This is a genomic window from Microbacterium sp. CGR1 (assembly GCF_051062835.1).
GTDB lineage: Bacteria > Actinomycetota > Actinomycetes > Actinomycetales > Microbacteriaceae > Microbacterium.
Genome location: NZ_JAOTPG010000001.1, coordinates 1756184 through 1981476, shown reverse-complemented (window position 1 = coordinate 1981476; position 225293 = coordinate 1756184). Strand labels below are relative to the sequence as shown.

227 protein-coding genes and 1 tRNA gene (2 of these 228 running past the window's edge) are annotated in these 225293 nt (G+C 68.3%); 140 read left to right on the top strand and 88 right to left on the bottom strand.

Annotation, left to right across the window (positions count from 1 at the left end):
* Window positions 1-1204 carry the 5' portion of a heparinase II/III domain-containing protein gene (locus OD997_RS09880; protein WP_434331406.1) on the bottom strand. 599 nt of this gene lie to the left of the window's left edge, so only the first 1204 of its 1803 coding nucleotides appear in the window; the start codon lies at window positions 1202-1204; its stop codon lies beyond the left edge, outside the window.
* 145 nt (window positions 1205-1349) lie between these two features.
* On the opposite strand from OD997_RS09880, the gene OD997_RS09875 reads away from it, so the two are divergent.
* The 12 genes from OD997_RS09875 to OD997_RS09820 all read left to right on the top strand — a co-directional run bounded on the left by OD997_RS09875 (window position 1350) and on the right by OD997_RS09820 (window position 14739).
* The gene (locus OD997_RS09875; RefSeq protein WP_434331405.1) at window positions 1350-3299 is read left to right on the top strand and encodes a DUF2264 domain-containing protein; all 1950 of its coding nucleotides are present in this window, start codon (window positions 1350-1352) and stop codon (window positions 3297-3299) included.
* Between the two features lie 79 nt (window positions 3300-3378).
* A complete protein-coding gene (locus OD997_RS09870) occupies window positions 3379-4659 on the top strand; it encodes an extracellular solute-binding protein (protein ID WP_434331404.1) in 1281 nt (426 codons plus the stop codon).
* A gap of 67 nt (window positions 4660-4726) precedes the next feature.
* Window positions 4727-5668: a carbohydrate ABC transporter permease gene (locus tag OD997_RS09865; RefSeq protein WP_434331403.1), complete on the top strand. Its 942-nt coding sequence runs from the start codon at window positions 4727-4729 to the stop codon at window positions 5666-5668.
* The gene (locus OD997_RS09860) at window positions 5665-6570 is read left to right on the top strand and encodes a carbohydrate ABC transporter permease (RefSeq protein ID WP_434331402.1); all 906 of its coding nucleotides are present in this window, start codon (window positions 5665-5667) and stop codon (window positions 6568-6570) included. Before OD997_RS09865 ends, OD997_RS09860 begins: the two co-directional genes overlap by 4 nt.
* Window positions 6571-6573: 3 nt before the next feature.
* Window positions 6574-7266, top strand: coding sequence for a DUF624 domain-containing protein (locus OD997_RS09855; RefSeq protein WP_434331401.1), 693 nt, complete (start codon window positions 6574-6576; stop codon window positions 7264-7266).
* A complete protein-coding gene (locus tag OD997_RS09850) occupies window positions 7263-8237 on the top strand; it encodes a hydroxyacid dehydrogenase (RefSeq protein WP_434331400.1) in 975 nt (324 codons plus the stop codon). Before OD997_RS09855 ends, OD997_RS09850 begins: the two co-directional genes overlap by 4 nt.
* A gap of 173 nt (window positions 8238-8410) precedes the next feature.
* Window positions 8411-9574 carry a Gfo/Idh/MocA family protein gene (locus OD997_RS09845; RefSeq protein ID WP_434331399.1) on the top strand — a complete coding sequence of 388 codons (1164 nt, stop codon included), beginning with the start codon at window positions 8411-8413 and terminating at the stop codon, window positions 9572-9574.
* A gap of 2 nt (window positions 9575-9576) precedes the next feature.
* A complete protein-coding gene (locus tag OD997_RS09840; protein ID WP_434331398.1) occupies window positions 9577-10749 on the top strand; it encodes a dihydrodipicolinate synthase family protein in 1173 nt (390 codons plus the stop codon).
* Window positions 10746-11609 carry a sugar phosphate isomerase/epimerase family protein gene (locus OD997_RS09835; RefSeq protein ID WP_434331397.1) on the top strand — a complete coding sequence of 288 codons (864 nt, stop codon included), beginning with the start codon at window positions 10746-10748 and terminating at the stop codon, window positions 11607-11609. Before OD997_RS09840 ends, OD997_RS09835 begins: the two co-directional genes overlap by 4 nt.
* A 132-nt stretch (window positions 11610-11741) precedes the next feature.
* Entirely contained in the window at window positions 11742-12500 is a 759-nt protein-coding gene (locus OD997_RS09830) for a sugar phosphate isomerase/epimerase family protein (RefSeq protein WP_434331396.1), read from the top strand.
* A gap of 83 nt (window positions 12501-12583) precedes the next feature.
* Entirely contained in the window at window positions 12584-13642 is a 1059-nt protein-coding gene (locus tag OD997_RS09825) for a LacI family DNA-binding transcriptional regulator (protein ID WP_434331395.1), read from the top strand.
* Complete coding sequence (locus OD997_RS09820) at window positions 13639-14739, top strand: glycerate kinase (protein WP_434331394.1); 1101 nt, start codon at window positions 13639-13641, stop codon at window positions 14737-14739. Before OD997_RS09825 ends, OD997_RS09820 begins: the two co-directional genes overlap by 4 nt.
* Window positions 14740-14760: 21 nt before the next feature.
* Here OD997_RS09820 and pgm read toward each other — a convergent pair whose 3' ends face one another.
* A complete protein-coding gene (pgm, locus tag OD997_RS09815) occupies window positions 14761-16404 on the bottom strand; it encodes a phosphoglucomutase (alpha-D-glucose-1,6-bisphosphate-dependent) (protein ID WP_434331393.1) in 1644 nt (547 codons plus the stop codon).
* A 62-nt stretch (window positions 16405-16466) separates the two neighbouring features.
* On the opposite strand from pgm, the gene pheA reads away from it, so the two are divergent.
* Window positions 16467-17417, top strand: coding sequence for a prephenate dehydratase (pheA, locus tag OD997_RS09810; protein WP_434331392.1), 951 nt, complete (start codon window positions 16467-16469; stop codon window positions 17415-17417).
* Window positions 17418-17521: 104 nt separating this feature from the next.
* Here the strand turns inward: pheA and OD997_RS09805 are convergent, their stop codons facing one another.
* The 7 genes from OD997_RS09805 to OD997_RS09775 form a co-directional block, all read right to left on the bottom strand.
* The gene (locus tag OD997_RS09805; protein ID WP_434331391.1) at window positions 17522-17806 is read right to left on the bottom strand and encodes a DUF6457 domain-containing protein; all 285 of its coding nucleotides are present in this window, start codon (window positions 17804-17806) and stop codon (window positions 17522-17524) included.
* Complete coding sequence (mobA, locus tag OD997_RS09800) at window positions 17803-18447, bottom strand: molybdenum cofactor guanylyltransferase (RefSeq protein WP_434332367.1); 645 nt, start codon at window positions 18445-18447, stop codon at window positions 17803-17805. Before mobA ends, OD997_RS09805 begins: the two co-directional genes overlap by 4 nt.
* 5 nt (window positions 18448-18452) lie before the next feature.
* The gene (locus OD997_RS09795; RefSeq protein WP_434331390.1) at window positions 18453-19718 is read right to left on the bottom strand and encodes a molybdopterin molybdotransferase MoeA; all 1266 of its coding nucleotides are present in this window, start codon (window positions 19716-19718) and stop codon (window positions 18453-18455) included.
* Between the two features lie 66 nt (window positions 19719-19784).
* Complete coding sequence (locus OD997_RS09790; protein ID WP_056313719.1) at window positions 19785-19994, bottom strand: hypothetical protein; 210 nt, start codon at window positions 19992-19994, stop codon at window positions 19785-19787.
* 85 nt (window positions 19995-20079) lie between these two features.
* Entirely contained in the window at window positions 20080-21120 is a 1041-nt protein-coding gene (locus OD997_RS09785) for an LLM class flavin-dependent oxidoreductase (RefSeq protein WP_434331389.1), read from the bottom strand.
* 64 nt (window positions 21121-21184) lie between these two features.
* Window positions 21185-21421 (bottom strand): DUF2795 domain-containing protein, encoded by a 237-nt coding sequence (locus tag OD997_RS09780; protein WP_056517528.1) that lies wholly within the window; start codon window positions 21419-21421, stop codon window positions 21185-21187.
* 56 nt (window positions 21422-21477) lie between these two features.
* A complete protein-coding gene (locus OD997_RS09775) occupies window positions 21478-21900 on the bottom strand; it encodes an Hsp20/alpha crystallin family protein (RefSeq protein WP_056517523.1) in 423 nt (140 codons plus the stop codon).
* 122 nt (window positions 21901-22022) lie between these two features.
* Between OD997_RS09775 and OD997_RS09770 the strand changes: the two genes are divergently transcribed.
* Together OD997_RS09770 and OD997_RS09765 are read left to right on the top strand one after the other, a co-directional pair.
* Window positions 22023-22307, top strand: a complete 285-nt coding sequence (locus tag OD997_RS09770; RefSeq protein WP_056517520.1) for a MerR family transcriptional regulator — start codon at window positions 22023-22025, stop codon at window positions 22305-22307.
* A gap of 81 nt (window positions 22308-22388) precedes the next feature.
* A complete protein-coding gene (locus OD997_RS09765; RefSeq protein WP_434331388.1) occupies window positions 22389-24119 on the top strand; it encodes a cation:proton antiporter in 1731 nt (576 codons plus the stop codon).
* 105 nt (window positions 24120-24224) lie between these two features.
* Here OD997_RS09765 and OD997_RS09760 read toward each other — a convergent pair whose 3' ends face one another.
* Both OD997_RS09760 and OD997_RS09755 read right to left on the bottom strand, forming a co-directional pair.
* Window positions 24225-25649 carry a dicarboxylate/amino acid:cation symporter gene (locus OD997_RS09760; protein WP_434331387.1) on the bottom strand — a complete coding sequence of 475 codons (1425 nt, stop codon included), beginning with the start codon at window positions 25647-25649 and terminating at the stop codon, window positions 24225-24227.
* 144 nt (window positions 25650-25793) lie between these two features.
* A complete protein-coding gene (locus OD997_RS09755) occupies window positions 25794-26126 on the bottom strand; it encodes a hypothetical protein (protein WP_120493828.1) in 333 nt (110 codons plus the stop codon).
* Window positions 26127-26230: 104 nt separating this feature from the next.
* Between OD997_RS09755 and OD997_RS09750 the strand changes: the two genes are divergently transcribed.
* Complete coding sequence (locus OD997_RS09750) at window positions 26231-26584, top strand: YbjQ family protein (RefSeq protein ID WP_434331386.1); 354 nt, start codon at window positions 26231-26233, stop codon at window positions 26582-26584.
* Between the two features lie 7 nt (window positions 26585-26591).
* On the opposite strand, the gene OD997_RS09745 is transcribed toward OD997_RS09750, so the two are convergent.
* Window positions 26592-26822: a helix-turn-helix domain-containing protein gene (locus OD997_RS09745; RefSeq protein WP_434331385.1), complete on the bottom strand. Its 231-nt coding sequence runs from the start codon at window positions 26820-26822 to the stop codon at window positions 26592-26594.
* Entirely contained in the window at window positions 26819-27460 is a 642-nt protein-coding gene (locus tag OD997_RS09740; RefSeq protein ID WP_434331384.1) for a hypothetical protein, read from the bottom strand. The genes OD997_RS09745 and OD997_RS09740 overlap by 4 nt, the downstream gene beginning before the upstream one ends.
* 226 nt (window positions 27461-27686) lie before the next feature.
* On the opposite strand from OD997_RS09740, the gene OD997_RS09735 reads away from it, so the two are divergent.
* The 4 genes from OD997_RS09735 to OD997_RS09720 all read left to right on the top strand — a co-directional run bounded on the left by OD997_RS09735 (window position 27687) and on the right by OD997_RS09720 (window position 32277).
* Complete coding sequence (locus OD997_RS09735) at window positions 27687-30212, top strand: ATP-dependent Clp protease ATP-binding subunit (RefSeq protein WP_056313341.1); 2526 nt, start codon at window positions 27687-27689, stop codon at window positions 30210-30212.
* A gap of 114 nt (window positions 30213-30326) precedes the next feature.
* Entirely contained in the window at window positions 30327-30830 is a 504-nt protein-coding gene (locus OD997_RS09730; protein WP_056313339.1) for an amino-acid N-acetyltransferase, read from the top strand.
* A gap of 9 nt (window positions 30831-30839) precedes the next feature.
* On the top strand, window positions 30840-31502 hold the full coding sequence (locus OD997_RS09725; protein ID WP_434331383.1) for a hypothetical protein: 663 nt from the start codon (window positions 30840-30842) through the stop codon (window positions 31500-31502).
* A 364-nt stretch (window positions 31503-31866) separates the two neighbouring features.
* Entirely contained in the window at window positions 31867-32277 is a 411-nt protein-coding gene (locus OD997_RS09720; RefSeq protein WP_056313335.1) for a hypothetical protein, read from the top strand.
* A gap of 37 nt (window positions 32278-32314) precedes the next feature.
* Here OD997_RS09720 and radA read toward each other — a convergent pair whose 3' ends face one another.
* Window positions 32315-33682, bottom strand: coding sequence for a DNA repair protein RadA (radA, locus tag OD997_RS09715; protein ID WP_056313333.1), 1368 nt, complete (start codon window positions 33680-33682; stop codon window positions 32315-32317).
* A 100-nt stretch (window positions 33683-33782) separates the two neighbouring features.
* On the opposite strand from radA, the gene OD997_RS09710 reads away from it, so the two are divergent.
* The 5 genes from OD997_RS09710 (at window position 33783) to cydC (ending at window position 40415) form a co-directional block, all read left to right on the top strand.
* Window positions 33783-34409, top strand: coding sequence for a helix-turn-helix transcriptional regulator (locus OD997_RS09710; RefSeq protein ID WP_434331382.1), 627 nt, complete (start codon window positions 33783-33785; stop codon window positions 34407-34409).
* Window positions 34410-34518: 109 nt separating this feature from the next.
* Window positions 34519-35934, top strand: coding sequence for a cytochrome ubiquinol oxidase subunit I (locus tag OD997_RS09705; RefSeq protein ID WP_400790484.1), 1416 nt, complete (start codon window positions 34519-34521; stop codon window positions 35932-35934).
* A 14-nt stretch (window positions 35935-35948) separates the two neighbouring features.
* Window positions 35949-36971, top strand: coding sequence for a cytochrome d ubiquinol oxidase subunit II (gene cydB / locus OD997_RS09700; RefSeq protein WP_434331381.1), 1023 nt, complete (start codon window positions 35949-35951; stop codon window positions 36969-36971).
* 106 nt (window positions 36972-37077) lie between these two features.
* Entirely contained in the window at window positions 37078-38745 is a 1668-nt protein-coding gene (gene cydD, locus OD997_RS09695; RefSeq protein ID WP_434331380.1) for a thiol reductant ABC exporter subunit CydD, read from the top strand.
* On the top strand, window positions 38742-40415 hold the full coding sequence (gene cydC / locus OD997_RS09690) for a thiol reductant ABC exporter subunit CydC (protein ID WP_434331379.1): 1674 nt from the start codon (window positions 38742-38744) through the stop codon (window positions 40413-40415). Before cydD ends, cydC begins: the two co-directional genes overlap by 4 nt.
* 103 nt (window positions 40416-40518) lie before the next feature.
* Here cydC and OD997_RS09685 read toward each other — a convergent pair whose 3' ends face one another.
* Window positions 40519-41295 carry a hypothetical protein gene (locus OD997_RS09685; RefSeq protein WP_434331378.1) on the bottom strand — a complete coding sequence of 259 codons (777 nt, stop codon included), beginning with the start codon at window positions 41293-41295 and terminating at the stop codon, window positions 40519-40521.
* Window positions 41296-41444: 149 nt separating this feature from the next.
* On the opposite strand from OD997_RS09685, the gene OD997_RS09680 reads away from it, so the two are divergent.
* From OD997_RS09680 to OD997_RS09670, 3 genes are all read left to right on the top strand, one after another.
* A tRNA-Ser gene (locus tag OD997_RS09680) sits at window positions 41445-41535 on the top strand.
* Between the two features lie 283 nt (window positions 41536-41818).
* Window positions 41819-42550, top strand: coding sequence for an SDR family NAD(P)-dependent oxidoreductase (locus tag OD997_RS09675; RefSeq protein WP_434331377.1), 732 nt, complete (start codon window positions 41819-41821; stop codon window positions 42548-42550).
* 422 nt (window positions 42551-42972) lie between these two features.
* Window positions 42973-43389 (top strand): cyclophilin-like fold protein, encoded by a 417-nt coding sequence (locus tag OD997_RS09670; RefSeq protein WP_434331376.1) that lies wholly within the window; start codon window positions 42973-42975, stop codon window positions 43387-43389.
* Between the two features lie 42 nt (window positions 43390-43431).
* On the opposite strand, the gene OD997_RS09665 is transcribed toward OD997_RS09670, so the two are convergent.
* The gene (locus OD997_RS09665; RefSeq protein ID WP_434331375.1) at window positions 43432-43626 is read right to left on the bottom strand and encodes a hypothetical protein; all 195 of its coding nucleotides are present in this window, start codon (window positions 43624-43626) and stop codon (window positions 43432-43434) included.
* A 69-nt stretch (window positions 43627-43695) separates the two neighbouring features.
* Window positions 43696-44352: a hypothetical protein gene (locus OD997_RS09660; RefSeq protein ID WP_434331374.1), complete on the bottom strand. Its 657-nt coding sequence runs from the start codon at window positions 44350-44352 to the stop codon at window positions 43696-43698.
* An 84-nt stretch (window positions 44353-44436) separates the two neighbouring features.
* Between OD997_RS09660 and OD997_RS09655 the strand changes: the two genes are divergently transcribed.
* The gene (locus OD997_RS09655; protein WP_434331373.1) at window positions 44437-44934 is read left to right on the top strand and encodes a hypothetical protein; all 498 of its coding nucleotides are present in this window, start codon (window positions 44437-44439) and stop codon (window positions 44932-44934) included.
* A gap of 65 nt (window positions 44935-44999) precedes the next feature.
* On the opposite strand, the gene OD997_RS09650 is transcribed toward OD997_RS09655, so the two are convergent.
* Window positions 45000-45620 (bottom strand): TetR/AcrR family transcriptional regulator, encoded by a 621-nt coding sequence (locus OD997_RS09650; RefSeq protein WP_434331372.1) that lies wholly within the window; start codon window positions 45618-45620, stop codon window positions 45000-45002.
* Between the two features lie 148 nt (window positions 45621-45768).
* Between OD997_RS09650 and OD997_RS09645 the strand changes: the two genes are divergently transcribed.
* Together OD997_RS09645 and OD997_RS09640 are read left to right on the top strand one after the other, a co-directional pair.
* Entirely contained in the window at window positions 45769-47121 is a 1353-nt protein-coding gene (locus OD997_RS09645; protein WP_056514790.1) for an MFS transporter, read from the top strand.
* 1 nt (window position 47122) lies between these two features.
* The gene (locus OD997_RS09640) at window positions 47123-49807 is read left to right on the top strand and encodes a family 78 glycoside hydrolase catalytic domain (protein WP_434331371.1); all 2685 of its coding nucleotides are present in this window, start codon (window positions 47123-47125) and stop codon (window positions 49805-49807) included.
* A gap of 10 nt (window positions 49808-49817) precedes the next feature.
* Here OD997_RS09640 and OD997_RS09635 read toward each other — a convergent pair whose 3' ends face one another.
* Window positions 49818-50279, bottom strand: coding sequence for a MarR family transcriptional regulator (locus OD997_RS09635; RefSeq protein WP_434331370.1), 462 nt, complete (start codon window positions 50277-50279; stop codon window positions 49818-49820).
* A gap of 164 nt (window positions 50280-50443) precedes the next feature.
* Between OD997_RS09635 and OD997_RS09630 the strand changes: the two genes are divergently transcribed.
* The 3 genes from OD997_RS09630 (at window position 50444) to OD997_RS09620 (ending at window position 54642) form a co-directional block, all read left to right on the top strand.
* The gene (locus tag OD997_RS09630; protein ID WP_434331369.1) at window positions 50444-52288 is read left to right on the top strand and encodes a flavin-containing monooxygenase; all 1845 of its coding nucleotides are present in this window, start codon (window positions 50444-50446) and stop codon (window positions 52286-52288) included.
* Window positions 52285-53301, top strand: a complete 1017-nt coding sequence (locus OD997_RS09625; RefSeq protein WP_434331368.1) for an SMP-30/gluconolactonase/LRE family protein — start codon at window positions 52285-52287, stop codon at window positions 53299-53301. Before OD997_RS09630 ends, OD997_RS09625 begins: the two co-directional genes overlap by 4 nt.
* Before the next feature lie 117 nt (window positions 53302-53418).
* The gene (locus tag OD997_RS09620; RefSeq protein WP_434331367.1) at window positions 53419-54642 is read left to right on the top strand and encodes a family 1 glycosylhydrolase; all 1224 of its coding nucleotides are present in this window, start codon (window positions 53419-53421) and stop codon (window positions 54640-54642) included.
* A gap of 30 nt (window positions 54643-54672) precedes the next feature.
* On the opposite strand, the gene OD997_RS09615 is transcribed toward OD997_RS09620, so the two are convergent.
* Window positions 54673-55260: a TetR/AcrR family transcriptional regulator gene (locus OD997_RS09615; protein WP_056514771.1), complete on the bottom strand. Its 588-nt coding sequence runs from the start codon at window positions 55258-55260 to the stop codon at window positions 54673-54675.
* A gap of 102 nt (window positions 55261-55362) precedes the next feature.
* Here OD997_RS09615 and OD997_RS09610 point away from each other — a divergent pair, with 102 nt between their 5' ends.
* From OD997_RS09610 to OD997_RS09595, 4 genes are all read left to right on the top strand, one after another.
* Complete coding sequence (locus tag OD997_RS09610; RefSeq protein WP_434331366.1) at window positions 55363-57525, top strand: hypothetical protein; 2163 nt, start codon at window positions 55363-55365, stop codon at window positions 57523-57525.
* A 138-nt stretch (window positions 57526-57663) separates the two neighbouring features.
* Window positions 57664-58986 (top strand): ABC transporter substrate-binding protein, encoded by a 1323-nt coding sequence (locus OD997_RS09605; RefSeq protein WP_434331365.1) that lies wholly within the window; start codon window positions 57664-57666, stop codon window positions 58984-58986.
* The gene (locus tag OD997_RS09600; RefSeq protein ID WP_082478134.1) at window positions 58983-59918 is read left to right on the top strand and encodes a carbohydrate ABC transporter permease; all 936 of its coding nucleotides are present in this window, start codon (window positions 58983-58985) and stop codon (window positions 59916-59918) included. The genes OD997_RS09605 and OD997_RS09600 overlap by 4 nt, the downstream gene beginning before the upstream one ends.
* Complete coding sequence (locus tag OD997_RS09595; RefSeq protein ID WP_434331364.1) at window positions 59915-60808, top strand: carbohydrate ABC transporter permease; 894 nt, start codon at window positions 59915-59917, stop codon at window positions 60806-60808. Before OD997_RS09600 ends, OD997_RS09595 begins: the two co-directional genes overlap by 4 nt.
* Before the next feature lie 83 nt (window positions 60809-60891).
* Here OD997_RS09595 and OD997_RS09590 read toward each other — a convergent pair whose 3' ends face one another.
* The 3 genes from OD997_RS09590 to OD997_RS09580 all read right to left on the bottom strand — a co-directional run bounded on the left by OD997_RS09590 (window position 60892) and on the right by OD997_RS09580 (window position 63861).
* Window positions 60892-61668, bottom strand: coding sequence for an ATP-binding cassette domain-containing protein (locus OD997_RS09590; RefSeq protein WP_056514757.1), 777 nt, complete (start codon window positions 61666-61668; stop codon window positions 60892-60894).
* A complete protein-coding gene (locus OD997_RS09585; protein ID WP_400341521.1) occupies window positions 61665-62756 on the bottom strand; it encodes an ABC transporter permease in 1092 nt (363 codons plus the stop codon). The genes OD997_RS09590 and OD997_RS09585 overlap by 4 nt, the downstream gene beginning before the upstream one ends.
* Before the next feature lie 76 nt (window positions 62757-62832).
* Window positions 62833-63861, bottom strand: coding sequence for a substrate-binding domain-containing protein (locus OD997_RS09580; protein ID WP_434331363.1), 1029 nt, complete (start codon window positions 63859-63861; stop codon window positions 62833-62835).
* A gap of 134 nt (window positions 63862-63995) precedes the next feature.
* Here OD997_RS09580 and OD997_RS09575 point away from each other — a divergent pair, with 134 nt between their 5' ends.
* A complete protein-coding gene (locus OD997_RS09575) occupies window positions 63996-64847 on the top strand; it encodes a sugar phosphate isomerase/epimerase family protein (protein ID WP_434331362.1) in 852 nt (283 codons plus the stop codon).
* A 16-nt stretch (window positions 64848-64863) separates the two neighbouring features.
* On the opposite strand, the gene OD997_RS09570 is transcribed toward OD997_RS09575, so the two are convergent.
* A complete protein-coding gene (locus OD997_RS09570; RefSeq protein ID WP_056514745.1) occupies window positions 64864-65625 on the bottom strand; it encodes a GntR family transcriptional regulator in 762 nt (253 codons plus the stop codon).
* A gap of 161 nt (window positions 65626-65786) precedes the next feature.
* Here OD997_RS09570 and iolC point away from each other — a divergent pair, with 161 nt between their 5' ends.
* The 8 genes from iolC to OD997_RS09530 all read left to right on the top strand — a co-directional run bounded on the left by iolC (window position 65787) and on the right by OD997_RS09530 (window position 74996).
* Window positions 65787-66743 (top strand): 5-dehydro-2-deoxygluconokinase, encoded by a 957-nt coding sequence (gene iolC, locus OD997_RS09565; RefSeq protein WP_215169501.1) that lies wholly within the window; start codon window positions 65787-65789, stop codon window positions 66741-66743.
* Window positions 66740-67651, top strand: a complete 912-nt coding sequence (locus OD997_RS09560; RefSeq protein ID WP_400341527.1) for a Cgl0159 family (beta/alpha)8-fold protein — start codon at window positions 66740-66742, stop codon at window positions 67649-67651. Before iolC ends, OD997_RS09560 begins: the two co-directional genes overlap by 4 nt.
* A gap of 23 nt (window positions 67652-67674) precedes the next feature.
* A complete protein-coding gene (locus tag OD997_RS09555; RefSeq protein WP_434331361.1) occupies window positions 67675-69195 on the top strand; it encodes a CoA-acylating methylmalonate-semialdehyde dehydrogenase in 1521 nt (506 codons plus the stop codon).
* A gap of 62 nt (window positions 69196-69257) precedes the next feature.
* On the top strand, window positions 69258-70190 hold the full coding sequence (gene iolB, locus OD997_RS09550; protein WP_434331360.1) for a 5-deoxy-glucuronate isomerase: 933 nt from the start codon (window positions 69258-69260) through the stop codon (window positions 70188-70190).
* Entirely contained in the window at window positions 70190-72103 is a 1914-nt protein-coding gene (gene iolD / locus OD997_RS09545; RefSeq protein WP_434331359.1) for a 3D-(3,5/4)-trihydroxycyclohexane-1,2-dione acylhydrolase (decyclizing), read from the top strand. The genes iolB and iolD overlap by 1 nt, the downstream gene beginning before the upstream one ends.
* Before the next feature lie 18 nt (window positions 72104-72121).
* Window positions 72122-73072 carry a sugar phosphate isomerase/epimerase family protein gene (locus OD997_RS09540; RefSeq protein ID WP_056514729.1) on the top strand — a complete coding sequence of 317 codons (951 nt, stop codon included), beginning with the start codon at window positions 72122-72124 and terminating at the stop codon, window positions 73070-73072.
* Window positions 73073-73099: 27 nt separating this feature from the next.
* Window positions 73100-74113: a Gfo/Idh/MocA family oxidoreductase gene (locus OD997_RS09535; protein ID WP_434331358.1), complete on the top strand. Its 1014-nt coding sequence runs from the start codon at window positions 73100-73102 to the stop codon at window positions 74111-74113.
* Window positions 74114-74129: 16 nt separating this feature from the next.
* Complete coding sequence (locus OD997_RS09530) at window positions 74130-74996, top strand: sugar phosphate isomerase/epimerase family protein (protein ID WP_434331357.1); 867 nt, start codon at window positions 74130-74132, stop codon at window positions 74994-74996.
* A 139-nt stretch (window positions 74997-75135) separates the two neighbouring features.
* On the opposite strand, the gene OD997_RS09525 is transcribed toward OD997_RS09530, so the two are convergent.
* On the bottom strand, window positions 75136-76584 hold the full coding sequence (locus OD997_RS09525) for a sugar porter family MFS transporter (protein ID WP_235560790.1): 1449 nt from the start codon (window positions 76582-76584) through the stop codon (window positions 75136-75138).
* A gap of 176 nt (window positions 76585-76760) precedes the next feature.
* Between OD997_RS09525 and OD997_RS09520 the strand changes: the two genes are divergently transcribed.
* On the top strand, window positions 76761-77168 hold the full coding sequence (locus OD997_RS09520; RefSeq protein WP_434331356.1) for a tautomerase family protein: 408 nt from the start codon (window positions 76761-76763) through the stop codon (window positions 77166-77168).
* A 27-nt stretch (window positions 77169-77195) separates the two neighbouring features.
* On the opposite strand, the gene OD997_RS09515 is transcribed toward OD997_RS09520, so the two are convergent.
* The gene (locus OD997_RS09515; protein ID WP_434331355.1) at window positions 77196-78230 is read right to left on the bottom strand and encodes a LacI family DNA-binding transcriptional regulator; all 1035 of its coding nucleotides are present in this window, start codon (window positions 78228-78230) and stop codon (window positions 77196-77198) included.
* A 141-nt stretch (window positions 78231-78371) separates the two neighbouring features.
* Here OD997_RS09515 and uxaC point away from each other — a divergent pair, with 141 nt between their 5' ends.
* The 7 genes from uxaC (at window position 78372) to OD997_RS09480 (ending at window position 87856) form a co-directional block, all read left to right on the top strand.
* Window positions 78372-79769 carry a glucuronate isomerase gene (gene uxaC, locus OD997_RS09510; protein ID WP_434331354.1) on the top strand — a complete coding sequence of 466 codons (1398 nt, stop codon included), beginning with the start codon at window positions 78372-78374 and terminating at the stop codon, window positions 79767-79769.
* Window positions 79766-81064: a mannitol dehydrogenase family protein gene (locus tag OD997_RS09505; protein WP_434331353.1), complete on the top strand. Its 1299-nt coding sequence runs from the start codon at window positions 79766-79768 to the stop codon at window positions 81062-81064. Before uxaC ends, OD997_RS09505 begins: the two co-directional genes overlap by 4 nt.
* Window positions 81065-81195: 131 nt before the next feature.
* A complete protein-coding gene (locus OD997_RS09500) occupies window positions 81196-82755 on the top strand; it encodes an ABC transporter substrate-binding protein (protein ID WP_434331352.1) in 1560 nt (519 codons plus the stop codon).
* 55 nt (window positions 82756-82810) lie between these two features.
* Window positions 82811-83752 (top strand): ABC transporter permease, encoded by a 942-nt coding sequence (locus tag OD997_RS09495; protein WP_434331351.1) that lies wholly within the window; start codon window positions 82811-82813, stop codon window positions 83750-83752.
* The gene (locus OD997_RS09490) at window positions 83749-85572 is read left to right on the top strand and encodes a dipeptide/oligopeptide/nickel ABC transporter permease/ATP-binding protein (protein ID WP_235560789.1); all 1824 of its coding nucleotides are present in this window, start codon (window positions 83749-83751) and stop codon (window positions 85570-85572) included. Before OD997_RS09495 ends, OD997_RS09490 begins: the two co-directional genes overlap by 4 nt.
* The gene (locus OD997_RS09485) at window positions 85569-86393 is read left to right on the top strand and encodes an ATP-binding cassette domain-containing protein (RefSeq protein ID WP_434331350.1); all 825 of its coding nucleotides are present in this window, start codon (window positions 85569-85571) and stop codon (window positions 86391-86393) included. Before OD997_RS09490 ends, OD997_RS09485 begins: the two co-directional genes overlap by 4 nt.
* Complete coding sequence (locus OD997_RS09480) at window positions 86390-87856, top strand: family 43 glycosylhydrolase (protein WP_434331349.1); 1467 nt, start codon at window positions 86390-86392, stop codon at window positions 87854-87856. Before OD997_RS09485 ends, OD997_RS09480 begins: the two co-directional genes overlap by 4 nt.
* Here the strand turns inward: OD997_RS09480 and OD997_RS09475 are convergent, their stop codons facing one another.
* The gene (locus OD997_RS09475) at window positions 87857-88471 is read right to left on the bottom strand and encodes a TetR/AcrR family transcriptional regulator (protein ID WP_434331348.1); all 615 of its coding nucleotides are present in this window, start codon (window positions 88469-88471) and stop codon (window positions 87857-87859) included.
* Between the two features lie 100 nt (window positions 88472-88571).
* Between OD997_RS09475 and OD997_RS09470 the strand changes: the two genes are divergently transcribed.
* The 10 genes from OD997_RS09470 (at window position 88572) to OD997_RS09425 (ending at window position 100159) form a co-directional block, all read left to right on the top strand.
* Window positions 88572-89813 (top strand): glycoside hydrolase family 1 protein, encoded by a 1242-nt coding sequence (locus OD997_RS09470; RefSeq protein WP_434331347.1) that lies wholly within the window; start codon window positions 88572-88574, stop codon window positions 89811-89813.
* 27 nt (window positions 89814-89840) lie between these two features.
* Window positions 89841-91199: an MFS transporter gene (locus tag OD997_RS09465; protein ID WP_434331346.1), complete on the top strand. Its 1359-nt coding sequence runs from the start codon at window positions 89841-89843 to the stop codon at window positions 91197-91199.
* 24 nt (window positions 91200-91223) lie between these two features.
* Window positions 91224-92054, top strand: a complete 831-nt coding sequence (locus tag OD997_RS09460) for an SDR family NAD(P)-dependent oxidoreductase (protein ID WP_251048932.1) — start codon at window positions 91224-91226, stop codon at window positions 92052-92054.
* Between the two features lie 78 nt (window positions 92055-92132).
* On the top strand, window positions 92133-93938 hold the full coding sequence (uidA, locus tag OD997_RS09455; RefSeq protein WP_434331345.1) for a beta-glucuronidase: 1806 nt from the start codon (window positions 92133-92135) through the stop codon (window positions 93936-93938).
* A 29-nt stretch (window positions 93939-93967) separates the two neighbouring features.
* The gene (gene manD / locus OD997_RS09450) at window positions 93968-95206 is read left to right on the top strand and encodes a D-mannonate dehydratase ManD (protein WP_434331344.1); all 1239 of its coding nucleotides are present in this window, start codon (window positions 93968-93970) and stop codon (window positions 95204-95206) included.
* The gene (locus OD997_RS09445) at window positions 95203-95718 is read left to right on the top strand and encodes a gluconokinase (protein ID WP_311416816.1); all 516 of its coding nucleotides are present in this window, start codon (window positions 95203-95205) and stop codon (window positions 95716-95718) included. Before manD ends, OD997_RS09445 begins: the two co-directional genes overlap by 4 nt.
* 23 nt (window positions 95719-95741) lie before the next feature.
* On the top strand, window positions 95742-96779 hold the full coding sequence (locus OD997_RS09440; RefSeq protein WP_434331343.1) for a LacI family DNA-binding transcriptional regulator: 1038 nt from the start codon (window positions 95742-95744) through the stop codon (window positions 96777-96779).
* Window positions 96780-96925: 146 nt separating this feature from the next.
* The gene (locus OD997_RS09435; protein ID WP_434331342.1) at window positions 96926-98365 is read left to right on the top strand and encodes an MFS transporter; all 1440 of its coding nucleotides are present in this window, start codon (window positions 96926-96928) and stop codon (window positions 98363-98365) included.
* Window positions 98358-99329, top strand: coding sequence for a Gfo/Idh/MocA family protein (locus OD997_RS09430; protein WP_434331341.1), 972 nt, complete (start codon window positions 98358-98360; stop codon window positions 99327-99329). The genes OD997_RS09435 and OD997_RS09430 overlap by 8 nt, the downstream gene beginning before the upstream one ends.
* A gap of 29 nt (window positions 99330-99358) precedes the next feature.
* The gene (locus OD997_RS09425) at window positions 99359-100159 is read left to right on the top strand and encodes an SDR family NAD(P)-dependent oxidoreductase (protein WP_434331340.1); all 801 of its coding nucleotides are present in this window, start codon (window positions 99359-99361) and stop codon (window positions 100157-100159) included.
* 61 nt (window positions 100160-100220) lie between these two features.
* Here the strand turns inward: OD997_RS09425 and OD997_RS09420 are convergent, their stop codons facing one another.
* Together OD997_RS09420 and OD997_RS09415 are read right to left on the bottom strand one after the other, a co-directional pair.
* Entirely contained in the window at window positions 100221-101888 is a 1668-nt protein-coding gene (locus OD997_RS09420; RefSeq protein WP_434331339.1) for a serine hydrolase, read from the bottom strand.
* A gap of 229 nt (window positions 101889-102117) precedes the next feature.
* The gene (locus OD997_RS09415) at window positions 102118-103047 is read right to left on the bottom strand and encodes a LysR family transcriptional regulator (protein ID WP_434331338.1); all 930 of its coding nucleotides are present in this window, start codon (window positions 103045-103047) and stop codon (window positions 102118-102120) included.
* 124 nt (window positions 103048-103171) lie between these two features.
* Between OD997_RS09415 and OD997_RS09410 the strand changes: the two genes are divergently transcribed.
* From OD997_RS09410 to OD997_RS09375, 8 genes are all read left to right on the top strand, one after another.
* Window positions 103172-104773 carry an ABC transporter substrate-binding protein gene (locus OD997_RS09410; protein ID WP_082478127.1) on the top strand — a complete coding sequence of 534 codons (1602 nt, stop codon included), beginning with the start codon at window positions 103172-103174 and terminating at the stop codon, window positions 104771-104773.
* Between the two features lie 81 nt (window positions 104774-104854).
* The gene (locus OD997_RS09405) at window positions 104855-105871 is read left to right on the top strand and encodes an ABC transporter permease (RefSeq protein WP_434331337.1); all 1017 of its coding nucleotides are present in this window, start codon (window positions 104855-104857) and stop codon (window positions 105869-105871) included.
* Complete coding sequence (locus tag OD997_RS09400) at window positions 105868-106761, top strand: ABC transporter permease (protein ID WP_431738609.1); 894 nt, start codon at window positions 105868-105870, stop codon at window positions 106759-106761. Before OD997_RS09405 ends, OD997_RS09400 begins: the two co-directional genes overlap by 4 nt.
* The gene (locus OD997_RS09395) at window positions 106758-107753 is read left to right on the top strand and encodes an ABC transporter ATP-binding protein (RefSeq protein WP_434331336.1); all 996 of its coding nucleotides are present in this window, start codon (window positions 106758-106760) and stop codon (window positions 107751-107753) included. Before OD997_RS09400 ends, OD997_RS09395 begins: the two co-directional genes overlap by 4 nt.
* Window positions 107750-108580 carry an ATP-binding cassette domain-containing protein gene (locus OD997_RS09390; protein WP_434331335.1) on the top strand — a complete coding sequence of 277 codons (831 nt, stop codon included), beginning with the start codon at window positions 107750-107752 and terminating at the stop codon, window positions 108578-108580. The genes OD997_RS09395 and OD997_RS09390 overlap by 4 nt, the downstream gene beginning before the upstream one ends.
* Window positions 108581-108629: 49 nt before the next feature.
* Window positions 108630-109817: a serine hydrolase domain-containing protein gene (locus OD997_RS09385; protein WP_434331334.1), complete on the top strand. Its 1188-nt coding sequence runs from the start codon at window positions 108630-108632 to the stop codon at window positions 109815-109817.
* Between the two features lie 443 nt (window positions 109818-110260).
* Window positions 110261-110491 carry a hypothetical protein gene (locus tag OD997_RS09380; protein WP_434331333.1) on the top strand — a complete coding sequence of 77 codons (231 nt, stop codon included), beginning with the start codon at window positions 110261-110263 and terminating at the stop codon, window positions 110489-110491.
* Window positions 110492-110553: 62 nt separating this feature from the next.
* Window positions 110554-110889 carry a cupin domain-containing protein gene (locus OD997_RS09375; protein ID WP_434331332.1) on the top strand — a complete coding sequence of 112 codons (336 nt, stop codon included), beginning with the start codon at window positions 110554-110556 and terminating at the stop codon, window positions 110887-110889.
* 9 nt (window positions 110890-110898) lie between these two features.
* Here OD997_RS09375 and OD997_RS09370 read toward each other — a convergent pair whose 3' ends face one another.
* The 4 genes from OD997_RS09370 to OD997_RS09355 form a co-directional block, all read right to left on the bottom strand.
* Window positions 110899-111555, bottom strand: a complete 657-nt coding sequence (locus OD997_RS09370; RefSeq protein WP_434331331.1) for a hypothetical protein — start codon at window positions 111553-111555, stop codon at window positions 110899-110901.
* 107 nt (window positions 111556-111662) lie between these two features.
* Complete coding sequence (locus OD997_RS09365) at window positions 111663-113291, bottom strand: MFS transporter (protein ID WP_434331330.1); 1629 nt, start codon at window positions 113289-113291, stop codon at window positions 111663-111665.
* A 163-nt stretch (window positions 113292-113454) separates the two neighbouring features.
* The gene (locus OD997_RS09360; protein ID WP_434331329.1) at window positions 113455-114822 is read right to left on the bottom strand and encodes a D-alanyl-D-alanine carboxypeptidase family protein; all 1368 of its coding nucleotides are present in this window, start codon (window positions 114820-114822) and stop codon (window positions 113455-113457) included.
* Window positions 114823-114941: 119 nt separating this feature from the next.
* Window positions 114942-115259, bottom strand: coding sequence for an NIPSNAP family protein (locus OD997_RS09355; protein ID WP_434331328.1), 318 nt, complete (start codon window positions 115257-115259; stop codon window positions 114942-114944).
* Window positions 115260-115321: 62 nt separating this feature from the next.
* Here OD997_RS09355 and OD997_RS09350 point away from each other — a divergent pair, with 62 nt between their 5' ends.
* Complete coding sequence (locus tag OD997_RS09350; RefSeq protein WP_434331327.1) at window positions 115322-115462, top strand: hypothetical protein; 141 nt, start codon at window positions 115322-115324, stop codon at window positions 115460-115462.
* Window positions 115463-115679: 217 nt separating this feature from the next.
* On the top strand, window positions 115680-116282 hold the full coding sequence (locus tag OD997_RS09345) for a hypothetical protein (protein ID WP_434331326.1): 603 nt from the start codon (window positions 115680-115682) through the stop codon (window positions 116280-116282).
* Window positions 116283-116363: 81 nt separating this feature from the next.
* Here the strand turns inward: OD997_RS09345 and OD997_RS09340 are convergent, their stop codons facing one another.
* From OD997_RS09340 to OD997_RS09325, 4 genes are read right to left on the bottom strand one after another with little or no spacing between them, the layout of a single operon-like run.
* Window positions 116364-117191, bottom strand: coding sequence for a glycosyltransferase family 2 protein (locus tag OD997_RS09340; RefSeq protein WP_434331325.1), 828 nt, complete (start codon window positions 117189-117191; stop codon window positions 116364-116366).
* Window positions 117188-118213: a glycosyltransferase gene (locus OD997_RS09335; RefSeq protein WP_434331324.1), complete on the bottom strand. Its 1026-nt coding sequence runs from the start codon at window positions 118211-118213 to the stop codon at window positions 117188-117190. The genes OD997_RS09340 and OD997_RS09335 overlap by 4 nt, the downstream gene beginning before the upstream one ends.
* Window positions 118210-119349, bottom strand: a complete 1140-nt coding sequence (locus OD997_RS09330) for a glycosyltransferase (RefSeq protein ID WP_434331323.1) — start codon at window positions 119347-119349, stop codon at window positions 118210-118212. Before OD997_RS09330 ends, OD997_RS09335 begins: the two co-directional genes overlap by 4 nt.
* Entirely contained in the window at window positions 119346-120455 is a 1110-nt protein-coding gene (locus OD997_RS09325) for a glycosyltransferase (RefSeq protein WP_434331322.1), read from the bottom strand. Before OD997_RS09325 ends, OD997_RS09330 begins: the two co-directional genes overlap by 4 nt.
* Window positions 120456-120540: 85 nt before the next feature.
* On the opposite strand from OD997_RS09325, the gene OD997_RS09320 reads away from it, so the two are divergent.
* From OD997_RS09320 to OD997_RS09310, 3 genes are read left to right on the top strand one after another with little or no spacing between them, the layout of a single operon-like run.
* A complete protein-coding gene (locus tag OD997_RS09320) occupies window positions 120541-121470 on the top strand; it encodes a WcbI family polysaccharide biosynthesis putative acetyltransferase (RefSeq protein ID WP_434331321.1) in 930 nt (309 codons plus the stop codon).
* Window positions 121467-122441, top strand: a complete 975-nt coding sequence (locus OD997_RS09315) for a hypothetical protein (RefSeq protein WP_434331320.1) — start codon at window positions 121467-121469, stop codon at window positions 122439-122441. Before OD997_RS09320 ends, OD997_RS09315 begins: the two co-directional genes overlap by 4 nt.
* Entirely contained in the window at window positions 122438-123739 is a 1302-nt protein-coding gene (locus tag OD997_RS09310; protein ID WP_434331319.1) for a glycosyltransferase family 2 protein, read from the top strand. The genes OD997_RS09315 and OD997_RS09310 overlap by 4 nt, the downstream gene beginning before the upstream one ends.
* A 4-nt stretch (window positions 123740-123743) precedes the next feature.
* Here OD997_RS09310 and OD997_RS09305 read toward each other — a convergent pair whose 3' ends face one another.
* A complete protein-coding gene (locus OD997_RS09305) occupies window positions 123744-124184 on the bottom strand; it encodes a hypothetical protein (RefSeq protein WP_434331318.1) in 441 nt (146 codons plus the stop codon).
* 110 nt (window positions 124185-124294) lie between these two features.
* Between OD997_RS09305 and OD997_RS09300 the strand changes: the two genes are divergently transcribed.
* Together OD997_RS09300 and OD997_RS09295 are read left to right on the top strand one after the other, a co-directional pair.
* Complete coding sequence (locus OD997_RS09300; RefSeq protein ID WP_434331317.1) at window positions 124295-124552, top strand: hypothetical protein; 258 nt, start codon at window positions 124295-124297, stop codon at window positions 124550-124552.
* Complete coding sequence (locus tag OD997_RS09295) at window positions 124549-125016, top strand: BLUF domain-containing protein (protein WP_434331316.1); 468 nt, start codon at window positions 124549-124551, stop codon at window positions 125014-125016. Before OD997_RS09300 ends, OD997_RS09295 begins: the two co-directional genes overlap by 4 nt.
* 112 nt (window positions 125017-125128) lie before the next feature.
* On the opposite strand, the gene aztD is transcribed toward OD997_RS09295, so the two are convergent.
* The 4 genes from aztD to aztB are packed head-to-tail and all read right to left on the bottom strand — an operon-like array spanning window position 125129 to window position 129354.
* Window positions 125129-126337 carry a zinc metallochaperone AztD gene (gene aztD, locus OD997_RS09290; protein WP_434331315.1) on the bottom strand — a complete coding sequence of 403 codons (1209 nt, stop codon included), beginning with the start codon at window positions 126335-126337 and terminating at the stop codon, window positions 125129-125131.
* 29 nt (window positions 126338-126366) lie between these two features.
* Window positions 126367-127284, bottom strand: a complete 918-nt coding sequence (aztC, locus tag OD997_RS09285; RefSeq protein WP_434331314.1) for a zinc ABC transporter substrate-binding protein AztC — start codon at window positions 127282-127284, stop codon at window positions 126367-126369.
* A 1-nt stretch (window position 127285) separates the two neighbouring features.
* Window positions 127286-128509 carry an ABC transporter gene (locus OD997_RS09280; protein ID WP_434331313.1) on the bottom strand — a complete coding sequence of 408 codons (1224 nt, stop codon included), beginning with the start codon at window positions 128507-128509 and terminating at the stop codon, window positions 127286-127288.
* A gap of 53 nt (window positions 128510-128562) precedes the next feature.
* Window positions 128563-129354: a zinc ABC transporter permease AztB gene (gene aztB, locus OD997_RS09275; protein WP_434332366.1), complete on the bottom strand. Its 792-nt coding sequence runs from the start codon at window positions 129352-129354 to the stop codon at window positions 128563-128565.
* 115 nt (window positions 129355-129469) lie between these two features.
* Here aztB and aztA point away from each other — a divergent pair, with 115 nt between their 5' ends.
* Complete coding sequence (aztA, locus tag OD997_RS09270) at window positions 129470-130123, top strand: zinc ABC transporter ATP-binding protein AztA (RefSeq protein ID WP_434331312.1); 654 nt, start codon at window positions 129470-129472, stop codon at window positions 130121-130123.
* Between the two features lie 18 nt (window positions 130124-130141).
* Here aztA and OD997_RS09265 read toward each other — a convergent pair whose 3' ends face one another.
* Together OD997_RS09265 and OD997_RS09260 are read right to left on the bottom strand one after the other, a co-directional pair.
* A complete protein-coding gene (locus OD997_RS09265; RefSeq protein WP_434331311.1) occupies window positions 130142-130519 on the bottom strand; it encodes a sigma factor in 378 nt (125 codons plus the stop codon).
* Window positions 130520-130627: 108 nt separating this feature from the next.
* On the bottom strand, window positions 130628-131569 hold the full coding sequence (locus tag OD997_RS09260; protein ID WP_056313195.1) for a LysR family transcriptional regulator: 942 nt from the start codon (window positions 131567-131569) through the stop codon (window positions 130628-130630).
* Window positions 131570-131693: 124 nt separating this feature from the next.
* Between OD997_RS09260 and OD997_RS09255 the strand changes: the two genes are divergently transcribed.
* The 3 genes from OD997_RS09255 to OD997_RS09245 all read left to right on the top strand — a co-directional run bounded on the left by OD997_RS09255 (window position 131694) and on the right by OD997_RS09245 (window position 135476).
* Window positions 131694-132722: a DUF1852 domain-containing protein gene (locus OD997_RS09255; protein ID WP_434332365.1), complete on the top strand. Its 1029-nt coding sequence runs from the start codon at window positions 131694-131696 to the stop codon at window positions 132720-132722.
* A gap of 37 nt (window positions 132723-132759) precedes the next feature.
* Window positions 132760-133797: a methionine synthase gene (locus tag OD997_RS09250; RefSeq protein ID WP_434331310.1), complete on the top strand. Its 1038-nt coding sequence runs from the start codon at window positions 132760-132762 to the stop codon at window positions 133795-133797.
* A 326-nt stretch (window positions 133798-134123) separates the two neighbouring features.
* Window positions 134124-135476, top strand: coding sequence for an MFS transporter (locus tag OD997_RS09245; RefSeq protein WP_434331309.1), 1353 nt, complete (start codon window positions 134124-134126; stop codon window positions 135474-135476).
* A gap of 71 nt (window positions 135477-135547) precedes the next feature.
* Here OD997_RS09245 and OD997_RS09240 read toward each other — a convergent pair whose 3' ends face one another.
* Window positions 135548-136558 (bottom strand): LacI family DNA-binding transcriptional regulator, encoded by a 1011-nt coding sequence (locus OD997_RS09240; RefSeq protein ID WP_434331308.1) that lies wholly within the window; start codon window positions 136556-136558, stop codon window positions 135548-135550.
* 227 nt (window positions 136559-136785) lie between these two features.
* Here OD997_RS09240 and OD997_RS09235 point away from each other — a divergent pair, with 227 nt between their 5' ends.
* The 11 genes from OD997_RS09235 (at window position 136786) to OD997_RS09185 (ending at window position 145982) form a co-directional block, all read left to right on the top strand.
* Entirely contained in the window at window positions 136786-137556 is a 771-nt protein-coding gene (locus tag OD997_RS09235) for a LamB/YcsF family protein (RefSeq protein WP_434331307.1), read from the top strand.
* Between the two features lie 8 nt (window positions 137557-137564).
* The gene (locus tag OD997_RS09230) at window positions 137565-138275 is read left to right on the top strand and encodes a 5-oxoprolinase subunit B family protein (RefSeq protein ID WP_434331306.1); all 711 of its coding nucleotides are present in this window, start codon (window positions 137565-137567) and stop codon (window positions 138273-138275) included.
* Entirely contained in the window at window positions 138272-139270 is a 999-nt protein-coding gene (locus tag OD997_RS09225; protein ID WP_434331305.1) for a biotin-dependent carboxyltransferase family protein, read from the top strand. The genes OD997_RS09230 and OD997_RS09225 overlap by 4 nt, the downstream gene beginning before the upstream one ends.
* The gene (locus tag OD997_RS09220) at window positions 139267-140037 is read left to right on the top strand and encodes an SDR family oxidoreductase (protein WP_434331304.1); all 771 of its coding nucleotides are present in this window, start codon (window positions 139267-139269) and stop codon (window positions 140035-140037) included. The genes OD997_RS09225 and OD997_RS09220 overlap by 4 nt, the downstream gene beginning before the upstream one ends.
* A gap of 15 nt (window positions 140038-140052) precedes the next feature.
* Window positions 140053-140739 carry a 4-carboxy-4-hydroxy-2-oxoadipate aldolase/oxaloacetate decarboxylase gene (locus OD997_RS09215; RefSeq protein ID WP_434331303.1) on the top strand — a complete coding sequence of 229 codons (687 nt, stop codon included), beginning with the start codon at window positions 140053-140055 and terminating at the stop codon, window positions 140737-140739.
* Complete coding sequence (locus OD997_RS09210; RefSeq protein WP_434331302.1) at window positions 140736-141959, top strand: aspartate transaminase; 1224 nt, start codon at window positions 140736-140738, stop codon at window positions 141957-141959. Before OD997_RS09215 ends, OD997_RS09210 begins: the two co-directional genes overlap by 4 nt.
* Entirely contained in the window at window positions 141956-143005 is a 1050-nt protein-coding gene (locus tag OD997_RS09205; RefSeq protein WP_434331301.1) for a D-2-hydroxyacid dehydrogenase, read from the top strand. Before OD997_RS09210 ends, OD997_RS09205 begins: the two co-directional genes overlap by 4 nt.
* Window positions 143006-143020: 15 nt before the next feature.
* Window positions 143021-143788: a glucose 1-dehydrogenase gene (locus OD997_RS09200; RefSeq protein WP_434331300.1), complete on the top strand. Its 768-nt coding sequence runs from the start codon at window positions 143021-143023 to the stop codon at window positions 143786-143788.
* Window positions 143788-144828, top strand: a complete 1041-nt coding sequence (locus OD997_RS09195) for an L-idonate 5-dehydrogenase (protein ID WP_434331299.1) — start codon at window positions 143788-143790, stop codon at window positions 144826-144828. Before OD997_RS09200 ends, OD997_RS09195 begins: the two co-directional genes overlap by 1 nt.
* Window positions 144825-145358, top strand: coding sequence for a gluconokinase (locus tag OD997_RS09190; protein WP_434331298.1), 534 nt, complete (start codon window positions 144825-144827; stop codon window positions 145356-145358). Before OD997_RS09195 ends, OD997_RS09190 begins: the two co-directional genes overlap by 4 nt.
* A 297-nt stretch (window positions 145359-145655) precedes the next feature.
* Entirely contained in the window at window positions 145656-145982 is a 327-nt protein-coding gene (locus OD997_RS09185) for a hypothetical protein (protein WP_434331297.1), read from the top strand.
* Window positions 145983-146005: 23 nt separating this feature from the next.
* On the opposite strand, the gene OD997_RS09180 is transcribed toward OD997_RS09185, so the two are convergent.
* A complete protein-coding gene (locus OD997_RS09180; protein WP_434331296.1) occupies window positions 146006-146629 on the bottom strand; it encodes a cyclodeaminase/cyclohydrolase family protein in 624 nt (207 codons plus the stop codon).
* Window positions 146630-146641: 12 nt separating this feature from the next.
* The gene (locus tag OD997_RS09175) at window positions 146642-146845 is read right to left on the bottom strand and encodes a hypothetical protein (protein WP_434331295.1); all 204 of its coding nucleotides are present in this window, start codon (window positions 146843-146845) and stop codon (window positions 146642-146644) included.
* A gap of 87 nt (window positions 146846-146932) precedes the next feature.
* Between OD997_RS09175 and OD997_RS09170 the strand changes: the two genes are divergently transcribed.
* Entirely contained in the window at window positions 146933-147313 is a 381-nt protein-coding gene (locus OD997_RS09170; protein ID WP_434331294.1) for a thiol-disulfide oxidoreductase DCC family protein, read from the top strand.
* A 30-nt stretch (window positions 147314-147343) separates the two neighbouring features.
* Here OD997_RS09170 and OD997_RS09165 read toward each other — a convergent pair whose 3' ends face one another.
* Together OD997_RS09165 and OD997_RS09160 are read right to left on the bottom strand one after the other, a co-directional pair.
* Entirely contained in the window at window positions 147344-147670 is a 327-nt protein-coding gene (locus tag OD997_RS09165; RefSeq protein WP_434331293.1) for a hypothetical protein, read from the bottom strand.
* Window positions 147643-148098 (bottom strand): class I SAM-dependent methyltransferase, encoded by a 456-nt coding sequence (locus tag OD997_RS09160; protein ID WP_434331292.1) that lies wholly within the window; start codon window positions 148096-148098, stop codon window positions 147643-147645. The genes OD997_RS09165 and OD997_RS09160 overlap by 28 nt, the downstream gene beginning before the upstream one ends.
* Before the next feature lie 161 nt (window positions 148099-148259).
* Between OD997_RS09160 and OD997_RS09155 the strand changes: the two genes are divergently transcribed.
* On the top strand, window positions 148260-148577 hold the full coding sequence (locus OD997_RS09155) for a carboxymuconolactone decarboxylase family protein (protein ID WP_434331291.1): 318 nt from the start codon (window positions 148260-148262) through the stop codon (window positions 148575-148577).
* 34 nt (window positions 148578-148611) lie between these two features.
* Entirely contained in the window at window positions 148612-148905 is a 294-nt protein-coding gene (locus OD997_RS09150) for a hypothetical protein (protein WP_056514600.1), read from the top strand.
* On the opposite strand, the gene OD997_RS09145 is transcribed toward OD997_RS09150, so the two are convergent.
* Genes OD997_RS09145 through OD997_RS09135 form a run of 3 tightly spaced genes read right to left on the bottom strand, consistent with a single transcriptional unit; the run spans window position 148906 to window position 151157 of the window.
* Complete coding sequence (locus tag OD997_RS09145) at window positions 148906-149187, bottom strand: hypothetical protein (RefSeq protein WP_434331290.1); 282 nt, start codon at window positions 149185-149187, stop codon at window positions 148906-148908.
* Window positions 149188-149247: 60 nt separating this feature from the next.
* A complete protein-coding gene (gene dinB, locus OD997_RS09140; RefSeq protein ID WP_434331289.1) occupies window positions 149248-150444 on the bottom strand; it encodes a DNA polymerase IV in 1197 nt (398 codons plus the stop codon).
* A gap of 50 nt (window positions 150445-150494) precedes the next feature.
* Entirely contained in the window at window positions 150495-151157 is a 663-nt protein-coding gene (locus tag OD997_RS09135) for an ArsR family transcriptional regulator (protein WP_434331288.1), read from the bottom strand.
* 117 nt (window positions 151158-151274) lie between these two features.
* Between OD997_RS09135 and OD997_RS09130 the strand changes: the two genes are divergently transcribed.
* The 4 genes from OD997_RS09130 to OD997_RS09115 all read left to right on the top strand — a co-directional run bounded on the left by OD997_RS09130 (window position 151275) and on the right by OD997_RS09115 (window position 153476).
* Entirely contained in the window at window positions 151275-151535 is a 261-nt protein-coding gene (locus OD997_RS09130) for a DUF6458 family protein (protein WP_056514962.1), read from the top strand.
* Between the two features lie 7 nt (window positions 151536-151542).
* A complete protein-coding gene (locus OD997_RS09125; RefSeq protein WP_434331287.1) occupies window positions 151543-152214 on the top strand; it encodes a phosphatase PAP2 family protein in 672 nt (223 codons plus the stop codon).
* Window positions 152211-153023: a DUF1206 domain-containing protein gene (locus OD997_RS09120; RefSeq protein ID WP_434331286.1), complete on the top strand. Its 813-nt coding sequence runs from the start codon at window positions 152211-152213 to the stop codon at window positions 153021-153023. The genes OD997_RS09125 and OD997_RS09120 overlap by 4 nt, the downstream gene beginning before the upstream one ends.
* Before the next feature lie 90 nt (window positions 153024-153113).
* The gene (locus OD997_RS09115; RefSeq protein ID WP_056514587.1) at window positions 153114-153476 is read left to right on the top strand and encodes a hypothetical protein; all 363 of its coding nucleotides are present in this window, start codon (window positions 153114-153116) and stop codon (window positions 153474-153476) included.
* A gap of 12 nt (window positions 153477-153488) precedes the next feature.
* Here OD997_RS09115 and OD997_RS09110 read toward each other — a convergent pair whose 3' ends face one another.
* Window positions 153489-154697, bottom strand: a complete 1209-nt coding sequence (locus tag OD997_RS09110) for a multidrug effflux MFS transporter (protein ID WP_056514583.1) — start codon at window positions 154695-154697, stop codon at window positions 153489-153491.
* Between the two features lie 101 nt (window positions 154698-154798).
* On the opposite strand from OD997_RS09110, the gene OD997_RS09105 reads away from it, so the two are divergent.
* The 11 genes from OD997_RS09105 to OD997_RS09055 all read left to right on the top strand — a co-directional run bounded on the left by OD997_RS09105 (window position 154799) and on the right by OD997_RS09055 (window position 164067).
* Window positions 154799-155668, top strand: coding sequence for a helix-turn-helix transcriptional regulator (locus OD997_RS09105; RefSeq protein ID WP_434331285.1), 870 nt, complete (start codon window positions 154799-154801; stop codon window positions 155666-155668).
* Between the two features lie 116 nt (window positions 155669-155784).
* Window positions 155785-157467, top strand: coding sequence for a DHA2 family efflux MFS transporter permease subunit (locus tag OD997_RS09100; RefSeq protein WP_434331284.1), 1683 nt, complete (start codon window positions 155785-155787; stop codon window positions 157465-157467).
* 1 nt (window position 157468) lies between these two features.
* Complete coding sequence (locus OD997_RS09095) at window positions 157469-157927, top strand: MarR family winged helix-turn-helix transcriptional regulator (RefSeq protein ID WP_434331283.1); 459 nt, start codon at window positions 157469-157471, stop codon at window positions 157925-157927.
* A gap of 120 nt (window positions 157928-158047) precedes the next feature.
* Window positions 158048-158800: an ABC transporter permease gene (locus OD997_RS09090; RefSeq protein ID WP_434331282.1), complete on the top strand. Its 753-nt coding sequence runs from the start codon at window positions 158048-158050 to the stop codon at window positions 158798-158800.
* A complete protein-coding gene (locus OD997_RS09085) occupies window positions 158800-159570 on the top strand; it encodes an ABC transporter permease (RefSeq protein ID WP_434331281.1) in 771 nt (256 codons plus the stop codon). Before OD997_RS09090 ends, OD997_RS09085 begins: the two co-directional genes overlap by 1 nt.
* A complete protein-coding gene (locus tag OD997_RS09080; RefSeq protein WP_434331280.1) occupies window positions 159567-160514 on the top strand; it encodes an ABC transporter substrate-binding protein in 948 nt (315 codons plus the stop codon). The genes OD997_RS09085 and OD997_RS09080 overlap by 4 nt, the downstream gene beginning before the upstream one ends.
* An 84-nt stretch (window positions 160515-160598) precedes the next feature.
* On the top strand, window positions 160599-161132 hold the full coding sequence (locus OD997_RS09075) for a MarR family winged helix-turn-helix transcriptional regulator (RefSeq protein WP_434331279.1): 534 nt from the start codon (window positions 160599-160601) through the stop codon (window positions 161130-161132).
* Window positions 161133-161172: 40 nt separating this feature from the next.
* Complete coding sequence (locus tag OD997_RS09070; protein WP_434331278.1) at window positions 161173-162261, top strand: alkene reductase; 1089 nt, start codon at window positions 161173-161175, stop codon at window positions 162259-162261.
* A gap of 163 nt (window positions 162262-162424) precedes the next feature.
* The gene (locus tag OD997_RS09065; protein WP_434331277.1) at window positions 162425-163000 is read left to right on the top strand and encodes an NADPH-dependent FMN reductase; all 576 of its coding nucleotides are present in this window, start codon (window positions 162425-162427) and stop codon (window positions 162998-163000) included.
* Window positions 163001-163051: 51 nt separating this feature from the next.
* The gene (locus tag OD997_RS09060; protein ID WP_434331276.1) at window positions 163052-163396 is read left to right on the top strand and encodes a cupin domain-containing protein; all 345 of its coding nucleotides are present in this window, start codon (window positions 163052-163054) and stop codon (window positions 163394-163396) included.
* Between the two features lie 35 nt (window positions 163397-163431).
* Window positions 163432-164067, top strand: a complete 636-nt coding sequence (locus OD997_RS09055; RefSeq protein ID WP_434331275.1) for a DUF1684 domain-containing protein — start codon at window positions 163432-163434, stop codon at window positions 164065-164067.
* Window positions 164068-164073: 6 nt separating this feature from the next.
* Here the strand turns inward: OD997_RS09055 and OD997_RS09050 are convergent, their stop codons facing one another.
* Both OD997_RS09050 and OD997_RS09045 read right to left on the bottom strand, forming a co-directional pair.
* Window positions 164074-165477 carry a threonine/serine ThrE exporter family protein gene (locus OD997_RS09050; protein ID WP_434331274.1) on the bottom strand — a complete coding sequence of 468 codons (1404 nt, stop codon included), beginning with the start codon at window positions 165475-165477 and terminating at the stop codon, window positions 164074-164076.
* Between the two features lie 34 nt (window positions 165478-165511).
* Complete coding sequence (locus tag OD997_RS09045) at window positions 165512-165856, bottom strand: ATP-dependent DNA ligase (protein WP_259162398.1); 345 nt, start codon at window positions 165854-165856, stop codon at window positions 165512-165514.
* Between the two features lie 165 nt (window positions 165857-166021).
* Here OD997_RS09045 and OD997_RS09040 point away from each other — a divergent pair, with 165 nt between their 5' ends.
* The 3 genes from OD997_RS09040 (at window position 166022) to OD997_RS09030 (ending at window position 168940) form a co-directional block, all read left to right on the top strand.
* Window positions 166022-166540 (top strand): hypothetical protein, encoded by a 519-nt coding sequence (locus OD997_RS09040; RefSeq protein WP_434331273.1) that lies wholly within the window; start codon window positions 166022-166024, stop codon window positions 166538-166540.
* Between the two features lie 28 nt (window positions 166541-166568).
* Window positions 166569-167675, top strand: coding sequence for a fatty acid desaturase family protein (locus tag OD997_RS09035; protein ID WP_434332364.1), 1107 nt, complete (start codon window positions 166569-166571; stop codon window positions 167673-167675).
* Between the two features lie 80 nt (window positions 167676-167755).
* Window positions 167756-168940 carry a zinc-dependent alcohol dehydrogenase gene (locus OD997_RS09030; protein ID WP_434331272.1) on the top strand — a complete coding sequence of 395 codons (1185 nt, stop codon included), beginning with the start codon at window positions 167756-167758 and terminating at the stop codon, window positions 168938-168940.
* 3 nt (window positions 168941-168943) lie between these two features.
* Here the strand turns inward: OD997_RS09030 and OD997_RS09025 are convergent, their stop codons facing one another.
* Together OD997_RS09025 and OD997_RS09020 are read right to left on the bottom strand one after the other, a co-directional pair.
* On the bottom strand, window positions 168944-169765 hold the full coding sequence (locus OD997_RS09025; RefSeq protein ID WP_434331271.1) for a CPBP family intramembrane glutamic endopeptidase: 822 nt from the start codon (window positions 169763-169765) through the stop codon (window positions 168944-168946).
* Window positions 169766-169831: 66 nt separating this feature from the next.
* On the bottom strand, window positions 169832-170269 hold the full coding sequence (locus OD997_RS09020; RefSeq protein ID WP_434332363.1) for an SRPBCC family protein: 438 nt from the start codon (window positions 170267-170269) through the stop codon (window positions 169832-169834).
* A 158-nt stretch (window positions 170270-170427) separates the two neighbouring features.
* Between OD997_RS09020 and OD997_RS09015 the strand changes: the two genes are divergently transcribed.
* Together OD997_RS09015 and OD997_RS09010 are read left to right on the top strand one after the other, a co-directional pair.
* Entirely contained in the window at window positions 170428-171771 is a 1344-nt protein-coding gene (locus OD997_RS09015) for a cytochrome P450 (protein ID WP_434331270.1), read from the top strand.
* A gap of 80 nt (window positions 171772-171851) precedes the next feature.
* Window positions 171852-173135, top strand: coding sequence for a hypothetical protein (locus OD997_RS09010; protein WP_434331269.1), 1284 nt, complete (start codon window positions 171852-171854; stop codon window positions 173133-173135).
* Window positions 173136-173485: 350 nt separating this feature from the next.
* Here OD997_RS09010 and OD997_RS09005 read toward each other — a convergent pair whose 3' ends face one another.
* The 7 genes from OD997_RS09005 to OD997_RS08975 form a co-directional block, all read right to left on the bottom strand.
* Window positions 173486-174043: a hypothetical protein gene (locus OD997_RS09005; protein WP_434331268.1), complete on the bottom strand. Its 558-nt coding sequence runs from the start codon at window positions 174041-174043 to the stop codon at window positions 173486-173488.
* Window positions 174040-174720 carry a hypothetical protein gene (locus OD997_RS09000; RefSeq protein WP_434331267.1) on the bottom strand — a complete coding sequence of 227 codons (681 nt, stop codon included), beginning with the start codon at window positions 174718-174720 and terminating at the stop codon, window positions 174040-174042. The genes OD997_RS09005 and OD997_RS09000 overlap by 4 nt, the downstream gene beginning before the upstream one ends.
* Before the next feature lie 47 nt (window positions 174721-174767).
* Window positions 174768-175580, bottom strand: coding sequence for an endo alpha-1,4 polygalactosaminidase (locus OD997_RS08995; RefSeq protein ID WP_434332362.1), 813 nt, complete (start codon window positions 175578-175580; stop codon window positions 174768-174770).
* Complete coding sequence (locus OD997_RS08990; RefSeq protein WP_434331266.1) at window positions 175577-176272, bottom strand: DUF899 domain-containing protein; 696 nt, start codon at window positions 176270-176272, stop codon at window positions 175577-175579. Before OD997_RS08990 ends, OD997_RS08995 begins: the two co-directional genes overlap by 4 nt.
* 61 nt (window positions 176273-176333) lie before the next feature.
* Window positions 176334-177740, bottom strand: a complete 1407-nt coding sequence (locus OD997_RS08985) for an MFS transporter (RefSeq protein WP_434331265.1) — start codon at window positions 177738-177740, stop codon at window positions 176334-176336.
* A gap of 37 nt (window positions 177741-177777) precedes the next feature.
* Window positions 177778-178848 (bottom strand): carboxylate-amine ligase, encoded by a 1071-nt coding sequence (locus OD997_RS08980; protein ID WP_434331264.1) that lies wholly within the window; start codon window positions 178846-178848, stop codon window positions 177778-177780.
* Window positions 178849-178859: 11 nt separating this feature from the next.
* Window positions 178860-179126 carry a DUF7218 family protein gene (locus OD997_RS08975; RefSeq protein WP_434331263.1) on the bottom strand — a complete coding sequence of 89 codons (267 nt, stop codon included), beginning with the start codon at window positions 179124-179126 and terminating at the stop codon, window positions 178860-178862.
* A 124-nt stretch (window positions 179127-179250) separates the two neighbouring features.
* On the opposite strand from OD997_RS08975, the gene OD997_RS08970 reads away from it, so the two are divergent.
* Window positions 179251-179415: a hypothetical protein gene (locus tag OD997_RS08970; RefSeq protein WP_164481753.1), complete on the top strand. Its 165-nt coding sequence runs from the start codon at window positions 179251-179253 to the stop codon at window positions 179413-179415.
* 48 nt (window positions 179416-179463) lie between these two features.
* On the opposite strand, the gene OD997_RS08965 is transcribed toward OD997_RS08970, so the two are convergent.
* Window positions 179464-179670 (bottom strand): CsbD family protein, encoded by a 207-nt coding sequence (locus OD997_RS08965; protein WP_056313104.1) that lies wholly within the window; start codon window positions 179668-179670, stop codon window positions 179464-179466.
* Window positions 179671-179874: 204 nt separating this feature from the next.
* Between OD997_RS08965 and OD997_RS08960 the strand changes: the two genes are divergently transcribed.
* Entirely contained in the window at window positions 179875-180276 is a 402-nt protein-coding gene (locus tag OD997_RS08960; RefSeq protein WP_056313102.1) for a hypothetical protein, read from the top strand.
* A 51-nt stretch (window positions 180277-180327) separates the two neighbouring features.
* Here the strand turns inward: OD997_RS08960 and OD997_RS08955 are convergent, their stop codons facing one another.
* Window positions 180328-180675: a hypothetical protein gene (locus OD997_RS08955; RefSeq protein WP_434331262.1), complete on the bottom strand. Its 348-nt coding sequence runs from the start codon at window positions 180673-180675 to the stop codon at window positions 180328-180330.
* A gap of 314 nt (window positions 180676-180989) precedes the next feature.
* Here OD997_RS08955 and OD997_RS08950 point away from each other — a divergent pair, with 314 nt between their 5' ends.
* Both OD997_RS08950 and OD997_RS08945 read left to right on the top strand, forming a co-directional pair.
* Window positions 180990-181475 carry an FBP domain-containing protein gene (locus OD997_RS08950; protein ID WP_434331261.1) on the top strand — a complete coding sequence of 162 codons (486 nt, stop codon included), beginning with the start codon at window positions 180990-180992 and terminating at the stop codon, window positions 181473-181475.
* Between the two features lie 91 nt (window positions 181476-181566).
* A complete protein-coding gene (locus tag OD997_RS08945; RefSeq protein ID WP_434331260.1) occupies window positions 181567-182202 on the top strand; it encodes a Type 1 glutamine amidotransferase-like domain-containing protein in 636 nt (211 codons plus the stop codon).
* 19 nt (window positions 182203-182221) lie between these two features.
* On the opposite strand, the gene OD997_RS08940 is transcribed toward OD997_RS08945, so the two are convergent.
* The 4 genes from OD997_RS08940 to OD997_RS08925 form a co-directional block, all read right to left on the bottom strand.
* Complete coding sequence (locus OD997_RS08940) at window positions 182222-184522, bottom strand: beta-glucosidase (RefSeq protein WP_434332361.1); 2301 nt, start codon at window positions 184520-184522, stop codon at window positions 182222-182224.
* Window positions 184523-184604: 82 nt separating this feature from the next.
* On the bottom strand, window positions 184605-185495 hold the full coding sequence (locus OD997_RS08935) for a carbohydrate ABC transporter permease (protein ID WP_311243784.1): 891 nt from the start codon (window positions 185493-185495) through the stop codon (window positions 184605-184607).
* A complete protein-coding gene (locus tag OD997_RS08930) occupies window positions 185492-186517 on the bottom strand; it encodes a carbohydrate ABC transporter permease (RefSeq protein WP_434331259.1) in 1026 nt (341 codons plus the stop codon). Before OD997_RS08930 ends, OD997_RS08935 begins: the two co-directional genes overlap by 4 nt.
* A complete protein-coding gene (locus OD997_RS08925) occupies window positions 186498-187793 on the bottom strand; it encodes an extracellular solute-binding protein (protein WP_434331258.1) in 1296 nt (431 codons plus the stop codon). Before OD997_RS08925 ends, OD997_RS08930 begins: the two co-directional genes overlap by 20 nt.
* 163 nt (window positions 187794-187956) lie before the next feature.
* Between OD997_RS08925 and OD997_RS08920 the strand changes: the two genes are divergently transcribed.
* On the top strand, window positions 187957-188958 hold the full coding sequence (locus OD997_RS08920) for a LacI family DNA-binding transcriptional regulator (RefSeq protein WP_120493912.1): 1002 nt from the start codon (window positions 187957-187959) through the stop codon (window positions 188956-188958).
* On the opposite strand, the gene OD997_RS08915 is transcribed toward OD997_RS08920, so the two are convergent.
* From OD997_RS08915 to OD997_RS08890, 6 genes are all read right to left on the bottom strand, one after another.
* Window positions 188933-189877 carry a PaaX family transcriptional regulator gene (locus tag OD997_RS08915; RefSeq protein WP_434331257.1) on the bottom strand — a complete coding sequence of 315 codons (945 nt, stop codon included), beginning with the start codon at window positions 189875-189877 and terminating at the stop codon, window positions 188933-188935. The genes OD997_RS08920 and OD997_RS08915 overlap by 26 nt on opposite strands.
* A complete protein-coding gene (locus tag OD997_RS08910; RefSeq protein WP_434331256.1) occupies window positions 189867-191117 on the bottom strand; it encodes a kynureninase in 1251 nt (416 codons plus the stop codon). The genes OD997_RS08915 and OD997_RS08910 overlap by 11 nt, the downstream gene beginning before the upstream one ends.
* A 1-nt stretch (window position 191118) precedes the next feature.
* The gene (locus OD997_RS08905) at window positions 191119-192195 is read right to left on the bottom strand and encodes a hydrolase (RefSeq protein ID WP_434331255.1); all 1077 of its coding nucleotides are present in this window, start codon (window positions 192193-192195) and stop codon (window positions 191119-191121) included.
* Window positions 192195-193049: a tryptophan 2,3-dioxygenase gene (locus OD997_RS08900; RefSeq protein ID WP_056313088.1), complete on the bottom strand. Its 855-nt coding sequence runs from the start codon at window positions 193047-193049 to the stop codon at window positions 192195-192197. Before OD997_RS08900 ends, OD997_RS08905 begins: the two co-directional genes overlap by 1 nt.
* Before the next feature lie 89 nt (window positions 193050-193138).
* Complete coding sequence (locus tag OD997_RS08895; protein WP_434331254.1) at window positions 193139-194854, bottom strand: amidase; 1716 nt, start codon at window positions 194852-194854, stop codon at window positions 193139-193141.
* Window positions 194851-195891 (bottom strand): agmatine deiminase family protein, encoded by a 1041-nt coding sequence (locus OD997_RS08890; RefSeq protein ID WP_434331253.1) that lies wholly within the window; start codon window positions 195889-195891, stop codon window positions 194851-194853. The genes OD997_RS08895 and OD997_RS08890 overlap by 4 nt, the downstream gene beginning before the upstream one ends.
* Window positions 195892-195983: 92 nt before the next feature.
* On the opposite strand from OD997_RS08890, the gene OD997_RS08885 reads away from it, so the two are divergent.
* The gene (locus tag OD997_RS08885; RefSeq protein ID WP_434331252.1) at window positions 195984-196709 is read left to right on the top strand and encodes a TetR/AcrR family transcriptional regulator; all 726 of its coding nucleotides are present in this window, start codon (window positions 195984-195986) and stop codon (window positions 196707-196709) included.
* Window positions 196710-196718: 9 nt separating this feature from the next.
* Window positions 196719-198092: a pyridoxal phosphate-dependent decarboxylase family protein gene (locus tag OD997_RS08880; protein WP_434331251.1), complete on the top strand. Its 1374-nt coding sequence runs from the start codon at window positions 196719-196721 to the stop codon at window positions 198090-198092.
* Window positions 198093-198197: 105 nt separating this feature from the next.
* Here the strand turns inward: OD997_RS08880 and OD997_RS08875 are convergent, their stop codons facing one another.
* Entirely contained in the window at window positions 198198-199253 is a 1056-nt protein-coding gene (locus OD997_RS08875; RefSeq protein ID WP_434331250.1) for an alpha/beta hydrolase, read from the bottom strand.
* A 282-nt stretch (window positions 199254-199535) separates the two neighbouring features.
* Here OD997_RS08875 and OD997_RS08870 point away from each other — a divergent pair, with 282 nt between their 5' ends.
* Window positions 199536-201146, top strand: coding sequence for an ABC transporter transmembrane domain-containing protein (locus OD997_RS08870; RefSeq protein ID WP_434331249.1), 1611 nt, complete (start codon window positions 199536-199538; stop codon window positions 201144-201146).
* On the top strand, window positions 201143-202894 hold the full coding sequence (locus OD997_RS08865) for an ABC transporter ATP-binding protein (RefSeq protein ID WP_434331248.1): 1752 nt from the start codon (window positions 201143-201145) through the stop codon (window positions 202892-202894). The genes OD997_RS08870 and OD997_RS08865 overlap by 4 nt, the downstream gene beginning before the upstream one ends.
* Before the next feature lie 9 nt (window positions 202895-202903).
* Here OD997_RS08865 and OD997_RS08860 read toward each other — a convergent pair whose 3' ends face one another.
* Complete coding sequence (locus OD997_RS08860) at window positions 202904-203431, bottom strand: TetR/AcrR family transcriptional regulator (protein WP_434331247.1); 528 nt, start codon at window positions 203429-203431, stop codon at window positions 202904-202906.
* A gap of 84 nt (window positions 203432-203515) precedes the next feature.
* On the opposite strand from OD997_RS08860, the gene OD997_RS08855 reads away from it, so the two are divergent.
* A complete protein-coding gene (locus tag OD997_RS08855) occupies window positions 203516-204223 on the top strand; it encodes an MBL fold metallo-hydrolase (protein ID WP_434331246.1) in 708 nt (235 codons plus the stop codon).
* Window positions 204224-204233: 10 nt separating this feature from the next.
* Here OD997_RS08855 and OD997_RS08850 read toward each other — a convergent pair whose 3' ends face one another.
* Genes OD997_RS08850 through OD997_RS08840 form a run of 3 tightly spaced genes read right to left on the bottom strand, consistent with a single transcriptional unit; the run spans window position 204234 to window position 207564 of the window.
* A complete protein-coding gene (locus tag OD997_RS08850) occupies window positions 204234-204803 on the bottom strand; it encodes a cysteine hydrolase family protein (RefSeq protein WP_434331245.1) in 570 nt (189 codons plus the stop codon).
* A complete protein-coding gene (locus OD997_RS08845) occupies window positions 204800-206245 on the bottom strand; it encodes a purine-cytosine permease family protein (protein ID WP_434331244.1) in 1446 nt (481 codons plus the stop codon). The genes OD997_RS08850 and OD997_RS08845 overlap by 4 nt, the downstream gene beginning before the upstream one ends.
* A gap of 35 nt (window positions 206246-206280) precedes the next feature.
* Window positions 206281-207564 (bottom strand): M18 family aminopeptidase, encoded by a 1284-nt coding sequence (locus OD997_RS08840; protein WP_434331243.1) that lies wholly within the window; start codon window positions 207562-207564, stop codon window positions 206281-206283.
* Between the two features lie 238 nt (window positions 207565-207802).
* Here OD997_RS08840 and OD997_RS08835 point away from each other — a divergent pair, with 238 nt between their 5' ends.
* From OD997_RS08835 to OD997_RS08815, 5 genes are all read left to right on the top strand, one after another.
* Complete coding sequence (locus OD997_RS08835) at window positions 207803-208651, top strand: hypothetical protein (RefSeq protein WP_434331242.1); 849 nt, start codon at window positions 207803-207805, stop codon at window positions 208649-208651.
* Window positions 208536-210101 carry a DUF7507 domain-containing protein gene (locus OD997_RS08830; protein WP_434332360.1) on the top strand — a complete coding sequence of 522 codons (1566 nt, stop codon included), beginning with the start codon at window positions 208536-208538 and terminating at the stop codon, window positions 210099-210101. Before OD997_RS08835 ends, OD997_RS08830 begins: the two co-directional genes overlap by 116 nt.
* A 271-nt stretch (window positions 210102-210372) precedes the next feature.
* Window positions 210373-211239 (top strand): EamA family transporter, encoded by an 867-nt coding sequence (locus OD997_RS08825; RefSeq protein ID WP_434331241.1) that lies wholly within the window; start codon window positions 210373-210375, stop codon window positions 211237-211239.
* A gap of 120 nt (window positions 211240-211359) precedes the next feature.
* The gene (locus tag OD997_RS08820) at window positions 211360-211755 is read left to right on the top strand and encodes a GNAT family N-acetyltransferase (RefSeq protein ID WP_434331240.1); all 396 of its coding nucleotides are present in this window, start codon (window positions 211360-211362) and stop codon (window positions 211753-211755) included.
* Between the two features lie 282 nt (window positions 211756-212037).
* Window positions 212038-213681 (top strand): HNH endonuclease signature motif containing protein, encoded by a 1644-nt coding sequence (locus tag OD997_RS08815; protein ID WP_434331239.1) that lies wholly within the window; start codon window positions 212038-212040, stop codon window positions 213679-213681.
* Window positions 213682-213745: 64 nt separating this feature from the next.
* Here the strand turns inward: OD997_RS08815 and OD997_RS08810 are convergent, their stop codons facing one another.
* Window positions 213746-214399, bottom strand: a complete 654-nt coding sequence (locus tag OD997_RS08810) for a response regulator (RefSeq protein WP_434331238.1) — start codon at window positions 214397-214399, stop codon at window positions 213746-213748.
* Between the two features lie 226 nt (window positions 214400-214625).
* On the opposite strand from OD997_RS08810, the gene OD997_RS08805 reads away from it, so the two are divergent.
* Window positions 214626-215786 (top strand): sensor histidine kinase, encoded by a 1161-nt coding sequence (locus OD997_RS08805; protein WP_434331237.1) that lies wholly within the window; start codon window positions 214626-214628, stop codon window positions 215784-215786.
* A 284-nt stretch (window positions 215787-216070) separates the two neighbouring features.
* On the opposite strand, the gene OD997_RS08800 is transcribed toward OD997_RS08805, so the two are convergent.
* Complete coding sequence (locus OD997_RS08800) at window positions 216071-216814, bottom strand: GntR family transcriptional regulator (RefSeq protein WP_434331236.1); 744 nt, start codon at window positions 216812-216814, stop codon at window positions 216071-216073.
* Window positions 216815-217075: 261 nt separating this feature from the next.
* On the opposite strand from OD997_RS08800, the gene OD997_RS08795 reads away from it, so the two are divergent.
* Window positions 217076-217204: a hypothetical protein gene (locus OD997_RS08795; RefSeq protein WP_434331235.1), complete on the top strand. Its 129-nt coding sequence runs from the start codon at window positions 217076-217078 to the stop codon at window positions 217202-217204.
* Between the two features lie 14 nt (window positions 217205-217218).
* A complete protein-coding gene (locus OD997_RS08790) occupies window positions 217219-218307 on the top strand; it encodes an alcohol dehydrogenase catalytic domain-containing protein (RefSeq protein ID WP_434331234.1) in 1089 nt (362 codons plus the stop codon).
* A gap of 58 nt (window positions 218308-218365) precedes the next feature.
* On the opposite strand, the gene OD997_RS08785 is transcribed toward OD997_RS08790, so the two are convergent.
* On the bottom strand, window positions 218366-218884 hold the full coding sequence (locus OD997_RS08785) for a CinA family protein (RefSeq protein ID WP_434331233.1): 519 nt from the start codon (window positions 218882-218884) through the stop codon (window positions 218366-218368).
* Window positions 218881-219402, bottom strand: a complete 522-nt coding sequence (locus OD997_RS08780) for an FHA domain-containing protein (protein ID WP_434331232.1) — start codon at window positions 219400-219402, stop codon at window positions 218881-218883. The genes OD997_RS08785 and OD997_RS08780 overlap by 4 nt, the downstream gene beginning before the upstream one ends.
* 196 nt (window positions 219403-219598) lie before the next feature.
* Between OD997_RS08780 and OD997_RS08775 the strand changes: the two genes are divergently transcribed.
* Together OD997_RS08775 and OD997_RS08770 are read left to right on the top strand one after the other, a co-directional pair.
* Complete coding sequence (locus tag OD997_RS08775) at window positions 219599-219949, top strand: ATP-dependent DNA ligase (protein ID WP_434331231.1); 351 nt, start codon at window positions 219599-219601, stop codon at window positions 219947-219949.
* 49 nt (window positions 219950-219998) lie between these two features.
* Complete coding sequence (locus OD997_RS08770) at window positions 219999-220952, top strand: EamA family transporter (RefSeq protein WP_434331230.1); 954 nt, start codon at window positions 219999-220001, stop codon at window positions 220950-220952.
* Between the two features lie 13 nt (window positions 220953-220965).
* On the opposite strand, the gene OD997_RS08765 is transcribed toward OD997_RS08770, so the two are convergent.
* Window positions 220966-221727 carry a YidC/Oxa1 family membrane protein insertase gene (locus OD997_RS08765; RefSeq protein ID WP_434331229.1) on the bottom strand — a complete coding sequence of 254 codons (762 nt, stop codon included), beginning with the start codon at window positions 221725-221727 and terminating at the stop codon, window positions 220966-220968.
* A gap of 62 nt (window positions 221728-221789) precedes the next feature.
* A complete protein-coding gene (locus OD997_RS08760; RefSeq protein ID WP_434331228.1) occupies window positions 221790-222062 on the bottom strand; it encodes a DUF6412 domain-containing protein in 273 nt (90 codons plus the stop codon).
* A 97-nt stretch (window positions 222063-222159) separates the two neighbouring features.
* Here OD997_RS08760 and OD997_RS08755 point away from each other — a divergent pair, with 97 nt between their 5' ends.
* The gene (locus tag OD997_RS08755) at window positions 222160-223272 is read left to right on the top strand and encodes an NAD(P)H-dependent flavin oxidoreductase (RefSeq protein WP_434331227.1); all 1113 of its coding nucleotides are present in this window, start codon (window positions 222160-222162) and stop codon (window positions 223270-223272) included.
* 31 nt (window positions 223273-223303) lie between these two features.
* Here the strand turns inward: OD997_RS08755 and purU are convergent, their stop codons facing one another.
* Window positions 223304-224155 carry a formyltetrahydrofolate deformylase gene (gene purU / locus OD997_RS08750; protein WP_434331226.1) on the bottom strand — a complete coding sequence of 284 codons (852 nt, stop codon included), beginning with the start codon at window positions 224153-224155 and terminating at the stop codon, window positions 223304-223306.
* 85 nt (window positions 224156-224240) lie between these two features.
* On the opposite strand from purU, the gene OD997_RS08745 reads away from it, so the two are divergent.
* On the top strand, window positions 224241-225293 hold the 5' portion of the coding sequence (locus tag OD997_RS08745) for a cation:proton antiporter (protein WP_434331225.1). 162 nt of this gene lie beyond the right edge of the window; only the first 1053 of its 1215 coding nucleotides appear in the window; its start codon is at window positions 224241-224243; the stop codon falls past the right edge of the window.

The window sequence follows — 225293 nt, the reverse complement described above, 5'->3', positions numbered from 1 at the left end:
CGTCGGATGTCACGATGAACGAGCCGACGTCGTTGTGGTTGTGGTGCTCGGCGTTGTGCCCGCCCTTGATCACGAGGCCGAGGCCCTCGACGACGCCCGCCTGTTCGCGGGCGAGCAGCACCTGCGTCGACGGCAGCCACACGTCGCGCGGCAGGGGAGAACCGGAGGGAGCGGCGGCGAGCCAGTCGGCATCCGTCAGCTCCTGCACCAGACGCCCGAGGCCGGCGAACTCCGACGGGGCAGCGTCGCGGTGCGAGGCGGCGTGCGCTGCGGCATCCGCATCGCCGATCCGCCGGGCCGCGCGGTGCAGGGCGTGCCAGGGGAGATCCGCCGACGGTCGGGCCTGCCCGTCGGCGAGGTTGGCGTACCAGTCGCCGCCGAGGTGGCAGCGGTGCGGAAAGGCGACGGTCTCGCGCAGCCCGGCGAGGTCGGGGCGTGGGCGGTCCGTCGCGTATTCGAGCAGATCGAGCGCCTCGAGCGCGCGGCAGGCGCCGTTCCACCAGTACGAATAGCCCTCATCGATCGCGCCGTCGTCGGGCAGCGAGACGAGGTAGCGGTCGAGTCCTTCGACGACCAGGTCGACGATGTGGTCGGGGTCATCGTGCAGCTGCACCGCCGCGGTGAGGACGGATGAATGGATCCACGGATTCCAGTTGTGCACGTCGCCGTCGAGCCCCAGCCAGTGCCAGTCGCGGCGCTCGACGAAGGGACCGAAGACACGCACCTGCGCTTCATGCCGGATGCGGGAGCGGATGCCGGGGGCGCGGGCGTCGAGCTGCGTGCCGAGCACATGGTCGATCCACGCGAGCTGGGCGACGACCTCACCGGCGCCGAGGTCGAGGAAGGGATCGGTGACGGTCGCGAGCACGCTGCCGTGCCTGTCGAACGTGTCGTCGTGGGCGGGCCAGCACCACGAGCTCTGCTCACACAGCAGCTGCACCCCGTCGACGACCTCGTCGATCCACTGCACGTCGAGGGTCACGGCCGCGGCGATGACTGCGCGACTGAGGCGATGCTGGCGGGCGGAAGCCGGATTCTCCCAGGCGACGCGATCGCCGTCGCGGTGCACGCGGGCGGCCTGGCTGGCGAGCGGCTGCGGCCAGGGTGTGCCGAGATCGGCCTCTGCGCGGGCGCGCAGGTCGGCCGCATCGACGTGCGACCAGGTGGCGCGATCGTCGGCGGTCGGCGCGGGAAGCGTGTTCACGGACTCAGCATAGCTGATCGAAAATGATCGATCTAGAATTATTTGAGTCTTGTCTTGATCGAAATGCGATGATAATCTCCCAACGATCGCGAAGGGACGAACGTCCCCGCGATCCACCTCGAAGCAGTCTTCAAAGGAGAACCCTGTGACGTACGAGCGCACCGTCGCCCCGACGGCGATGAGCCCCCTCGAGGGCCAGGCATCTCCGGATGCCGAGTGGTCGCGCGACGATCTGCTCGCGTACGCCGACGGGCTGCTCGCAGCGGTCCGTCCGTGGGCCTCCGAGAACGGTGCCCGCATCACGCTCCCCGGTGCATCCGGCGGATACGACATCGACGTCGACGGCCTCGAGGGATTCGTGCGCACCTTCCTGCTCGCGGGCTTCCGGATCGCGGGTGCACGCGGCGAAGGCGTCGACGACCTCATCGACTTCTACTCGCGCGGCATCGTGGCCGGGGTCGACCCCGAAGGCCCCGACCGGTGGGTGCGGCTCGACGAGCATCCACAGGCCAAAGTCGAGGCGGCATCCATCGCGCTGATCCTCGACATGACCCGCCCCTGGATCTGGGATCGCCTCGACCAGACCACCCAGCACCGCATGATCGACTACCTCGCGCCCGTCGTGGGCGACGACAGCTACCCGAGGAACAACTGGCTGTGGTTCCGCGTCGTCGTGCAGACCTTCCTGCGCTCGGTGGGCGGCCCGTGGTCGCAGGCCGACATCGAGCAGGACCTCGCGCAGCACGACTCCTTCCTCCGCGAGGGCGGCTGGATCTCCGACGGCGACGACCGGTCGTACGACCACTACGTCGGCTGGGCGCTGCACCTCTATCCGGTGCTGTGGTCGCGGATGCAGGGTGCCACAGAGCTCGCCGGCGGTCGGACCGAGGGCGATCTCGCCCGCCTCGACACGTTCCTGCAGGACGCGATCGCCCTCGTCGGCGCCGACGGCTCGCCGCTGATCCAGGGCCGCAGCCTCGTCTACCGCTTCGCCGCGGCGGCTCCCTACTGGGCGGGCGCCATCGCCGAGGTCCCGTCTGTCCCGCTCGGGCAGCTGCGCCGCGCGGCATCCGGCATCGTCCGCCACTTCGCCGAGAACGGCGTCCCCAACGATCAGGGACTCCTCGACCTCGGGTGGCACGACGAGTGGCGTCGGCTCGCACAGAACTACTCGGGCACGGGATCCCCCTACTGGGCCTCGAAGGGCCTGCTCGGCATCGCGCTCCCCGCCGACCACCCGGTGTGGGCGGCGCCGGTCGAGCTGGTGCCGACCGAGACCGCTGACGTGCTCCGCGTCGCCGAGGCGCCGGCGTGGATCATCTCCGCGACCGCCGACGACGGCATCGTTCGCGTGATCAACCACGGAGCCGACCACGCGCGCCCCGGCGACCTCGTCGGCGACTCCCCGCTCTACGCCCGCCTCGGCTACTCGACGGCTGCGAGCCCGCTGCTGAACGGAGACGCCTGGGCAGAGCCCCTCGAGCAGTCGGTCGCACTGCTGCACGCCGACGGCCGGGCGACGCATCGCGCCGGAATGCGCGTGCAGGGCATCCGTCGTGACGGGGATGCCGCTGTCGCCGGATCCGAGGCGACCGCGCACTGGATCGCGCCGGACGCGACCCAGACCCGACACGGCTCCGGAATCACGGGAGAGGTCGAGATCGCGGGCACCGTCACCACCTGGTCGATCGTGCGCGGCGCATGGGAAGTGCGAGTCGTGCGCATCGACCGGATCGAAGCGGATGCCGCCCCCACCGCCCTGCGCATCGGCGGCTGGGCGCTCGCCGCCGATGCCGTCGACGACGCCGTCTCGCAGGCCGCCGCGACGGTGAACGCTCGTGGCCGCTTCAGCACCCTCATCGCCCTCACCGCAGGGGGAGTGCCCTCGGTCGAGAACCGGCGCGACGCGAGTCCGCTCGGCGCCACAGCCTCCGTCCCCGTCATCACTTACCCGGTGTCGACGGGTGAGTGGATCGCGACCGCGGTGCACCTGTCCGACCGCGCCGCGGCATCCGCTCCCACCGTCCGCATCGACGGCGACGACGTCGCCGTCGTGTGGCCAGATTCCTCCACCACCGAACACCGGCTCGCCTGAGTCGTATCCCGACCCGCCATCCCGACCCGTTCTCCCGCCCCGTCCGGGGCACCCGCCATTGCAAAGGAGCAGTATCCCCATGAACCGAAAGATCCTCGCCGCCGGCAGCATCGCCGCCGTCGCGGCCCTCGCCCTCGCAGGCTGCTCCGGCAGCAGCGACGCCGGTGAGAGCACCGACCCCGACGCCCCCGTCACGCTCACGCTCTCGGGCTGGAGCATCGACACCACACCTGAGTTCCAGACGCTCGCCGATGCGTTCACGAAGGACCACCCGAACGTGAAGATCGAGCTCAAGGAGTACGACGCGGCCGAGTACAACACCCTCGTCACCGCCGACCTCGCCGCAGGGTCCGGCCCCGACATCATCACGCAGAAGGAGGTCAAGTACGTCACGACCTTCCAGGAGGGAGGCCAGCTGCTCGACGTCTCGGACGTGGCGCTGCCCGACGGCATCAGCGGCGCGGACTCCTACGAGGTCGACGGTGCCGCCTACGCCGTGCCGTACCGCCAGGACTCCTGGGTGCTCTTCTACAACAAGGCCCTGTTCGCGGCGGCCGGCGTCGCCGAGCCCGACGGATCGTGGACGTGGGACGACTACGCGGATGCCGCGGAGGCGCTCACCACCGACGCTTCCAAGGGCACCTACCTGCACCGCTGGCAGTCGACCGTGCAGGGCTTCGCGAACGCGCAGACCGACACCAGCGTGCTCGACGGCGACTTCAGCAACCTGAAGGACTACTACGACAACACACTCGCGCTGCAGGATGCCGGTGATCAGGTCGACTTCAACACCTCGACCGCCAACCAGCTCACCTACCAGGGCGAGTTCGGCACGCAGAAGGCCGCGATGATGCTGATGGGCACCTGGTACACCGCGACGCTCATCGCGCAGCAGGCATCGGGCGAGGCGAACGACTTCGAGTGGGGCATCGCACCCGCGCCGCAGCTCGATGAGAAGACGACCGGCACCGACAACACCCCGGTGACGTTCGGCGACCCGACGGGCTTCGGCATCAACGCGAACATCGACTCCGCCAAGGCCGACGCCGCCAAGGAGTTCCTCGAGTTCGCCGCATCCGAGGAGGGTGCGCAGGCGCTCGCCGCCATCGGGATCACCCCGGCGCTCACGAACGACGCCGTCGTCGAGTCCTACTTCGCGGTCGAGGGTGCGCCGACGGATGATCTGTCGAAGTTCGCCTGGTCGACGCACGACGTGCTCCCCGAGAATCCCACGTCGAACAAGACGGCGACGATCCAGGGGATCCTCGCCGACCTGCACACCGCCGTCATGTCGGGATCGACATCGATCGACGACGCCATCAAGACGGCCGAGGACCGCGTGAAGAGCGAGGTCGGCTGATCCACTCGGGGGCCGGCCGCCGGTCGGCCCCCGACATCGCCCTCGCGCAGCATCCAGGAGACGAGACATGACCACCACCGAGGCCCCGAGCCGCGACGACGCGGCCCCGCCGCAGACGAAGCTGCCCCGCAGACGCTCGGCACTGCGTCGCCGCAATGCCCTGATCGGCTGGAGCTTCATCCTGCCGAACTTCATCGGATTCGGGTTCCTGACCCTGCTCCCGGTGCTGATCCTCTTCTACATGGCGTTCACGAACTGGAACGTCTTCGGCAAGGCCGACTGGGTGGGGTTCGCGAACTTCCAGCGCCTGATGGGCGACGGCAGTTTCCACATCGCGTTCTGGAACACCATCTACTACTCGGTGATGCACATCCCGCTGACGATCGTCGTCTCGCTCGGGCTCGCACTGCTGCTGAACAACAAGCTCCGCGGCGTCGCGTTCTTCCGCACCGCCGCCTTCTTCCCGTACATCACCTCGATCGTCGCGATCGCCGTGGTGTGGAACCTGCTCTTCAGCCCCGACTACGGGCCCATCAACGAGGTGCTCCGTGCGATCGGCATCTCTGAGCCTCCCGGCTGGCTCACGTCCTCGGAGTGGGCGATGCCCGCCGTCGTCATCGTCAGCACCTGGCGGGACATGGGCTACTACATGATCCTGTTCCTGGCGGGCCTGCAGACCGTGCCGCGTGAGCTGCACGAAGCCGCGCGCGTCGACGGCGCGAACGTCTGGCAGCGCTTCACGAACGTGACGATCCCGTCGCTTCGGCCCACCATGTTCTTCGTCACCGTGATGCTGACCATCAACTCCTTCAAGATCTTCGACCTGATCCTCGTCATGACCGACGGCGGCCCCGGCCAATCGACCCTGGTGCTGTCGCAGTTCATCTACAAGAAGGGCTTCGAGGAGTCGCAGTTCGGCTACGCATCCGCCGCCGCGGTCGCGCTGTTCTTCCTCTGCATCCTCGTGACCATCGGCCAGTTCCTCTGGAACAAGAAGCGGAGCGCATGATGACCGAGACACAGGTCCTCGTCACCGGGGGAACGCTGCGCAAGCTCAACGCCCCCGTCCCTGCCGGCCGCGTGCGGACCAGGGTCACGATCGGTCGCACCCTCGGCTACGTCGCGCTGATCATCGCGGCGGTCGGCCTGCTCGCACCGTTCTTCTGGATGGTCATGAGCTCGCTGAAGAACGCGAACGAGGTGTTCTCGGTGCCCGTCGTCTGGGTGCCCGAGACGTTCGTGTGGCAGAACTACATCGACATCTGGACGAAGTCGAACATGCTCGTCTGGATCCGCAACACCCTGTTCCTGGCCGTCAGCGTGACGTTCCTGCAGGTGCTCACCGGATCGTTCGCCGCCTACGGCTTCGCACGCATGAAGTTCGCCGGCCGCGACATCCTGTTCCTCGTCTACATCGGCACGATCGCGGTGCCGTGGCAGTCGTACATGATCCCGCAGTTCATCCTGCTGTCGAATCTGAAGGTGTCCAACACCCTGTGGGCGATCATCCTGCTCCAGGCGTTCGGTGCGTTCGGTGTGTTCCTCATGAAGCAGTACTACGAGACGATCCCCGAGGAGCTCAGCGAAGCCGCGCGCCTCGACGGTCTCAGCGAATACGGCATCTGGCGTCGCATCATGCTGCCGCTGTCGGTGCCCGCGATCGCGAGCCTCACCCTGCTCACGTTCGTGAACACCTGGAACGACTACCTGGGGCCGCTCATCTACCTGCGAAACCCCGACCTGTGGACGATCCAACTCGGACTCAAGAGCTTCGTCTCGAACCTCTTCGACACGAACTACGCGCTGCTGTTCGCGGGACTCACGATCTCAGTGGTCCCCATCGCGATCATCTTCCTGCTCGGGCAGAAGTACTTCGTCGAGGGCATCGCCACCAGCGGACTGAAGGGCTGACCGATGAAGCGCATCTCGCACGACGCCTGGGCCACGATCCTCGGGGTCGTCTATCTGGGACTGATGGTCAACTTCCTCGTGCTCGTGGCGGCATCGCCTCTCGTGGTGCTGCTGATCACGACCGACCCCGCGCTGTCGTGGCCGCTGCTGGCGCTCGCGGCTCCGCTCGTCGCTCCGGCACTGACCGGCGCGTTCACGGCGTTCCGCGAGTTCGGCCGCGGCGAGCCGCAGGTGGTGCGCTCGTTCCTCCGGGGGTGGAAGGCCACGGCACGCAAGGGCCTGCTGATCGGCGCGATGGCGACGGCATCCGTGGTGGTGCTCCTCGTCGACGTGCGCGCGGTCAGCGCGTCGCCGGCATCCGTCATGATCGTGCCGGTGCTCGCCCTGCTCACCGTGATCGCCGTCGCGACCGCACTGGTGGCTCTCGTCGCCCTGGCCGAAGAGCCGGGTGCGCGGATGCGCGACATCGTCAAGGCCGCGCTCTACCTGTGCGTGCGGCGCTGGTACCTCACGGCGCTGTCGCTCGTCGTGCTCGGAGTGCAGATCGGACTGTTCACCACGATGCCCGCGATCGCCGTCGGTCTGACCTGCGCTCCCGCCCTGTACGTGGCGTGGGCGAACAGTCGCTACACGCTTCGCCCCGTGCTCGACGCCGACACCGTGCGCGAGCTCGAACCCGCGGAGGTGCGCGCGTGACCGTTCGTACGGCGATGAGTCCCGAGGTGTTCGACCTGCTCTTCGATGAGGCCCGACTCACGCGGCTGCGGGCGCTGGCTCCGTCGCCGCGGTTGTCGATCGACGAGGGAGACCTCGCGGACACTGAGATCCTGCTCACATCGTGGGGGGCTCCGCGTCTCGACGCCGAGCTCCTCGACCGGATGCCGCGGCTGCGCGCCGTGGTGCATGCGGCGGGCAGTGTGCAGCAGCTGGTGTCCGACGAGCTGTGGGAGCGCGGGATCACCGTGACCTCAGCCGCCGACGCCAACGCCGTACCGGTGGCCGAGTACACGTTCGCGACGATCATCCTCGCTTTCAAGCGCGCCTTCGTGCACATGCGTTCGCCCTCGACCGTGCTCGAATGGCGCGACCTGGTCGGCTCGAGCCGGTACGGCAGCGTCGGTCGCACGGTCGGCATCGTCGGATTCTCGCGGATCGGGCGCAGGGTGGTGCGGATGCTGGGGCAGCTCGACGGCATCCGGATCCTCGTCGCCGATCCGTTCGTCTCCGCGCAGGCGGTGGCCGACGCCGGAGCGGAGCTGCTGCCTCTCGACGACATGCTCGGCCAGGTCGACGTGCTGTCGCTGCACGCGCCGGCGCTGCCCGAGACGAGGCACATGATCGGTGCGGCCGAGCTCGCAGCGCTCCACGACGGCGCCACTGTGATCAACACGGCGCGCGGATGGATCCTCGACCATGAGGCGCTGCTCGCCGAATGCGAGTCGGGCAGGCTGGATGCCGTGCTCGACGTGACCGAGCCCGATCCACTGCCGACCGACTCGCCGCTGCGCACGCTGTCGAACGTGGCCCTCACTCCGCACATCGCGGGCTCCATGGGCAACGAGGCTCGACGTCTCGCCGACTCGGCCCTCGACGACGTCGAGGCGCTGCTGCATGGCGGGGTGCCGTCGCAGGTGATCACCCGCCTCGACATGGAGCTGAGCGCGTGAGGGCGGGCGTCGCGGTGAGCCCGATCGGGTAGATCCGGAGAGCGGTTTCCGCCTGCGCTTGCGCACCGGCCCGCGGCATGGCATGCTGTCGGAAAGCGCTTACCCGCACTGAATCGCACACACGAGTTTCCCCGCAGAGCGTGCGGGATCTGAGAGAAGAGAACGGACCAGCAATGTCACAGGCGACAACCCGCGAGATCGGGATCATCATGAACGGCGTCTCCGGGCGCATGGGCTACCGCCAGCACCTCGTGCGGTCGATCCTCGCGATCCGCGACGCAGGCGGCATCGAGCTGCCCGACGGATCCCGCATCACCGTGAAGCCGCTGCTGGTCGGCCGCAACGAGGCGAAGCTCGCCGAGCTCGCCGCGAAGCACGACATCGAGGACTACACGACCGATCTCGACGCGGCGCTGGCCGACCCGAAGTGGGAGATCTACGCCGACTTCCTCGTGACCAAGGCCCGCGCATCCGCCCTCCGCAAGGCGATCGCGGCAGGCAAGGCCATCTACACCGAGAAGCCCACCGCGGAGTCGCTCGAAGAGGCTCTCGAGCTCGCGCGTCTCGCCGACGAGGCCGGCGTCAAGACAGGCGTCGTGCACGACAAGCTCTACCTGCCGGGCCTGCAGAAGCTCAAGCGCCTGATCGACTCGGGCTTCTTCGGCCGCATCCTGTCGGTGCGCGGCGAGTTCGGATACTGGGTCTTCGAGGGTGACTGGCAGCCCGCCCAGCGCCCGAGCTGGAACTACCGCACCGAAGACGGCGGCGGCATCATCGTCGACATGTTCCCGCACTGGAACTACGTGCTCGAGAACCTGTTCGGCGAGGTCAAGAGCGTCTACGCGCAGGCCGCCGTGCACATCGCCGACCGCTGGGACGAGAACGGCGAGCACTACACCGCCACCGCCGAGGACGCCGCGTACGGCATCTTCGAGATCGAGGGCGGCATCGTCGCCGAGATCAACTCCAGCTGGACGGTGCGCGTGAACCGCGACGAGCTCGTCGAGTTCCAGGTCGACGGCACCCACGGATCCGCCGTCGTCGGACTCTTCGGCGCCAAGATCCAGCCGCGCAACGCCACGCCGAAGCCCGTGTGGAACCCCGACCTCGAAGACAGCCACGACTACGACACCGACTGGCAGCAGGTGCCCACGAACGACGTCTTCATCAACGGTTTCCGTCAGCAGTGGGAGGAGTACCTGGTCTCGTTCGTCGAGGGCACGAAGTACCCCTTCGACCTGCTCTCGGGTGCCCGCGGCGTGCAGTTCGCCGAGGCGGGTCTGACCTCCAGCGCCGAGGGCCGCAAGGTCGCTCTCTCGCCGCTGACGCTGGGCTGAGCATGACCACTCTCCGACTTCTCGACGCCGCGGGCGCGGTGACGGATGCCGAGCTGCGCGAGGGCGGCGGGTACGCCCGCCCCACCTCCGCGCTGCAGAGCCGCGTCGCCTACGCCGCCGCCCACGTGGTGCCGAAGGTGCACGCGGACAACACCCCGGGGCAGCCTGCCGACATCGACTGGGACTCGACGCTCGCGTTCCGCCGCAACGTGTACTCGTGGGGTCTCGGCGTCGCCGACGCCATGGACACCGCGCAGCGCAACATGGGCCTCGACGCCGCCGCGACGCGTGAGCTCATCTCGCGCAGCGCCGAGGTCGCTCGTGAAGAGGGCGGCTCGGTCGTGGTCGGCGTCAACACCGACCACGTCGCCGAGTCGCACATCTCGCTCGACCAGGTGATCGACGCCTACAAGGAGCAACTGCACTTCACCGAGGAGCAGGGGGCGGGTCCCGTGCTCATGGCCTCGCGCCACCTCGCCCGCGTGGCGGAGAACGCCGATGACTACCGTCGCGTGTACCGCGAGGTGCTCGCATCGGCGACGGTGCCGGTCGTGCTGCACTGGCTCGGAACGGCGTTCGATCCTGAACTCGCCGGCTACTTCGGGGCGGATGACTGGCAGACGGCATCCGCGGTGCTGCTCGACGTGATCGCCGAGAACCCCGACGTGGTCGCGGGCGTGAAGATGAGCCTGCTGAACGCCGAGTCCGAGATCTCGGTGCGTGAGCGCCTTCCGCAGGGCGTACGCATGTTCACGGGAGACGACTTCAACTACGTCGGCCTGATCGGCGGCGACACCGTGGGGCAGGGCGACGGGCACTCCGACGCGCTGCTCGGCGCGTTCGCGGCGATCACTCCGGTCGCGTCTGCGGCGATCCAGGCGCTGGATGACGGGGACCCCACGCGCTACCTCGAGATCCTCGGTCCGACCGAAGAGCTCAGTCGTCAGGTGTTCGCGGCTCCGACGTTCTACTACAAGACGGGCGTCGCCTTCCTCGCGTGGCTCAACGGGCACCAGCCCGCCTTCCAGATGGTCGGCGGGCTGCACTCGGCGCGGAGCCTTCCGCACCTCAGCCGCATCGTCGAGCTGGCGAACGCCTCGCTCGCACTCGAGAACCCGGAACTCGCGCGCGAGCGCTGGCACGGGGTGCTGCGCCTGAACGGGGTGGATGCATGACCGTCGACCCTCGCCTGTCGATCAACCAGGCGACGATCAAGCACGCCGATCTCGCGACCGCGCTGCGGGTGACGGCGGATGCCGGCATCCAGGCCATCGGTCTGTGGCGCGAACCCGTGAACGAGGTCGGACTCGACGTCGCCGCACGGATGCTCGCCGACTCTGGGCTCCGCTTCACGACGCACTGCCGTGGTGGCTTCTTCACCCTCCCCGAGGGGCCGGAGCGCGTCGCCGCGCTCGACGACAACCGCCGCGCGATCGAGGAGACCGCGACGCTCGCCGCCGCGGGCGCCGAGGGATCGACCGCCGTGCTCGTGCTCGTCGCCGGGGGACTGCCCGCCGGCTCCCGCGACCTGATCGGCGCGCGTGAGCGAGTGCGCGACGCGATCGGCGTGCTGGCGACCGATGCGAAGGCGGCGGGCGTGACGCTCGCGATCGAGCCGCTGCATCCGATGTACGCGTCCGACCGCGCCGTCGTCTCGACGCTCGGCCAGGCGCTCGACATCGCCGCCGACTTCGACGCCGATGTGGTGGGCGCAGCGGTCGACACGTTCCACATCTGGTGGGATCCGCAGGTGCTCGAGCAGATCGCGCGCGCCGGTCGCGAGGACCGCATCGCGACGTACCAGGTGTGCGACTGGAAGACCCCGCTCGCCGCCGACGTGCTGCTGTCGCGGCATTACACGGGCGACGGCGTGATCGACTTCGGCTCGCTCACGCGCGCCGTGATCGAGACAGGGTACGACCGCGACATCGAGGTCGAGATCTTCAACGCCGACATCTGGGCGGATGCTCCCGAGAACGTCGTGCGGCGCACGGCCGAGACCTTCGGGGCCGCGGTCTCGCCGCATCTGCGCTGACGGGACGTGCCGGGTGGCCCCCGCGGTGGCGAGATCATGCCACCGCGGGGCTCGGTGTGCCACCCGTAGGCGGAGACACTGCGCGATGCAACCCCCGAGACGCCCGTGCCGCCCCCTTGAGAGGATGAACCCATGACGAAGATCCGCCCAGGGCTCTGCTCGGTGACCTTCCGTTCGCTCGAGACCGAGGAGGTCATCGGACTCGCAGCCGAAGCCGGGCTCGAGGTCATCGAGTGGGGTGCCGACGTGCACGTGCCGGCCGGCGACATCGAGCGGGCGGCGCAGGTCGCCACCGAGACGGAGGATGCCGGGCTGACGTCGTGCTCGTACGGGTCGTACTTCCGGGCAGGGGCCGATGAGGAGCTCACGCCCGTCCTCGACAGCGCCGAGGCGCTCGGCGTCGACCGGGTGCGCGTCTGGGCGGGGCACCTCGGATCCTCGGACGCATCGGACCAGCACTGGGCCGAGATCGTCGCCCGGCTGCGCGATGCGGCAGCGGAGGCGGAGGCGCGGAGCATCGGCCTCGCGCTCGAGTTCCACTCGGGCACGCTCGCCGACACGGCGCCCACCACGCTGCGGCTGCTCGCCGACGTCAACAGCCCGGCACTCAGCACCTACTGGCAGCCGACGGTCGCCGCGACCGTCGACACCGTGATCGGCGAATATCGCGATCTCGCCGCGCACACCACCGCCGCTCACGTCTTCTCCTGGTGGCCCACGCAGGAGCGACTGCCGCTTCGGGCGAGGGATGCGCTGTGGACGCGCTTCTTCGCCGAGGCGCTGGCGGCTTCTCGGCCGCCGCGCGACGCGCTGCTCGAGTTCGTCCCCGGCGACGACCCGGCGCTGCTGCGAGGCGAGGCCGCAGCTCTCCGCTCATACCTGTCGATCTGAGGTCCGGTGCCCGCCCTGACGCGCCGCTGCATGATGCCCCTCCGCTCCCCGGACTCGTGGTCCCCCCGCAGTATGCTCGGGGCATGAGCCAGCCGGAAAGCCCTTCCCGCGTGCGTCAGCCGCGCCACGCGCGAGGCGCCGCCCCGACCCTGCACGACGTCGCCCGTGAGGCCGGTGTCTCGCTCGCGACGGCATCCCGCGTCCTCAACGGATCCGAGCGCAAGGTCGCCGAATCCTTCCGTGAGAAGGTCGAGCAGGCCGCCGCAGAGCTCGGCTACACGGCCAATGCGTCGGCGCAGGCGACGGCCCGCGGCTCCTCTCCTGTGATCGCGCTGCTGGTCGCCGACATCGCCGACCCGTACTTCGGTCTGATCGCCGCCGGTGTGGCCCGCGGAGCCGACGAGCAGGGGCTCGTCGTCACGATCGCGATCACCGAGCGCGATCCGGCCCGCGAGGCGCGCATCGTGCGGGCTCTCAGAGGACAGCGGCCGCAGGGGCTCATCCTCGCCGCCTCCCGCACGAACGAGCCGACCGACTCCGATACCGCACGCGAGCTGGCCGAGTACGCCCGCTTCGGCGGGCGCGTCGTGACTTTCGGTGCGGGCAGCGCCGAGAACCGGCACGTCGAGATCGACAACCGCGCCGGAGCCGAGGAGCTCGGTCGGCGCATGGCGGCTCTCGGCTACCGTTCGGCCATCGCGATCGCTGCGGCCGAGGGCGTGCTGACCTCCGACGAGCGTCTCGCCGGATTCCGTGCGGGCTTCGAATCCGGCGGCGGCGCGATCGACCGCGTGCTCCGCGGCGACTTCCGCCGCGAGTCGGGCGTGCAGGCGATGAGCGCCGCGCTCGCCGACGGCGTCGAGCCGGGGACCCTCGTGTTCGGCATGAGCGACGTCGTCGCGATCGGCGCCATGGCGGCGATCCGCGACACCGGACGCGAGATCGGCACCGACATCGCGGTGTGCGGCTTCGACGATGTCCCCTCCAGCAGCGACGTGACCCCCGCGCTCACGACCGTGCGCGTGCCGCTCAGCGAGGTCGGCTACCAGGCCTTCCGCGCGACGGTCGACGCCGACTGGGAGCAGGCGGCACTGCCGCTCGAGGTGGCCGTGCGCGCGAGCACCCCCGGTATCGCCCGATGACGCGGGTGGTCCTCGCTCCCGACAGCTTCAAGGGCACGATCACCGCGGCGGATGCGGCGGCATCCCTCGCCGAGGGCTGGGCGTCGATCGATCCGACCGCGACGTTCGTGCATCGTCCGATGGCCGACGGAGGGGAGGGCACCGTCGCGGCGTTCGAGGCCGCGGTGCCCGGCGCTCGCCGTGTCCCGGTGGTCGTCGACGGCCCTGCCGGTGCCCGCATCGAGACGAGCTGGCTGCTGCTTCCGCCGACGACGGAGGCTCCCGCCGGCACCGCGGTCGTCGATCTGGCGTCGACCTCGGGCATCGAGCTGCTCGACGAGCTGCGCCCGTGGGACGCCGACACCACCGGCTTCGGCCAGGCCATCGCCGCGGCCCTCGACCACGGTGTCTCGCGTCTCGTGGTCGGCATCGGATCGAGCGCGTCGACCGATGGCGGCATCGGGATGCTGTCGGCTCTCGGCGCCCGCTTCGTCGACGTCGCGGGCGACCCGGTCGCGCGCGGTGCGCGGGGCCTCGCTGACATCGCCTCGGTGGATCTCTCCGGTCTGCGCACGGCCCCGGAGGTGCGGGTGCTCACCGACGTGACGAATCCGCTCATCGGGCCGCGTGGCGCGGCAGCGGTGTTCGGGCCGCAGAAGGGCCTCGTCGCCGGCGACATCACGCAGGTGGATGCCGCGCTCGCCCGCCTCGCCGACCTGCTCACCCTCGACGCCGCTCTGGCCGGCACCGGCGCCGCCGGAGGCACGGGCGGAGCGCTGGTCGTGTGGGGTGCGACGCTCGCACCGGGAGCAGCCGAGGTGGCAGAGCTCATCGGACTCGCGGATGCGATCGCCGAGGCCGACGTCGTCATCACGGGCGAAGGCTCGTTCGACGGTCAGTCCGGCGACGGCAAGGTGCCCTCGTTCATCGCGGGCCTCGCGGCCTCGGCGCGGGCGACGGCTCTGCTCGCCGCCGGGCGCATCACGGACGACTCGGACACGGCGCTGTTCGCGGCATCCGCCTCGCTGACCGACATCGCAGGGTCGTCGGATGCCGCACTCGCGGAACCCGCCCGCTGGCTGCGCGACGCCGGGGCGCTGCTCGCCCGGTCGGTCTGACCGAGCGAGCATCGGCGAGACTCAGCCGCCGAGCGCTGCCGACACCACGGCGCGAGCCTCGGCCTGCACCTCGGCGAGGTGCTCCGGGCCACGCAGGCTCTCGGCGTACAGCTTGTAGACGTCTTCCGTGCCCGACGGCCGCGCGGCGAACCAGGCGTGCTCGGTCTGCACCTTGAGGCCGCCGATCGCGGCACCGTTTCCGGGAGCGTGCGACAGCTTGGCCGTGATCTCCTCGCCCGCGAGGGTCGTCGCCGAGACGGCATCCGGCGCCAGCTTGCCCAGCGTCGCCTTCTGCGCCGGGGTCGCGGGCGCGTCGACACGCTGGTAGGCCGACGATCCGAAGGCCTCCTCCAGTTCGGCGTACCGCTCCGACGGCGTCTTGCCCGTCACGGCGATGATCTCGGCCGCGAGCAGGCACAGCAGGATGCCGTCCTTGTCGGTCGACCAGACGGTGCCGTCCTTGCGCAGGAACGAGGCTCCGGCCGACTCCTCGCCGCCGAAGGCCACGGATCCGTCGAGCAGCCCCGGCACGAACCACTTGAAGCCCACCGGCACTTCGAGCAGCCGGCGTCCGAGAGACTCGGCGACGCGGTCGATGATCATCGACGACACGAGGGTCTTGCCGATCGCGGCGTCGCGCGGCCACTCGGCGCGGTGCGAGAACAGGTAGTCGATCGCGACCGCGAGGTAGTGGTTCGGATTCATCAGCCCCGCATCGGGGGTGACGATGCCGTGGCGGTCGGCATCCGCGTCGTTGCCGGTCAGGACGTCGTAGTCGCCCTTCTTGGCGACGAGCGAGGCCATCGCCGAGGGCGACGACGGATCCATGCGGATCTTCTCGTCCCAGTCGAGCGTCATGAAGCGCCAGGTGGGGTCGACCTCGGGGTTCACGACGGTGAGGTCGAGGCCGTGCACCTCCTTGATGAGCGCCCAGTACTCGACCGAGGCGCCACCCAGCGGGTCGGCGCCGATGCGCACGCCGGCGTTGCGGATCGCGTCGATGTCGATGATGGTGGCGAGATCCCGCACGTAGGCGTCACGGAAGTCGTAGCCGGGCACGGCATCCCAGTCGACGTCGGCGAAGCGCTCGCGCTTCACATCGACCAGGCCACCGGCGATCAGCTCGTTGGCGCGGTCGGCGATCCAGCCCGTCGCATCCGTGTCGGCCGGTCCGCCGTGGGGAGGGTTGTACTTGAAGCCGCCGTCTCGGGGCGGGTTGTGCGACGGAGTCACGACGATGCCGTCGGCGCGGCCGGGAGCATCCGGCGCGAGGTCGCGGTTGAAGGTGAGGATGGCGTGGCTGAGCGCGGGCGTCGGCACCCACGAGTCGCGCGAGTCCACGCGCACGTCGACGCCGTTCGCGACCAGCACCTCGATGGCGCTCCGCTCGGCCGGCAGCGACAGGGCGTGGGTGTCGCGACCGAGGAAGAGGGGCCCGGTGATGCCCTGACCCGCCCGGTAGTCGACGATCGCCTGGGTGGTGGCCAGGATGTGGTTCTCGTTGAAGCTGTTCGAGAGGGAGGAGCCACGGTGCCCGCTGGTCCCGAACGCGACCCGCTCGGCGGCGACCTCCGGATTCGGGACGCGGTCGTAATAGGCGGCGATCAGTTCATCGACATCGATCAGATCGGATTCTTCGGCTGGTAGACCGGCACGGCTCGTCATGCAGACAGTCTGCCCCCATCTCGGCATCCGCGCATCTTCTTGCGTCCCACCCGTGCCCTAAGGTGAAACGCGTGACTGAACGCCGCACCTACAGCTATCTCGGCCCTGCCGGAACGTTCACCGAAGCGGCGCTCGAACAGGTCGCCGAAGCGCGAGGCCAGGACTGGCGCGCCGTGCACAACGTCGGCGAGGCGCTCGCCGACGTGCTCGAGGGCCGCAGCGATGCCGCCATGATCGCGATCGAGAACTCGGTCGAGGGCGGCGTCTCGACCACGCAGGATGCTCTGGCCACGCTGCCGGGCCTGCGGATCATCGGCGAGTACCTGGTGCCGGTCAACTTCGTGCTCGTGGCGCCCCGAGGCACCACGCTGGCCGACGTGCAGGTCATCGCGGCCCACCCCGTCGCCTACGCGCAGTGCCACAGCTGGCTCGGCGAGCATCTGCCGACCCACTCGCACGTGCCAGCGGCGAGCAACGTGGCCTCGGCAGTCGGCATGCTCGACGGCGGTCTTCCCGCGCAGGCCGCGATCGCCGCTCCCGGCGTCGTGAAGCACCTCGATGTCGACGTGCTGGCCGAGGACATCGGCGACAACGCCCAGGCCGTCACGCGCTTCGTGCTCGTGACCCGCACCACCACGGCACCGGCTCCGACCGGCGCCGACAAGACCTCGCTGATCGTCGAGCTGCCCAACGATCACCCCGGGTCCCTGCTCGAGATGCTCGAGCAGTTCTCGACCCGCGGCATCAACCTCTCGCTCATCCAGTCGCGTCCGATCGGTGACGAGCTCGGCCGCTACCGATTCGTGCTCGACGCCGACGGGCACATCGAGCACGAGCGCATGGCCGACGCCCTGCTCGGCATCCGCCGTTTCAGCCCCCGCGTGGTGTTCCTCGGTTCGTACCCGAGGGCCGACCGGCAGATCGTGCAGTACCCCGAGCGATACGCCGACGACATCTTCGTCGAGGCGCGCGACTGGCTGCGCGGCATCCTCTCGGGCGAACCCGAAGACTGACACGGCTCGCGCGGCCGCTCAGACAGCGCAGACCCGCGCTGCACCAGGGCGAGCACTTCTCGATCACTTTCTCGATCACATCGGGGCGGTCCCCGATGAGAACTTCACGAACCCGTCTCGGATGCGCGCCAGGTCTCTGCGAGCCCGGTGATCGCGGCGACCGCCCTTGCCGTGTCGTCGCGGGTTCCGCCGGCGCGACCGGCCGCGAGGCCCGCGAGGTAGGCGCTGAGTGGCGCGGCCGGGCGGGCGACGCCGTGCGCGACGTCACGGGCGAGGTCGAGGAGCAGTGCGATGTCGACCGACTCGCGATCGATGTCGAGTGCCGCGCAGACGGCGGCGGTCCAGTCGTCGAGCGCTTCGACCGGAAGTTGCTGCGTGTTGTCTGTCATGTCGTCTCCTCGTCGGATGCACTCGCGATCGCGTCGTCGCGGCGGGGCGTCGACATCATCGCGCGGGCGCGTTCCAGATCGTCCCACGTGTCGACGTCGGTCGCCAGGTCACCGGCCGGAAGTGTCGTGAGGGCGAGGCCTTCGAGCAGCGCGCGCACAGAGGCGCCGTGCCCCGAATCGGGCAGCGCGACGACGGCCCTGCGCAGCGAAGCGGTGCGATAGCGGCCGAGCAGCCACTGCACCCGTCCCGCGGCGTCGGTCAGGCAGATGCCGTCCTGGTTCTGGTTCTCGTCCGCGTTCGAGGAGAGCGGCGGATGCTGTCGCAGCACCGCGACGGCCGCCTCGGCGTTCGGCAGGTCGGCGGCGAGGACGTATACCTCCGCTGTGTCGATCAGGGCGAGTGCGGCGGCGATGCCGGCCACGGGGCCCCCGAAGGAGGGCGTCTCCCGTGTCCACACGACGTCGGCCTGCAGGGGTGAAGGCGGGCCGACCACGACGATCGGCGCGCAGCCGGCGACGGCGGCCACGGCCCGGTCGAGCAGCGTGCGTCCGTCGATGTCGAGCAGCGGCTTGGCCGCGCCGCTGAGGCGAGAGGCCCGGCCGCCCGCGAGGATGATCGCTGCGGACGGGGTCTCCGGCATCGTGCTCACGAGAGCAGCATCACGTCGACCGGGTCGCCCGCGGCGACTGCCGAGACGTCCTCGGGAACGACCGCGTAGGCGTCCGCTCGCGCCAGCCCGGCGGCGAGATGCGAACCGGACGACCCGTCCGCGGCAGCCGGGCGCACCGACCAGGCGGCCGGGTCCGAGCGGTCGAGCGTCACCGGCACGTACTGCCGTCGCCCAGCCGGGCTGCGCCAGCCGGTCGCGGCTGCGAGGCGGAGCACTGGGCGGTGCAGCGGCTCGCGCCCCTGCAGAGCGAGAAGCGCCGGCCGCACGAACGCCTCGAACGACACCGCGACGCTGGCCGGATTGCCGGGGAGGCCGAAGACCAGGGTGTCGTCGATGCGGCCGAACGCCTGCGGCCTGCCCGGCTGCATGCCCACGGCGACGAAATCGATGCGATCACGCAGCACGTTCTTGACGACTTCGTGGGCACCGGCGCTGACCCCACCCGAGGTGACCACGACGTCCGCGTGGGCCCGGGTGAGCGCGCGTGCGAGCAGCGCCTCGAACGCGGCATCCTCATCCGTCACCGTCTCGACCGAGACGATTTCGGCACCTGCCTGCGTGCACAGCGATGACAGGAGCACGGAGTTGGACTCGGGGATCTGGCCGTGCGCGAACATCCCGCCGGCGGGCGCGAGCTCGCTGCCCGTCGAGATGACGGCGACACGCGGCCGTCGTCTCACGACGATGCTCTCGACGCCGACCACCGCGAAGGCCGTCATCTGCAAGGGGCCGACGACGGTGCCGGCGGGGGAGACCTCGGCATCCGCCCGCATCTCCTCGCCCCGGCGGCGGATGTGGACTCCTTCGCGGGCAGGGGCCCTGGTGACCACGACGGGAGCGTCGATGCCCTGCAGGCCGTCTCGGGTGTGCTCGAACGGGACCACCGCGGTCGCCGTGCGCGGAACGGGAGCACCCGTCATGATCCGGACCGCATCGCCCGGGCCGAGCTCGGGCTCGGCGGTCGACCCGGCGGGCAGATCGGCGATCACTCGCAGCGCGATCGGATGCGCAGCTGATGCCGCGGCCACGTCCGGGTAGCGCACGGCGTATCCGTCCATCGCGGAGTTGTCGAACAGCGGTGCATCCACCCGGGCGTGCACCGGCGCGGCGAGGGTTCGCCCCTGGGCACGGTCGACCAGCACGGACTCGTGCGGGAGTTCGACCACGGACGCCAGCACCGTCGCGAGATGCTCGTCGACCGTCCGCATGGCGGGAGTCACGGCAAGCGGGGCGATACGCATGAAGTCAGCGTACGACGGTCGCGGGCATGACCCCGCGACCGTTGCGCCCCGCCCTCCCCGTCTGGGTCAGTGCTCGCGGAACATGGGCCAGGCGCTGCCCGGCGACATGTGCGAGTGCAGCGCGCCCTTCGCCGACGCGAGATTCGGGTACGTGCCCGTCGCCGCATCGGAGCCCGCCATGACGACGGTGTACCCCTCATCGTCGTGTCGGATGCTGCCGGCGACACCGTTCGTGCCGTACGCCACCCAGAGTGCCAGGGTCTTGGTCGTGCTCATCATCGAACCCCTTCCGTTGCTCGTGACGCTACGCCCAGGCGCACCGGAATACCAGCCCTTGACGCGGGTGTCGGCTCGCAGTCGGTCAGAGCGCCGCGGCGATGAGCTCCAGAGTCTGGGCGCGGCCGGCGGCGGAGTCTCGCGGCTCGGATTCGTAGGCACCCGCGACGGGCGACAGCATGACCTCGTCGACGCCCCACTTCGTCGCGAACGCGCGCACCTCTTCGGCGACGGATTCGCCCGTTCCGACGAACCAGCGGGAGCGGGCGGCCTCGACGACCTGGTCGGTCGCGGCATCCGGCTCGGCGGCCAGTGCCTCCTCGACCGTCTCGAGCGCGATCAGCGGCTTGTTCAGGCGCAGGCGCGACATCATGCGCAGCTGGGGGAGCGCGCGGGCCTCGGCCTCCTCCTGAGTGGGGGACGCCACGACGTTGACCGTCAGGAATGTGCGGGGCTCGGGGTGCTCCTCGCTCGGCTGGTATCCGGTGCGGTAGAGGTCGAGGGCACGCTCGAGGCCCTGCCCCGAGAAGTGGTTCGCGAAGACGTACGGCAGGCCGTGCGATGCGGCGAGCTGGGCGGAGTAGTCGCTGGATCCGAGCAGCCAGACCTCGGGGCTGCCGGTGGCAGAGGGCGTCGCGTGCACCGTGTACTCGCCACCTGACGTGAAGCGCACGGTCGCGCCCTCGCCCGAGAGGAGGGCGGCGATGTCCTGCACGTTGCGGGGGAACTGCTCGACATCGCTCGTCGTGCCCGATCCACGCAGCAGCTGTGTGATCACGGGGTCGCTGCCCGGAGCCCGGCCGAGGCCCAGGTCGATGCGGCCGGGAGCGATGGCCTCGAGGGCGGCGAACTGCTCGGCGACGATCAGCGGAGCGTGATTGGGCAGCATGACGCCGCCGGAGCCCAGACGGATCTGCGTCGTGCGCATCGCTGCTGCGGCGATCAGCACGGGGGGAGTGGTGGATGCCACGGCGGGCATGTTGTGGTGCTCGGCGAACCAGTAGCGGCGATAGCCGAGCCGGTCGGCGGTGGCCGCGAGGGACAGAGAGGCGGAGATCGCCTCGGCACTGGTCTGCCCGGTGCGAACCGGGACGAGGTCGAGGACGGAGAGCGCGGTGGAAGTCATCCCCGGATGCAACGGCGGAGGCGGGCGGGGAATTCCCGCCCGCCTCATCGTGCCCGGTGGGTCGTCACGCTGCGGCGAGGGAAGAGGATGCCGACGGCGAGAACTCCTCGGCCAGAGCGTGGCGTGCGACGTGGTAGCGGATGTGCCAGGCCGCGCTGAAGCTCTGCTCGGGAAGCCGAGCGAGCACCGCTCGATCGTCGGAGCCGAGACCGTCACGGGCTGCTTCGCGCAACAGGTCGTCGCGCGTCGCCGGGTACTCCATCCCGCGCAGGAAGCGGTCGAGTGCAGCGGAGTTGTGCATGGGTCGTCCTTTCCAGAGGAGGAAGTGGGGGCCGGGTGTGCCCCGGCCCCGTGCTGTCAGGCGGCGATCGACTGTCGGTTGTCGCTCGACTCGACCTCGATCTTGCGGGGCTTCGCCCTCTCGCTGACCGGGATGATCACCGACAGCACGCCGCTCTCGTACGAGGCGCTGATCGCGTCGAGGTCCACTCCGTCACCGAGCGAGAACTGACGGAGGAACGAGCCTGCTCCGCGTTCGCGTGCGAGCCAGCGGACGCCTTCGCGCCCGTCGGCCGTGCGCTGTGCACGGATCGTGAGCTGTCCGCCGTCGAGGTCGACGTCGATGGAGCCCGGATCGATGCCGGGAAGATCGGCGTGCAGGACGTACCTGTCGCCGTCGCGGAAGAGGTCCACCGGCATGAGACGCGGTGCGCGGACCGAGTCCAGCACGCTCGCGGCGAAGCGGTCGAGTTGACTGAACGGATCGAATGACATGGCCATGAGTGTCTCCTTTCATGTGGCCCAGGTGGGCATCGGTGGTGCAGATTATCTGCACCGTTTGCTATAGATTTTTTATAGAACAACTCCCGATAGAATGCAAGTGCCGCAAGAAGGAGGTTCCGATGGCTGATCGTGATCCGGCGATGCCGGTCTATGGCATCGCCGTCGCCGCCCAGCTCAGCGGCGTCCCCGAGGCGAGTCTGCGTCTCTTCGAGGCGAAGGGTCTCGTCACTCCTGCGCGCAGTGACGGCGGCACCCGCCGGTACAGCGACGACGACCTCGAACGGATCCGCCGCGTGACGGGTCTGCGCGTCGAGGGGATCAACATCGTCGGCATCCGCCGCGTGCTCGATCTCGAGGACGAGAACGCCGGGCTCCGCGACGAACTCGCCGACGGCGGGGACTGACCCGGAGACCCCGCACCCGCGCACCGGCGACCCCGCACCCGCGACCCCGTTCCCGGGCCGACGGGCAGTACTTTAAAAGGCATGGATGCCGAGATCTTCTACGTGCTCGTCGGTGCTGTCGTCGTGGCGGCGATCGCCCGATGGCGCGGCTGGCCGGCACCGCTGCTCGTGACGGTGGTCGCGCTCGCGGCATCCTTCCTGCCTTTCGTGCCCGACGTCGAGATCGACGGCCACCTGCTGCTGAATCTCGTGCTTCCGCCGCTGCTGTACTCGGCCGCCCTCGACGTGTCGTTCGTGGGCTTCAAACGCAGCCTCCCGCAGATCCGTCGACTCGGCATCACTCTCGTGCTGCTCACATCGCTCGCGGTGGGGCTCGTGGCGTGGTGGATCCTGCCGTCGCTGACTCTGCCGGGCGCGCTGCTGCTGGGCGCCATCGTCGCGCCGCCCGACGCGGTCTCGGCGGCCGCGATCGGTCGCAAGCTGGGTCTGCCCCGGCGCATCATGACGGTGCTCTCGGGGGAGAGCCTGATCAACGACGCGACCTCGCTGACCCTGTACCGGGTGTTCGCGGCGATCATCGCCGGCGCCACCGTCGGCATCGTCGACGGCATCGGGCAGTTCCTGCTCGCCGTCGGGGTCGGCGTCGCGATCGGACTCGTCTTCGGCATCGTGCTGCACCAGCTGCGCATGCGCATCAACGACGCCGTCGTGATCGGCACCTTCGGCCTGCTCGCCCCCTTCGGCGCCTACGCGATCGCCGAGCACCTGCTCGGATCCGGTGTGCTCGCCGTCGTGGCGATGGGGCTCTACGTCGGGTACAACTCCCCGCGCACCGACTACACGACCCGCCAGCAGGAGACGCCGCTGTGGCTGTCGGCCGACCTGCTGCTCGAGAGCTTCGTGTTCGCCTACATCGGCCTGCAGTTCCCCCGCGTCCTCAGCGACCTCGGAGGCGAGGAGGTCGGCCGCATCCTGCTGTTGTCGGGTGCCGTGCTGCTGGTCGTGCTCATCATGCGGCCGCTCTACGTGTACCCGGCGAACGGGTGGGCGAACTTCCAGGACCGCAGACGGCTGGAGCGCTGGGATCGCACGGTCGAGTCCGGCGCCTTCGACGAGCGGCGCAGGGAATCGAAACGTTGGAAGGACTACAGCGCGGAAGAGCTGCGCTCGAAGATCGTGCGCGACCGCATGGCGGGGCTCCAACTGACCTGGAAGGACAACGCCGTGATCTCGTGGGCGGGCATGCGCGGCGTGGTCACGCTTGCGACTGCGCTCGCCGCGGCCGATCTCGCCGCCCTCGACACCGAGCCGTCGCATGCGATCGTCGTCGTCGCCTTCATCGTGACGGTCGGCACCCTGCTGCTGCAGGGGCTCACGCTGCCGCTGCTGATCCGTGGGCTCGGCATCGCCAGCGATGTCGACGATCAAGACGATGAGAGGGCGATCGCCGAGGTCAGGGAGAAGAGCCGCAAGGCCGGCAAGGAGTTCTTGGCCGAGAAGCGCATCGAGTGGGAGCAGAAGTACGGCGAGGTCGACCTCGGCGTCTTCGACGGATTCACCAAGCGCATGACCAGGGTCGAGAAGGACACCGACGAGGCGCAGGAGGTCGAGGATGCCGCGGCCAGACCGTCGTACGACGACCTCGTCGCCCTGTCTCGCGGGTGGCTGCAGGTGCGCCGCGACATCCTGCTCGCGGAGCGCGACGCCGGCAACCTCGACGAGGAGGTCATGCGTGAGCTGATGACCGCGATGGATGCCGAGGAGCTGGCGCTCGACACGCGCGGCGCCACGCGCCAGCAGGGCCGCGCATAGCGGCAGTCTCGCTCGGAGATCCCGACGCACAGCCCCCGGGATGCACCCGCAGCACGCACGAGCGCCCCGCCCCGAAGAGGGGCGAGGCGCTCTGAGGATGCGGGGTCAGCGGGTGCCGGCCGGCTCCTTCTCGGATGCCGCGGCATCCGCCTCGGGCGCGTCGTCGTCGGAGTCGTCGGCGAAGGGCAGGCCTTCGCGGGGGGCGTTGTAGAGCTCCTCGTCGAGGATGCCCTCACGCTTGGCGACGATGGTCGGCACGAGCGCCTGGCCCGCGACGTTGACCGCGGTGCGGCCCATGTCGAGGATCGGGTCGATCGCGAGCAGCAGGCCGACGCCCTCGAGCGGCAGACCCAGCGTCGACAGCGTCAGCGTGAGCATGACCGTCGCGCCGGTGGTTCCGGCGGTGGCGGCGGAGCCGACGACCGAGACGAGCACGATCAGCAGGTACTGCACGAGGTTCAGCTCGATGCCGAAGAACTGGGCGACGAAGATCGCGGCGATGGCCGGGTAGATCGCTGCGCAGCCGTCCATCTTGGTGGTCGCGCCGAACGGCACGGCGAACGAGGCGTACGAGCGGGGCACGCCGAGGTTGCGCTCGGTGACGCGCTCGGTCAGGGGCAGGGTGCCGATCGACGAGCGGCTGACGAAGGCCAGCTGCACGGCGGGCCAGACGCCCGAGAAGTACTGCTTGATCGACAGCCCGTTGGTCTTGACGAGGATCGGGTAGACGACGAAGAGCACCAGCGCGAGGCCGATGTAGACCGCGATCGCGAACCAGCCGAGCGAGGCGAGCTTCTCCCAGCCGTACTTGACGACCGCCGCGCCGATCAGGCCGAAGGTGCCGAGCGGGGCGATGCGGATGATCCACCACAGCACCCGCTGGATCACCTTGAGCAGCGACTCGGTGAACGCGAGGAACGGCTCGGCCTTCTTGCCGGCCTTGAGCGCCGCGATGCCCACGGCGACCGCGATCACGATGATCTGCAGGATGTTGAAGTTCACGCTCGACGAGAACGTGCCCTCGGCGGCGCCGGGGTTGGTGCTGACACTGAGGCCGAGGAAGTTCTGCGGGATCAGGCCGAGGAGGAAGTTCCACCACGTGCCCACCGTGTAAGGGTCGCTCGGCTCGAGTCCGTCGCCGGCGCGCGAACCGGGCTGGATGACCAGGCCCAGCACGATGCCGATGGTCACGGCGATGAACGCGGTGATCGCGAACCAGAGCAGGGTCTGACCGGCGAGACGCGCGGCGTTCTGCACGCGGCGGAGGTTCGAGATGCTCGCGACGATCGCGGTGAAGATCAGCGGCACGACGGCCGTGCGCAGCAGCGTGACGTACGAGCTGCCGATCGTGTCGAGCGTGGCCGAGAGGCCGTTGGGGCTGTCTGCCGTGGCGCCCAGCTGGCGGGCGATGAGACCTGCGGCGATGCCGAGGACGAGGGCCGCGAGGATCTGGAAGCCGAACGAGGTCAGCAGCTTCCGGACAGGACCGCGGGTGTCTGGCGCCTTCGTGGCGCGGACGGTGGTGCTCATTGGATTGGGGACTCCAGAATCGGTGCGCGCCGTGTGCGCGCTATCCGTCCACGCTAGGAGCCGGCCGGAGTCCCGAGGCCGAGATGACGAAGGATGACGGATGCCGAAGCATCCGTCATCCTCGGTCGATCGGAACGGTGCGGGTCAGCCCGCGCACTCCTGGAGGTTGTCCTGCAGGATCTTGGTAGTCAGAGCCTTGTCCGCCTCGCTGGACTGCTTGTCCTCGCCGTTGGCGAGGAACGTGAGGGTCTCATTGCTGAGCTCGGAGTCCACCAGGTAGCCGGCGAAGCACTCGGAGGCGCCGTCGGGCAGCTCCTGGCCCTGAGACGTGAAGAACTCGTCGAGCCCGTCGGCGACGTCGTCGGCGCTGGGGCGAGTGGATCCGCCGCAGGCGGCGAGCGAGAAGGCGAGTGCCGCGATGGGCAGCGCCATGAGGAGGCGGGAGGAGGTGCGCAGGTTCCGGTCGTTGAGCTTCATGCGCCCCACGCTATCGGCTCACAGAGAATGCATAGAAGGGGTTGTGCCGATTCGTCTCGCGCTGGTAATCCGTGACGGCGCCCGGGCCATGGCACGATGTCCTCATGTTCATGGTGACGACGAACGACATCCCCGGCTATCGAATCACCCAGGTGCTGGGAGAGGTCATGGGCCTGACAGTGCGCTCGACCGACTTCGGACAGGGGTTCACCGCCGGGTTCCGCTCGCTCGGCGGCGGTGAGATCCCCGAGTTCACGCAGGTCATGTATGAGGCGCGGCAGGTGGTGATGGGGCGCATGTGGGCCGAGGCCCAGCAGCGCGGCGGCAACGCGATCGTCGCGATGCGCTTCGATGCAGGCTCGATCGCGAACTTCACCGAGATCTGCGCCTACGGCACGGCCGTGGTCGTCGAGCCTCTGACGCCGGTCGCACAGCCGCCTCAGCCTCCGGCCGCCTGACAGGGGATCAGGCGAGCACGAGCAGCTCGCCGACCTCGCAGTCGAGCGCGTCGCAGATCGCGCGCAGAGTCGAGTACCGGATGGCCCTGGCCCTGTCGTTCTTCAGCACCGACAGATTCACGATGCTCACGCCCACGCGGGCACTCAGCTCGGTCAGCGTCATCCCTCGCGCGGCGAGCAGTTCGTCGAGACGGCAGTGGATGCCGGTGAACTCGTCGTCGTTCTCCGCCGGGCTCACACGAGGCCTCGCGTTTCATCCTCGAGGGTGGCCTTGTCGCGCTGCAGGCGGTCGCCGACCACGAAGACCGTGCCGATGAGCGCGAGGACGAACGCCGCGAGCACGAAGGTGAAGGGTTCGACGCTGATGACGGCGTTCTCGACGCCGTTGTCGGTGATGTGGGCGATCGTCGCATTGGCGAGCATGTTGTCGAAGAAGCGGACGGCGGCGAAGCCGACGAGTCCGGTGATGCCCGCAGTCGAGGCGAGAGCGGTGTTGCGGCGGCTGAAGACGCGACCGGCGAGAACGCTCCGGGCCAGCACGATGAGGCATCCGATCACGACGACGATCGTCAGGATCTGCGCGATCTGCCCCATGATGCCGGGCACGGCCGCGACCGCCGGCAGCTGAGGGGCCGTGACCACGGCGCTGTCGAGCCCGACGGAGATGCTGTCGCCGGTGCTGAGCGGCAGGTCGACGGGGGTCTTCGAGCCGATGAACTCGGCGAGCACCGGGACGTCGACTCCGCGGGCGAGTTCGACGATCCGGATGATCGAGAGCACCGTGATGTACGCGGCGATCGCGACCCCCGCGATGCAGAATCCGATCAGCGCTCCGGTGTCGCCGCGGGAGATCGTGCGGTTCTTGGTCGAGGTCATGATCCACTCCTTATCGAGAGTCGTTATTACCGATAATCGTTAACATAACGACTGTCGATATGTTCGTCAACCCCGGCCCCGCGAGAGCGCCGTCACCGACCGTCACGGCACTATGCCGACGGCGAACACGGGCATACGTGATCCGCACGGTGGTTACTCTCGATGTACAAGCGCTTCACGCGTCTTCGCCAGTGTCGAACAACACGTGCGAATAAGGAGTCACAGCATGTTCGAGAGATTCACGGACCGAGCCCGTCGAGTGGTCGTCCTCGCCCAAGAAGAGGCGAAGATGCTCAACCACAACTACATCGGCACCGAGCACATCCTGCTCGGCCTCATTCACGAGGGCGAGGGTGTCGCGGCCAAGGCGCTCGAGAGCCTCGGCATCTCGCTCGACGCCGTACGCGAGCAGGTGCAGGACATCATCGGCCAGGGCCAGCAGCAGCCGACCGGGCACATCCCGTTCACGCCGCGCGCCAAGAAGGTCCTCGAGCTGAGCCTCCGCGAGGCCCTCCAGCTCGGCCACAACTACATCGGCACCGAGCACATCCTGCTCGGCCTCATCCGCGAGGGTGAGGGCGTCGCAGCCCAGGTGCTCGTCAAGCTCGGCGCCGACCTGAACAAGGTCCGCCAGCAGGTCATCCAGCTCCTGTCCGGTGCACCCGGCCGCGAGCCGGCAGCCGTCGGCGCGCAGTCGAACGACACCCCGAGCGCCCAGGGCGGCTCGCAGGTGCTCGACCAGTTCGGCCGCAACCTGACGCAGGCCGCACGCGACAACAAGCTCGACCCGGTCATCGGGCGCGAGAAGGAGATCGAGCGGGTCATGCAGATCCTGTCTCGTCGCTCCAAGAACAACCCCGTGCTGATCGGTGAGCCCGGCGTCGGCAAGACCGCCGTCGTCGAGGGCCTCGCCCAGGCGATCGTCAAGGGCGATGTGCCCGAGACGCTGAAGGACAAGCAGCTCTACTCGCTCGACCTCGGCTCTCTCATCGCCGGTTCCCGCTACCGCGGTGACTTCGAGGAGCGCCTGAAGAAGGTCACCAAGGAGATCCGCACGCGCGGCGACATCATCGTCTTCATCGACGAGATCCACACCCTCGTGGGTGCGGGTGCCGCCGAAGGCGCGATCGATGCGGCCAGCATCCTCAAGCCCCTCCTCGCCCGTGGTGAGCTCCAGACCATCGGTGCGACCACGCTCGACGAGTACCGCAAGCACTTCGAGAAGGATGCCGCTCTCGAGCGCCGCTTCCAGTCGATCCAGGTGAACGAGCCGAGCCTCCCTCACACGATCAACATCCTCAAGGGGCTGCGCGACCGGTACGAGGCGCACCACAAGGTGCAGATCACCGACGGCGCGATCGTCGCGGCGTCGAACCTCGCCGACCGCTACGTCTCCGACCGGTTCCTGCCCGACAAGGCCATCGACCTGATCGATGAGGCCGGCGCACGCCTGCGCCTCAGCATCCTGTCGAGCCCGCCCGAGCTGCGCGAATTCGACGAGAAGATCGCCAAGGTCCGCGAGCAGAAGGAAGTCGCGTCCGAGGATCAGGACTTCGAGAAGGCCGCATCGCTGCGCGACGAGGAGAAGAGCCTCCTCGCCGAGCGCCTGCGCCTCGAGAAGCAGTGGCGTTCGGGTGACGTCGCGACCCAGGCGGTCGTCGACGAGGGCCTGATCGCCGAGGTGCTCGCGCAGGCCACCGGCATCCCGGTCTTCAAGCTGACGGAAGAGGAGTCCTCGCGACTCGTCTTCATGGAGAAGGCGCTGCACCAGCGCGTCATCGGTCAGGAGGAGGCCATCGCGGCGCTCTCCAAGACGATCCGTCGTCAGCGTGCAGGCCTCAAGGACCCGAAGCGTCCCTCGGGCTCGTTCATCTTCGCCGGCCCCACGGGCGTCGGAAAGACCGAGCTCGCCAAGGCGCTCGCCGAGTTCCTGTTCGACGACGAAGCCGCTCTCATCTCGCTCGACATGAGCGAGTTCGGTGAGAAGCACACCGTCTCGCGTCTGTTCGGTGCCCCTCCCGGATTCGTCGGATTCGAAGAGGGCGGCCAGCTCACCGAGAAGGTGCGTCGCAAGCCGTTCAGCGTGGTGCTGTTCGACGAGATCGAGAAGGCCCACCCGGACATCTTCAATTCGCTGCTGCAGATCCTCGAAGAGGGTCGTCTGACCGATGGTCAGGGCCGCGTGATCGACTTCAAGAACACCGTCATCATCATGACCACCAACCTCGGTGCTCGTGACATCGCCGGTGGTCCCGTCGGATTCCAGATCGAGGGCGTCAACTCGACGAACTACGAGCGGATGAAGGGCAAGGTCAACGAAGAGCTCAAGCGCAACTTCAAGCCCGAGTTCCTCAACCGTGTCGACGACATCATCGTGTTCCCGCAGCTGTCGAAGGACGAGCTCGTGCAGATCGTCGATCTGTTCACGAAGCGCCTCGGCGAGCGTCTGCTCGACCGCGACATGACGATCGAGCTCTCGCAGTCCGCCAAGGAGCGCCTCATCGAGATCGGGTTCGACCCGGCACTCGGTGCCCGACCGCTGCGTCGCGCGATGCAGCACGAGGTCGAGGACCGTCTGTCCGAGAAGATCCTGCACGGTGAGCTGAACCCCGGCGACCACGTCAAGGTCGACTCGAAGGACGGCGAGTTCCTCTTCGAGCACGGCCCGCGCGGCGAGCAGGTCGCGGTCGGCGTCAACACCGGCGGCGCGATCCCCGGCACCCCCGACCTGGCAATCGCCAGCGGAGAGTGACCTGATCACAGAAGGGGCGGATGCTGCGGCATCCGCCCCTTCTCTGTGCCCGGGGTGGGGCATGTACGGGCATGCTCAGGGTCTCGGGAGGTGACGGGTTCTAGGCTTGTCGGTGTGAGCGAGTACATCGTCCGGCCGGCGCGCAGCGCTGACATCATCGGCATCCGGAATCTTCTGCAGCCGATGGTCGAGCAGCGCATCCTCCTCGGCAAGGATCTCGCCGTGCTCTACGGCGCCGTGCAGGAGTTCGTGGTGGCCGAGGCAGACGGTGAACTGGTCGGTTGCGGTGCCCTGCACGTCTTCTGGGAGGATCTCGGAGAGGTGCGCACCCTGATGGTCCGCGCCGACTGGCTGCATCATGGCGTCGGCGGCGCGATCGTCGGTGCTCTCGAGGAGCAGGCGAGGCAGCTGGGTCTCAGCCGACTGTTCTGCCTGACGTTCGAGGTCGATTTCTTCGGCCGACGCGGGTACTCGATCATCGGCGAGCAGGTCGTCGACCCCGACGTGTATTCGCAGCTGCTGCGCAGCGGTGACGCCGGTGTCGAGGAGTTCCTCGACCTCGCGCACGTCAAGCCGAACACGCTCGGCAACACCAGGATGCTGAAAAGGCTCAACTAACCTGGACTCATGCCTCGTCACTCCGCCGCCGTCTATCGTCGTCGGCGACTGGTGACCCTCGTCGCACTGATCCTCTTCGTCGCGTTCATCGTGACGGCGGTGTGGCTTCTCGTGGCTCGGCCGTGGGCGAGTGCGACGGAGGCGACCCCGTCGCCGACGCCCTCCGCCTCGTCGACTCCGACGGCATCGACGACCCCCGACCCGACCGCTGCCGAGTCGCCCGCTCCCGAGCCCGAGCAGTCCAGTGAAGAGACGCCGGGCATCGTGGCGTGCGAAGCGCAGGATGTCGAGGTCGCAGCCGTCACGGATGCCGACACGTATCAGGCGGGAGTCCTGCCGCAGCTGTCGATCTCGCTGACGAACCGCGGAGCCACGGACTGCGCGATCGATGTCGGGTCGACGACCCAGGTCCTCACGGTGTCGAGCGGATCCGACGTGTGGTGGCGCTCGACCGACTGCCAGGAGAACCCGAGCAGCATGATCGCCACGCTGGCAGCCGGTGCGACGGTCACGAGCAAGGTTCCGGTGACCTGGGATCGCACGCGGTCGAGCGTCGAGACCTGCGCCCAGGAGAACCGTGCGCGCGCTCCGGGTGGGGGAGCGTCGTATCACGTGGCCGTCGAGATCGGCGGCTTCAAGGGCGCGGCCACCAAGCAGATCCTGCTGTACTGAGCGCCCGGCCGGCGCCTGGTTCCTCGCACAGTGCGCCACTCGTCGCATCCGCATTGGCCAAAGGTCTTGAATACAGACCTGCACTCAGTTTCGGTGCTGACACCATCCGTTCTTTGGGATACCATTGAGGTGACCCTCGCAGACTTGCGGCGCATGCCATCCCCAGTGGCGTCGAACACAGCGTCCCCAGCGCTTCGACATGCCGCCCCGAGGGTCCGCGGGCCCTCTCGAGTACCCCAGTCCCCAATGGATGACTCGAGAGGGCCCTTTTCTTTTCCCTCCGTCTCTCTCGCGCGTGTCCGATTTCGCGGTGAGCGTCCGCATTCGCGGGGAGCGGCAGCTGCGGGCTGAATATGCTGGATGCATGGCATCGAAGAAGGCGAAGTCCGCGAAGAACAAGCCCGCGCCCGAGGATTTCCGTTCGGATGCTCTCGCACAGGCCCTGGAGAAGCAGGACATCGCCGCGGTCGCCCTGGCGTTGCGCCACGGCACCACCGTCGTGCCGCTCGTGAAGCCCGGCGCCCGCGACAACCCGCTCGACAGCGGTGAGGTGTGGACCTACCGCGACCCGAAGTCGGGCGACTTGGCGCTTCTGCTGTTCAGCGATGCGAAGAACAAGCCCGACAACCTGCCGCCGGGGGTGGGCATCTACACCGCCGATTGGCTGCGCAAGTTCCTGGTCGCGCACCCGATCACGACGGTCTTCCTCGACATCGCAGGGCCGCACCCGATGCAGGCCTCGCCCGACGAGCTGCTCAGGGCCCTCGACGCCTGAGCGCGGTGGCGCCCGCGACCCTGCGGACGGCGCTGACTCAGAACGGCGGGATGTCGGCTTCGCTGCGCCGAGTGGTGTTGCGGGAGCGGACGTCGTTGAGCGCCGCGCGCAGCGTCTTCGACCGGTCGTCGACCACCTGCTCGTAGCCGAGTCGCGACGCCTCTGAGCGGCGCTGAGCCGACTGCGTGACCGGCCGGATCTCACCGGCGAGGCTCAGCTCTCCGACCGCCGCGACCGTGCGCGGCACGGAGATCTGCTGGATCGAACCCGCCACGGCGATCGCGATCGCGAGGTCGGCGGCGGGTTCAGTGAAGCGCACACCGCCGACGGTCGAGACGTAGACGTCGAGATTGCTGGTCTTGATGTGCGCTCGTCGCTCGAGGATGGCCAGCACCATCGCCACACGGGAGGAATCGAGTCCGTGCACCACACGGCGGGGGTTCGGCGCGGTGGTGTTGATCGTCAGTGCCTGCACCTCGACAGGAAGAGCCCTGCGGCCCTCGAGCGAGATGGCGACGCACGTGCCCGGCTCCGTCTCGCCCTGCGAGAGGAAGAGGCCCGAGGGGTCGGGAACCTCGGAGATGCCCGCTCCCGTCATCTCGAAGCATCCGACCTCGTCGGTGGGGCCGAATCGGTTCTTCAACGCGCGGATGAAGCGCAGTGACGTCTGCCGGTCGCCCTCGAAGTGGCACACCACGTCGACCAGGTGCTCGAGCACACGGGGCCCGGCCACGGTGCCGTCTTTCGTCACATGGCCGACGAGGATGACGGGCAGGCCGCGGTCTTTCGCGACGCGGATCAGCGTCGCCGCGACCTCGCGCACCTGGCTCGGCTGGCCGGCGGCACCGTCGATCAGCGACGACGACACGGTCTGCACCGAGTCGACGATCACGAGCTGCGGTGCCACCTCGTCGATGTGGCCGAGGATCGTCGCGAGATCGGTCTCACTCGCGAGATAGAGCTCGTCGTGCAGTGCTCCGGTGCGCTCGGCACGCAGACGCACCTGCGCGGGGGACTCCTCGGCGCTGGCGTAGAGCACCCGGCGGCCGGAGCGCGCGGCCTGCGCTGCGACCTCGAGCAGCAGCGTCGACTTGCCGACGCCGGGCTCGCCGCTCAACAGGATCGCCGCACCCGGCACGATGCCGCCGCCGAGCACCCGGTCGAACTCGCCCACACCGCTCGTGCGTCGGGGAGCGTCTTCGGTGGTGATCTGCGTGATCGGCCGTGCGGCCTTCGCCGCGGTCGGAGCGAGCGGTGTGATGCGGCTCAGGATGCCGGTCTGGGCGCCCTGCTCCTGCACCGTGCCCCACTGCTGGCATTCGGCGCAGCGACCGACCCACTTCGCCGTCGTCCACCCGCACTCGGTGCAGACGTACGCGGGAGGGGCAGGTTTTCGGGTGGCCATGCAGCCAGGCTATCGCCGGGATCAGACATCCCTATCGGTTCGGGCATTATTCACGGCCCAACCCCTCGATGTCGCGCAGCGGCCGCGGAATACTGGAGTCATGGCCAATGGCGGGCCCGTCTGCGGGCCGATCTCGACGTTCTCACGGGTGCAGCTCCTGCACCTCGTGCAGACGCGTGCGGATCGCACCATCGGCGAGCTGTGCGACGCCACGGGGCTGCATCCCAACACGGTGCGCGAGCACCTGCAGCGCCTGATCGAGGGTGGCTACGTCATCCAGGCCAGCGAGCACCGCACCACCCGCGGCCGTCCGCGCACGCTCTACAGCGCCGCGACCGGCACCGCGGACGCATCCAGTCCCATCGCCCGCGACAAGGCCAAGGCCGCAGCCGAGCGCGGCGACCTGCTGCGTCGCGTGCTGCCGGCATCCGCATCCGCTCTGGGTCGCGACGCGACCTACCAGCTGGACGCCCTGATCGAACACTTGGAGGAGAGCGGCTTCGAGCCCGTCGTCGATGACGAGCAGCTCACCGTCGATCTCAGCCCGTGCCCGCACGCCACGGGTCGCGCCGAAGACCGTCCGATGCTGTGCTCCGTGCACCTCGGCCTCATGCAGGGGGTGCTCACCGAAGCCGGTGGGCCGCTCGCCGCCGAGGCCGTGCGCACCTCCGCCCTGCCGGCGGACTGCACCGTGCAGCTGCGCCTGACGGAGATGACCGCCGCCTAGGCGAGCATCTGTCTTATTCACGGTCTGCGGCCCCGCGGGGGCAGCGGGCTCGTCGTTAGCGTGGCATCCGGGGCACAGCAGAACACGGGCACGGAAGAAGGAGTGGCACATGGAATGGCTAGACCCACTGGTCCTGTCTCGATGGCAGTTCGGTCTGACGACCGTCTACCACTACCTGTTCGTGCCGCTGACGATCGGCATGGCGCTGGTCGCGGCGATCTTCCAGACCGCGTGGGTGCGCACCGGCAAGGTGCAGTACCTGCACCTCACCCGCTTCTTCGGCAAGATCTTCCTGATCAACTTCGCCATGGGCGTCGTCACCGGCATCGTGCAGGAATTCCAGTTCGGCATGAACTGGTCGGACTACTCCCGCTTCGTCGGTGACGTCTTCGGCGCCCCGCTCGCCTTCGAGGGCCTGCTGGCGTTCTTCTTCGAGGCGACGTTCATCGGCCTGTGGATCTTCGGCTGGGACAAGCTGCCGCAGAAGCTGCACCTCGCCACGATCTGGTGCGTCTCGATCGGCAGCATCCTGTCGGCGTACTTCATCATCGCCGCGAACGCCTTCATGCAGAACCCGGTCGGCTACGTCTTCAACCCCGAGACCAACCGCGCCGAGCTCACCGACTTCTGGGCGCTGCTGACCAACCCGGTCGCGCTCGCCGCCTTCCCGCACACGATCTTCGGCGCGTTGATGTTCGCCGCCGGTGTCGTGATCTCGGTCTCGGCCTGGCACCTGGCACGCGGCCAGCACTTCGACACCATGCGCATCTCGCTGAAGTTCGGGCTGTGGGCGATGATCGTCTCGACCGCCGGCGTCGTGCTCACCGGCGACCAGCTGGGCCTCGCGATGTACGCCGCGCAGCCCATGAAGATGGCGGCCGCCGAAGCGACGTTCAACACGGTGTGCGGACCGGATGCGTCCTTCAGTCTCTTCACCCTCGGCACCCCCGACGGCAGCTCCGAGCTGTTCTCGATCCGCGTGCCGTACCTGCTGTCGCTCCTGTCGACGCACACGTTCGACGCCTGCGTGCACGGCATCAACGACCTCAACGCCGAGTACGCCACGACCTTCGCCGACACCGGCCTCACCGAGTTCGCACCGGTGCTCTGGGTCACGTACTGGGCGTTCCGCTGGATGATCGGCCTCGGGATGGCCGCAGCCCTCGTGGCTGTCGTGGGCCTCTGGGTCACCCGCAAGGGCGCGAAGAACCCGCCCGCACCGTGGATGTGGAAGCTCGCGATCTGGTCGTTCCCGCTCGCGCTCGTGGCCAACATCATGGGCTGGGTCTTCACCGAGATGGGCAGGCAGCCCTGGATCGTGTTCGGGCTCATGACCACGCAAGACGGCGTCTCGCCGGGTGTCAGCGGCGTCGAGGTACTCATCTCGCTGATCGCCTTCACCGCGATCTACGCCGCTCTCGCCGTGGTCGAGATCCGCCTCATCATCCGCGCGGCCCAGAAGGGCCCCGACACCGAAGAGCAGCCCCACGAGGAGACGGCCCAGCTGCCGTCGGTCGTGTACTGAGAAAGGGAACAGTCATGGAATACATGTGGTTCTGGATCGTCGCCTTCCTCTTCGTCGGCTACTTCGTGCTCGACGGGTTCGATTTCGGCGTGGGCATGTCACTGCCGTTCCTCGGCAAGAACGACGTCTCGCGTCGCCAGGTGATCAACACGATCGGCCCGATCTGGGATCTCAACGAGACCTGGGTCATCGTCGCCGGCGCCTGCCTGTTCGCGTCGTTCCCCGAGTGGTACGCGACGCTGTTCAGCGGGTTCTACCTTCCGCTGCTTCTGATCCTGCTCGCGCTGATCCTGCGCGGGGTGTCGTTCGAGTACCGGCACCAGCGCGAGTCGGCGAAGTGGAAGCGCGGCTTCGACCGGATGATCGTGATCGGCTCGGCCGTGCCGGCGCTGCTCTGGGGTGTCGCCTTCGGCAACATCGTGCAGGGGGTGGCGATCGATGAGAACCACATCTACGTGGGCGGTTTCTTCGCGCTGCTGAACCCGTATGCGCTGCTCGTCGGCGTCACCACGCTGCTGCTGTTCTTCCTGCACGGCGTGCTGTTCGTCTCGCTCAAGACCGATGGACAGGTGCACACTGATGCCCGTCGCCTGGTCAAGCTCGCTGCGGGCCCCACCGTGCTCGCCGCTGCCGGCACCGTGATCTGGACGATCGGCATCGCCTGGGATCGGGAGGCCCCTCTGCTGCTGATGGTCGTCGGATGCGGACTCGTCGCCGCGCTCGCCCTCATCGGCTCGGTCGTCTTCTCGATGCGTGGCCGCGACGGGCGGGCCTTCACGGCGGGCGCTGTGACCGTGGCATCCGCTGTCGTGATGCTGTTCGCGGCGCTGTTCCCCTACGTGATGCCATCGACGATCGACCCGGCCTTCAGCCTCACGATCGAGAACGCGTCGAGCACGCCGTATACGCTGACGATCATGAGCTGGACCGCGCTGATCGCCCTGCCCCTCGTGCTGGCGTACCAGACGTGGACCTACTGGATCTTCCGCAAGAGGGTCACCCGCAGCTCGATCGAGGGGGCTCCGGCGCACGCGTGAGACTCGGATTCTGCTCCGGTCGCAGTTCGTGCCGCCTTCCTGATCGCGGAGCGGCACGAACTGCGACCGGAGCGACCTGTCTGACCACGGCTGAGGGGGTGGAACGGTGAAGCCGGTCGACATCCGTCTGCTGCGGTACGCGAGCGCGGCGCGCGGATTCCTGCTGCTGTCCGGCGCCATCGGCGTCGCGCAGACGGCGGTGACGATCGCGTTCGCCTGGATGCTCACGGATGCCGTGACCGGCGCGCTCGCCGGACGCGATGTCACGACCTCGCTGCTGTGGCTGCTCGGTCTCGCCGCCCTCCGAGGGGTGCTGATCGCGGCGTCGGATGCCGCCGGAACCCGAGCCGCCGCGAAGACCGGGATGCAGCTGCGTGCCGCGCTGATCGCAGCCGTCGGGCGCCTCGGACCCGGGTGGCTCGCGCAGCGCAATCAGGCAGGCCTCGCTGTGACCGCAGGGCATGGGCTCGAGGCGCTCGACGCGTACTTCGCCCGATACATCCCGCAGCTCGTGCTCACGGTGATCGCGACGCCGGTGCTGGTCGCGGTGATGTGGTGGCAGGACTGGCCGAGCGGACTGACGGCGCTCATCACGCTGCCGCTCATCCCGCTGTTCCTGATCCTGATCGGCATCGCCACCCGCACGGTGCAGCGCAAGCAGTGGCAGACGCTGCAGCGCCTCGCGGCGCGATTCGCCGACACCGTGCAGGGGCTCTCGACGCTTCGTCTGTTCGGGCGCGAGCGCCGCGCCACCGCGCAGATCGAGCACACCGCCGACGAGTACCGCCGCGAGACCATGAAGGTTCTGCGGTTCTCGTTCCTCTCCGGCTTCTCGATGGAGCTGCTGGCCTCGATCGCCGTGGCGTTGATCGCCGTGGCGGTCGGATTCCGGCTGCTGTCGGGCGACCTCTCGCTCGAGGTCGGGCTGTTCGTGCTGCTGCTCGCCCCCGAGGCGTTCCTGCCGATCCGGCAGGTGGGCGTGCAGTTCCATGCCGCGTCCGAGGGGGTCGCGGCGACGGAAGACGTGTTCGAGGTGCTGGATTCGGCCGAGGCGCGGGCGTCCGTGCTCCATAACTCCGGAGATCAGGTCGCAGTCGGGCCGGGTTCTGCTGATCGGTCGCGTTCGGCGTCGTACCGTCCGGAGTTGCGGAGCACGAACGCGCGAGACCTCGTCGTCACCGACCTGCGGGTGCGCGATATGCCGCCGGTCTCGTTCACCGCGACCTCCGGAACCATCACCCTGATCGAGGGGCCGAGTGGAGCGGGCAAGTCGAGTCTGCTCGCGGCGCTGCGCGGTGCGGTCGAGTTCGAGGGGGCTGCCACGGTCGGCGGCGTCGATGTGCGCGATATCGCCGCATCGCAGTGGCTGGCCTGGAGCGGACAGCGGCCGCAGCTGAGCCGCGGCACGATCGCCGCGAACGTGGTGCTGGGTGACGAGACACCGGATGCCGACGGCATCCGCCACGCCCTGGATGACGCCTGTGCGAACGACCTCGACCCGGCGCTCGAACTGGGCGTGCAGGGGAGCGGGCTGTCGGGTGGCCAGGCGCAGCGCGTCGCGGTCGCCCGAGCGCTGTATCGGCATTCTGTTCGGCAGGATGCGGTGCTGGCGCTCGATGAGCCCTCCAGTGCGCTCGACCCCGACACCGAGGAGCGGCTCTGGACATCGCTGCGCGCACGGGCGGATGCCGGAGCCACGATTCTCCTCGTCTCGCACCGCCGCTCGGCCAGGGCGATAGCCGACCACGTCGTCGAGGTGGGGGTGAGGGTATGAGCGGCACCACCACCGCGGCGCGCGTGCGCGGCATCCTCCGCCTCGCGCAACCGCCGCTGCGTCGCTTCCTGCCTGGCGCGATCTGGGGATTCCTGTCGGCGGGCGCCGCCGTGAGCCTCCTCGCCGTGAGCGGCTGGCTGATCGTCAGCGCCTCGATCGTGGACTCGCTCGTACCGCTGTCGATCGCTGTCGTGGGTGTGCGGTTCTTCGCGGTGTCGCGTGCCGTCACCCGCTACCTCGAGCGCCTGAGCGGACATGATGCGGCGCTGCGTCAGCTCGCATCCACTCGCGCCGACATGGTGCGGCGCCTCACCCCTCTGTCGCCCGCCGGGCTCGGTCGCACCGACCACGGCCGGGTGCAGTCCGCGCTCGTCGATGACGTCGAGAACCTGCAGAACCTGCCGCTGCGCGTGGTGCAGCCGCTCGCGGTGTCGGGTCTCGTCGCCCTCGGCGCAGTGGTGTTCCTGCTGTTCGTGTCGGTGCCGGCCGCGCTCACCCTCGCCGCGTGTCTGGTGATCGCCGCCGCGGCCGCGATCGGTCTCGGGTGGCTGTTCGGGTCACGCGCAGAGGCCGCCGTCTCGCGCCGCCGAGGCGACCTGTCGGCGGCGCTGACCGACTACTTCGGCGCTCTCGACGTGCTGATCGCGTACGGCGCCGAGGCGCAGGCCCGAGAGCGGGTGCGGCAGGCGGATGTCGAACTTCGCCGTGCAGTGAGCACAGCGTCGCTCGCGCAGGCGATCGCCGCCGGTGCGGTCTCGGCCGTGGCCGGTGCGGCGTCTGTGTGGGCGCTCGCCGTCGCCGCCCCGGGACTTGCGACCGGTGCGATCGACGGCCCCTGGCTGGCCGTAGCCGTGCTGGTGCCGATGGTCGTCTTCGAAGTCTTCGGTGCAGTGCCGATCGCGGCGGCATCCTGGCGGAGTGTGCGGTCGAGCGCCGAACGCGTCGTCGATGTGCTGCCGTCCGAGGTTCCCGCCGAGCTGCGATCGGATGATGGAGAGGATGTCGAGATCTCCGGCGTTCCCGCTCTGACGCTCCGAGATGTCCGTGCGTGGTGGCCGGGCGGAACGCCGGCGCTGCGGGGCGTCGATCTCGACCTGCAGCCGGGGGAGCGCGTGCTCGTCTCCGGCCCGAGCGGGGCGGGCAAGAGCTCGCTGGCCGCGGCTCTCGTCGGCTTCCTGCGAGTCGAGGGCGAGTATTCCGTCGGCGGCATGGATGCTGCGGCGCTGTCGGGCCCCGCTCTGCGCCGCACGATCGGGCTGTGCGAGCAGAGCCCGCAGCTGTTCGATGAGGACATCCGCCAGAACCTGCTCTTCGCCCGCGACTCTGCGACGGATGACGAGCTGCTCGCCGTGCTCGACCGGGTCGGTCTCGGCGGGTGGGTGCGCGAGCGTGGCGGGCTCGATGCGCGGGTCGGCGATCGCGGCGGACTCGTCTCAGGCGGTCAGGCGCAGCGCATCGCCCTGGCGCGGGCGCTGCTGCGGGGCTTCCCCGTGCTGGTGCTCGACGAGCCGACAGCGGGCGTCGATCCCGACGCATCCGATGCTCTGCTGAACGATCTGCTGCAGGCGGCGGGGGAGCAGTCGGTGCTGCTGATCTCGCACGTCTCTCCGCCGGCAGGGACGGTCGACCGCGTGGTGCGGCTGGAAGACGGGCGCACCGTCTCGGCGTAGTCGGGTGGCGCGCTTCGCCTCGCTGCGCTCGCTCAACGAGCGAGAGCGATTCGGGCGTTGAGCGAGGAGCGCAGCGAGGAGACGAAACGACGCGGCGGGCCGGTCAGACGCTGAGGTCGGCGCGGGGCTCCATCACGATGCCCTGGGCTTCGAAGGCGCGACGGCGCTCTTCGATGCGTCGGTGCAGCTCGACCTGAGCGTCGTCGACGAGGCGCGGATCGAGGTCGACGGTCACCGGGTGCGGGTCGCCGTGGTTCGCCTCGATGTAGGCGTCGAGTTCGGGGCCTGACGTCCACGAGGTGATCAGTGCGTACCGCGGGGCTGTGCCCCGGTGCCAGACCGCGTGCCAGAAGCGCTGGGTGTCGACGATGATGCGCGACCCCTCGCGCAGGGGCAGGCGGATCTCGGTCGCCGGATCGAACCGGTCGGAACGCAGGAGGAGCAGCGAGTCCGAGTCATCCGACAGGTTGTAATAGCCGCGCACGACCCAGCCGGTGCCGTCTTCGTTGAGGCGGTTGTTGTCGTCCTGGTGCAGGTTGTAGACGGCATCCGCGTATTCGTTGGGCTGCAGCTCGATCACGCGGCAGCGGCCGACTCCGGCGCCGGGCTCGAGCGCGCGGCGCTGCAGGGTGGGAGCGATCGCGACCTGCGAGTCGACCCACACGCCGTCCTTGTCGGTGCGGGGAGGGGTCTGGTTCCAGAAGCCGTTGCACTCGATCTCGCCCGCATAGCTCGCGAGCGGGGCGAAGCGGGTGACGCCCGACGAGCGCCAGCCGATGTACGCGAGGTCGAGCCACTCGGCGGGGTCAGATGCCTGATCGTGGTCGTCGAGGACGACGTATCCGGTCTCTGCCAGCGCCTCTGATGTGATGAAGCCCATTGCGTCCCCTCCGTGCCTCGACTCCGCGGCTCATCCGTGACGGATGCCTTAGGCCATCCTAACCAGCGGGCTCGCCGGTCGACCGAGGTCCGACCGGGTAAAACGCGCTCGATTCGCGCCGTGGCCCCCGTTGTCGTAAGCTAGTCCGCGGTGACGTGTCCGAGCGGCCGAAGGTGCAACTCTCGAAAAGTTGTGTAGGGTAACCCCCTACCGTGGGTTCAAATCCCACCGTCACCGCCATGGAAACCCCCGAGAAATCGGGGGTTTTTCCGTATCCGGGGTGGGGCGTGGTGCATTTTTGGTGCATGTTTCATGCTCGGCCAGCGGGTGGACTCGTGAGCGCTCTCGGTGGTGGGGCCCGATATGGATTCACTGCCGGTCGCCCGGGGCGCCGAACGATAGCGCATCCACGGATGTGCGCATCTAGGTCGATAACGGCCCGATCGGGTGATAGCTGGTCTGAGAACCCGTTGCCCAATAGCGTGGTGCGAAAGATGAGAAGCTGAGGAGAGGCGCGATTCGCATGGCTCGCATTCTGATCACCGGTTCGACCGAGGGCATCGGCCGAGCAGCTGCGGTGTCGCTGCTGGACGACGGCCACGACGTCGTCGTTCACGCACGCAACGATGCCCGTCTGAAAATGTTGGACGAGCTCGTCGGGCGCGGCGCCAGGGCTGTCGTGGGCGACCTCGCCGACCTCGACCAGGTCCGCGGCCTGGGCGATGAGGCCGCCGGGATGGGCTCCTTCGACGCGGTGATCCACAATGCAGGCGTGATCGACGGCGCGGCTCTGCTGCCCGTCAATGTGGTCGCTCCCTACCTGCTCACGGAGTCGGTGAGAGCCACGCGCCTCATCTACCTCTCCAGCAGTATGCATCGGGGTGGCCGCCCCGATGTCGGCGACGCTGACTGGAGCGGCGGGTCGAAGACCGTCTCCTATTCCGACAGCAAGCTCCTCGTCACAGTGCTCATGGCGGCAGTGGCTCGGCGCCGGCCGGATGTCGTGTCTCACGCCGTCGACCCGGGGTGGGTCCCGACGAGGATGGGCGGGCCGTCGGCGAGCGATGACCTGGATCTTGGACATGTGACGCAGGCGTGGCTCGCGACGACGAACGATCTGCCTGCTCTCGTCTCCGGGGGCTATTGGCATCACCAACGGCGTCAGACGCCGCACCCCGCGGTGAATGACGAGGCGTTTCAAGACGAGCTGCTGGCTGCGCTGGCCGAGCACACCGGCGTGACGCTGACGCCATGACGTGCGGTCGCCGACGAGCGACCCTTCGCATCGACGCCGACATGAAGCCAGTAGGCGCGCCGCACCTCTGACGGGTGCCCGGCCAATACACCCTTCGATAGAGACTCCTATGTGCCTCGGCGGGGGCGCACGATGGACGCATGCCTGCCGCCTCGACAAGTCCCGAGCGTCACCCGCCGTCTGCTGCCGTCAGTGCTCCTGCTTCTGACGGTGTTCGGGCCGATCTCGATGGACCTCTACCTTCCGGCCCTGCCGGCATTGATCGAGGAGCCCACTCCCGTCGCGTGATCGAGAGCAACGTGTCCAGGCCGCGCAGATCTCTCGCGTTCGCCGCAGTCGCCATGCTGGGGTGTGTCGTCACCGCGTGCGCCCCGACGCCGGTCGCCTCACCCGATACCTCGCCTACTCCGACCGCCAGCCACGTGGCAGCTCCTGACCCACCCGCGACGACGGCTGTCCCCGAACCGGAACAGGTCGTCGGCACGACCGTGCGGTTCACATCCGACCGCACCAGCGTCGACGTGACGATCGGCGAAGACAGTCCCGGTGTCCGTGACTTCCTCTCGATGCTGCCGCTCGAGCTGACGGTCGAAGAGTTCGCCGGTGCAGAGAAGATCGCCTACCTTCCCCGCGAGCTCGACTACGAGGGCTCGCCCGGCTCGGACCCCGAAGACGGTGACCTCATCTACTACACGTCGTGGGGCAACCTCGGGTTCTACTACGACGCGACCGGAATCGGATACTCCGATGCCACCCTCCACCTCGGCACCTATTCCGCCACCGAGCAGCAGCTGTCGCTTCTCGAGGGCAGCCCGGTGACGATCGCCATCGTCGACTGACACCTCACTGCGAGTCGAACGGAGTCGCTCGGCGGCCGATATCTATTTCGGCGGTCGTCTGATCAGCCACGCGATCGTCGCCACGAGGATGCCGAGGAACAGCCCACCGCTGATGCCGAAGCCGACCCCGATGGGTTCGACGAGCATTCCGATGATCACTCCGAGGAACAGGCCCGCCAGCACACCGATCGTGATGTATTTCACCATGCCTGCATCGGTCGCCCCGGGTTCGCTCATGCCCTTCAGTGTGCCCGACCGTTCCTCAGGGCACCAGGGTGCGGAGGGGACGCAGATGATGTGCCGCGCTCAGCCACAGGATTCGTACGGCGGCTCGTCCAGGCTCGTCGCGGTCACTGCCCAGATGATGTCGCCTCCGGCCGTGTAGGTCAGGAAGACCGATCCGGTGCCGGGCTCCGACTCGATCGCGAGATACCGGCGATCGCCGACGCTCTCGATCTCGACCGCATCGGGGTACGCGGTCAGCACCTCGTCCACCCGTGAACCGAGGCCGACTCCCTCAGCTGTCATCGGGCCTGCGGCCGGCTTGCCTTCGAGCTCGACGGGAGAGGCGGACACCTGCACGAGATCGACCACCGCGGGGTCCTGTTCCGAGACTTCGGGGCGCTGGATGGTCAGCATGTACCCGTCGGCCTCAGCGGACGCGAGCCAGGGACACGCTTCCACCGGAGTCGCACCCGCCACCGCCACGGCCTCGTCATAGGGCACGCCCAGTTCGACATCCCCGATGCCCGATGGGCTGGCGTCCGCGGTCGGCGTGGAGGACGCACTGGGTGACGAGGTCGGCGCCGGATCGGCGGGTGCCGTCACCGTCTGCGTGACCGTCGGGGTGGGTGACGCGGGGGCGGCGCATCCCGCCAGAAGCGCAGCGGTGACCGCTGCCCCGAACAGCGGTGAGAGGATGCGTGCACTGCGAGCCCGGGGTCGTCTGGTGTCGATATCCATGCTTCGACGCTTAGGGGACGGCCGAGCATCGCCGGTCGATTCTCACGGGATTCCCAGATGCCCCGAGAGTCGTAATGTGGAGCGATGGACACTCGCATCCGCGCCCTCACGGTCGTTCCGGTCGGTCTGGTCGTTCTCGCTTCTGTGATCACCGGCTGCACCTCGAGTGCAGCGCCCGAGCCTGCCGCATCGGAGTCGACATCCGCAGCGACGCCATCGGGGACACCGGCGCCCCCCGTACGAGAATTCGCTTACCCCGATGAGACGGACCCCACTCAGGTCGCCATCGCTCTCAAGTACGGGGAGGGCAACGATCCCTCGGGCGAGATCATCGCCGGGCCGGCAGTGCTCGTGGCGGATCGCCAGTTCACCGTCGAAGGGCAGTGCGAGGGAGACGGCGTCGGGTTCGAAGTGGTGACCGCCGATGCCGAGAGGCGGGTACTCGCCGAGGGGGACTTCCGATGCGACGATCCGCCGGCCGGCGAATTCTCGTACCGGCTGCCGTACGCCGGTGTGGTGCAGGTGAACCTCCTCGATGCCGATGACGTCGACAGGGCATGGGTGCGCGTCGTCCAGCCCTGAGCCTCGATCCTTGCGGGCCCCCGCGGGGAGCGTGTCTGGCCGCCGCCGCAGCCAGCTTCACCCGCCTAACCCGACGCCGCCGGCGGCTGCGCCGCGATGAGCTTCATGAAGATCGCCAGCAGACCGAGGGCATCTCGAGACGGGTCGAGCAGCGCCTGAATGCGCAGGCCGTCGACCATGGCGAGGACGAGAGTGATCTTCTCGTCCGCCGTCAGGAGTTCGTCCTCTTTGGTGGGGAGGGGCCCGTCCGTGAAGCGGGACCGCATGCGCTCGCGGCGCCCGAGGAAGAAGTCGTGCGCCGGATGCTCCGGGTTCGTGGCGGCCACCGTGAGCGCCATCCAGTTGCGCTGGAAGTCGGGGTGCGCGAATTCGTCGGCGAGCACGGCGCTCAGGATCTGCTCGCCGGGCACGTGCGCCGTCATGATCCGAGCGGCGAGGTCTTCCTCATGCTCTTCGCGCTGGGCGAGGGCTGCCGGCAGCAGCTCTTTCTTGCCGGAGAAGTGTCGCAGCAGAGCGGCGTGGGTGAGGCCGGCGCGGCTGGCGATGTCGCGCAGTGACGCCCGTTCGTAGCCGTGTTCGGCGAAACTCGCGAGCGCAGCCTCCACGATCTCAGCCCGTCTCGCCGGGGTGGTCGCGCTCGGTCCTCGGCGGCGTGGGGCGGGCTCGGCGGTCGGCGGTGACGTCATATCCTCACCCTCTCACTTTTGCCTTCTGTTACCAAAGTGGTTACTATCGCTCAGGATCGACAATCGGTTGCCAAACGGATTTAGATCACATCTCGCGACGACGCCCACTGATGGGCGCCGCGGATCACTGAACGATGAAGGAGTCCAGGTGACCAAGAGTGAATTCGACCGCAGCGACACGATCGACTCGATCGCCGCGGCGCAGCCGGTAGGCGGCAATACGCCAGACAGCACGCCCGTCGAAGGCACCGCCGTCGGCGCGGAGCCGACCGCGCGAGTGAGCGGCGGATACATCTTCTGGCTGATGCTGGCCAACTTCGGTGCGTCCATCGCCATGATGGTCCCGCTGGCCTACGGCCTCGCACTGCGCATCACCGAGCTCGCTCCCGGGCACGAAGAGGTGCTCGGCTACGTCACCGGCACCGCGCAGCTCATCTTCCTCGTGCTCAGCCCGATGATCGGTATCTGGAGCGACCGCACCCGGTCGCGCTTCGGGCGTCGCACCCCGTTCCTGTTCCTCGGCGCCGCACTCGGCATCGTCGGGGCCGTCATCATCGGCTTCGCCCCCAACCTGCTGCTGGTCGGTGCGGGGTGGGTCGTCGCGATGACCGGTTGGTCGACCGCCGGCGCGGCGATCCAGACCCTCCAGGCCGACAAGCTTCCCGAGGAGCAGCGCGGCAAGGTCTCAGCCCTCACCGGTCTGATGACGCAGGTCGCGCCGGTGCTCGGCATCGGAATCGCCTACGCCGTGTCGTACAGCACCTTCCTGGTGTTCTTCGTCCCCGCCGTGATCGGCGTCGTACTGCTCGTCCTGCTGCCGACCTTCAAGAAGGAGGGAAGCTCGAAGGACCTGGTCGTCGACTCGTCGGTGACGCTCAAGAAGGTCATCGCCGGATACGGCTTCAACGCCCGCAAGTACCCGGACTTCGCGTGGAACTGGGTCGGCCGCATGGTGTTCTTCATCGGCCTGTACTTCAACACGACCTTCGGCACGTTCTTCTACGCCCAGCGTCTCGACCTGCCGGTCCGCGAAGTCGCGGGTGTCGTCGCCACCGTCGGGATGCTCGGAGTCGTCGCTGCTGCCGGTGGCGCGCTGCTCGGTGGATTCCTGTCCGACAAGCTCAAGCGCCGTCGGCTCTTCGTGCTCGCGGCCGCCTTCATCTTCATCGGGGGAGCGCTCGCCGAGGCGTTCGCATGGTCGCTGCCGCAGCTCATCGTGGGGGCGGTGCTCATGCAGCTCGCGATCGCCGTGTTCGCCACCGTCGACCAGGCCATCGTGTACGCGATCATTCCCGACCGAGCCGAGTCCGGCCGCTACATGGCCGTCGTGGCGTTCGCCCAGAAGATCCCCAGCGCGATCGCCCCGCTGATCGCTCCGCTGATCATCACGATCGGGGCCGTGGGCGCCGAGAAGAACTACACGCTGCTCTACCTGATCGGCGCAGTGTTCGCCCTCATCGGCGGTCTGATCATCATGTTCAAGGTCAAGGGAGTGCGTTGAGATGACGCTCACATCGAACCCGGCATCCGTGCCCACTGCGCCGTACGACCTGCGGATCGACAGCGGCGGCGACGAGTTCACCGTCTCCGAGGGCGCGCCGCGGCTGTCGTTCACCGTTCCGATGGGGGCGGGTGCGGAGACCGGGTTCGAGCTCGAGGCGATCGTCGACGGCGAACGTCAGCCCTCAGTGTCCCTCGAGACCGGCGCGCACCTCTTCATCGAGTGGCCGTGGCTCGCGCTGTCCAGCGGTCAGCGGGTCCGATGGCGTGCACGCACCGTGAGCGGCGACACGCTCTCGGAATGGTCGGACTGGGCATCCTTCGAATGCGGACTCCTCGACGCGGACTGGACTGCCGAGTGGATCAGTCCCGTCGAGCACGATGAGCCCGGATACGGCGCGCGGGGTGCTCACACGCTCGCTCACGCCTTCGGGGCCAGTGGCATCGTCTCGGCGCGGCTGTACTCGACCGCTCTCGGCGTCTACGAAGCTCGCATCAACGGCGAGCGGGTCGGCACGGCCGAGCTGTCGCCGGGGTCGACGTCCTACGACCGCACCCTCTACGCCCAGGCTGCCGACGTGACACGCCTGCTGACCGACGGCACCAACTCGCTCGAGATCGAGCTCTCCGACGGTTGGTACCGCGGGCAGGTCGGGGCGTTCCGTCTGCCGGCCGGGTGGGGCACGACTCTCGCAGCTCGAGCTGAACTGCACCTCGAGCTCTCCGACGGCTCGCGACAGGTGATCCGCACCGACGGAGACTGGACCAGCGCTCGGTCCAGAGTGATCCGCGCCGACCTGATGGACGGGCAGACGACCGACTTCCGTGCGGATGCCGGGTCTGCGGAAGCCGTGATCGTCGGCGCGGTCGAAGGTCCGCCGATCTCGTGGTCGCCGGCTCCGCCCGTCCGGGTGGTGGAGACGCGCGACGCGGTGATCGGGAACCACATCGCGGACGACACCTGGGTGCTCGACTTCGGTCAGAACGCCTCGGGCTGGCTGCGGCTCACCGATCTCGGTCCGGCGGGAACGCGCACGGCGATCGACTACGGCGAGTACGTCGGGCCCGACGGTGATGTGAGCACCGCACACCTCGATTCCACCAAGCCGGGAGAGCCCGACGTCGTCTTCGTGCAGCACGACGAAGTGGTCTCGGGCGGAGGGGGCGCGGTCTTCGAGCCACGTCATACGGTTCACGGCTTCCAGTTCGTCAGGATCACGCGTCAGGGCGCTCCGTTCGAACCGGCGTCCGCGCAGATGCAGGTCGTGCAGACGGATCTGCGTCGCACCGCATCGTTCGAGTCGAGTGATCCCGACCTCAACCGGCTGCACGAGATCGCCGACTGGAGTTTTCGCGGCAATGCGGTGGATGTGCCGACCGACTGCCCGACCCGTGAGCGTCTGGCCTGGACGGGCGACTACCAGGTGTTCGCGCCGACCGCCGCGCGCCTGTACGACGTGCTCGGCTTCACACGCAAGTGGCTGCAGTCGGTGCGGGACGATCAGCTCGACGACGGGCGTATCGCGAACTTCTCGCCCGACGGCCGTCGCATCAAGCACAAGCTCGACGACCAGTTCGCCATGATGACGGGCTCCTCCGGGTGGGGTGACGCGATCACCTTCGTGCCGTGGGAGATGTACTCCGCATACGGCGACGTTCGAGTTCTCGAAGAGAACTGGGACGCGATGGTGCGGTGGGTGGAGTGGGAGCTCGGGGCCGCCCGTGCGAATCGGCATCATTCTCGCGTCGAGCGCTCTGCCGACCCGCAGCCGCACGAGGAGCATCTGTGGGACGGCACATTCCACTGGGGCGAGTGGACCGAGCCCGTCGCGAAGGCGGAGGACGGGTCTCGACTCGACCCGATCAAGACGAACCCCATGGCCTGGTTCATGGCCGACAAGGGAGAGGTGGGCACCGCCTACCTGTATCGCTCCACTCAGATCCTCGCGGATGCCGCGGCCGTGCTCGGCCGAACGGGCGAATCGGCGAAGTATGCCGCGATCGCCGCGCGCGTGCTCGACGCGTGGCGTACCGAGTTCGTCACGGATGACGGGCGTACGGTGCAGGACACTCAGGCCGCCTATGTGCGGGCACTCTCGTTCGGTCTCATCCCGGAATCGCTTCGCCCCACCGCTGCGGAGCGCCTCGTCGAACTCATCCGCGACGCCGATACCCATCTCGGCACCGGATTCCTCTCGACGGGAGACCTGCTGCCGGTGCTCGCCGACAGCGGGCATGCGGATGTCGCCTATGACCTGCTCTTCCAGCGGAGCGCACCCTCATGGATGTACATGATCGACAGGGGTGCGACGACGGTCTGGGAGGACTGGGAAGGCATCGACGGCGAAGGTGTCGCCCATGAGTCACTGAACCACTACAGCAAGGGCGCGGTCATCCGCTTCCTGCATACCCACACGCTCGGTCTCCGTCAGGATCCGGGGTCGATCGCCTGGGAGTCGTTCACGATCGCGCCGCTCCCGGGCGGCGGGGTCACGTCGGCGAGGGGACACCTCGACAGTCCTCAGGGGCGGATTCGGGTGGAGTGGCGCATCGAGGGGGACGAGCTGGTGGTCGAGGCGGATATCCCGGCAGGGAGTCGCGCGACCGTGGTCTTCCCCGACGGGACGACGCGAGCGGCCGGACCCGGTTCCTTCTCGGGCACGGGCGGTCGCGCCGGGGCTCGCTGAGGTCGCGGATCTAGTCGTCGCGTGTCGCCGCGGCCTGCAGCTGTCGATTGATCGCCCGCAGGCCTACGGCGAGCGATTCCAGCTCGTCGATCGTCAGCCCGTCGAGGATGTCCGCGCCCATCTCGGGGCGGGCCGCCATGATCTTCCCGATCACATCTCGCCCGAGAGGTGTGGGGATCAAGCGTCGCACGCGCTGGTCGACGGCATCCGTGAGCCGTTCGACGAGCCCCTGGTCGACGAGCCGCTCGACGAGCTTCGACATCGTGGCGAGTGACACCTCGAACGACGACGCGAGGCCACTGATCGTGCTGCGATCCGACACGACGACGGATGTCAGCACCTTGAGCTGCTGGATCGTCAGCTGCGTGCTCAGCAGGGAGCCGATCATCCGGGGAAGTGAGCGCACCGAGACCGCCAGGGTGAGGGCATCGATGTTCTCCAGTGCCTCCGCACGCCTCCGGTCATCGCTCACACCTGTACCGTAACGCGCTCTGGGGGTATTCCCAGCGACATTTACTTAGCCTCAAGCTAACCTTCTGACAAGGAACCGATCCGGGGTCGTGTCGGGCTCAGGTGAACGCCGTCCCCAGTTCGCGTCGACCTGTGCCCGCGCCCCGGCGACAGGAGGACGGAACCATGACGGACGACGCACACGGCATCGAGGATGAGACCCAGCATCTCCAGGCTCTGCGAGAGAAATACGCGCAGGAGCGGGAGCGGCGGGTCCGCCTCGACGGAGCGACCCAGTATCGATCGGCTCTCGGCGAGTACGGCTACTACGCGAAGGATCCGTACACACCGAGGCTCGACCGGGAGCCGCTGCGTGACCGCGTCGAGGCGCTCGTCATCGGAGCGGGTTTCGGCGGGCTGCTCACCGGCGCGGGGCTGCGTGATGCGGGGATCGACTCTGTTCGCCTCATGGACGAGGCGGGAGACGTCGGGGGAACCTGGTACTGGAACCGCTACCCGGGCATCCACTGCGACATCGAATCGTACGTCTACATGCCGCTGCTCGAAGAGACCGGATACATCCCGAGTACGAGGTACGCGCCGGGCGAGGAGATCCGTCAGCATGCCGTCCGCATCGCGGAGCACTATGACCTCTACCGCGACTTCGTCGGCCACACCCGTGCGACCGGGCTGACCTGGGACGAGGATGCATCCGAGTGGGCCATCGAGACCGACCGAGGCGATGTGTTCCGCGCGCGCTACGTGATCACCTCCTCCGGCACGCTCACGCAGCCGAAGCTCCCCGGCATTCCGGGCATCGAACGCTTCACGGGTCACACCTTCCACACCAGCCGGTGGGACTACGCCTACACCGGCGGATCGGCGGATGGCGGGCTGACGAAGCTCGCCGACAAGCGGGTCGCCGTGGTGGGCACGGGGGCGACCGGGCTGCAGGTGATCCCGCACCTCGCCGAGCATGCACGCGAACTCCTGGTGTTCCAGCGCACGCCTTCGACCGTCGACGTGCGCGACAACAGGCCGACGGATCCGGAGTGGGTGGCGACGCTCTCTCCCGGGTGGCAGCGCGAGCGGATGGACAACTTCCTCGAGGTGCTGGCCGGCGAGCCCGTCGAATCGCTGGTGGACGACGGATGGACCTCGACGCACCGGCTGCAGCGGAGCATTCTCTCCGGCAGTGTCGACGGCTCTGTGGCGGAGGAAGATCGCCTGTTGCGGGAGGAGCTCGACGATGCGGCGAAGATGGATGCGCTTCGTGCTCGGGTCGACGAGATCGTCGACGATCCGTCGACCGCGGCCGCGCTCAAGCCCTGGTATCGGTACATGTGCAAGCGGCCGGGGTTCAGCGACCTCTATCTGCAGTCGTTCAACCGCCCGAACGTCACTCTCGTCGACACGGCGGACACCCACGGCATCACCGCACTCACCGAGACATCGATCGTCGTCGGCGAGGCGGAGTATGAGGTGGACTGCCTTATCTTCGCCACCGGATTCGATGTCGGGGTCTCGGGGGTGGTGTCGGGCACCCTGCCCGTGTCCGGGCGGGGAGGGCGTGCGCTTCTCGAGGCCTGGGGGATGGGGCCGCGGACGCTGCACGGATTCACCACCCACGGCTTCCCGAACCTGTTCCAGCTCGGCCCGATGCAGAACGCGAACTCGGTGAACTTCGTGCACATCCTGCAGGAGCAGGCGCTGCACATCACGACCGTGATCGCGCGTGCGCAGCAGGTCGGTGCGCGCCGCATCGAGCCGACCGCCGAGGCCGAGGACGCCTGGTGCCGCACGGTCGTGGAGACCTCGAGAGATGTATCGGAGTTCCAGGCCCAGTGCACTCCCGGCTATTACAACGGAGAGGGTTCGCGCACGATCGGCGGGCTCACATACTCGCCGGGACCGGTCGCCTTCCATCGCCTGCTGCGCGAGTGGCGTGAGGGAGACATGGCGGAACTGCTCGTCATCGATGATGCGGACGAACGCGTGCGCGAGTCGGCAGAGATCGGAGTCTCGGCATGAGGCCGGCGCTGGCGACCGCGGTGTGCGCGGTCGGGGTGGTGGCTCTGCTGGTCGGCTGCGCGCCCGCCTCTTCGGATGCGTCGCAGACCGACGCTCCATCGGACGAGCCCGCTGCGGAACAGATCTCGGACGAGCTGCTCCAGGTGACTGAGCCTCACGAGCTCACCGGAGGGACGCTGCTCGAGGGGCCGACTTTCCACGAAGACGGTTCGCTCTTCCTGGTCGACGTGATGGCGCCCGCCGGGGAGGCCAAGGTGCTGAGCGTCGACGTGGCGGAGCGCACGGTCGATCAGGTCTTCACCGACGAGACGAGTGCGTTCACCTCGGCGCAGTTCCACCCGAGTGACGGTCGCCTGTACCTCACCGACTTCCTCGGTGGTGGTGTCATGAGCATCACGGCTGAGGGAGAAGACCCGCAGGTGCACTTCTCGGGCGACGTCGACGGCATCGCGATGCTGCCAGACGACATCACGTTCCATCCCGACGGCACGATGTTCGTGACCGACACCCGTGGCATGGACGCCCCGGGGTGGGAGACCCCGGGGCGTGTGGTGAGAATCGGCACCGACGGGCAGGCGTCGACCCTCGCGGGCGATCTGCCCTCCCCGAACGGCATCGTCTTCGACGAGGAGGATGCGGGGCTCTGGGTCGCGCAGTACAACGCGAACCGGATCGACTACTTCGCTCTCGACGAGACGCGCACCCGGGTCGTCTCGGCGTATCCCGCGATCCACGTCGACGGCGGGATCGGACGCATCGACTCGACCGCGGTCGACGCGGAGGGCAACATCTATCAGATGTTCCACGAGAAGGCCGAGATCGTGGTCTTCGCCAAGACCGGTGAGCAGATCGGCAGGATCCGCGTGCCGGGTGAGGGGCTGGAGTCGGCGACGAACATCGCCATCGCACCCGGCACGACCGACGGATACCTCGTCGTCAGCGGGCCGGCGGGCGGCTTCGTGCACACCTTCGAGGCCTACGGGGAGGGCACCCGTCAGTCCAACGGCGGGTGAAGCCGCCCGCGAGGGTCTCGGCGGGCGAAGGGTGCCCGCCGAGACCTGTGCTTGAGGACGCCTCGACGTATCGGCTAGTCTTCTGAAATTACTAGTTGACTCAGAATTGGAGCATCGATGCCCACGTTCCCGAAGAACTTCCTCTGGGGTGCGGCCAGCGCGCCGCACCAGGTGGAGGGCAACAACGTCAACAGTGACTTCTGGATGCAGGAGGCGCACATGACCGGGGCCGATCGCAGCGGCGACGCGCTGGACAGCTACAACCGCTTCCCCGAGGACATCGCTCTCGTCGCCGACTCGGGCCTGGACACCTATCGGTTCGGGATCGAATGGGCCCGCATCGAGCCGGCTCCGGGCCAGTTCTCGCGTGTGCAGCTCGCTCACTACCGGCGAATGATCGACACGGCGTTGGCGGCAGGAGTGCGGCCCTTCGTCACGCTGCATCACTTCACCTCGCCGCGCTGGTTCGCCGAAGAGGGAGGATGGCGCTCGCCGCAGGCCATCGACAGATTCCGTGCGTACGTCGAGGTCGCGGCGACGATCCTCGACGGTGTGGAATGGGTCTGCACGATCAACGAGCCGAACATGCTCGCGATCATGGTGGGCGAGGCCGAGGCGGCTCTGGATCCGGATTCCGAGACCGAGTGGCTCAGCCCGACGCTCGAAGCCGACACCCCGCGCCCGGTCAAGCCTGCGCCGTCGGAGGAGATCGGTCGACGCCTCATCGAGGCGCACCACGCCGCGCGAGAGATCCTGCGCGCGCGCACCGATGCCCGCATCGGGTGGTCGGTCGCCAACCGTGCGTTCGAGACGCGTCCCGGGGCCGAAGAGGTGCGGCGCCGATTGGAGCATGTCTGGGAAGACCTGTATCTGGAAGCTGCGGTGGACGACGACTACATCGGCGTACAGGCGTACTCGGCTCAGTGGGTCGGTCTCGACGGGATCGAGCCGCACCCCGTGCGCCCCGACAACACGCTGGTGCGCACGGCTTACCGTCCGGATGCCCTCGGGATCGCAGTGCGCCACACGGCTGAGGTGCTCCCGCAGGTGTCGGTCGTCGTCACGGAGAACGGCATCGCCACGTCCGACGACGCGCGCAGGATCGCCTACACCGACGCGGCCCTCGGCTCCCTCGCGGAAGCCATGGACGACGGCGTCGATGTTCGCGGCTACATCCACTGGAGTCTTCTCGACAACTACGAGTGGGGTCACTGGGATCCGACCTTCGGCCTCGTCGCCGTGGATCGGGAGACCTTCGAGCGTCATCCCAAGCCCAGCCTGCGGTGGCTCGGGAATGTCGCGAGGCGGAATCGTGGGGGAAGCGGCGACGGCGCGGTGTGAGCCCGGCTCGCAGGGGTCGGGGCGGGCGCGTCAGTCCAGTGCGCCCGCTCCGAGCAGTGCGCGGATGTGCGATTCGACCCGGGCGCGGATGTCGAACGGCGGACCCTGCATCCATTGCAGCTGCAGGCCTTCCCAGGCTGCCAGCAGAAGATGCGCCGCAGCATCCGGATCGATGGAGTCGTCGATCCGCCCGGCCTGCTGCAGCCGGCGGATGTCTGTGGCCACGACAGCCGTGGATCGCGCCCAGCGCGCTTGGAAGAAGTCGTTCGCCGGGTGCGAGGGGTCGGCGGAGGCCCCGGCGAGCTCGTTGTAGAGGCGGGCATAGTTCGTGCGCCGCACGCCCGCTTCGGCGCGCTCGCCCATCTCGGCGATCGCGCCTGCCTCGGCCCCCCGCGCGCGGATGTTCTCCTCGTCGTGCTGTGCGAGTGCGGCGATGAACAGCGCCTCCTTGGTGGGGAAGTGGTAGAACACGGTCGCCTCGCTCGTCTCGGCGAGCTCGGCGATGTCCGACACCGACACGTTGCGGTGGCCGTGCCTGCGCACGAGATCGAGTGCGGCCCTGCTGAGTGCCTGGCGTCGTTGGTCCGACTTCGCGTACGGACCTCTCTTCTGGGCCATCAGCGTCCTTCCGATTGCTCTTGAGTGTGGCGCTCAGGCAATGTTATGCTCATCCGGCCAAAGTAATAGTCGACTCAGAATTGAGTCGAGGGAAAGGTGAAGATGCCTGCGTCGACCGTCGATCGCCGTCGCCTCGTGCGACGGCACAATCCTGTGCTGACGGCCGCGCATCCCACCGCGGCTCTCACCATCGGCAATGGCGACGCAGCGCTGACGGTCGACATCACGGGGCTTCAGACGTTCCCCGACGCCCATGAGCTTGTTCCCGACCCCCACCGGGTCGCGGTCGCCGGCATCGACGGGCTGCCCGAGCAGCGCGTGCGGGTCTTCGACGCCGATGACTTCCAGATTCCGCTGCGCACGCAGTCGTCGTGGGGCTGGTACCGCACCAGGACGACGCGAGAGTTCGATCGTGACGAGACGGTCACCCGGTACGACACGGCGAGAGGTGCGGTTCCGTATCTCGACCGGATGGGGCTCCAGAGGGCTGGCGATGAGATCGCCGATGAGTTCGCCGCCGGTGCCTGGTTCCACTACAACCCGCGGCGTGCCCACCTCGGACGTCTGGCCCTCACACCGCCGGTCGGTCAACCCGATCGCATCGACGTCAGCGCGGTGAGGCATCCGAGGACCGAGCTGGATCTCTGGTCGGGTCGTGTGCACGCGCAGTTCGTGCTCGAGGGGGAGTCGGTCACCGTGACGACGGTCGCTCATCCCGAGAAGGACGTCTTCGCCGTGTCGGTCGAATCGCCACTGCTTCAGCGCGGATGGGGTGTCGCGTGGATCTTCGACACTCAGCCGGACGACTTCGCGACATTCGAGCTGCCGCTGGAGGAGTCCACGCACTGGGAACGCCATACCCCCGGGCGCTGGACCGCTCGCCGTCGCATCGAGACGACGGCGTATCGGGTCGACATGTCGACGAACGGTGGGCTCGCGCTCCGCGGAGCCGACGCCACCGTCGCCACATCGCACGGAGAGCGGCTCGAGGTCGTCGTCTCCCTGCATGCCGATGACTCGGTCGACGATCTGCGCCAGCCGACGTATGGTCAGGTCGCCCGTGCCGCGGAGACATGGTGGGAGGAGTACTGGTCGAGCGGCGTCGCCGTCTCCTTCGAGGGCAGCGACGACGAGCGAGCGACCGAACTCGAGCGTCGCGTCGTCCTGTCGCAGTATCTGGCCGCCGTCAACAGTGCGGGATCGACCCCGCCTGCCGAGACCGGGCTGACCTACAACACCTGGACCGGCAAGTTCCACCTCGAGATGCACTGGTGGCATGCCGCGCACTTCGCCCTGTGGGGGCGGGGGCACCTGCTCGAGCGCAGTCTCGGCTGGTACCACAGTGCGCTCGACGCTGCGCGTTCGACGGCCGAGTGGCAGGGGTATCGCGGTGCCCGCTGGCCGAAGCAGACCGACCCCTCGGCGGCCGAGTCGCCGAGCAACATCGGCGTCTTCCTGGTGTGGCAGCAGCCCCACATCATCCACCTTCTCGAGCTGCTGCGGCAGGAGGGCCGGGGCTCGGAGTTCTTGCGAACGCACTACCCGCTTGTCGAGGCGACCGCGGAGTTCATGGCGGATTTCGTCGAGGAGCGGGACGGCGCCTTCCACCTGCCGCCACCGATCATCCCCGCTCAGGAGAGCTATCTCGCCGACCGCAGGACGAACGCCGACCCGACTTTCGAACTGGCGTACTGGTCATGGGCTCTCGAGGTCGCCAACGAGTGGCGCTCGCAGCTGGGGCTCGGGGTGCAGCCTGAGTGGGAGCGGGTCGCGCAGAACATGACCATGCCGACGCTTCTCGACGACGGAACGTACGCCGCGCTGCGCACTCCGCCGCATCTGATCCGCAAGGACCACCCGTCGATGCTCATGGGACTCGGATGGCTCCCGCCGACCGACATCATCGACGCCGACATCATGAGCGAGACGCTCGACGCCGTGTGGGACCGGTGGGATCTCCAGTCCAGCTGGGGGTGGGACTACCCGGTCATGGCCATGACCGCGGCTCGACTCGGCGACCTTGCGCTCGCCTTCGACGCTCTCCTGCTGCCGTCGCCCAAGAACGAGTTCCTCGCGAACGGACACAACCCGCAGATCCCCGGCTTCCTGTCGCTGTACCTGCCTGCCAACGGCGGGCTGCTCTCCGCGATCGCGCACATCGTCGGCGCGATCCGCGCCGGTGATCGCGAACCGGACGGGTGGCGGGTGACCTATGACGGTGCGCCATCGCCATCGCCATCTCACGCGGCCGCCGCCACAGTCTGACCTTCCCACGCACTGCATGAGAGAGAGGATGATCTTGTAAATGGCAACCGGTTGACACTGGTCGAGACCAGCGCCGTATCGCCCCCCGCAGCAACCGATTCTGAACCGCCAGACGGTTCATCGTTCGAAGGATTTTCAATGATGAGGACCACGCGTTACACACACTCTTCCCGCAGCCCACGCCGCCTGACGCTCGCTGCAGGCGGCATCGCCCTCGCGACGGCGCTCACGCTCTCCGGGTGCTCTTCGCCAGAGCCGGCGGAGTCCCCGGAAGAGGCAGGAGACGTCGAGCTGACGTTCATGAACCAGTCGCGCGGACAGGAAGCCGCTCTCACGCAGCTCGCCGAGCAGTACTCGGAAGAGACCGGGGTCACTGTCACGATCGATTCGCCCGGACCCGCCGACTACCTGCCGAAGCTGCAGGCGCGAGCGCAGTCGAACTCGATGCCCGACATCTATTCGTCTTTCCAGGCCACCGACATGGCGCCGTTCTACAAGGCCGGTTGGGCGATGGACCTGTCGTCCGAGCTCGAGGGCGAGTGGAGCGATGACTTCAGCCCCGCGATCATCGAGATGTCGACCTTCGAGGAAGGCAACAATCTCGATGTTCCCCCGGGGATCTACACCGTGCACTGGGAGACGCAGACGTACGGCTTCCTCGTGAACCCGACGCTCACCGGCATGACGTTGGACGACGCCCCGTCGACGGTCGACGATCTCATCGAGGCGCTCGCCGATGCGGATGACGGGGCCGCCGGCTTCTCGGTCGCGGCGTCGCTGACGCCGCAGTTCCTGCAGGCGATCGCGTCCAACTGGCTCACCGACGACGAGATCGCCGCGACCTTCAACGGCGAGGAGAGCTGGGAGCAGGATGCCTGGCGAGAGGCCTTCCAGGTGCTCGTCGACATGAAGGACGCCGGCGTGATCGCCAACGACGCGCTCGTCGGGGGTCAGGACGACAACCCGAACGTGGAATCGTCGTTCTTCACCCAGGCGATGGGGTCGATCTTCGACGCGTCTCCCGGTGTCTCCGTGGGCCTTCGCACGAACCCCGAGTTCGAGGACTACTTCTCGGTGGGCATCCCGGTCGTCGACGGCGGCACCGAGGATCCCCGTTCCCCGGGCGTCCCGGGAAAGGGCGCGATCATCAACCCGAAGGGTGAGCACCCCGAAGAGGCCCTCGCGTTCGTGAAGTGGCTGACCGAGCCCGAGCAGCAGGCGGTGTTCGCCGAGGTCGGTCGCATCCTGCCGACGAACCCCGAGCTGCTCTCGAGCGGCGACGTGCCGACGCAGCTCGCGGGCTTCGCCTCGGGAGTCGAGACCGTGCAGGTCATGTCGGCGACCTTCGCGACCGACGTGCGCACCGCGATCGTCGCCGAGGCTCAGCGGGTCGTGCTGGGTGAGGCGACGATCGATGAGGCTCTCGCCAACATCCAGGCCGCCCAAGACCGAGTGTCATGACGACCTCCTCTCTCCCGCTTGCTGCGCGGCGCCCCACCCGGGCGCCGCGCAGGAAGCGCTCGTTGCGCGCCAACCTGCTGGGCTGGCTGTTCCTTGCCCCCGCCATCGCGCTGATCGGCATCTTCACGATCGTCCCCTTCGGGCAGGCGATCCTCCTCAGCTTCCAGTCGTGGGACGGAGTGAGCCCCGACACTCCCTGGGTCGGATTCGCGAACTACGAGTTCATCGCAGGCGATCCCGTCTTCTGGGCGTCGATGAGGAACGTGCTGTTCTTCGGAGTGGTCGGCTTCTTCGTGGGCAACGGCGTCGCTCTGGCGATGGCGCTCGCCGTGAACCGCATCACTCGGGGCAAGACCTTCTTCCGCACAGTCTTCTACCTGCCCGGCGTGCTCTCGGTCGTCGTCGTCGGTCTGCTCTTCTCCTTCATCCTCGCGCCGGGTTCAGGCGTGCTCAATCGTGTTCTCGAGATGGTCGGTCTCGGGTCTCTGCAGCAGAACTGGCTCGGCGATCCGTCCGTCGCGCTTCCCGCGGTGGCCGCGGTCTTCGTCTGGTTCCACTGGGGGTTCGGCTTCCTGCTGTTCCTCGCGGGGCTGCAGGATGTGCCCAAAGAGCTGTACGAGGCTGCGGAGCTCGACGGTGCGAGTCCGTGGACCCAGTTCCGCTACATCACCTGGCCGCATCTCGCACCGGTCACCTCGATCGTCAGCCTGCTGACCCTGCTCGCCGCTCTGCAGATCTTCGGAACGGTGCAGGTGCTCACGAACGGCGGTCCCGGCTATCACACGATGGTTCCCACGTTGGCGATCTTCAACGAGGCGTTCGTGAACTGGCGCTACGGAAGTGCGGCCGCGATGTCCGTGGTCTTCGGTGGCGCTCTCGTGCTGCTCTCGGTTCTCCAGCTCGCCATCACCGGGCGGAGGTCCCGCGCATGACACTCATCACCCAACCGCCGGTCGAGGAGGCGGAGACCACGATCGACCAGCCCCGGACGCGACCGCGTCGTCGCATCCGCGCCGACAGAGTGGGGCTCTACGGGCTGCTCATCATCGCGGCGCTGACAGCGCTGCTGCCTCTGCTCTGGATGCTCTCGGGGTCATTGCAGAGCCTCACCGAGTTGCTGTCGAACGACACCTTCCTGCCGGCTGACCCTCAGTGGCAGAACTACATCACCGCCTGGGTGCAGGGCGATCTCGGCACGTATCTGCGCAACAGCGTGATCTACACGGGATGCGCCGTCGCCGGCATCCTGATCGTGTCGAGCCTGGCGGGCTACGCGCTCGCGCGCCTCGACTTCGCAGGCAAGGGCGTCTTCACGTTCATCATCCTGGCGGTGATGATCATTCCGGCTCCGGCGATGTTCCTCGCGCAGTACAAGCTGCTGATCTCGCTCGGTCTGACCAACAACCCGGTGGGCTACGTCCTCATCCTGATCACATCGGGCATCCCCATGTCGACCCTCATCATGCGCAGCTTCTTCGTGAGCCAGCCTCGAGACCTGGAAGAGGCCGCGGCGTTGGACGGCGCGGGGCCCCTCCGCATCTTCTGGAGCGTGATCCTGCCGCTCGCGAAGCCAGGGCTCGCAGCCGTGGCGGTCATCCAGGGTCTCGGAGCGTGGAACGAGTACCTGATGGCGCTCGTGCTGTTCGACGACAACGCGCTGATGCCCATCCAGCGAGGTCTCACCGCGTTCACGTCCGCAGAGACGCCGCAGCAGCAGATCCTGCTCGCCGCGACCACGATCTCGATCGTGCCCGTGGTGATCTTCTATCTGATGGCCCAGCGCCACATCGTGAAGGGCATCGGCGCCGGAGCGATCAAGTAGCGTCTTCGCATCATCGGTACTGCCGGGCACAGCGAGGCCCCGCACTGCACTGCAGCGCGGGGCCTCGCGTGTGGAGATGCCGGTCAGATGCCCACTCCGGCGCGGAAGCGGTCGACCCCGATCTGGCCCTCGACCACGGCTGCGGTCAGCTCTTCGACACTGGTGTCCTCGCGACGCACATCGAGGATCTTCCTGCCGTGATTCATCACGATGTGCCGATCGCAGACCTTGTAGGCGTGGTGCAGGTTGTGGGTGACGAGAACCGAGCTCACTCCCTCGGTCTTGAGCTGTCGGAGGTAGTCCAGAAGAGCCTCGGTCGCACGCACGGCCAGGGCCGATGTCGGCTCGTCGAGGATGAGCAGGCTGCGCTTGAAGTGCACTGCCCGCGCGATCGCGACCGCCTGCGCCTGTCCTCCCGACAGCGACGAGACGAGCTGCTTCGAACTCTTGATGCCCTCGATCGTGACGACGGTGTCGAGGATGTTCGTCGCGATGGCATCCATCTGCTTCAGCTTCATGAAGCCGAGGGGGTTCGTGATCTCCCGACCCATGAAGATGTTGCGGGTGATCGACATCTGATCGACGAGGGCGGAGTCCTGGAAGATCGTCTCGACGCCCAGCGACTCGGTGGTCGGTCGGTTGACGGTCGGCACGGCGGTGCCGTCCCAGTAGTAGGCCCCCGAGGTCATCGGCACGACACCGGACATGATCTTCACGAGGGTCGACTTGCCTGCGCCGTTGTCGCCGAGCAGGCCGACGACCTCGCCGCGGCCGATGTCGAACGACACGTCTTTCAGCACGGTGTTCGCACCGTACTTCTTGGTCACGCCCTCGAGACGCAGCAGGTAGTCGGAGGTCATGATGCCTTGCCTTCCATGAGCTTGTTGAAGACGGCGGCGATCACGATGATGAGGCCGACGAAGAGCTGGATGTAGAAGCCCGGTGCCTTGGCGAGGATCAGGCCGTTCTCGATGAGTCGGATCAGGGCGGCGCCGATGATCATGCCGATGACGGACCCGCGACCGCCGTTCAGAGAGGTGCCGCCGACGACGGCCGCAGCGATCGCCATGAGCGTGTAGTCATCGGTGCTGCCCGGCTGCATGGAGCCGGTGCGGACGGAGATCAGGATCGACGCGAAACCGACGAGCAGGCCGAAGACTCCGAAGGCCAGGAGACGCACGGAGTTGGGCTTGATCGAGATCGCCTTGGCCGCAGACGCGTTTCCGCCCACCGCGAAGATGTGGTTGCCGAGCTTGTGGCGATGCAGGAACGCCCACGCGGCGAGGCCGATCAGGACCAGCCAGACCAACTGCGACCGGAAGAAGCCGAAGTCGCCGGCGAACACCGTGACGAGAACGTCGTCCTTGCCGTCGACGAGGATGGCGGGAGAGGTGCCGTTGACGAAGATGCTCGCGCCCACCCAGAAGAACCCCATGCCGAGTGTGGCGATGAAGGACGGGATGCGGGTGAGCACCACGATGAGTCCGTTGATCAGAGCGATGGAGGTGGAGGTGGCGAGTCCGGCGACGATGCCCCAGCCCCAGCCGACGCTCTCGGAGACGTTGATGAAGACGATCGCGGTGAAGCCGACGTTCGCGCCGAGCGAGAGGTCGAACTCGCCGGCCACCATCAGGATGCCGGCTCCGAGGCCGAGCAGCGCGAGCACGGGGATGCTCTGCGAGATGACTCCGGACAGATTGCTCGCAGAGAGGAAGGGGAAGGCGGCGGGGGCCACCGAGCCGGCGATGATGAAGCCGATGAGCACCAGGGCGACGATCACGCCGATCTCGAGTGCGCCGCGGCCTCGGCTGTAGCGGATGCTCTCGCGGAGGGAATCGCCGAACGTCCGCGGGGTGCTGTCGCCGAGCATCCGCCCGGTGACGACGGTCTCGGTCGGGGCGGGAGCAGTCAGGACGTGCTCGCGCGGTCTTTCTGTGGGCTGAGACATCTCATGCCTTTCGGGGAAGTGAGGAAGAAGGAGGCGGGGGCCGCGCCCCAGGCTGCGGCCCCCGCGAGTCGAGCTCTCAGAAACGGACGCCCTTGAGCTTGTCGTTCTCGAGCAGATCGACGTTCGACTCGTCGATCAGGCCGCGCCCGCCGGAGTTGATGTTGGCGGGGGAGAGGCCGAAGTCGATGTAGAGGATTCCCTGCGTGACGGACTGGAATCCCTGCACATACCCCTGCTGGTCGGCGGTCGCGATGATGTCGCCGCTCTTGATGCCCGCGACGACCTGAGGCGAGGTGTCGAAGCCGACGACCGGCACCTTCACTCCGGCCGCCTCCATCGCGGCGACGATGTTCCGGTGCGGGGTGCCGCCGAGAGGAGCGATCGCGGCGACATCCGGGTTGGCCGTGAGCCAGGCGGTCAGGGAGTTGAGCGCTTCCTCGTCGTTGCCCGAGGTGCGAAGGAATTCGCCCTTCGCGCCGACCTCGTCGAGCGAGGACTGTACGCCGCCGCCCCGGTTGATCGCGTAGGCCTGCTCGGGCTCTTCGGCGGGGAGCAGGACCTTGTCTCCGCTTCCGAGACCTGCTTCTTTGACGAGCCGTTCGCCGACGATCTCCCCGACTTCGAAGAAGTCCTGCCCCACGAAGCCCGACACGCAGTCGGCGGCCGACTCGGGCGCCGGCACGTTGTAGGCGACGACGGTGATGCCCGCCTCGGCGGCGTCGCAGGCGACGCCCACCCACTTCTCGCCCTCGTTGAAGGGCATGAAGATCAGGGCGGGGTCGGTGGCGATCGCCGTCTGCACGAGGTCGACCATCTTGTCGGGATCGCCCTCGGCGGTCTGGTGTGTGAGCGTCAGATCTCCGAGTTCGGCGGCATCCTCGCCGCCCTGCAGGATCTGGGCCCAGAAGGGATCGCCCGCCGGGTTGTAGTAGGTGAAGAAGTAGGCGTTGCGGTTCTCGGCGAGAGAGCCGTAGCCGCTCTCGAGACCACTGGACGCGTCGGTCGAGCCGTCGGAGGCGGCGGCGGAGCAGCCCGCCAGGGCGAGGGCCGACACGGCGACGGCGACGAGTGCCATCCCGGTGCGGGAGCTGTGTGTGAGTGTCACGACGTCGTGATCCTTTCTTGCGCCGGCGGGTTCCGGCTACCGTCATTGGTGCGCTGAGCGTATCCAGCACCTGGCAAGAAGTCAATAGAATGTTCTGACATTCGGACCTATAGGGTGGGCAAGTGAAGATCTCGATGAATTCCACCGCTTCTTTCCACGGCACCACCCTGCGAGACATCGCCGTCGCGAAGTCGGCCGGATTCGATGCGGTGGAGCTGCAGGCGCCGAAGCTGTTTCGGTTCCTCGACGCCGGCTACACGGCGCGCGACCTCGTGGGTCCGCTCGACGGGTTCGCCGTCTCGGGAGTGGGAGCGATCCAGGAGGCACCTCACGACCGGTTCGTCCGCGATGCCACTCGGCTGGCCGAGGTGGCCGAAGTGATCGGCGCTCCCTTCGTGCAGATGTGCACGAGGCCGGTCGACGTGCAGGTCGTCAAGGACTTTCGCGCAGGGACGCTGACGCCCGGCGACCTGCGCTATCGCGGCTCGCTCGGCCTGACGGACGCCGAGTCGCTGGCCGAGACGGCTCACCGGGTCGCGCTCGCCGCGGACATCGCAGCCGATCACGGGGTGGGCCTGTATCTGGAGCCGTTGGCGTGGTCGCCGATCAATCGCGTGGCGCAGGCGCTCGAGATCTTCGAGCGGATCGACCGCGCGAACGTGAGGCTGTGCGTGGACTTCTGGCACTTCTGGGCTTCGGGAGACGAGCCGGAGGACGTCGCCGCGCTGCCTGCCGATCTGATCGCGGCCGTCCACGTCTGCGACGGCCTGCATGTGCCCGCGGGGGAGATCCCCGATCAGGGCGTCTCTCGCAACGTATGGACCGGAGCGGGCGACATCCCGTTGCAGGAGTGGGTGGACGCTGTCCGCTCCACCGGGTACGACAGCTGGTACTGCTCGGAGATCTTCTGCGACAAGGTCGCGGAGCTCGACGACGAGCTCGTCGCCTCGACGCTGCGCAACACCATCAGCATGCTGCTGCGGTGAGGGCGAGCAGGTCGCGCTACTTGGCGACCAGCGTGGTCTCGAAGCTGTAGAGGTCGGGTCGGTAGATGTGCACCCCGAACTCGATCGCTCGGCCGGCGCCGTCGAACGAGGTGCGCTCCATCTGCAGCACGGGCCCGTCACGATCGATGTCGAGCAGCTTGCCCTCATCGTCGTGAGCCCGTCGAGCGCCGATCCGCTGCTTCGCGACGCGGATCGTCACGCCTCGACTGCGCAGAATCTGGTACAGGCCCTGATCCTCCAGCTGCTCCCGGGTGATCTCGGCGATATCGGCGGGGAACCAGTTCTCGAGGATCGCCACGGGGCTGCCGTCGGAGGTGCGACGGCGGCGGATGTGCAGCACCTCGGCACCCACGGGGACGCTGAGGTGCTCGGCGACGTTCTCGGGGGCGGGGGAGAGCTCGTGCAGCAGCACCGTCGTTCCGGGGTTGTGCTTCGTGCTCTGCAGATCGTCGAAGAGACTGGTCAGCTCGACCTGGCGGGTCACCTGTCCTTGCACCACCTGCGTGCCGATTCCGCGGCGACGTACGAGGAGGCCCCGATCCACGAGCTCCTGGATCGCTCGCCTGACGGTCGGGCGAGAGAGTCCCAGGCGCTCACCGATCGCGATCTCGTTCTCGAGGCGCGCACCCGGCGGGATCTCGCCTGATCGGATCGCCGCCTCGAGCCTGCTCGACACCTGGAAGTACAGGGGAATCGGCCCTGTGCGATCCAGATCGTGGAACAGGTGGTCCGGCCATACGCCGTCCGTCGTCGCCATCTCGTGGTCTCCCTCGTTTGTCGCGACAATATTACCTCCCGCGGACTTTGTCACCTCAGAGCGTGAGAGCCGCGGGTGCGGACCCCTTGCAAGAATCGGCCCTTGTGTTATTGTTAAGACATATCCCGTCCATTGCGATCAGGAAAGTTGTACACAGGAGTATGACCGGAGAAAAGACCTTCGACGTCGTCGCCCTCGGGCGCCTCGGCGTCGACATCTACCCCCTCGAAAGTGGCGTCGGTCTCGAGGACGTATCGACGTTCGGCAAGTACCTCGGCGGAAGCGCGGCGAACGTCGCCGTGGCTGCCGCACGTTACGGTCGGGCCGTGCAGCTCGTCTCCCGGACGGGCGACGACCCCTTCGGCCGCTACCTGCATCGGGAGCTCACGAGGCTCGGCGTGGACGACTCCGCCGTCGCCGTCGATCCGGATCTGAAGACGCCCATCACCTTCTGCGAGATCTTCCCTCCCGATGATTTCCCGCTGTACTTCTACCGCGAGCCGAAGGCACCGGACCTCAACATCACGTCCGACCAGCTCGATGCGGGCGCCATCCGTGCAGCCGGCGTCCTCTGGGCGACGGTGACCGGTCTTTCGCAGGAGCCCAGCCGCCAGACGCACTTCGATGCCTGGGCGATGCGCGGTCGCGCAGATCACACAGTCCTCGATCTCGACTACCGGCCCATGTTCTGGGCCGACCCGAGTGAGGCGACCGCTCAGGTGGGTCGCGCTCTCGAGCACGTGACCGTGGCCGTCGGCAATCGCGAGGAGTGCGAAGTCGCCGTCGGCGAGACCGAGCCCCTCCGAGCCGCGGATGCTCTGCTGGAGCGCGGTGTGCGCCTGGCCATCGTCAAGCAGGGACCGAAGGGCGTGCTCGCCAAGACGGCCGACGAGACGGTCGAGGTGCCGCCCCACTTCGTCGACGTCGTCAACGGCCTCGGCGCCGGCGACGCGTTCGGCGGCGCCCTGTGTCACGGGCTCCTCTCGGGCTGGGGTCTCGAGGAGATCCTCCGATTCGCCAACGTCGCCGGCGCGATCGTCGCCTCGCGACTGGAATGCTCGACCGCCATGCCCACCGTGTCCGAGGTGCAGCAACTACTCGAAGGAGCCCGAGGATGACCGGCATCACCCTCTCGGCAGACGACTTCTCCCGTCTCCGTGACCTGCGCGCATCGGCGCCGCACGAGATCGCGACGCGACTGCGCGACCGCCGCCGCCGCGACCTGCTCGGGGTCGACGGGAAGCTGTTCATCGTCGCCGCCGACCACCCCGCCCGCGGCGCTCTTGCCGTGGGCTCCGACCCCATGGCGATGGCCGATCGGTATGACCTGCTCGATCGGCTCGCGACGGCGTTGAAGCGCCCGGGCGTCGACGGCGTGCTCGGCACCCCGGACATCATCGACGACCTGGCCGCCCTCGGGCTGCTCGACGACAAGATCGTCGTCGGGTCCATGAACCGAGGCGGTCTGCGGGGCGCGACCTTCGAGATGGACGACCGTTACGGCGCCTACACCGTCGACGAGCTCGCAGCGATCGGCGCGGATTTCGCGAAGACCCTGATCCGGATCAATCTCGACGATGCAGGAACCGCACCCACGCTGCAGGCGACGGCCGACGCTGTCACCGCCGCCGCGAGAGCTCGGCTGCCGATCATGCTCGAGCCGTTCCTCAGCCGCTGGAAAGACGGCCACATCGTCAACGATCTCTCGACGGATGCCGTCATCGCCTCGATCGCCATCGCGGCCGGCCTCGGCGCGTCGTCTGCGTACACGTGGATGAAGCTCCCGGTGGTCGAGGACATGGAGCGCGTGATGGCGGCGACCACCATGCCGACGCTGCTTCTCGGCGGCGACTCCGGCGCCGATCCCGATCAGACGTTCGCCGCGTGGGAGGACGCTCTCACCCTTCCCGGCGTGCGCGGGCTCACCGTCGGCCGCACTCTCCTCTATCCCCCTGATGGTGACGTCGCCTCAGCGGTCGATGCCGCAGCCGGGCTCGTCCGCGGCGCCGCCGCCTCCATCCGCTGAACTGCCTCCACGAAGGATCACCCATGAGCACCACTGAACCTCGCGTCATCTCCCACTGGATCGACGGCGCCGACAGTCCATCGAGCAGCGGACGCACCGCGCCCGTCTACAACCCCGCCACCGGAGCGGTGCAGGCGCACGTCGCGCTGGCCGACCAGGCCGAGATCGATGCGGCCATCGAGTCCGCGCAGCGCGGGTACCAGGTCTGGAAGACCTATTCGATCGCGAAGCGGCAGACCGTCATCTTCGCGTTTCGCGAGCTGCTGAACGCCCGCAAGCGCGAGCTCGCCGAGATCATCACGGCCGAGCACGGCAAGGTCGTCTCCGACGCCATGGGCGAGATCCTCCGCGGCCAGGAGGTCGTCGAACTCGCCACAGGATTCCCGCACCTCATCAAGGGGGCCTTCAGCGAGAACGCCTCGACCGGAGTCGATGTCTACTCGCTCAAGCAGCCCCTCGGCGTGGTCGGCATCATCAGCCCGTTCAACTTCCCCGCCATGGTGCCGATGTGGTTCTTCCCGGTCGCGATCGCCGCAGGCAACGCGGTCGTGCTCAAGCCCAGCGAGAAGGACCCTTCGGCTGCCCTCTGGCTCGCTCAGCTCTGGAAGGAAGCCGGTCTTCCCGACGGTGTGTTCACGGTGCTGCAGGGCGACAAGCTCGCCGTCGACGGTCTGCTCCACAGCCCGGTCGTGCAGTCGATCTCGTTCGTGGGCTCGACCCCGATCGCGCAGTACATCTACGAGACGGCGTCGAAGAACGGCAAGCGGGTGCAGGCCCTCGGCGGCGCGAAGAACCACATGCTGGTGCTGCCGGACGCCGACCTCGACCTGGTCGCCGATCAGGCCGTCAACGCCGGATACGGCGCTGCCGGCGAGCGGTGTATGGCGATCTCGGTCGTGCTGGCCGTCGAGCCCGTCGCCGACGAACTGATCGCCAAGGTCTCGGAGCGCATCGCGAACCTGCGCATCGGCAACGGCGCGGGTGTCGACGGCGTCGAGCCCGACATGGGCCCCCTGATCACCGATGTGCACCGCGACAAGGTCGCCTCGTACGTCGACATCGCAGAAGCCGACGGCGCGAAGATCGTCGTCGACGGCCGTGGCCTGAAGATCGACGGCCACGAAGACGGCTTCTTCTTCGGGCCCACCCTGATCGACGACATCCCGATCACGTCGCGCGCCTACACCGAGGAGATCTTCGGCCCGGTGCTCTCGGTCGTGAGGGTGCAGACCTTCCAGGAGGGTCTCGATCTGATCAACTCGGGCGAGTTCGGCAACGGCACCGCCATCTTCACCAACGACGGAGGCGCCGCCCGGCGCTTCCAGAGCGAGGTGGAGGTCGGGATGATCGGCATCAACGTGCCGATCCCCGTGCCGGTCGCGTACCACTCCTTCGGCGGCTGGAAGGCCTCGCTCTTCGGCGACGCGAAGGCGTACGGTGTGCACGGGTTCGACTTCTTCACGCGGGAGAAGGCGATCACCAGCCGCTGGCTCGACCCGGCCACGCACGGCGGAATCAACCTCGGATTCCCGCAGAACAACTGACACGATCCGGATGCCGCCCCGCGGGGGAGCGGGGCGGCATCCCTGTCTCTGAGAGCACGAAGATGAGCACTGCAGAAGAACGTTGGTTCCACCGTCGGGGCGCGCTCGCGCGCGACGGATGGCAGAGCGTGGTCGACGCCTCGCTCACCGGCTGGCAGCACACCGGCATCCGCATCGCCGAGCTGACGGATGGCGACGAGCTCGAGCTCACGGCCCTCGACGTCGAGCGGATCATCGTGCCGCTGGCCGGATCGTTCCGCATCGCGCATCACCATCACCCGGGTGAGTGGCACACACGACTGCACGGTCGTGCGTCGGTGTTCGACGGGCCGACCGACGTGCTCTATCTGTCGATCGGCACGACGGCGACCATCAGCGGCGAAGGCCGCGTCGCGGTCACCGAAGCGCCGACCGCCGAGCGTCGCGACTGGCAGTACATCACCGCCGAGGAGACGCCCGTGGAGCTCCGCGGGGCGGGGCGCTCAAGTCGCCAGGTGCACAACTTCGGCACTCCGCAGGCGCTGGACGCCGCTCGGCTGATCGTCTGCGAGGTCATCACCCCGGCCGAGAACTGGTCGTCATACCCTCCGCACAAGCACGACGAGCACAAGCCGGGGCACGAGTCGCGCCTCGAGGAGATCTATTACTTCGAGAGCGCCCCGTCGCGCTCGGGCGGCAACCCGGACGCGGCCGCCGGCGCCTTCGGGATGTTCAGCACCTACTCCTCGCCCGCAGGTGAGATCGACATCAATGCGATGGTCGGCACCGGTGACATCGCACTCGTGCCCTATGGCTATCACGGCCCGGCCGTCGCCGCCCCGGGGTACGACCTCTACTACCTCAACGTCATGGCGGGTCCCGACCCGGAACGCACGTGGCTGATCAGCGACGATCCCGCTCACGCGTGGGTTCGCGACACCTGGGACGGTCAGGAGCTCGACTCCCGGCTGCCGTACGAGAACGAGAACGAGAACGACAAGGAAGGCCAGCCCTGATGGCGAACACGAAGACGATGACCGTCAGCCAGGCGCTGGTCGAGTTCCTCGGACACCAGTGGACCGTCGACGGCGACATCCGCGAGCGCACGGTCGCGGGCATGTTCGGCATCTTCGGACACGGCAACGTCGCTGGCATCGGCCAGGCGCTCAAGCAGTTCAACGTCGAGCAGCCCGACCTGATGCCCTACTACCAGGCGCGCAACGAGCAGGCGATGGTCCACCAGTCCGTCGGCTACGCCCGGATGCACCGGCGCAGAGGCACTCTCGCCTCCGCGGCCTCGGTCGGACCGGGTGCGGCGAACATGCTGACCGCGGCCGCCCTGGCGACCTCGAACCGGCTTCCCGCGCTGCTGCTGCCGAGCGACACCTTCGCCACCCGCGTGGCCGATCCCGTTCTTCAGCAGCTCGAGCACCCGCACGACCCCGGCATCCAGGTGACCGATGCCTTTCGGCCGCTGTCGGTGTTCTTCGACCGGGTTCAGCGCCCTGAGCAGCTGTACTCGATCGCGCTCGGCGCGATGCGCGCTCTCACCGACCCGGTGCAGACCGGAGCGGTCACGATCGCGCTGCCGGAGGACGTGCAGGCCGAGCGCATCGACGTGCCGCTGGAGTTCCTGCAGGATCGCGAATGGCACCTTCGTCGGCCTCTGCCCGAGCGCGCGGCGCTCGCTCGTGCAGTCGCCGCCATCCGCTCGGCGAAGCGTCCGTTCATCGTCGCCGGGGGAGGCGTGCTCTACTCCGGTGCCGAAGATCACCTGCGCACACTCGTCGAGGCGACCGGCATCCCGGTCGGCACCTCGCAGGCGGGTGGCGGCTCGCTCGTCTGGGATCACCCGCAGTACCTCGGCGGCGTCGGGGCGACCGGCACGCTGGCGGCGAACCGCATCGCGGCGGAGGCCGACGTCGTGATCGGCATCGGCACGCGCTACAGCGATTTCACGACCGCCTCCCGCACGGCGTTCCAGAACCCCGATGTGGTGTTCGTCAACATCAACATCGCATCGTTCGACGCCTACAAGCATGGCTCGCAGCTGCCGGTCGTCGCGGATGCACGCGAGGCGTTGAGTGAACTCGCCATCGAGCTCGAGGGCTGGGAGATCACCTCCGAGTACACCGAGCGCATCGCCCGCGAGAAGGCAGCGTGGGATGCGAGCGTCGATGCGGCCTTCGCGCCATCAGGACTCGCGTTGCCCGGGCAGTCCGAGATCATCGGCGCCGTGCAGTCGGCTTCCGCACCGGAAGACGTCATCGTGCAGGCCGCAGGCTCGCTGCCCGGAGACCTGCACAAGCTGTGGCGGGTGCGCGACCCTCTCGGGTATCACGTCGAGTACGCGTTCTCGTGCATGGGGTACGAGATCGCGGGCGGAATCGGTGCGAAGCGCGGGCTGGTCGCCGACGGCGACGAACGAGACGTCATCGTCATGGTGGGCGACGGTTCGTACCTGATGCTCAACACCGAACTCGTGACGGCCGTCGCCGAGGGCATCAAGGTGATCTTCGTCCTCATCCAGAACCACGGCTACGCGTCGATCGGGCACCTCTCCGAGACGGTCGGCTCCGACCGTTTCGGCACGTGGTATCGCGAGTACGACCCTCAGGCGCGCAACTTCCAGGGTGAGCAGACCTTGCCGATCGATCTCGCCGCGAACGCCCGCAGCTACGGACTCGACGTGATCGAGATCGAGCCGGGAGCCGGGGCCATCGACGCGCTGTCGGTGGCTGTCGCCGAGGCGAAGGCGTCGGCGACCTCGACCTTCATCCACATCAACAGCGACCCACTCATCTATGCGCCCGACGGCGACGGATGGTGGGACGTGCCCGTTCCCGAGGTCTCCACGCTCGCCAGCACGCAGCAGGCGCGCACCGAGTACCTCGCACAGCAGGCGCACCAGCGTCCGCTCCTCGGCTGACTTCAACGGAGAACTGACATGACTGACACCACCACCACTCCCGCCGCCGCGGCAGCAGGCGCCAACCCGGGTCTGCGCATCGGCACCGCCCCCGATTCCTGGGGCGTCTGGTTCCCGGACGACCCGAAGCAGGTGCCCTGGCAGCGCTTCCTCGACGAGGTCGTCGCCGCCGGGTACTCGTGGATCGAGCTGGGCCCGTATGGGTACCTGCCGACCGACCCGCATCAGCTCGAGGACGAACTCGGCTCGCGGGGGCTCAAGCTGTCTGCGGGCACTGTCTTCACCGGATTCCACAAGGGCGACGACCAGTGGCAGCGCGCCTGGGACCAGGCGCTCGCCGTCGCAGGCCTCGCATCGAAGCTGGGCGCCGAGCATCTCGTCGTCATCCCCGACCTGTGGCGCAGCGATGCGACCAGCGAGGTGCTCGAGGCGCGGACCCTCACCGACGAGCAGTGGAAGAAGCTCGCCGCAGGGCATGACCGCCTGGGCAAGGCTCTGCTCGAGGAATTCGGTGTCAAGCAGCAGTTCCACTCGCACGCGGACAGCCACGTGGGCACCACCCGTGAGGTCGTGCGCTTCCTCGACGAGACCGACGAGCGGTACACCAACCTGTGCCTCGACACCGGCCACTTCGCCTACTACGGCGGCGACAACGTCAAGCTCATCCAGGAGCGCCCCGAGCGCATCGGCTACCTGCATCTCAAGCAGGTCGACACCTCGCTGCTCTTCGACGTGCTGAAGAACGACGTTCCCTTCGCCGATGCCGTCACGCAGGGCATCATGATCGAGCCGCCGCACGGCGTGCCCGATCTCGGGCCGATCATCGACGCGGTCGCCGCGATCGATTCCGAGATCTTCGCGATCGTCGAGCAGGACATGTACGGCTGCGACGTCGACTACCCCTTCCCCATCGCCCAGCGCACACGCGAGCACATCTTCGGATGCACCCATCTCGCCCGCATCCACTGATCCCTTCTCTTCTGGAGCACTGAACTCATGACCTCTGACCTCCGTATCGGCGTCGTCGGCGCCGGACTCATGGGCGCCGATCACATCGCGCGCATCACCCATCGCATCTCGGGCGCCGTCGTCTCGGCGATCGTCGAGCCCGATCCCGGGCGCGCCGCGGCGGCCGCGGAGAAGGCTCCGGGAGCCGCGACCTTCAGCCGTGTCGAAGACGCGATCGCCGCAGGGGCACTCGACGCCGTGCTGATCGCGACCCCGGGTCAGTTCCACGAGCCGGTTCTGGTGCCGGCACTCGAGGCCGGTCTTCCGATCCTGTGCGAGAAGCCGCTCACGCCCGACTCCGCCACGTCGTGGGACATCATCCAGCGCGAGCAGAAGCTCGACAAGCCGCACATCCAGATCGGCTTCATGCGCCGCTTCGACCCCGAGTACGCGGCCCTGCGCGAACTGATCGCCTCGGGCGACGCCGGCGATCTGGTCATGGTGCGAGGCGTGCACCGCAACCCCTCCGTGCCCGACAGCTACACGCAGACGATGCTCATCACCGACTCGGTCGTGCATGAGTTCGACGTCATCCCGTGGTTGGCCGGATCCGCTGTGAAGTCGGTCGAGATCAAGTTCCCGCGGCGCAACACCCTCACTCCCGAGCACCTGCGCGAGCCCATCCTCGTGATCATGGAGCTCGAGAACGGTGTGCTCGTCGACGTCGAGATGAACGTGAGCGTGCAGTTCGGCTACCAGGTCGGCACCGAGGCGGTGTTCGAGAAGGGCATCGCCCGCATCGGGCAGCCGTCGGGCCTGCAGCAGTGGCGCGATGGGCAGTTCTCGATCAAGGACCACACGAGCTTCACGACGCGCTTCGCGGAGGCGTACGACCGCCAGATCCAGCGGTGGGTGAACGCCGTCAAGGACGGCCGCCTCGTCGACGGTCCTAATGCCTGGGACGGATACCTGGTCGCGCTCGCGTGCGAGGCGGGGGTCAAGGCGCTCGACGGCGGTATTGTTCCCGTCGAGGCTGCTGAGCGTCCTGCGTTCTACGCCTGAGCCGAGAGGAACCGACATGGTCCGCATCGCACTCGACCCCACGCCGTACCACCACGATCACGCGCTCCTCGACTTCCCGGACGTCGCCGCGCGTCTCGGGTACGAGTATCTGCACCTCACGCCGCACGCCGATTTCGCTCCGTTCTTCCGGCATCCGAAGGCCGACGACGCGCTCGCCGCCGCGCTCAAGAAGCGCGCGGCGGACGCCGGTGTGACGATCCCCGCGCTGCTCCCGGTGCAGCGCATCTCCTCTCCCGTCGAGACGGAGCGCGCAGCGGCGGTGCGCAACATGCGGCGCATCATCGAGCTGGCCGTCGCTCTGGACGCCCCGGTGCTGAACACCGAGTTCTCGGGTCGACCGGAGCTCCAGGAGGAGAGTGAGGACGCGTTCTACCGCTCGATGGAAGAGCTACTGCCCCTGCTCGAGCGTGAGGGGGTGCGGCTGAACATCGACCCGCATCCCGACGACTTCGTCGAGGACGGGCTCGAGGCCTGGCGGGTCATCCGCGGGCTGAACTCGTCGGCCGTAGGATTCGTGTACGTCGCCTCGCACACGTTCCACTACGGCGACCGTGCGGCGACCCTGATTCCCGAGATCGGTGAGCGACTGGGCGCGGTCTACGCGGCCGACACGTTCGACCACCATCGCTCTCATGGCCTGCGCTACATCTCGAACCCGCCCGGCAACGCGGCCCGCGTGCACCAGCACCTGCAGATCGGTGACGGCGACGTGAACTGGATCGAGCTGTTCGACACGCTGCGGACGACCGGCTATCTCGATCACCCGGATGCGCTGCTGGTCTCGAACGTCTTCGCCGAGGATGAGCGGGCGGACGAGGTCTCGCGCTTCCAGCTGCAGAGGCTGCGCGAGCTGATCGGCTGAGTCCCGCGCACGAGCCGCGCATCGCGCAGAAAAGCCCCCTCCTCGATCTCGAGGAGGGGGCTTTTCCATGGCCAGGGCGCACGGAAGAGAGGGGGTGGGGAGCCGGTCAGGCTCCCCACCCCCTCTCAGAGGCGATGCATCAACGACCCGCGAGGCGCTCCCGACGAGGGATGGTGCGGATCGCCTGGGTGCGGAAGTCGGTCTCGAGCGTCTCGAGCGAGCGGCCCTTGGTCTCGGGGACCTGCGTCAGCACGAACCACAGCGATACGGCGTTGATCGCCGCGAACAGCGCGAAGGTCCAGGTGGACCCGATGCCCTCGACGATCTGCGGGAAGACGAAGGAGATGAACGCGTTGACCGTCCACAGCACGAACACGGCGAGACCCATGGCGAGACCTCGGATCGCGAGCGGGAAGATCTCGCTCAGCAGCAGCCAGACGACGGTGCCGATGAAGCCCTGGACGAAGGCGACGAAGAGCATCATCGCCGCGAGAATCAGGTAGCTGACCCCATCCGACTCGGGCAGCAGGAAGACCAGGGAGAGCACGATCTGCGAGCCGACCACGCCGCTGAATCCGATGGCCAGCATCCTGCGTCGTCCGATGAATCCGATCAACCAGATCCCCACGATGGTCATGATGACGCTGGTGAGCCCGACGCCGATCGTCGCGATGAGGGCGGCCTGGTCGCCGAGACCCGTCTGGGTCAGGATGCTGGGCGCGTAGTAGTTGACCGTGTTGATGCCGGTGGCCTGTTGCACCGTCGCGAGACCGAAGCCGACGTACAGGAGTCGTCGCATCCAGCGGTTGTCGCGCAGCGCACGCCAGGCGTGGCGACGCTGATCGCCCTCGACGCTCGCGTTCTGCGCGATCTCGGCGAGCTCTGTCTCGACCTCGTCGGGAGTGCGGCTCTTGCTGAGCACGAGTCGTGCCTCATCGAGTCGGCCTCGGGCGCCGAACCAGCGAGGCGATTCGGGCAGGAGCAGCATGCCGACGAGCAGGATGATCGCGGGCACGGATGCGACCGCCAGCATGATGCGCCAGACGTGCGTGTCACTGATCAGCACGGCGAGCAGCGCGTTGATCGCGAAGGCGAGCAGCTGACCCGTGACGATCATCAGCTCGTTGATCGTGACCATGCGGCCGCGTTTGTCGGCCGGCGCCATCTCTGCGAGGTAGAGGGGGCATGCCACGGCGGCGGCGCCGACTCCGAACCCGAGGAAGATGCGCGCGATGACCATGATCGTGACGTTCGGGGCGATCGCGCAGGCGATGGCTCCGATGAGGAAGATCACGGCGCAGACGAGAAGGCTGCGCTTGCGCCCGAGCGCATCGGCGATGCGCCCACCCAGCAGCGCACCGAAGGCGGCGCCGGGGAAGAGGAGTGCGCTGACGACCCAGGCTTCCTCTCCCGTGGACATCGCGAGGTCATCGCGCATGTACAGCAGCGCACCGGAGATGACTCCGGTGTCGTAACCGAAGAGCAGACCGCCGAGGGTGGAGATCACCGTGAGGCGAGCGAGGAACCCCCGCCCTGCGGTGCCGCCGGTCACAACCGACGACGGTCTGGTGATGCGGGAATTCGACACGAAGACGCTCCTTTGCGTGAAATCGCCGCGCGGTGGGCTGCGGCGAGTGAGAGTGAGGAACACAACACGAGGTTCCATGTAAAGACATTCTTGCATGGACGAAAGATCGGGCGCAAGAGTTTGACGAACCGATCCGGGAAATGTGAGAATGTCAGGACAAATCCTCAGGAGGAATCATGCCACTCGTACGTATCGACCACAGCGACGCCCGTTCGAACTCCCAGGAGATCTCGGAAGCGATCCACGACGCGATCGTCGAGGTGTACGGCATTCCGGTCCGTGACCGATTCCAGGTGGTCACCTCGCGATCGGCGACCACGATCATCGCGGAGGACGCCGGCCTCGGCTTCGATCGGACCGATCCCGTGATCATCCAGATCTTCACCCAGCGCGGGCGCAGCGACCAGATGAAGCAGAACCTGTACGCCGAGATCGCAGCCCGACTCGCTGCGGTGGGTGTCGCGGGCGAGGACGTCTTCATCGGGTACGTCGAGAACGGCCCTCAGGACTGGTCGTTCGGTTTCGGCCGCGCGCAGTACCTCACCGGGGAACTCGCCGTGCCTTCTGCTGCTCCCACGGCCTGACCGCAGGACATCCGGTGTAGTGGGGCCTCACTCGACGGGTCGCCCGGTCGACTCGCGCACGACGAGATCGAGCGGCAGGACGACCTTCGACGGGACGCGATTCCGCTCGGGGTCGATGAGTGTCTCCATGGCCCGCGTGCCGATCTCGCGCAGCGGCGAGTGGAGGGTCGTCAGCGCCGGCACGGCGAGCTCGGCGCTGAAGATGTCGTCGAACCCGATCACGCTGAACGCCTCGGGCAGCGTGAGGCCGGCGCCTCGAGCCGCTCTGAGCAGTCCATGAGCGACCAGGTCGTTGTAGGCCAGGACGGCGGTCACACCGCTGGCGCGCACGCGCCGGAGCGCATCCGCACCTGCCTCTACGGTCGGGGAGTCCACGGCGATCTCCACCAGGGAGATGTCACGCGACATCGCCAGGTCGAGCGTGAGCTCCCACCGGGAGCGGTTGATCTGCAGGCCGCCCAGGCCGAGGTACGCGACCGACCGATGCCCGAGATCTCGGAGGTGGTCGACGGCTGCGGCCAGTCCCATCGCCAGGTCGGGGATCACGCTCGGCAGGGACGGTGCCGAGTGATTCGCCGCCACGATCGGCTTCACCCGAGCCAGGTCGGCGAGGGCTGCATCATCGAGGCGCGACGCGACGACGAGCAGACCGTCGACGGACGACTGCAGGGCCTCGATGGTCTCCCGTTCGATGTCGGCTGCGGCTTCGGTCTCCGACACGACGAGGGTGAAGCCGCCGGCACGGGCGACCTGCTCAGCGCCCCGGATCAGTTCGAAGTGCACCGGGTTCGTGATGTCAGGGAGCACGATCGCGAAGGTGCCCGACCGGCCGGTGGGAAGAGCTCTCGCCATCGGGTTGGCGCGGTAGCCGAGTTCTGCGGCCGCCGCGCGGATCTTCTCCTCGGTCGCCGCGTTCGTGCGACCAGGCTTGTTCAGCGCGCGCGACACGGTCGACGGATTGAGGCCCACCCGCTGCGCGATGTCGTAGATGGTCGGTCTGCGGGCCGAGCGCTCGTCGTCATCCGGCGCCCCGTCGGATGCGTGTGTCTCGTCTGGCGACATCGAGTGTCTTCCCCTCCATCGTGGCGACCGGCATCCGGTTCCTCGATCGTAGGGCAGGAGTCGCTTCGTGCAGACGTACAGCGGGTCGGATGGCAGTGGCAACCGATTGACAAAACCGATGGAAACCGATCTGATAGGGGAATGCTCCAGCCGCAACGCCGCGACCGCGACCGCCTGCTTCCTGCCGACCCGGCGACGCGTTCCGTCGCACGATCCCTGTACGAGAGCGTCTCAGCTGCGCCCATCGTCTCCCCGCACGGCCACGTGCCGGTGGAGTGGCTCGTCGACGATCGTCCTTTCACCGACCCGGCATCTTTGCTGATCACGCACGACCATTACGTCACCAGGCTGTTGCATGCCTCGGGCATCGGACTCGATGCGCTCGGCGTCGGCGGGTCGCCGGCGGACCCGCGCGAGGTGTGGCGGCTGTTCGCCGAGCGCTGGCCGCTCTTCGCAGGCACCGCGTCGGGGTACTGGCTGAGCGAGTCCCTCGAGAACGTGCTCGGTCTGCGGACGCCGCTCACGGCCGCGACTGCAGACGATGCCTATGATCACATCGCCGCGAAGCTCGTCGATCCGAGTATGCGACCGCGTGCGCTCTTCGAGAGCTTCGGCATCGAGGTGCTCGCGACGACCGACGATCCGCTCGATGATCTCGCGGGGCACGCAGCGCTCGCCGCCGAGGGCGCGGTCGGCAGAGTCGTTCCCACCTTCCGGCCTGATCGTTACCTCGACCCGGATGCTGCGGGCTTCGCCGCCAACGTGCAGCGCCTGCTCGAGACCACTGGGCAGCCGAGCACATTCGCCGGATATCTCGCCGCTCTGCAGGCGCGGAGGCGGTACTTCATCGAGCACGGAGCCGTCTCGGCCGACCACGGCGTCGAGGTGCCCGACACTCTCGATCTCGACGCCGTCGAGGGGCAGGCGCTGTTCGCCCGTGTGATGGCCGGCGATGCGGATGCGGCCGATCGTCATGCCTTCCGCGCCTGCATGCTGCTGCAGATGGCCCGGATGAGCGTCGACGACGGTCTGGTCATGACGATCCATGCGGGCGTGGTCCGCAATCACAATGCGGAGACGTTCGGCAGGTTCGGGCCCGACACGGGCCACGACATTCCCCGGCGCACCGACTTCGTCGGCGGTCTGCGGCCGCTGCTCGAGCGGTTCGGGCTCGAGCGCGATCTGCATCTCGTGCTGTTCGCCGTCGACGAGACCGTCTATTCGCGGGAGGTCGCGCCGCTCGCGGGCTTCTACCCGAGCGTCTACATCGGGGCTCCGTGGTGGTTCCTCGACGCGCCCGACGCCATGGCCCGATTCCGGTCGGCCGTGACCGAGACCGCAGGATTCTCACGGGGGTCGGGCTTCATCGACGACACCCGCGCGTTCCTCTCGATCCCCGCCCGGCACGACACCGCGCGTCGAGCGGATGCCGCCTTCCTCGCCCGCCTCGTGGTCGAGGGCCGGGTGAGCGAAGAATCGGCGGCCACGATCATCGACGACATCGTCGGTCCGCAGCCGAAGCGGGTGTTCAAGCTGTGAGCGGCACGACACTCGGAGTGCGCGAGTCGCCGGCCCCGCCCGTGCGGATCGTCCACATGGGGCTCGGCGCTTTCCACCGTTCGCATCTGGCCTGGTACACGGCCCGCGCGTCGGACGCGGCTGAATGGGGGATCGCGGCGTACACCGGACGAAGCGCGGGACTCGCAGACGACCTCACCGCCCAGGACGGCCTCTACACACTGATCGTGCGCTCGCCGGCAGGCGACGAAGCCGAACGGATCGGCAGCATCGTCCGGGCGCATCCGGGAACCGACATCCCGTCGTTCGTGAACGACATCGCCGCTCCCGAGACGGCCATCGTCAGCCTGACGATCACCGAGGCCGCCTACGCCGATGAGCAGGCGTCTCTCGATCGAACCCTGCTCGCAGACTCGGTCGGCGAGGCCCTCGCCAGCGTGCGCCCTGTCACCGCGATCGGTCGTCTGGTGCTCGGTCTCGAGGCGCGCCGCCGCGCGGACTCCGGGGCGATCGCGCTGGTCTCCTGCGACAACCTGCCTGAAAACGGGGAAGTGCTCCGACAGGCGGTCCGCGCCGTGGCAGCCGGGGTGCCAGGTCTCGTCGACTGGATCGATGCCCACGTGTCGTTCGTGTCGAGTTCCGTGGATCGGATCACGCCTCGACTCTCGGACGATGAGGTGGCTGAGCTCGCGGAGCGCTACGGAGATCGCGCACCGGTCGTCACCGAGCCGTTCTCCGACTGGGTTATCGCCGGGGAGTTCCCCGCGGGCCGACCGCAGTGGGAGGCCGCGGGAGTGCGCTTCACCGACGAGCTCGAACCGTGGGAGGCGCGAAAACTCTGGCTGCTGAACGGTGCTCACACCCTTCTCGCCTCGCTCGGTCGGCTTCACGGAAATCACACCGTCTCCGACGCCATCGCAGACGCGGACTGTCTTCGTGCTGTCGAGGCGTACTGGGATGAAGCCTGCCGACATCTTCCCCCGGAACTCGGACTGCGGGAGTACAGACTGGCGCTTCTTGACCGCTTCCGAAACCCTCGTATCCGGCACCTCCTCGCGCAGATCGGTCTCGACGCCGATACCAAGATGCGAGTGCGTATCGTGCCGGTGGCCGAGCGTGAACGCAGCGCGGGACACTCCGCCGACGCGTGTGCGAAGGTCGTCGCCGCATGGCTGGCGATCGACGGACGGGGAACTGACCGCTCGTCCGTCGAAAGCACGATAGCCGACGTCAGCCCCGTGCTCGGCGCTGACGCGGGGTTCGTCGAAGCGGTGCTCGCTAGCCGACGATCGGTTGACGATCTCACGCTTCGGTAACAAGTTGGCAATCGGTTGTCATTCGTCCAAAACCCTGCTTTACTGACACCAGACGCCGCCGTCCTCGTCCGCTTCACCCTCACTGACAAGCGGTTGCGCATCAAGTCGTTTCATCCAAAGGAGTATGAACAATGTGGAACACCCGTAAGCACACCCGCGTAGGGCGCCGCGTCGCGTTGCCCGCCGCGCTGCTGATCACGGCGCTCGTCGTCAGCGGCTGCTCGTCCAGCACCCCCGAGGCCGAGGGCGATACGACCGCCGTCGTCGAGAAGGACCTCGCGGTCGCCGCGGTGTCCGCACCCAACTCGCTCGACCCCGCCCAGATCGTCGACGGTCAGCAGATGTTCGTCTGGTCTTCGGTCCTCGACACCCTGCTGCGCAAGGACCCTGAGACAGGGGAGCTGCTTCCCGGCGCCGCGGAGAAGTGGGAGTACAACGAAGACGGCACCCAGCTGACCCTCACGCTGCGTGACGGCATGACCTTCAGCTCCGGGGACCCGGTCGATGCTGCCGCCGTCACCGCGACGCTGCTGCGTTCGAAGGCCACTCCGGGGGCTGTGCAGAGCCGCCTCGCCGCGGTCGCGGATGTCGTCGCGGAGGACGACAAGACCGTCGTCATCACCTTCTCGGCGTTCGATCCGCAGTTCCTCGACAACCTCGCCCAGGGCCCCGGTGCCATCGGCGATCCCGCGACCATGGACGAAGAGCGCACGGCCACCGACCCCATCGGCTCCGGCCCGTTCACGCTCGACGTCGAGAAGACGGTGCCCGGCAGCAGCTACGTCCTCGTCAAGCGCGACGACTACTGGGATGCCGACAACGTGCCGTTCAAGACACTCACCGTCAAGGTGCTGCAGGACCCGACGGCATCGCTCAACGCCCTGCAGGCGGGCGAGCTCAACGCGGCGACCGTGCAGTCGCAGGTCGTCTCGCAGCTCGACTCGAACAAGTTCACCATCACGGTGAACGATGCGGTGGCCGTGGGGTACCTCAACATCCTCGATCGCGCCGGCGAGAAGTTCCCGGCGCTCGGTGATGTCAAGGTGCGTCAGGCGATCAACATGGCGATCGACCGCGAGGGCGTGCTCAAGGGCATCTTCAGCGGAGTGGGCATCGCCACGACGCAGCTGGTCAGCCCGTTCGGCGAGATCTACGACGAGAAGCTGAACGACGAGTACGAGTACGACCCCGAGAAGGGCAAGGAGCTCGTCGAAGAGGCGGGCTACGCCGGCGAGACCTTCCAGATCCCGAGCACCTTCCTCAGCACCACGATCGAGCCCGTGCTCACGCAGGCGTTCGCTGACATCGGTCTGACCCTCGAGTGGGTGACCGTGCCGCCGCAGCAGGCGCAGGCAGCTGCCCGTTCCGGTGACTACGGGCTCTACTACCAGATCCTCGGGTTCAACTCCGATTCCGCTGATCTCGCGACCACGATCGGTGCCGCCGGCTTCGGCAACCCGACCGGGTACACCGATCCGACGCTCGACGGCTACTTCGACGAGATCAACAACACCGTCGACTTCGCGGATGCTCTCCCCGTCTACAAGGAGCTGAACCAGTACGTCGTGGATCAGGCGCTCGTCGCCCCGATCGCCTACATCGGCGCGACCTGGGCGACCGCTGACGGGATCACCTACGTCGGCAAGGCGAACACCCTCGCAACCATCCGACAGTTCGACGTCACCGAGTGAGTGACGGGTGGGGGTGCGGTCCGCCGCATCCCCACCGCACACCAGGAGTCTCTTGATGCTCAGCTATATCCTCCGCCGACTCGGCGCCGGCGTCGTGCTCGCGATACTGGTCACCCTCATCACCTTCGTCCTCCTCAGCACCTCGTTCCGCGACGTGGCTCAGGCGATCCTCGGTACGTCGGCGACGCCCGAGGTGGTCGACGATCTGATCGCTGCCAAGGGGTGGGATCGACCCGTCCTCGTGCAGTACTTCGACTGGCTGATCCACGCGGTGCAGGGCGACTTCGGTGTCTCGGTGTACACCTCACTGCCGGTCGGTCCGTCGGTGCTGCAGCGGCTCGCGGTCACGCTCTCGATCATCGTCCCGGCGCTGATCCTGACGGTCATCCTCTCTGTCTTCCTCGGAGTCTGGGCGGCATCGCGCGGCGGGATCGTCGACCGCATCGCCCAGGGGATCTCCCTGATCGGCTACATCGTTCCCGGCCTCCTGCTGGCGATCGTCCTCGTGGTCGTGTTCGCGGTGCAGCTCAAGTGGCTTCCGGCAACGGGATTCACTCCGTTCGCGGAAGATCCCGCTGCATGGGTGCGCAGCATCACGATCCCGGTGATCGTGCTCACCATCGGCGGTGTGGCCAACATGGCGGCTCAGGTCCGTGGCCGCATGATCGACGAGCTCCGTCGCGACTACATCCGAACCCTGCGCACGCGGGGATCATCCACCACGTCGATCGTCATCAAGCACGCTCTGCGCAATGCCGCGAGCCCCGCGCTCACGGTGATGTCGCTGGAGTTCATCCAGATGTTCGGCGGTGCGCTCATCATCGAGAACGTCTTCGCTCTGCCGGGCTACGGCAGCTTCGCGTTCAACGCCTCTCTTCAGGGCGACATCCCCGTGATCATGGGCATCACCGCCTTCGGTGTGCTGCTCGTCACCGTCGTCAACCTCCTCACTGACCTGGCCAACGGCTGGTTGAACCCGAAAGCGAGAGTCCATTGAGCGACGAACGCCCACCCCAGACCAACACCGGCACAGTGACGCCGCCCAGCACCGAGCTGCTCGTCACCCTCGAGAACGCCGCGAAGACCCGCACGTCGACCTGGCGCCGCATCCTGCGCGACCCGCAGGCGGTCGTGACACTCGGGCTTCTCGCGGTGATCTTCCTGCTCGGGCTGCTCACACCATGGCTCGCGCCGCACGGCCCGAACGACGCCGAGCTCTCGATGATCAACGCGCCGGTCGGAACGCCGGGGTACCTGCTCGGTGCCGACGAAGCCGGGCGAGACATCCTCTCGCGGCTGCTCCACTCGATCAACACGGCAGCGATCTCGGCTCTGATCGGAGCCGGTGTCGCTCTGCTCGTCGGAGTCGTCGCCGGCCTCATCGGCGGCTACTTCGGAACCGTGACGCGAGCGACCACCGAGTGGCTGTTCAACCTCATCATGACCTTCCCCGGCATCCTGCTACTGATCATCCTGATGCCGGTCACCGGGGGCGACTACCGCTTCACGATGCTGATCTTCGGCGTGCTGCTGTCGCCGGGCATCTACCGCATCGTCCGCAACCTCGTGCTCGGCGTGAAGAACGAGCTCTACGTCGATGCCGCCCGGGTGTCGGGACTCGGCAACCTGCGCATCCTCGGTCGCCATGTGCTCTTCGTCGTGAGAGGGCCGATCATCATCGCCGCGGCCTTCATGGCAGGCTCCGCGATCGCGGTGCAGTCGGGTCTGGCGTTCCTCGGCGTCGGTTCGCTGCAGATCCCGAGCTTCGGCTCGATGATCTCCTCGGGCTTCCGTAACCTCTACATCGCTCCGACGCAGTTCCTCTGGCCGAGCCTGCTGCTCGGCGTCATCACGGCGTCGCTCGTGCTGCTCGGCAACGCTCTGCGCGACATCCTCGAGGGCTCCATGCCGAAGCCTGCCAAGGTGGGTCGCGGCCAGCGTGTGCTCGACAGCGCCGGAGAGGCGACGGCCGCACGGACGGGGCTGCTCGAGATCAACGACCTCGCCATCGCCTATCCGAGACCGAGCGGCGGCCTGAACGAGGTCGTGCGCGGCGTCGACCTGTCGATCGCCCGTGGGCAGATCGTCGGGCTGGTCGGCGAATCCGGATCGGGAAAGTCGCAGACCGCGTTCGCCTCGCTGGGGGTGCTGCCCAACGAGGCGGTGATCACCCGCGGGTCGATCCGCTTCGACGGGCGCGAGCTCGTCGGACTCACGGACGCCCAGATGCGTCCGCTGCGGGGCAAGGAGATCGCCTACATCCCGCAGGAACCCATGTCGAACCTCGATCCGTCCTACAAGGTCGGCGCACAGCTCGTCGAGGGCGTGCGGTCGGCGCTCGGCGTGACACGCGCAGAGGCATCCGCTCGCGTGCTCGCACTGCTGGAGAGGGTGGGCATCGCCGACCCGCAGCGCACCTTCGACTCGTACCCCCATCAGATCTCGGGTGGCATGGCGCAGCGTGTGCTGATCGCGGGCGCGGTCGCGAGTCGGCCGAAGCTGTTGATCGCCGACGAGCCGACGACCGCACTCGATGTCACGGTGCAGGCCGAGATCCTCGACCTGCTGCGAGATCTGCAGTCCGAGCTCGACATGGCGATCCTCCTGGTGACGCACAACTTCGGCGTCGTCGCCGACCTCTGCGATCGCATCGCGGTCATGCAGAACGGCGTGATCGTCGAGTCCGGCACGGCTGCGGACGTGTTCTCGCACCCGACGCACGAGTACACGAAGATGCTGCTCGGTGCGATCCTCGACGAGAGCACGGTCCGCACGGATCCGCCCGTCGCCGCCCCCGATGAAAGGACCGAGCGATGAGCCTCCTCGAGATCGATGAGCTTCGTGTCGCCTTCCCCGGACGGGGATGGCGGGCCAAACCGGTGGAGGTGCTGCACGGCGTCTCGCTCGACGTCGCGCCGGGGGAGACCCTGGGCCTGGTCGGCGAATCCGGATCGGGTAAGACCACGATCGGACGCGCGGTGCTCGGCCTGGTGAAGCCGTCCGGCGGGGACATCCGGTTCGACGGGACGTCGATCGCCGGGATCTCACCTCGCGATCGACGTCGCCTGTCTCGCGACATCCAGGTGGTGTTCCAAGACCCGTACACGTCGCTCAACCCCTCGATGACGATCGGAGACATCCTCGCCGAGCCGCTGGTGATCCAGGGCGCGACGACGAAGGATGCCCGTTCGCGGGTCAAGACCCTGCTCGACCAGGTGGGGTTGCCCTCGGATGCGGTCGAGCGACTGCCCCGGGAGTTCTCGGGCGGTCAGCGTCAACGCGTGGCCATCGCTCGTGCGCTCGCTCCCCAGCCGCGCCTGATCGTGTGCGACGAGCCGGTGTCCGCTCTCGACCTCTCGACACAAGCGCGCGTGCTCGATCTGTTCGTCGAGATCCAGCGGGCGACCGGGGTCGCCTATCTCTTCGTGTCGCACGATCTCTCCGTCGTCCGCCACATCAGTCACCGGGTGGCAGTGCTGTACCGCGGCGACTTGGTCGAGACGGGACCTGCCGAGCATGTGACCTCGACCCCCGACCATCCCTACACGCAGAAGCTGCTGCTCGCGGCGCCGGTCGCCGACCCCGCCCGTCAGCGCGAGCGGCGACTCGAGCGCCGCCGCATCATGGAGGCATCATGACCCAGAATCCGATCATCCCCGGCTACCACCCGGATCCTTCGATCTGCCGCGTCGGCGACGACTACTACCTCGCGAACTCGAGCTTCGAGTACTCGCCGGGCGTCCCGCTGTTCCACTCCCGTGACCTGGTCTCGTGGACGCAGATCGGCAACATCCTCGACCGACCGGAGCACCTCGACGTGCGCACCGGACTCGCGGGTGCCAGCGGCGGGATCTACGCTCCGACGCTGAGGCACCACGACGGCCGATTCTGGATGATCACGACGAACATCCACGAGGTCGGCCGCGGTCACATCCTGACTCATGCCGACGACCCCTCCGGCCCGTGGAGCGATCCCGTCTACGTCGCAGGTCTCATCGGCATCGACCCGGACATCGCGTGGGACGACGACGGCACCTGCTTCGTGACGTGGAGCGACGTGATGCGCGGCGGCATCTCGCAGGCCGTCATCGATCCGTTCACCGGCGAGGTGCTGTCGGAGCCGCGGTCGCTGTGGGCGGGAACCGGCGGCGCGCACGCCGAAGGGCCTCACCTGATCCGCCGCGGGGAGTGGTGGTACCTGCTCGTCGCCGAGGGCGGTACGGGGCCCGGCCATATGGTGACGATCGCGCGATCCTCGAGCATCAGCGGACCCTTCGAGCCGGCACCGACGAACCCCATCCTCACTCACCGCAGCACGAGCGCGGCCGTGCAGTCGACGGGGCACTCCGATCTGGTCGAGTTCGCCGACGGATCCTGGGCGCTCGTGTTCCTCGCGACACGGCCGCGGGGAACATTCCCTCGCTGGCACACCAACGGGCGGGAGACGTTCCTCGCGGGGGTGGACTGGGTCGATGATTGGCCGGTGATCGACGAGGAGCGCTACGACGTCCCGCTCGCGAAGACCTCGTTCGTCGAGGACTTCAGAGGCGCGGAACTGCATCCGCGGTGGATCGCGCCGGGAACCTCGCCGTCATCGTTCGCCCGCACGAGCACCGACGGACTGCTCCTCGAGCGGGGGAGGGACGCGCTCGCCGAGAGTGCCGAAAGGCTGCTCGCGGTGCGTGCCGAAGACGAACTCTGGTCGGCCCGCCTGCACGCCACGGGCGACGTCGCGCTCTCGGTGCGCATGGACGACGCGCACCAGCTGATGATCGAACGCCTCGGCGCAGAGGTGCGCGCACGCATCGTCATCGGGCCGCTGAGCGACGTGGTCGCGCGGGCAGAGGCTCCGGCGGATGCGGTGCTCGAGATCCGGGCCACGGAGTTCGAGGCCGAGCGCGGCGCGCGTCGCGGTCCCGACCTGCTGCGCGCCGGTCTCTCTTCGGCGGAGGGCTTCGTCGAGCTCGCCACCCTCGACGGTCGGTATCTGTCGACCGAGGTCGCCGGTGGTTTCACCGGACGGGTCATCGGTGTCGAGGCTCTCGGAGAACAGGTCGTCGTCAGCAGGTTCGAGTACGAGTCGGGTGCTGCTGCGGAGTGATCAGTCCTGCGAGTCGGACGCCAACTCCGGCACGAAGGTCGACATCAGCGACGTGACGCACGCATCGACGTCGATCGCCGAACGATCGAAGAGCCACTGCGTGTGCAGCCCGTCCATCGCGCCGATGGTGATCGCTGCGAGGTGTGCCGGGGGCATGTCCGTCGACAGGCGCCCGTCATCGCCGAGTCGGGTGAACAGGCGGGTCATGAACGAGCGGATGTTGCGGTAGCGCGTCTCGAAGTAGTCGTGGGCTGGATGAGCGGGCGCCGTGGCCTCACCGGTGAGCACGGCGCTCAGCTCGACCAGACCGACCCGCTGATCCCGTTCGATCAACGTCGTGGCCATGCCGCGGAGCACATCGAGCGGATCGGCTCCGGTGCTCAAGACCTCGTTGCGGGCGAGGTAGTCGGCGCTGCGCTCGTCCTGCAGCGTGAGAACGGCCATGAGCAGGTCCTCCTTGCGGGGGAAGTGATGCAGGAGCCCGGTGTGGCTGATGCCCGCCCGCCGGGCGATCTCGGCCATCGAGGCCCCGTGAAACCCGGACTCGCCGAAGATCGTGAGGCAGGCATCCAGGATGCCGCGGCGGACGGCTGCGGTCTTGGCGTACTGGGCCATCGATACCTCCGACGATCAAAATAGTGAGAGCTTTCTAATTTTATGTTACCGTGAGGTGGCAATCGGTTGTCACGGTTGCTCTGATCGAGAGGATTCCTCCATGACGAACTTCCCCACCGGCTTCCTCTGGGGCGCCGCCACCGCCGGACACCAGATCGAAGGCAACAACGTCAACAGCGACTGGTGGGAGCGCGAGCTGACCATGCCGGGCATGGAGCCCTCCGGTGATGCCGTCGACAGCTACCACCGCTACCGCGAGGACATCGACCTGCTCGCCGATGCCGGCCTCGACACCTACCGGTTCAGCCTCGAGTGGTCGCGCATCGAGCCGGTCGAAGGCCAGTTCTCTCGCGCAGAGCTCGCGCACTACCGCCGCGTGATCGACTACTGCTTGTCGCGCGGTGTCACGCCCTTCGTCACGCTGCAGCACTTCACGACGCCGCGGTGGTTCGCGAACGACGGCGGGTGGACGTCGCCGAAGGCCAAGGATCGGTTCCTCAGCTTCGTGACCCAGGCCACGACGATCCTCGACGGCGTCGAGTGGGTCGCGACCATGAACGAGCCGAACATGCAGGCGGCCATCATGACGGCGATGCGCCGCATGGCCGCTCAGGGCGGACAGTGGCAGAGCCCCACCGTCGAGGCGGATGCGGCCGGGAGCGACGCACCTGCGGAGAAGGACGAGAAGAAGCAGCACGGCTCGTTCCTGCAGGACGCCGACCCCGAGATCGGCCGCGCGTTCGTCGAGATCCACCACGCCGCCCGCGAGATCGTGCGCGCCCGCACGAACGCGAAGGTCGGCTGGACCATCGCGGCAGGCGCGCTCACGGCGGCACCCGGCGGCGAGGAGAAGCTGAAGCAGATCCGCTACGGCAAGGAAGACGTCTACTGGGAGGGCTCCCGAGGCGACGACTTCGTCGGCGTGCAGGCGTACTCGTCGCAGGAGGTCGATGCGAACGGTCTCGTGCCGCACCCGCCGCACCCCGACAACACACTCGTCGGCACCGCGTTCCGCCCCGACTCTCTCGCCATGGCCGTGCGTCACGCGTGGGAGGTCTCCGAGGGCGTCACCGTGATCGTGACCGAGAACGGCATCGCCACCGCCGATGACACCCAGCGGATCCGGTACACGGATGAGGCGCTGCGCGGACTCGCCGACGCGATCGACGAGGGCATCGACGTGCGCGGCTACCTGCACTGGACGCTGCTCGACAACTTCGAATGGGGACACTGGGCTCCGACCTTCGGCCTGATCGCCGTGGATCGGGAGACGTTCGTGCGCACCCCCAAGCCGAGCCTCGGTTGGCTGGGCGAGGTCGCGAAGCGCAACGGTCTGGCCTGACCGAAGCCGCGTACAGAGGCCGAGCAGATGACCGTCGACGTCGACGATCCCCAGGGCGAAGGCCCTGCGGAGGCTGCGGGGCCCGTTCCCGAGGGTAACCTCGCGCTCCCGCAGCCTCTCGCCGCGCCTCTTCCGGAGTCCTCCGGCGGAGGCGTGGCGGGTGATGTCCCGTTGCGATCGATCGTGCTGCTCGTCGCCGCGACCTTCGGGGCGGGGATGGCGATGATCGTGCCGATGGCCTACTCGCTGGCCGTGCGTCTCGACCAGCTGGCGCCCGGGCGCACCGAAGCCCTCGGCATCGTCCTCGCGGTCGGCTCAGCGGCCACGCTCGTGCTCGCCCCTCTCACCGGCATCCTCAGTGATCGCCTGCGCAGCCGCTGGGGGCGGCGGCGTCCGTTCACCGTGGTCGGTCTGCTGATCGGCGCGGTCTCTGTACCGGTCATGGCCCTCGCCCCGAATCTCAGCGTGCTCACGATCGGCTGGACGCTCTCGACCGTCGGGTGGGGCACCGCGGCCGCGTCGCTCGGCAACTGGCAGGCGGATCGCCTGCCGCCGCACCAACGCGGACGCGTCTCCGGCCTCACGGGCGTCACGATGCAGGTCGCGCCCGTCGTCGGCATCATCCTCGTCGGATTCTTCCGAGACCAGGTGCTCCTCGTCTTCGCGCTGCCCGCGGCGGTCGGTGTCGTGCTGGTGGTCGCGTTCCTCGCCGTCGTGCGCGATCCCGACAGCAGGGGAATGGTGCTCGACCGCCGGCTGACGGTCGGCGGACTGCTGGGGAGCTACGGCTTCGATCCGCGCAAAGCCCCGGACTTCGCGTGGAACTGGCTCGGCCGCTTCATCTTCTTCTCGGGGCTGACCCTCACCACCAGCTTCACCGTGTTCTTCGTCGCCCAGCGCCTCGAGCTGCGCGTGCCGGATGTCGCCGGAGTGCTCGCGATCGTCTCGGCGTCGAGCATCGTCACGGCCACGGTCGGTTCGCTCGGCGGGGGATGGCTGAGCGATAGGGTGGGCAGGCGCAAGCCCTTCATCCTCGCGGGCGCCGTTCTCTTCGCGGCGGGATGCAGCGTCTCGGCGTTCGCCCACGACCTGCCGACGCTCATGGTGGGCACCCTGCTGAACTCCCTCGGCATCGCCACCTTCTCGGCCGTCGCCCAAGCGCTGCTGCTCGATGTGCTTCCCGATCGCGAGAGGGAGGCGGGGCGCTACATGGCCATCGCCCTGTTCGCCCAGAAGATTTCGGGCGTCTTCGCCCCGGTTCTCGGTGGGGCGGTGCTGGCCATCGGCGCCGGCGCAGAGAACTTCACCGCGCTGTATCTCCTCGCTGCCGCGCTCGCCTTCGCCGGCGGCCTCCTCATCTCCCTCTCGGTGCGCAGCGTCCGCTGAGCCCACCCATTTCGAAACGGAGCAATGATGTCCTTTCCTTTCCCCGATGTCTCATCGAACCCCCTCGCCTCGCTGATCGATCTGACTGGCCGCACCGCGCTCGTCACGGGCGGTGCGCAGGGTCTCGGTCGAGCGATCGCCGATCGACTCGCCGAAGCCGGTGCGAGCATCGTGATCGCCGACCTCGATGAGGATCGCTCGCGAGCGGCTGCGGCGGAGATCACCGTGCACTTCTCGGTGCGGGCGGTGGGCGTGCGCATGGATGTCACCGACTCCGCATCGGTCGCTGCGGCGACGGACTCCGCAGCGGGCGACGTCGGTGCCCCGGACATCTGGGTGAACAACGCCGGGATCTTCCCCAGCGAGTCCCTTGTCGAGATGAGCGACGAGACCTGGGAGCAGGTCTTCGCGGTCAACACCCGGGGCGTGCGCAATGGGGCACGCGAAGCGGCCCGTCGGATGCCGCAGGGCGGCGTCATCGTCAATATCGTCTCGACCGCGGGCTTCCGGGGGACCGCCCCCGGCCTGTCGGCCTACGTCTCGTCGAAGCATGCGGTGCGAGGGCTCACAAAGCAGCTCGCTCTGGAGCTCGCGCCGCAGGGCATCCGCGTGCTCGGCGTCGCTCCCAGCTACGTGCCGACCGAGGGGAACATGGCGATGGCGGCCGCGGCGATGGAGCAGATGGCAGCCGCCGGCATCGATCCTTCCACCATGCCGTCGGCGATGTCGCAGAGTCTGATCGGCCGTCAGGGAACACCCGACGACATCGCACGCGTGGTGCTGTTCTGCGCCAGCGACCTCTCGATGGTGATGACCGGCAGCACACTGCTCGCGGACGCCGGCGAGACCATCTAGCTGGCAATCGGTTGCCATTTTTCCTGAACTCTGCTGTACTGAAACCAAGAACGCAAAGAAGCGCACGAAAGGCCCTTGATGCTCAAGCCCATCGCCACCGCAACCCGTGACCTCGTCAAGCTCGACGGAGTCTGGAAGTTCGGAATCGACTCCCGCCTCCCGGAGGAGCCCTGGCTCGCAGGCCTCGACACGCCTCTCGAAGCAGCCGTTCCTGCGAGCTACAACGATCTCTTCACCGATCCGGCCATTCGCGACCACGTCGGCTGGGTCTATTACCAGCGGTCGGTGCAGGTGCCGCGCGGCTGGGCGGGGGAGCGCATACTCCTGCGCTTCGATGCGGCAACGCACTCGGCGAAGGTCTACGTCGACGACCAGCTCGTCGGAGGTCACATCGGCGGGTACACGCCCTTCGACATCGACGTCACCGATGTCGTGAAGCCGGGCACCGCGTTCCGGCTCACGGTCGCGGTCAGCCCCGACCTCAGCAACACCACGATCCCGCCGGGCAAGATCGAGGTCGGCATGACCGGCGCCAAGACCCAGACTTACTTCCACGACTTCTACAACTACGCCGGCCTCGCCCGGTCTGTGTCGCTGTACTCGCTGCCGCAGGTGCACGTCGACGACGTCACGGTGGTGACGACCTTCGAGGGCTCGACCGGTTTCGTCGATTACCGCGTCGAAACGGTCGGCGGTGCCGACGTGCGCGTCAGCCTGGCGGATGCCGCCGGCAGCGTCGTGGCTACGGCATCCGGTCCGGAGGGGCGTCTCGAGATCGCAGACGTCGTGCTCTGGAAGCCGGGCGCCGCCTACCTCTACGAACTGACGGTCGAGGCCGTCGACGCCGAGACTGTGCTTGACACGTACTCGCTGGCCGTCGGTGTGCGAACGGTGGCGGTGCGCGGTGAGGAGTTCCTGGTGAACGGGGAGCCGTTCTACTTCACCGGGTTCGGCAAGCACGAAGACACGTTCGTGCGCGGCAAGGGTCACGACGACGCGTACATGGTGCACGACTTCCAACTGATGGAGTGGACGGGGGCGAACTCGTTCCGCACCTCGCACTACCCCTACGCCGAAGACGTCCTCGACTTCGCCGACCGCCACGGCATCCTGGTGATCGACGAGACCGCGGCTGTGGGACTCAACATGGGCGTCGTCGGCGGTCTCAGCGGCACGCCGCCGTTCCCCACCTTCTCGGAGCAGTATGCGGGGGCGGAGACGCACGCCGCGCATGCGCAGCACCTGCGTGAGCTGATCGGACGCGACAAGAACCACCCGTCGGTGGTGCTGTGGTGCATCGCCAACGAGCCCGCGTCGAACGAAGACGGTGCACGCGAGTACTTCGAGCCGCTCGTGAACCTGGTGCGCGAGCTCGACCCGACGCGTCCGATCACCTACTCGATGGTCATGTTCGCGACCTTCAAGAACGACCAGATCATCGATCTCTTCGACGTCGTGAGTCTCAACCGCTACTACGGCTGGTACATCAACGCGGGCGATCTCGCCACGGCGGAGTTGTATCTGCAGGGTGACATCCAGGGGTGGATCGATCGCACCGGCAAGCCGATCATGATGCTCGAGTACGGCGCAGACACGATGCCGGGGCTGCACTCGGTCTGGGACCAGGTGTGGACCGAGGAGTACCAGACCGACCTGCTCGCGATGTACCACCGCGTCTTCGATCGCTTCCCGCAGTTCGTGGGCGAGCAGATCTGGAACTTCGCGGACTTCGCGACGACCAACGGCCTGCACCGGGTGGGTGGCAACAAGAAGGGGATCTTCACCCGTGAGCGCCGGCCGAAGTCCGCCGCGTTCGCTCTGCGCCAGCGCTGGCGTGGGCTCGACGGACGCAAGCCCGGCACGGACGCCGGCGCGGACGCCTGACCGATCGCCTTCACGTAGAGGAGAAACGCATGACCATCGACAGGGCAGACGTCATCGTCACGAGTCCCGACCGCAATTTCGTCACACTCAAGATCACGACCGCAGACGGCGTGACCGGACTCGGCGACGCGACGCTGAACGGCCGCGAGCTTGCGGTCGTCGCCTACCTGACCGAGCACGTGGTTCCGCTGCTGATCGGCGCCGATGAGTCGCGCATCGAAGACACCTGGCAGTTCCTCTACCGCAGCGCCTACTGGCGACGCGGACCTGTGACGATGGCTGCGATCGCAGCCGTCGACATGGCGCTGTGGGACATCAAGGGCAAGGTGGCCGGCCTTCCGGTCTACCAGCTGCTCGGCGGAGCCAGCCGGAAAGGTCTGATGGCCTACGGGCACGCCTCGGGCAAAGAGCTTCCCGAGCTCTTCGACTCCATCCGTGCTCATCAGGAGCAGGGATACAAGGCGATCCGTGTGCAGACCGGGGTGCCCACGCTCAAGGCGATCTATGGCATCGCCTCGCAATCGGCAGACACCGGGGGAGGAGAGGCTCGGTACGACCACGAGCCGGCCCGCCGTGGCGCGAAGCCGGTGGAGGAGGACTGGGATACCCGTGCGTACCTGAACCACCTGCCGGGTGTTTTCGAGGCCGTGCGCAACGAGTTCGGTCCCGACATCCCGCTGCTGCATGACGGCCACCACCGTATGACGCCGATCCAGGCCGCACGACTCGGCAAGGACCTCGAGCCCTATGACCTGTTCTGGCTCGAGGACTGCACGCCGGCCGAGAACCAGGAGGCGCTGCGCCTCGTGCGTCAGCACACCACGACGCCGCTGGCGATCGGCGAGATCTTCAACACGGTCTGGGACTTCAAGGACATCATCCGCGATCAGCTGATCGACTACGTCCGCGGGGCCGTCACGCACATGGGCGGCATCAGCGCCCTGAAGAAGACGCTCGACTACGCCGCGATGTACCAGATCAAGTCGGGGATGCACGGGCCGACCGACATCTCGCCGGTGGGCATGGCGGCGGCGATGCATCTGGGGCTTGCGATCCACAACTTCGGCATCCAGGAGTACATGCAGCACGGGTCGCGCACCGACCAGGTGTTCCAGCAGTCGTTCACCTGGACCGACGGCTACCTGCATCCCGGCGACAAGCCCGGTCTCGGCGTCGAGCTCGACGTCGACGAGGCGGGCAAGTACCCGTACGAGCAGGCGTACCTGCCCTACAACCGGTTGCTCGACGGCACCGTCCACGACTGGTGAGCGCACACGCATCGCCCCAGATCGTGGTGATGGGGGTGTCGGCCGCGGGCAAGTCGACCGTGGGGCGGCTGCTCGCGACAGATCTGGACGTCGAGTTCCTCGATGCGGACGACCTGCATCCGGCGTCCAATCGGGCGAAGATGAGTGCCGGCACACCGCTGACGGATGACGACCGGATGCCGTGGCTCGACCGCGTGAGCGATGAACTCGCCGCGCGGTCGGCATCGGGGGCGGTGATCGCGTGCTCGGCTCTGCGGCGGGTCTACCGGGATCGGATTCGCGAGCGGGTGCCGGGCGTCGTGTTCGTGCACCTGCACGGCGACGACGCTCTGCTCGCCGAACGCGCGGCCGGCCGGACAGACCACTTCATGCCTCCTTCTCTCCTTCGCTCGCAGCTCGACACCCTCGAAGCGCTCGACGCCGACGAGGTCGCGGTCGTCGTCGATGTGGGTCGCCCGCCCGCGGAACTCGCCCGCGCCGCCGTCGAATGGCTCGAATCGCACCGGCCATGACACGCTGGGAGCTGGGAGGAACCATGGACGACGATCTGCCCGGCGAACTCGCGGAGCGCATCAGGCGCCGCGGCGGCGCCGCGACCATCTACGACATCGCGGAGCTTGCGGGCGTGAACCCGTCGACGGTGTCGCGCGCGCTCAGCAAACCCGGTCGCATCAGTAAGAAGACGGAGGAGAGGATCCGTCTCGCCGCCGACCGCCTGGACTTCCAGTTCAACCCGATGGCGCGTGCCCTGCCGACCGGGCGCAGCCACACGATCGGGTTGATGGTCGCCGACATCACGAACCCCGTCATCTTCGGGATCGTCCGCGGTGCCGAGCACACCGCCGCGGCCGCGGGATACACGCTGGTGATCGCCGAGTCGCAGGAGTCCGGTGAAGCGGAAGCTGAGGCGGTCTCGCGACTGCTGCCGAGCGTCGACGGCCTGATCCTGGCGACAACACGTCTCGCGGATGAGCGGATCCTGCGGCTGGCGGAGCGCAAACCCGTCATCCTCATCAATCGTCAGGTCGACGGTGTCGTCGGTGTCCTTCCCGAGGTGGAGCAGGGCGTCTCGGATCTCGTCGCGCATCTCGCCGACCTCGGTCACCGTTCGATCGCGTACCTCTCCGGCCCCGAGACATCGTGGATCAGCCGACGACGGTGGGAAGCGATGCTCGACGCCGCCGAGCGCCTCAGCCTGGCGGTCGTCGAGATCGGCCCGCACACACCGACGATCGAGGGCGGTCGCGAGGCGCTCCGCCGGGTGCAGGCGTCGCGCGCGACCGCGGTGATCGCCTTCAACGACCTGATGGCGATCGGCTTGATCCAAGCAGCCGCCGCCACGGGCATCCACGTGCCCGACGAGCTGAGCATCGCGGGCTTCGACGACATCTTCGGCAGCGAGCTCATCGTTCCCGCGCTGACCACCGTTCGCGCCCAGCTGCAGCTGGCCGGAGAGCGTGCGGTCGGCAAGGTCCTCGACGCTCTGGGGGACGGCACGGAGCCGGTCAGCGACGATCCTCTCGCGACGACCCTCATCGTGCGAGGAAGCACGGGCTCCGCTCCTCGCAGCTGAGCGCCGGGCGGCGCACGGAGCAGGCCTTAACATTCGATTGGCAATCGGTTGCCGAATTCCTTGATCTCTGATTTGATGTAACTGTCTCAACAGCGAGACGGTCTGGAGACTTCGATGACGAAAGCACAGCGGGGGAAGCCGCGATCATGAGCGAGCAGATCACGCATCCCACCGGTGAGGAATCCCGGTGGACCTCGAACATCGGTGTGCACTACGACTCGAAGAAGCCGCTCTCTCGATACATCCGCTGGTATCTGCTGCTCTCGCTCGCGGTCTCTGCGGTATGGGCGGCGACGAACGGCATCCTCATGCCGAATCAGATCCAGATGCTCGAGTTCGGCTCCTTCTTCAGCGGGGCGGATGCAGGAGTCGACCTGCAGACGCTGACCGAGCTCGGCAGGGCCGTCGCGGCCGGAGACGTCACTCCGACGGCAGACCAGACGCGTCAGCTCGCGCTGCTCTCTGACTTCGAAGCAGCGCGAGCGAACGGGCTGGCGCTCGTCACGACGACCAGCGCCATCATCGTCATGATCCTCCAGCCGGTGATCGGTGTGCTGTCCGACCGCACGCGCTCCCGCCTGGGACGCCGGGCTCCTTGGATCCTGTATGCGGGACTCATCGGCGCCGTGCTGCTGGTCGCCGTCCGGTACGCCCCGTCGCTCGTGGTGCTCGTCGTGCTGTGGTCTGCCGCCGAGCTGGCGCTGAACGTCGCAGGCAACCCCCTGCAGGCGACGGTCGCAGACCGCGTGCCTCGTGATCGACGAGGCCGCGTGACGTCCTGGACGAGCATGGGTGCGATCATCGGCGGCATCCTGGGCGGCATCGGTGCGGGCGCCCTGTTCGGACTCGTCGGGCTCGACTTCTATCTGATCCTCGGTCTGCTCGTGGCGATCGCGACGGTTCTCTTCGTCACCCGGAACCGTGATGCATCGTCGGTGGATGTCGAGCGCGAGCCATTCGCCTGGAAGCCGTTCCTGCTCGGGTACGCAAGCGCTCTCAAAGCCCGCAACTACCGGTGGCTGTGGATCTCGCGCGTGCTCTTCTTCTTCGGCTACAGCACGTCGACGGTGCTCAACCTCTATATGCTGCAGAGCTACGTGCGCCCCGCGCTGAGCGCCGCTGAGGCATCGGCGATGGTGCCGATCCTCGGGCTCGCGGGCATCCCCTTCACGCTCATCGCCGTGGCGATCTCGGGTCGACTCTCCGACCGCGTCGGCCGTCGCAAGCCGTTCATCGTCGTCGCATCGCTGCTCATGGCCGTGTCGATGGCGATCCCCCTGATCTCGCCGACGCTGCCGGCGCTCTTCGCCCAGGTGATCATCACGGGTCTCGCCTTCGGCATCTATCTGCCGGTCGACAACGCGATGTTCATCGACGTGCTCCCTGATCCGGCGCGCGCAGGGCGGGATCTCGGTCTCGCGATCGTCGCCATGAACCTCGGTCAGGCGCTGGCGCCGGCGCTCGCCGCGGTCGTGGTCTCAGCGACCGGCGGCTATCAGCTCGTCTGGGGGGCCGCACTCGTGCTCGTCGCCCTTGCCACCCTCACCGTGGCGCCGATCCGCGAGCGGAACGCCATCGATGCTTAGGTGGGGCATCGTCGGCACCGGCGACATCTCCGATCGCCTCGTCTCCGATCTGCTCGCCATCGGCGGTGAGATCACGGCCGTCTGGGGGCGAACGCCCGACCGCGCGTCGGACTTCGCCGCGCGGCACGGCATCCCGTCGTCGACCGACGATCGGGCGGCGCTGTTCTCTCGCGACGACGTCGACATCGTCTACATCGCCACCCCTGCCGTCACGCATACTGCGATCACGCTCGAGGCCCTCGACGCGGGTACGCATGTGCTGGTCGAGAAGCCGATCGCGACCTCGGCCGGTGACGCCGAACTGCTCTTCGCGCGCGCCGCACAGGCGGATCGTTTCCTCATGGAGGCGATGTGGATGCGGTTCAACCCGCTGCACGTCGAGGTCATCGACCGGATCGCCGCGGGAGAGCTCGGCGCGATCCGACACGTGCGGGCGAGCTTCGGCACCCCGTTCTTCCCGCGCCCGGGCAAAGAGCGGCCGGAGGACGGCGGAAGCATCCTGCGCGACAGGGGCATCTACCCGGTCACGCTGGCCCACTGGTTCCTCGGTGCGCCGGAGGTAGTGCAGGCGCGAGGAGTCCTCTCCGAGGGCGTGGATCTCGCGGGGCATGCCACGCTCGAGCGCGCCGACGGCGCCTTCGCGCAGCTCGCGTGGTCAGGAGTGGACTTCCTTGATCTCTCGGCGGCGATCAGCGGCGAGCGCGGCTGGATCACGCTCGATCCCATGTTCTGGGCGGGCAGCGACGCCCGAGTTCATGCAGGGTCGGCGGAGCGTATCTTCCGCGAGCCGGAGCAGCTGCGGCATCCGCGGGTCGGCAACGGCTACGGCCCGATGCTCGAGGCAGTGACCGCGGCGATCGCATCCGGTCTGCGCGAGCACCCCTGGCACGATGCGGCGACGACGATCTCGATCACCCGTACCCTCGACCGCATCCTTGCGGACATCTCCTCCGAGTCGCGCTGATCGCGGCCCGACCCACCCAGAAGGAAACCATGGACATCTCAGGCAAGGTCTTCGTCGTCACGGGCGCAGGAAACGGCATCGGACGCGAGGTGACGCTGCGTCTGCTTGCCGGTGGCGCCTCGGTTGCCGGCGTCGACCTGAATGCCGCCGGCCTCGAAGCGACCGCAGCACTCGCGGCTGTCGGCACGCGATTCACTCAGCACGCGGTGAACATCACCGACCGGGATGCGATCGACGCGCTACCCGGCGCCGTGATCGCGGCTCACGGCCAGGTCGACGGCGTCGCGAACATCGCCGGTGTGATCCAGAAGTTCGTCAAGGTCAACGACCTGCCGTTCTCCGAGATCGAGAAGGTCATGAATGTCAACTTCTGGGGCGTGATGAACGTGTGCAAGGCATTCCTGCCCCATCTCCTCGCCCGGCCGGAGGCATCGCTGCTCAACGTCGCGAGCATGGGATCGTATGCCCCGGTGCCCGGTCAGGCCGTCTACGGCGCCTCGAAAGCCGCGGTGAAGCTCCTCACCGAAGCGCTCTACGCCGAGCTGCTCGACACGAACGTGCACGTCACGGTGATCTTCCCGGGCGCGATCAGCACCGGCATCGCCGCGAACTCGGGCGTCGATCTCGGGGGCGATGCATCGGCCGAGACCAGCGCGTACAAGACGACGACGCCGCAAGCGGCCGGCCGGGTGATCGTCGACGCGATCCGCAAGGACCGCTTCCGAGCGACCATCGGTTCGGATGCTGCGGCCATGGATCGCCTGTCGCGCCTCAACCCCAAGTTCGCGACGACCATGATCGCGAAGCAGATGGGTGCGCTGCTCGCCTGAGATCATCCCGCCTGACGAGTCCGTGGCCCGAGCGCATGTGCCACGGACTCGCGTGCACGTCTCAGCCGCCAGTCATCGGGTCGAGCTTGTTGGATTCTGCGACGACGTCTCGCCACGCGAACTCGTTGTTGTCACTGAAGACGTAGTAGCTCGACGCGTTGGGCATGAGTGCGACGGTGATCCCTCCGAACCCCGACATGAACGGAACCGAGAACGGTGAGGTGAAGGCCGCGTTGTCAGCGCTGCTGAAGTCTCGCGCCCAGAAACCGTTGTTGTAGTGAAACGGGGTTGGCCCACCGGTCGTGATGCCGCGATCTGAAGCGTCCCGCTGGAGCGATGCGTCCAGGAGCCCGGGATGCAGCACTTGGGTGCCGCCCGCGACGCCATCATCGGCGACGAGGAGCTTCGCCACCTTCGCGATGTCGTCCTGGGTCCAGAACATGCCGTACCCGCCGAAAGGCGCTCCGGTCGGCGCGTTGTCGGTTCGCAGTGTCGTCAGAGAGTCGGGTCCGACTCCCGCGGGCTCGAGCACTTCGTCACGGAGCATTGCGAAGATGTCGGAGCCGGCGCCCTCCCGTTCCTCGAGCACGTCGTCCATCGCCCGGACCGCGAGGAAGGTGTCGGAGGTGTGGTAGGTCCAAATGCTTCCTGGGGCCGCCTTGTGCGGGTAGGAGAGCGCCGCCGTCAGCTTGTCCGTATAAGTCTCTGCCAGAAAGAACGAGGACATCGTGGGTCCGGCCTCGTCTGCTTGGTAGCCGGCGGAGGAGTAGTTGCCGGTTGTCATGTCGAGAGCGTGATCGATGGTGACGTCATCCCACGAAGGGGCCGACGCTTCCGGGATGTGATCCTCCAGCAGCTCCTCGGAGACGTCGGGGCCGTACTTCTGGGCGAGGTGCATGAGCGCCAGGCCGCCGAATGCGGATTTGGCGGTCGAGTACGACGGCAATAGCAGTTGACTGCAGAACGGGTAGGCGCCCTGACGGGTGGGGCAGTCACCCACGTAGTTCACTCCGTCGTACACAAACCCGTACGCGCTGAGGGCGCTCGGTGTGATACCTCTCCCGAATGCGGACAGATCGATGCCCGCTCCCGGATTGTCCGTGGCAAGAGTGGAGATCGGCTTCGATGGCAGCCGGTCGGCGACCTCCGTCGCGTACGCATTACGGATGTCTGCCGCGTTCACGATGCCGCCTGGTGTGTAGCTCGCGCTGACCTGCCCCCACATGTCGAACTGGAAGTACTGGCAGGTTTCGCTCGTGATCTGATAGCGGACGTTCGACACCTTGTTCTTCTTGAACAGGAAAGTGAGGACGCCATTGTGCACGCAGTTGGCGTTGCGTTCCACCAGCGAGAACGGGAGAGAGGCGCGAGACTGGCCGCGGTCCCCCTTCTCGCTCCATGCTCTTCCCGCTCCGACAGCGAGGTTCCAATAGGAGCTGCCGGTGTATTGCACGCCGCGAACCACCGGCACCAGGTGACTGCCGTTCTGCACGAGCTGTACTGAAACGGGAGGCAAGTGCCTCAGCGGTGCCAGGGTGGCGTAGCCGTAAGGGTCCTTGAGGGCGGTGAGCCCGCCAGAGCTGCCCACGTCGTTCAGCGTGAGCGTCCCCTCGAAAGTGTGCTTCGGCATCATCGCTTCGGCCGGAAGCGCGAACGCGTCGTTGGGCACCGTGCCGGCTGGCGCCGTCGTGGAGGCGAGCTCTGCGGCGGTGAGCACCGTACGCGTCACCGCTCCTGAACCAGCCAATGGGTCTCCAGGGACGCGGTCTGCACTCGGTGCTGGGGCAGCACCGAGCGTGGATGTGAGCGCGGTGGCCATGACGACCCCGCACAGCAGTAGTGAGATTGAGCGACGCACGTGGACTCCAGGATCTGTTGAGCGGGTGGAAGTCAGTGTGAACGGCATCTCGTCGATCAGTCCACGACCAGTTCGGCTCCTCCTTGATGCTCGCCAGGCATCACGGCATCGTCACATCCTCACGGATCGCTTCCTTGGCGCTGAACTTCGTCGTCTGTGGGTACAGCTCAGAGTTGAAGGAACTCAGTTCCTTCAGACACGTGGCAATGTGCGCGCTCGCATAGTGCAGCTCGTCCCACACGCCGAAGAGGGTGATGATGAGTTCGCCTCCCGGGGCTGAGATCGGAACAGCAACGAGGTCGTGTTGCGGGTCGTCGGAGAGCACGCAGACACCACGGCCTGCCGCAGCGAGAGCTTGGGCGAGCACGGGAGAGGACGTTTCGACAGAGGCCGTGAAGGCGAGTCCGGCGCGTGCGGCGGCGGAATCCAGCATCTGCCTCACCCCATGAGCTGGGCTCATCACGATAAGAGATTCCTGAAGGAGTTCCGCGATAGGAACACTCGGGCGGCTCGCCAAGGGATGTGACGCGGGCATCTGCGCCCACAGGTAGGCGTGCCCGAGCACCATCGAACTGAGTTCGGCGGGCGGAATCCGCGTGCCGACGGCGAAGTCAGCATCGCCACGTTCGATGACGCTGTACACATTCTCCGGCATCGCTTCGATCGCGTTGCCGATGATCCCTGAGGCACCCGCGCGCACGATGAAGGGGGAGATGATGTCGGCCATCGTCGTCGGAGCTGCGACGACGACGAGGTCGGACACGGTTCCGCGTGCTATCGACCGCGCGGTCGACTGCGCCTGAGTCGCTCTGGTGAGGAGGTCCTCAGCGACCGGGAGGAACATTCTGCCGGCGGCAGTGAGGGACAGCCCACGCGCTGAGCGGTCGAAGAGAGTGAAGCCCAAATCTTGCTCGAGCCGCCGAATCTGGCGACTCAGGGATGGCTGAGCGACATGAACGACGGCCGAAGCTGCGTGCAGCGTTCCGGTCGAGCACACCGCCAGGAAGTAGTGAAGCAGGCGCAGATCCATTGATGCCTCCGAGGTATCGAGTCAGCCGCATCTAAGTATTGGCGCGTTATTGCTCGGCGTCCATAGACTGGCAAAAATTCGCCGCCGCACCCGACCGGTGGCGATCACACAGCAGGAGGCAGCCATGGCAGTCCCACCGGCGCGGTCACTTCGCGCACCATCAGTTCTTGTGTTCAGCACCGTCGCCGCGCTCGCTCTCGCCGGATGCACGGTAGGCAGCGGCACAGCAGACGACGACTCCGGTTCGTCCGTACTCAGCGTCGCCGCGTCAGCGGCTGTCACGACCTGGGATCCGGTGCGGTCGTTCTCCACCGAGGCTCTCTACCTCGGCAACGTGTACGAGCCCCTCCTGTGGAAGAACGCTGACGGTGCCGCGGAGGAATTCACCCCAGCAATCGCCGAGTCATGGGAAGTGAGCTCGGACGGACTCACCTGGACCTTCACGATCCGCGAAGGCGCGACCTTCCATGACGGAGAGACCGTCGACGCCGAAGCCGTCAAGGCGAGCATCGAAGCCGCACAGGACCACGCAGGTGCATCCTTCATCTGGGCTCCGCTCGAGTCCGTCGAGGCACCAGACGACACCACAGTGGTCATGAATCTCTCCTACTCGGCGCCGATGGATCTCATCGCCGCCTCTACTTACGGTGCATGGATCGTGTCGCCCAAAGCGCTCGAGGCTTCGGCGGACGATGAGGCGTACTTCGAGCAGGGTATCGACGCGGGCTCCGGACCGTACGCCGTCAAGTCCTACACCCCGGGGGAGAAGGTGGTCCTGGAGGCATACGACGACTACTGGAACGAGGATGCCGCCCCGAGCTATGACATCGTCGACATCGCGATCACGCCGGATGCGGTCACGGCGCAGCAGATGCTGACCTCCGGCGAGGTCGATCTCGCGACGAACCTCCCGCTGGAGAACATCGACACGGTGGCGGCCGACCTGGAGTCGTCGGTGAAGACTTCGAATTCGCCGTTCAATTTCCTGGCGCTCTTCAACACGGCCAAAGCGCCACTGAACGACCCGAAGGTGCGTCAGGCGCTCAGCTATGCAGTGCCCTACCAGGACATCATCGACGTCGGTGGCGCTGGGTACGGGACGCAGTCGCGCGGTCCGGTACCGAAGGGCATCTTCCCCTATTCCGAGGACGTTCCGCAGTACACCCAGGACTTGGACAAGGCCAAAGCACTTCTCGCAGAAGCCGGCCATGCCGACGGGCTCACGCTCACTCTCACCTTCGCATCAGAGAACCCGGCTCAGGCCCGATTCGTTCCGCTCATCAAAGATGCGTTCGCGAAGATCGGCGTCACTCTGGACGTGCGGGCGGAGCTGTTCAATCAGCAGTGGGAGAACGCGAAGGCCGACCCTGCTACCGCCCAGGACATCTTCGTTCTGTACTACTGGCCCACATACAGCGATGCCGGCGCGGACAACCTCTACTCCTTGTTCCACTCGAGCGAAGAGCCCTTCTTCAACCTCAGCTACTGGAACGACCCCGAATACGACGCCCTCATCGATGAGGCGGGGACGCTCACCGGCAGCGACCGCCCCGCGGCCCAGGCGAAGTATGAGGAGGCGATGGAGCTGCTCGTCGACCAGGCACCCGCTGTCTTCCTCTACGACGCGCAGGCGGTGAGCGTGGTTCCGAAGGGACTGGAAGTCGCAGACTTCAACGAGAACTACCCCTTCACAACCTTCTTCGCACCGATTCAGCCCGCGAGCTGAAACGCCGGACGTCAGTATCCGGTGGACCGGCGAGCTCGGTCCACCGGATACTGATCCACCGCCTGATCTCTGGAGTCATCTATGTTGCGTTTCCTCGCCAGCCGGCTCGGGACCGCGGTGCTCGTGCTCTTCGTGCTCACGCTCGTCGTGTTCGTGCTGGCACGGGTCATCCCCACCGACCCCGCCGTCGTGTACGCCGGTCCGAAAGCCCCACCCGAGGAACTCGCACGCATCCGCGAACAGCTGGGGTTCGACCAGCCGCTCATCGTGCAGTACCTCGGATATCTCGGAGGACTGATCACGGGCGACTGGGGCAATTCCCTCGCTACCAAGCGTCCCGTACTCGATGAGTTCGCCACACGTCTGCCGGCAACGCTCGAGCTGCTCTTCGCCGCGATCCTGATAGCGATCATCGTGGGGATCGGACTCGGCGTCGTCGCGGCCAAGAAGCCGGGCAAGGCCCTCGACGGCGCGATCCGGTTTCTCGCCATCGGCGGAGTATCCATGCCGGCTTTCTGGCTCGGGTTGCTGCTTCAGGTCCTCTTCGTCGGTCAGCTGAAGCTTCTCCCGGCCACCGGCCAGTTCAGCACCGAGGTCGACTATGTGTCGCCGATCTCCCGCGTCACCGGCTTTCCCCTGTTCGACAGCTTCATCACCGGGAACTGGGTCGCATACAGTGACGGACTGGCTCATCTGATTCTTCCCGCCATCACGCTCGCCGCATATCCGATGGGCCTCATCGCCAGGATGACTCGAGCCTCGATGCTCGAAGTGCTCGGACAGGACTACATCTTCACTGCCGACGCGTACGGGCTGAGGGGTGGTGTGATTCGTTGGAAACTCGCATTGAAGAACGCGTTGCCGCCCACGATGACCATCATCGGCCTCGCCTCGGCGTACGCGCTCACCGGCACGTTCTTCATCGAAGTCGTCTTCAACTGGCCCGGTATCGGCCAGTTCGCCGCCAACGCGATGATCGCGGTCGACTACCCGGCCATCATGGCGATCACCCTCCTCGGGGCCGCCGGCTACCTCATCGCCAACTTCGTCGTGGACCTTGCTCAGGCACGACTCGATCCTCGAGTGAGGCTCTCATGACCTCCACCGCAATACTCCCGACTTTCGTCCCTGTGGGGGGCAGCACCGTCTCGCGGATCATGCGCGTCCTCCGTACGGACCGACTCGCTCTCCTCGGGCTCGTGCTCATCATCCTCGTCACGATCCTGGCACTCTTCGGGCCCTGGATCGCGCCCTTCCCCGAACAGGGATACGGCGAGACCAGTGTGGGGAATCGCGGGCTCGCTCCCAGCGCCGTGCACTGGTTCGGTACGGATCAGCTCGGGCGGGACATTCTGAGCCGCGTGATCATCGGCACCGGCCCAGCGCTCACGATCTCCCTCTTCGTCGTCGGTATTGCAGCCGTCATCGGCGTCCCCCTCGGCGCTATCGCGGGTTACCGCGGCGGGTGGCTCGACACCGTCCTGATGCGCGTCACCGAGGTCTTTCAGGCTTTCCCTCCGTTGCTGCTTGCGATGGTGACGGTGGCGATCCTGGGGCCGAGTCTCACGAACGCCGGCATCGCACTGGCGATCTGCTGGTGGCCCTGGTATGCCCGGCTCGTCCGCGCAGAAGCACGAGCTCTCCGTGACCGCCCGTTTGTCGAGGCGGCGCGCGCGACCGGCGTCCCCGCCTGGAGAATCCTTCCGCGGCACATCCTGCGCAACTGTCTGACACCGATCCTGGTTCAAGCCACGGTCGACATCGGCGCCGTGGTGCTCGCCGCAGGTTCCCTCGCCTTCATCGGCCTGGGAGCGCAACCTCCCTCGCCCGATTGGGGCCTCATGGTCGCTGAGGGGCGCGGACAGATCTTCACTGCGTGGTGGATCTCCGCGTTCCCCGGGTTGGCCATCTTCGTGACCGTGCTCGGGTTCAATCTTCTCGGCGACTCTTTGCGCGACTTCTTCGACCCCCGGCAGGTGAAGCGATGACAACCACCGACCTCCTCCGCATCGAGGACCTCCAGGTCGCGTTCGAGGAGCGCGGCGAGCTCACGAACCGCCCCGTACGAGGAATCACACTGTCCGTCGCTCCTCGCGAGGTGGTAGGCATCGTCGGCGAGACGGGCTGTGGCAAGAGCCTGACGGCGCTCGCTGTCCTGGGGCTTCTTCCGAAAGGCGCAGTTCCGAGTGGGCGCGTGATACTCGACGGCGTTGAGCAGCCCTTCGGCGGTGGCGGTTCGGCACGCGGCGACGCGATCTCAATCGTGTTCCAGAACCCCGGCACCGCTTTCAATCCTGTTTTCACGCTCGGTCAGCAGATGAAGGATGTCATCGACAGGCATCGTCGTGTCGCGGGACGGAAGTTGTCACGCGCCGCTGCGAAAGCACACATCCTTCACTACCTCGAGCAGGTGGGGCTGCCTGATCCGGATCGGGTCTATCGAAGCTATCCGCATGAACTCTCAGGGGGAATGCTGCAGAGAGCGATGATCGCGATGGCTCTGGTGTGCGAGCCGAAGCTGTTGATCCTGGATGAGCCGACGACGGCGCTCGACGTGACCATCGCGAAACAGATTCTCGAGCTGATCCTGGCGCTGCGTGACCGCTTCGGCTTCGGGGTCTTGCTCATCACACACAACCTCGGTGTGGTGCAGGAGGTGTGTGACCGTCTCGCCGTGTTGTACGCCGGGCGCGTGGTCGAAACCGGTTCGACGGAAGTCGTCCTGCGTGACCCGTCCCACCCCTATACCCGCGGCCTGCTCGAAGCGCTGCCTGCCCGGCACCGCCCGGGACAGAAGCTCGAGGCGATTCCAGGATCGGTGCCGGGGAATCTGCTCAACCTGTCCGGGTGCTCTTTTCGCGACCGATGTCCACTCGCCGTCGAGGCGTGCGCGGATATCGACCCCCTGTTGGTGCCGGTCTCGCCGCTCCATGAGGCCGCGTGTATTCGGGTTGGCTCCAGTGAGGGAAGTATCCGATGACCGCCATGCTGACCGTGGACAACATCGTCAAGGTCTATCGCTCGCACCGCACTGAGGTGCGAGCCGTGAACGGTGTGTCCTTCGAAGTGGAGGCCGGTACGACCTTCGGGCTGGTCGGCGAGTCCGGTTCCGGCAAGAGCACGATTGCGCGGTGCGCCCTGCGTCTGATCGAGCCGACGTCCGGATCGTCCAGCGTCGACGGGCGACCGATCACCGGCTTACGCGGCAAAGAGCTGCGGAGCTTGCGCGCAAGCACGGGCATGGTCTTCCAGAACCCAGTCGCAGCCTTGAACCCTCGGCTCACGATCGAGCAGTCGATTGCGGAACCACTGCGCACGCATACGGCACTGCGCGGACGAGTGCTCGCTGCGCGGGCGCGGGAACTGCTGGATGAGGTCGGGCTTGCACAATCCCACGCCGAACGACTTCCTCACCAGCTCTCCGGCGGTCAATGCCAGCGTGTCGGAATCGCCCGGGCCCTCGCGACTCGGCCGAAGCTTCTCGTGCTCGACGAGCCGACGAGCGCACTCGATGTCTCGGTGCAGGCACAGGTTCTCAATCTGCTGCAGGAACTCCGGCGCGAGTACTCGCTCAGCTATCTGCTCATCTCGCACGATCTCGACGTCGTGCGATACATGAGCGACATGGCGGGCGTCATGCGCAAAGGCGAGCTCGTAGAGTCCGGGCCTGCAGCAGAGGTGCTCGTCACCCCGAGCCACGAATACACGCAACGACTGATCGCGGCCATGCCCGAGACTCCAGGTGCCGTACCGATCACCGAACGGGGCACGTTGATCACGACGCCGAAAGTCGCTGAGCAGCTGTGAATCGACTCTGCCTACCCGAACCACCATCCGACGCGAAGAGGACCCTGTCGTGACATCCCTGATCCCTCACTCCCTCGGCGATGAAGGCCGCGTGTCCCGTATCCACGCTGTTCCCAAAGAAGGTCTGACGCTCGAGACCTGGCAGGATGCTCCGCACAACCGGTGGGCTTTCGGACATGTCTCTGAGCTCGTGCCCACGGCGCGGATCGGCCACCGCACCATCGAGGCTTCCCAGCGTTCGGTGGTCGGACTGGACGCGCTGGCCGCGCTGGCGACACTCGGCGAACGGTTGGAAGGGAGCTACACCGACGCACTGGTCGTGGTCCGCGACGATGAGATCGTTGCCGAGCACTATCACGAGGCGCATGGCCCGGATAGCTTGCACCTGCTGATGAGTGTGTCGAAGTCGATCTGTGGTCTCACGGTCGGCACGCTCGTCTCTGACCGGCGAATCGATCCTGATCGTCGCGTCGATCACTACGTGCCTGAGCTCGCCGACAGCGCGTACGGTGCGGCGACGGTACAGCAGGTGCTCGACATGACCGTCGACGTCGACTACGACGAGGACTACCGGAATCCGGCCTCGGAAGTGCAAGCGCAGGATCGCGTCGCGGGCTGGCGCCCGCGTCGCCCCGAAGATCCTCAGGACACGTACGCCTTTCTTGCTTCCCTTCGCGGAGGCGGGGACCACGGTAAGCGGTTCAGATATTGCTCGGCAGGAACCGACGTGCTCGCGTGGATCGTTGAGAACGTCACCGGACTCCGCTACCACGAGGCGGTATCGCAACGACTGTGGTCTCAGCTCGGGTGCGATCAGGACGCGCAGATCACGGTAGAACCCGGTGGTTTCGGATTCGCGAACGGCGGCATCGCGTGCACCGCGAGAGACCTGACGCGCGTCGGACGCGTGATGCTGGGGGCAGGGAACATCGACGGAAGACGTGTGCTGTCTTCGGACTGGATCAGACGAACACTTGAGGGCGGTGAGCCGAGCGCAGCTTCGGGCACCGTGTTCCAACGAGTTCACCCCGGGGGATCGTATTCGAACCAGTGGTGGATCACCGGCAGCGCGAGAGGCGACTATTACGCGGCCGGAATCCACGGTCAGTTCATCTGGGTGGATCCGGCGACGCGCACGGTCATCGTCAAATTCTCTTCGTGGCCCGAACCGGTGACGGAGGACTGGAACCGGCTGCACAGTGTGCTCTTTCGTGAGATCTGCGACGCCATCGGCTAGCGCTGTCTGACGCGAGATAGCGGCATGACTGGTGAGGTGTTCGTCCGAAACACGCCCCCGCACCGGAGGACAGGGATGACGGTACTGTCTGGTCGAGCTGTAGGAGCGCACCTCGACTGGGCCGCTGGAGCGATGGCGCAGTTCACACTGCGGTGCTCCGACGGTTGATCGCTTTCAGCGTCCATGTCAGATGCGCCGCGAAGACGGCCGGATCACTAGGCGGGGCTGCGCCGGATAGCTGCGATAAGTGGTCTTATCGTCGGTAAACGGCCAGACAGGGAAGTAAGAAGGGGCTGAGCAGGTGAGAGCGCGTTTCCAGTGCTGGCGCGGGGTTCCAGCCCGACACGCGGACTTGATGCCGAAGCTGGGAGATCGCAGTACGGACGAGTCGAGTGCGCGTCTGATGTCTACGTTGGACCATGACTCAACGCGGATCGAGGTTGATGACTGTCATCGGCGCGTCATTGGGGCTGGTGGGGGCGGCGACAGCCGTGCTGTTCTTCTTCCAGCCCTGGAGAAGCTGTCCCTACGAGGACACATCCGTCGGGTGCGCCATGCTGCCTAACGACGCGGCAGTGATGGTGATCGCGCTTGGTGTCGCCGTCGTTGGCGCCGGGGTGTTCACTGTCGGCAGGCTTCTTTCTCGTCGATCCCAAGGTGTGCGTACTTCCTAGAGCATGTGTCCGGGCGCGCGTTCGCACTAAGCGCCGACCATTTCGTCTGGAAGGATCGAAGAGTGCCCGAACCTGTCGATGTCACCAATGCTGATCACTACGTGTGGGGCGAGGTCTCCGACGGGTGGCGACTATTCGACAGTCCAGGGCTGTCGGTGATCGAGGAGCGAGTACCGGCCGGAGCCGGCGAAGAGTGGCACGTGCACGACACTGCGACGCAGTTCTTCTACGTGCTCGAAGGAACCGCTCAGATGCAGACCGCCGAGGGCGCCGTCGACCTCGAGGCCAGGCAGGGAGTCGAGGTCCCGCCTGGGCTCGCGCACCGGTTCTTCAACCCTGGGGACACGGAGACACGGTTCCTCGTGATCAGCACCCCGACTCCCGATGCTCCCGCCTAACGCCCGCGCTCACGCGCAGGATTCGTACGGCGGCTCGTCGAGGGTCGTCGCCGTCACTCCCCAGATGATGTCGGTTCCGGCGGTGTAGGTCAGGAAGACCGAACCGGTGCCGGCTTCCGACTCGATCGCGAGATAGCGGCGATCGCCGACGCTCTCGACTTCGACCGCGTCGGGGTAGACGGCCAGCGCCTGGTCGAGCCGGGAACCGAGACCGATCCCCTCAGCGGTCAGCGGGCCGACGGCCGGCTTGCCTTCGAGGTCGACGGGCGAGGCGGACACCTGCACGAGGTCGACCACCGCGGGGTCCTGTTCCGAGACCTCGGGGCGCTGAACGGTGAGCATGTATCCGTCGGCCTCCGTGGACGCGAGCCACGGGCAGGCGTCAACCGGAGCGGCACCCGCCGCCGCCACGGCTTCGTCGTAGGGCGCGCCGAGTTTCACGTCTCCGATGCCCGATGGGCTGACGCCCGCGGCCGGCGTGGAGGATGCGCTGGGCGACGGACTCGGCGCGGGATCAGCGGATGCCGTCACCGTCTGCGTGACCGTCGGGGTGGGGGACGCGGGGGCGGCGCATCCGGCCAGCAGCGCAGCCGTGACCGCCATCCCGAACAGGGGCGAGAGGATGCGTGCACGGCGAACCTGGGGTCGTCTGGTGTCGATATCCATGCTTCGACGCTATCGGCGCGGTCGTGACCAGCCCGTCGATTCTCACGGGATTCCCAGATGCCCCGGCATCCGACGGCGCAGGCCTTCTGCTGTCCCCCTGAGCCCGTTCAGCGCTGAGGTCCGGGTCTCCTGCGGGGCGGCGTGGGCTCGGGAAAGTAGTGCACCTCTGTGGGTTCGCCGTCGGTGTGCGCCCGCGCGGTCGCCTGGATCTCACGGTCGCGACCGGTCAGTCTCTGGGTCTGCTGCCGTCGGTACTCTCCCCAGGAGGGGACCATGAAGGACTCGAGCAGCAGGTCCTGCTCTTCGCCGCTGCGGAGGAGAGTCCATCGGTACCCGCCGGTTCGCCGCCGCGAACTCTCCACCAGTCGCATGGATTCTCGGAACGCGTCGATGCTGTCGGGTCGCACGGTGTAGGTGATCTGCACGAGAACGGGGCCGTCGGTCGGCTGGGGGTCGAGGACGAGGGTCGGGGTGGGCCACGACATCGAGACGGTCCGGTCGACGGTGCTCGTGCCCGGCAGAAGCGGCAGCCACATCACACTGGCTGCGATGACGACGAGCAGCGCCGCGGCCACGGCCAGCGATGTCGCCGTGCCGACTGCTCCGGCGAGGGCGCCCCAGCCGAACGACCCGACGGCCATCGTTCCCATGAAGACGAGGATGTAGATCGATGCTCCTCGCGATCGCACCCACTGCGGGAGGGTCAATTGCAGTGCGGCGTTCAGCACGGTGAGCGTGCCGATCCAGGCGACCCCGGCGAGAACGAGCAGCAGCAGCAGGGGGACGAACGGCAGCCATGCCGCGGCGAGCGTGCCGGCTGCGAACAGCACAGCGCTCACCGCGATCACCGCGTTGTCCGAGAACCTCTTGCGGGCGATGGGCAGAACGAAGATGCCGAGCACGGCGCCGGCGCCGAGCGCTCCGAGCAGGAAGCCGTATCCGCTCGAGGTGAGGTCGAGCCGTTTGGCGGTGACAGGAAGCAGCGCCCACAGTGCGCTGGCAGGTAGGGCGAAGAGAGCGGACCTCAGAAGGATGCGTCGCACGAGGTGGGCGGATGAGACGTACCGAACGCCTGCGCGCAGCGCGGCCGTGAACGGTTCCCTGTCGTCGAGTCCGCTCTGCGGCGGCCGTCGCCACCACAGAAGGGCGACGACTGCTCCGATGAAGCTGAGCGCGTTGATGCCGAAGACGACGGGTGCGCCGAACAGCGACAGCAGCACGCCAGCGAGCGCGGGGCCGACGGCCCGGGCGCCATTCACCGTGACGCCGCCGAGCGCGGAGGACGCGCCGATGAGCGGGCGGGGCACGAGTTCCGGTTGGATCGCCTGCCAGGCCGGGGACGTCAGCGTGGAGGTGATCCCGAGCAGGAACGTGAAGCCGAGGATCGTCCACGGAGTGAGCTCGTTCAGGAAGGCGATGACGGTCAGCGCCGCGGCGATCACGGCGCTCGCCACCGACCCCCAGATCAGCAGTCTGCGGCGGTCGAGGGAGTCGGCGAGCACCCCCGCGGGGAGGGAGAACAGCACGGCCGGGGCCAGACTCGCCGTCTGCACGAGGGCGATGATGGTCGCGCTGGCCGCGGCGTCGACGAGGTACCACTGTGCGCCGACGGTCTGCATCCAGGTGCCGATGTTGCTTCCCAGCTGCGCGAACCACAGCACCCGGAATGCCGGGATGGCCAGCGGCGCCCAGGCGGAGACGGCGGCGGATCTCGGTGCCTCAGGTCGAGAGGTCATCGGGTCTGCTGACATATCCGGCTGTCCTTCCGCAGAGCACATCGGGCCTGGCGCCTCGATGCAGATCGTATAGCCGGAGAACGCAGGCGGAGGCCGATCGGTCGATCTTTCGACTTTCTTCCGAAGGTCGGCACGCAGCGTTCCGATGCGCGGTCGAGCGGCCTCAGCCCTCGGCATCCGTCGCGGAGCCGAGCTCGGACGGGTGGGTGAGCCGCCACCACTCGGTGGGCGGATCGATGGTGCCTGCGATGGTCACCGGGGCAGTGACGGTGTTCGGTCCGGCGGTCCAGGTGACGGTCCCCACGGCCGTGCCGTCGCGGTAGGTGGGAGGGGTGTCGATGTCCATCGTCAGCTCGATCGGCGTGTCCGACCAGGTGAAGATCGACGCGTCCTCGCCGATGACCAGGGTGGCGGTGGACCCCCAGGGTGTCGAGATCGTTCCGATCTCCTGGCCCTCGCTCGCGACAGGCACCTGATGGAAGCCGGAGCGGATGCTCTCGAGCTCGGCGATCACGGTGGCATTCACCGACTCGCGCGATGATCCGCCGAGGACGACGCCGGTGATCGCGAGCGGATCGGCCGCGCCCACGTCGAGCGTCGCCGTGTACAGCAGGCTGTGCGTGCCCTCGCCGAGGTTGCCGGTCTTCAGTCCCGTGATCCCGGCGGTGCCGAGGAGGGCGTTCGTGTTGATCAGCTGACCGGCGCCGGGGATCGAGACCGAGGGGGTCGCGACGATCCGAGCGATCGCCGGATGCGCGGCGGCGAGCTTCGCGATGGCGAGCAGATCGGCGGGCGTGCTCGTGTTGCGCGGACTGATGCCAGTGGGCTCGGTGACCGTCGTTCCGGTGAGGCCGTGGGATGCGAGCCAGGCGCGCGTCGCACTGAGGAAAGCGCTCTGCGACCCGAAGATCCGGGAGGACAGCGCGTCGGCGTAGTTGCTCGCGGAGGGGATGAGCATGACGGCCAGGGCATCGTGCAACGACATCGAGGTGCCGGTGGGCATCGGAGCGATGGTCGCGCCCTGCACGTAGTACTGGTCGTAGAGGTCGTGATCGGCATTGCCGAACGTGATGGTCGGTCCAGGGTCGTCTGCTGAGGCGAGCGGTGACGCGTCGAGGATGACGAGGGCGGTGATGAGCTTGGTGATGCTCGCGATCGGGAGCGCCTCACCCGTGCCCGTCGCCGACCAGATCCCGCTCGCCGTCTCGCCCAGGTAGGCGTCGGCGCCGGCGATGCTGATCGCCGATGCCGCCGCCGGAGGCGTGGCGATGACAGCAGCGACCCCGACCGGGACGTCCGGGGTGCGAGTGGTCACCGCCGGGGGATTCACCGGAGCCGTGAGCGCCCACCCGACGTACCCTCCGGTCACGGCCAGCAGCAGGACCACGCAGACGGCGGTGATGATGAGTCCTCGTCGCCGGCGTCTTCTGCGCACCGCGGGGTCGACCCGATCACCGCTGAACTCCTGCTCGCGCTCCATGAGCTCGGCAAAATCCGACAGCGCATCCACCGGCTGATCGGGTGCCGTCATCGAGAGCCCCTCATCGCGCCCCACCTGTCGCTCGCAATCCACAGAAAAAGCCATCCTCGCGGATGCGTGCGGCCAGCGGTATCGGCCGTTCGGGGGACAAGCAGGGGGCAGCCCGTATCTCAGTCGGCGTCAGCCGAGAAGACCGGGCTGAGGAAGCGGCGCTCGTAACGGCGGATGCACTGCGTTCGGCGCGCGAACTCGAAGGCCTCCACACACTCGGGATCGGTCTTCGAGGCTGTGCGATAGACCTCGTAGTCGGCCAGAGATGGGAACGTGAACAGCGCGAACGCCTCGTCGCTGTCGCCTTCGCTCGGCAGGAAGTAGCCGTGGTGGGTTCCCCCGTGCTTCGCCACCAGCCTGATCCACGTACGCCCGTACTCGGTGAAGTCGTCGAGCTTGTCCGGGTCGATCTCATAGCGCAGGTGAACGGTGATCATGTCGTCCAGCTTGTCAGAGCGAAGAGCCGACTTAGGGCGGATGCGTCTGTAGCCTGAGGGTCATGGACATCGCGTCGATGATCATGGGGGCGTCGATCGTCTCTATCGCCTGGATCGCCTTCTGGCCGTGGGCCCAGCTGAAGCGGCTCAAGGAGTTGGAGTCACGCGCCGCTGCCGGCACGGATTCTGACGAGTCGTCGTGATGTCGATGCGCTCGGGCCCGGGGAGGGCCGCGTCCAGGAACGCCCGCGCCCTCGCGGCTGCCGCGCTTCTCGGTGCCGGACTGACGGCCTGCGTCCCGACTCCGCAATCTCCCGAGGATCCCCCCCGGCTCGGGCCCTTGACCAGGACCCGCGCATCCCGTGGACTGTCATGATGCGATCGACAACCCCCATGCCGGGAAACCCGTGGCCGCACGACATGACCATGACGGTCCAGGATCGACCCCAGGCGCTGCTCGAGCTGCTCTGGATCCGCGAGGCCCACGATCTGCGTCCCGTCGGTGACGAGCTCCCGTCGGCGCTCACGGATCCGCCTGCACCGGCGGCGAACCCGGTGGACGCGGCGACCCGAGAGCTCTGGTCGGAAGGATGGGCGCGGATCTGGAGCGATGTCCTCGCCCACTCCGCCGTCGAGCACGATCAGGCGATGTTCGATGCCGTCGGCGACACGGAGGCGGGCTCGGCGGAGCGCGAGAGCCTTCTGCGTCAGCTGATCGGACCCACGTGGGGCGACGAGTTCGGTCACGACGTCTTCGACGACGAGGCCTACCGAGAGTGGGAACGTCGCGGCTTCGACTCGCACGTCGCGAATCGACCCGGAATGCTCGCGGACAGCCCGGAGCATCGGGATGTCGAGGCGCTTGCCGCCGCGTGGCGCCGAGGCCTCACCACCGTGGTGACGATTCCATGCCGGGACATGCACGTGCGACAGGCCGGTCCTCATACGCTCCTGGTCACGGATGAGGTGCGAGGAGACAGCGTCGAATACCGGAAGGCGCTCGCCTCCTTCGCCGTGGACTGACGCGGAGATCGGGCGGGACTCAGCGGAGCTCGCCCGCAGGCGGGCGCCGCGGACATCGTGCGCTCTGCGGTCTCCGTCCGGTCAGGACCGAGCGACTCGGCGGTAGCCGTCTCCGTGAGGTTCGACCGCGCCGCCGGCGATGAAGGCGTCTATCCAGCCGCCCATCGGCCATTCGCCCCACCGCTTGGCGAACAGGGCGCCGTTGCGCAGGATGTCGTCGAGATGACGCCACGGCGGAGAGCCGGCGGGATGCCACTGGTGGTACGCATGCGCACCTCCGACCCATTGCACCCCCATACCGAGCGAGCGGGCGCGTCGGCCGAGGTCGGTGTCCTCGGCGCCGTATCCCTCGTACGCCTCGTCGAACCCTCCGAGGCGCGTCCACGCCTCCGGCGTCACGGCGAAAGACAGGGACCAGAAGAGGTCGAACTCGTCGTCGGACGCGGGGACGACGGTCCCGTCGAGGGGGAGTGGACGCACCGGATGCGGGCGCGTCATGGCGTCGAGCTCGGACATCGTCGCAGGCCGCTGCACGCTCTCGAGATAGGTCACCGGCCCGCAGAGCAGATCGTCGGGATGACTCCGTGCCGCGGCGACATACCCTTGGAGCAGCGCGGATCCGGGCAGGCAGTCGACGTCGAGGAACACGAGCAGGTCGACGTCGTGGGTCAGGGCGAGGCGGGCGGCGGCGTTGCGGGCGGCACCCACGCGCATGCCGTGGGAACCGGGAGGCACGTGCACGGACGAGACGGCCGGGGGTGCCGGCGCCGCGTCGGCGTCGAGCCAGGCCTCGATCCGGACGATCTCGATGCCCGGAGCGTGCACGTCGCGCAGGAATCGGCGCTGCCGGTGCAGATGGTCGAGACGGGTGATCGAGGCCGGAGTGATCACGGCCACGCGCGTGGTCACGCGGCGACCTCCTCTATCGCGGCGGCCGCTCGGGCCGCGGCGCCGGTCGCCTGCCATGCCTGCCATCCCGGCGCGATCGCGGCGGCTCGTCGGACCCCGTCGGCGACCTCGGTCGGCGTCGCGTCCTCGCGGACCGTGACGGCGAGACCGAGCGCGGCCAGCACGCGGGCGGTGTGCTCCTGCTCCCCGAAGGGGCGGTCCTGCGCGATCACCAGGGCGCGGGTCTCGGCCGCCGCGAGGTCGGCGATGCCGTTCTGGCCGGCGGCGCTCACGACCACGGTGGCACGACACAGCAGCGGCCAGACGTCGGCGACCCGGTCGTCGTCACCGGCCCCCGCCGTGTCGACGATCCAGCCGTCCGCCGTCAGCAGCTCGATGGTCGCCGCGAGCCGGGGTGCGTCGAGCGTGCGGCTGAGGAACAGCACTCGGCGCTCATCGCCGTCGACATCGGGTCGGCCATCGACGTCTCGGTCGCGACCGTCGTAGCGCGACACCGCTCCGACGCGGTGGACGCGATCGTCGTGGTCTGCGAGTCCGTCGGCCTCGATCGTCCCTGCGGCCCAGGGGGCCAGGATGCGGTCGGCGAGGTCGTATCCGAGGCGGTGCGGAGCATCCGTGCGGTCGCCGGGTTGCGCGAAGACCACCGTCGGCACTCCGAGCAGACGGGTGAGGATCGTGACCTCGACACTGACGTCGACGACGAACGCCGATACCGGGTGAACGGCCACCCAGTCGGCCATCGCGGCCAGCCTCGCCTGATGGCCGGGGTGTCGCAGCGGCGCCCAGTGCAGGGCACCGCCGGCGGTGACGTCTCCCCGCTCGTGCGCCTCACGGTGCACTCCGTCCGACCCGACGACCGGCTCTGAGTCCGACGGCAGTTGCACCCAGGTGGTGCGCGCCGGCAGCGATGCAGGTTGCGGCAGGCTCGAGAACACCGTCACGTCGTCATCGATATGCGGGCGGATCGCCTGCATCCGGGTCACATGCCCCCACCCGTGGTGGTGCACGTACCAGCCGATCATGCGCCCACCGCTTCGATGAGTTCCTGCGGTGAGACGGCGCTTCGGGCGGCGACCGCGAGGACCCGCTCGATGTCGCGGTGCCGGCGATCGAGTGAGTGGCGGGCCGCCGTGGCCTCGCGGACGCGACGGCGGGGCAGCCCGCGCCGAGACTGCTCGATCAGGCCGGTCGCGGCCCGGGAGAGCGCTTCGACGTCGGCGGCAGGCACGATGGCGGTGCCGGGGATCCCCGCGAGCACTTCGCTCGTGCCGCCCGAGTCGAACGCGGCCACCGGGGTGCCGGTCATGAGAGCCTCGGCCATCACGAGACCGAAGGGCTCGGACCACACGGGAGTCACCAGTGCGACAGCCGCTCGTCCGACGAGGTCGGCGAGCTCGGGCTGACGCAGCGCACCCACGTACTCGATCCCGTCGCCGAGCAGAGGTCGCACCTCGCGGTCGAAGTACACGGCATCGCCGATGCGACCGGCGAGCTTCAGACGCGCACCAGCGTGTCGGGCGGCGAGGATGGCGAGGTGCGGAGCCTTCTCGGGAACGATCCGCCCGAACCAGACCCAGTGCCCGCCGCCGACGCCGAGGCTCCACTGGCCCTTGTCCACCCCGTTGGTGAAGACGAAAGCCTCGACGCCTTCGGCCGACCACGCGCGAGCCGTGTACTGACTGACCGCGAGGAAGCGGTGCGGCGACGATCCGGTGAGGGCGTTCGACGCGATCACCATCTCGGAGAGGGGTGGGGTGTGCAGCGTCGTGACGACAGGCACGCCGACGTCGCGACTCCAGAGGATCGGATCACCGTGCAGGCTGTGGTTGTCGATGACGTCGACCCTCGTCGCGGGGGCATCGAGTCGGTCCCGGACGCGAGCGAAGGCGTCAGTCATGAGTCGGCGGTGGCCCTCGGGAAAATCGGTGTCGGAGGCATCGTGCGGTCGATGCCAGAGCGGGCTCGGCAGGTGGAGTCCGGCATCCGCTGCGAGGAAGTCCGAGCCCTCGGCGGCGCAGAGCTGTACGTCATGGCCCCGGCTGCGCAGCCAGCGCACGCGGTTCCAGACCACGGCCTCCAGGCCCCCTGCGTGGGGCTGGCGAAGAGCATGACGCTCGGGTGCGACGACCAGCACCCGCAGGCGCTCGCGGCCGATCACGCGTCGACCCCCGCAGAGATGCGCGCGCACGCGTCGGCGTACACCCGTGCATGGGCGGCGCGGACCGTCTGACGCTCGGCCAGGCGTTCCGTCCGCCGCTCGGCCACCAGCGCGGCGCGGGAGGATGTGCGCGCGTCGGATGCACGTATGACCGCGTCGACCAGGGTCTGCGGGTCGTCGAGGTCGATCACGGTGAAGTCCTCGGGATGCTGGGCCGCGATGTGCCCCACATCCGTGCCCGCCACGGGAACTCCCAGGTCGTAGCAGAGCTCCACCCAGCCCGAGTGCGTGCCGTGGTGGTAGGGAAGGACGAAGAGGTCCGTGCCCCCGATCCAGGCCTCGATGCCCGCGTCGCTGAGGTGTCGGGTGCGACGCACATGCACCGCGGGATGCACGTCAGCGGCGGCGATCACGCGGGCGGCCGCCCGATCGTCACGGACGCGCTCGTTCATCAGCACCTCGAACTCGACCGCGCGTCCCGATCCCTCGAGTGCGGCGGCCGCGTCCACGGCGGCGCGGATTGCGAGCTCCGCGGCGATATTGGGGCGCAGGTCCCGCAGGTGGATGCCGATGCGGAAGACGTCGTCCACCGAGCGCGGGGCCGTGGGCGTGCCCTCCAGCAGTGTGGGATGCGCGAGCACCTCGCTGTCACGCTGCCACCGGCGTTCGATCTCGGCTGCGGCGGTAGAGGTGAGGGTGAGCAGCCGGTCGGCGGCGGGGATGATCACGTCGAGCAGAGCCCGGTACGGTGCCTGGTCGACGAGCTGCGGGTTGTCGAGGTCATGCACCGTGTAGACGACGGGCCTGCCGTGCCGCTGCGCGGTGGCGAGGGCGTCGCGCAGTTCCTCGGGGGAGAACGACTCCAGGCCGAAATGCACGTGCAGCACGTCGTAGCCCGCGGCATGCGCATCGAGCCACTCCGACGTCAGCGCGACCGGCGGCCACCAGACGTCCTCGGCGGCGCCGGGGACGGGTGGGTCTGGCAGCACCTGCACCATCTGCGTGTCGGTGACCGCACGCACATAGGGGTGGGCGGCCGGGATCGAGGCGACGCGGACGAAGGCAGGTTTGATGAGGATGTGGTTCTCCGTGACGGGGCTGAGCACCCGAAGTGCGCGTATCGCGATGACGGAGAGGCCGCAGGGCAATGGGGGACGCAAGACTGATGAGTCGAAGGTATACGTTCGTATCATGAGCCATGATCCGGAAGAGGGCACGGCCGTTGCGCAGGCAGCCTCCCAGGTGCTAGCGCGTCAGAGACACTATTCGGAGTTCTACGGACTCAGCCCGCTTCCCGAGAGCTTCGGAGTCGTCCTCGGCAACTGCCAGGCGGAGTCGTTGCGCATGGTGATGGACTCCGACGACCACCGTTTCGTGCGCGTGCCCGCCGTGCACGAGATGACCGCCGCCGACACTGCGCGGCTGCATGAGATCGTCCGCGACGCGGAGATCGTCGTCAGCCAGCCGATCCGTGACGACTACCACGACCTGCCATTGGGGACCCGGCAGATCGCCGCTGTCACGGAGGCGCGGATGCTGACCGTGCCCCCGGTGCGCTTCGCAGGACTGCACCCCTTCCAGGCCGCCATCCGGGTGCCGGGAACCGAGGGCGATCCGCCGGTCGTGGCCTATCACGACATCCGCACGCTCGCGGTTGCCGCGGGAATCCCCGTCGTCGCCGCGCTGTCGCCCGAGGCGGTGCGCGGGGTGGGGCAGATGTCGATCGACACGCTGCGCGTCCGCGAGCAGAGCGCCGATGTGACGGTGTCGGACCTGTTCGACTCCGTCACAGCCGATCACGCCCGCACCGTGAACCATCCGGGCGACGCCGTGTGGATGCCGCTGGGTGCTCGTGTGCTCGAGAAGCTCGGATACCCGGGCGGCCCGACAGACCCCGGCCGCCCGCTGCTGGACTCCGTGCAGGCGCCGCTCGAACCCGAGGTCATCGATGCGTGGTCGCTCGCCGACGCGACGCGCGCGCACTGGATCGTCGAGGGCGAGGCGGTCGACGACGATGAGGTGCGCACCGCGCACCTTCAGTGGTACGCCGCGCACCCCGACTTCGTCGTCGCGGCTCTCGCGCGTCTCGCTCCGCTTCTCGACGTCTGGCGTGTGCGGTGAGCGCGATGCCGCTGCTGCTCGTGCACCCCGGGACGCACGGGGTCGCGATGTACGCCCAGGACATGGCGGCCGCGGTCCGCGCAGCGCACCCGGCCATCAGGATCGTCTCGCCGGACGGCCTGGATGCGGAGGGCGGCCGCACGCCCGTGCACGTGCACTTCACGGATCGGCTGTGGGGCGGCTCCCCGGAGGAGGCGGCGGCAGCGTTCGCCGCGCTCGCCGCATCCAGGCCGGTCAGCGTCACCCTGCATGACGTTCCGCAGGCCTCGGACGGTGAGCGAAACCTGCCCCGACGGCGTGCGGCCTATGCGTCGGTGGCAGGGGCGGCGCGAGGCGTGGTGGTCAACAGCGAGCACGAGCGCGCGCTGCTCGTCGAGGAGGGCGTGTGGTCGGGCCCCGTCGTGAGCATCCCTCTTCCCGTCGCGCTCCTGTCCGACCTGCAACGGATGCCTCCCGACCGCTCGGTCGGGGTGCTCGGCTTCTTCTACCCCGGCAAGGGGCATGACGAGGCCGCTCGTGCCGCGGCTGCAGCAGGCATCCCGAGGATGACCGTTCTGGGTCGCGCCTCAGACGGTCATGCCGAAGAGCTCGAGGCCTTCGTGCGAGGCGCCGGCGCCCTCGGGGTCGAGGTCGAGGTCACCGGCTGGCTCGAAGACGCCGAGATCGCGCGACGGGGCCGTGCCGTCTCTGTGCCCGTGATCGCGCACCGTCATGTGTCGGCATCCGGCTCCCTGGCGTCGTGGATCAGCTGGGGGCGGCGGCCTGTCGCCGTGCGCAACCGCTACATGGACGAGATGGCGGCGCTGCGTCCCGGAACGCTCCGCACCGTCGACGAGCCAGGGCTCGCGGTCGCGGTGCGAGAGGCCTTCGAGCAGCCCGACTCGACCTGGCATGATCTGACAAGGCTGCCGATGGCGTGGCCCGAGGCGGCCGACGCCTACGTGCGCTGGTGGGACGGGCTCGACGCATGACGCGTCGCCCGTGGGTCGTGGGCAATCGATGGGACGCACTTGACGGGGTGACTCCCGAGGCGCTCCCGACGGTGTCGGTGATCGTCGCGCACTACGACCAGCCGGGGGAGCTCGCCCGGACCCTGCACGCCCTGCACGCCCAGGACTATCCGCGCGAACTGCTCGAGATCGTCGTGGCTGACGACGGCTCGGCCGGGCGCGTCTCGGTGCCGGAGGGAGTGATCCTCGTCCGCCAGGAGGACCAGGGCTTCCGTCTCGCGGCGGCGCGCAATCTGGGGGTCCGCGCCAGCACCGGGGAGGTGCTGTGCTTCCTCGATGCCGACACCGCTCCGGAACCCGGCTATGTTCGCGCGCTCACGCGGCTGCCCGCTCTTCTTCCCGACGCCGTGACCGTGGGTCGCCGTCGGCATGCAGATTTCTCCGGCATCGCTCAGGATGCGCCGGTGGTCGAGGCTGCGGCGGGGCGGGAGCTCGCCGAGCCGTCCTGGCTCACCGACGAGTACGCCCGGACCGGTGATCTGCGCGACGCCGACGATCGCTCGTACCGGTTCGTCATCGGCGCGGTCATCGCCTGCTCGCGTCTGCTGTTCGAAGAGGTGGGCCGTTTCGACGAGTCCTTCACCGCGTACGGCGGCGAGGACTGGGAGTGGGCGCATCGGATGTGGCAGGCGGGAGCCGTGTTCGCTCATGTGCCGAGCGCCGTGGCGTGGCATGACGGACCCGACTGGGGCGAGCGCACCGGCTCGGGCTGGGAGCGCGCGAATGCCCAGACTCTGAGACTCGGGTCATCGATCCCGGTCGCGGGCTCCGCTCCTCGGGGTCTGCTGTCGGATACGCCCGACCTCGTCGTCGAGATCGCCGGCAGTCATCCGCCGGCGGCGCTCTTCGTGATGGTCGATTCGATCCTTGCGGCGTTCCCTCTGGCGCGAGTGGTCCTGTCCGGCGAAGCCGCCGGCCTTCTCGATGACCCCAGGGTCATGGTCGACGGGAGCGAGCACGATGCCCGGGTGACCTGGAGGCTGGACCGATCGATCGTGGTCCTCGATCGGGCCTCGATCGCGGAGTGCATCGCGACCCTCGGCACGGGCGACGTCGGCACCGTCGACCTCGTCGGCCCCGAGGGGGCGTCGTACGGCATGCTGCGGTCCCGGCGCGCGACGCGTCGATCCCGACGCTGGGGCACGGAGGAGGGATTCGAGCGCAGGCAGGTCGAAGCCCCCGGCATCCTGCCTCTGCGCTCGGACCCGAGGGTCTCGGCGTGGCTTGCAGGCTGGGGCGGGTCTGCCGAGTTCTCCTGACCCGTCACTCCGCTGCGGCGGCGTTCCGCTCCTCCTCGGAGTTCGGCGTCCAGCCGAACCAGCCGGCGTCGGACGCCATCACACTCCAGTCGCCGCAGGCGAAGACCGTCTTCGCCTTGTAGGGGTCAGGGGCATCATCGAGCACCCAGGAAGGGGCCGAGTATCGCTCCACCTCCGGGCAGTCGGCGCTGAGGTCGGAGTCGCTGGAGAGCAGGATGACGGCATCTGCGGCATCCTCGATCGTCGACGTCCGCACAGTGATCGCGGTGGCGTCGGCGGGGATCCACTCGGCATCCACCTCGGACCCGTCGTCGAAGGCCGCCACGTCGTCGAAGGTCGACGTCGCCTGCTTGTGGACGAGGCTGTCGTAGGCGGAGCATCCGGTCAGGGACAGCAGTCCGGCAGCGATCAGGGCGGGGGCGGCGAGGGCCGTTCGTGCGTTCATGCCTCCAGCTTCGTCGGCACGGATCGGCCGGGCATCGAGCGGGCGAGGTATCGGCATCATCCTCGAGGATGATCCGAGCCCGGCCGCATCTGCGAATGTACGCTGGTGAGATGGGTGATCAATCGCCGCTCCCCTCCCGCCCGCTCTGGGCGAGCGTGGCCGACGGCTTCTACGTGGGCAGTCGGGACGGCTCGTTCCTCGGATACGTCGACCGACAGACGGACGGCGGCTGGCGTGCGTTCGACACCGCCTCGCGCCCCCTCGGCGATTTCGAGGACCACCACCTGGCCATGGCCGCGGTCTCGGATGTCGACGCTGTCGGCGCAGGCCCCGTAGACGCGCACACGCGACAGGGGGATGCCGGATGACCGGAACGAACCCGCTCGTGTCGCTCGTGTACTGCAGCAGCGCCGCGCATCCGTTCGACGAGCACGAGCTGGCTGAGCTGCTGGAGGTGAGCCGTGCGGGGAACACCGCGCGGGACATCACCGGAATGCTGCTCTACCGCGGCGGTGAGTTCGTCCAGATCCTCGAGGGCCCTCGGTCCGAGGTCGAGCAGCTGATGGAGAAGATCGATCGGGACCCGCGTCATCGGGACGTCCGGGTGCTGATCGAGGAGCCGTTGCACGAGCGGCGGTTCGACGAGTGGACGATGGGGTATCAGTCCCTTGTCGCTGCGGAGCCCGGGATGGCATCGGGGTACCGCGACTCGTTCGATGACCTGCGCATGGGGGATCACGACATGATCGGCCGGGCGATCATGGAGCTCACGCTGTGGTTCCGAGTGCGGGAGTCGGCCGCTCGACAGCCGGCCGAGAGCGAAGCAGGTTAAGGGCCCTCTCCCGATCGTCACGACCGGAGCCCCGGCACGGGATTCCGTGCACACGTTCTTCATGCACGAGGGGCCGGAGCGATCGCCCCGGCCCCTCTCACTGCGCGTCGCCTCAGCCCGCGGCGGGGGCGATCTCGTTCGGCGTCACGTCGAGCTCGGTGCTGGCGACGACCTCACCCGTGGTCAGATCCACCGCGTGCACGCTGTTCGCGGCAGGCTCGGTGACGTACGCGATGTTCCCGGCGACGACGATCGCGGGGTGGGCGTCCTGCCACTCGGCCGGTCCCTCCCACGCCTCGACGACGGGGAAGCTGTCGGTGATCTCACCCGTCTCCGGGTCGAGCACGTGGATCGCGCCGTCGCTGCTGAGGATGTAGGCGAGGTCCTCCGGCCCGCGGACGATGTCACGGAAGGTGTACTCGACGCCCGCAGGCAGGTCGATGACCTCGAGCGTCTTGGCCTCGGTGTCGATCAGGGTCACGGCGCTGAGCAGGTACCCCTCGGCGTCGACGTCGTTCTTGTAGTCGCCGACGATGATCGGGCTGGTCTCGCTGACGTACGCGTTGCCCATGCGTCCGTAGGGCTGGTCGGGGGCGTCGAGCTTGGTGATCTCGCCGTCCTGGTAGATCAGCGCGCCGTTCTCGCAGCCGAAGACCACGGCTTCGTCCTTCGCGGTGCCCTCGCCGTGCACGCCGGGGCACTGGTCGGACGAGACGATCTCTGCGCCCTCGGCATCCTTCGCCACGATGCCGTTGCGCCCGTCGGCGTTGCCGACGGTGGTCACGAACGTGCCGTCCTCGAGCACGACCGAGACGCCGTGGTGCGCCTCGACGCCCGGGATCGTCTCGACCTCGGGCAGGCCGTCGGCGCTCGCGAGGTCGGCCGTGTCGAAGATGGTCGTATCGCTCGTACCGTCGGCGTAGAGCACGGTCTTGTCCGCATGCCGCACGACGTGTCCGGGGGTGTCGGCCTCGAAGACCGTGTCGGTGAGCTCGGGCTCGTCGGTCGTTCCGGCTGCCGTGTCGAGCACCTGGAAGCCCTCGCTCATCGTGACCATGACGTGCCGTCCGTCCCCGGCGGCGTTGAGACGCGTGAACGGCTCGGACTCGAAGTCGGCCACGGTGTCGAGAGTCTCGCCGTCGAGCACGAGGATGCCGCCCTCATAGGCGACGGCGACGCGGGAGCCCGCCTGCATGTCGGATGCGCTGCCGTCTGAGGTGGATGCCGGAGCGGTCGAGCCGCCGGCGCAGGACGCCAGGGTCACGACGGCACCGAGTGCCGCGGCGCTGATCAGCGCACGCCGGAAGGGGGAGGTTCGCATGTGCATTCCTCTTTCTCTGTGGTGAGGTCTCAGGGGGTGAGACCGGTGGTGATGCGCTCGGTGTTGATGCGCATCATGGTCAGGTAGTCGGGGGCGCCCTCATCAGGCCCGGTGAGCGATTCGGTGAACAGCTCGATGACCTCGACCTGCACGTTCGCCTCGCTCGCGAGCGCCTGGACCAGGCGGTCGGGTGACGACGACTCGGCGAAGATCGCGGGTACCCCTGTCTCCTCGATCGCGTCGACGAGATCGGCCAGATCGGATGCCGAGGGGGCGGCGAGCGTCGTGCCACCGGGGATCACGGCCCCGACGATGTCGAAGTCGAAGCGCTCTGCGAGATAGCCGAAGACATGGTGGTTGGTGACCAGGGCTCGGCGCTCGTCGGGAATCGTCGCGAAGGCCTCGGTCATCTCGGCATCCAGCGTCAGGAGCTCCGCGCGGTAGTCCTCGACGGTCGCCTCGAGCGCACCCGCATCGATGCCGTCGATCTCGGCGAGCACGGGCTCGATGGCGTCGACCACGTCGATCATGCGCTCGGGGTCGGTCCAGAAGTGCGAGTCCGGCATCCCCGCGGCATCGCCGTCGCTGTAGTCGAGGACGTCGATCGCGTCCCCGGCCACGAATGTCGGGACGTCGTCGGCGGCAGCCGAGTCGAGGTGCTGCTGCAGTCCCTCTTCGAGGCCGAGGCCGTTCGACACCAGCAGGTCGGCGCCGCGCAGGGTCGCGGCCTCCTGGGCAGAGATCTCGAACGAGTGCGGGTCGGCGTTGGGTTTCATGAGCGTGACGACCTGCGCCTGCTCTCCGACCAGTTCTCCGACGACGTCGCCGAGGATGTTCGTCGAGACGACGATGGTCGGACGAGTGTCGTCGGTCGTCGAGCAGGCAGCGAGGCCGATCACGGCGAGGGCGGTGGCGGCGAAGGCCGCGAGGGTCCGGGGGGCGCGCATGTCAGCGTCCTGTCTCGGCGACGAACGCCGGTTCGGTGGCGGTCTCGAACGTGCGGGCGATGCGTGCGGCATCCGCGTAGTCGATCTCGTAGAGGCGGCGCTCGGTCGGCGCGCTCAGGTAGGCGCGGTGCTGATCGGCGATGAGCGTCGGCGCCGTGCCGGAAGACAGGGATTCGGCGACGAGCGGCGCTGTCTCGGCGAGCACCGATCCGTCGTCGCCGTCGAGCACGAGCACTCGACCGTCCTGAGCGAGTGCGAGCACATGCCCGTCTTCGTCGTCGACCGCCGTCACCTGTACGAGCGGTGTGGGGGAGGGGAGCAGGGTCCACGACCTCGCGCGGGTGTCGAGCATCCAGATCCCGTCGGATCCGGCCAGGCCCGCGACGGTGGGGCGTCCCTCGCGATTGTCGAACGACGCGGCGGCGGGGGCCGTCGTCCCGGCGGGGTAGGGAATGCGCTCCACCTGCAGTTCGTCGCCGTCGACGTGGGCGAGCAGGGCGCCGTCCTGGCATCCGATGACCGCCCCCACGCGCGTGGTGATGGTGCCGGCCGGAGTGACGCACGGCTCGTCGAGGCCGGTCTCCTCGCCGCCGGCCGTGTACCCGCGCACGCTCGTGCCCACGCCGTCGGAGGCCTCGGTGACGAGGGCGAACGAGCCGACCGGCACGACGAGCCCCTCGTGCGGCTCGCGTTCGATGCGGAGCAGCTCGCTGATCTCGCCCTTCGACAGCGCCTGCGTGTCGAGCAGCACGGCGTCACCCGAGTCTGCGAACGAGATGCCGGTGCCGCCGGTTGTCGAGAGGTTGGTGGTCGCGATCGCCGCCGTGCCCTCGCCGGGCACCGAGCCGAGCACGGCCGGATCCGCTCGGTAGTAGTGGAAGTGATCGACGTGGTCCCAGGTCCACACCCCGCTGTCGACGATCTCGATGCCGTCGTCGGTCTGGGCGAACAGGTAGCGGCCGTCGGTCGTCAGAGCGCTCGGTGCAGAGATCTCGCCGATGTCCGTGACGCTCTCATCGAGGAGGTCCAGGTGGCTCACGGCGCCGTCGGCGTCGATCGACGTCAACCCGAGCTGCGGCTCCGCGACCTCTTCCGCGCCGGCGACGACGCCGTGTCCGTCATCGGAGGAGTCGCTCGAGGGCTGATCGACGGGGCCTGTGCCGCAGGCGGCCAGAGAGACGGTGAGCGCGCCGGTGAGGGCGAAGAGGGTGATGCGAGAGCGCACGGGGTCCTTTCGTGTCGTGTGTCGTGCGGGGTCGCGTCGTTGCGACGGTGGGTTCACGCGCGTCGCGCCCGTGCCCCGAGAGAGTCGGTGGCTGCGCGGGCGCCCCACGAGAGGCAGGCGAGCAGGATGGCGGATGCAGCGACCGACGCCCCCGCGGCCGTCGCCGCGTACCACGACGCGAGCAGGCCGAGGAAGACCGCGGCGACGCCGAAGATCGCCGCGAGCATCATGCGGGTCGGGATGCGGGTGGTCCACTGCCCTGCGGCGACGGCCGGTGCGAGCAGCAGGCCGACGACGAGCATCGATCCGACGGCCTGGTAGGAGGCGACGACCGCGAGGGTCACGAGTCCGACGAGTGCGGCCTGGGCGATCTGCGGGCGGAGTCCCAGCACGGAGGCGATCCGTGCATCGAGCGCCAGAGCCACGAACGAGCGATGGAGAAGGGCCGCGGTGAGCAGCCCGATGATCGCCGCGGCGGCGAGCAGGACGAGGTCGGTCTCGCTGATCGCGAGGATGTCGCCGAAGAGGATCGCTGTCGCGTCGGTGGCGAAGCTGCCGGAGTGGGAGATGATGATGACGCCGAGGGCCAGCATCGAGACGAACAGCAGGCCGATGCTCGTGTCGTACGACAGCCGGGCGCGGCGCTGCAGAGCGCCGATGCCGAGGCTCATCGCGATGGCGCTGAGTGCGCCGCCGACCAGCACCGGCAGCGAGAGCACGGTGGCGAGGGCGACACCGGGGAGCATCCCGTGTGCCAGTGCCTCGCCGAGGAACGCCATGCCGCGGATGACCACCCAGGTGCCGACGACGGCGCAGAGGACCGCGACGAGTGCGCCGCCGAGCATCCCGCGCTGCAGGAAGTCGAGGGCGAAGGGGTCGAGGATGCCGGTGCGATGAGGGGCCACGTTCAGTGAGCCTAGAGCTTTTTGAGAATGATTATCAAACTCATAAGATGAAGTGGTGCTCGACCTCCCCCTCGCCCCGCGTCCCCTCGCCGATCTCGCCGGCGTCACCGTCTCGTTCGGAGACCGCACCGCGCTCGCGGGCGTCGACGTCTCGATCGCGGTCGGTACCGTCACCGTCATCACCGGGCCGAACGGGGCCGGCAAGTCGACTCTCCTCGAGGTGCTCGGGGGCACGCGGCCGATGTCCGCCGGCATCCGCGCCGTGCGTGGTGCCGTGGCGTTCGTGCCGCAGCGGGCGGCCATCCCGGACGGCCTTCCCGTGTCGGTGAGAGATGTCGTCCGAGTCGGCGCGTGGGGTCGACTCGGGCTGTGGCGCCGCGCGGATGCCGTCTCGCGGGAACTCGTCGAGAGATCGATGGAGCGCCTCGAGATCCGGGCGCTGGCACGCGAGCCGTTCTCCTCGCTCTCCGGTGGCCAGCAGCAGCGGGCACTGCTGGCGCAGGGGTTGGCTCGCGATGCCGACCTTCTGCTGCTCGACGAGCCGACGACCGGCCTCGACGCATCGAGTGCCCGTCGGATCCGCGCGGTGCTGCGCGAGGAGTCGGCGCGCGGGGTCGCGGTCGTATGCGTCTCGCACGACCCCGCCGTCATCGGCGATGCGGACTGCACGATCCCGCTGCTCGACGGGCGCGTGCGCGAGGCGCCCTAGGCGCGTCGGACTACGCGGTCACGCGGACAGGAGTCCGAGCGGAGCGTCGAAGTCCCCGTCGCGGGGGCTGGGCGCTGTCGCGTCCGCGATGGAGTGGATCCGCTCGTCCGCGCGCCGTCGGGCGATCTCCGAGATCCACTCGCAGGGGCTGCCTTGAAACGCGGTGAACTCCCGCGCGTGCGACCAGGCGTGCACGTAGGTGTCCTGGAGTATCTCCTCCGCAGCCGCCTTGGCATCGATCACGCTGAGGATGAGGCCGAAGACGCGAGTGCACGTGAGGTCGTACAGCTGGGCGAAAGCCGTCTGGCTGCCGCCGGCGATGTGCGTCATCAGATCGGCCTCGGCACCCCACGACGCATCCCCGCCGAGGCGAGGAGGATCGTGGTGAATGCTCATGTGCTGATGGTGGCATGCGAGCGGAGAACAGCGATGGCTCTTGCGCGCGGGACCGGCGAGGTGCTAGCGCCGGATGCTCGTCGGCATGGGTTCCGTCGTGCCGCGAGGTCAGCCGAGCAGCGTCACGCCGAAGCCCGAGACGACCGTCCGGAGTTCCGCGAGGTAGCGCTGCGCCTGCTCGGTCAGCGGGATCGCCGAGTGGCCGATCCATCCGATCTCGATGCGCTCGTCGACGTCGAGCGGGATGGCGACGATCTCGGGGTCGAGATCGTCGCTGATGATGCCTGTCGAGATGGTGTAGCCGTCGAGTCCGATCATGAGGTTGAAGATGGTCGCGCGGTCGGAGACCCGGATCTCCTGCGGGCTCGAGAGCGTGGAGAGGATCTCCTCGGCGAAATAGAACGAGTTGTTCGCGCCCTGGTCGAAGGTGAGTCGCGGCACCTCGGCGAGGTCGTCGAGGGTCACGCGATCGCGGGATGCCAGAGGGTTCTTGCGCGAGATGAAGATGTGCGGTTCGGCGACGAAGAGCGGGCGGAAGGCGAGCCCGGAGTCCCGGAGCAGCTTGTCGATGACGTTGCGGTTGAAGTCGTTGCGGTACAGGATCCCCAGCTCGCTGCGGAGGGTGCGGACGTCTTCGATGATGTCCCACGTGCGCGTCTCCCGCAGCGAGAACTCGTACTCGGCGGCCGATGTCGCCTTCACCATCCGCACCAGTGCGTCGACCGCGAACGAGTAGTGCTGCGTCGACACCCCGAGCAGGCGCCGTGACGGCGGGCGCCCGAGGTAGCGCTGTTCGAGGAGCGCGACCTGCTCGACGACCTGCCTCGCGTACCCGAGGAACTCCACGCCGTCGGTGGTGAGCGTCACACCGCGGGCGGAGCGGAGGAGCAGAACGCGCCCCACCCGGCTCTCGAGGTCCTTCATCGCCGCGGACATGGTGGGCTGCGCGACGTAGAGCAGGTCGGCGGCGGCGCTGATCGATCCTTCCGCGGCGACCTCGATGTAGTAGGTGAGCTGCTGCAGGGTGATCCCGCTCGATCGTTTGGCCATAGCCACAGGCTATGCCATCGCATAGTCGTGGAGCATTACCCGATGGAGATGCTCTCGGCGCACCATGGAGGCATCCCCTTTCGCGAGGCCGAGCCCGGCCGATCAGCTCACCGATTGGCATCTCATGGCCCACGAATTCACGTTCCGCATCACGACGACCCGCTTCGACGAGGACTACTCACCGTCCGCCGACTCGCGCATCACCACGAACTTCGCCAACCTGGCGCGGGGGGAGCATCGCCAGGAGAACCTGCGCAACGCCCTGACCATGATCGATCGTCGGTTCAACGATCTTGCGGGCTGGGACAACCCGAACGGGGATCGCTACACCCTCGAGCTCGAGATCGTCTCGGTCGCGGTGCAGTTCGCGGCAGAGGGAGAGGACCGGGAGTTCCCGCTGCTCGAGGTCCTGGACATCCAGATCGTCGACCGTCTCACCGGAAAGCGCACCCACGGGATCGTCGGGAACAACTTCTCCTCCTATGTCCGTGACTTCGACTTCAGCGTGCGGCTGCCGGCTGCCGCAGAGGCCGCTGGCCGGTTCACCGTGCCCGCCGACTTCGGCGACCTGCACGGCAAGCTCTTCCAGCACTTCCTGGACTCCGAGGCCTACCGGGAGCGCTTCACGGTGTCGCCGGTGATCTGCATCAGCGTCTCGACGAGCAAGACGTACCGTCGCACCGAGAATTACCACCCGATCCTCGGCGTCGAGTACGAGCAGAAGGATCCGTCGTTGACCGACGCGTACTTCGCCAAGATGGGTCTCTCGGTGCGGTACTTCATGCCGCGCGGCAGCGTCGCGCCGCTGGCCTTCTACTTCCGCGGCGATCTGCTGAGCGACTACACCAACCTCCAGCTCATCGGCACGATCAGCACGATGGAGACGTTCCAGAAGATCTACCGACCGGAGATCTACAACGCCAACTCGGCGGCAGCGAAGGTCTATCAGCCGAGCCTCGAGGTGCAGGACTACTCCGTGACGAAGATCGCCTACGACCGCGAAGAACGCAGCCGGCTCGCGACCGAGCAGGGCAAGTTCACGGACGAGCACCTCATGCAGCCGCACGGCGACCTTCTCGAGCAGTGGGCCGCCGCGTACGGCGCCACCGCCGACGACCGTGTGCCTGCCGACGACCTCGCACCCGTAGCCTGACCATCTTTCTCGCCCGACCGACGGAGAACTCCACACCATGACCACGCTTCTTCCCACGTCGATCGTCGGCAGTCTGCCGAAGCCCTCCTGGCTCGCCCAGCCCGAGACCCTCTGGTCGCCCTGGAAGCTGGAGGGCCCTGCCCTGGTCGAGGGTGTGCAGGATGCGCTGCGCATCACCGTCGAGGAGCAGCGCCAAGCAGGCCTCGACATCATCAGCGACGGTGAGCAGAGCCGCCAGCACTTCGTCACGACCTTCATCGAGCATCTTTCCGGCGTCGATTTCGACCAGCGGGAGACCGTCCGGATCCGCGACCGGTACGACGCGAGCGTGCCGACGGTCGTGGGCGCGGTGAGCCGCGAGAAGCCCGTGTTCGTCGAGGACGCCAAGTTCCTCCGCCAGCAGACCGACCAGCCGATCAAGTGGGCCCTGCCCGGGCCGATGACGATGATCGACACCCTGTACGACCGTCACTACAAGAGCCGCGAGAAGCTGGCCTGGGAGTTCGCGACGATCCTGAACCAGGAGGCGCGGGAGCTCGAGGCGGCGGGGGTCGACATCATCCAGTTCGACGAGCCGGCGTTCAACGTCTTCTTCGATGACGTGAAGGACTGGGGCATCGCGGTGCTGGAGCGGGCAGCCGAGGGGCTGCGCGCCGAGACCGTGGTGCACATCTGCTACGGCTACGGGATCAAGGCGAACACCGACTGGAAGGCGACCCTCGGCGCGGAATGGCGCCAGTACGAGACCTCCTTCCCGTTGCTGCAGCAGTCGAGCATCGACACCATCTCGCTGGAGAGTCACCACTCGCACGTCCCGCTGGATCTCATCGAGCTCATCCGGGGCAAGAAGGTGATGCTCGGAGCCATCGACGTCGCGAGCGACACGATCGAGACTCCGGAGGAGGTCGCCGACACCCTCCGGAATGCCCTCCGCTTCGTCGACGCGGACAAGCTGATCCCGAGCACGAACTGCGGCTTGGCGCCGCTCTCCCGTGAGGTCGCGCGCGGCAAGCTGCGCGCGCTCAGCGCGGGCGCCGCGCTCCTCCGCGACCAGCTCGCCGGCGCCACGGCCTGAACCGCAGCGCGCAGGCCGAGTGGACGGGGCCGGCGCGGGAAGCCGGCAGCCGCTGCTGGACTCCCCGCGCCCGTCTCGAACATGATGGCAAAGTTCGTGGCACATCACCGCATAGCCCCCACGGTGTCCCCTGGAAACGCGGGAATGTAGCGATCTTTTCTGGCAATTGTGTGGCACATTGCTTGCTCGCCCATCGCGTCCCTCCTTACAGTTCGAGCAAGCGAGCGAGACCGCCGCCCACGAGAACCCGACCAGCGGTACCGCACAGCGGAAACCGGCGAATATCCCGATCGCCCGCCCGCTGAGGAACCGCCAATGGAGGCGACATGACGACCACTTCTGTACCCAAGAAGACGCCCGCGAAGGCGGCGATCGCGTCCTGGGTCGGTACGACTCTGGAGTACTACGACTTCGCCGTGTACGGCACGGCCGCAGCGCTCGTGCTCAACCAGCTGTTCTTCCCGCCGGAGCTCCCTGAAGGCGTCCGCGTGCTGCTCAGCATGGCGACGCTCGCCGTGGGATACGTCGTGCGTCCGCTGGGCGCCTTCATCCTCGGCCCGCTCGGCGATCGCTTCGGCCGTAAATTCGTGATGATGCTGACGCTCTTCGGCATCGGCATCTGCACGTTCATCATCGGCTGCCTGCCGACATTCGAGCAGATCGGCATCCTCGCGCCGATCCTCCTGGTGGTCATCCGCATCATTCAGGGGCTGTCGGTGTCGGGTGAGCAGGCGAGTGCGATCTCGATGAGCCTCGAGCATGCGCCGGACAATCGTCGCGGGTTCACGACGAGCTTCGTGACGAGCGGCTCCGCCTCGGGTGGGCTGCTGGCGACCGCCGTCTTCATCCCCTTCGCGGCGCTGCCCCAGGAGGACCTGCTCGGCTGGGCCTGGCGCATCCCGTTCTGGCTCTCCGCCGTCGTGGTCGTGGTGGCGTATCTGATCCGTCGCAACCTCGAGGAGCCGCCGTCCTTCGTCGAGACCCAGGCGATCAAGGTGCAGCTCGCTCCGATCAAGCAGGTCACGCGGTTCCACTGGGTCGCGATCATCCGCGTCGCCGCCTGCGCGATGATCGCCGGGGTCAGCTATCTGTTCGCCACGTTCTCCGTCGCGTTCGCGACCACCGGATACGGACTCGACAAGGCGACGATGCTCTGGGTTCCCGTGCTCGCGAGCCTGCTCGCGCTGCTCTACACGCCTGTCGCGGGATACGTCTCGGACCTCATCGGCCGCAAGGCGGTCTTCATCATCGGCGCGGTGGGAGCCGGGCTCACGACCGTCCCGTACCTGTGGGCGATCACTCAGGGCAACTGGCCGCTGATCTTCACGCTCGGCATCCTCTGCAACGGCTTCTTCTACTCGACCGCGAACGCGGCCTGGCCGGCGTTCTTCGCCGAGATGTTCCCGAACCGCGTCCGAGTGTCCGGCCTCGCGGTCGGCACCCAGATCGGGTTTGCGATCGCCGGAGCCATCGGTCCCGTCGCCTCGACGGCGCTCGCCGGTGAGGAGCTGCAGAACTGGATCGGACCGGCGTTCCTCGGCATCGGTCTGATGCTCATCGCGGTGATCGCGGCGCTGACCGCCACCGAGACCCGACGGTACACACTGGACGAGGTCGACGATGTGCAGCAGACGCAGAAGGAGAAGGATGCCGTCACGGCATCCATCCTGATCCCGTAGCCGGAATCGCGGAAGAGGACCCCGGATGCTGTCGGCATCCGGGGTCCTTCTTCGTGACGTCGAAGTCGGTGTCAGCTCTTCAGGGGGCCGGTCGAGGAGCGCACGGTCAGGTGCGCCGAGATGTGGTCGATCCGGTCGGAGCGGTCGCGCGTCGAGAATCGTCCGATCAGCATGTCGACCGCAGCTCGGCCGGCGCTTTCGCCGGGGGAGGTGACCGTGGTGAGCGGCGGATGCGAGAACGACGAGCCGAAGATGTCATCGCAGCCGACCACGCTGAGGTCGCCGGGGATCGACACGCCCAGCTGGCGGAAGCGATCCAGCGCACCGATGGCCAGCACGTCGTTGAAGAAGATGCAGGCGGTCGCGCGGGTGAGCACGACCGCGTCCGCCGCGGCCGCTCCGTTCGCGAGAGTCGGCTGGTACCGGCCGACCGTGACGAGATCGACGTCCCGCTCGGTCGCCGCGGCGGTGATCGCGTCGAATCGCGTCTGGTCGGTCCAGGAGCCGTGGGGCCCGCGCACATAGGCGATGCGTGTGTGGCCGAGCGAGTTCAGGTAGTGCACGGCCTGCGCGAGGCCCGCCGGGGTGTCGATCACGACGCCGGAGAGGCCGGGAGCTGCCCGGTTGATCATCACGGTCGGCGCGATCTGCGAGATGGCGCGCAGCGTTTCATCGTCGATGCGGGGGGAGGACACGACGATCCCGTCGACTGTGCGCGCCATCTCGCGCAGCCATTGCTCCTCCATGGGCAGTGACTCCTCGGTGCTGACGAGCAGGTGCAGGTAGCTCGCGGCGCGGATCTGCGCCTGCGCTCCGCGGGTGACGTCGAGGTTGAAGGGGTTGGTGAGGTTCGGCAGCACGAGGGCGATCGTCCCGCGGGCGAGACGGTTCTCGGCGGCGGGAAGAAGCGCCGAGGTGTATCCCATCTCCTGGGCCTTGCTGGTGATGCGCTCGTACATCGCCGGACTCACGCGGTTCGGATTCGAGAGCGCACGCGACACCGTCGACGGGGCCACTCCGAGGGCTTCGGCGATCTCGGTGAGAGTGACGCGACGCTGGACGCGGCGGGCGGGGACGACCATGGGATTCCTCCGTCGGGATGGCGTGGCGATGTCGTCGATGCTATCGGGATCGCCTCGGATGCGACAGCGTGTGCGGCAAGGAAATTGCCAAACAGATCGCGAAGTCCCTGAATAAGTCGGGAGTTCTTGCGACCATCCGGCACGAAAGCGGCATGATCCGAATGCCTGAGATGTCGTCCGTCCTAGCCTGGTCCCGACAGCGCAATCGATGAGGAGAGGAGCTGGCGATGACACGCAGGATCGATCTGGTCGCAGATCTCGGCGAGGGCTTCGGGCCGTGGCGGATGGGTGATGACGCGGCGCTCCTCGACATCCTCACGTCGGCCAACATCGCCTGCGGCTTCCACGCGGGCGACTCCCAGATCATGGACGAGACCGTGCGCGCCTGCGTCCGGCGCGGCGTCGGAATCGGCGCGCATCCCTCTTTCCCCGACCTGCAGGGCTTCGGGCGGCGAGAGATGGCGCTGACGGCCGACGAGGTGCGCACCGACGTCCTCTACCAGTTGGGTGCACTGCAGGCGATCGCGGCCTTCCACGGCACGAAGGTGACGCACATCGCTCCGCACGGTCGGCTCGGCAACCTCGTCGCGGTCCGCGAGGACTACGCTGATGCCGTCGCCACGGCCGCCCGTCGGCTCGACCCCGAGCTCATCATCCTCGCGCAGGACGGAGAACTGGCGGATGCCGCGCGGGCGGCCGGGCTCCGCGTCGGCATCGTCGGCATCGCCGATCGGGCATATGAGGACGACGGCACTCTGGTGCCTCGCAGCGAGCCCGGTGCCGTGATCCACGACGGCGAGGAGATCCGGCGCCGTACGGTGCGGATGGTCGTCGACGGGGTGATCGAGAGCCGCAACGGCGTGCTGATCCCGGTCGCGTGCGACACGGTGCTCGTGCACGGCGACACCGCCGGCGCCGTCGAGCTCGCTCGCGAGATCCGCGAAGGCCTCGAATCGGCCGGCGTCGAGATCGCCCCCCTCGCTGACTGGCTGGAGTGAGGGCCGACATGTCAGAGGCATCCGTCGTCATCTCGCCCAGCGGCAACACCGCCCTGCGAGTGGTCAGCGTCCTGGCCGACCGTGAGGCGGGGTGGCGTCTCGTCCACCACCTCGCGCGCTTCGTCGACGCGGCGCACGTGCCCGGAGTGGAGTGCGTGATCCCCACGTACGACGCCGCACTGATCGAGATAGATCCGGCCGAGGTCTCGCTCGACAGGCTCGGCGACTACCTCGCGCATGTGATCGACGGACTCGACCACGATCGTCCGCTCACCGACACCCCGCGCATGTTCGACGTGCCGGTGCTGTACGACCTCGACGGAGAGCTCGACCTGCTGACGGTCGCAGCGGCGCAGAGTCTCAGCGTGGAAGAGCTCGTGCGGCTGCACAGCGAGCCCACCTACGTCGTGCGGTGTCTCGGCGCCCCCGGTGGGTCGCCGATGCTCGACGGCCCTCCCTTCCCGAACCCGGTGCCGCGTCTCGCCAGTCCCCGCGCGCATGTCCCGCAGGGGGTCGTCTCGGTCGCCGGGCGCCAGGCGACGATCACTCCGGCCGCAGCCCCCGGCGGATGGCCGCTGATCGGACGCACGCCCCTGACGGTCCTCGACCTCGATTCCGAGCCGTTCGTGCCCTACGAGCCGGGCGACCTCATCCGGTTCTCGCCCATCGGCCGTGACGAGTACGAGTCGCTGCTCGGAACGCGGATGGAGTCGCGATGAGCGCCGGCATCCTGACCATCGTCGAGGCCGGCTCCACACAGGTCACCGATCTCGGCCGCCGACGCGGCCCGCGCTACGGCGTTCCGGTGAACGGCGCCCTCGACCAGCGATCGGCGCGGATCGCGAACATCCTCGTCGGCAATCCCGAGAACGCGGCGCTGCTCGAGATCACGGCGCTCGACCTCGAGTTCGTCGCCGATATCGACATCCTGATCGCGGTCACCGGCGCCGACGGGCATCTCACGATCGACGGAGTCGGGCGGCCCAGCGGCCAGCCGGTGTCGGTTCGTGCGGGGGAGGCGGTCGCGCTGCGGCAGCTGCAGGGCGGGCTTCGTGCCTACCTCGCTGTACGCGGATCCTTCGACGTCCCCCAGCTGCTGGGCAGCTGCGCACCGGACTCGGTCCTCGGTTTCGGCGGCCGTCTCGCGCCCGGTGCGTCACTCGCTCTGCGTCAGGCGACCTCGGGTGTCTTCAACGACCACTTCAGCGCCGAGCTCTACAGCCTCGACGTGCCGCGGATCCCCACGGGGTTCGTCGTCGACGTCACGGACGGCCCCGACATCGCCGACTTCGCGGGAACCGCGGATCGCCTCTTCGAGCAGCCGTACCTCGTCACCCCGACGAGCAACCACATCGGACTGCGGATGACAGGGCCCCTGCCCGAACGCGTCAGCCGCGGCGAGGTGCTCTCCCGGGGAGTGCCCGTGGGTGCGGTCGAGGTGCCGCCCGGCGATGAGCTGCTCGTCCTGCATCGGGGCCGGGGTGTCACCGCGGGCTATCCCGTGCTCGCCGTCGTGACCTCGGGCTCGCTCGACGTGCTCGCCCAGGTGCGTCCCGGTCAGCGGCTGCGCTTCCGCCGTGTCTCGTCGGCGGAGGCCGCTGCTCGCGCTCGCGCCGACCTCGTCTCTCTCGACGCTCTTCGTCTTCGCGTCGGATCCGTGTTCGCGGCTCTCGACGCGCTCTCCCTGTCAACCACCGGAAGGACCCTGCTATGACTTTCTCCGACTACCGAGTCGCCGTCGTCACCGGCGCCACCAGCGGCGTCGGCCGAGGAGCGATCGACCTGTTCCTCTCGAAGGGGCTCACCGTTCACGCGATCGCTCGCGACGAGAAGCGTCTCGCCGAGCTCGCGGAGAAGGGGGTCATCGTGCACGCGCTGGATGTCCGGGACACGGATGCCCTCGCCCGGGCGCTCGAGGGGGTGCAGGCCGACATCGTGCTGAACAGCGCCGGTGTCAGCCGCGCGGGCAACCTGCTGAGCTCCTCCGCCGAGGATCTGGACGACCTGGTCGAGGTGAACCTCACCGCGGTGATGCAGATCCTGCGCCTGCTCTATCCCGGCATGGTGGAGCGGGATCGCGGCCATGTGCTGAACATCTCGTCGATCGCCGGGCACTACAACTTTTTCGGCCACACCGCTTATCACGCGACCAAGGCCGCCGTTCATCAGCTCTCGCGTCAGTTGCGCAACGACGCACTGGGCAAGCGGGTGCGCGTCACCGAGCTCAGCCCCGGCCGTATCGAGACCGAGATCTTCTCCCGCAACCTCGGCGGGACCCCCGAGACGGATGCCGAGGCCTGGGCGACGTACTACGAGGGCTTCGAGTCGCTGACCGTCGACGACGTGGTCTCGGCTATCGAGTTCGCGGTCGACGCGCCGTCGCACGTCAACATCGGACTCGTCGAGCTGATGCCCACCTTCCAGGTGCCGGGCGGTCTCACCTTCGACCGCCGCGACGCCGCACTCCAGACTGCAGAGTAAGGACACCACACCACCATGGTTCACGTCACCACCCGCATCGAGCGCGCCGACGCCGCCGACATCGCCCGCCTCGGCGAGTTCACCGCGGCGACCATCCACGAGGCGCAGGGCCGCCGCGGCGCCCTGAACTCGAACATCAAGCCCATCGACCGCGACACGTCGTTCGTCGGCTCGGCCTTCACGGTCGTGTGCGCTCCGCGGGACAACCTCATGCTCCAGGTCGCCATCCACTACGCGCAGCCCGGAGACGTGCTCATCGTGTCGGCGGGCGAGTTCGCCGAGGCGGGCATGTTCGGCGATGTGCTCGGCAACGCCTGCAAGGCGAAGGGCATCGCGGCTCTCGTGACCGACGCCGGAGTGCGCGACACGCAGGAACTGCGCGAACTCGGACTCCCGGTCTTCTCGGGGAGCGTGTCGATCAAGGGCACGGTGAAGGAGACCCTCGGCGCCCTCAATCAGCCGGTCGTCTTCGCGGGCGAGATCATCCACCCGGGCGACATCGTCAAGGGAGATGCCGACGGCGTCGTCGTCGTCCGACGGGAGGAGGCCCGGGAGGCCGCTGAGCTGTCGGCCGCACGCGATGCCCACGAGGCCGAGCTCATCACGAAGTACTGGGCAGGGGGCACCACGATCGAGCTGTGCAACCTCACCGAGGTGCTGAAGGCGAAGGGGCTCACGTCCGACATCGAGGACCCGTCATGACCGACGTGATCGTGTCATCGTTCCGCGCGGCGGAGCGCCTCGGTCGCATCAAGCCGTCGCCGAGCACGGCGGCGGCGGCGCGGGTGCGGGAGCTGAAGTCGCAGGGACGTCGCATCCTGGACCTGACCGTCGGCGAGCCGGACTTCGACACTCCTGTTCACATCAAGCAGGCGGCGATCGCGGCGATCGAGGCGGGTGAGACGAAGTACACGCCGGTGAACGGCACGCCGCGTCTCCGTCAGGCGATCCGCAGCTCGCTGCTGCGCACGCACGGGATCGAGTACTCCGATGCCGAGATCACCGTGGGCGGCGGCGGCAAGCAGGTCATCTTCCTCGCCCTGATGGCTACCGTGGATGCCGGTGATGACGTCCTCATCCCGGCGCCCTACTGGGTGTCGTACCCCGACATGGTGCGTGCGAATGAGGGCACCCCCGTCATCGTCGAGACCTCCGCGCACAACGGGTACAAGATCAGCGCGGCCGAGCTGGAGTCCGCGATCACGGACCGCACGACGTGGCTCATCCTGAACAGCCCCGGCAACCCGAGCGGCGCGATCCACACGGAGGAAGAGCTCTCAGCCCTCGCCGACGTGCTGCGTCGCCACCCGCACGTCTCGGTGCTGTCGGACGAGATCTACAGCGAGATCTCGTTCACCGGTGCTCCCGCTCCGAGCCTCGCGGCCGTCGCGCCCGACCTGCGTCACCGGGTGCTGGTCGTCTCCGGAGTGTCTAAGTCGTACGCCATGACCGGCTGGCGCCTGGGCTATGCGGTCGGCGACCCCGCCCTCGTCGGTGCGATCAACACGCTGCAGTCGCAGACGTCGTCGTGCCCCTCGTCCATCAGCCAGGCTGCCGCGGCCGCGGCGCTGGAGGGCCCGCAGGACTTCATCTCCGAGTCCGTGCCGGTGTACCGCGCGCGCCGTGATGCGGCCGTCGCAGGTCTCCAGGGCATCGATGGACTGACGCCGCTCATCCCGGACGGAGCCTTCTACCTCTACGTCGACTGCGCAGGCCTGATCGGCCGCACCACGGGCGACGGCACGGTGCTGGAGGACGACCAGGATGTGACGCTGTATCTGCTCGATCACGCGGGCGTCGCCGTGATCCAGGGGTCGGCCTACGGTCGCTCGCCCTTCTTCCGGATCTCGTTCGCCACCGATCTGGAGACGATCGACGCCGCCGTCGTCGAGATCGCCGCTGCCGTGGAGGCGCTGCGATGAGTGCACGTCTGCGGGTGGTCGTCGCCGCACCTCTCGCACCCGAGCTGTGCGAGCTGCTCACCACGAGAGAACCGCGCATCGATCTCGTCGTCGATCAGACTCTGCTGCCGCCGATGCGGCACCCGGCCGATTTCTCGGGCGACCCGTCGTTCCGGCGCACGCCCGCGCAGCAGACTGCGTACGAGCAGCTCGTCGACTCGGCCGACGCGCTGTACGGCATCCCGGACGTCGACCCGGGGGCCCTCGCGCGCACCGTGCGGGCGAATCCCTCGCTCCGCTGGCTGCACACGATGGCGGCCGGGGGCGGCGGCCAGGTGCGTGCAGCCCAGCTCACCGAGGCAGAGCTCGACCGAGTCGTCTTCACGACGTCGGCTGGCGTGCACGGCGACGCGCTCGCCGAGTTCGCGGTGTTCGGCGTCTTCGCGGGTGCGAAGCATCTTCCCCGCCTCGTGCAGCAGCAGCGTGACCGGGAGTGGAGCGGTCGCTGGCTGATGTCGCAGGTGTCGGAGCAGACCGTGCTCGTTCTCGGCCTCGGCGGCATCGGGTCATCGGTGGCCGCGAAGCTGTCGGCCCTCGGCGCGACCGTCATCGGCACGTCGCGCAGCGGTGCATCCGCGCCTGGTGTCTCGCGCACCGTGCACCCCGATGACGTCGCCTCGATACTGCCCGAGGTGGACGCCGTCGTGACCACCCTTCCCGGTACGGATGCGACGCACCACGTCGTCGGACGCGACTTCTTCGACGCGCTGCGCCCGGGCGTGACCCTCGTCAACGTCGGTCGAGGGACGGTCGTCGATGAGGTGGCGCTGCTCGACGCCCTGGAGTCGGGGGTCGTCGGATTCGCCGCCCTCGACGTGTTCGAGGTGGAGCCGCTTCCGACCGAAAGCCCGCTCTGGTCGCATCCTCGCGTGCTGGTGAGCCCGCACACCGCGGCCCTCGACGCTCGGGAGGACCGCCGCATCGCTGAACTGTTCGCCGACAACGCCACCCGGTTCCTCGACGGAGCGGCGCTTCGCAACGTCGTCGACACCGTCGAGTTCTACTGACCCATCGGAGAGATCATGACCAACCCGTTCGACCTCACCGGCAGGCGCGCCCTCGTCACCGGCTCCAGCCGCGGCATCGGTCGCGCGATCGCGCGATCCCTGCTCGATGCCGGCGCACACGTCGTCGTGCACGGTCGCGACGTCGCTGGCGCCGAGGCGGCGGCCGCGTCGTTCGCGCAGGAGTTCGGTGCGGATGCCGTCTCGGCGGCCGCGTTCGACATCACCGAAGAGGAGTCGGTGGTCACCGGCATCCGCACGGTCGAGGCCGAGGGGCAGATCGACGTCCTCGTGAACAACGCCGGTATGCAGCACCGGGAGCCGATGCTCGACGTCAGCCTCGAGAACTGGGACCGTGTCATCCGCACCGACCTGACGAGTGCCTTCCTGGTGGGTCGCACCGCGGCGCGGTCCATGGTGGAGCGGGGGAGCGGCGTCATCGTGAACATCTGCTCCGTGCAGACCGACCTCGCGCGTCCGACGATCGGGGCGTACACGGCGGCCAAGGGCGGGCTTCGCAACCTCACCAAGGCCATGACCGCCGAGTGGGCGGGAAGCGGCGTGCGCGTGAACGGTGTCGCCCCCGGATACATCCGCACCGAGCTCACTCAAGCCCTCGTCGACGACCCGGCGTTCAACTCCTGGGTCCTCGGGCGGACGCCCATCGGTCGTTGGGGTGAGCCTGAGGACATCGGCGGAGCCGTGGTCTGGCTGTCCTCAGACGCGTCGCGGTTCGTGTCCGGACAGGTCGTCTTCGTCGACGGCGGAATGACGGCGGTGGTCTGATGGCGAACGCACTGCACGCTGTCGTGATCCATGACGTCGGCGACCTGCGGATCGATGAGATCCCCGAGCCCGTCCCGGCTCCGGACGAGGCGGTCATCGACATCGTCTACGGCGGGATCTGCGGCTCCGACCTGCACTATTGGCAGCACGGCGCCGCCGGTGAATCGATCCTGCGGGCCCCGATGGTACTCGGTCACGAGGTCGTCGGTGTCGTCCGTCGTGCCGCTGCCGACGGCAGCGGTCCGTGGGAGGGCACCAAGGTCGCGGTGCACCCTGCCACCCCGGCGACGGAATACGTACGCCACCCTGCCGATCGACCGAACATCGCCGGTGGTGGCTATCTCGGATCGGCCGCTCGATTCCCTCATCGCGATGGGGCGTTCGCCCACCGGGTGGCGATGCCCACGCGGATGCTGCGCGCACTGCCCGACACCATCGATCTGCAGCAGGCGGCGCTGATCGAACCCGCGAGTGTCGCGTGGCATGCCGTCAACCGGATCGGTGACGTCACCGATCTCACAGCCCTCGTCGTGGGCTGCGGGCCGATCGGACTCCTGACGATCGCGGTGCTCAAGGCCCGCGGCGCGCGACACATCACCGCGGTCGATCTGCACGACCGTCCGCTCCGCATCGCGCAGGAACTCGGCGCGGACAGCATCCTGCAACAGCCGGACGATGCGGACATCGCCGCGATCGACGCAGACGTCGTCGTCGAGTCGTCCGGCAGCCACCGAGGGCTCGACACCGCGATCCGCGCAGTCACCCGGGGCGGGGTCGTGGCGATGGTGGGACTCCTCCCGAGCGGGCCCCAGCCCGTGCAGATCGCGCTGGCGATCGCGAAGGAGCTCGACCTGCTCGGCTCCTTCCGGTTCAACGACGAGATCGACGAGGTCATCGAAGCGCTCGCCGCAGGGCGATTGAAGATCGCTCCTGTGATCAGCCACGTGGAGTCATGGAAGTCCGCCGAGACCGCGTTCGCCATCGCCGCCGATCCGATGCAGTCCAGCAAGGTACTGCTGAAGTTCGGTCGAGGACGATGACCGCCGCCGTGATGTCCGCGCCGTTGATCGTCGTGATGGGGGTCTCGGGATGCGGCAAGTCCACCGTGGGTCTCGCCCTCGCCGATCGACTCCGCGTTCCTTTCCGCGACGCCGACGACCTGCATCCCGCCTCGAACGTCGCCAAGATGTCGGGAGGGGTCCCGCTCACCGATGAGGACCGCGCCCCCTGGCTGGCAGCCGTCGGCGAGGAGCTGGCCGCGCACGGTGCTGCGGGCATGGTCATCGCCTGCTCCGCACTGAAGGTCGCCTATCGGGATGTCCTGCGTCAGCACGCACCTGCAGTCCTCTTCGTGCACCTCGAGGCGTCGAAGCAGGTGATCGCCAAGAGGATGGTCGTGCGGTCGGAGCACTTCATGCCGCTCGCCCTGCTCGATTCTCAGCTGGCGACCCTCGAACCGCTGGGAGCAGACGAGAACGGATGCTCGGTGGACGCGTCGCAGAGCATCGGAGCGATCATCGCCGCCGCCGAGCAGGAGGTTCGCTCGCTCGCCGCGCTGCAGCGACGCTGACCGCGCTCCCTTCGCCACCCACAGTGGAGGGACTCCCTCTCGACGGGCGTTTCGCAACCGTCGGCACAGAGTCCCTCGACCGGAGCCACTCCGGGGGCGATCCCCATGACGCCTACGGCGCCGGCTCTCAGGTCGTGACGATACGCGCGATCGGCCCGCCACGGCATCCCATGGCGGATGCCTTCGGGTGGGCGTACTCTTTTCTCGTCTGCGCGGCGAGGGGCGGTGCCGCTAGCATTCACCGGTCGGGCGGGCAAGGGGCGCGGGTATCCGGCCGAGGTGGCATAGAACGGCGCTATGCAATCGATCCTGTATGGCGGCGACGAATTCGTGACCGGTGACGACATCGCGGACGCGCTGTTGGCCTACGGGCGCGCGCTGGGCGATGAGGAGCGTGCGGAGATCGTGGAGATACCGGTGCGGGAGCACGACGGGACGGTCGTGGCGGCGAAGTTCCTGATCGGCCCGGCCAGCCAGATCGTGGCGAAGGCGCTCAGCGACAGCGGGCCGGAGCTCGAGGACGCCGAGCTTGTCCGTCGGCTGCAGGCGCTCACCCGCGGCGTCGAATCGCCCTCGGGACCGCCCCTCGACGCCCCCGAGCGTCCGGAGTACGAGGTCGACTAGACCCGTACGACGCCGGCGGAGAATCAGTCGTCGAACTCCGCCGAGAGCTCTTCCGCGATCCGCGCGGCGTTCTGCTGTGCCTCAGCCAGCTGCGCGGCGTCGACGCGCAGCTCGGCCAGCGCTCCGGCCGATGCGTGATGCGCCTGTGCGGTCCGGAGGTTCGCACGCAGATTGACGGAGGACCCCGAGAGACCCGCGCCGAGCGCACCTGCCGCCACGGCGAGATCCGCCGAGAGGCTCCGGTTCCCGATCTCGCGGAGCACGCGCAGCTCGCTCAGCAGAGCCATTCCGGATGATCCGAGTCGCGCCGCCGACTCGGCCGCGCGCACGGCTGCAGCGCGCACCCGCGCGTCGCGATCCGGGTCGTCGGCGGGAAGAGCGAGAGCGGCGCCGAATTCGGCGGAGAGGATTCCGTCGCTCTCCGCACCCTGAAGCGCCTCGTCGCGCAGTCTGACCACTCGGCGCCCGCACTCCGCTGCGCGCGGATCATCGGGCGTGTACGCAGCGACCATGCTCAACAGGGAGGCCGCGATGCCGAGCATCACGCCGGACGCCGCACCGCCTCCCGGCGCTCCGGTGGACTGACCGAGCTTCGCGAGCCAGTCGTCCAGCGGGATCGATGTCGGGATGTCGATGGGCCGCCCCATATCGCCGATCACTCAGCGCGAGGTCGGGGGAAGCTTGTCGACGCCGTGGCGGTTCGGCTTGTCGGGCTCTGCAGCCGTCTCGGGTGATGCGTGCGCGGGGCTGCTCGGTGCCTCGGAGGTCGGATAGCTCGGCTCGTCGATGTCGATGGCCTTGTCGCGCTCATCGAGCGGTGGCAGATGGTCGAGGGGCTGCTTGATGTCGTCGGGGTGGCTCATGCCCACAGACTCCGACATGCCCGCGCGCGGGAACAGGGGGTTGAGATCGTGGGAGTCCTGTGGTTCGGGGAGCGTAGTGTCGGACCCATGCCCACCGAACCGCTGCTCGTCTTCGACGGCGACTGTGCCTTCTGCACGACGTGGGTGCGGCGACTCGAGAAACCACTCGACAGATTTCCGGACGCGCAGCCGTGGCAGTGGCTCGACCTGGACGAGCTCGCGCTCAGCCATGACGACGTGACCCATTACGTCTGGCTGCTGGCCGGCGGGCGACGATTCCGTGGCCACGCGGCGTTCGCCGTCCTGCTGCAGCTGCAGCCGCAGGGGATCCTGCGCTTCCTCGGCCATCTGCTCGTGACGCCGCCGTTCTCGTGGGCGGCATCGCTCGGCTATTCGTTGATCGCCCGCTTCCGGCATCGCCTTCCCGGCGGCACGGCGGCGTGTGCGATGCCGCGCGCGACGGGCTGATCAGGCAGCTCTCGCCGGACTGAGGTCGGCTCAGCGCCGACGCGCGTCGATCAGGTGCCTGGTCGAGTGGGCGATGAACGGACCCTCCGCCTGGACGAGCTCGTGCAGTTCACGGAGCCGGTCGAGATGCGTCTCGACCGTGAAACCGGGAACCCACCAGATCACCTTGCGGAGCAGATAGACCACGGCGGCGACGTCGTGGATCTCTATCCGGAGCGTCGCGGTGCGGAGGTCGACGACCTCGAGTCCTGCAGCCCCGGCCGCGAGGACCTCGTCATCGTGGTGTCGGCCGCGGCGGGCCTCCGGCTGCGGCCCGAGGAAGAACTCGATCAGCTCGAAGGCGCTCCCAGGGCCCACGTGCTGCGCGAGATAGGTGCCGCCGGGCGGAGCACCCGTGCGATCTCGTCCCACCAGATCGTGGCGGGGTGGCGGCTCGTGACGAGATCGAAGGCGGCGTCGGCGAACGGCAGCGGCGGCTCGTCCTGATCGGCGACGACGACCACGCCTCGGGGATGCAGCAGCCGGGTGGCGTGCGCGATGTTCGGAGGCCAGGACTCGGTCGCGACCGCGACAAGCGGGAACGATGCGGCTTCGGAGAGCACCTCGCCGCCGCCGGTCTGGATGTCGAGGGAGGCGGATGCTGCGCCCAGGCGCTCGCCCAGCAGGCGCGCATAGCCCCACGGCGGTCGCTCCTCGGTCGCTCGCCCATCGAGCCAGGCGAAGTCCCAGCCCGAGACGTCTGCGGCCGAACCTGCCTCGATCAGAGCGTCGAACGAATCAGTCATCCCTCGATTCTGTCATCGCGGAACCGTCGGATTCTGTCTGCGGCATCCCGCGAACGAGGTACCGTCAGGGCCTCCCTCGTTCCGGCCGTCGCGCCTAGCGTCGAAGGGACGGATGCGGCGACCTGCCGGTGCCGCGACGCTGAAGGAGGAAGAAGGACACCATGACCGGAGACAACCCCCGTGTCGCACCCCAGCTCGTGCGCGACCTCGCCCCGAAGCTCGCCGACCTCACCGACGACGTGCTCTTCGCCGATGTCTGGGAGCGTCCGGAGCTCTCGCCGCGGGAGCGGAGCCTGATCACGGTGGCGACGCTGATCGCCCTCGGGCGGGATGCTCAGCTGGTGTCGCACATGAACAAGGCGATCGCCAACGGCATCAGCCGCGAGGAGCTCGCCGAGGTGGCGACGCACCTCGCGTTCTACGCCGGCTGGCCCGCGGCGATGAGTGCCGTGTCGGTGCTCGCGAACATCGAGGAGTGAGGGCAAGCTCACCGACCCCGCGTACAGTTCTCACATGGGAACACTGGAGTACAACAGCTCGCGCCCCGCGATCGACATCGAAGACGTGACTCTGGCGCACCTCAAGATCGTCATCGGGACGAAGCTGCGCCGCAACGAGAGTTTCATGATGACCTGGCTGCCGAAGCCCGAGGTGCCGTCGGGGCGACTGACCATCTGGGTGCATCCGAGCATCCCGCTGATCCTCGAGTTCGATCAGCCGACGGTCGCGACGATCGACCCGAAGCGCGTGACGCAGATGATGGAGCAGCTGAACTCGCGGGGCGAGCTCGTGCTCGATCAGCTCTGATCAGAGACCGTCGTAGAACCCGCCGAACGGGAAGTCGACGTCTCCGGTGTCACGGGAGTCGAAGAGCACCGTCGACACGCTGATGGCCACTCGGGAGTGCGGGGTGATGAGCACGCTCACCTCGCGGTTTCCGACCACGACGAAGTCGACGAACCTGCCGGCGGTCTTCACGGCCTCCTCGATGCGACGCTTCAGATCGCCGAGATCCTGCACCTGCGCGAGGAGGTAGCTCTCCCCGTCGAGCACGATCTCAGTCTGCATCATGGTCTCTGGTCCTGCCATGCACACCACCCTAGGATCCCGCGGTGGTTCTTTCAAAGAGGCGCCAGGGGAGTCACGCCGTCACTCGTGTTCCGGAAGGATCGGACTCGACCATCCCGCATCGCGACCGAGTTGCGCGGCGCGGGAGACGGATGCCGCGCCGAAGCGATCACGCAGGGCGTCGAGCACGGTGTCGAGGCGCTGCTCGTCGCCCCAGTCGATCGGCAGCTCGGGCTGCATGTTCTCGGCGCGGTCGAGCTGCGACAGGGAGATGCCGATCAACGTGATGCCGCGCTCGGCGATCTCGGCCTGCGCGGCTCCGAGCAGTGTCTGCGCGACCGTGAGCAGGATCGCGGAGCGGTCGGTCGGGGAGCCGAGCGTGCGCGACCGGGTGGCCCTCGTGAAGTCCCCGAAACGCAGACGCAGGACGACCGTGCGGCAGACCCGGTCGCCGTCGCGCAGGCGCCTGGCGAGGCGGTCGACGATCTGCGTGAGGATGAGGTCGAGTTCCTCGGTCGCTCGCGGACGGGTGCCGAGTGCGCGCTGCGAGCCGATGGACCCTCGGCGTCGAGTCGTGTCGACCGGACGAGGATCCCGCAGCCGGGCCAGGGCATGCAGATGGGCGCCGACGGCCCTGCCCAGCATCCGCTCGGCGGTCGCCGCCTCGAGCTCCGCCAGCTGACCGACCGTACGGACGCCGTACCGGTGCAGCTTCTCGGCCGTCACCGCTCCGACGCCCCACAGCCGTTCGACCGGCAGGGGGAGGAGGAACTCCTCTTCGCGGTCCGGTTCGACCACCAGCAGCCCGTCGGGTTTGCCGACTGCGCTCGCGACCTTGGCGAGGAACTTCGTGCGGGCGACCCCCACCGAGATCGCCAGCCCGACCTCAGTGCGCACCCGCTCACGCAGCCGCACCGCGACCTGCTCGGGCGTGCCGACGATGTGCCTGAGGCCACCCACCTCGAGGAACGCCTCGTCGATCGAGAGGCCTTCGACCAGTGGGGTCGTGTCACGGAAGATCGCGAACACGTCTGCGCTCGCCGCCGAGTACGCCTCCATGCGCGGCGGCACGACCACGGCATCGGGGCAGAGCTCGATCGCCTGGCGGCCACCCATCGCGGTGCGCACCCCACGGGCCTTGGCTTCATAGCTTGCGGCGAGCACCACTCCGCCGCCCACGATCACCGGCCTGCCGCGCAGCTCGGGCGCATCGCGCTGTTCGACCGAGGCGTAGAACGCATCGAGGTCGGCATGCAGCACGGTGGCTTCGCCCCGCATTCCGTCCTCCGATCGACGTGCAGATGATTGCACGCACCGGGGACATCGGCTCAGGCGGCGAGGAGTCGGGACGACAGGGCGCGGATCCTCTGGAAGAGGGTGTCGAAGGCGGCGTCGAATGCCGCGGGCGTGCCGATGCGGGCAGGGTCGCGGATCGACCAGTGCAGATCGTCGCGGATGCGCAGTCGCTCATGCGCATCGTCGCAGACCGTGATGACGAGATCGCCGTCGCTGCGCACATCGTCCACGTGACGGGGAGGGCGACCGGGGTCGATCGCCAGTCCGTGTCTGGCGGCGGCAGCAGCGGCCTCGGGGTTCACGACCGCGGCAGGGCGGGTGCCCGCGGATGCGGCGTCGATGACGCTCATGTCACGCCAGATGACCTCGGCGAGCTGCGAGCGCGCGGAGTTCGCGGTGCAGACGAACAGCACCCGGCGTGGGGGCGTCACGCTCGTCGGTGCGAGGGTGTCGAACACCTCGGGGCGCAGGCCGATGTAGCTGCGGCGCTTGTCGAACTCCGACCGCGTGCGCGAGACGATCTGCGCGGATTCGAGCACCCCGAGGTGGTGGGCGATCAGATTCGACCTCAGGTCGAGCGCGGTCCCAATCTCGGAGGAGGAGAGATCTCCCAGCGTGAGGAGGTCGACGATGCGCAGGCGCGTCTGATCCGAGAGAGCGGCGAAGATCGCCGCGCGGCGTTCGAGATCAGTCATCGCCTTCATCCATACCATGTCTGCGAAAGTGTGTCCACGGCTATTGACTCAACCGTCATTGACCCTATTGTTGTCGACGCGAGACCGCAGGCGCGGTCTCGGAGAGGAACGGACAACATGGGTATCGGCAGCGGAATCGCGCTCTTCGTCATCGGAGCGATCCTCGTCTTCGCGATCAACATCGACACCGGCGGCTACGTCGATCTCGATCTCATCGGGTACATCCTCATGGGCGCGGGCGTCGTCGTGTTCCTGATCAGCCTCGTCCTCGTGATGCGCAGCCGTCGCACCGAGACCGTCGACCGCACCGCCGTCGACCCGGCCACCGGCGAGCGCGTGACGCGACGCAGCATCCGCAACAACGACCCGATCGCCTGACCACGGCGTGGTCGGCGTCGCACGATCCACCGCGGCCCTGATCGCGGGCGTCTCGGCGACCGTCGCCTTCGTGGTGCTCCGCACCCTCGTGGCGATGGGCGGACACGAGCCGCTCGCTATCGACGTCTGGTGGCATGACCTGATGGTGTCGCTGACCAGCGACGTCTGGGTCGTCGTGGCCTGGGTGCCCGCCGTCGTCGGCGGCACCCTCGGCATGATCGTGATCGGCGCGGCGTTGATCGCGTGGCTGGTGTGGCGCACGCGTCGGTGGGATGCCGCGACGCTGGCGATCGCCATGGTCGCCGTCGTCGCGATCGGCGCCACGATGGCTGCCGTGATCGGCCGCACCCGACCCGAGGACTCCCTCGCCGAGAGCGTCGCGACGTCCTTCCCGTCGGGACACACCGCGGTGGCGACCACGGTCGCGGTGATCCTCGCCCTGACGTTCCGTCGCTGGTACGTGTGGGTGCTGGGGGCGGCCTGGGTCGTCACGATGATGTGGAGCCGCACGTACCTGCACGCGCACTGGCTCAGCGATGTGGTGGCCGGCCTGCTGGAGGGCATCGCCGTGGCCTGCTTCGTGTGGGTCTGCGTCGATGCCGCGAGGGCTCGGCGCGCCAGCAGATCCGCAGCGGCATCGGCCGGCGGAGAGACGACGGAAAGCAGTGTGACCACATGAACACTCGAGACTCGGCCGCCTCGGCGGCCAACGCCGCGCAGGACTCCACCACCTTCCGAGTTCTCGCTCGGATCGGCTACGTCGTGCTCGGCATCCTGCATCTGCTCATCGGCGGCATCGCGATCTCGATCGCAACAGGCGGGGGCGGAGAGAATGCCGACCAGGGCGGCGCGATGCAGCAGATCCAGCAGTCGCCCGCCGGGGTGTTCCTGCTCTGGCTGATCGTGCTCGGGCTGCTGGCGCTCGCGATCTGGCAGATCGCGGAGGCCGTGATCGAGCGCGACCCCGATTCGAAGAAGAAGTGGGCGCATCGGGTGAAGTTCCTCGGCACCGCCGGGGCGTACCTCGCGATCGGCGCCACCGCCCTCGTGTACGCCCTCGGCGGTCAGTCGCAGTCGTCCGAATCGTCGCAGTCCTTCAGCGCCAAGCTCCTGGCGGCGCCCGCAGGCGTCGCGCTGCTGGTGCTCGTGGGCCTGATCGTCGCCGCGGTCGGCATCGCCTTCGTCGTGCGCGGCATCACCCGGGCGTTCATGAAGAACCTCTCGGCGCCCGGGGGAGCGGCGCGTTCGGGCATCGTCGCGTTCGGCGTGGCCGGCTACGTCGCCAAGGGCATCGCCGTCGGAGTCGCGGGTGTGCTGTTCGTCATCGCCGCGCTCACGCACGACCCCGAGACGGCGGGCGGCCTCGACTCGGCCCTCCGCACCCTGGCAGGGCTGCCCTTCGGCGCGGTCATCCTCTGGGTCGTCGGTGCGGGGCTCGTGCTCTACGGCCTGTTCTGCTTCGCCCGCGCCCGTTACGCCCGCATGTGATCCTCCGGCCCCGGCTCTGCGCACTATCGAACGACGGGCACCCGGTGCAACCCCGATTCGGATTCCGTCGGATCGGGCGATGATCGACTCATGAAGATCGTCTCGTATGCAGGTCAGCAACTGGTCACCACGGATGACGTGGCGGACTCGCTCGTCAGACTCGCCGCGGCCATCGCCAGCGAGGGTGAGTCGGATGCGGTCGAGATCCCCATCATCCTGAACGGCCGCGACGATTGCGCCGAGCTCGTCGTCGGTGTCGGAAACGATCTCCTGGTCGGTCCGCACGATGATTTCCAGGGGTCCGAGCCGGATTTCAGTGCGCAGGCGCAGAGTCTGCGAGCGCACCGCCTGTACCCCGAGCGGGACGCCGCCGAGGATGCCGACGGTGACGACGGCGATTGGCACCTCGACGTGGATCTGGACCTCGACGGCTCCGGGGTTGCCCGCGCCTGACGCACCCCTCGGTCACACCGGGACGGAGGAGCGTGAGGCGCGCAGGGTGAGGAGCAGGGCGCCGGCCGCGAAAGCAGCAGCCGCGACGGTGACGACGCCGAGCGGAAGGATGCTCAACGAGCCTGCGACGCCGACCAGCGGGGCCGCCACACCACCGAATCCGAAGCGGATCATGCCGAGCAGCGACGATGCCGTCCCTGCGATCTGCGGGTACCCGGCGAGAGCGAGAGTCGTCGCCGGCGGAGAGGAGATCGATACTCCGATCGCCAGGGCGAACAGGGACGCGAGCACCACCCAGAGCGGCATCGGGGAGAGGCCCGCCATCAGCAGCCCTGCGGCGCCGAGCGCGACGATCACAACCCCGACCGTGAGGGTCGCCCGCACATGCCCGTGCTCCGACGCTTTGCCCGCGAGATGGCCGAAGAGCATGAAGCCCGCCGAGTTCGCCCCGAAGGCGAGCGCGTATTCGAGCGGCGAGAGCCCGTAGATGTCCTGCAGCACGAACGTCGCGCCGGACAGATACGCGAACAGCGCGGCATACAGGAAGCCCTGGTTGAGGATCGCGCCGACGAAGACCCGGTCGCTCAGCAGCGTGCGGTAGTCGTGAAGGAGGCGGGTCAGCCCGCCGGTCGTGCGGTGCTCTGCGGGCAGAGTCTCTCCGAACCGCCGCAGCGTCAGCGCCAGGACGCCTGCGCCGATGACCGCCAGGAAGACGAACAGGCCTCGCCAGTCGGCGACGGTGTTGAGCAGACCGCCGAGCAGCGGACCCACGACCGCCGCGAAGCCGCCGACGACCGTCAGGCGGGCGTAGAAGCGGATCAGATGTCGGCCGGTGAAGACGTCGCGACCTGCCGCCTGCGCGATCACTATGCCGACGCCACCGGCGAGGCCCTGCACGAAGCGGGCGGCGATCAGGAGCTCCACCGTCGGGCTCGCTGCGCAGAGCAGCGACATCGCGATGTAAGCGACGATGCCGATGAGCAGGATGCCGCGACGTCCGTGCCTGTCGGACACCGGGCCGGCGATCAGTTGCCCTGCGGCGAGGCCGATGAGACACGCCGTCACGGTGAGCTGCGCCACAGAGGTGGCAGCGCCCAGCTCTGCCGTGAGCGCGGGGAGCGCAGGCAGATAGAGATCCATCGAGATCGGGCCGAACACGGTCAGCAGAAGGAGAAGCGCGGGAAGCGCCTTGCTGGCGGGATACTGGGCGGCGGTCGTCATGCATCCAGCGTCCGCCAGCCCGGCAGTCCGGGGGAGTCCCTGGTGAGAGGTGTACTGCGAGAGCCTCCCCCGCGGCTTCCCCGCGGGGTAGCGTCCTCATCATGGACAACAGATCCGAGGTGCGGGAGTTCCTGATGAGCCGGCGCGCTCGCATCACCCCGGAGGCCGTCGGGCTCGTCGGCGGAGCCAACAGGCGCGTCGAGGGACTTCGACGCAGCGAGGTGGCGGCGCTCGCCCGAGTCAGCGTGGAGTACTACGCGAAGCTCGAGCGCGGCGCGATCGCCGGTGCCTCTGCCGCGGTGCTCGATTCCCTGGCATCCGCTCTCCAGCTCGACGACGCCGAGCGTGCGCATCTGCTCGACCTCGCCCGGGCCGCCGACGGCATCCCTTCCAGCGGCCGCACTCGTCGCCGCACGACGAAGCCCGAGCTCACCAGGCCCAGCCTGCGATGGGCGTTGGCATCGATCACCGATGCGGTCGCGTTCGTGCGAGACCCGCGACAGAACCTCGTCGCGGTGAACGATCTGGGTCGTGCCTTCTATTCGCCCGTGATCGGCGAAGCCGGGCGCACGCCCAACCTCGCCCGGTTCCAGTTTCTCGACCCCGTGTCGCGCGACTTCTATCCCGACTGGGACCTGTTCGCCGAGATGTGCGTCGCGATCATGCGCGCCGAGGCGGGGCGCGACCCTCACGACAAGGGGCTGCAGGACCTCGTCGGTGAGCTGTCGACGCGCAGCGAGACCTTCCGGCACCTCTGGGCGGCGCACGACGTGCGCATCCACGGCGCGGGGACCAAACGGTTCCAGCATCCCCTCGTCGGCGAGCTGACCCTGGCGTACGAGGAGCTGGCGATCACCGCGGAGCCCGGGAACGTGCTGCTGATCTACTCCGCGGAACCCGGCTCTCCCTCTGCCGAGCGCCTCGCGCTGCTCGCGTCGTGGGTCGCCCATCCGCTCCCCCAGGATGGTTGACCCGGGTCGATAGTTGCACTTTGGCAACCATAAGCGTATAGTTGACACTAATCAACTTTCTACGCAGGAGCTCTTCCACTGTGACTACGCCTTCTTCATCCTCCATCGCTGAGCCTGTGCGCTCACCGCGCGAGGTCTTCACCGCGATCTCCGGCCTCGTCGTCGGCATGTTCGTCGCCGTGCTCTCGGGCACCGTGGTGTCGACCTCGATGCCCGTCATCATCGCCGACCTCGGCGGCACGCAGTCCCAGTACACCTGGGTCATCACCGCGAGCCTTCTGGCGACCGCCGTCTCGACGCCCATCTGGGGCAAGCTCGCCGACCTCGTCGACCGCAAGATCCTCGTGCAGCTGTCGCTCATCATCTTCACGGTCGGCACCGTGATCGCGGGCTTCTCGACCGACACCAACATGCTCATCGCGGTCCGTGTCATCCAGGGCATCGGCGTCGGCGGTCTGATGTCGCTCGTGATGATCGCCGTCGCCCTCATCATCTCGCCGCGTGAGCGCGGCAAGTACATGGGCGTCGTCGGCGGCATCATGGCCCTCGGCACGATCGGAGGCCCGCTGCTCGGCGGACTCCTGACCGACGTCTGGGGCTGGCGCTCCAACTTCTTCGTCGGCGTGCCCTTCGCGATCCTCGCGCTCGTGCTGCTGCAGTTCACCCTGCACCTGCCCAAGCCCCAGCGCGGCACCAAGGTGTCGATCGACTACTTCGGCATCGTGCTCCTCGCCGTCGGCGTCTCGACCCTGCTCATCTGGGTCTCCATGGGCGGCAGCCAGTTCGACTGGGACTCCTCGACGAGCATCATGCTCGCCGTCACCGCGGGCGTCGCGATCGCCGCCTTCATCACCGTCGAGTTCTTCGTCAAGGAACCGATCGTGCCGATGTCGCTGTTCCGCAACCGCACCTTCACGCTCTCGGTCATCGCCTCGATCGCCATCGGCGTCTCGATGTTCGCGACCTCGGTGTTCCTCGCGCAGTACTTCCAGCTCGCCCGTGGCGCCACACCCACCGAGTCGGGCCTCATGACCATCCCGATGATCATCGGTCAGATGGGTGCGTCGATCATCATCGGTCAGCTCGTCAGCCGGTTCGGCAAGTGGAAGGGCTGGATGCTCACGGGCTCCGTCCTCACCACGATCGGCGTCTCGCTGATGTCGACGCTGCGCTACGACACCCCGTTCCCGCTGGTGGCGACCTACATGTTCGTCCTCGGCGCGGGCCTCGGCATGGTCATGCAGAACCTCACCCTCATCGTGCAGAACGACACGGCTCCGCAGCAGCTGGGCGCGGCCTCGTCGAACGTCAACTTCTTCCGCACGATCGCCGGCACCATCGGCGTCACGGTCATGGGTGCGACGCTCTCGACGAGCGTCGGCAACTACATCTCCGACGCGCTCGAGGGATTCACGCCGAGCACTCCTGAAGAGGTCGACGCTCTGCAGCACCTCGCCACGGGCGACGTCCCGAAGGTCACTCAGCTGCCCGACACGATCCGAGCGATCGTCGAGGGGGCGTACGGGCACGGGATCGCCGACGCGTTCATCATCGCCATCCCGCTGGCGGTGATCGCCGTGATCGCGATCGCGTTCATCAAGAACAAGCCGCTGTCGACCAAGAACGCTGCCGAGCAGCTGCGCGAGCAGGCCGAGGAATCGGTGTTCGATGTCTCCGAGGCAGAGGTCGGTGCGACGATGTCGACCGGCACCATCCGGATCTCGGGCGTCGAGTCCGCGTCGCCGACCACGAACTCGGTGACCGTGCTCGAGCGCGAGGACCCGGACTCGAGGCGCTGACATGGTCACCACGGACGCGGTGGCGACGTCTCCGGACGTCGACACCGCGCTCGGTGATCTCCAGACGCACCTGAACCTCATCTTCGCGAGGACCAGGACGCTCTGGAAGGAGTCGGCGGCGCGGATCGATCCCGAGCTGCAGGTGGGCGGCTACAAGCTGCTCACCTTCATCGAGAGGGCAGAGACCGCCAACGCCCACGAGCTCGCCGAGCGGTTCGAGATGGACAAGTCGGTGATCAGCCGGCAGGTGCGGATGCTCGAGGAGCTGGGCCTGATCGAGTCGCGCCCCGACGAGCGCGACGGGCGGCTCCGCGTGCTGACGGCGACGCCGTCGGCCTGCGCCGCACTCGCAGAGCTGCGCCGGGACCACGCCTCGCGACTGCGCACCGTCGTCGCCGAGCTGACCCCCGACGAGATCCACGTCGCCTCGAAGGTGTTCCGACTCCTCGCAGAGGTCTGATCGCCATATCGCCGATCACCCCACGTGACATCGCGGCTTGTCGAGCGCGATATTCTGTGGTTCAGTCGAAGTCTGGGCTGCGCGATTCGGCGTACCAAGACCGGACGGGACGGTGCTTCGGTGAACTGGATCGCCTCCAATCTCGGACTGATCTTCGATCTCACGATCAATCACGTCCGCCTGGCGATCATCCCGATCGTCCTCGGCTTCATGATCGCGGTGCCCCTGGGCTGGGTGGCCAGTCGCAATCGCGTCGCCAGGACCTTCATCATCACCACGGGCAGCCTGCTCTACACGATCCCGTCCCTGCCGCTCTTCGTCATCCTGCCGGTGATCCTCGGCACCCGGATCCTCGATGACACGAACCTGGTCGTGGCGCTCACGATCTACGCGGTCGCGATCATGCTGCGCTCGGCGACCGACGCCTTCGGATCGGTCGATCGGGCGATCATCGAGTCGGCGAGGGCCATCGGGTTCTCGCGAAGTGGCCGATTCTGGCGCGTCGAGTTCCCTCTCGCGGGCCCCGTGCTCATCGCCGGCCTCCGCGTCGTCTCGGTGTCGACCATCGCCCTCGTCTCGGTGGGCGTGATCATCGGCTCGGAGAACCTCGGCTACCTCTTCCAGAACGGCAAGCAGCGCGGCATCCTCGAGGAGGTCGTCGTCGGGATCGTCATGAGTCTGCTCATCGCTCTCGTCTTCGACCTGATCCTGGTGGCGATCGGGCGCCTCCTGATGCCGTGGAGCCGCGCCGCCGGTGTACGCACCCGGCGCGGCGACGCCACGGACACCGCCACCGAAACAGACGCCGCCGCCGAGAATGCCGACAGCGCCGACATCCGTCGAGTGCTCCCGCATCCGGGAACGGGTGTCTGATGAACTTCTTCCTCGACGCCATCGCCTGGATCTTCGACCCCGCCAACTGGGTGCCCGGCTCGCAGAGCCCGCTGCCCATCGGCGACCGACTCGTCGAGCACCTCCTCTACTCGGGTGTCTCGCTCGTCATCGCGATGCTCATCGCCCTGCCGCTCGGCTTCTACATCGGGCACACCGGCCGCGGTCGGCAGTTCGTCATCGGCTTCACCGGCGGCATGCGCGCGCTCCCGACGCTCGGGCTCCTGTTCTTCCTCACCATGGTGCTGCGCTCAGGGCTCAGCACAACGCCTGCCGTTCTCGTCGGCTCCGTCATCGCCTTCGTCCTGCTGGCGATACCGTCATTGCTCGCGGGGGCCTATGCCGGGCTCGAGAGCGTCGGTCGCGAATCGATCGATGCGGCGCGATCCATCGGCATGACCGAGATGCAGATCCTGCGCAAAGTCGAGATCCCGCTCGGACTGCCGGTGATCATCGGCGGCATCCGCTCGGCCACACTGCAGGTCATCGCGACCGTGACGATCGCCTCCTACGTCGGACTCGGCGGCCTCGGGCGCATCATCTCCTCCGGCATCGGCCTCAACGACTACACCGTGATCCTCGGTGGGGCGCTCCTGGTGACCGCCCTCGCGCTGAGCGTCGACGGCGTCTTCGCGCTCCTCCAGCGTCTCACCCGCACCCGGGGGCAGACGATGCGTCCCCTCCGCAGTTCGCAGCGACACAGATCGGATGCCGACGTGGCACCGATCCTCGACGAAAGGACCCCCGCATGACCTCTCGAGCCCGTACCACCCGGCTGACCGCCGGCCTGCTCGCCGTCGGCACGGCCGTCGCACTCGCCGGCTGCGCGACCGCCGACCCGACGTCGTCCGGCGGTGACGCCGCCGACGGCGATTCCATCATCGTGGGATCCTTCGCGTTCCCCGAGAGCGAGATCCTCGGCGAGATCTACGCGCAGGCGCTCGAGGCCGAAGGCTTCGACGTGTCGACCAAGTTCAACATCGGTCCGCGCCAGCAGACGATCCCCGCCCTGCAGGACGGTTCGATCAACCTCATCCCGGAGTACAACGGCAACCTGCTGGCCTACTACGACACGGCCTACGAGGAGCGCACGACCGAGGACGTCGACGCCGCGCTGCCGGATGCCGTGGGCGCGGACGACCTGCAGGTGCTCGACTCGGCTGAGGCCGAGGACAAGGACGCCTACGTGGTGACGAAGAAGACCGCCGAGGACAACGACCTCACGGCCATCGGCGACCTGAAGGCGCTGGAGCCCTTCTCGCTGGCCTCGAACCCGCAGTTCGGCGAGCTCGGCTACGGCATCCCGGGCCTCCGCGACGTCTACGGCGTGGGCGTGGACGCAGGACAGGTCACGTTCGTCCCCTACGAGGACTTCGGCGGCCCCGACACGGTGCAGGCGCTCGTCGACGGCACGGTGCAGGTCGCGGACATCTACACGACCTCGCCGGCGATCAAGGCCGAGGATCTCGTGGTGCTCGAGGACCCCGAGAACATGATCTCGGCGCAGAACGTCATCCCGCTGCTCTCGAAGGACATCTACACCGACAAGCTCGCAGAGGTGCTCAACGCGATCTCGGCGAAGCTCACCACCGACGACCTGATCGACCTGCGCGAGCGGGTCGAGGGAGACGAGAAGGCGTCGGCTGCGACCGCGGCCGAAGAATGGCTCACCGCCGCAGGCCTGCTCGACAAGTGATCTCGCAGACGATTCGCGAATCGGCGATCTGATCGGAGCCCCGCTGTCGCACCGACAGCGGGGCTTCGCCGTATCATGGCGAGCATGAGTGCCTCTTCCGACGAACACGCCGGACCCGACGCACCCGAGTTGGATTCTCCGTCTGACGGCGACCTCGACATCGACGAGGCGGTGTCCCGGGTCGAGCACGAGCTGGGGCGGCTCTTCGCCCGCATCCGCGTGAGCTGGCGTGAGGCGGCGCAGACCGTGCACCCTGATCTGCAGCCCCTCGGCTACCAGGTGCTGACGTCGATCGCGACGGGCAAGGCGACCTCGGCCGGAGCGATCATCGAACGCCTGCAGACCGACAAGACCGCCGTGAGCAGGCAGGTGCGACAGCTCGAACAGCTGGGTCTCGTCGAGAGCGTGCGAGACCCCGACGATCGTCGAGCGCGCGTTCTCGTCGCCACCGAGCTCGCGCAGGAGAGGGTCACGGCCGCGCGCTCACGCTACGAGGCCAGGCTCGCTGAGCGCCTCGGCCGCTGGTCGCAGGCAGACCTCGATCGCTTCGCCGAGATGCTCTCGGAGCTCGGCGGCGGAGCATCCGACCGGGCGGACGGCAAGACCCCGGCATCCTGATCGGGGAATACACGACGAGCGGTGCGCCTTACCCCTCACTGTGAGTCTTTACGAGCCCGCCGCCTTCGGCGCCCTTCCGCTGTCCAACCGCGTCGTCATGGCGCCCCTCACCCGCACCCGTGCAGACGACGCGGGCGTGCCGACCGAGACGATGGTGGAGTACTACCGTCAGCGCGCGGGGCAGGGCCTCATCATCACCGAGGGCACGTGGCCTGCGGCCGAGGGCAAGTCGTACCCCGGGCAGCCGGGCATCGTGACGTCCGCGCAGATCGAGGGCTGGCGTCGTATCGCCGATGCCGTGCACGAAGAGGGCGGCACGATCGTGATGCAGCTCATGCACGGCGGTCGCGTCTCGCACCCGGCGATCTCGGGCGAGCCCCGCGTCGTGGCGCCCAGTGCGCTCGCGGCTCCCGGTCAGACCCACACGCCCGAGGGCAAGGTCGACATGCCTGTCGCACACGCCTTGACCCTCGACGAGATCCCCGAGGTGGTCGAGCAGTTCGTGCAGGCCGCGCGCAACGCGATCGCGGCGGGTCTCGACGGCGTCGAGGTGCACGGCGCCAACGGCTACCTCGTGCAGGAGTTCCTCTCGCCCGTGTCGAACGTCCGCGACGACCAGTACGGCGGCTCGCCCGAGAACCGCGCGCGTTTCGCTATCGAGGTCACGACCGCCGTCGCCGAAGCGGTCGGCGGCGACCGCACGAGCATCCGCCTGTCGCCGCAGCACAACATCCAGGGCGTCCTCGAAGAGGACGACGACGACGCGCTCGCCACCTACCTCGCCGTCGCCGAAGGACTCCGTCCGCTGGGACTTGCCTTCGTCGACATCCTGAATGCCGCGCCGACGAGCGAACTCGTGCAGCGCATCCGCCGCACGCTGGGTGCGCCCCTGATCATCAACTCCGGTTTCGGCGTCGCCACGAGCCGGGAAGAGGCCGAGGGCCTCGTCGCCGACGGATGGGCGGATGCCGTCGCCGCCGGCCGCCCCGTGATCGCCAACCCCGACCTGGTCGAGCGCTGGCGTCAGGATGCCGAGCTCAACGAGCCGCGGCCCGCACTGTTCTATGGTCGCACCGCCGAGGGCTACACCGACTACCCCTCGCTCGAGAGCGTCCGCGCCGGAGCCTGAGCGGGTGAGTTACCGACGGGTGGGGGCTTCGGCTCCCACCCGTCGATGCGTCTGCGGCGACGTCGGACGAGCGCGTGTCGCAGGGGCCCCTGGACCCTGACGCTCGGTGAGAGGAGACTGAATGCGGCGTCGCAGGAGACGTCACACGAGAAGGGGAGCAGTCATGACATACCGAGTCGGATACTTCGTCGGAAGTCTCTCGTCCACCTCGATCAACCGCATCCTCGCGAAAGCGCTGATCGGGCTCGCTCCGGAGGACCTGGAGTTCTTCGAGATCCCCATCCGCGATCTGCCGCTCTACAGCCAGGACTTCGACGAGGATTATCCACCGGTCGCGGTCGCGCTGAAGGAGGCCATCGACTCGGCGGATGCGGTGCTGTTCGTCACCCCGGAGTACAACCGATCGATCCCCGGCGGACTCAAGAACGCGATCGACTGGGCATCGCGTCCGTGGGGGCAGAATTCGTTCGACCACATCCCCGCGGCGGTGATCGGCGCGTCCGTCGGCGCGATCGGCACGGCGGTCGCGCAGCAGAGCCTGCGCGGTGTGCTGAGCTTCTGCAACGCCCGACAGATGACCGCCCCCGAGGCCTACATCCAGTTCGTCCCCGACGACTACGCCGACGACGGCACCGTGAAGAATGCGGGGACCGCGACCTTCCTGCGGGCGTACATGACCGAGTTCCGCGACCACATCGAACGGGTGCTGACCGTGCTTCCTCGCGACACCGAGAGCTGAGCGTCTCAAGACCCCCTGTCGGGGCGGGATCGCCGGGCGTACCGTGAGCCCATGGTCACCGACGATCCCACCCTGACGAATCCCGATCACTACCGCACGCTGTGGGAGAACGACTTCGTGCGCGTCCTCGAGTACACGGACGAACCGGGTGACCGCACCACGCCACATGACCACCCCAACAGCGTCATGGTCACGCTCAGCGACTTCTCGCGTCGGCTGTCGGCGGGGGACAGGGTCTTCGATACGACCCTGCCCGCAGGGCAAGCGGTATGGCTCGCCGCGCAGCGTCATTCCGGGGAGAACACCGGAACCACGCCCACACACACGATCCTGATCGAGCTGAAGGGCGATGCCGCGGGAGAAGCGGATCCTTCGGCTCTCGGGCCGCGAACCTGAGCGACCAGGCGGGCCGGGCGCGTAGCCTGAACCACATGACGCTCACGAAAGCCCGCATCGCCGTCGAGGTCGTCGATTGGCGACGTCGCGTGTTCGCTCTCTACGACGCCGTCCGTCAGGCGGAATCGCCGGAGGAGGCGCACGAGCTCTGGCGCATCGAGCGCGACGACCTGATGCTGCACCACCCGGCGACTCCGCTGCTGCCGGGCGACCGGGCTCTGTTCGAGGGGCTGCCCATCGCCTCGTACGATCCGCAGTGGCGCTTCGAGCTGCCGATCCTGCCCGCGGAACCCGGCGGCTTCGACTTCGCGACCGGAACCGACGGGGTCGTGCCGTTCGAGCGCGTCGGCAAGGTCGAGATCCCCGACACCGGATCGCTCGACATCTGGCGTCTGACGACCTACGGCGGGGGGCTCTTCATCCCGGTGCGCGACGCGCTCGCCGGGCGCCCCGGTGGCACCTACGGCGGTGGTCGCTACCTGATCGACACGATCAAGGGCGCGGACCTCGGATCGGATGCCGAGCGCGGCACGATCGTGCTCGATTTCAACTTCGCGTACAACCCGTCATGCGCCTACGACCCGGCGTGGGCCTGCCCCCTGGCGCAGCCGGGCAACGTGCTGCAGGTGGCGGTGCCGGTGGGCGAGACGTACTCGGGCGCTCCGGCCTGAGCGACCTCAGCGACGAACGGCGCGTGCGCGCGTCTTCGCGACGCTGTTGAGGGTCGCGCGCACGGGCGTGCCGAGGTAGAGGCCGAGCGACGCCCCGGAGGCGAGGCCGATGCCGATCACGACCGCGTCGACCAGAGAGCCGCCGATTCCGACCACGCCGGCGGTGGAACCCGCGGAGTGGATCATCTCGAGGAGCCCCTGGAACACGGCGACACCGGGCACGAGCGGCACGATCGCCGCGGTCGTCACGGCGACCGACGGCACGTGCAGGTTCACTGCGATCAGCATGCCGATGAAGCTCGCGAGCAGTGCGCCGATCGCGCTCGCCGCCGCCGGATGCAGGTTCAGGCCGACCATGAACGAGTAGCCGGCGATCGTGACGGCGCTGAGCAGTGCGCTCACGAGGATGATCCGGATTCCTGCGCCGTTGAACACGGCGACGGCGACCGCGATGATGATCGCGCCCGCGAACTGGTTCAGCAGCGGACCGAAGGGCGCGGGGTCATCGGGCAGCCCCATCGTGAATCCGAGCACGCTGCCGAGTTCGAGCCCGACGAGGATCCCGATCACGACGCCGAGCGTCTGCATCGTGAGATCGAGGATGCGACCGCCCGCCGTGAGCGCGAAACCGTCGATCGCATCCTGGGCCGCGCCGACCACTGTGAGGCCAGCGAGCATGAGCACGATGCCCGAGGCCACGATGATCGAGGGGCGGATGCCGACGAAAGGCTCGATCCCCGCTGAGCCGAGTGCCGTCACCGCGACGGCGACGACGGTGGTGACGAAGCCTCCGGCGATCTGGCTGAAGAACAGCGGCACCCGAGCCCTGGCGAGACCCGCCTGGGTCAGAGCCGCGCAGAGCGCCGCGACGAAGGTGAGTCCCACGATGATCGGCGAGGCGCCGAGCATGATGCTGACGCCGACCGCGAGCAGCGCGCGGGCGACGACGACGACCGGCTGCTGGTACCGGAAGGGCACGCGTCGGAGCACCCGGAACGCGGTGCGGGCCGACTCGAGATCGAGCCCGTCGTCGATGTCGGCGACGAGTGCCTGCACGCGCTGCAGCTTCGCGTGGTCGGGAGCGGCGACGCGGACGACGCGCACGAGGGTCTCGGGCCAGACCTCGCCGCTCAGGTGGAACGAGACGGTGATCGAGTTGTAGGTGACGTCGACCTGGACGTCGCGCATCCCGTACGCCGAGCACACGCGCGTGATCGCGAGTGTGACCTCGTGCGCAGACGCACCGACCGCGAACATCGATTCGCCGATGCGGGTCGCGAGGTCGAGGACGCGCGGCACCGTGCGCTCGTCGATGACGGGCATGGCCTCGGTGTGGGCGACGGTCGAGGGGTCGGTGTGCAGGATCCTGCGCACCGAGGCGAGCAGCCGCCGCTGGGGATTCGGGGACATGTCCCCATTCTCCCCGAGTCAGGCGTGCGCGGTGTCAGGCGTGCGCGGGAACGTCCAGGCGCTCGGCGGGAGGCGCACTGCCCTCGGCGGGCTCGTGCACGAGGTACAGGCCGCTCGGAGCGCTCGCCGTGAACGCCAGTGCCTCGACCCAGGCGCGGTTGATCGACGGCTGACGGCTGCCGCTGTACTTGAAGACCAGCGAGCTGCCCGCGTGGATCCAGACGGTCGTGCGTCCGCCGCCGACGCTCATGTCCTCACGCCACGTGAACGCGAACGGCTCGCCGCGCCGCAGCTTCGCGGTCATGACCAGCTGCAGGTGCGTGAGAGCGCGATCTTCGATCTCGGACTTGACGCTGCCCTCGTAGATGAGCTTTCCCATGATGATCTCCTCAGTTCGCCACGAACCCGTGTGATGAGGCGCGATCGGATGATCACCGGTGGTGTGACCAGTTTCCCATATATCGCTGACCGGCGGGTGCGGAACGGGCTCGAATCGGGCTCTGAGACTGTGAACGCGTACAGCATGCAGGCGTAACGTCAGCACATGAACGCACAATTGAAGATCGCGGGGCAGAGCTCCGAACTGCTGGGTCTGGAATCCATCCTCATCGGCTCGCTTCCGGCGGCCCTGATGACCGACGAAGCTCCCGACCGCTACACCGTCGAAGCGGTGTTCACGCGCAAGACCGATCGCGACGAGGTCGCCGCGATCCAGGGCAGCGAGACGCGCGCCCACCTGTCCGCGAACGGATTCCCGACCGTCGAGCTCCATGTCGCCGATCGTCGTCTGGAGATCGCGAACACCAACCTGGAGGAACTCCGCGACGGCCTCGCTGCCGTCATCGCGGAACGCCTCGCCGAGATCAGCGCGGCCCTCGTGGCCGCACGAGAGATCGCGGCCCTGCGTTTCCAGGACGCCACCGTCCGCGAGCAGGAGCGCGCGGCATCCGTCGCGGCTCTCGCCGAATCGGTGGTCTTCGCCCGCCGTCCGATCGCCGCCGTCCTCGATGACGATGCGCGCATCGAGGACTGGGTCGAAGAGGGCGGTGCCTTCCGCTCCTAGAGCGGACGACGCCGGAGAAGAGGTCATCATGGACGGCATCCGTCCGACCGTCCGCACCCGGCCGCGCGACAGCGCCCGGGGCGGATCGAGCACCTTCACCGAGCTGGCGCAGCAGATCCGTGACCGCGGCCTGCTGCGTCGCCGGTACGGCTACTACTGGACGAAGCTGATCGCGGCTCCGCTCATGGTCGCCGTCATCCTCACGGCCTTCGTGTGGATCGGCGACACGTGGTGGCAGCTGTTCACCGCCGCCGCGCTCGCGATCGTCTTCACGCAGATCGCGTTCCTCGGGCACGATGCCGCCCACCGGCAGATCTTCGTGTCCGGGCGGTGGAACGACTGGGTCAGCATCATCCTCGGCGATCTGCTCGTGGGCATGAGCTACGGGTGGTGGCAGCACAAGCACACCCGTCACCACGCGAATCCGAACAAGCTCGGGGCCGACCCCGACATCGAGCTGCCGGTGATCGCGGTCACCGCCGAGACCGCGGCGCATCAGCACAGCCCGGCGATCACCTGGCTGCAGGCTCACCAGGGACTCGCGTTCTTCCCGATCCTGTTCCTCGAAGGACTCTCCCTGCACGCGTCCAGCGTGCGCCGGGTGGTCACACGGGGCCGACTCGAACGGCGCTGGGCCGAGATCGCCTTCCTCGCGATCCGGATGATCGGATTCGTGACGCTGGTGTTCATCGTCCTGTCTCCGGGCATCGCGGTCGTGTTCCTCGCTGTGCAGCTGGGCCTGTTCGGGTTCTACATGGGCATCGCCTTCGCGCCGAACCACAAGGGGATGCCGGTGGTGCCGAAGGACCTGACCCTGGACTTCCTCCGTCGCCAGGTGCTGATGAGCCGGAACGTGCGGGGGAGCCGCGTGCTCGACGTCGTGATGGGCGGCCTGAACTATCAGGTCGAGCACCACCTGTTCCCGTCGATGCCCCGGCCGCACCTGCGCAGCGCAGCGCCGATCGTCTCGGCCTACTGCGATGCACACGACGTCAGGTACACCCAGGTCGGGCTGTTCACGTCGTACGCGATCGTCGTCCGGTACATCAACCGGGTGGGTCTCGGGGAGCGCGACGTCTTCTCGTGCCCGCTCGTGGATCAGCGGGCGCACCTCGGCGTCACCGCCTCGCACTGACGGACCGCTGTCAACCCTCTGTCGCATCGGGTGCGCGCGACGGAGGGTGGCCATTCGGCATCCGACGAGGAGGACGCAGCATGAAGGCACTCACCTGGCAGGGCACGCGCAACGTGACGGTCGAGGAGGTGCCCGATCCGATGATCGAGCATCCGACGGATGCGATCGTGCGGATCACCTCGTCCGCGATCTGCGGATCGGACCTGCATCTGTACGAGCTCCTCGGCCCGTTCCTCGACAAGGGAGACATCCTCGGGCATGAGCCGATGGGCGTCGTCGTCGAGGTGGGCAGCGCTGTGCGAGATCTGACGGTCGGAGACCGCGTCGTCGTGCCGTTCAACATCTCGTGCGGACACTGCTTCTTCTGCCTGCGGGGCCTGCAGTCGCAGTGCGAGACGACCCAGGTGAAGGAGTACGGCAGCGGCGCCTCCCTGTTCGGGTACACCAAGCTCTACGGGCAGGTGCCCGGCGGCCAGGCCGAGTTCCTGCGGGTGCCGCTCGCGGACTACAACCACATCAAGGTCGCATCCGATCTGCCCGACGAGCGCTACCTGTTCCTCAGCGACATCCTGCCCACCGCCTGGCAGGGCGTGGAGTACGCGAACGTCCCCGACGGCGGCACCCTCGCGGTGATGGGCCTCGGTCCGGTCGGGCAGTTCGTCGCCCGGGTGGGCGCGCACCGCGGCTATCGGGTGCTCGCGGTGGATCCCGTCGCCGAGCGTCGTGAGATGGCCGCGCGTCACGGCGCCGAGGTCTTCGACCTCACCGACGACGTCGTCGAGCAGCTGCGTGACCTCACCGGAGGGCGAGGAACGGATGCCGTCGTCGACGCCGTGGGCATGGAGGCGCACGGCAACCCGGGCATCTCGCTCGTGCAGAAGGCAGTCGGACTGCTCCCCGACGTGGCGGCCCGACAGGTCTTCGACAAGGCGGGCATCGATCGCCTGGCCGCGCTGTACGCGTCGATCGATGTCGTGCGCCGTGGCGGCACGGTGTCGTTGAGCGGGGTCTACGCGGGCGACGCCGACATCATGCCCATGAAGACCCTGTTCGACAAGCAGGTGAGCATTCGCATGGGGCAGTGCAACGTGAAGAGCTGGATCGACGACCTGATGCCGCTGGTCGAGGACCTCAGCGATCCGCTGGGCGTCATGGATCTCACGACCCACACCGCGCCGCTCGAGGATGCGCCGGAACTCTACGAGACGTTCCAGCGCAAAGACGACGGCTGCATCAAGGTCGTGCTGCAGCCGTCGCGCGTCTGAGCGTCAGCGCGTCGCGTCGAACTGCGGAGAGGTCGAGGTCGGCTGGACTCTCCCGCGGATGAAGAACAGCAGGACGATGCCGACGATGATGACCGCAGGGTTGCCGAGCCCCGCGAGCGCGCCGAGGCCGCCCTCGACCGGGTACGCGGTCTGCAGGAAGATGCTCGGGTCGGTGCTGGCGTGCAGCAGGATGGGGGCGATGATCGTGCCGGTCACCCGCATCGCGAGGTACATGCAGACGCCGAATCCGAACGTGTAGACCAGCTGGATGGCCGTTGCGAACAGGGACTGCCCGGTGAGCAGATTGCCCGCATGCAGGAGGGCGAACAGCGCGGAGGAGATCGCGGCGACGGCGATCTCGCGATGTCCGGCCTTGCGAAGCAGATTCACCACGAACCCGCGCGTGAGCACCTCCTCGGCGAAGCCGATGAACACGCCGGCCAGCAGCCACGTCGCGACGACTTCGAACCCGGCTGCGCCGTAATCGACCGACAACAGGCGCAGCACGTTGAACACGAGCACGACAGCGATCGCGATCCACATCCATCCTCGTCCCCGGATCGGCTGAGGGCCGAAGATCTCCCGCAGCCAGCCGACCGAGAGGGCGAACGCGACGAGGAGCAGGCAGCCCACGAAGATCGGGATGGCGTAGAAGACGAGGATCGCCTCGGCGCTCTGCGGATCCGTGATCTGCTCTGCGAGAGGCGTCAGCAGCAGTGACAGGCCGTTGAAGAGCACGAAGTAGACGACGACGAGGACGATCGCACGCCACCAGCCGCCCTTCTCCCAGAACCGCCGCCAGCCGGACTGCGTCACATCGGTCATCGCTCATCCCTCCGCATCAGCGAAGGTCGCGGCTCGAGACCAATATATGGGTGAGCGAGGTCGGAGTCAGGCCGCCCCGCCCTCGGCGAGGTAGCCCAGGCGGTGCAGCGTCTCGGAGTTGCGCCAACGCAGCAGGGGAGCGGTCAGGATGCTCGGCAGCAGCGTCGCCGGACCGCTCACCGGGTCCTCGTCGATGCGCACGACCGCGCCGTCGTCGTGCGAGCGCACGCGGAGCGTGACCCGTGCTTCGCCGATCGGCCAGCCCTTCGCCCGCATGACCATCCGATGGGGCGGATCCCACTCCTCGACCACAGTGGTGTCGTCGAGGAGAGCCGGCCAGACGCCGACCGAATGGTGCAGCTCCGCTCCGGGCTGCGGCCACGTGTCGTCGACCTCGCGCATGCGCGAGGCTCCGACGACCCACGCCGGGTAGAGCCAGGCATCGCTCAGCACCCGGAACACATCGTCGGGATGGCAGTTCATCGTGCGGACGTTCTTCGCCATGTCGGCCTCTTCTCTCCTGAGTGCATCGTCGTGCCACCCGTCCGCACCGCCCAGGGCCTTGACGCGGCCGGATGCGCGGATGCCGAACAGCGCTACCACACGCGCCGCATCCGCGCCTCCCCCTGGAACGGCGGCGGTGTCTCTGCGAACGTCGGCTCATGGCACTCATCGACCTCCCCGCGCGCGCTGCACGCCGACTCGGCGCCCTCGCGCACGACGACGCCCCGACTCTGCTCACCCGGGGCTACGGCTTCGGCCCGCGCATCTGGCGTCGGGTGCGGCCCGGTGCGCGATCGGCGCCGATGATCCTGCTCGGCGATGACGCCGTGCTGGTGCGCGGTGTCGAAGGCGTGGAGCTCTTCTATGACGAGAGTCGCATCGCGCGCTCCGGAGCCATGCCGCAGATCGTGCAGGAGAGTCTGTTCGGCCACGGCTCCGTGCACAGCCTCGACGGCGATGAGCACAAGAATCGCAAGGCCACGTTCGTCGAGGTCGCCTACGACGACGCGCAGGTCGACCGTCTGACCCCCTGGCTCGAGCGCGAGTGGCAGAGCGAGCGGCAGGCCTGGCTCGACGGCGGCACGCGCAGCGCCTATGACGCAGCGGTCGGCGCACTGGGTCGCGCGATCATGGGGTGGGCGGGAGTTCCCGGCACTCCGGCCGCGAAGACACGGTGGGCCGCTCGCCTCGCGCAGATCGTCGACGGGTTCGGATCCCCCTACTCGCCGGAGTACGTCGCGGCCCTGACCAACCGCTGGTGGTCGGACCGGCATTCCGCCCGGCTCATCGAGGCCGTGCGCCACGGAGCCCTGAGCGCCGAAGCGGGCACCGCCCTCGAGCAGTGGGCACACCATCGCGACCAGGACGGCGAGCTGCTCGACGCCCGCATCGCCGGCGTCGAGCTGCAGAACAGCATCCGTCCGATGATCGCGGTCGCGCGTTTCGTCGCGTTCGCGGCGAAGGAGCTGCACGAACGACCCGATTGGCGTGAACGGATCACCGCCGAGGCCGCAGAACGAGGCAGCCTGGTCGGCGGGCCGCTGTCGGTCATGTTCGCGCAGGAGATCCGGCGCACCTCCCCGTTCGTCCCGATGCTCCCCGGCTGGGCGATCGCCGACATCGAGATCGACGGGCAGAAGGTGGATGCCGGCGGACGCGTCGTCCTCGACATCCTCGGCACGAACACCGACGAGCGCTTCTGGGCCCGCCCCCTGCGCTTCGACCCCGAGCGATTCCGCGACGTCGGAGACGACTACGAGGCGCTCGCCGCATTCATCCCGCACGGCGGCGCCGACGTCGCGACCGGCCACCGCTGCCCCGGAGAGAAGCTTGCGATCGCGGGTCTCGCTGCCGCGATCACGGTGCTGAGCGACCCGGGCCTGCGGATCCTCGACGAAGGACTCGGTGTCAACCGCCGCCGACTCCCCACCAAGCCGCGCTCGGGTGGGCAGGTGCGGTCGGCGTCTGCGCCGGCATCCGGCGGGTGTCCCTTCCATCGGTGACACGGTGACACGGTGACACGGTGCTCGGGCGCGCCCGCCCGGAGTGATCCGGGCGACCCCGACCGGATACGGTAGGGCACATGTCACAGGCCCTCCGGACGTTCGGGCGCATCGTCGCCAGGCACTGGCCTGCGCTCATGGCCTGGTACCTCGGCGGTGAGGCCCTGCACCGGGTGCTCGTCGAGCTGGCCGGTTTCGTCGGGGGCCACACCACGCTCGGCGGTCTGCTGCTCCTGCCGCTCGCGGTCGCCGCTCGTCTCGTCTCGTACGTCGCGATGTACCTCACGGTGCGGCCCTCTCTGCCGCACAGCCGCAGAGAGGATGCCGGCGGCATCCGCGAGTTCGGATCGGCCACACTCGCGGCGATCCTGCCCTTCTTCGCGTTCTACACGGCGTGGGGTCTGCTCGACGTCGATCAGATCGACTTCTTCCGGATCGCGAGCGCGATCGCGCTGGCCGATTCCGGATACGACCTCGCGCAGATCGGCGACAGGGGTGGTCTGATCGCCGTGGGCGTGCTGCCGGTGACTGTTCTCGTCGTCGCGCTGATCGCCCGCCTGCTCTTCACCCGTTTCGCCGACCGGCTGCCGAGGTGGACGGTCATCCTCGCCACCTACGCCGAGGTGCTGTGGACCTTCATGCTCTTCACGCTCGTCGCCCGGTGGTGGAACGGCGTTCTCGGCTGGTTCGCGGATCGCCAGGCGGTCGGCTGGCTGCAGGGCTTCGGAGACTGGTTCGCCGTCAACCTCCAGCCCGTGGCCACCGTCTGGGAGGGTGCGACCTGGCTCTTCGGCATCCTCGTCGCGGCCCTCATCGTTCCCGCCGCGTGGCTGACGGTCGCCGGTGTGATCTTCGGCACGACCTTCGACTCGACCCCGTCGTTCGGGCGCTGGGGAGGAGGCGCGGCGCGCGGTGCCGCGATGAGCGTCGCCCGCACGCTCGTGATGCGGCTCGAAGGACTCTGGGCAGCCGTCACCGTGATCTGGCGGGGCGGGCCGCTGCTCTTCGGCGCCTATGCGCTGGCGTACGCTGCCTGGGGATTCGCGGAACAGGCGGGCAGCCGCGGCGCGCTGCTGCTCGTCGGCGGCCACGAGTCGGCGTTCTGGGCCGGATTCTTCCCACTCGTCACCGTCGCGGTCGCCGCGGTGGCAGAGCCCCTGCGGGTGGCGATCGTCGCGACGGCCTACGACGGCGTGATCGGGCGTCCGCAGGCGGGCCTCGACACCCGTCCGTCAGGGCTCGATGACGAAGCGGGCGACGTCGGCGTCGCTCCCCTCGATGTCGAGACGGAAGGGACCCTCGGCGTCATCCGGCACCAGGAAGACGAGCAGGATCCGGTACGGATCCGACTCGATGGTGCATGAGCTCTCGCCCTCGTCGGAGGACACGTCGAGGCCCGCTCGCGAGCTGACCCACGTGCGAGACGAGTCGGTCTCGGTGAGTGTCGCCGGCCCGCACACCGAGGCGTCGAAACCTCCGGTCGAGCTCAGGCGGACGCTGAGCGTTCGCGAGCCTTCGGGGGCCTCGAACTCACCCCACTCGGTGGGACCCAGTGAGAGCGTCTGCCCCGCGATGTCGACGGTCGACTCGGCCTCGATGACCCGGTCGGTCGGTCGGATGCTCGGAACGACGTCGAGCCACACGGTCGCCCCGACCACCGCAGCGGCCGCGATCACGAGGGCGATGAGTGCCGTGCGCTGTTCGCGCCACCAGGTCACGGGGTGACCAGCTCGGAGTCGGAGAGCTCGATGCTCGGTGTGCGGGGCAGATCGTCGAGGGAGAACGGGATCGCGACGAGGTCGTCGAGTTCGGCCGTGAAGTACGAGGTCGTCAGCCGCAGCTCGGCCGTTCCCGACTCCACGTCGGGCGGCAGCTCGAACGCGAGCATCCCGACGGTGTCGATTCCGACGCGCAGCGGGGTCGCCTTCAGCGACGCCGACGGTCGTTCGCTGGCCTGGAACACCCGATCGCCGACCACCAGGGTCGCGAGCTGGATCGCGGAATCCAGCTCGGTGGTCGGTGCGGAGGCGACCACCGTCACGACGAGCCAGTTGCCCTCGGCGCTCCAGTCGGAGAAGGGGACGGCCACCTCGTCGGCGAAGGTCGCCTCGGATGCCGTCGCGATGAGGGTGCGCGATTCGACCGCATCGCCGAAGGAGCCGCGCTGGACGGTCGGCCCGACCAGGGACTCGTCGTCGGGCGTCACAGCGGTGAGCGCACCCGCGGCGATCACGAGCAGGCCGCCGAGAATCCAGGGCAGGGCGCGTCTCATGGCGCCTCCGTCGGAGTGACGCTGATGCGGGCGAACGTCTCGGCCGCGCGCCATGTGACGACGCTCGACGACAGGATGACCGCGCCGCGGCGGATCTCGACCTCGTGGACGTCGAGGGAGACGACGCCGTCGGGGAACGCGTCGTCCGGCACTGTCCAGGCGAGCGTGACCTCGCTCGGGACGCCGGGCTGCAGGATCACCTGGCCCGATGAGCCGTCGGCACGCCAGATCGACACCGAGTCGGTCGCGGTGGCCCCGGTGAGCTCGATCAGCGGGTCGTTGGTGTTGACGAGGCCGGCCTTGGTGCGGTCGGCCGTGGTGCCGACGCCGATCGGAGCATCCGAGAGGTTCTCCATGCGCATCGTCATGACGAGCAGCTTCTCGCCGGGCTCGGCCTCGAGGTATTCCGACTCGACCTCGTCGGTGAACTCGGCGTCGAGCACGGTGACGGCGTAGACGGAGGCGCGCGCCTCGTCGCCCGCGCCGAGCTCGGTCGGAGCCGTCTGCGCCTGCGCGAAACCGCCGATCGCGACCACGACGAGGACCAGCGCGATGAGGGCGGCAGCGGCGATCCAGATCCAGCGGGGAACGTCGGTCAGGGAACGCACCCAGCGGCCCACGACCGCGCGCACGGCGATCTTCGGCACGGCGCCGTCGTGATCCCCCGTCTTGCTCACGAGGCCAGCCTAGCGAGCGCGTTTTCCGCGTCCGACGAATGCGGCGGTCAGGGACACGTCTCGAACACGTACTCCTCATGCCCCGGAGTGACGAGATCGCGATCCCTCAGCACCATGGATGCGGGGGAGTCGTCGTCTGCGCACATCTCGGCGAAGGCGCGCGGCAGCTCGTCGGAGTACTCGATGTCGATCACGGCGTCGCCGTAGACGTCGGTGAACGCGGCGCATTCCTCGTAGGCGGCGCACTCCTCGACCACCGCGAAGTCGAACCCGGCGCGCTCGTGGAGCACCGCCGCATCTTCGGCCGCGTTCTTCTGCCCGGCGGCGAGACCCGAATCGTGGGCGACGTCGACCAGGAGCACCGCGAGCGCCAGGTTGTCATCGAGGGACAGCGCGTCGTCGGAGCGCGTGTACGAGTCGAGGTTGTCGAACTCGACCGCGTCGAAACCGGCATCCGCGCAGCCCTCGATCCACGGCGCGACCGTCTCTGCGATGCGCGCGCGTCGGTCGTCGGTCGAGGTGTCGAGCAGGGCCTCGTCGGGCCAGTCGGGGTCGAACACGGTCTCGCCGTCGCTCTGCAGCAGCAGGTCGGCTGGCCAGGAGTCGAGCTCGCCGGGCTGGGTCTGGAAGCCGTTCACGTAGCAGACCGAGTACAACCCCTCTGCAGGCTCGTCCGAGCGGTCGCGGCCGACGATGCCGACGCCGTCGGCCGGATCGTAGGCGCCGCCGAGCTGGTAGTCGGGGGTCGCGCCGGCCGGCGGGGGCGAGAACGACGCTGGCGGGTCGGAGACGGTCGTGGTGCACCCCGAGAGCGCGAAGAGCAGTGCGGAGGCGGCGAAGACCGCCGTTCCGCGCCTCAGCTGCGCGCCCCGTACAGCTCGGCGACCTCTTTCGAACCCATCCCTCGATCGTACGTGCCGTGCTGCGGCCACCCGGCCGGCGAGTCCTCCCACGCCTCCTGGCGACCGTAGGGGAGCAGGTCGACGAGTCCCTGCAGGTGGCTCAGCCGTTCGGTGCCGCGCCCGTTCGTGTGCCACGTGCGATAGACGGTGTCGCCGTCGCGAAGGAACACGTTCACGCCGAAGCCCTCGTTCGGACCGGCATCCATGTCCGCGCCGAACGGGCTGTCAGCGCTCGAGTACCAGGTCATCCGATTGCCGACCCTGTCGCGGTACGCGAGGGCTTCGCCGATGGGCCCGTTCGTCACGATCACGAACCGGGCGTCGTAGTAGCGCTCGAGAAAATCGAGGCGGGTGAACTGCGACGTGAAGCCGGTGCACCCCGGGCACTGCCATTCGTTGCCGTCCGTCCACATGTGGTTGTAGACGATGAGCTGCGGGCGGCCCTCGAACATCTCGGAGAGGCGCACCCGCCCCTCTTCGCCGACCAGCGTGTACTCGGGCAGCTCGACCATCGGCAGCCGTCGACGCTGTGCCGCGATCGCATCGAGCTCTCGGGTCGCGGCCTTCTCCCGCACGCGAAGTGCGTCGAGCTCGCGCCGCCAGGTGTCGGCGTCGACGACGGGCGGGAGAGGCGTCTGGGTCGTGCTCACGGTGGACCTCCGGATGCTCGGGGAGACGATGCCCCCAGTGTGCGCCCGACCGCGGACATCGTCAACCGATCGGCGAGGGTGCACCGTCGACGGGCTCGGGCGCCCGATCTTCGGCCGGGTTGCGCCGGATGCCGATCCACGACACGACGCCGCCGAGCACGAGCAGTGCCGCTGTCACCCACGCCGCGTTGTGGAAGCCCGCGAGGTCGAGCGTGCCGCCGATGATGGTCGAGAGCATGGCCACCACCAGCAGGCCGGCGACGCGGGAGACGGCGTTGTTCACGGCGGACGCGATGCCCGAGCGCGACTCGTCGATCGCACCGAGGATCGCCGAGGTGAGCGGGGCGACCGTGAGTGAGAGGCCGAGTCCCAGCACGATCATGGCGGGGAGCACCTGCCACCAGTAGTCGAAGTCCTCGCCGACGAGCAGCAGCATGAGGGCGCCCACGGCCATGATGAGCGGCCCGACCGTCATGAAGATGCGCGGTCCGAAGCGGCCGGCCCACGAACCTGCGCGCGAGCTCACCAGGATCATCAGGATCGTCATCGGCAGGCTCGCGAGGCCTGCGGCGGTGGCGCTGAGTCCGGCGCCCTGCTGCAGGTAGACGCCGACCACGAAGCCGTTGAGCGAGAGTGCGGCGTAGACGAAGAGCGTCGCGAGGTTGCCCCAGGCGAAGTCGCGCACGCGGAACAGCGACAGCGGCATGAGTGGCGACGGCGATCGCTGCTGCCGGATCAGGAACCAGGCGAACAGTGCGGCGCCGAGGATGCCCGGCAGCCAGATCGCGGGGGACTGCCAGCCCATGTTCGGCTGCTCGATGAGTGCGAACACCACCGCGCCGAGTCCGATCGCGCACAGTGCGCCGCTGACCCAGTCGACGCGTACGCCGCTCGGGTGCTCCTTCAGCTTCAGCCGGGAGAGCAGCAGCAGGGTGACCGCGATCGGGAAGACGTTGATGAGGAACACGAATCGCCACGACAGGAAGTCGACGAACAGCCCGCCGAGCAGAGGTCCGACGAGCTGCGCGGCGGTCGTGAACGCGGTCCACACGCCGATCGCCCGCGACTGCACGTCGGCGCGCATGGTCGCGGTGATCAGGGCGAGCGAGCTCGGCACCAGCAGGGCACCGGCCGCGCCCTGCGCCGCGCGGGAGATGATCAGGATCAGCGGGTCGGGAGCAGCGGCCACGGCGACCGACGCCACCCCGAACGCGATGAGGCCGACGCGCATCACGAGCACTCGACCATAGGCGTCCGACAGCGAACCCGCGAGCAGGATGAGCGCGCTCAGCGTGATGAGGTACGCGTCGACGACCCACTGCTGCGTGGTGATGCCGCCCCCGAGCTCCTGGCTGATCGCGGGGAGGGCGACCGTCACGACCGTGCCGTCGAGGAACGTCACGAAGGACGCGAGCACGGCGACCGAGATCACGAGCCGCTGCAGGGGCGCGAAGCGAGAGGATGCCACAGGCTGACACTACTGCGGACGGAGGGCCAGCGGGCGGTCAGCCTGTCGCGGTGCTCGCGCGGTACAACTCGCGGAGCCCCGCAGTGCCGTTCGCGGCATACGCGTCGCGCTGGCGCCGGGCGCCGGTGCCCTCGGAGCGCATGCGCGCGACGCCCTCCGCGACGAAGTCCTCGTCGCCCAGATGCGCGAGCGTCGGCCGCAGCCGCCGGAGAAGATCGTCGGCGATCGTTCGCGCCGGCGCTGTGTCGCCGCTCGCCGGGTCGACGAGCAGCGCCTCGGGGCCGTACCGCGCAGCCGTCCACAGAGAGGCATCGATCGCCTCGGATCCGAGCTCGGGCAGGCCGTCGAGGGCGTCGCTCACGATGAGCGCGCGCGTGAGGGCGGCGGCGAGCAGGGTGTCGTCGACCGTCAGCTGCGCGTCGAACACCCTGACTTCGACCGTGGGGAATCGCTCTGACAGGCGCACCGTCCACGACAGCGAGCTCGCCTCGGCGATCGCTCCCATGGTGACGAGCTGCGCGATGTGCGTCTGGTAGTCGTCCAGATCCCGGAAGCGCGGCGGACTCCACGACGACGGGAGACGGCGGATGAGGATGCTGCGCCAGCTCGCGAAGCCGGAGTCCCTGCCGTGCGCGAAAGGCGAATTGCCGGTGAGGGAGAGCAGCGTCGGCAGCCAGGAGCTCACGCGGTTGACCACGCGGACCCGCTCCTCGTCGTCGGTGACCTCGACGTGGACGTGCAGGCCGTTGACCTCGTGCTCGCGGGTGATCTCGACGAGCTGGGCCGAGACGGCGTCGTAGTGCGGCGATGACGAGACCGTGAAGCGGTTGGGGGAGATGAACGGTGTGCCGGTGGCGCCGATGATCGCATCCTGGTCGGCGGCATAGGTGCCGATCAGGTGTCTCGTGCGGCGCAGCTGCGCTTCGGCATCCGCTCTGCTCTCGATCGGCGCCGTCGCGGACTCGAGCTGGCAGGTCAGGTATTCGGGAGTGAGCCCGGCGCCCACCTCATCTGCGAGGCGCTGTCGGGTGGGCGTGCTCATGGCCGACGGGACGAGAGTCTGCTCGTCGAGAAGCACGAACTCCTCTTCGATGCCGAACCGGGCCACGGAGGGCGGGCCTAGTGCTCGCGCAGCGCCGAGATGAGATCGGCCTTGCGCTTGCCGCTGTACCCGGTGAGGCCGAGTTCCTTGGCGCGGGCGCGCAGTTGGTCGACGGTCCAGTCCTCGTAGTCGCCGTGCTCTCCGCCTCGGCGGCCTACGGCGCTGCGGCCCTCTTTGGCGGCGGCGTTCGAGATGCGCGCCGCCTTCTCCTTCGAGGCACCGTCGCTGCGGAGCTCCTCGTACAGCTCCGGGTCCTTCAGGGAGTTGTTCCTGCGTCCTGGCATGTCCTGTGCTCCTCTCGCACGTCGGGAACCCCCGCGTCAAGGGGCTCTGGAGCGCAGGGCGCACGGGTCTAGGTTGATTCACCGTAGACGGGCGCCCCCCTGCGTCCTCAAGAAGGGAATTCCGATGAACATCCTGCTGATCATCGTCATCGTCGTCGCCGTCATTCTGGCGATCACCGGCGGACTGGTTCAGTCCCTGCAGTTCCTGCTGTGGGTCGGACTGGTGCTGCTGGCCATCGCGGTCATCGCCTGGTTGATCCGATCGATCTCGGGCAACCGCACCCGCTGATCCACGCAGTGAGGCCCGCTTCGGCGGGCCTCACTCCGTTTCTCGGGATCAGTCCCTGGAAGCGTCCCGCAGGCCGTCGCCGACGTTGCGAGCGGCGTCCTTCACGTTCTCCCCGGCCTGCTTGACCGAAGCCTTCGTCTGGTCGGCGCGACCCTCGGCTTCGAGGCTCTCGTTGTCGGTCGCCTTTCCGACGCCCTCCTTGATCTTTCCGCCGGCCTTCTCGGCTGCGTTCTTGACGTCGTCTGCACCACTCATGGGGAGATTCCTTTCATCCGTCGATCAATGGATGACCACCGTCGCACGGGCCCGGAATCCTGCACACGGGATTGACAAGGACGACCGCGCGTGACAGACGGGATCCGTCATCGACGCAGGCCACCGCGAGGGCTAACCTGGCCTCAGGCGGGTGGTCCTGCCCGCTCTCACCTCGGCTGCGGCCGACGACGGAGGCGGTACGAGATGGATTCGATGATGATGGGCGCGATGCGCTCGAACATGATGTCGATGCCCGACATGGCGATGATGGACATGTCCGTCATGCAGGCGTGCATGGATGCGTGTTCGGCCTGTGAGCAGGCGTGCACGGTGTGCTCGACCCAGATGATGGACTGCTCGCCGGCGTGCATGAACTGCGCAGATATGTGCAACACCATGATGCGCTCGATGATGCGGATGCAGGGCATGACGCCCGCCTCGATGATGGCGATGCTCGATGCCTGCATCGCGATGTGTCAGACGTGCATGGACGAGTGCATGCAGCATGCCGACAGCAGCGAGGTCTGCAAGATGTGCGCTCAGGCCTGTCAGGCCTGCATGGACGCGTGCATGGCGGTCAAGAACATGATGATGGCGGCTGCCTGAACAGTTCGCCCGGTCGTCGAGCGAGGAGCGCGGCGACGAGGCGAGACGCGATCAGGAGAGCGCGACGTTGAACTGCGTGCGGCCGACGGCCAGCACGCCGTAGCGCACGTGCAGGGCGATCGGCGTGCCCGCCGGAGCCTCGAGAGCAGCGCCCGCGCCGTTCCACAGCACGTGGGCCGTGCCGTCGAGCGTGCGCACGACCAGGTCGCCCGTCGTCGCGTCGGCGTGCTCGACGATCGCATCGATCCACTCCGACGGGGTTGCCGAGGCGATGCGCGCCTGGATCAGGTGCAGCGCGTGACCCGCCGCGAACGAGGAGCAGGCGAACCCGTGACGGCACATGCACGCAGAACGCTCACGCACCGAGAGGGGCGAAAGGTGGTTCAGCGGCGTGGACACGGTGGTCTCCTTCGTGAGCGGACGTTCCGGCAAGAGTAGGTCGGGCCTCTGCGAGACGGAACCCGAGCCGACACGGTGTGAAACAAACGGGCGTAGACTCGCCGGGTGCTGTTGTCGATGAGCGCTCTCCGGATGCCGGATCGAGCGCGGAATGGAGCCGTGGGCGCGTTCAGCGCCACGGACAGAGGCTGACGATCGGCCGGAGGCGGAACATCCCGTCCCCGGAGATGCGTCGTACCCCGGCATCCGTTGGGATGCCGTCTCCTCTTCTCCTTCTGCCGCACTCGGCGGCCTTTCACGAAAGCACTCCCCTCATGCGTCCCATCGACGAGCGCACCCTGCGCGCCTCCTTCCTCAACGCCTCCCGCAAAGAGGTCTCCGACCTGACCCTGCCGCCCGGCTTCGCCGAACTCGACTTCGAGAAGCTCGACTACCTCGGTTGGGTCGACCCGAAGCTGCCTCGTCGCTCGTACGTCGTCGCGTGGGTCGACGACGTGCTCACCGGCGTGATCCTGCAGCGGGCAGAGCAGCGCGTCATCGCCAGGGCCCAGTGCTCGTGGTGCGAGGACGTCACCCTGCGCAACGACGTGCAGCTGTACGTCGCTCGCAAGGCGGGCCCGGCCGGGCGCAAGGGCGACACCATCGGCACCCTCGTGTGCACGGAATTCGGATGCTCGAAGAACGTCCGGGTACTGCCGCCGCTCGCCTACGACGGGTATGACCGCGAGCTCGCGCGCGAGATGCGGATCGTCAGGCTGCAGGAGCACGTCGCGGCGTTCATCGCCGCGGTGAAGGGCTGACTCACGCCGCGTGGTGTCTGTGCGGATGGATCGGTGCAGACGCCGCGCGGGCTCATCGCCTCACGTCGGAAGCCGTCCGTACGATAGGCGGGTGAAGCTCCTCCTCCTGTCTCTGAATCCCGGCGCGATGCGCGCGTTCCTCGACAGCACGACCTCCGGCGGCTCGCTGCGCGTCGGCTATATAGATGATGCGCAGGCCGCGTATGCCAAAGCGCCCTTCGTGGCCGCCGAGCGTCGAGCGATCGAGGTGATCGGGCACGAGATCGTCGACATCACGGTGCGCGATCTCACTGCATCGGAGTTCGCCGAGACGCTCTCGGGCGTCGACGCCGTCTACGTGGCCGGAGGCAGCACCTTCGCGCTGCTCGAAGCGCTCAAGGTCACGGGAAGCGACGTCGTCCTCGCCCAGCGGGTGCGCGACGGAATGCCCTACATCGGGTGCAGCGCGGGGTCGATCATCGTGGGGCCCGACATCACCCCCGCCTCGCTCATGGACGACCCGGCAGACGGCCGGGGTCTGACAGATTTCGCGGGCCTGGGGCTGATCGGCCGCACGGTGATCCCGCACGCCGACGGTCTGCTCGCTCCCTATCCGCCCTCGCTCATCGACGAGACGATCGCGAGATACGGCTCGAGCCACCGGCTCCTCCCGCTCCACGACGATCAGGCGCTGCTCGTCGACGGCGCGCAGGAGACGGTGATCGATTCGGCGCCCGCGGCAACGTAGGAGCGCCGTGAGCTGAACCTCACGCGATCTCGAGCCGAGTCACGGTCTCCTCGTCGTCGCAGGCGCCGCCGACCCAGAGACGGATCGTCCCCGGTTCGACGCGCTTCATGCCGTCGAGTCCCGTGAAGGCGAGCCGGTCGATCGGCACGTCGAACTCGACCAGTGCCTCGGTGCCGGGGGCGAGCGTGACCCTCCGGAAGTCCAGCAGCTGGGCGACGGGTCGCGTCACGCTCGCGACCTCGTCGTGGGAGTAGAGCTGCACGACGTCGGTCGCCTCGACGCCGCCGGTGTTGCGCACCCGAACGGTCGCGCGGAATGTCTCGCCCGCGGCGACGGTCGCGGGGGCGTCGAGGTCGTCGTGCTCGAACGTCGTGTAGCTGAGTCCGAATCCGAAGGGCCGCACGGGCGTCGAGTCGGCGCTCGTGACATCCGTGAGCCCGCCCAGCACGGGATGCAGGTACGAGTACGGCTGCGCTCCCGCCGATCGCGGCAGCGAGACCGGCAGACGACCCGACGGAGCGACGCGACCACTCAACAGCCGCGCGATCGCGGGGCCGCCCTCCTCGCCGGGGAAGAACGTCTGCAGCACAGCCGCAGGGATGCCGGCGGCGGCCGCGTTCGCCACGGTCGAGGCGTCGACGGTGCCGAGGCCGGTCACGGTGCCGGCAGCACCGGCGCGAGTCGGAAGCGCCCAGTCGAGGACGTACGGACGCCCGGTCATGGTGATCAGGATCACGGGAGTGCCGGTCGCGACGACAGCCTCGACGAGCGCGCGCTGGATGCCGGGGAGTTCGAGGTCGTCGACGTCGTTGCCCTCCCCGACCGTGCCACGGCCGAACAGACCGGCACGGTCACCCACCACGACGATCGCGACATCCGCTCTCGCTGCCGCATCGACCGCCGCGGGGATGCCGGAGCGATCGGCGCCCTCGACGTCGCATCCGCTCGTCGAGGTGATCTCTGAGCGGGGGAACTCCTCGCGCAGCGCCTCGACCACGGTCGGCAGCTCGATCCCTGCGGGGGTCTCGGGGTGGTGGGCGAGCACGTGGTTGACGAACGAGTAGCAGCCCATCAGCGCCTCCGCGCTGTCGGCGTTGGGGCCGATCACCGCGATGCGCGATGCCACCTCCGGATCGAGGGGGAGTGCTCCCTCGTTGCTCAGCAGCACGACGGACTCCTCGGCCAGGCGACGCGCGAGCGCGCGGTGCTCGGCCGGATCGAGGTCGATCGCCGTCGGCGGCGTGTCGAAATCGGCATCCAGCAGCCCGAGCTCCTCCTTCTGCGCGAGAACCCGGCTCACCGCTCGATCCAGGATCTCGGGAGCGAGACGTCCGTCGCGCACCTGCTCTGCGAGGGTGGGGAAGGCATCGGGGGAGGGCAGTTCGACGTCGATCCCCGCAGTGAGCGCGAGGCGTGCGGCGTCGGCGGAGTCGGCGGCGACCCGGTGCATGCTGTGCAGGAAGTCGACCGAGAAGTAATCCGAGACGACGACGCCGTCGAACCCCCACCGATCGCGCAGGATCCCGGTGAGGTAGCGCGGGTCGGCGGCGACCGGCACGCCGTCGATGTCGGCGTAGGAGTTCATCACGCTGCGCGCACCGCCCTCGCGCACGGCCATCTCGAACGGCGGCAGCAGCACATCCTCGATCTCGCGTTGCCCGGCGCTCACCGGCGCATGATTGCGGCCCGCCCTCGAGGCGGAGTATCCGACGAAGTGCTTCAGCGTCGCGTGCACCCCCTCGGACTGCAGGCCGCGCACGTAGGCGGTGCCGACCGTGCCGACCACGAGGGGATCCTCGGCGATGCACTCGTCGACCCGCCCCCACCGTGGATCGCGGATGACGTCGAGCACGGGAGCGAGGCCCTGATGGATCCCGAGTGCGCGCATCGATGATCCGACGGCACGCCCGACCTCCTCGACGAGTGCGGGGTCGAAGGACGCGCCCCAGGCGAGCGGCGTCGGGAAGGTCGCGGCCTTCCACGCGGCGAGACCCGTCAGGCACTCCTCGTGCACGATGGCCGGGATGCCGAGCCGGGTCTCCCGCTGCAGTCGGCGCTGCTCGGCCCAGAGCCACGCGGCACGCTCCACAGGGTCGACCGGCCTGGTCCCGTACACGCGGGTGAGGTGCCCGATGCCGTTCGCCGAGGCGTCCTCGTAGCGCGAGGAGCTCTTCTTCTCGCCCGACATCGGCGCGACGACCTCGACGCCCTGATCGATCCAGTAGCCGACGAGCTGAGCCTGCTTCTCTTCGAGCGTCATCCGGGCCACGAGCGCCTCTACGCGTGCGGAGTGGGGAGCGGGGCCTGCGGACTGCGGCATCGTGTCGTCCTTCTCGTTCTCGTTCTCTTGCTCGTTCGCGTTCTCATTCATGGCGACGGTGGGCGTCGCCACGACGACGGCATCAGCCTTTGACGGCACCGGTCAGCCCTCCCACGATGCGCCGTTCGAACAGGCTGAAGAAGATCAGCGCCGGGATCATCGACAGCGAGGTGAAGGCGAGCACTTTCGCGGTGTCGACCGAGTACTGGGAGGCGAAGGACTGCACGCCGAGCGGCAGCGTGAACGCGGAGGCATCGTTGAGGATGAACAACGGCAGGAGATAGCCGTTCCAGCTCCCGATGAACGCCAGGATGCCGGTCGTGATGACCCCTGGCAGAGAGAGCGGCAGCACCATCCGCCAGAAGAATCCGATGCGACTGCAGCCGTCGATGAACGCGGCCTCTTCGATCTCGTCGGGGATCGCCCGCAGGAACGGCACCAGGATGATGATCGTCGTCGGCAGGGCGAAGGCGATCTGCGGCAGGATGACGCCGCCGAGCGAGTTCATCAGCCCGAGGCTGCGCACCACGATGTACAGCGGGGTGATCGCCACGGTCAGGGGGAACATCAGCCCCGCCGCGAAGAACGCGTAGAGCACGCCGCGACCGGCGAACCGGTACCTCGCGAGCACATAGGCCGCCATCAGCGCCAGGGCCACGGTGCCCACGGTGGTCGCGAGGGCGACGATCGTGGAGTTGCCCACGAGCCGCCAGAACACGTCTCCGGTGAGGACGTCGAGATAGTTGGACACCACCCACGGCGACGGGAACCCTGACGGATCGGTCGTGATCTGTGCGTTCGTGCGGAATCCACCGGTGATGATGTACGCGATGGGCGCGAGCATGAGCCCCACGGCGATCAGCGCGACGAAGTACACGGTCGGATGTGCCCACGGCAGCCGCGGCTTCGCGTTGCGACCCGCGCGTCCGAGACGTGAGGGGCGTTGGGTGACGAGCACCGAGGTGGCGGTCATCGGACGTACTCCTTCTGTGTGGTGGCGTCTGCACCCGAGGCGGTGTCTGCGACGGCATCCTGCGGCACGGCATCCCGCGACGTGCGCGATCGTGAGCGGCGCGTGCGACCCGAGTCGCCGGTGAGAGCGCCGTCGGTGTCCTTGCGCAGCACCGCCCGCTGATAGATGAGAGCGACCACGAGCGAGATGAGGAAGAGCACGACGGCGACTGCGTTGCCGTAGCCGTAGTTGCCGGCGTTGCGCCCCTCCGACACCATGTACGTCGCCATGGTCGAAGTGCCGGCGGTGGACGCGATGTACTGCCCCCAGATGATGTAGACGAGATCGAACAGCTGCAGCGAGCCGATGATCGACAGGAACGCCCAGATGCGCAGCGTGGGGGCGAGCAGCGGCAGGGTGATGCGCCACTGGATCTGCCAGTACGACGCGCCGTCGATCGCCGCCGCCTCGTGCAGCTCGTCGGGAATGCCCTGGAGGCCCGCGAGGAAAAGGATGACCGCGAAGCCGATGTACTTCCACGTGATGATCGCCATCAGCGTCCAGATGGCGATGCCCGGGTCCGACAGCCAGTCGGTCGCGAGGAACCCGAGCCCCATGTTCGTCAGCATCGCGTTGATGGCGCCGTTGGTCTGCAGCATCAGGCTCCAGCCGGTGCCGACGACGACCTCGGAGATCACATAGGGGACGAAGATCAGCACGCGGATCAGCGACTGGCCGCGCATCTTGCGGTTCAGCAGCAGGGCGAGCACGATCGCGATCGGCCCTTGGAGCACGAGGGAGAACACCAGGATGAAGCCGTTGTGCGCGAGCGCATCGTGGAACAGCGGATCCTGGAGGATCGTGAGGTAGTTCTTCACTCCGACGAAGTCGGTGGGCGGGCCGTAGCCCTGCCAGCTGAAGAACCCGTAGTACGCCGCCATCAGCACCGGGAAGATGACGAAGGCGAGGAAGACGAGCAGGGCGGGCCCGGCCAGAAGGATCACTTCCAGCCGGGCACGCGTGTCACGCTTTCGCTGCGGCATCCTGCACAGCCTTGACGAGGTCCTCGGCGTTGCTGTTGCCCGCGAGCAGGTCGACCACTGCGACGTTCAGCGCGTTGCCGACGTTCTGTCCGTAGACGGTGTCGAGCCACTGAGTCGCGTACGGTGCGGCGTTGTACGCCGCGAGGATGTCCTGCAGGTACGGCTCGGTGACGGCCTCCTGCGCGACGGTGTTGACCGGCGGGGCGTTGAAGGCCTTGTAGTACTCGGTCTGCACCGCCGAGGTTCCGAGGTAGTTCAGGAAGTCGACGCAGGCATCCGGCGCGTCGACCGAGCACGAGTATCCGTCGACGCCGCCCATCATCGAACCCGGCTCGCCGTCACCGCCCTCGATCTCGGGGAACGGGAACCAGCTGAGGTCGGCCAGCGGCTTCTGATCGGGGGTCAGCGAACCGATCACACCCGGGTTCCAGGCGCCCATCAGCTCCATGGCGGCCTGGTGGTTGGCGATCAGGCCCGCAGAGCTGCCGGCGCCCTGCTGAGCGGGTGTCGTGAGGAAGCCGGAGTTGAACGGCTCGGTCTCGGCGAACGACTGCAGGTCCTCGCCCGCGCGCACCCAGCACTCGTCGCTGAAGTCCATCTCGTCTGCGGCCTTGGCGAGCGTGTCCGAGCTGCACTCGCGCAGAGCGAGCCAGTAGTACCAGTGCGCGGCGGGCCAGGCGTCCTTGGCGCCGAGGGCGATCGGATCGATGCCCGCAGACTTCAGCGCCTCGGTGGCGTCCTCGAGCTCGGTGAGCGTGGTCGGGTTCTCGGTGATGCCTGCCTGATCGAAGAGGTCCTGGCTGTAGAACAGGCCGCCGGGGAGCACGGCGACCGGCATCGCGTAGATCATGCCGTCGAGACTGTTGGCCGAGTAGGCCGCATCAGGGATCTCGTCCTTCGCCCCGCCGGTGATCACGTCCGTGAGGTCCTTGAGCTGGCCGGCCTTGACCATCGCCGCCATCTTGCCGCCGCCCCGCTGCAGGAAGATGTCGGGTGCGTCGCCAGAGTTGAGCGCCGTCTGCAGCTTGCCGTCGAGGTCCTCGTTCTGGATCGACTGGATCTCGATGGTGACGCCCTCGTGGTCCGCCTCGAAGTCGGCGACCGTCTTCTCCCAGAACTCGACACCGGGGCCGGTCGTCGAGTTGTGCCAGAGCGTCATCGTGGTGTCGCCGCCGTCGCCGGTGCCGGACGAGTCTGCGGTGCAGCCCGAGAGCGCGAGTGCTCCGACGGCCAGTGCTGCGACCGCGGAGGCGAGGGGGAGCCTTCTGCTGTTCATGTGATCGTTCTCCTCATCGAGTTGCGCGCCGCGTCACTGCGGGGCGCCTGCGGCAGCTCGGGTGAGACCGCAGTGGCATGAGTCTTCAGCCGGGGCACTCGATCGTCAAACGTTTTCGAAAACAGTTTCCATGGGCGTCTGAGCACGGCTACGCTGGCGTCTCATGGGGGCCCGGACAACGATCCACGACGTCGCGCGCGCGGCCGGCGTCTCGGTGTCGACCGTCTCGAAAGCGGTCAACGGCCGGTACGGGATCGCGGATGCCACGGTCCAGCGTGTGCTCGACACCGTCAAGGACCTCGGCTACGAATCGAGCCTCGTCGCGAGCAGCATGCGTGCGCGTCGAACCGGCGTGATCGGGGTGCTCCTCGCCGACTTCGAGCCGTTCAGCGCCGAGATACTCAAGGGCGTCGGCGCCGCCATGCATGACATGGGATTCGACCTCCTCGCGTATGCGGGCTCGCACCACGGCGCGAGCGACGGGTGGGAGCGCAGATCGCTCAGCCGCCTGTCCGGCACCCTGATCGACGCGGCGATCATGGTGACCCCCACTGTCGTGAGCGCGGGGGCAGAGATCCCCGTCGTCGCCGTCGACCCGCACACCGGTCGGGCAGACCTGCCGACCGTCGAGTCCGACAGCTTCGGCGGTGCGCTCGCCGCCACCAGGCATCTGATCGAGCTCGGGCACCGACGCATCGGATTCCTCGCCGGGCGCCCCGATCTGCGGTCGGCGGGACTGCGCGACGCCGGCTACCGGCGCGCTCTCGCCGACGCGGGGATCCCGCTCGATCCGTCCTTGATCGGCATCGGGCGCTACGAACTGGAGGCGACCCGCGACTCCGCCAGGGTCATGCTGAGCTCCGACTCGCGTCCGACCGCAGTTTTCGCGGCGAACGACCTTTCGGCGATCGCGGTGATCGACGTCGCGCACCAGCTCGGCCTGCGGGTGCCCGCGGATCTCTCGGTCGTCGGATTCGACGACGTGCCGGAAGCGACCCGCCGCGCGTTGCCGCTCACGACCATCCAGCAGCCGATGCGCCGGCTCGGGGCGGTCGCCGCAGAGATGGTCTTCACGCTGCTCTCCGGCCGAGAGGTCGACGAGATGCACGTCATCCTGCCGACCCGGCTCGTCGTGAGGGCTACGACGGCCGCGCCGCCTCGGTGACCCCGGCGCCGGTCGCGCGGGCGCTGCGCGCAGCTGCTCCGGTGACGTCGAGCACGCGCTGCCACGCGGCATCCGACAACTCTTTCGACAGTCGCTGGAACTCGACGACGCTGCGCCGACCCGGCCATTCGGCCGGCAGCATCGACGGGGGCAGCCCCGGATCGACGTAGGGCAGAACGCGCCAGCGGTCGAGCAGCTGCACATACGCGGCGAACGGTGCGGTCGGCAGCGTCGCGAGCGAGGCCTGGAAGGCGAAATGCTCAGTGCGCAGCGACTCGAGATCCCACCAGGCTGCGGCAGCCTCGGGCAGTGTGCGCACCGTCGTCGGAGTGCCGGCCCGGAACAGAGTCACCCACTCGCTCGCTTCGAGTTCGTCGACGATCTCCTGCACCTCACCCTGCAGGTGGCCGGGGCAGATCCACAGTGCGGGCGACACGACTCCCGCGCCGATCCAGTGCAGCCGCCGTCGCAGCTGATGGCGGATGCTGCGTGCGCTCTCGGGGATCGAGAACGAGATGAGGCACCAGCTGTCGGCGTCCGTCATCTCGCGCATCTCGAAGATCCGCCGATCGCCTCGCTCGAGCATCGTGGTGGCATCCGGGTTCAGCCGGTACCCGATCGCGTGCCTGCGCTCGGCGAGCAGCAGGCCCTTCTGCTTGAGGCGGGTGATGCCGGTGCGCGCCTGGGCTGCGGGGATCCCGAGGTCGTCCGCGAGCGCCACGAGATCGGCCGCCGAGATCCATCCGCCGAGAGGGCGCAGGTACAGGCCGACGATCGTGCGGAGGAGGGATGCGGTGCTGCCAGGACGCGCGTCGATGTCGTCGAGCACGGGCCCGGCGACGATGTCCGGTGCGGCGTTGGGTGCGGCGGTCACGGTCGCGTTCGCGGTCGCCGGGGATGCGGAGCGATCAGCGATCATGCGACTCCAGCGCATCGCGCACCGCGAGCACGCCGGTGAGCGTCTCGGCATGCGAGGTGCTGAGCGGCGAGAGCCCCAGGCGGATGCCGTCGGGGAAGCGGAAGTCGGGGATGATCCCGTCAGCCCACAGCCGCTGCGTGACGGCGCGGAAGTCCGGGTGCCCGATCGTGACGTGCCCTCCGCGGAGGTCGGCGTCGCGGGGGCTGAGCAGTCGCACGTCGAGCGGGGCGAGCAGCTCGTCATACGCACGGACGGCGAAATCGGTCAGTGAGACGGCCTTCGCGCGCACCCCCTCGATCGACGCCTGCTCGATCAGGTCGAGCATCCCCTGCATCGCGAGCATCGAGGTGATCGGCGGGGTGCCGCTGAGGAGCTGGCGGATGTCGCCCGCGGGAACGTACTCGGGGCCCATCGCGAAGATGTCGGCGGCGCTCCACCAGCCCTGGATCGGCTGGCGCAGCACGCCCTGGTGCTCGCACCGCAGATACGCGAACGCGGGGGAGCCCGGGCCGCCGTTGAGGTACTTGTAGGTGCACCCGACAGCCATGTCGACGCCCCAGGCGTCGAGCTGCATCGGGATGATCCCGGCCGAATGGCAGAGGTCCCACATCATGAGGGCGCCGACCTCGTGCACGGCATCCGTGATCCCCGGCATGTCGGCCAGGGCTCCGGAGCGGTAGTCGACGTGGCTGAGCGAGACGAGGGCCGTCTTCTCGGAGATCGCGGCGATCACATCGGCGATCTGCACGCCGAGCACCGGGTCGGGTTCGATCCAGCGCACGGTCATGCCGGTCTCGGCGGCCACACCCTCTGCCATGAACCGGTCGGTCGGGAAGTTGCCCGCCTCGATCACGAGCTCGGTGCGGGCCGCATCGGCGGTGGCGGCGGCCCGCATCAGCTTGTAGATCAGCACGCTCGTCGAGTCGGCGACGACGGTCTGACCGGCGGCCGCGCCCAGGGTCAGCTCCGCGATGCGGTCGCCGAGCTCCATGGGCAGCGCCATCCACTGCTCGTCCCATGAGCGGATCAGCCGGGTGCCCCAGTCGTCGCGCACGAACGCGGCGAGCTTCTCGGGGATGTCCCGCAGCGGACGGCCGAGCGAGTTGCCGTCGAGATAGGCGCCGACGCCGGGTGCGTCGGCGAACGCGTCGAGGTGGGCGCGGAGCGGATCGGCGGCATCAAGAGCGTGGGCGGTCTCGAAGAGGGCGGAGTCGGTGGCGGTGGAGCGGGTGTCGGTCATGTCAGGCCTTCAGATCAGCGCTGGTCAGCGGGCGGGCGAGAGTCGGGTCGGCGTCGGTGCCGGGGAGCCGGAGGAGGGTGGATGCGGCGTCGCGGGGGTCCTGCGGCGCGAGGGCGCGGAGCAGAGCGGTGTCGGTGATCCCGGCGTCTCGGAGAGCGGCGAGCTCGTCCGGGTTCAGGCCGACGGGCGTCGGGCCGTTGCCCATGTCGGTGCCGTAGAGCACTGCTCCGCCGGACGCGTGGAAGCGCCGGACGTTGTCGGCCGCGGTGGCGAGCGTGTCACCGTCATGGATCGACAGGGTCGAGATCCAGGCGACGGATGCGGCCTGCGCCGCGATCTCGGCGTCGTCGAGCCGCTCGGTGAACGGGGCATGTGCCAGTCGGGCGGCACCGAGGCGCGCGACGCGCTGGGCCTCTCCTGTGCCTTCGGCATGCGCGATGACCGCGAGCCCGCGGGCGGTTGCGGCGGTGACGATCGCACGGAACAGATCGTCGTCGAAGACAGGGCCGGCCGTGGCGTTGCTGGCGACCTTGATGCAGGATGCTCCGGCATCCGCCATCTCTGCCACAGCGCTGTCGGCGGCTGCGGTGGCGGCGATCTCGCGGAAGGAGCCTGCCGGTGCCCAGTCGCGGTCGCTCGGGTATCCGCCGACCGGAGTCAGGAAGGCGCCGGCGAACTCGACCGTGACCGCGTGCGAGGTCGAGAATCTATCGCTGACCTCACGTCGCTCTCGCTGCGGGGTCGAAAACGCACCGTGAACGCTCGATTCGGGTGCGTGTTTGGCCCCGCCTGGGGTCGCGGCCGCGCGTTCGACCGTATGCATGGCCGTGGAGAGTGCGGCGACGACCACCGGGTTCGCGCCCAGATCGACGACGCGACCGAGCGTCGAGCCGTGCAGCAGAGTGTGGTCGACCAGCTGGAGGTGCACGTGGTGGTCGGTGAACCCGCCGACGATCACGCCGTCGAGGCGGGGCAGGTCGCGCGCGGGGGACTCCTCGCGCAGCAGCATCCGTCCGTCGACGAGGTCGATGATGCCGTCGCGCCATCCTTCGCCGTCGAAGAAGGTCGCGGCTCTCATCAGCCGCCGATCTCGGTGCGTACGGTGTAGAGCTCGGGGAAGAACGTCAGATCGAGCGCGCGCTGCAGGAAGCCCACGCCGCTGGAGCCACCGGTGCCGACCTTCATGCCGATCGTGCGGGCGACGGTCTTGAGGTGGCGGAAGCGCCAGAACTGGAAGTTGTCCTCGAGGTCGACCAGGTCTTCGCAGGCTTCGTAGAGGTCCCAGTGCTGCTGGTGGTTCTGGTAGATCTCGCGGATCGCGGGCACCAGCTCGGGGGTCTCGCGGTAGGGGAGGCGCACGTCCCGGTCGAGGATCTCAGCAGGGATCGGCAGGCCGCGGCGAGAGGCGTAGCGCAGGAACTCGTCGTAGAGGGTGGGCTTGTGCCACTCGGCGGTGAGCAGCGCGAGGTTGGCGGGGTGGTCGCTGAAGACGCTCAGCATCTTCTCGTTCTTGTTGCCGAGGGCGAACTCGACCGCACGGTATTGCACCGACTGGAAGCCCGACGAGTTGCCGAGCGCACCGCGGAACTGCGCGTACTCGGTGGGGGTGAGCGTCGCGAGGATCGCCCATTGCTGCGTCATGACGTCCTGGATGCGCTTGACGCGCGCGACGCGCTTCAGCGCTTCGCGCAGGTCATCGCTCGCGAGCAGCTCGCGGGCGGAGGACAGCTCGTGCAGCAGCTGCTTGAGCCAGAGCTCGGTGGTCTGGTGCTGGATGATGAACAGCAGCTCATCGTGGTGCTCGGGAACGCTCACCGGATTCTGCGCGGTGAGCAGCTGGTCGAGCGACAGATACGACCCGTAGGTCATGCGTCCGGACAGATCGGTGACGATGCCGGCCTCGAGCTCGCGCTCGTTGTTCTCGGTGCTCATGAGTCGCTTCCTGTCGTGACGGACAGGCTAAACATATAACAATCGTGGCGAGCGTCACAATAGTGAAATGTCTAGCGGAGCTCGCCGCATCACAGTCTCGGCGTGCGTGGGGGAGCGGTGCGGCGCTCGCCGGCCTCTCCCGTCGCCTCGAATGCCGCGGCGAGGCGCAGCAGCGCGGAGTCGTCGTAGGCACGGCCGGCGAAGGTCAGGCCGATCGGCATGCCGATGTCTGCCATGAGGCCCATCGGCACCGTGACGGTCGGGATGCCGAGGTGACGCACGGTCAGGTTGCCGTTGGCGATCCAGGTGCCGTTGCGCCAGCCGAGATCGGCGGATGCCTCGTTCACGTCCATGTCGGCGGGCCCCACGTCGGCGACGGCAGGGAAGACGACGGCATCGAGCTCGTTCGCGTCCATCCACTCCTCGAGGTCGATGCGACGGGTCTCTTCGAGCCCGCGCAGCCCGTCGGGGAGTTCGGCCATGTCCTCGAATCCGACGCCCGGGTTGTCGCGCACCCAGCCCGGATACTCGGCGATGTCGTCGTCGAAGCCGGTGTAGCGGTCGGGGAGTGCTCCTTCGGGATGCGGGAAGATCGACGCCCCGTCGACCTCCGCGAGCGTGTGCAGCTGCGGGTCGCCGTTCGCCTGCAGGAAGTCCTCCCAGCCCCACGCCGACAGGTCGACGATCTCGCGCTGCAGGTACTCGGGAGAAACGAGTCCGCGCGTCGCGATGGTGGGTGCACCGGGCCGGTCGCCCTCGTAATTCGACACCACGGGGAAGTCGACCTCGACCACCGTGGCGCCGGCGGCTTCGAGGTCGCGGCGCGCTGCTTCCCAGCGAGCGATCGCCGAGGCGCGGGTCTCGATGCGCTGCCCTGTGGGGCCACCGATCCCGGGCTCGTCGGCCGTGCCGGCATCCGGATCGGCGTTGATGTACATGCGGGGGATGCCGATGCGGGCGCCTCGGAGAGCGGAGCCCGAGCCATCGGCCAGGGCCGCATACGACGCCGGCCGCACCTCGGATGACGACGGCAGAGTGACCCACGGCTGCGCGCGCCAGAAGTCGCCGCGCACCTCGGCGTCGACTGCGACGATCACGTCGAGGACCTCGAACAGGTCGGCCATCGTGCGCGCGTGCGGAACGACGACGTCCATGGTCGGCACGAGCGGCCAGTTGCCGCGGGTCGAGATCACACCGCGCGAGGGCGTGTAGGCGCAGAGGGCGTTGTTGGTCGCAGGCCCGCGGCCGCTCGACCAGGTCTCCTCGCCCAGGCCGAACGCCGCGAAGCTCGCCGCGGTCGCGGTTCCCGAGCCGTTCGACGACCCGGAGGCGAAGGGTGCAGTGAGGAAGCCGGCGTTGTAGGGACTCTCGGCGCGACCGTAGACACCGCGCTGCATGCCGCCGTTCGCCATCGGCGGCATGTTCGTCAGCCCGAGGCAGATCGCGCCGCCCGCACGCAGGCGCTCGATCGTGAACGCGTCGCGCTGCGCGATGAGGTCGGCGAACGCGGGGCTGCCGGCGGCGGCGGTGAGCCCACGCACCAGGTAGCTGTCCTTCGCCGTGTACGGGATGCCGTCGAGGGGGCCGAGCGTCTCGCCGCGTGCGCGGCGGGCGTCGGATGCCTCTGCCTCGGCGCGCGCCTCGGGGTTCGCGACGACGACGGCGTTCAGCGCCGTCGTGGTGTCGGGACCGTCGTAGGCGGCTATGCGCGCGAGGTACGCGTCGACGAGCTCGACCGCGGTGGCTGCGCCGGTCTCGAGTGCTCGCCGCAGCTCGGCGATCGACGCCTCGACGACGTCGATCACGAGTGCACCGCCACGCTCGGCTGCTGCTGGGTGATGCAGTGGATGCCGCCGCCGCGGTCGAACAGCGGGCGGGCATCGACCGTCACGACACGGCGACCCGGATAGGCGTCGGCGAGGATCTCTCGGGCCGTGGCGTCGGCCTGATCGTCTCCGAAGCCGCACGCGACCACGCCGTCGTTCGTGACCAGGTGGTTGACGTAGCTCCAGTCGACGAAGCCCTCGTCGTCGCGCAGCGTCGCAGGCGCGGGCAGATCGATGATCTCGAATCGGCGGCCGGCCGCATCGGTCTGCTGCTCGAGGTGCGCGCGCAGCTCGCGCGTCACGGCGTGGTCGGGATGGTCGGGGTTCGGCTGGTCATGGAGCAGCAGTCGGCCGGGAGAGACGAGCGTGGCGACGATGTCGACGTGCCCGTTCGTGCCGAAGTCGTCGTAGTCGCGGGTGAGTCCGCGGGGCAGCCACACGGCCTTGGTCGCGCCGATCGTGCGGGCCATCTCGGCCTCGACGCGCTGCCTGTCGGCGAACGGATTGCGACGAGGATCGAGCTGCACGGTGTCGGTGAGCAGCACGGTGCCCTCGCCGTCGACATGGATGCCGCCGCCCTCGTTGACGAGCGTCGAGCTCACGAGCTCGGCGCCGACCGCGCCGGCGATGATGCGCGCGTGCTGCGCCGCCTTCTGCCACTGCGCCCAGGCGGGGGCGCCCCAGCCGTTGAAGATCCAGTCGACGGCGCCGAGGACGCCGGGGCGGTGGTCGTCGATCACGAAGGTGGGTCCGGAGTCGCGCATCCAGAACTCGTCGACGGGTGCCTCGACGATGTCGATGCCGTTGCCCAGCATCCGCCTGGCGCGGGAGATCTCGGCCGGGTCGACGATCATCGTGACGGGCTCGAACTCGGCCACGGCGTGGGCGACGGCCGTCCAGGTCGCATAGCCCTCTTCGCGCTCGGAGTCGGTCTCGCCCAGAGTCGGCCCCTCGGCGGGGAACGCCATCCAGGTGCGGTCGTGCGGTGCGGTCTCGGCGGGCATGTGCCAGGCCATGATTGTCTCCCTCGCTGCTGATCTCGACCTCGGGGATGAGGAGTCGTGATCGCTATTGAACACGTGATCAACGAGTGATACGGTAGCCCGTGATGAAGACGACGTCAAGAGCTGCCGCACCTCGCCGGCTGCCACCCGAGGAGCGCGAGCGCTCGATCCTCGACGGCGCCGTGGCGCTGGCCTCCGAGAGCGGGCTCGAAGCCCTGACGGTGCGTGCCGTCGCCGCCCGAGTGGGCGTGACCCCCGCCCTCGTCGCGCATTACCGGCCCGTGATGGAGTCGTTCGTCGCCGAGGTGTTCACCGCGATCGTCGCCGCCGAGCGCGACGAGGTCATCGCCGCGTACGACGACGCCGTCGACCTGCGCGCGAACCTGCTGCGACTCATCGAGACGCTGCTCGACGACTCGCGCGACGACGTCGCCATGGTGTGGGTGCAGTCCTGGGCGCTCGGAGCCCGCAACGAGGCCCTCGGCGCACGGGTGCGGGCCGAGATGGACCTCTGGCACAGCGCGCTCGAAGACCTCATCGCCCGCGCCATCGCTGAAGACCCGGGGCTGCACGTGGACGCCGGATCCTCTGCGTGGATGCTGCTGGCCATGGTCGACGGCATGAGCGCGCATTCGCTCGTGCACTGGGCGCCACGCGACCGGGCCGATCTCGCCCGCCGCACCCTCTCCGCCGTGCTCGACGTGCCGGTCGAGGCTCCGGCCACTCCCCACCCGCTCGAGACGACTTCGCTCGAGACGACTTCGCTCGAGACGACACCGCTCAAGACGACACCGCTCGCAGCGACACCACTCGCAGAGAACCACAGGTAAGGACAGCTCATGGGAGCAGAACGCATGCACGCGGCCTCGGCCGAATCGACGGCGATCGTCGACGCCGTGCTCGACTATTCGCGACGACGGATGCTCGCGGCCGACGTGCCGCTCGACAAGCCACAGACCCCGGCCGAACTGAACAGGTTGGTCGGCACCACGATCACCGATGCAGGGCTCGGCTCGCAGCGCGCGCTGAGCGTGTTCGAGCACATCCTCGCCCCGGCGTGCCTGACCACTAGCCACCCGTCGTATCTGTCGTTCATCCCGACTGCGCCGACGATCGCCTCGATCGCCTTCGACCTCGTGGTCTCGGCATCCGGACTCTACGGCGGAAGCTGGCTCGAAGGAGCCGGCGCCGTGCACGCCGAGAATGAGGTGCTCTCTTTCCTCGCCTCCGAGTTCGGGCTCCCCGACAGCGCAGGGGGAGTGTTCGTGCAGGGCGGCACGATCGGCAACCTGTCGGCGCTGGTCGCCGCGCGCGAGGCCGCGAAGGCGAGGCTGCTCGACGCGGGCAAGGAGCTGCCCCGCCGCTGGAAGATCGTGTGCAGTGTCGAGGCGCACTCCTCGAACAAATCGGCGGCGAAGGTCATGGATGCCGATGTGCTGCTCGTGCCCGCGAGTGACGACGGCGTGCTGCGGGCCGATGCCGTGCGCGCGGCGCTGAGCGAGCACGGTGACGAGATCTGCGCGGTCGTGGCGACGGGCGGATCCACGAACTTCGGAATCGTCGACGACATCGCCGGCATCGCCGCGCTCAAAGACGAGTTCGACTTCTGGCTGCACATCGACGGGGCCTACGGGCTCACCGCGATGCTCGCCCCCGAGGCTCGGAGCATCTTCGCGGGAGTGGAGCGCGCCGACTCGGTCATCGTCGATCCGCACAAGTGGCTGTTCGCGCCGTTCGACTGCTGTGCGCTGATCTACCGCGACCCCGATGCGGGCCGCCGTGCACACACCCAGCACGCCGAGTACCTCGACACCCTCACCGACGCAGGAGACTTCAGCCCGTCGGACTACTCGATCCAGTTGACTCGGCGCCCCCGCGGGCTGCCGCTCTGGTTCTCTCTCGCGACCTATGGCGTGACCGCCTATCGCGAGGCCGTGAGCGCGACGCTCACGCTCACGAAGAAGATCGCGGCCGAGATCGGCGCACGTCCCGAGCTCCGGCTCGTGCGCGACCCGCAGCTCTCGGTCGTCGTCTTCGAACGCGAGGGATGGGAGCGCGAGGACTACGACCGGTGGTCCGACGAGCTGCTCGATTCGCAGCGGGCGTTCGTCGTACCGAGCTCGCACCGCGGTCGCCCGAACACGCGGTTCGCGATCCTGAACCCGCTCACGACCTTCGACGACCTCGTCGGCATCCTCGACACGATGAAGTGAGACGGCCGCGCCCGATCTGCGGACCCTGTCCCGAACAGCGGACGGACCTCCGCAGTTCGGCCGTCACGGGGGACAACATCCGCAGATCGGGTCACCACGCCGCGCTCAGTGCGTAGTGTGCGCGTTCAGGAAGTCGATCGTCTTCTGCAGGGCTGTCTGCGCGTCGGGCATGTCGAGGTGGAACTGGTACTCGTGCGGCAGCGCCGGCTCGTGAGGAGCGGGCCAGAACAGGGTCGTCACGTCCACGCCGAGCTCGTCGAGGCGCTTCGCCATCGGAATGGACTGCAGCCAGGTGAGTCCGTCGCCGTTGCCGCCCGAGATGTAGGTCGTCGGGAAGTCCTCGGTGACCCAGTCGATCGTCGACATCGTGGCGCCCGTCGAGTCCTCCGCCCACGTCTTAGTTCCCGCATACGCCCACATCGACGTCTTGAGTCCCCAGCCGGCCACTCCATCGAGCGTGGCCAGTGCGGCGAGATCGTAGACGCCGCAGTTGAGCACGGTCGCCACCACCTGGTCCTTCGTCAGCGCAGGGGTGATGCCGAGGATCTCGGCGTAGTCGGGACTCGTCACGAGTGTCGCCATCTGGCTGGCGAGTTGGCCGCCGGCCGAGTCCCCGGCGAGTACGATCTGGTTCGGATCGACCCCGAGCTCGTCGGCATGCTCGTCGATGTAGGCGAGCGCGTCGTCGAGCTGGTGCACCGCGAGCGGATACACGCCCTCCGGTCCGATCGTGTAGTTGACTGCGATGGTCGTGTACCCCTCGGCGGCGAGGATGCGCATGTACGGATCGACGTTCTCCTTCGCCCCCGATATCCAGGCGCCGCCGTGGATCCAGACGACCGTCGGCAGCGGGCCGGAGGCGGATGCCGGTGTGAAGACGTCCATCGTGGTGTCCGAGCCGCCGTCGGCGTAGGCGACATCGAGCTGTTCCGTCAGCTTCGTGTCGGGCACGTGCGTGTCCATCTCTGCGGCGGTCTCGTCGCCGCCTTTCGTGAACACGGCGCGGATCAGCATGGCGGAGGGCCACGGGGTGAGCGCCCCGATGATGGCGATCACCGCGGCGACGGCGACGATCAGCGCGAGAGCGACCTTCGTCCGGTGCCACGGCCGACGGGCCTTCTTCGGGTGGACGGACTCGACCTCGGGCGCACTGGTGGTCACGGAAACCCCTCTCCGCGCCTCATCTTGGCAGTATTCCGGTCGGATTCGGCGGAGGCCCGGCATAGCCCGTCCGCTGCGCGACATCGCATTCGCTTATGTTGAATCAGGGTGCTCACCGCGATCGCGCGTGACCCCGCGAACGTCTCTGGAGCCCCCGATGTCCCCCTTCGCCTCTGCGCGCTTCGCCCTTGCGCGCTTCGCTTCGGCGCGCGCTGTCTCTCCACGCCCCCGGTTCCGCGCGCCCCATTCGGGCGCCGATCACCGGAGAGCGGCGAGGCTCCGGTGACCACGACCGTCGGAGGGGTCTTCCGCGAGGGCGTCTGGGGGCGAGGCCGTCGGGCCCGCGCCGCCGTCTCGATCGCCGGATTCTGCGGACATCAGCTCGCCGAGGTGATGGTCCCGGTGGCGGTCGGCGTCGTGATCGATCGCGCGATCGCGCCGGGCGACCCGGTGGCACTCGGGTGGGCGCTCGCGTTCCTCGTCGTCGTGTTCGCGGTGCTGATCGTCTCGTGGCAACTCGGCGATCGGGCCGGCACCAAGGTCTACGCGCAGGGTGAGCATGTGCTGCGTCAGGGGATCCTCGGTCTCGCGCTGCGCCGTCGCACCCGGCGGCCCGCCGGCGAGGTGCTCACGATCTCCTCCTCGGACGCGGGGGAGACGGCCGGCTTCTTCTGGGTCATCGCCGAGCAGGCCGCCTCCGCGACCGCCGTGCTCGTCGCCTGCATCACCCTGCTCGTGATCGCCTGGCCGCTCGCCGTCGCCGTCGTGATCGGCACGCTCGTGCAGGCCCTGCTCGTGCACCTGGTGAGCGGGGGACTGCGACGCCGAGGGTACGAGGCGCAGAAGCAGGCCGCACGACTCGATGCGGTCAGCACCGACTTCGCCACCGGCCTGAGGGTTCTCGGCGCGCTCGGCGGCGCATCACGAGCGGCCGATCGCTACGTCGCCGAGAGTGCCGTCGCCGCCGAGGCCGCGTATCGCGCCGAGAAGGCCGCGGCGGGTCTCACTGCGCTGAACCTGCTCATCAGCGGTCTCGCCTTCACCGGCATCGCTGTGCTCGGCGGCTGGCTGGCGCTCGACGGCGTCATCACGATCGGTGGCTTCGTCACCGCGATTGGCCTGGCGCAGACCATCCGCGGCCCCCTGCAGTCGCTCGGCTACCTGCCCGCGCAGATCGCCTCGAAGCACGGATCGGCGACCCGCATCGCGGAGTTCTCGACGGAGGCGGGCGCGGTGACGGATGCCGTCGCGACCCCGGCTTCGGAGACCGGGCACACGGCGGCGGGCACACGAGTGCGCGGCGATTCCGCGATCGTCGCCCGCCTGGCGGTCGAGGACACGATGATCGACATCGCGCAGGGCCAGGTGACCGGCATCCGTGCCGACCCCGACCGGATCGTGGATCTGGCCCGTCTCTTCGGCGGACTCCGCGCGCCCGCGCCGGGCGAGCTCGTCATAGGCGACATCGATGCGACCCACCTCGGCCACGAGGGGCTGCGCGTCGAGGTCTTCGCGCCGCCGCACGACGCGGCCGTGTTCACCGGGACCGCTGCCGAGAACATCTCGGCGCGGATCGATCACGCGCACCTCGAAGCCGCGGCCTTCGACGAGGTCGTGCACCGGTTGCCCGACGGGCTCGATGAGAAGGTGGGCGAGCGCGGGCTGCGGCTCTCGGGCGGTCAGCGCCAGCGACTGCTGCTCGCACGTGCCCTGCATCAGCCGCAACGGCTGCTGGTGCTGCACGAGCCGACCACCGCGATCGACCCGATCACCGAGGCCCAGGTGGCGGCGGGTCTCGCTGCCGAGGGTCGCACGATCGTTCTCCTGACCGACCGGGCGTCCCTGCTGTCGAGCTGTCACAGGGTGCACGACCTGAGGGGAGTGAGCGCATGAGCGACTCGAAACTGCCCATCGCGTCGCGTCGGGACACCGCCCGCGGCCTGTTCGCCGCACTCGGCCATCGACGCGCACTCGCCGTGTTCGCGGTCCTGACCCTGTGCGCGGGCGTCGGCGCCGCGCTCGTCGCACCGTGGATCATCGGCCTGATGGTCGATGACATCGTCGCCGGCGGCGCATCGATGCTGCCGTTCGGCCTGGCGCTCACCGCATCGATCGCGGCCGGAGCCGGATTGACCTGGGCTGGTCGTGTGCTGCTCGCACGACTCGGGCAGGGCACGATCCGCGAGGTCCGCGAGGCCGCTTTCCGCACCGCGCTCGCGCAGCCGACGGCGCGCATCGAGGCCGCGGGCACCGGCGACCTGGTCGCGCGGCTCTCGGGTGACGTGCGAGCGGTCGGGCAGGTCGTCGAAGAGGCGCTCCCCGCGTTCCTCTCGGCCCTCTTCAGCATCGTGCTGAGCCTGCTCGGTATGGGGCTCATGGACTGGCGCTTCGCGCTCGCCGCACTCGTCGCAGCTCCCATCCAGTACTTCTCGCTCCGCTGGTTCCTGCGTCGTTCGGCGCCGGTCTACCGCGAGCACCGCGTCGTCGTGGCCGAGCGCAGCCAGCGCACGATCGAGGCCGTGCGGGGAGTCGACACGGTCCGGGCTCTGCGCACGGAGGAGCAGCATCTCGCGAGCATCGGCGAGGCGAGTGAGCAGGCCATCGCACTCGAAGTGCGAGCCACCAGGGTGCGCAACGACTTCAACGTGTTCCTGAACGGCGCCGAGCTCGTGGGGCTCTCGGCCGTGCTCGTGGTCGGCTACCTGCTGGTGACCGGCGGGCAGGTCGAGCTGGGTGCGGCGACTGCCGCGTCGCTGTACTTCCTCGGGCTGTTCGGACCGATGGGGGCTCTGCTGTTCCGCATCGACGAGCTGCAGGATGCCGGGGCGAGCCTCGCGCGCCTCTTCGGCGTCATCGGCATGCCGTCACCCGATCCTCGCGAGGTGGGCGTGTCGCCGTCCGAGGTCGCGGTGGCGCGCCGGGGAGCGATCGAGGTCGACCGACTCGGCTTCGCGCACCGCCCCGACCAGCGCGACCTCGACGCGGTGTCGATGTCGGCCGCGCCCGGCGAGAGGATCGCGATCGTGGGCGCGAGCGGCGCGGGCAAGACGACGCTCGCCCGCGTGCTCGCCGGGGCGCTCCCTGTGGGCGAGGGAGTCGTGCGCCACGACGAGATCGGCATCGAGCACTGGCATCCGCACGACCTGCGCGATGCCGTCGTGATGCTCAGCCAGGAGCCGCACGTCTTCGCCGGCACGGTCCGAGACGACCTCGCGCTGTTCAGCGATGCCGACGACGAGCGGATGCGGGCCGTGATCATGCAGCTCGGTGCGGATTGGATCCTGCGGTTGCCCGAGGGCCTCGACACTGAGATCGGGGAGGCGGGGCATCCGCTCACTCCAGGGCAGTCCCAGCACCTCGCCCTCGTGCGGGTGGCGCTGTCTGCGGCATCCGTCGTGATCCTCGACGAGGCGACGGCCGAGGCGGGCTCTGCCGACTCGGAGGTGCTGGACGAGGCGTCGTCGGGCGCGATCGGCGATCGCACCGGCATCGTGATCGCGCACCGGCTGAGTCAGGCCATGACCGCCGACAGGATCCTCGTGATGAGCGACGGGCGGGTCGTGCAGTCCGGAACCCACGATGATCTCGTCGCGACGGCCGGTCCGTACGCCGAGCTGTGGAAGGCGTGGACCGCCTGGTGAGGGCGGCGATCAGGCGGCGGTCAGCCCGACGATGATGCGGCCCAGCGCGTAGTCGAACGCCTCATCCACGTCTCCGCCCAGACGGAAGGCGCCGGCGAGCTCCATCTGCAGGAATCCGGTCGCCCAGGCGGTGAACAGTCGGGCAGCGTCCAGCGCGTGCTCGGGGCCGACGAGGTGGGCGCAGGCGCGCAGAACCGGAACGGAGGTGCGATGCAGCGACTCTTCGGGGGCTGCGGCGGTGAACAGCAGACGGAACGACTCCGGATGCTCGTGAGCGAAGCCGCGGTACACGGCGGCGAGAGCGGCGAGTTCGTCACCGGCGCTCTCGAGGCGACTCGTGAGCTCGTCGGCAGATGCCTCCGCGACCGCGGTCATCAGCGCGTCACGATCTCGGATCCGCTTGTAGAGCGACGGTGCCCGCACACCCACGCGCTCTGCGACCGCCTGCATCGTGAGGCCCGCGGGTCCGGCGGATTCGAGGATGTCGCGGCCGGCGGCGACGATCGCGACCAGTGAGGTTCGTTCGGGCGTCGGCATCCTGAGCTCCTTCATGGCTATTGACAGTAGCCATGATAGCTACGTAAGGTAGCCATCGTCAATCGTCCTCTGAAAGGAACGGTCATGAAGCTCGCACCGCACCTGTATCGGCTCGGCAACGACATCGTCGCGTCGTACCTGATCGACCTGCCCGAGGGGATCACGCTCGTCGATGCCGGTCTACCAGGGCACTGGAACGACCTGCAGCGGACGCTGGCAGAGCTCGGCCGCCCGCTGTCCGACGTCCGAGGGCTCGTCCTCACCCACGGTGACAGCGACCACATCGGGTTCGCCGAGCGGCTGCGCAGCGAAGCGGGGGTGCCGGTCTTCATCCACGCAGCGGATGCGCACCGGGTGCGCACGGGGGAGAAGCCGAAGACTCCGATGGGGCCGGCCAGGATCGGTCCGATGCTGGGCTTCCTCGCGTACGGGGTGCGCAAGAACGCGCTGCGCACACGCCACGTCTCGGAGGTCGTCGAGGTCGAGGACGGGCAGGTCCTCGACCTGCCAGGATCCCCGGTCGTCATCGCGATGCCGGGGCATTCGCCCGGCAGCATCGCCGTGCACGTTCCCGGTGCGGACGCGGTCTTCGTCGGCGATGCACTGACCACCCGACATGTGCTGACGGGGCGGGTCGGTGCGCAACCTGCACCGTTCACGGATGAACCCGAACGGGCGCTTGCCTCCCTCGACAGGCTGGCAGCTGTCTCGGCGTCCTGGGTGCTGCCCGGGCACGGAGCGCCGTGGAAAGGGTCGCCCGCCGACATCGCCGCGGCCGTGCGCGCGGCCTAGGACGGTTCGGTCAGCGCGCCGCGAGCACCGCCGCGGTGTCGCTGATCGTGATCTGCGGCGGATACAGGCCCATCACCTGCATCGCGGCCGCGTGGTTCTCGGCCGTCGACCCCGCGCAGGCGTCGGCGACGACCGTGACGTGTGCTCCGGCATCCGCTGCGGCCAGCGCCGTCGAGATGACGCAGCAGTCCGTCGAGACGCCCGCGAGCACGACATGGGCACCGCGACCTACGATCGCCTCGATGCCGCCCCATTTGCCGAACGTCGGCAGATCGAGCGTCGGATGCGGCGATAGACCGATCGCGTCCGGGACCAGATCGAACAGCGGATCATCTGCGGGCCGGTCTGCGAACGGCCAGGCCGCGAAGTACGCGCCCCAGGACGTCGAGCGGTCTGCGGTCGGCATCCAGCGCGTCACGATCACCCGATCGCCGAACGAGTCGGCGAGCTCGCGGATGCGGGGCATCACGTCGCCGAAGAACGGCGACCCCCACGCCGAGTCGGGCGATGCGAAGATCGCCTGCGGGTCGATCACGACCAACCAGGGATCCTCCCTCGACAGGGCGGTGTCGAGGGTCACGCCGTCTGCTCCTGGCGACGGACCCTGCCGGCACGGGCGAACCACGTCACGACGAAAGACAGCACCAGCGCGAAGAAGACCCCGAGGTTCGCGTACGCCCAGTCGCCGTCGACTCCGCCGACGAGACCGAGCAGGTACCCCTGCCAGTTGTTCCAGGGGGCCGCGTCCGCGAAGCCGTTGAGAACGAAGCCCCACCCGATCACGCTGGCGACCACCATCGTGCCGATCGAGGTCCAGTCCCAGGCGCCGTAGCGACCCCGGCTGTCGAACAGGGCCTCCTCGTCGTAGTCCTTCTTGCGACGCAGGATGTCGGCGATCAGGATGCCGGCCCACGACGCCAGCGGCACGCCCAGCGTGATGAGGAAGCTCTGGAAGGGGCCGAGGAAGTCGGTGGCGAAGAACACGACGTAGATCGTGCCGATAGTCAGGATCACACCGTCGATCGCCGCGGCGGACGGACGCGGGATCCGGATGCCGAGGCTCAGCAGCGTGAGGCCCGACGAGTAGATGCCGAGCACGGCGCCGGAGACGAGTGCGAGCACGGCGGTCAGCAGGAACGGCACCAGGACCCAGACGGGGAGGATCGTCGCGAGCGCGCCGATCGGGTCGGCCTGCACCGCGGCGAACAGGTCATCGTTCGAACCGGCGAGCAGCAGACCGAAAACCACCAGGATCACCGGGGCGACGGAGCCGCCGATCGTGTTCCACACGACGATCGCCCCGTCGGACGCCGTGCGCTTCTGGTAGCGCGACCAGTCGGCGGCGATGTTGATCCAGCCGAGGCCGAATCCGGTCATCACCATGACGAGCGCGCCGATGACCTGGCCGAGGCCGCCGTCGGGTCGGGCCATGACGGCGGCGATGTCGATGCTGGGCGCGGCGAGGACGATGTACAGGATCGTCACGGCGCCGGTGACCCAGGTGAGCACCGACTGCAGCTTCATGATCGTGTGATAGCCGAGCACCGAGGCTGCCACGATGAGAGCCGCGACGATGACGGTAGCGGTGATCTTCAGTGCGATGCTGTCGCCGTCGCCGCCGAGCTGCGTGATGACGGTCGCCGTGGCGAGAACGGCCATGATCGCGAGGAACGTCTCCCAGCCGATGGACGTCAGCCACGAGACGATGCCGGGAACCTTCTGCCCCTGCACGCCGAAGGCGGCACGGGAGAGCACCATGGTCGGCGCCGACCCGCGCTTGCCCGCGATCGCGATCAGTCCGCACAGCAGGAACGACACGACGATGCCGATGACCGACACGACGGTCGCCTGCCAGAACGAGATCCCGAAGCCGAGCACGAACGATCCGTACGACATGCCGAACACCGACACGTTGGCCGCGAACCACGGCCAGAACAGGTCGCTCGGCTTCGCCGTGCGCTCGGATTCGGGGATGATCTCGATGCCCGCGCGCTCGATGAGAGCAGGCTTGATGTCCGTCATGCCATCATCCTGGCACTGCGGATGCCCTGCAGGGCTCAGCCGGCGAAGAATGCTCGGGCGACGCGGGCGAGGTCGTGCAGGTCCGAGACGCCGGCGAGCTCGCGCGCCGAGTGCATCGACAGGATCGGGATGCCGACGTCGACCGTGCGGATGCCCAGGCGCGTCGCCGTGATCGGGCCGATCGTCGACCCGCACCGCACGTTGTTGTTCGAGACGAACTCCTGCGTGACGACGTCGGCCGCGTCGCACCAGTCACGCCAGGCGGCGGAGCCGAGGGCATCCGTCGCATACCGCTGGTTGGCATTGAGCTTGAGGATCGGCCCCGAGCCGAGCACGGGCTGCACGACGGGATCGTGCTTGTGCACGTAGTTGGGGTGCACCGAGTGGCCCACGTCGCTCGACAGGCACCACGATGCCGAGAAGGCTCGGCGGCGCTCGGAGGCGTCGGCGCCGAGAGCGTCGTACACACGGCCCAGGATGTCTTCGAGGAACGGACCTGCCGCGCCGGAGCGCGAGTTGGAGCCGAGCTCCTCGTGGTCGAAGGCGGCGAGGATGGCGATGGGGCCGGTCGAGGGGGTGCCGAAGGCCTCGAGAGCCACGACTCCCGCGTGCACGGAGGCGAGGTCGTCGAGCCGACCGGAGGCGAAGAAGGCGTCGTCCTTGCCGAACAGCGCGCCGCGAGCGGTGTCGGCGATCACGACGTCGTAGCCGCGGATGTCGGATGCCGAGACGCCGGCCGAGTCCGCGAGCTCTGCCAGGATGTCCTCCTGTGTCGGGTCGCCGAGACCCCACACCGGCTGTGTCTGGAACTGCTTGTCGAGAGCCAGACCGCTGTTCGCGTCGCGGTCGAGGTGGATGGCGAGCTGAGGCAGGCGAAGCAGTGCGCCGGTATCGGCGAGCACGACGCGGCCGTCGGCGAGGGCGAGGCGTCCGGCGAGGCGCAGCTCGCGGTCGAGCCAGGAGTTCAGCAGCGGTCCGCCATAGACCTCGACCGCGGCCTGCAGCCAGCCCTTCGACCCGGTGGTCGGCTGGGGCTTGAGCTTGAAGCCGGGGGAGTCGGTGTGCGCGCCGAGCACGTGCGCGGGGGTGACGGCCGTGGCATCCGCCGGAATGGTCCACGCGATGGCGGCGCCGTCTCGGACGACGAGGTAGCGGCCCCCGGGTGTGACGTCCCATGCGTCCTCCTCGGCGAGGGGCAGGAATCCGGCATCCTCCAGGCGCCGGGCCACCTCGGCGGCGGCGTGGTAGCTCGAGGGCGAGGCGGCGACGAAGTCGGCGAGGTCCTCGGCGTGGGCGAGTGCATCCGGGGTGACGGGCATGAGCGACCTTCCTGAAGGGGGTCCTTCGATCGTAATCGGCTCGGTCGGGCGTCGATCGCGGCAAGCCCCTCGCCGGCGGTCCGACACGTCCGATCTGACTGGAATACCGGTATCGATCCGATATCGGCGTTCGATACGGGACTGAATCCAAGCGGCCTCCGCAGCTAGGGTCGAGGCGCGAGGTGTGTCGTTCGGAACGATGCGGGGAGACCTCGGGGGAGAAAAGCAGGGTTCAGCTGTGTCAGTGAACTGCGCCGTGGGCGATCTCGCGCCCGGCGCGACGGCCGCGGTGAACATCACCGGCACCTGGGCGGCGACCGCGTCTGGCACGATCCGCAACACGGCGACCACCACCTCGGCGACGCCCGATCCGGTGATGACGAACAACACCTCCAGTGTCGACGTGGCGCTCACCCCGAGCGCGGACGTCAGCGTCGTGAAGACGACGTCGACCCCGAGCATCCCGCTGGGAGGGGTGGCGAGCTTCGTGATCACGGTGCGCAACGACGGGCCGTCCGCCGCAGCGGGCGTCGTCGTGACCGAGGTCGCGCCGGCCGGACTCGAGGTCACCTCGGCCACGCCGTCGGCGGGAATCTGGTCGCCAGCCGACCACCAGTGGACCGTCGGCACACTGCTCCCTGGCGAATCGGCGACGCTGACAGTGACGGCCACCGCAACCGTGGTCGGCACGCTGACCAACAACGCCACGGCGACCTCGCCGACGCCCGATCCCGATCCGTCCGACAACACCGGCACCTCGACGGTGGTCGTGACGCCGTCGGCCGACCTGTCGATCGTCAAGACGAGCTCGGCGAACCCGGCCCCGGTGAACGGACCGATCTCCTACACGATCGTCGTGAAGAACAACCCTGACGTGTGCGCCGGTCGAGTACACGCTGACCCAGGACGACATCGATGCGGGGGTCGTGCGCAACACGGCTTCGGTCACGGCCGACGCCCCCGTCGGGACGGTGTCGGACACGGCATCCGCCTCCGCCGACATCGACCAGACCGCAGGCATCGATCTGCAGAAGAACGTCGGCCTGGTGCAGGACGCGAACGGCGACGGGTTCATCGGCGCCGGTGACACGGTCCACTACACCTTCACGACGCGGAACACGGGCAACACGACCCTGAGCGACGTGGAGATCACCGACCCGCTGCTCGGAGCCGGAGCGCTGTGCACGATCGGCGAGCTCGGCGTCGGAGCCTCCAGCGACTGCGGGCCGTTCACCTACACGCTCACGCAGGCGGACATCGAGAACGGCAGCCGTCCGAACACGGCCACCGCGACCGGCACCGGACCGCTGGGCGCCGTGAGCGATGACGCCTCCCCAGAGGTGCTGTTCGCGGGCACTCCGGGCATCTCGCTGACGAAGACTCCGGGCGAGCCGGTCGATACGAACGACGACGGGATGATCGGGGCCGGCGACACGATCGCCTACTCGTTCCGGATCAGCAACACCGGCACGACCGTCCTGACCGACATCGTCCTCGACGATCCGCTGCTCGGCGGCGTCGTGAACTGCCCCGCGCTCGACGGTCTCGCGCTCGTGCCGACCGACGACGTCGACTGCGGACCCGTCGAGTACGTACTCACGCAGGATGACGTCGATGCCGGCATCGTGCGCAACACCGCGACGGTGACCGGCCAGTCGGTCGCCGGCAGCGCCGAGGGCACGGATGACGCCGACGTGACCGTGGTCGGCACCGATGCGCTCACGCTGCTGAAGTCGGCCGCGGCCGTCGTCGACGCGAACGGCAACGGACGGACGGATGCCGGCGACACCATCGCCTACACGTTCACCGTCACCAACACGGGAACGACGACGCTCTCGGGCGTCTCGGTGTCGGATCCGCGCCTGAGCGGCGACGTCGTCTGCGACACGACCGACCTCGCCCCCGGCGAATCTGCACTGTGCACGGGGCCTGCCGCAGTGATCACTCAGGCCGAGATCGACGCGGGGCAGATCATCAACACCGCCACGGCGACGGGCACGGGCACGGGCACCGGCATCGACGAGGAGCCGCCGTCCGATGAGGACATCGTGGTCACTCCTCTCGAGGTGCAGCCGGCGATCGCGCTCGCGAAGACCGGTGGCGAGTATGCCGACGCGAACGGCAACGGCAAGGTCGATGCCGGCGACATGGTGCAGTTCCGCTTCACCGTGACGAACACCGGCGCACGCACGCTGACGGCCATCGCGATCGACGACCCGAAGCTCGGTGGGGTGCTCGCGTGCGACGTGCCCGACCTCGCGCCCGGTGACACCGCGGCCTGCGGCCCGATCGGCTACACGCTGACGACGGCCGATGTCGCGAACGGCCGGGTCGTGAACGTCGCGACGGTGAGCGGTGCCGCGGGCACGGTCGTCGTCACGGCCGCGGCCACCACGACGGTCGATCTCGACGTCCTCGCGACGACCGGTGGTGTCATCACCGGTCTGGGCTGGGCACTCGCGCTGCTCGCGATCGGTGCGCTCGTGCTGCTGATCTCGCGAGTGCGTCGGCGGGAAGCCGCGGGCCTGTCGAGCTGACAATCGATGTGAGGCGTCCGGCACGGATCCCGTGCCGGACGCCTCATCGCTCATCCGGCATCCGGCATTGGGGTTCGTGCTCGTGCGCTGTTCACCTGCCGGTCACCATCGCCGGGTACCGTGAGTCGCGATAGCGCCTAGGGTTCCGGGGTTCGTCCCGTCTGGTCCGAGCGGCGCCACGGTGTCCCTCCGCAGGGGTGCCGTCATCTGACAGGACAAAAGCCCGGAGGACCCTGTTCGTCGCGCCTCGCGATGGACGGAAGGGTCTCACATGTCCGCTCTCGCCTTCGCTCTCGTCTTCGCCGCCGCGGTCACCCACGCCGCATGGAACGTGATCGCCCACGGGGTGAGCAAGGCCGGTATGCCGTTCCTGTGGTGGGGCGCCGTCGGGGGCACGCTCGTGTGGATCGGGGTGATCCCGTTCACCGGCGGGCTCGGCACCGATGACCTGCGCGGCTTCCTGCTCGGCGTCGGGGTGTCGGCCGTGCTGCATGTGATCTACATGGCCGTCCTGCAGCGCGGGTACCGCGAGGGCAATCTGTCCACGGTCTATGCGACGGCGAGGGGCACGGGGCCGTTCCTGTCGGTCATCGTCGCCGTCCTGCTGCTCGGAGAGCGCCCGTCCGCCCTCGCGCTCGTCGGGGTCGGCGCGATCATCCTCGGAGTGGTCGCGATCGGGCTCGTCGACCGCGGACGCTCGTCCCGTTCGCGGCGAGCCATCGACCCTGGACTCCTGTTCGGCCTCCTCACAGGCGTCGCCATCGCGGTCTACACGATCTGGGATGCGAACGCCGTGCGCACCTGGAACCTGTCACCCGTCGCGTTCATGGTCGGCACGATGCTGCTCGAGATCCCGTTCTACTCGATCGGCGTGCGCGGCCGGTGGGGGGCCGTCCGCACGCTCGGCCGCACGCAGTGGCGGCGCATCGTGGCGTTCAGCATCCTGTCGCCGCTGTCGTACATCCTCGTGCTCACCGCCATCCAGATCGCGCCCGTCGCCCTCGTCGCCCCGCTGCGCGAGGTCAGCGTCGTGCTGGTCTCGCTGTTCGGCGTCTTCGCGCTGAAGGAGAGCAGGCCGGGGTGGCGGATCGCCGCATCCGCCGTCGTCGCCGCCGGGATCGTTCTGCTCGCGCTGTAGCGACTCGCATCGCGTGGGGCTGGACGCCGGCGGAGTGCGTCAGGTGAATCGGGTGATTGTATGGATGCTGTGTCAGTCGGGTGGAGTCTTCGAGCGAGCAGTCCGTCGGATGCTCCGTGGATGGCGGAGCTGCGGGCGATCGTCATGCGACCCGATCTGGAGCGCCTGGGCCGGTACGACCCTGTGCGCGTGCGGCAGCGGTTCCTCGATGCGTTCGCTCCGGAGAACACGCGGGTGATCGTCGTGGACGGAGAGGATGTCGGGCTCATCGCAGTCCGGACAGAGACCGACGCCGTGTGGATCGAGCACTTCTACCTGGCACCGGGGTCCCAGGGGCGCGGACTGGGGTCTGCGGTGCTCGCGGAGGTTCTGTCGGAGCAGCGGTCCCTGCTTCCGTTTCGTCTCAACGTGCTGCAGGGGAGTCCTGCACGGCGGTTGTATGAGAGGCACGGCTTCGTGCTCGAGAGCGAGGATGCGGTGGATGTGTTCCTGAAGGCGGAATCGTTGCGGGGCTGAGCGGAGCGGACCGTTGTTCTCCCTCTTGTTCTCCCGTTCGGGTTCTCGGGTTTCTCCCTTCCTTTCGTTCTCTCTCTCCGTCTTGCGCAGTCTCTCTCGGTCTCACCCCTCCTTTCGGTCTCTCTGCCGGTCTCGCGCAGACTCTCCCGGTCTCTCCCCGTTCTCCCTCCCTCCCGCTGCCCACCTGCGTCATTCTGGGAGATTGGAATACGCCTCTGAACTGGGGTAAAACGCGGTCGTTTCGGGTCTTGAATGTCGGTGGTCCCGTGTTGACTTGCGGGTATGAACAGCACCGCGGAGCTTCTGGATCGGGTCATCGCCGACCTCGACACGGTGCTGTCCGACGACGCGCTCGCCGGGCTGACCGATGCGGACCGGATCACGGTGTTGCAGGGCGCGGGGGCCGCGTTCCGGCGGGTCGAGGCGGTGATCGTGGAGACGGTCGCGACGGGTGATGCGGTGGACTTCCCGCACTCGGCGGGGTGCCGGGGCCTGAACGAGTTGTTGCAGCGGACGGTGCGGGTGGACGTGCGGGGAGCGTCTCGGGTCAACACGGTCGTCGATCTGGTGCGACGCCCGATGAGTCTGGCGGGGGAGCGGATGCCGGCCCGCTGGTCCGAGCTGCGGCTCGCGCTGCTGGACGGGGTGGTCGGGGTGGCGGGGTTCCTCGCCGCGACCGGTCCGATCGAGCGGGTGTGGGATCGCCTCACGGTCGATCAACGGTTGGCGGCGGATGTCGCCTTGGCAGGGTGTGCGCGCGGGCACGGCATCGTGGTCGATGATGATGATGCGGATGCTGAGGATCTCGAGGCGGATGCGTCGGGCCCTGCGCCGACGGTGCAGGACTTGAAAGCTCTCGCGGAGGATCTCGCGTCGATGTTCGACCCCGACGGGGAAGAGCCCAAGGACGAGGACTCCCGGCGTCGCCGCGGGATCACGATCGGTCGGTTGAAGGACGGTGTGCACGCGATCCGGGGGTATCTGACCCCGGACGTCGCGGCGCAGCTGCAGCTGATCCTCGACGCGATCCTCAACCCCAAGGGTGACGGCCCCCCGATGCCCGGCGTGCACTTCACGCCCAGCGACGGCGACGGTGACAGTGCCGGCGACGCAGGTGCGGGCTCCAGTTCTTCGGACGCCGATACCGACATCGATGCCGACGCCGGCGCAGACGGTGAGCACGCGGATCTGTTCAATTCGGATCCGCGGTGTGTGCTCGATGATCGCACGGCGGCGCAGAAGCGCCATGACGCTCTGGCGATGGTGTTCGCGATCGCCGCCCGTCACAAGGACATGCCCGCCCTCGGCGGGTCGTCGCCGGTGCTCGTCGTGAACGTCGATGCGAAAGACCTCGCCACCCTCGGTCACGGCGTCGGCGCTGGCGCTGCCTTCGGGTCCGCTGTCTCCGGAAGGAGTGGCGACCACGGGAGTGCCGCGTCCGGAACCCACGGCAGCCACGGGAATGGCGGGTGGGCGACGATCCCCGGGTCCGGCGCCCACGTGCCGGTCTCGGTCGCCGCGCACGTCGGATGCACCGGCACGATCCAACGTGTCCTGTTCGACGAGGGGCGGATCATCGGGATCACGACCACCGACCGTGTCTTCACCGTGCATCAACGGCGAGCGATCATCGCCCGCGACAAGGAATGCCTGATCCCCGGATGTCATGTGCCGGCGTCGTGGTGTGAGATCCATCACGTCACGGAACATGCGAGGGGTGGGCCGACGCATACGGATAACGGTGTGCCGTTGTGTTGGTGGCATCACCGATCCCTCGGAGCCTCCGGATGGGAGATCCGGATGGATGCCGGTGTCCCGCAGGTGCGGGGTCCGCGGTGGTGGGACCCCGACCAGCGATGGCGCACCCCACGACTCAGCCTCCCGCGGATGCGCCACGGATCGCCGACACTCGCTCGCACCGGCTGACATCCGCCCTCACCGGCTGGCACCCGCCCTCAGCTGATGCAGGCGAGCCAACGGGCTCAGCGACTCAGCGGAACTCGACGAGTCCGGCGTGCGCTGCGGTGACGAGGATCTGCACGCGATCGCGCACATGCCACTTCGACATGATGCGACCGAGGTGAGCCTTCACCGTCCCCTCCGAGACGATGAGCGTCCGCGCGATCTCGGCGTTCGACATGCCCTGGGCCAGGCGCTGCAGCACCTCCTGCTCACGCTCGGTGAGCACTTCCAGGGTGCCGTCGCTGCCCACCGGCTCGGTGTCGCGCACATGCTTGATCAGCAACGACGCGATCCTCGGAGACAGCGAGCTCGCACCGCTGTACACCTCGCGCACGCCCTCGAGGATGCTGGCCGCGCTCGAGTCCTTCAGCAGATAGCCGGACGCGCCGGCGCTGAGCATCGGAAGCACCGTATCGCTGCCGTCCAGTGTGGTCACGGCCAGGATCTTGATCTCCGGCCAGCGCTCGCTGATGACGGCAGTCGCCTCGATCCCGTTCATCTCCGGCATCTGCACGTCCATCATCACGACGTCAGGACGCTCGCGTTCCACCACCTCGATCCCCTCCAGCCCCGACTCGGCCTCGGCGATCACCGTGATCTCGGGGTCTCGCGAGACGAAGTGGGAGAGCGCGGAGCGCACCAGGGGATCGTCGTCGACGATCACGACACGGATTTGCGACATGCAGGAAGCCTAACCGGGGGCGACCTCAGACGCGATGTATTGGACTTTTGGCTAGTGAGGTCTAGACGAGAGGCAGATGTGCGGCGTGCAGATCACCGAGAAGATGAATGCATCGCTAGTCAAAAGTGCAATAAAGGAGGTGAATCTCTATGTCTTTCTGGAACCAGGTTGGACTCTTCTTCGGCTTCTACCGTTAATATATCTGGCGGAAAGGAGATACTGAAGTATGGCTTCAAGTCTTTCGACGGGTGATCGCACAGACGTCACCCGACTCGGCAAGGGCGAGAAGCTCAGCACGATCGAACGCATCGCCGTACTGGTGGTGATCGGGACGATCTTCATCTTCGACTTCGTCGGACTGTTCCTCCCTCCGGGGTTGGAGCCGCTGACGGCGGCAATCGGGCTCGCATCCACGGCGGTCCTGGCCTTGTATCTCTGGTCCCCACTGATCGCGACATACGCCCTCGGCGTGGTGTTCGCACTCTCCTTCATCCCCGGCATCGAAGCTCAGGTGCTCACGGTCGCCGCTTTCGCGGCAGGCTTGATCGTGCGTCTGGGGTGGACCTCCTTGGTCCTGTCCTATGCCGGTGTCTTCCTTCTCGCATCCGCACTGGTCGTCTCTGGCGACTCGAGGGATGCCTTCAACATCGCGATCTTCCTCGTCGGTGCCGCAGTATCCGGCGCCGTCGGCTTCGCACTTCGCATCGCGTTCGCCCGAGGGCGGACCCTCGAAGTGCAGCTGGCCGAGAAGGCCGAGCAGGAGCGTCAAGCAGTACTCGCCGAACGACGTTGGATCGCCGGCGAGCTGCACGACAGCATCGCGCACCACCTCACCGTGGTGTCGTTGCACGTGCAGATGCTCGACGACGATCGCACCAGCACCGATTCGCAAGAGGCGATCAGGATCGCTGCCCGCAAGGCGATGACCGATCTCCGCTTCGTGATCGACCTCGCCGACGACGGCCCTCGCTCCGAGGGCATGCCGACCGGCGACCTCGCCGCATCCATCGATGAGGCGAAGCAGGAATTCGAATCCGCCGGGCACTCGGTACTGCTCGACGGAGACCCCGCGGACGAGCGCATCCCGCGAGCGGCCGAGATCATCTTCGCGCGCATCATGCGCGAATCCGCCACCAACGTCCTCAAGTACGCAGGTCACGGCGAGATCGAGATCAGACTCGATGTCGACGACGACATGGCGCGGATGACCGTGAGCAGCCCCCTGTCGGTGACGCCGCGGCGTGAGCTCTCCTCCAGTCGCACCGGAATCGGCCGTATGGCCGAGCGGGTGCTCGGCGCGAGCGGTGAGTTCAGTGCCGGAGAAGTCGATGGTCGGTGGGTCGTGGCCGCACGTCTGCCGATCGCCCGATCCGTCGCGAAGCCCTGACGAACGAGCACTCGCGAGCACTGTCGGCGTCAGAGATATACCGGCACTCGCCCTAAAGAACCGCGGAAATCCGGGCTTCGAACGCGAAATACTAGACGAAGGTCTAGGGCATGTCTCGACATTAGGCTGTGTTCCATGGTGTAGCCGGACGCTTACATTGGGTATACCCCAGAAATAGCGCATCCCCAGCGCTGTGATCGCGAGCGCGGTCCTTGGAATCTGATCCCCATCGCGCTCGCGATCGGCTTCTCTCCCCCACGGATGAGAAGTCGGCTGCTCGGCTTCTAGCCTCCGACTGCACGCATGTAGTGACCGTCCGTCGATATCCCGGACGCTGCGACCGTGAAGCGCACGACCTCGCTCAGGTAGCGATCCTCGGATGCCTCGAAGATGCGTCCGTCCGCGTCGCGCGAGATGCGGCTCAGCCGCAGGATCGGCGTCCCCTGGGGAACCCGCAGCAACGCGGCATCCTGCTCGTCCGCGGCAACCGCATCGATCTGGTGCTCGAGCCCGACGATCGGGTGTCCGACAGAGCCGAGGTATTCCGTGATCGAGATCTCGTCGGTGTCCACGTCGAACAGCCGGCGCCCGACCGTCTCGGTGTAGAAGAGCCGTTCGAGCATCGTCGGTCGCCCGTCGAGCGAGCGCAGCCGCACGACGCCGACGATGATGTCATCCGGCGCGACGCCCAGCATGTCCGCGCGATCACCCGCGCGACGCAGGCTCAGCTCCTGCGTCTGCGCACCCGGGGTGACCCCGAGATCGCGCGCCCAGCGCGTGAACGGCACCGACATGTCGACAGCCTGGCTGGCCTTGCGTGCGACCACGCGTGCAGGGCGCCCGCGGCCCGTCTCGATCAGGCCCTCGCCCTTCAGCACCGCCAGTGCGTTGCGGATGGGGCCGCGCGAGGTCTGCCATCGCGCCGCAAGATCTGCCTCGGTCGGCACGTCGTCGCCGGGGCGCAGGGTGCCGGCGGCGATCTGCGAGCGCAGGTCGTCGGCGATCTGGGTGTATACAGCTTCGGCCACATAGGCATACTACTTGGCACGCGGATGTGGCGCGCGACCGTTCTGCACGTGTTCACCCGGGGAAATCACCGGTGAACGACGCCTGAACTCTTCCGAGTTAGGTACATATCTCGACGCTCGGACTGTCAGAGTTGCTCGTGGATCACCCCTCCCACCTCGAAAGGTCCTCATGAAGCTCCGCGCTCTCCCCGTACTCGCCGGCGCCGCGCCGTCAGCGATGTCGAGTCCGGACGCCGCGCCGGAGCCGGTTTCGTCGCAGGCGTGCTCGCCGGCGCCCACGACGTCCGGGCGCTCACCGACGCCGGGGCCGATGCGGTGCTCAGCGACGTCACCGGACTCCACGGCGCACTCGCCGAACGCGGTCTGCTGCCACTCGTCGCCTCCGTCTGAGACGGGCTGACGACATGGGCACGCTGCTTATCCGTCCCCCCGGCCACCGCCGGGACGTCACGCTGCGCCCGGCCGCGACCGCGATGGTGTGGATCGGCGAGGGGCACGCGCACGAGATGATCGCGGTTCCCGGCGTCGCACTGGCCGACCGCGATGTGCTCGTGGCGGTGGAGATGTCGACGATCTGCGGCTCGGATGTGCACACCGTGCAGGGCCGCCGGTCGGCTCCGGTGCCGCTGGTGCTCGGCCATGAGAGCGTCGGACGGGTGATCGCCACGGGCGATGCGGGCTCGACCGCGGTCGACGGCACTCCGCTGCGCATCGGTGATCGTGTCGTCTGGTCGGTGACGATCTCGTGCGGAACATGCGATCGTTGCTCGAGCGGCCTCACGCAGAAGTGCCGCACCCTCGGCAAGTACGGCCACGACCGGATCGGCGTGCACGGAGACCTCACCGGCGCCTTCGGCACCCACGTGCAGGTGCGAGAGGGCACGGCGATCGTGCGGGTGCCCGAGTCGCTGCCGGCATCCGTGCTCGCGCCCGCCTCCTGCGCCACTGCCACCGCCTGGGCCGCCGTGGCCAGAGCGGCGCGCGACCACGACCTCGACGGCGCCGCCGTGCGCATCCACGGTGCGGGCCTCGTCGGCCTCTCCGCCGCGGCGATCGCAGTCGAGCAGGGGGCGACCGTCGAGGTCCTCGACCCCGCGCCCGCCCGTCTCGCGCTCGCCGCACGGTTCGGAGCGGGCCGGCTCGACCGCGATCCCGACGTCGTGATCGAGGCATCGGGGCATGCCGTGTCCGAGGCCCTCGCGGGCGTGGGCACCGGAGGGACGGTCGTACTGGTCGGCAGCGTGTTCCCCGCAGACCCCGTGCCGTTCGACGCCGAGAGCATCGTGCGTCGTCTGGTCACGATCACCGGAGTGCACAACTACACGGGCGCCGAGCTGGCCGAGGCCGTCGCCTTCCTCGCCGGTTGCGGACGCGCCTATCCGTTCGCAGACGCGGTGGGCGAGGTGCGTCAGCTGGCCGCGATCGACGAGGCGATCACGGCCGCATCCGCGCCGGGAGCCCCGCTGCGGATCGGACTCGTGCCGGGGCGCTGAGCGGGGCTGAGTTCAGCGACCGCCTAGAGCTGCGCTCAGCGATCGCGCTCAGCCGTGCTCAACCGACGGATGCCGCAGCCGACCCCGCGCGTCGAGGCCCCGCAGGGCGGATCCCCTCGGCGTGGAACGCGAGCAGGCGCGTGGCGGTGTCTACGGCCTCGTCGAGGATGTCCTGAGGGTCGCCGGTCAGCGCAAGCATCCGGTGGCCGACACCGTCGCTCGTCGCCCACCCGAGGTAGACGGTTCCGGGCTCGTGACCGCCCTCGGCATCCGGACCGCCGACGCCCGTGGTCGAGACGCAGAGGTCGGCGTCGAACAGGCGTCGTGCACTCTCGGCGAGATGCTCCGCGCACTCGGCAGAGCACGGGTCCGTCCCGGGTGTCAGACCGAGCAGACTCTCCTTGACATCTGTGAGATAGGCGACGATCCCGCCGGCGAACCACTCCCCGGCATCGTCACCCGCACCGATCGTGCTCGCGAGGCGTCCGGATGTGAGCGACTCGACGACGCAGACGCGCAGTCCGCGCTCCGCGGCGACTTCGCTCAGACGATCCAGCGCGGACTGCTCCGTCGTCACTTCTCTTCGGCGGAGTCGGCGTTCGTCGGAGCGTCCGTCTCGACGCTCGCCGCATCGTCATAGCCAGGACGCGACGGCTGCAGCGGCTGATCCGAGTACTCGCCGCCCTGGCGACCGCCGAAGGGGCGTCCGTGGTCGGCGAACTCGTCGCGGGCGAACACGAGCTCCCACGGGCCGACCGTGAAGCGCGCACCCGTACGAAGGGTCTGCTTGCGCTCACCGGGGTGCGTGGCATCCGCATCGGGGTTGGTGTTCATCTCGCCCTCGCCGTGCAGCTCCACGACGTACTCATCGCGGTCGTCGTGCGTGATCGTGGCGTGCACAGGGTCTGACTCGTCGAGGCGCAGCTCGTTGTCGGCGGCAGAGCCGATGCGCACCACATCGACCTCGAGCGCGAACTCGGAGCGCAGGTCGTCGCGTGAGACGCGCAACCGCGGGTTGCCCTCGCCGAACCCCGCATGGGTCGTGGTGGGGGTGTACCCCTCGTCGGATCGGTCGTCGATGTGTCGTGCGTTCATGGTGCCGCCTCCTCGCAATCGAAGCCAGAATATGCGGCGGAAAGAAGCGGGCGGAGGGGGTTGACTTCGGGGCTCCGCGCCCGCAAGCTCACCCACGGACGAGCATGATCTCGATGCGGACGTCCGGTGGGGATCGTGTCATTCCTTGTGCTTATGATCGATGCGATGCACCTGGAACATGGGAGGAGAGGGCTGCATGGGCAAGTTCATCTACGAGGGCAGCGTGAAGACCGAGATCGAGGATCGCGCGCTCACTCACCTGCAGCTCGTCATCACGGCGAAGCTCCGCAGAGCCGAGCCGTTCCCTTTCAGCTGGCGTGAGGACTCCAGCGTCGGCGGAGGCCGCACCACCGTGTGGGTGCAGCCGGGCAGCTCGCTCGTCTTCAAGTACTTCGGCAGCCGGCAGCCGTCCGTCAACAGGGCGTGGATCGAGGCTCTGGCGTTCACCGCCAACGCACCCAGCGGTCTGTACCTCGTGCCCGAGCCGCAGGACGCGCCGGGGTCCGCCCAGGCCGCCGACGAGGTTCCCGCCGCTCCGCCCGTCTGAGCAGCCTGTCCGTCTTCGCGTGCACCTGACCGGCCCGTAGGCTGAGTGGGTGCAGCAGTCCGCGTCGTCCCGCCCTCTCGTGGGCGTCGCTCTCGTCGTCTGCTCCTGCCTCTCGCTGCCGTTCGGCGCCGCCGTCGCAGCCCAGCTCTTCCCGGTGCTCGGCCCGTGGGGCGTGACGTCGCTGCGCGTCGCGATCGCCGCGCTGCTGCTGGTCGTCATCGTGCGGCCCCGTCCCATCCGCTGGAATCGGTCGCAGTGGCTCGCCGCCGTGTTCTTCGGGCTGTCGCTGGCGGGCATGAACGGATTCTTCTACGCCGCGATCGACCGCATCCCGCTCGGCCCCGCCGTCGCGATCGAGTTCCTGGGCCCGCTCGTGCTCGCCGCGGTGCTCACCCGGCGTCTCGCGGATGCCGCCTGGGTCGGCGTCGCTCTGCTCGGCATGGTGCTGCTGGGCGTCGACGGTCTGATCGGCTCGGAGCCGCTGGACCCGCTCGGTCTCGTGTTCATCCTGATCGCGGCTGGGTTCTGGGCCATGTACATCCGCATGAGCGCGCGCGTGGGCGCGATCATCCCCGGCAGCAGCGGCCTCGCGGTGGGGCTCGTCGTGGCCGCCGTGCTGCTGATCCCGGTCGGCGTTCCCGCGGCCGTCACCGTCGCCGGCGACATGCAGCTGCTGCTGCTCGCCGCGGTCACCGCCGTGCTGTCATCGGTCATCCCGTACAGCTTCGAGCTCGCAGCGCTCCGCCGTCTGCCGCAGCGCGTGTTCGGCGTGCTGCTGAGCCTCGAGCCGGCGTTCGCGACTCTCGCCGGCTGGCTGATCCTCGGGCAGAGCGCGACCCCGCTGCGGATGCTCGCAATCGCCCTCGTGGTCGCGGCGAGTGTCGGCACCACGCTCGGCGTGCGACGACAGCGACGCCGGGCGGAGGCCGAGTCCGACCGCGACGGAACGGATCCCGACGACGAGACCGGGCCTTTCACCGCGCCGATCCCGCTGCCGGAGTGACCACGGTCGCCCGTCAGGCGGCGACCGCCGTGGGCACCGGCAGAGGGTAGCGGCGGCGCAGCAGCGCGCGCTGCACCAGGGTCCACACGACCGTGACCGTGAGGTACAGCGCCGCAGCGAGCGGCACGAACACCGCGAACACCGCGGTCAGGTAGTGCAGTGCGCTCGTGACGCGCAGCATGGTCGGCGAGTTCAGGGGAGAGTCGCCCTCGACCGGTGCCGGTGTGAAGACGCGACGCGTGATGTCGGCGACGACGAGCATGATGACGATCAGCACGCCGAACACCAGCAGTGTCGACGGCGACGCAGTGCCGCCGAAGACGGAGGAGACGAGGCTCGTGCCCAGTGGAGCGCCGAAGAGGTCATGCGTCAACAGGTCATTGGGGTGCCCGGCGATCTCTGGCCGGATGAAGAGCGTGTACAGCAGGCCCACGACCGGTGCCTGCGCGAGCACCGGCAGCATGCCGGCGAACGGCGAGGTGTTCTCGGAGCGGTAGAGCTCGAGCGTCTCCTTCTGCAGACGCTCGGGGTTCTTCTTGTGGCGTCGCTGCAGCTCGCGCAACCGCGGAGCGAGTCGCGCTCTCGTCTGCTCGGCCTTGGCCTGCGAGAAGCCGACGGGTATCAGCAGGGCGCGCACCAGGAGGGTGACGAGCACCACGGCGAGGGCGGCGGCGGATGCACCCGCGAGGGGTTCGAGAAGGGAGGCGAGCCCTGCGAGAGCGCCGTAGGCGGCATCGAGGAGGGCGGTCAGGGGAGGGAAGGCGAAGATGTCCATGGTTGTCCGTTCGTGTGTCGGGAAGGGTCGGCGAAAGCCGCGCAGTCCCGTACGAGGACGGACTACGCGGGAACGGCGACTCCCGGCGCACGAGGGCGCGGGTGACCGGCGGCATCAGGATCGCTCTGGGCGAGCAGCGTCGAGACGTCGATCGCCCGCAGCGGATGCGGAGCAGTGCTCGGCGCGAGCGGTGCGACGCTGAGCGCGACGACGATGGTGAGCGTCGTCAGGGCGATCAACGCGATCGCGAGACCGAGTGCCGCGGCATCCGGCACCGTGACGATCCCGAGCGCGGACGCCACGAAGGCGAGCATCTGCCCGAACCATTCGCTCATGCGCGCCTCCTCACAGCGAGCGTAACACCGGGATCTGGGAGCAGGATCGACCGCTCGTGCCTGCCCTCGAGCATCCAGGCGGCGATAGCCTCGAGGCATGACTGACCTGCGTGAGCTGCTCGGTATCGAGCATCCGATCTTCCTCGGTCCGTTCGGCGGATCGTCCTCGGTCGCCCTGACCGCGGCGGTCAGCGAGTCCGGAGGACTCGGCGGGTACGGGCTCTACGGCTACGACGGCGACCGCATCCGCTCGACAGTGACCGCTCTGCGCGAGGCGACGTCGCATCCGTTCGCCGTCAACATCTGGCTGCCCACCGGCGACGAGGTCGCACCCAACCCGCAGCACACCGTGTTCGCCCAGGCTCTCGAGCCGTTCTACGAGGCCGTGGGAGTCGAGGTCCCGAGTAGTCGGCCGGAGCGCTACCTGCCCCCTCTCGACGAGCAGCTCGACGCCATCTGGGAGTCCGCGCCGCCCGTGCTCAGCACAGTGTTCGGCGTGCCCTCGGTCGAGCTCGTCGACGAGGCGCATCGCCGCGGCATCCGGATCGTGGGCGCTGCCACGACCGTCGCCGAGGCCGCAGCGCTCGCCGAGGTCGGGGTCGACGCCGTCGTCGCGACCGGGCTGGAGGCGGGAGGGCATCGGGTCTCGTTCCTGCGACCGCCCGAGGAGTCGCTCGTCGGCACGTTCGCGCTCATTCCCCAGGTCGTCGACGCCGTCGACGTGCCGGTGATCGCCGCCGGCGGGATCGCCGACCGGCGCGGTGTCGCCGCGGCGTTCGCGCTCGGCGCCTCGGGCGTGCAGGTGGGCACCGCGTTCCTGGCGACGGCGGAGTCCGCCGTGAACGAGGTGCACCGAGCGGCCATCCGATCCACCGCCGCCGACGGCACGGTGCTCACTCGCGCGATGAGTGGCCGCTTGGCGCGTGGTGCCCGTAACAGGGTCGTGCGCGCTATCGAGGCCGGCGGCATGATCGCCCCGTTCCCGATGCAGAACTGGCTCACCGGGCAGTTCCGCACGGCGGCCGGTCAGCAGAACCTCGGTGAGCTGCAGTCGCTGTGGATGGGCCAGGGCGCACCGCTCGCGGACTATCCCACCGCGGCGGACGCCTTCGCGGAGATGCTCGCCGGGGTGCCGAGCCGGCCCCGGGTCATCGCGTCCGAGGATCTCGATGCCCGGATCACAGGGAACCGCCGACAAGCCTGGGAGTGATTCTCCGACTCCGAGTCGCGGGAGTCCCGGTTCAGAGGATGACGGTGGAGCGCCCGTGCACGATCACGCGGTCCTCGGCGTGCCACTGCACGGCGCGCGCGAGCACCAGGCGCTCGACGTCGGCGCCGCGGCTCTGCAGGTCGGCGGCCGACTCGGAGTGAGTGACGCGGGTGACGTCCTGCTCGATGATCGGCCCTTCGTCGAGGTCGGCCGTCGCGTAGTGCGCGGTCGCCCCGATCAGCTTCACACCGCGGTCCTTCGCGCGGGCGTAGGGGTTCGCGCCGATGAAGGCGGGCAGGAACGAGTGATGGATGTTGATGACCGGAGCGCCGAGGCCCTCGATGAAGCCGTCGGTGAGGATCTGCATGTAGCGCGCGAGCACCACGAGGTCGACGTTGCCGCGCAGCAGGTCGAGCTGACGCTGCTCCATCGCCTCCTTGTCGCCCGAGGGGATGTGCACGAACGGCACGCCGAACGAGCGCACCGACTCGGCGAGGTCGGGGTGGTTGGAGACGACCATCGTGATGTCGATATCGAGCTGGCCGCGCTGCGTGCGCCACAGGAGCTCCATCAGGCAGTGGTCGTACTTCGACACGAAGATCGCGACGCGCTTGCGCCGAGCGGTGTCGTGCAGCGACCACTCCATGCCGAAGCGTTCTCCGACCTTCGAGAGGTCGTCCTCGAGAGCGATGCGGGAGGCCGACAGACCCGGGAGGTGGATGACGGTGCGCTGGAAGAACCGACCACCCTCGGAGTCGGTCGAGTGCTGATCGAGCGAGATGATGTTCGCGCCGTGCGCTGCGAGCACGCCGGCGACGGCGGCGACGATGCCGGGCTGGTCGTCGCAGGCGATGAGCAGGCGGGCGGTGTCGGGCTGAGACATGGGGGCTCCTCGGGGGTGTGCATCGATTCTGCCGTGGATGAGACCACCGGGCGAATCGCGGGCGCGCTCTCGCTACTCTGAGACTGTGAACGCGGGCGATCTCGGACTGGTGCTGATCCCGCTGCTCGCCGTGGCAGCGCCGTTGCTCGCGCGCGGCATTCGTCCCGTCATCCGCGTGCCGATCATCGTCTTCGAGCTCATCCTCGGGATCCTGGTGGGCCCGGCCGTGCTCGGCTGGGTCGAGCCGACGGGCATCCTCGAGAAGCTCAGCGACTTCGGTCTGGCGCTGCTGTTCTTCGTCGCGGGGTCGGAGATCGACTTCCGGGCGGTGGCAGGCAGGCCTCTGGCGCGCGCGTCGATCGGCTGGATCATCAGCGTGGCGCTCGGCCTCGGAATCGGATTCGCGCTCGTGCCCGGCGAGGGGATGGTCGTGATCGCGATCGCCCTCAGCTCCACCGCGCTCGGCACCCTGATGCCGATCCTGCGCGACGCGAAGGAGACCGACACCCCGTTCGGCCGCGCGGTCACGGTGATCGGTGCGACGGGTGAGTTCCTGCCGCTGATCGCGATCTCGCTCTTCCTCAGCACCCGCAGCACCCCTCTCGCCACGGCGGTGCTGCTCGCCTTCGTGGTGCTGGCCGGCCTCGCGGTGTTCATGGCGCACCGGGTGTCGCACGGTCGTCTGCACGCGTTCGTCCGTGCGACGTTGCACACCTCCGACCAGTTCGGCGTGCGGTTCGTCCTGCTGCTGGTCGCCGCTCTCGTGGGTCTCAGCGTCATGCTCGATCTCGACATGCTTCTCGGTGCCTTCGTCGCCGGTGCCATCTGGCGGATCATCATGGCCCGCGCACCGAAGAAGGATGCCGAGGCGATGGAGACCAAGATCGAGGCGATCGCCTTCGGATTCCTGGTGCCGATCTTCTTCCTCTACACCGGGGTGAACTTCGACCTCCAGGCGCTCATGACCTCGTCGTCGGCGACGCTGATGCTCCCTCTCTTCCTCGCAGCGCTGCTCGTGCTCCGTGGATCGACCGCGCAGCTCTCCGCGCCGAGCGGAGCGACCGGGAAGGACCGCACCGCACTCGGACTGCTGGCGGCCACCGGCCTTCCGATCATCGTCGCGGTGACCGCGATCGGC

Excerpts from the sequence above, each read along its gene's own strand:
- OD997_RS09870 (WP_434331404.1), top strand. The coding sequence starts at position 3,379 with ATGAACCGAAAGATCCTCGCCGCCGGCAGCATCGCCGCCGTCGCGGCC.
- OD997_RS09865 (WP_434331403.1), top strand. The coding sequence starts at position 4,727 with ATGACCACCACCGAGGCCCCGAGCCGCGACGACGCGGCCCCGCCGCAG.
- OD997_RS09860 (WP_434331402.1), top strand. The coding sequence starts at position 5,665 with ATGATGACCGAGACACAGGTCCTCGTCACCGGGGGAACGCTGCGCAAG.
- OD997_RS09855 (WP_434331401.1), top strand. The coding sequence starts at position 6,574 with ATGAAGCGCATCTCGCACGACGCCTGGGCCACGATCCTCGGGGTCGTC.
- OD997_RS09845 (WP_434331399.1), top strand. The coding sequence starts at position 8,411 with ATGTCACAGGCGACAACCCGCGAGATCGGGATCATCATGAACGGCGTC.
- OD997_RS09840 (WP_434331398.1), top strand. The coding sequence starts at position 9,577 with ATGACCACTCTCCGACTTCTCGACGCCGCGGGCGCGGTGACGGATGCC.
- OD997_RS09835 (WP_434331397.1), top strand. The coding sequence starts at position 10,746 with ATGACCGTCGACCCTCGCCTGTCGATCAACCAGGCGACGATCAAGCAC.
- OD997_RS09830 (WP_434331396.1), top strand. The coding sequence starts at position 11,742 with ATGACGAAGATCCGCCCAGGGCTCTGCTCGGTGACCTTCCGTTCGCTC.
- OD997_RS09825 (WP_434331395.1), top strand. The coding sequence starts at position 12,584 with ATGAGCCAGCCGGAAAGCCCTTCCCGCGTGCGTCAGCCGCGCCACGCG.
- OD997_RS09820 (WP_434331394.1), top strand. The coding sequence starts at position 13,639 with ATGACGCGGGTGGTCCTCGCTCCCGACAGCTTCAAGGGCACGATCACC.
- pgm (WP_434331393.1), bottom strand. The coding sequence starts at position 16,404 with ATGACGAGCCGTGCCGGTCTACCAGCCGAAGAATCCGATCTGATCGAT.
- OD997_RS09805 (WP_434331391.1), bottom strand. The coding sequence starts at position 17,806 with ATGACAGACAACACGCAGCAACTTCCGGTCGAAGCGCTCGACGACTGG.
- mobA (WP_434332367.1), bottom strand. The coding sequence starts at position 18,447 with ATGCCGGAGACCCCGTCCGCAGCGATCATCCTCGCGGGCGGCCGGGCC.
- OD997_RS09795 (WP_434331390.1), bottom strand. The coding sequence starts at position 19,718 with ATGCGTATCGCCCCGCTTGCCGTGACTCCCGCCATGCGGACGGTCGAC.
- OD997_RS09790 (WP_056313719.1), bottom strand. The coding sequence starts at position 19,994 with ATGAGCACGACCAAGACCCTGGCACTCTGGGTGGCGTACGGCACGAAC.
- OD997_RS09785 (WP_434331389.1), bottom strand. The coding sequence starts at position 21,120 with ATGACTTCCACCGCGCTCTCCGTCCTCGACCTCGTCCCGGTTCGCACC.
- OD997_RS09780 (WP_056517528.1), bottom strand. The coding sequence starts at position 21,421 with ATGCACAACTCCGCTGCACTCGACCGCTTCCTGCGCGGGATGGAGTAC.
- OD997_RS09775 (WP_056517523.1), bottom strand. The coding sequence starts at position 21,900 with ATGGCCATGTCATTCGATCCGTTCAGTCAACTCGACCGCTTCGCCGCG.
- OD997_RS09770 (WP_056517520.1), top strand. The coding sequence starts at position 22,023 with ATGGCTGATCGTGATCCGGCGATGCCGGTCTATGGCATCGCCGTCGCC.
- OD997_RS09765 (WP_434331388.1), top strand. The coding sequence starts at position 22,389 with ATGGATGCCGAGATCTTCTACGTGCTCGTCGGTGCTGTCGTCGTGGCG.
- OD997_RS09760 (WP_434331387.1), bottom strand. The coding sequence starts at position 25,649 with ATGAGCACCACCGTCCGCGCCACGAAGGCGCCAGACACCCGCGGTCCT.
- OD997_RS09755 (WP_120493828.1), bottom strand. The coding sequence starts at position 26,126 with ATGAAGCTCAACGACCGGAACCTGCGCACCTCCTCCCGCCTCCTCATG.
- OD997_RS09750 (WP_434331386.1), top strand. The coding sequence starts at position 26,231 with ATGTTCATGGTGACGACGAACGACATCCCCGGCTATCGAATCACCCAG.
- OD997_RS09740 (WP_434331384.1), bottom strand. The coding sequence starts at position 27,460 with ATGACCTCGACCAAGAACCGCACGATCTCCCGCGGCGACACCGGAGCG.
- OD997_RS09735 (WP_056313341.1), top strand. The coding sequence starts at position 27,687 with ATGTTCGAGAGATTCACGGACCGAGCCCGTCGAGTGGTCGTCCTCGCC.
- OD997_RS09725 (WP_434331383.1), top strand. The coding sequence starts at position 30,840 with ATGCCTCGTCACTCCGCCGCCGTCTATCGTCGTCGGCGACTGGTGACC.
- OD997_RS09720 (WP_056313335.1), top strand. The coding sequence starts at position 31,867 with ATGGCATCGAAGAAGGCGAAGTCCGCGAAGAACAAGCCCGCGCCCGAG.
- radA (WP_056313333.1), bottom strand. The coding sequence starts at position 33,682 with ATGGCCACCCGAAAACCTGCCCCTCCCGCGTACGTCTGCACCGAGTGC.
- OD997_RS09710 (WP_434331382.1), top strand. The coding sequence starts at position 33,783 with ATGGCCAATGGCGGGCCCGTCTGCGGGCCGATCTCGACGTTCTCACGG.
- OD997_RS09705 (WP_400790484.1), top strand. The coding sequence starts at position 34,519 with ATGGAATGGCTAGACCCACTGGTCCTGTCTCGATGGCAGTTCGGTCTG.
- cydB (WP_434331381.1), top strand. The coding sequence starts at position 35,949 with ATGGAATACATGTGGTTCTGGATCGTCGCCTTCCTCTTCGTCGGCTAC.
- cydC (WP_434331379.1), top strand. The coding sequence starts at position 38,742 with ATGAGCGGCACCACCACCGCGGCGCGCGTGCGCGGCATCCTCCGCCTC.
- OD997_RS09685 (WP_434331378.1), bottom strand. The coding sequence starts at position 41,295 with ATGGGCTTCATCACATCAGAGGCGCTGGCAGAGACCGGATACGTCGTC.
- OD997_RS09675 (WP_434331377.1), top strand. The coding sequence starts at position 41,819 with ATGGCTCGCATTCTGATCACCGGTTCGACCGAGGGCATCGGCCGAGCA.
- OD997_RS09665 (WP_434331375.1), bottom strand. The coding sequence starts at position 43,626 with ATGAGCGAACCCGGGGCGACCGATGCAGGCATGGTGAAATACATCACG.
- OD997_RS09660 (WP_434331374.1), bottom strand. The coding sequence starts at position 44,352 with ATGGATATCGACACCAGACGACCCCGGGCTCGCAGTGCACGCATCCTC.
- OD997_RS09655 (WP_434331373.1), top strand. The coding sequence starts at position 44,437 with ATGGACACTCGCATCCGCGCCCTCACGGTCGTTCCGGTCGGTCTGGTC.
- OD997_RS09650 (WP_434331372.1), bottom strand. The coding sequence starts at position 45,620 with ATGACGTCACCGCCGACCGCCGAGCCCGCCCCACGCCGCCGAGGACCG.
- OD997_RS09640 (WP_434331371.1), top strand. The coding sequence starts at position 47,123 with ATGACGCTCACATCGAACCCGGCATCCGTGCCCACTGCGCCGTACGAC.
- OD997_RS09630 (WP_434331369.1), top strand. The coding sequence starts at position 50,444 with ATGACGGACGACGCACACGGCATCGAGGATGAGACCCAGCATCTCCAG.
- OD997_RS09625 (WP_434331368.1), top strand. The coding sequence starts at position 52,285 with ATGAGGCCGGCGCTGGCGACCGCGGTGTGCGCGGTCGGGGTGGTGGCT.
- OD997_RS09620 (WP_434331367.1), top strand. The coding sequence starts at position 53,419 with ATGCCCACGTTCCCGAAGAACTTCCTCTGGGGTGCGGCCAGCGCGCCG.
- OD997_RS09615 (WP_056514771.1), bottom strand. The coding sequence starts at position 55,260 with ATGGCCCAGAAGAGAGGTCCGTACGCGAAGTCGGACCAACGACGCCAG.
- OD997_RS09610 (WP_434331366.1), top strand. The coding sequence starts at position 55,363 with ATGCCTGCGTCGACCGTCGATCGCCGTCGCCTCGTGCGACGGCACAAT.
- OD997_RS09605 (WP_434331365.1), top strand. The coding sequence starts at position 57,664 with ATGATGAGGACCACGCGTTACACACACTCTTCCCGCAGCCCACGCCGC.
- OD997_RS09600 (WP_082478134.1), top strand. The coding sequence starts at position 58,983 with ATGACGACCTCCTCTCTCCCGCTTGCTGCGCGGCGCCCCACCCGGGCG.
- OD997_RS09595 (WP_434331364.1), top strand. The coding sequence starts at position 59,915 with ATGACACTCATCACCCAACCGCCGGTCGAGGAGGCGGAGACCACGATC.
- OD997_RS09590 (WP_056514757.1), bottom strand. The coding sequence starts at position 61,668 with ATGACCTCCGACTACCTGCTGCGTCTCGAGGGCGTGACCAAGAAGTAC.
- OD997_RS09585 (WP_400341521.1), bottom strand. The coding sequence starts at position 62,756 with ATGTCTCAGCCCACAGAAAGACCGCGCGAGCACGTCCTGACTGCTCCC.
- OD997_RS09575 (WP_434331362.1), top strand. The coding sequence starts at position 63,996 with ATGAATTCCACCGCTTCTTTCCACGGCACCACCCTGCGAGACATCGCC.
- OD997_RS09570 (WP_056514745.1), bottom strand. The coding sequence starts at position 65,625 with ATGGCGACGACGGACGGCGTATGGCCGGACCACCTGTTCCACGATCTG.
- iolC (WP_215169501.1), top strand. The coding sequence starts at position 65,787 with ATGACCGGAGAAAAGACCTTCGACGTCGTCGCCCTCGGGCGCCTCGGC.
- OD997_RS09560 (WP_400341527.1), top strand. The coding sequence starts at position 66,740 with ATGACCGGCATCACCCTCTCGGCAGACGACTTCTCCCGTCTCCGTGAC.
- OD997_RS09555 (WP_434331361.1), top strand. The coding sequence starts at position 67,675 with ATGAGCACCACTGAACCTCGCGTCATCTCCCACTGGATCGACGGCGCC.
- iolB (WP_434331360.1), top strand. The coding sequence starts at position 69,258 with ATGAGCACTGCAGAAGAACGTTGGTTCCACCGTCGGGGCGCGCTCGCG.
- iolD (WP_434331359.1), top strand. The coding sequence starts at position 70,190 with ATGGCGAACACGAAGACGATGACCGTCAGCCAGGCGCTGGTCGAGTTC.
- OD997_RS09540 (WP_056514729.1), top strand. The coding sequence starts at position 72,122 with ATGACTGACACCACCACCACTCCCGCCGCCGCGGCAGCAGGCGCCAAC.
- OD997_RS09535 (WP_434331358.1), top strand. The coding sequence starts at position 73,100 with ATGACCTCTGACCTCCGTATCGGCGTCGTCGGCGCCGGACTCATGGGC.
- OD997_RS09530 (WP_434331357.1), top strand. The coding sequence starts at position 74,130 with ATGGTCCGCATCGCACTCGACCCCACGCCGTACCACCACGATCACGCG.
- OD997_RS09520 (WP_434331356.1), top strand. The coding sequence starts at position 76,761 with ATGCCACTCGTACGTATCGACCACAGCGACGCCCGTTCGAACTCCCAG.
- OD997_RS09515 (WP_434331355.1), bottom strand. The coding sequence starts at position 78,230 with ATGTCGCCAGACGAGACACACGCATCCGACGGGGCGCCGGATGACGAC.
- uxaC (WP_434331354.1), top strand. The coding sequence starts at position 78,372 with ATGCTCCAGCCGCAACGCCGCGACCGCGACCGCCTGCTTCCTGCCGAC.
- OD997_RS09500 (WP_434331352.1), top strand. The coding sequence starts at position 81,196 with ATGTGGAACACCCGTAAGCACACCCGCGTAGGGCGCCGCGTCGCGTTG.
- OD997_RS09495 (WP_434331351.1), top strand. The coding sequence starts at position 82,811 with ATGCTCAGCTATATCCTCCGCCGACTCGGCGCCGGCGTCGTGCTCGCG.
- OD997_RS09485 (WP_434331350.1), top strand. The coding sequence starts at position 85,569 with ATGAGCCTCCTCGAGATCGATGAGCTTCGTGTCGCCTTCCCCGGACGG.
- OD997_RS09480 (WP_434331349.1), top strand. The coding sequence starts at position 86,390 with ATGACCCAGAATCCGATCATCCCCGGCTACCACCCGGATCCTTCGATC.
- OD997_RS09475 (WP_434331348.1), bottom strand. The coding sequence starts at position 88,471 with ATGGCCCAGTACGCCAAGACCGCAGCCGTCCGCCGCGGCATCCTGGAT.
- OD997_RS09470 (WP_434331347.1), top strand. The coding sequence starts at position 88,572 with ATGACGAACTTCCCCACCGGCTTCCTCTGGGGCGCCGCCACCGCCGGA.
- OD997_RS09465 (WP_434331346.1), top strand. The coding sequence starts at position 89,841 with ATGACCGTCGACGTCGACGATCCCCAGGGCGAAGGCCCTGCGGAGGCT.
- OD997_RS09460 (WP_251048932.1), top strand. The coding sequence starts at position 91,224 with ATGATGTCCTTTCCTTTCCCCGATGTCTCATCGAACCCCCTCGCCTCG.
- uidA (WP_434331345.1), top strand. The coding sequence starts at position 92,133 with ATGCTCAAGCCCATCGCCACCGCAACCCGTGACCTCGTCAAGCTCGAC.
- manD (WP_434331344.1), top strand. The coding sequence starts at position 93,968 with ATGACCATCGACAGGGCAGACGTCATCGTCACGAGTCCCGACCGCAAT.
- OD997_RS09440 (WP_434331343.1), top strand. The coding sequence starts at position 95,742 with ATGGACGACGATCTGCCCGGCGAACTCGCGGAGCGCATCAGGCGCCGC.
- OD997_RS09435 (WP_434331342.1), top strand. The coding sequence starts at position 96,926 with ATGAGCGAGCAGATCACGCATCCCACCGGTGAGGAATCCCGGTGGACC.
- OD997_RS09430 (WP_434331341.1), top strand. The coding sequence starts at position 98,358 with ATGCTTAGGTGGGGCATCGTCGGCACCGGCGACATCTCCGATCGCCTC.
- OD997_RS09425 (WP_434331340.1), top strand. The coding sequence starts at position 99,359 with ATGGACATCTCAGGCAAGGTCTTCGTCGTCACGGGCGCAGGAAACGGC.
- OD997_RS09415 (WP_434331338.1), bottom strand. The coding sequence starts at position 103,047 with ATGGATCTGCGCCTGCTTCACTACTTCCTGGCGGTGTGCTCGACCGGA.
- OD997_RS09410 (WP_082478127.1), top strand. The coding sequence starts at position 103,172 with ATGGCAGTCCCACCGGCGCGGTCACTTCGCGCACCATCAGTTCTTGTG.
- OD997_RS09405 (WP_434331337.1), top strand. The coding sequence starts at position 104,855 with ATGTTGCGTTTCCTCGCCAGCCGGCTCGGGACCGCGGTGCTCGTGCTC.
- OD997_RS09400 (WP_431738609.1), top strand. The coding sequence starts at position 105,868 with ATGACCTCCACCGCAATACTCCCGACTTTCGTCCCTGTGGGGGGCAGC.
- OD997_RS09395 (WP_434331336.1), top strand. The coding sequence starts at position 106,758 with ATGACAACCACCGACCTCCTCCGCATCGAGGACCTCCAGGTCGCGTTC.
- OD997_RS09390 (WP_434331335.1), top strand. The coding sequence starts at position 107,750 with ATGACCGCCATGCTGACCGTGGACAACATCGTCAAGGTCTATCGCTCG.
- OD997_RS09380 (WP_434331333.1), top strand. The coding sequence starts at position 110,261 with ATGACTGTCATCGGCGCGTCATTGGGGCTGGTGGGGGCGGCGACAGCC.
- OD997_RS09370 (WP_434331331.1), bottom strand. The coding sequence starts at position 111,555 with ATGGATATCGACACCAGACGACCCCAGGTTCGCCGTGCACGCATCCTC.
- OD997_RS09365 (WP_434331330.1), bottom strand. The coding sequence starts at position 113,291 with ATGACCTCTCGACCTGAGGCACCGAGATCCGCCGCCGTCTCCGCCTGG.
- OD997_RS09360 (WP_434331329.1), bottom strand. The coding sequence starts at position 114,822 with ATGACGGCACCCGATCAGCCGGTGGATGCGCTGTCGGATTTTGCCGAG.
- OD997_RS09355 (WP_434331328.1), bottom strand. The coding sequence starts at position 115,259 with ATGATCACCGTTCACCTGCGCTATGAGATCGACCCGGACAAGCTCGAC.
- OD997_RS09350 (WP_434331327.1), top strand. The coding sequence starts at position 115,322 with ATGGACATCGCGTCGATGATCATGGGGGCGTCGATCGTCTCTATCGCC.
- OD997_RS09345 (WP_434331326.1), top strand. The coding sequence starts at position 115,680 with ATGACCATGACGGTCCAGGATCGACCCCAGGCGCTGCTCGAGCTGCTC.
- OD997_RS09335 (WP_434331324.1), bottom strand. The coding sequence starts at position 118,213 with ATGATCGGCTGGTACGTGCACCACCACGGGTGGGGGCATGTGACCCGG.
- OD997_RS09320 (WP_434331321.1), top strand. The coding sequence starts at position 120,541 with ATGAGCCATGATCCGGAAGAGGGCACGGCCGTTGCGCAGGCAGCCTCC.
- OD997_RS09310 (WP_434331319.1), top strand. The coding sequence starts at position 122,438 with ATGACGCGTCGCCCGTGGGTCGTGGGCAATCGATGGGACGCACTTGAC.
- OD997_RS09305 (WP_434331318.1), bottom strand. The coding sequence starts at position 124,184 with ATGAACGCACGAACGGCCCTCGCCGCCCCCGCCCTGATCGCTGCCGGA.
- OD997_RS09300 (WP_434331317.1), top strand. The coding sequence starts at position 124,295 with ATGGGTGATCAATCGCCGCTCCCCTCCCGCCCGCTCTGGGCGAGCGTG.
- OD997_RS09295 (WP_434331316.1), top strand. The coding sequence starts at position 124,549 with ATGACCGGAACGAACCCGCTCGTGTCGCTCGTGTACTGCAGCAGCGCC.
- aztD (WP_434331315.1), bottom strand. The coding sequence starts at position 126,337 with ATGCGAACCTCCCCCTTCCGGCGTGCGCTGATCAGCGCCGCGGCACTC.
- aztC (WP_434331314.1), bottom strand. The coding sequence starts at position 127,284 with ATGCGCGCCCCCCGGACCCTCGCGGCCTTCGCCGCCACCGCCCTCGCC.
- aztB (WP_434332366.1), bottom strand. The coding sequence starts at position 129,354 with ATGCTCGGCGGCGCACTCGTCGCGGTCCTCTGCGCCGTCGTCGGCACC.
- OD997_RS09265 (WP_434331311.1), bottom strand. The coding sequence starts at position 130,519 with ATGAGCATTCACCACGATCCTCCTCGCCTCGGCGGGGATGCGTCGTGG.
- OD997_RS09260 (WP_056313195.1), bottom strand. The coding sequence starts at position 131,569 with ATGGCCAAACGATCGAGCGGGATCACCCTGCAGCAGCTCACCTACTAC.
- OD997_RS09255 (WP_434332365.1), top strand. The coding sequence starts at position 131,694 with ATGGCCCACGAATTCACGTTCCGCATCACGACGACCCGCTTCGACGAG.
- OD997_RS09250 (WP_434331310.1), top strand. The coding sequence starts at position 132,760 with ATGACCACGCTTCTTCCCACGTCGATCGTCGGCAGTCTGCCGAAGCCC.
- OD997_RS09245 (WP_434331309.1), top strand. The coding sequence starts at position 134,124 with ATGACGACCACTTCTGTACCCAAGAAGACGCCCGCGAAGGCGGCGATC.
- OD997_RS09240 (WP_434331308.1), bottom strand. The coding sequence starts at position 136,558 with ATGGTCGTCCCCGCCCGCCGCGTCCAGCGTCGCGTCACTCTCACCGAG.
- OD997_RS09235 (WP_434331307.1), top strand. The coding sequence starts at position 136,786 with ATGACACGCAGGATCGATCTGGTCGCAGATCTCGGCGAGGGCTTCGGG.
- OD997_RS09230 (WP_434331306.1), top strand. The coding sequence starts at position 137,565 with ATGTCAGAGGCATCCGTCGTCATCTCGCCCAGCGGCAACACCGCCCTG.
- OD997_RS09225 (WP_434331305.1), top strand. The coding sequence starts at position 138,272 with ATGAGCGCCGGCATCCTGACCATCGTCGAGGCCGGCTCCACACAGGTC.
- OD997_RS09220 (WP_434331304.1), top strand. The coding sequence starts at position 139,267 with ATGACTTTCTCCGACTACCGAGTCGCCGTCGTCACCGGCGCCACCAGC.
- OD997_RS09215 (WP_434331303.1), top strand. The coding sequence starts at position 140,053 with ATGGTTCACGTCACCACCCGCATCGAGCGCGCCGACGCCGCCGACATC.
- OD997_RS09210 (WP_434331302.1), top strand. The coding sequence starts at position 140,736 with ATGACCGACGTGATCGTGTCATCGTTCCGCGCGGCGGAGCGCCTCGGT.
- OD997_RS09205 (WP_434331301.1), top strand. The coding sequence starts at position 141,956 with ATGAGTGCACGTCTGCGGGTGGTCGTCGCCGCACCTCTCGCACCCGAG.
- OD997_RS09200 (WP_434331300.1), top strand. The coding sequence starts at position 143,021 with ATGACCAACCCGTTCGACCTCACCGGCAGGCGCGCCCTCGTCACCGGC.
- OD997_RS09195 (WP_434331299.1), top strand. The coding sequence starts at position 143,788 with ATGGCGAACGCACTGCACGCTGTCGTGATCCATGACGTCGGCGACCTG.
- OD997_RS09190 (WP_434331298.1), top strand. The coding sequence starts at position 144,825 with ATGACCGCCGCCGTGATGTCCGCGCCGTTGATCGTCGTGATGGGGGTC.
- OD997_RS09185 (WP_434331297.1), top strand. The coding sequence starts at position 145,656 with ATGCAATCGATCCTGTATGGCGGCGACGAATTCGTGACCGGTGACGAC.
- OD997_RS09180 (WP_434331296.1), bottom strand. The coding sequence starts at position 146,629 with ATGGGGCGGCCCATCGACATCCCGACATCGATCCCGCTGGACGACTGG.
- OD997_RS09175 (WP_434331295.1), bottom strand. The coding sequence starts at position 146,845 with ATGAGCCACCCCGACGACATCAAGCAGCCCCTCGACCATCTGCCACCG.
- OD997_RS09170 (WP_434331294.1), top strand. The coding sequence starts at position 146,933 with ATGCCCACCGAACCGCTGCTCGTCTTCGACGGCGACTGTGCCTTCTGC.
- OD997_RS09160 (WP_434331292.1), bottom strand. The coding sequence starts at position 148,098 with ATGACTGATTCGTTCGACGCTCTGATCGAGGCAGGTTCGGCCGCAGAC.
- OD997_RS09155 (WP_434331291.1), top strand. The coding sequence starts at position 148,260 with ATGACCGGAGACAACCCCCGTGTCGCACCCCAGCTCGTGCGCGACCTC.
- OD997_RS09150 (WP_056514600.1), top strand. The coding sequence starts at position 148,612 with ATGGGAACACTGGAGTACAACAGCTCGCGCCCCGCGATCGACATCGAA.
- OD997_RS09145 (WP_434331290.1), bottom strand. The coding sequence starts at position 149,187 with ATGGCAGGACCAGAGACCATGATGCAGACTGAGATCGTGCTCGACGGG.
- dinB (WP_434331289.1), bottom strand. The coding sequence starts at position 150,444 with ATGCGGGGCGAAGCCACCGTGCTGCATGCCGACCTCGATGCGTTCTAC.
- OD997_RS09135 (WP_434331288.1), bottom strand. The coding sequence starts at position 151,157 with ATGACTGATCTCGAACGCCGCGCGGCGATCTTCGCCGCTCTCTCGGAT.
- OD997_RS09130 (WP_056514962.1), top strand. The coding sequence starts at position 151,275 with ATGGGTATCGGCAGCGGAATCGCGCTCTTCGTCATCGGAGCGATCCTC.
- OD997_RS09120 (WP_434331286.1), top strand. The coding sequence starts at position 152,211 with ATGAACACTCGAGACTCGGCCGCCTCGGCGGCCAACGCCGCGCAGGAC.
- OD997_RS09115 (WP_056514587.1), top strand. The coding sequence starts at position 153,114 with ATGAAGATCGTCTCGTATGCAGGTCAGCAACTGGTCACCACGGATGAC.
- OD997_RS09110 (WP_056514583.1), bottom strand. The coding sequence starts at position 154,697 with ATGACGACCGCCGCCCAGTATCCCGCCAGCAAGGCGCTTCCCGCGCTT.
- OD997_RS09105 (WP_434331285.1), top strand. The coding sequence starts at position 154,799 with ATGGACAACAGATCCGAGGTGCGGGAGTTCCTGATGAGCCGGCGCGCT.
- OD997_RS09095 (WP_434331283.1), top strand. The coding sequence starts at position 157,469 with ATGGTCACCACGGACGCGGTGGCGACGTCTCCGGACGTCGACACCGCG.
- OD997_RS09085 (WP_434331281.1), top strand. The coding sequence starts at position 158,800 with ATGAACTTCTTCCTCGACGCCATCGCCTGGATCTTCGACCCCGCCAAC.
- OD997_RS09080 (WP_434331280.1), top strand. The coding sequence starts at position 159,567 with ATGACCTCTCGAGCCCGTACCACCCGGCTGACCGCCGGCCTGCTCGCC.
- OD997_RS09075 (WP_434331279.1), top strand. The coding sequence starts at position 160,599 with ATGAGTGCCTCTTCCGACGAACACGCCGGACCCGACGCACCCGAGTTG.
- OD997_RS09065 (WP_434331277.1), top strand. The coding sequence starts at position 162,425 with ATGACATACCGAGTCGGATACTTCGTCGGAAGTCTCTCGTCCACCTCG.
- OD997_RS09060 (WP_434331276.1), top strand. The coding sequence starts at position 163,052 with ATGGTCACCGACGATCCCACCCTGACGAATCCCGATCACTACCGCACG.
- OD997_RS09055 (WP_434331275.1), top strand. The coding sequence starts at position 163,432 with ATGACGCTCACGAAAGCCCGCATCGCCGTCGAGGTCGTCGATTGGCGA.
- OD997_RS09050 (WP_434331274.1), bottom strand. The coding sequence starts at position 165,477 with ATGTCCCCGAATCCCCAGCGGCGGCTGCTCGCCTCGGTGCGCAGGATC.
- OD997_RS09045 (WP_259162398.1), bottom strand. The coding sequence starts at position 165,856 with ATGGGAAAGCTCATCTACGAGGGCAGCGTCAAGTCCGAGATCGAAGAT.
- OD997_RS09040 (WP_434331273.1), top strand. The coding sequence starts at position 166,022 with ATGAACGCACAATTGAAGATCGCGGGGCAGAGCTCCGAACTGCTGGGT.
- OD997_RS09035 (WP_434332364.1), top strand. The coding sequence starts at position 166,569 with ATGGACGGCATCCGTCCGACCGTCCGCACCCGGCCGCGCGACAGCGCC.
- OD997_RS09030 (WP_434331272.1), top strand. The coding sequence starts at position 167,756 with ATGAAGGCACTCACCTGGCAGGGCACGCGCAACGTGACGGTCGAGGAG.
- OD997_RS09025 (WP_434331271.1), bottom strand. The coding sequence starts at position 169,765 with ATGACCGATGTGACGCAGTCCGGCTGGCGGCGGTTCTGGGAGAAGGGC.
- OD997_RS09020 (WP_434332363.1), bottom strand. The coding sequence starts at position 170,269 with ATGGCGAAGAACGTCCGCACGATGAACTGCCATCCCGACGATGTGTTC.
- OD997_RS09015 (WP_434331270.1), top strand. The coding sequence starts at position 170,428 with ATGGCACTCATCGACCTCCCCGCGCGCGCTGCACGCCGACTCGGCGCC.
- OD997_RS09010 (WP_434331269.1), top strand. The coding sequence starts at position 171,852 with ATGTCACAGGCCCTCCGGACGTTCGGGCGCATCGTCGCCAGGCACTGG.
- OD997_RS09005 (WP_434331268.1), bottom strand. The coding sequence starts at position 174,043 with ATGAGACGCGCCCTGCCCTGGATTCTCGGCGGCCTGCTCGTGATCGCC.
- OD997_RS08975 (WP_434331263.1), bottom strand. The coding sequence starts at position 179,126 with ATGCCAGGACGCAGGAACAACTCCCTGAAGGACCCGGAGCTGTACGAG.
- OD997_RS08970 (WP_164481753.1), top strand. The coding sequence starts at position 179,251 with ATGAACATCCTGCTGATCATCGTCATCGTCGTCGCCGTCATTCTGGCG.
- OD997_RS08965 (WP_056313104.1), bottom strand. The coding sequence starts at position 179,670 with ATGAGTGGTGCAGACGACGTCAAGAACGCAGCCGAGAAGGCCGGCGGA.
- OD997_RS08960 (WP_056313102.1), top strand. The coding sequence starts at position 179,875 with ATGGATTCGATGATGATGGGCGCGATGCGCTCGAACATGATGTCGATG.
- OD997_RS08950 (WP_434331261.1), top strand. The coding sequence starts at position 180,990 with ATGCGTCCCATCGACGAGCGCACCCTGCGCGCCTCCTTCCTCAACGCC.
- OD997_RS08940 (WP_434332361.1), bottom strand. The coding sequence starts at position 184,522 with ATGCCGCAGTCCGCAGGCCCCGCTCCCCACTCCGCACGCGTAGAGGCG.
- OD997_RS08935 (WP_311243784.1), bottom strand. The coding sequence starts at position 185,495 with ATGACCGCCACCTCGGTGCTCGTCACCCAACGCCCCTCACGTCTCGGA.
- OD997_RS08930 (WP_434331259.1), bottom strand. The coding sequence starts at position 186,517 with ATGCCGCAGCGAAAGCGTGACACGCGTGCCCGGCTGGAAGTGATCCTT.
- OD997_RS08925 (WP_434331258.1), bottom strand. The coding sequence starts at position 187,793 with ATGAACAGCAGAAGGCTCCCCCTCGCCTCCGCGGTCGCAGCACTGGCC.
- OD997_RS08920 (WP_120493912.1), top strand. The coding sequence starts at position 187,957 with ATGGGGGCCCGGACAACGATCCACGACGTCGCGCGCGCGGCCGGCGTC.
- OD997_RS08915 (WP_434331257.1), bottom strand. The coding sequence starts at position 189,877 with ATGATCGCTGATCGCTCCGCATCCCCGGCGACCGCGAACGCGACCGTG.
- OD997_RS08910 (WP_434331256.1), bottom strand. The coding sequence starts at position 191,117 with ATGACCGACACCCGCTCCACCGCCACCGACTCCGCCCTCTTCGAGACC.
- OD997_RS08905 (WP_434331255.1), bottom strand. The coding sequence starts at position 192,195 with ATGAGAGCCGCGACCTTCTTCGACGGCGAAGGATGGCGCGACGGCATC.
- OD997_RS08900 (WP_056313088.1), bottom strand. The coding sequence starts at position 193,049 with ATGAGCACCGAGAACAACGAGCGCGAGCTCGAGGCCGGCATCGTCACC.
- OD997_RS08890 (WP_434331253.1), bottom strand. The coding sequence starts at position 195,891 with ATGGCCTGGCACATGCCCGCCGAGACCGCACCGCACGACCGCACCTGG.
- OD997_RS08885 (WP_434331252.1), top strand. The coding sequence starts at position 195,984 with ATGAAGACGACGTCAAGAGCTGCCGCACCTCGCCGGCTGCCACCCGAG.
- OD997_RS08880 (WP_434331251.1), top strand. The coding sequence starts at position 196,719 with ATGGGAGCAGAACGCATGCACGCGGCCTCGGCCGAATCGACGGCGATC.
- OD997_RS08865 (WP_434331248.1), top strand. The coding sequence starts at position 201,143 with ATGAGCGACTCGAAACTGCCCATCGCGTCGCGTCGGGACACCGCCCGC.
- OD997_RS08860 (WP_434331247.1), bottom strand. The coding sequence starts at position 203,431 with ATGCCGACGCCCGAACGAACCTCACTGGTCGCGATCGTCGCCGCCGGC.
- OD997_RS08855 (WP_434331246.1), top strand. The coding sequence starts at position 203,516 with ATGAAGCTCGCACCGCACCTGTATCGGCTCGGCAACGACATCGTCGCG.
- OD997_RS08845 (WP_434331244.1), bottom strand. The coding sequence starts at position 206,245 with ATGACGGACATCAAGCCTGCTCTCATCGAGCGCGCGGGCATCGAGATC.
- OD997_RS08840 (WP_434331243.1), bottom strand. The coding sequence starts at position 207,564 with ATGCCCGTCACCCCGGATGCACTCGCCCACGCCGAGGACCTCGCCGAC.
- OD997_RS08825 (WP_434331241.1), top strand. The coding sequence starts at position 210,373 with ATGTCCGCTCTCGCCTTCGCTCTCGTCTTCGCCGCCGCGGTCACCCAC.
- OD997_RS08820 (WP_434331240.1), top strand. The coding sequence starts at position 211,360 with ATGGCGGAGCTGCGGGCGATCGTCATGCGACCCGATCTGGAGCGCCTG.
- OD997_RS08815 (WP_434331239.1), top strand. The coding sequence starts at position 212,038 with ATGAACAGCACCGCGGAGCTTCTGGATCGGGTCATCGCCGACCTCGAC.
- OD997_RS08810 (WP_434331238.1), bottom strand. The coding sequence starts at position 214,399 with ATGTCGCAAATCCGTGTCGTGATCGTCGACGACGATCCCCTGGTGCGC.
- OD997_RS08805 (WP_434331237.1), top strand. The coding sequence starts at position 214,626 with ATGGCTTCAAGTCTTTCGACGGGTGATCGCACAGACGTCACCCGACTC.
- OD997_RS08790 (WP_434331234.1), top strand. The coding sequence starts at position 217,219 with ATGGGCACGCTGCTTATCCGTCCCCCCGGCCACCGCCGGGACGTCACG.
- OD997_RS08780 (WP_434331232.1), bottom strand. The coding sequence starts at position 219,402 with ATGAACGCACGACACATCGACGACCGATCCGACGAGGGGTACACCCCC.
- OD997_RS08775 (WP_434331231.1), top strand. The coding sequence starts at position 219,599 with ATGGGCAAGTTCATCTACGAGGGCAGCGTGAAGACCGAGATCGAGGAT.
- OD997_RS08765 (WP_434331229.1), bottom strand. The coding sequence starts at position 221,727 with ATGGACATCTTCGCCTTCCCTCCCCTGACCGCCCTCCTCGATGCCGCC.
- OD997_RS08760 (WP_434331228.1), bottom strand. The coding sequence starts at position 222,062 with ATGAGCGAATGGTTCGGGCAGATGCTCGCCTTCGTGGCGTCCGCGCTC.
- OD997_RS08755 (WP_434331227.1), top strand. The coding sequence starts at position 222,160 with ATGACTGACCTGCGTGAGCTGCTCGGTATCGAGCATCCGATCTTCCTC.
- purU (WP_434331226.1), bottom strand. The coding sequence starts at position 224,155 with ATGTCTCAGCCCGACACCGCCCGCCTGCTCATCGCCTGCGACGACCAG.